Source organism: Rhizobium sp. BK060 (assembly GCF_014193145.1).
Lineage (GTDB): Bacteria > Pseudomonadota > Alphaproteobacteria > Rhizobiales > Rhizobiaceae > Rhizobium.
Window position 1 is genome coordinate 1 of the sequence record NZ_JACHYW010000004.1, and the last position, 225,510, is coordinate 225,510.

The 225,510-nt window shown below is 60.4% G+C and carries 214 protein-coding genes, 1 tRNA gene and 7 pseudogenes (1 of these 222 only partly in view); 108 read left to right on the forward strand and 114 right to left on the reverse strand.

Going from position 1 to position 225,510, the window contains the following annotated elements; all coding sequences use genetic code 11:
- Positions 1 to 168: pseudogene (locus FHT71_RS31400) on the forward strand (isoprenylcysteine carboxylmethyltransferase family protein); the annotation flags it as partial.
- A 286-nt stretch (positions 169 to 454) separates the two neighbouring features.
- On the opposite strand, the pseudogene FHT71_RS05475 reads toward FHT71_RS31400, so the two are convergent.
- Positions 455 to 739 (reverse strand): annotated as a pseudogene (locus FHT71_RS05475) (hypothetical protein); the annotation flags it as partial.
- Between the two features lie 205 nt (positions 740 to 944).
- Between FHT71_RS05475 and FHT71_RS05480 the strand changes: the two are divergent.
- Both FHT71_RS05480 and FHT71_RS05485 read left to right on the forward strand, forming a co-directional pair.
- A complete protein-coding gene (locus FHT71_RS05480) occupies positions 945 to 1,235 on the forward strand; it encodes a hypothetical protein (protein WP_246717960.1) in 291 nt (96 codons plus the stop codon).
- A 298-nt stretch (positions 1,236 to 1,533) separates the two neighbouring features.
- Positions 1,534 to 1,818, forward strand: coding sequence for a hypothetical protein (locus FHT71_RS05485; protein ID WP_132588865.1), 285 nt, complete (start codon positions 1,534 to 1,536; stop codon positions 1,816 to 1,818).
- Between the two features lie 578 nt (positions 1,819 to 2,396).
- On the opposite strand, the gene FHT71_RS05490 is transcribed toward FHT71_RS05485, so the two are convergent.
- Positions 2,397 to 2,894 carry a hypothetical protein gene (locus tag FHT71_RS05490; protein WP_183719179.1) on the reverse strand — a complete coding sequence of 166 codons (498 nt, stop codon included), beginning with the start codon at positions 2,892 to 2,894 and terminating at the stop codon, positions 2,397 to 2,399.
- 167 nt (positions 2,895 to 3,061) lie between these two features.
- On the opposite strand from FHT71_RS05490, the gene FHT71_RS05495 reads away from it, so the two are divergent.
- Positions 3,062 to 3,319: a hypothetical protein gene (locus FHT71_RS05495; protein WP_183719181.1), complete on the forward strand. Its 258-nt coding sequence runs from the start codon at positions 3,062 to 3,064 to the stop codon at positions 3,317 to 3,319.
- 317 nt (positions 3,320 to 3,636) lie between these two features.
- Here the strand turns inward: FHT71_RS05495 and FHT71_RS05500 are convergent, their stop codons facing one another.
- The gene (locus FHT71_RS05500) at positions 3,637 to 5,214 is read right to left on the reverse strand and encodes a 4-hydroxyphenylacetate 3-hydroxylase N-terminal domain-containing protein (protein ID WP_183719183.1); all 1,578 of its coding nucleotides are present in this window, start codon (positions 5,212 to 5,214) and stop codon (positions 3,637 to 3,639) included.
- 227 nt (positions 5,215 to 5,441) lie between these two features.
- On the opposite strand from FHT71_RS05500, the gene FHT71_RS05505 reads away from it, so the two are divergent.
- The 7 genes from FHT71_RS05505 (at position 5,442) to FHT71_RS05535 (ending at position 10,898) form a co-directional block, all read left to right on the forward strand.
- A complete protein-coding gene (locus FHT71_RS05505) occupies positions 5,442 to 6,047 on the forward strand; it encodes an FAD synthetase family protein (protein WP_183719185.1) in 606 nt (201 codons plus the stop codon).
- Entirely contained in the window at positions 6,034 to 6,558 is a 525-nt protein-coding gene (locus FHT71_RS05510) for a flavin reductase family protein (RefSeq protein WP_183719186.1), read from the forward strand. Before FHT71_RS05505 ends, FHT71_RS05510 begins: the two co-directional genes overlap by 14 nt.
- 39 nt (positions 6,559 to 6,597) lie before the next feature.
- Positions 6,598 to 7,467 (forward strand): dioxygenase, encoded by an 870-nt coding sequence (locus FHT71_RS05515; RefSeq protein ID WP_183719188.1) that lies wholly within the window; start codon positions 6,598 to 6,600, stop codon positions 7,465 to 7,467.
- Between the two features lie 73 nt (positions 7,468 to 7,540).
- On the forward strand, positions 7,541 to 8,728 hold the full coding sequence (locus FHT71_RS05520; protein ID WP_183719190.1) for a muconate/chloromuconate family cycloisomerase: 1,188 nt from the start codon (positions 7,541 to 7,543) through the stop codon (positions 8,726 to 8,728).
- On the forward strand, positions 8,725 to 9,126 hold the full coding sequence (locus tag FHT71_RS05525) for a hypothetical protein (RefSeq protein ID WP_246717961.1): 402 nt from the start codon (positions 8,725 to 8,727) through the stop codon (positions 9,124 to 9,126). The genes FHT71_RS05520 and FHT71_RS05525 overlap by 4 nt, the downstream gene beginning before the upstream one ends.
- A complete protein-coding gene (locus FHT71_RS05530) occupies positions 9,123 to 9,992 on the forward strand; it encodes an alpha/beta hydrolase (protein WP_183719192.1) in 870 nt (289 codons plus the stop codon). Before FHT71_RS05525 ends, FHT71_RS05530 begins: the two co-directional genes overlap by 4 nt.
- A 6-nt stretch (positions 9,993 to 9,998) precedes the next feature.
- On the forward strand, positions 9,999 to 10,898 hold the full coding sequence (locus FHT71_RS05535; RefSeq protein ID WP_246717962.1) for a LysR family transcriptional regulator: 900 nt from the start codon (positions 9,999 to 10,001) through the stop codon (positions 10,896 to 10,898).
- Between the two features lie 301 nt (positions 10,899 to 11,199).
- Here the strand turns inward: FHT71_RS05535 and dcm are convergent, their stop codons facing one another.
- From dcm to xylF, 6 genes are all read right to left on the reverse strand, one after another.
- The gene (gene dcm / locus FHT71_RS05540; protein WP_348649294.1) at positions 11,200 to 12,186 is read right to left on the reverse strand and encodes a DNA (cytosine-5-)-methyltransferase; all 987 of its coding nucleotides are present in this window, start codon (positions 12,184 to 12,186) and stop codon (positions 11,200 to 11,202) included.
- 267 nt (positions 12,187 to 12,453) lie between these two features.
- Positions 12,454 to 12,759 carry a hypothetical protein gene (locus FHT71_RS05545; protein WP_183719194.1) on the reverse strand — a complete coding sequence of 102 codons (306 nt, stop codon included), beginning with the start codon at positions 12,757 to 12,759 and terminating at the stop codon, positions 12,454 to 12,456.
- Between the two features lie 443 nt (positions 12,760 to 13,202).
- Positions 13,203 to 13,279: transfer RNA gene (locus FHT71_RS05550), tRNA-Arg, on the reverse strand.
- A 129-nt stretch (positions 13,280 to 13,408) separates the two neighbouring features.
- Positions 13,409 to 14,209 (reverse strand): ATP-binding cassette domain-containing protein, encoded by an 801-nt coding sequence (locus FHT71_RS05555; RefSeq protein ID WP_132588864.1) that lies wholly within the window; start codon positions 14,207 to 14,209, stop codon positions 13,409 to 13,411.
- Between the two features lie 14 nt (positions 14,210 to 14,223).
- Positions 14,224 to 15,537, reverse strand: a complete 1,314-nt coding sequence (locus tag FHT71_RS05560; protein WP_132588863.1) for a sugar ABC transporter permease — start codon at positions 15,535 to 15,537, stop codon at positions 14,224 to 14,226.
- 264 nt (positions 15,538 to 15,801) lie between these two features.
- Positions 15,802 to 16,842 (reverse strand): D-xylose ABC transporter substrate-binding protein, encoded by a 1,041-nt coding sequence (gene xylF / locus FHT71_RS05565; RefSeq protein ID WP_183719196.1) that lies wholly within the window; start codon positions 16,840 to 16,842, stop codon positions 15,802 to 15,804.
- Between the two features lie 226 nt (positions 16,843 to 17,068).
- On the opposite strand from xylF, the gene FHT71_RS05570 reads away from it, so the two are divergent.
- Entirely contained in the window at positions 17,069 to 18,292 is a 1,224-nt protein-coding gene (locus FHT71_RS05570; protein ID WP_183719197.1) for an ROK family transcriptional regulator, read from the forward strand.
- Positions 18,293 to 18,384: 92 nt separating this feature from the next.
- Here FHT71_RS05570 and iolG read toward each other — a convergent pair whose 3' ends face one another.
- Positions 18,385 to 19,377 (reverse strand): inositol 2-dehydrogenase, encoded by a 993-nt coding sequence (gene iolG, locus FHT71_RS05575; protein WP_132588861.1) that lies wholly within the window; start codon positions 19,375 to 19,377, stop codon positions 18,385 to 18,387.
- Positions 19,378 to 19,528: 151 nt separating this feature from the next.
- Between iolG and FHT71_RS05580 the strand changes: the two genes are divergently transcribed.
- Positions 19,529 to 19,804 carry a hypothetical protein gene (locus FHT71_RS05580; RefSeq protein WP_183719199.1) on the forward strand — a complete coding sequence of 92 codons (276 nt, stop codon included), beginning with the start codon at positions 19,529 to 19,531 and terminating at the stop codon, positions 19,802 to 19,804.
- Here FHT71_RS05580 and FHT71_RS05585 read toward each other — a convergent pair whose 3' ends face one another.
- Positions 19,805 to 20,275 carry a hypothetical protein gene (locus FHT71_RS05585; RefSeq protein ID WP_132588859.1) on the reverse strand — a complete coding sequence of 157 codons (471 nt, stop codon included), beginning with the start codon at positions 20,273 to 20,275 and terminating at the stop codon, positions 19,805 to 19,807.
- Positions 20,276 to 20,330: 55 nt separating this feature from the next.
- Positions 20,331 to 21,338: a LysR family transcriptional regulator gene (locus FHT71_RS05590; RefSeq protein ID WP_007800271.1), complete on the reverse strand. Its 1,008-nt coding sequence runs from the start codon at positions 21,336 to 21,338 to the stop codon at positions 20,331 to 20,333.
- Positions 21,339 to 21,612: 274 nt separating this feature from the next.
- Here FHT71_RS05590 and chvE point away from each other — a divergent pair, with 274 nt between their 5' ends.
- The 5 genes from chvE (at position 21,613) to FHT71_RS05615 (ending at position 28,131) form a co-directional block, all read left to right on the forward strand.
- Positions 21,613 to 22,677 (forward strand): multiple monosaccharide ABC transporter substrate-binding protein, encoded by a 1,065-nt coding sequence (gene chvE / locus FHT71_RS05595; RefSeq protein WP_007800269.1) that lies wholly within the window; start codon positions 21,613 to 21,615, stop codon positions 22,675 to 22,677.
- Positions 22,678 to 22,776: 99 nt separating this feature from the next.
- Positions 22,777 to 24,315, forward strand: a complete 1,539-nt coding sequence (gene mmsA / locus FHT71_RS05600) for a multiple monosaccharide ABC transporter ATP-binding protein (protein WP_007800268.1) — start codon at positions 22,777 to 22,779, stop codon at positions 24,313 to 24,315.
- A complete protein-coding gene (gene mmsB / locus FHT71_RS05605) occupies positions 24,312 to 25,520 on the forward strand; it encodes a multiple monosaccharide ABC transporter permease (protein ID WP_007800267.1) in 1,209 nt (402 codons plus the stop codon). Before mmsA ends, mmsB begins: the two co-directional genes overlap by 4 nt.
- A gap of 111 nt (positions 25,521 to 25,631) precedes the next feature.
- Positions 25,632 to 26,627 (forward strand): AraD1 family protein, encoded by a 996-nt coding sequence (gene araD1, locus FHT71_RS05610; protein WP_007800266.1) that lies wholly within the window; start codon positions 25,632 to 25,634, stop codon positions 26,625 to 26,627.
- Between the two features lie 70 nt (positions 26,628 to 26,697).
- Entirely contained in the window at positions 26,698 to 28,131 is a 1,434-nt protein-coding gene (locus FHT71_RS05615; RefSeq protein WP_007800264.1) for an aldehyde dehydrogenase family protein, read from the forward strand.
- 77 nt (positions 28,132 to 28,208) lie between these two features.
- Here the strand turns inward: FHT71_RS05615 and FHT71_RS05620 are convergent, their stop codons facing one another.
- The 3 genes from FHT71_RS05620 to FHT71_RS05630 are packed head-to-tail and all read right to left on the reverse strand — an operon-like array spanning position 28,209 to position 31,389.
- Positions 28,209 to 29,027, reverse strand: coding sequence for a transglutaminase family protein (locus FHT71_RS05620; RefSeq protein WP_132588858.1), 819 nt, complete (start codon positions 29,025 to 29,027; stop codon positions 28,209 to 28,211).
- A gap of 11 nt (positions 29,028 to 29,038) precedes the next feature.
- Positions 29,039 to 29,980, reverse strand: coding sequence for an alpha-E domain-containing protein (locus FHT71_RS05625; RefSeq protein ID WP_132588857.1), 942 nt, complete (start codon positions 29,978 to 29,980; stop codon positions 29,039 to 29,041).
- Positions 29,980 to 31,389, reverse strand: a complete 1,410-nt coding sequence (locus FHT71_RS05630; RefSeq protein ID WP_132588856.1) for a circularly permuted type 2 ATP-grasp protein — start codon at positions 31,387 to 31,389, stop codon at positions 29,980 to 29,982. The genes FHT71_RS05625 and FHT71_RS05630 overlap by 1 nt, the downstream gene beginning before the upstream one ends.
- Before the next feature lie 356 nt (positions 31,390 to 31,745).
- Here FHT71_RS05630 and FHT71_RS05635 point away from each other — a divergent pair, with 356 nt between their 5' ends.
- Complete coding sequence (locus tag FHT71_RS05635; RefSeq protein WP_183719201.1) at positions 31,746 to 32,648, forward strand: DMT family transporter; 903 nt, start codon at positions 31,746 to 31,748, stop codon at positions 32,646 to 32,648.
- Between the two features lie 48 nt (positions 32,649 to 32,696).
- On the opposite strand, the gene FHT71_RS05640 is transcribed toward FHT71_RS05635, so the two are convergent.
- Positions 32,697 to 34,397: a DEAD/DEAH box helicase gene (locus tag FHT71_RS05640; RefSeq protein WP_183719203.1), complete on the reverse strand. Its 1,701-nt coding sequence runs from the start codon at positions 34,395 to 34,397 to the stop codon at positions 32,697 to 32,699.
- A 335-nt stretch (positions 34,398 to 34,732) separates the two neighbouring features.
- Positions 34,733 to 35,143, reverse strand: a complete 411-nt coding sequence (locus FHT71_RS05645) for a hypothetical protein (RefSeq protein ID WP_132588853.1) — start codon at positions 35,141 to 35,143, stop codon at positions 34,733 to 34,735.
- Positions 35,144 to 35,401: 258 nt separating this feature from the next.
- On the opposite strand from FHT71_RS05645, the gene FHT71_RS05650 reads away from it, so the two are divergent.
- Complete coding sequence (locus FHT71_RS05650; protein ID WP_183719205.1) at positions 35,402 to 38,242, forward strand: response regulator; 2,841 nt, start codon at positions 35,402 to 35,404, stop codon at positions 38,240 to 38,242.
- Here FHT71_RS05650 and mnmD read toward each other — a convergent pair.
- Entirely contained in the window at positions 38,239 to 38,955 is a 717-nt protein-coding gene (gene mnmD / locus FHT71_RS05655; RefSeq protein WP_183719207.1) for a tRNA (5-methylaminomethyl-2-thiouridine)(34)-methyltransferase MnmD, read from the reverse strand. The two genes, FHT71_RS05650 and mnmD, sit on opposite strands and share 4 nt — an antisense overlap.
- On the opposite strand from mnmD, the gene FHT71_RS05660 reads away from it, so the two are divergent.
- The 9 genes from FHT71_RS05660 (at position 38,954) to FHT71_RS05700 (ending at position 44,789) form a co-directional block, all read left to right on the forward strand.
- On the forward strand, positions 38,954 to 40,132 hold the full coding sequence (locus FHT71_RS05660; RefSeq protein ID WP_132588850.1) for an FAD-binding oxidoreductase: 1,179 nt from the start codon (positions 38,954 to 38,956) through the stop codon (positions 40,130 to 40,132). The two genes, mnmD and FHT71_RS05660, sit on opposite strands and share 2 nt — an antisense overlap.
- 112 nt (positions 40,133 to 40,244) lie before the next feature.
- On the forward strand, positions 40,245 to 40,967 hold the full coding sequence (locus FHT71_RS05665) for a DUF1045 domain-containing protein (protein ID WP_132588849.1): 723 nt from the start codon (positions 40,245 to 40,247) through the stop codon (positions 40,965 to 40,967).
- 98 nt (positions 40,968 to 41,065) lie between these two features.
- A complete protein-coding gene (gene puuE, locus FHT71_RS05670) occupies positions 41,066 to 41,989 on the forward strand; it encodes an allantoinase PuuE (protein ID WP_007789761.1) in 924 nt (307 codons plus the stop codon).
- On the forward strand, positions 41,989 to 42,486 hold the full coding sequence (uraD, locus tag FHT71_RS05675) for a 2-oxo-4-hydroxy-4-carboxy-5-ureidoimidazoline decarboxylase (RefSeq protein ID WP_132588848.1): 498 nt from the start codon (positions 41,989 to 41,991) through the stop codon (positions 42,484 to 42,486). Before puuE ends, uraD begins: the two co-directional genes overlap by 1 nt.
- A 51-nt stretch (positions 42,487 to 42,537) precedes the next feature.
- Positions 42,538 to 42,828 (forward strand): nucleotidyltransferase family protein, encoded by a 291-nt coding sequence (locus FHT71_RS05680; protein WP_132588847.1) that lies wholly within the window; start codon positions 42,538 to 42,540, stop codon positions 42,826 to 42,828.
- Positions 42,825 to 43,187, forward strand: a complete 363-nt coding sequence (locus FHT71_RS05685) for a HepT-like ribonuclease domain-containing protein (RefSeq protein ID WP_132588846.1) — start codon at positions 42,825 to 42,827, stop codon at positions 43,185 to 43,187. Before FHT71_RS05680 ends, FHT71_RS05685 begins: the two co-directional genes overlap by 4 nt.
- 4 nt (positions 43,188 to 43,191) lie before the next feature.
- Complete coding sequence (locus tag FHT71_RS05690; protein WP_007789768.1) at positions 43,192 to 43,692, forward strand: ureidoglycolate lyase; 501 nt, start codon at positions 43,192 to 43,194, stop codon at positions 43,690 to 43,692.
- Positions 43,689 to 44,045 carry a hydroxyisourate hydrolase gene (uraH, locus tag FHT71_RS05695; RefSeq protein ID WP_183719209.1) on the forward strand — a complete coding sequence of 119 codons (357 nt, stop codon included), beginning with the start codon at positions 43,689 to 43,691 and terminating at the stop codon, positions 44,043 to 44,045. Before FHT71_RS05690 ends, uraH begins: the two co-directional genes overlap by 4 nt.
- A gap of 3 nt (positions 44,046 to 44,048) precedes the next feature.
- The gene (locus tag FHT71_RS05700) at positions 44,049 to 44,789 is read left to right on the forward strand and encodes a metallophosphoesterase family protein (protein ID WP_183719211.1); all 741 of its coding nucleotides are present in this window, start codon (positions 44,049 to 44,051) and stop codon (positions 44,787 to 44,789) included.
- Between the two features lie 8 nt (positions 44,790 to 44,797).
- On the opposite strand, the gene FHT71_RS05705 is transcribed toward FHT71_RS05700, so the two are convergent.
- Together FHT71_RS05705 and FHT71_RS05710 are read right to left on the reverse strand one after the other, a co-directional pair.
- Positions 44,798 to 45,940, reverse strand: a complete 1,143-nt coding sequence (locus FHT71_RS05705) for an alpha-hydroxy acid oxidase (protein WP_132588844.1) — start codon at positions 45,938 to 45,940, stop codon at positions 44,798 to 44,800.
- A gap of 76 nt (positions 45,941 to 46,016) precedes the next feature.
- Complete coding sequence (locus tag FHT71_RS05710) at positions 46,017 to 46,985, reverse strand: quinone oxidoreductase (RefSeq protein ID WP_183719213.1); 969 nt, start codon at positions 46,983 to 46,985, stop codon at positions 46,017 to 46,019.
- A gap of 97 nt (positions 46,986 to 47,082) precedes the next feature.
- On the opposite strand from FHT71_RS05710, the gene FHT71_RS05715 reads away from it, so the two are divergent.
- Positions 47,083 to 47,934: a LysR family transcriptional regulator gene (locus FHT71_RS05715; protein ID WP_183719215.1), complete on the forward strand. Its 852-nt coding sequence runs from the start codon at positions 47,083 to 47,085 to the stop codon at positions 47,932 to 47,934.
- A gap of 12 nt (positions 47,935 to 47,946) precedes the next feature.
- Here FHT71_RS05715 and FHT71_RS31405 read toward each other — a convergent pair whose 3' ends face one another.
- The 4 genes and pseudogenes from FHT71_RS31405 to FHT71_RS05725 all read right to left on the reverse strand — a co-directional run.
- Entirely contained in the window at positions 47,947 to 48,213 is a 267-nt protein-coding gene (locus FHT71_RS31405) for a dihydrofolate reductase family protein (RefSeq protein ID WP_246717968.1), read from the reverse strand.
- Positions 48,167 to 48,595 (reverse strand): annotated as a pseudogene (locus FHT71_RS05720) (pyrimidine reductase); the annotation flags it as partial. The pseudogene FHT71_RS05720 and the gene FHT71_RS31405, both read right to left, overlap by 47 nt.
- Before the next feature lie 79 nt (positions 48,596 to 48,674).
- Positions 48,675 to 48,776, reverse strand: a pseudogene (locus FHT71_RS31410) (oxidoreductase); the annotation flags it as partial.
- Positions 48,777 to 48,847: 71 nt separating this feature from the next.
- Positions 48,848 to 49,417 (reverse strand): annotated as a pseudogene (locus tag FHT71_RS05725) (aldo/keto reductase); the annotation flags it as partial.
- Between FHT71_RS05725 and FHT71_RS05730 the strand changes: the two are divergent.
- A pseudogene (locus tag FHT71_RS05730) lies at positions 49,408 to 49,793 on the forward strand (LysR substrate-binding domain-containing protein); the annotation flags it as partial. The pseudogenes FHT71_RS05725 and FHT71_RS05730 overlap by 10 nt on opposite strands.
- A 50-nt stretch (positions 49,794 to 49,843) precedes the next feature.
- Here the strand turns inward: FHT71_RS05730 and guaD are convergent.
- The 3 genes from guaD to puuD are packed head-to-tail and all read right to left on the reverse strand — an operon-like array spanning position 49,844 to position 52,853.
- Entirely contained in the window at positions 49,844 to 51,151 is a 1,308-nt protein-coding gene (guaD, locus tag FHT71_RS05735; protein ID WP_132588841.1) for a guanine deaminase, read from the reverse strand.
- 41 nt (positions 51,152 to 51,192) lie between these two features.
- On the reverse strand, positions 51,193 to 51,618 hold the full coding sequence (locus FHT71_RS05740; protein WP_037082019.1) for a membrane protein: 426 nt from the start codon (positions 51,616 to 51,618) through the stop codon (positions 51,193 to 51,195).
- Entirely contained in the window at positions 51,615 to 52,853 is a 1,239-nt protein-coding gene (gene puuD / locus FHT71_RS05745) for a urate hydroxylase PuuD (protein WP_183719217.1), read from the reverse strand. Before puuD ends, FHT71_RS05740 begins: the two co-directional genes overlap by 4 nt.
- A 764-nt stretch (positions 52,854 to 53,617) precedes the next feature.
- Here puuD and FHT71_RS05750 point away from each other — a divergent pair.
- Entirely contained in the window at positions 53,618 to 53,950 is a 333-nt protein-coding gene (locus FHT71_RS05750; RefSeq protein ID WP_007789791.1) for a hypothetical protein, read from the forward strand.
- On the opposite strand, the gene FHT71_RS05755 is transcribed toward FHT71_RS05750, so the two are convergent.
- Positions 53,947 to 54,858 (reverse strand): LysR substrate-binding domain-containing protein, encoded by a 912-nt coding sequence (locus FHT71_RS05755; protein ID WP_132588840.1) that lies wholly within the window; start codon positions 54,856 to 54,858, stop codon positions 53,947 to 53,949. The genes FHT71_RS05750 and FHT71_RS05755 overlap by 4 nt on opposite strands.
- Positions 54,859 to 54,959: 101 nt before the next feature.
- Here FHT71_RS05755 and FHT71_RS05760 point away from each other — a divergent pair, with 101 nt between their 5' ends.
- On the forward strand, positions 54,960 to 55,163 hold the full coding sequence (locus FHT71_RS05760) for a hypothetical protein (protein ID WP_132588839.1): 204 nt from the start codon (positions 54,960 to 54,962) through the stop codon (positions 55,161 to 55,163).
- Positions 55,164 to 55,209: 46 nt separating this feature from the next.
- Here FHT71_RS05760 and xdhB read toward each other — a convergent pair whose 3' ends face one another.
- From xdhB to FHT71_RS05775, 3 genes are read right to left on the reverse strand one after another with little or no spacing between them, the layout of a single operon-like run.
- Positions 55,210 to 57,549 carry a xanthine dehydrogenase molybdopterin binding subunit gene (xdhB, locus tag FHT71_RS05765; protein WP_183719219.1) on the reverse strand — a complete coding sequence of 780 codons (2,340 nt, stop codon included), beginning with the start codon at positions 57,547 to 57,549 and terminating at the stop codon, positions 55,210 to 55,212.
- On the reverse strand, positions 57,549 to 59,015 hold the full coding sequence (gene xdhA / locus FHT71_RS05770) for a xanthine dehydrogenase small subunit (protein WP_183719221.1): 1,467 nt from the start codon (positions 59,013 to 59,015) through the stop codon (positions 57,549 to 57,551). The genes xdhB and xdhA overlap by 1 nt, the downstream gene beginning before the upstream one ends.
- A 34-nt stretch (positions 59,016 to 59,049) precedes the next feature.
- Positions 59,050 to 59,826, reverse strand: coding sequence for a 3-hydroxybutyrate dehydrogenase (locus FHT71_RS05775; protein ID WP_007789802.1), 777 nt, complete (start codon positions 59,824 to 59,826; stop codon positions 59,050 to 59,052).
- A 179-nt stretch (positions 59,827 to 60,005) separates the two neighbouring features.
- Here FHT71_RS05775 and glpK point away from each other — a divergent pair, with 179 nt between their 5' ends.
- From glpK to map, 8 genes are all read left to right on the forward strand, one after another.
- Positions 60,006 to 61,499, forward strand: coding sequence for a glycerol kinase GlpK (glpK, locus tag FHT71_RS05780; RefSeq protein ID WP_132588836.1), 1,494 nt, complete (start codon positions 60,006 to 60,008; stop codon positions 61,497 to 61,499).
- A gap of 248 nt (positions 61,500 to 61,747) precedes the next feature.
- A complete protein-coding gene (locus FHT71_RS05785) occupies positions 61,748 to 62,677 on the forward strand; it encodes an MYG1 family protein (RefSeq protein ID WP_132588835.1) in 930 nt (309 codons plus the stop codon).
- A gap of 204 nt (positions 62,678 to 62,881) precedes the next feature.
- Positions 62,882 to 63,256 (forward strand): YciI family protein, encoded by a 375-nt coding sequence (locus tag FHT71_RS05790; protein ID WP_007789807.1) that lies wholly within the window; start codon positions 62,882 to 62,884, stop codon positions 63,254 to 63,256.
- A complete protein-coding gene (locus FHT71_RS05795; RefSeq protein ID WP_183719223.1) occupies positions 63,253 to 64,512 on the forward strand; it encodes an RNA polymerase sigma factor in 1,260 nt (419 codons plus the stop codon). The genes FHT71_RS05790 and FHT71_RS05795 overlap by 4 nt, the downstream gene beginning before the upstream one ends.
- A gap of 101 nt (positions 64,513 to 64,613) precedes the next feature.
- Positions 64,614 to 65,081, forward strand: a complete 468-nt coding sequence (locus tag FHT71_RS05800; protein WP_183719225.1) for an SRPBCC family protein — start codon at positions 64,614 to 64,616, stop codon at positions 65,079 to 65,081.
- A gap of 30 nt (positions 65,082 to 65,111) precedes the next feature.
- Positions 65,112 to 65,528 carry a DoxX family protein gene (locus tag FHT71_RS05805; RefSeq protein WP_007789812.1) on the forward strand — a complete coding sequence of 139 codons (417 nt, stop codon included), beginning with the start codon at positions 65,112 to 65,114 and terminating at the stop codon, positions 65,526 to 65,528.
- 152 nt (positions 65,529 to 65,680) lie between these two features.
- Positions 65,681 to 66,742 carry an LLM class flavin-dependent oxidoreductase gene (locus tag FHT71_RS05810; protein ID WP_007789814.1) on the forward strand — a complete coding sequence of 354 codons (1,062 nt, stop codon included), beginning with the start codon at positions 65,681 to 65,683 and terminating at the stop codon, positions 66,740 to 66,742.
- Positions 66,743 to 66,848: 106 nt separating this feature from the next.
- Positions 66,849 to 67,607, forward strand: a complete 759-nt coding sequence (gene map / locus FHT71_RS05815) for a type I methionyl aminopeptidase (protein ID WP_183719227.1) — start codon at positions 66,849 to 66,851, stop codon at positions 67,605 to 67,607.
- Positions 67,608 to 67,611: 4 nt separating this feature from the next.
- On the opposite strand, the gene FHT71_RS05820 is transcribed toward map, so the two are convergent.
- A complete protein-coding gene (locus tag FHT71_RS05820; protein WP_007789818.1) occupies positions 67,612 to 68,181 on the reverse strand; it encodes a PadR family transcriptional regulator in 570 nt (189 codons plus the stop codon).
- A gap of 127 nt (positions 68,182 to 68,308) precedes the next feature.
- Here FHT71_RS05820 and FHT71_RS05825 point away from each other — a divergent pair, with 127 nt between their 5' ends.
- Together FHT71_RS05825 and sbmA are read left to right on the forward strand one after the other, a co-directional pair.
- Positions 68,309 to 69,517 (forward strand): YbfB/YjiJ family MFS transporter, encoded by a 1,209-nt coding sequence (locus tag FHT71_RS05825; RefSeq protein ID WP_183719229.1) that lies wholly within the window; start codon positions 68,309 to 68,311, stop codon positions 69,515 to 69,517.
- Between the two features lie 123 nt (positions 69,518 to 69,640).
- A complete protein-coding gene (gene sbmA, locus FHT71_RS05830; protein ID WP_132588831.1) occupies positions 69,641 to 70,906 on the forward strand; it encodes a peptide antibiotic transporter SbmA in 1,266 nt (421 codons plus the stop codon).
- Positions 70,907 to 71,093: 187 nt separating this feature from the next.
- On the opposite strand, the gene FHT71_RS05835 is transcribed toward sbmA, so the two are convergent.
- The 3 genes from FHT71_RS05835 to FHT71_RS05845 all read right to left on the reverse strand — a co-directional run bounded on the left by FHT71_RS05835 (position 71,094) and on the right by FHT71_RS05845 (position 73,638).
- Positions 71,094 to 71,360: a DUF2277 domain-containing protein gene (locus tag FHT71_RS05835; protein ID WP_132588877.1), complete on the reverse strand. Its 267-nt coding sequence runs from the start codon at positions 71,358 to 71,360 to the stop codon at positions 71,094 to 71,096.
- A gap of 302 nt (positions 71,361 to 71,662) precedes the next feature.
- Positions 71,663 to 72,433 carry a glucose 1-dehydrogenase gene (locus tag FHT71_RS05840; protein ID WP_183719332.1) on the reverse strand — a complete coding sequence of 257 codons (771 nt, stop codon included), beginning with the start codon at positions 72,431 to 72,433 and terminating at the stop codon, positions 71,663 to 71,665.
- A 206-nt stretch (positions 72,434 to 72,639) separates the two neighbouring features.
- Complete coding sequence (locus FHT71_RS05845; RefSeq protein WP_132588830.1) at positions 72,640 to 73,638, reverse strand: polysaccharide deacetylase; 999 nt, start codon at positions 73,636 to 73,638, stop codon at positions 72,640 to 72,642.
- A gap of 117 nt (positions 73,639 to 73,755) precedes the next feature.
- Between FHT71_RS05845 and FHT71_RS05850 the strand changes: the two genes are divergently transcribed.
- From FHT71_RS05850 to der, 3 genes are all read left to right on the forward strand, one after another.
- Entirely contained in the window at positions 73,756 to 74,340 is a 585-nt protein-coding gene (locus FHT71_RS05850) for an NnrU family protein (RefSeq protein ID WP_183719231.1), read from the forward strand.
- A 104-nt stretch (positions 74,341 to 74,444) separates the two neighbouring features.
- On the forward strand, positions 74,445 to 75,122 hold the full coding sequence (locus FHT71_RS05855) for a tetratricopeptide repeat protein (protein WP_183719232.1): 678 nt from the start codon (positions 74,445 to 74,447) through the stop codon (positions 75,120 to 75,122).
- Positions 75,123 to 75,143: 21 nt separating this feature from the next.
- The gene (gene der / locus FHT71_RS05860) at positions 75,144 to 76,568 is read left to right on the forward strand and encodes a ribosome biogenesis GTPase Der (protein WP_007789837.1); all 1,425 of its coding nucleotides are present in this window, start codon (positions 75,144 to 75,146) and stop codon (positions 76,566 to 76,568) included.
- A gap of 10 nt (positions 76,569 to 76,578) precedes the next feature.
- Here the strand turns inward: der and FHT71_RS05865 are convergent, their stop codons facing one another.
- Positions 76,579 to 77,016, reverse strand: coding sequence for a MarR family transcriptional regulator (locus tag FHT71_RS05865; RefSeq protein WP_007789838.1), 438 nt, complete (start codon positions 77,014 to 77,016; stop codon positions 76,579 to 76,581).
- 160 nt (positions 77,017 to 77,176) lie between these two features.
- Here FHT71_RS05865 and FHT71_RS05870 point away from each other — a divergent pair, with 160 nt between their 5' ends.
- Complete coding sequence (locus FHT71_RS05870) at positions 77,177 to 78,190, forward strand: alpha/beta hydrolase (RefSeq protein ID WP_132588827.1); 1,014 nt, start codon at positions 77,177 to 77,179, stop codon at positions 78,188 to 78,190.
- Between the two features lie 5 nt (positions 78,191 to 78,195).
- Here the strand turns inward: FHT71_RS05870 and FHT71_RS05875 are convergent, their stop codons facing one another.
- Positions 78,196 to 79,329: a glycosyltransferase family 1 protein gene (locus FHT71_RS05875; protein WP_210294086.1), complete on the reverse strand. Its 1,134-nt coding sequence runs from the start codon at positions 79,327 to 79,329 to the stop codon at positions 78,196 to 78,198.
- Between the two features lie 207 nt (positions 79,330 to 79,536).
- Positions 79,537 to 80,457 (reverse strand): sugar kinase, encoded by a 921-nt coding sequence (locus FHT71_RS05880; RefSeq protein WP_132588826.1) that lies wholly within the window; start codon positions 80,455 to 80,457, stop codon positions 79,537 to 79,539.
- Positions 80,458 to 80,650: 193 nt separating this feature from the next.
- On the opposite strand from FHT71_RS05880, the gene FHT71_RS05885 reads away from it, so the two are divergent.
- The gene (locus tag FHT71_RS05885; protein ID WP_132588825.1) at positions 80,651 to 82,300 is read left to right on the forward strand and encodes an alpha-glucosidase; all 1,650 of its coding nucleotides are present in this window, start codon (positions 80,651 to 80,653) and stop codon (positions 82,298 to 82,300) included.
- A gap of 4 nt (positions 82,301 to 82,304) precedes the next feature.
- Here the strand turns inward: FHT71_RS05885 and ade are convergent, their stop codons facing one another.
- From ade to FHT71_RS05925, 8 genes are all read right to left on the reverse strand, one after another.
- Positions 82,305 to 84,002: an adenine deaminase gene (gene ade, locus FHT71_RS05890; RefSeq protein ID WP_132588824.1), complete on the reverse strand. Its 1,698-nt coding sequence runs from the start codon at positions 84,000 to 84,002 to the stop codon at positions 82,305 to 82,307.
- A gap of 136 nt (positions 84,003 to 84,138) precedes the next feature.
- Positions 84,139 to 85,242 carry a branched-chain amino acid ABC transporter substrate-binding protein gene (locus FHT71_RS05895; RefSeq protein ID WP_007789853.1) on the reverse strand — a complete coding sequence of 368 codons (1,104 nt, stop codon included), beginning with the start codon at positions 85,240 to 85,242 and terminating at the stop codon, positions 84,139 to 84,141.
- Between the two features lie 675 nt (positions 85,243 to 85,917).
- On the reverse strand, positions 85,918 to 87,246 hold the full coding sequence (locus FHT71_RS05900) for an aspartate aminotransferase family protein (protein WP_132588823.1): 1,329 nt from the start codon (positions 87,244 to 87,246) through the stop codon (positions 85,918 to 85,920).
- A 265-nt stretch (positions 87,247 to 87,511) separates the two neighbouring features.
- A complete protein-coding gene (locus FHT71_RS05905; RefSeq protein ID WP_007789858.1) occupies positions 87,512 to 87,829 on the reverse strand; it encodes a metalloregulator ArsR/SmtB family transcription factor in 318 nt (105 codons plus the stop codon).
- Between the two features lie 96 nt (positions 87,830 to 87,925).
- Positions 87,926 to 88,678 (reverse strand): pyridoxamine 5'-phosphate oxidase family protein, encoded by a 753-nt coding sequence (locus FHT71_RS05910; protein ID WP_183719234.1) that lies wholly within the window; start codon positions 88,676 to 88,678, stop codon positions 87,926 to 87,928.
- 31 nt (positions 88,679 to 88,709) lie between these two features.
- Positions 88,710 to 89,762 carry a choline ABC transporter ATP-binding protein gene (gene choV, locus FHT71_RS05915; RefSeq protein WP_132588821.1) on the reverse strand — a complete coding sequence of 351 codons (1,053 nt, stop codon included), beginning with the start codon at positions 89,760 to 89,762 and terminating at the stop codon, positions 88,710 to 88,712.
- The gene (gene choW, locus FHT71_RS05920; RefSeq protein ID WP_007789864.1) at positions 89,759 to 90,604 is read right to left on the reverse strand and encodes a choline ABC transporter permease subunit; all 846 of its coding nucleotides are present in this window, start codon (positions 90,602 to 90,604) and stop codon (positions 89,759 to 89,761) included. The genes choV and choW overlap by 4 nt, the downstream gene beginning before the upstream one ends.
- Before the next feature lie 76 nt (positions 90,605 to 90,680).
- Positions 90,681 to 91,634 (reverse strand): choline ABC transporter substrate-binding protein, encoded by a 954-nt coding sequence (locus tag FHT71_RS05925; RefSeq protein ID WP_132588820.1) that lies wholly within the window; start codon positions 91,632 to 91,634, stop codon positions 90,681 to 90,683.
- Between the two features lie 236 nt (positions 91,635 to 91,870).
- Between FHT71_RS05925 and FHT71_RS05930 the strand changes: the two genes are divergently transcribed.
- From FHT71_RS05930 to FHT71_RS05940, 3 genes are all read left to right on the forward strand, one after another.
- A complete protein-coding gene (locus FHT71_RS05930) occupies positions 91,871 to 92,473 on the forward strand; it encodes a thymidine kinase (protein ID WP_132588819.1) in 603 nt (200 codons plus the stop codon).
- A gap of 74 nt (positions 92,474 to 92,547) precedes the next feature.
- Positions 92,548 to 93,639 (forward strand): hypothetical protein, encoded by a 1,092-nt coding sequence (locus FHT71_RS05935; RefSeq protein WP_183719236.1) that lies wholly within the window; start codon positions 92,548 to 92,550, stop codon positions 93,637 to 93,639.
- Between the two features lie 84 nt (positions 93,640 to 93,723).
- Positions 93,724 to 94,848, forward strand: coding sequence for a DUF2333 family protein (locus tag FHT71_RS05940; RefSeq protein ID WP_007789871.1), 1,125 nt, complete (start codon positions 93,724 to 93,726; stop codon positions 94,846 to 94,848).
- Between the two features lie 9 nt (positions 94,849 to 94,857).
- On the opposite strand, the gene FHT71_RS05945 is transcribed toward FHT71_RS05940, so the two are convergent.
- The gene (locus FHT71_RS05945; RefSeq protein WP_183719238.1) at positions 94,858 to 95,583 is read right to left on the reverse strand and encodes a LuxR family transcriptional regulator; all 726 of its coding nucleotides are present in this window, start codon (positions 95,581 to 95,583) and stop codon (positions 94,858 to 94,860) included.
- Between the two features lie 519 nt (positions 95,584 to 96,102).
- On the opposite strand from FHT71_RS05945, the gene FHT71_RS05950 reads away from it, so the two are divergent.
- On the forward strand, positions 96,103 to 97,782 hold the full coding sequence (locus tag FHT71_RS05950; protein WP_132588816.1) for a formate--tetrahydrofolate ligase: 1,680 nt from the start codon (positions 96,103 to 96,105) through the stop codon (positions 97,780 to 97,782).
- 308 nt (positions 97,783 to 98,090) lie between these two features.
- Positions 98,091 to 98,471 (forward strand): VOC family protein, encoded by a 381-nt coding sequence (locus FHT71_RS05955; protein WP_037082028.1) that lies wholly within the window; start codon positions 98,091 to 98,093, stop codon positions 98,469 to 98,471.
- A gap of 7 nt (positions 98,472 to 98,478) precedes the next feature.
- Here the strand turns inward: FHT71_RS05955 and FHT71_RS05960 are convergent, their stop codons facing one another.
- Entirely contained in the window at positions 98,479 to 99,330 is an 852-nt protein-coding gene (locus tag FHT71_RS05960) for an extensin family protein (RefSeq protein WP_132588815.1), read from the reverse strand.
- A 265-nt stretch (positions 99,331 to 99,595) separates the two neighbouring features.
- Here FHT71_RS05960 and FHT71_RS05965 point away from each other — a divergent pair, with 265 nt between their 5' ends.
- The 10 genes from FHT71_RS05965 (at position 99,596) to queF (ending at position 111,420) form a co-directional block, all read left to right on the forward strand.
- Entirely contained in the window at positions 99,596 to 101,719 is a 2,124-nt protein-coding gene (locus FHT71_RS05965; protein WP_183719240.1) for a TonB-dependent receptor, read from the forward strand.
- Between the two features lie 263 nt (positions 101,720 to 101,982).
- On the forward strand, positions 101,983 to 104,172 hold the full coding sequence (locus FHT71_RS05970) for an anthranilate synthase (RefSeq protein ID WP_007789884.1): 2,190 nt from the start codon (positions 101,983 to 101,985) through the stop codon (positions 104,170 to 104,172).
- A 177-nt stretch (positions 104,173 to 104,349) separates the two neighbouring features.
- Positions 104,350 to 105,066: a TIGR02117 family protein gene (locus tag FHT71_RS05975; RefSeq protein ID WP_246717963.1), complete on the forward strand. Its 717-nt coding sequence runs from the start codon at positions 104,350 to 104,352 to the stop codon at positions 105,064 to 105,066.
- A 169-nt stretch (positions 105,067 to 105,235) separates the two neighbouring features.
- Positions 105,236 to 105,472, forward strand: coding sequence for a hypothetical protein (locus FHT71_RS05980; protein WP_037082076.1), 237 nt, complete (start codon positions 105,236 to 105,238; stop codon positions 105,470 to 105,472).
- Between the two features lie 11 nt (positions 105,473 to 105,483).
- Entirely contained in the window at positions 105,484 to 106,149 is a 666-nt protein-coding gene (locus FHT71_RS05985) for a DUF2161 family putative PD-(D/E)XK-type phosphodiesterase (protein WP_183719244.1), read from the forward strand.
- Positions 106,150 to 106,508: 359 nt separating this feature from the next.
- Positions 106,509 to 106,967 (forward strand): (2Fe-2S)-binding protein, encoded by a 459-nt coding sequence (locus tag FHT71_RS05990; RefSeq protein WP_007789891.1) that lies wholly within the window; start codon positions 106,509 to 106,511, stop codon positions 106,965 to 106,967.
- A 3-nt stretch (positions 106,968 to 106,970) separates the two neighbouring features.
- On the forward strand, positions 106,971 to 109,130 hold the full coding sequence (locus tag FHT71_RS05995) for a xanthine dehydrogenase family protein molybdopterin-binding subunit (RefSeq protein ID WP_183719246.1): 2,160 nt from the start codon (positions 106,971 to 106,973) through the stop codon (positions 109,128 to 109,130).
- Between the two features lie 11 nt (positions 109,131 to 109,141).
- Complete coding sequence (locus FHT71_RS06000) at positions 109,142 to 109,795, forward strand: Isoquinoline 1-oxidoreductase subunit (protein ID WP_132588811.1); 654 nt, start codon at positions 109,142 to 109,144, stop codon at positions 109,793 to 109,795.
- 245 nt (positions 109,796 to 110,040) lie between these two features.
- The gene (gene emfA / locus FHT71_RS06005) at positions 110,041 to 110,955 is read left to right on the forward strand and encodes a CDF family cation efflux transporter EmfA (RefSeq protein ID WP_183719248.1); all 915 of its coding nucleotides are present in this window, start codon (positions 110,041 to 110,043) and stop codon (positions 110,953 to 110,955) included.
- On the forward strand, positions 110,956 to 111,420 hold the full coding sequence (queF, locus tag FHT71_RS06010; protein WP_007789896.1) for a preQ(1) synthase: 465 nt from the start codon (positions 110,956 to 110,958) through the stop codon (positions 111,418 to 111,420).
- Between the two features lie 31 nt (positions 111,421 to 111,451).
- Here the strand turns inward: queF and FHT71_RS06015 are convergent, their stop codons facing one another.
- Both FHT71_RS06015 and FHT71_RS06020 read right to left on the reverse strand, forming a co-directional pair.
- Positions 111,452 to 112,246, reverse strand: a complete 795-nt coding sequence (locus FHT71_RS06015; protein ID WP_132588810.1) for a glycosyltransferase family 25 protein — start codon at positions 112,244 to 112,246, stop codon at positions 111,452 to 111,454.
- Positions 112,247 to 112,392: 146 nt separating this feature from the next.
- Positions 112,393 to 113,196, reverse strand: coding sequence for a DUF2076 domain-containing protein (locus tag FHT71_RS06020; RefSeq protein WP_132588809.1), 804 nt, complete (start codon positions 113,194 to 113,196; stop codon positions 112,393 to 112,395).
- A gap of 216 nt (positions 113,197 to 113,412) precedes the next feature.
- Between FHT71_RS06020 and FHT71_RS06025 the strand changes: the two genes are divergently transcribed.
- The 4 genes from FHT71_RS06025 (at position 113,413) to leuA (ending at position 118,397) form a co-directional block, all read left to right on the forward strand.
- On the forward strand, positions 113,413 to 114,000 hold the full coding sequence (locus FHT71_RS06025; protein WP_037082079.1) for an ATP-dependent Clp protease proteolytic subunit: 588 nt from the start codon (positions 113,413 to 113,415) through the stop codon (positions 113,998 to 114,000).
- Between the two features lie 86 nt (positions 114,001 to 114,086).
- Complete coding sequence (locus FHT71_RS06030; RefSeq protein ID WP_132588808.1) at positions 114,087 to 114,818, forward strand: class I SAM-dependent methyltransferase; 732 nt, start codon at positions 114,087 to 114,089, stop codon at positions 114,816 to 114,818.
- A 347-nt stretch (positions 114,819 to 115,165) separates the two neighbouring features.
- Positions 115,166 to 116,350: a benzoate/H(+) symporter BenE family transporter gene (locus tag FHT71_RS06035; RefSeq protein ID WP_132588807.1), complete on the forward strand. Its 1,185-nt coding sequence runs from the start codon at positions 115,166 to 115,168 to the stop codon at positions 116,348 to 116,350.
- 331 nt (positions 116,351 to 116,681) lie between these two features.
- Positions 116,682 to 118,397, forward strand: coding sequence for a 2-isopropylmalate synthase (gene leuA, locus FHT71_RS06040; RefSeq protein WP_007789903.1), 1,716 nt, complete (start codon positions 116,682 to 116,684; stop codon positions 118,395 to 118,397).
- A gap of 112 nt (positions 118,398 to 118,509) precedes the next feature.
- On the opposite strand, the gene FHT71_RS06045 is transcribed toward leuA, so the two are convergent.
- From FHT71_RS06045 to FHT71_RS06060, 4 genes are all read right to left on the reverse strand, one after another.
- The gene (locus tag FHT71_RS06045; protein ID WP_183719250.1) at positions 118,510 to 119,352 is read right to left on the reverse strand and encodes an anti-sigma factor; all 843 of its coding nucleotides are present in this window, start codon (positions 119,350 to 119,352) and stop codon (positions 118,510 to 118,512) included.
- A gap of 1 nt (position 119,353) precedes the next feature.
- A complete protein-coding gene (locus tag FHT71_RS06050; RefSeq protein ID WP_132588805.1) occupies positions 119,354 to 119,860 on the reverse strand; it encodes an RNA polymerase sigma factor in 507 nt (168 codons plus the stop codon).
- A 167-nt stretch (positions 119,861 to 120,027) separates the two neighbouring features.
- Positions 120,028 to 120,588 carry a hypothetical protein gene (locus FHT71_RS06055; RefSeq protein WP_007789908.1) on the reverse strand — a complete coding sequence of 187 codons (561 nt, stop codon included), beginning with the start codon at positions 120,586 to 120,588 and terminating at the stop codon, positions 120,028 to 120,030.
- 148 nt (positions 120,589 to 120,736) lie between these two features.
- Positions 120,737 to 121,675 (reverse strand): metallophosphoesterase, encoded by a 939-nt coding sequence (locus FHT71_RS06060; protein ID WP_132588874.1) that lies wholly within the window; start codon positions 121,673 to 121,675, stop codon positions 120,737 to 120,739.
- An 83-nt stretch (positions 121,676 to 121,758) separates the two neighbouring features.
- On the opposite strand from FHT71_RS06060, the gene FHT71_RS06065 reads away from it, so the two are divergent.
- Complete coding sequence (locus FHT71_RS06065; RefSeq protein ID WP_007789910.1) at positions 121,759 to 122,196, forward strand: NUDIX domain-containing protein; 438 nt, start codon at positions 121,759 to 121,761, stop codon at positions 122,194 to 122,196.
- A gap of 8 nt (positions 122,197 to 122,204) precedes the next feature.
- On the opposite strand, the gene FHT71_RS06070 is transcribed toward FHT71_RS06065, so the two are convergent.
- Positions 122,205 to 123,191 carry a glutathione S-transferase family protein gene (locus FHT71_RS06070; RefSeq protein ID WP_132588804.1) on the reverse strand — a complete coding sequence of 329 codons (987 nt, stop codon included), beginning with the start codon at positions 123,189 to 123,191 and terminating at the stop codon, positions 122,205 to 122,207.
- A gap of 268 nt (positions 123,192 to 123,459) precedes the next feature.
- Here FHT71_RS06070 and FHT71_RS06075 point away from each other — a divergent pair, with 268 nt between their 5' ends.
- From FHT71_RS06075 to FHT71_RS06085, 3 genes are all read left to right on the forward strand, one after another.
- A complete protein-coding gene (locus tag FHT71_RS06075) occupies positions 123,460 to 123,960 on the forward strand; it encodes an N-acetyltransferase (RefSeq protein WP_132588803.1) in 501 nt (166 codons plus the stop codon).
- A 73-nt stretch (positions 123,961 to 124,033) separates the two neighbouring features.
- Positions 124,034 to 125,344, forward strand: coding sequence for an MFS transporter (locus FHT71_RS06080; protein ID WP_132588802.1), 1,311 nt, complete (start codon positions 124,034 to 124,036; stop codon positions 125,342 to 125,344).
- Positions 125,345 to 125,477: 133 nt separating this feature from the next.
- Positions 125,478 to 127,469 carry a PhoX family phosphatase gene (locus FHT71_RS06085; RefSeq protein ID WP_183719252.1) on the forward strand — a complete coding sequence of 664 codons (1,992 nt, stop codon included), beginning with the start codon at positions 125,478 to 125,480 and terminating at the stop codon, positions 127,467 to 127,469.
- 48 nt (positions 127,470 to 127,517) lie between these two features.
- On the opposite strand, the gene FHT71_RS06090 is transcribed toward FHT71_RS06085, so the two are convergent.
- From FHT71_RS06090 to FHT71_RS06110, 5 genes are read right to left on the reverse strand one after another with little or no spacing between them, the layout of a single operon-like run.
- Positions 127,518 to 127,934, reverse strand: coding sequence for a GNAT family N-acetyltransferase (locus tag FHT71_RS06090; RefSeq protein ID WP_183719254.1), 417 nt, complete (start codon positions 127,932 to 127,934; stop codon positions 127,518 to 127,520).
- 4 nt (positions 127,935 to 127,938) lie between these two features.
- Entirely contained in the window at positions 127,939 to 130,008 is a 2,070-nt protein-coding gene (locus tag FHT71_RS06095; protein WP_183719256.1) for a hypothetical protein, read from the reverse strand.
- 1 nt (position 130,009) lies between these two features.
- Positions 130,010 to 132,826, reverse strand: a complete 2,817-nt coding sequence (locus tag FHT71_RS06100; protein ID WP_183719258.1) for a DUF4159 domain-containing protein — start codon at positions 132,824 to 132,826, stop codon at positions 130,010 to 130,012.
- Positions 132,823 to 133,743 carry a DUF58 domain-containing protein gene (locus FHT71_RS06105; protein ID WP_183719260.1) on the reverse strand — a complete coding sequence of 307 codons (921 nt, stop codon included), beginning with the start codon at positions 133,741 to 133,743 and terminating at the stop codon, positions 132,823 to 132,825. The genes FHT71_RS06100 and FHT71_RS06105 overlap by 4 nt, the downstream gene beginning before the upstream one ends.
- Before the next feature lie 12 nt (positions 133,744 to 133,755).
- A complete protein-coding gene (locus tag FHT71_RS06110) occupies positions 133,756 to 134,766 on the reverse strand; it encodes a MoxR family ATPase (RefSeq protein WP_132588796.1) in 1,011 nt (336 codons plus the stop codon).
- 158 nt (positions 134,767 to 134,924) lie between these two features.
- Here FHT71_RS06110 and FHT71_RS06115 point away from each other — a divergent pair, with 158 nt between their 5' ends.
- Genes FHT71_RS06115 through FHT71_RS06125 form a run of 3 tightly spaced genes read left to right on the forward strand, consistent with a single transcriptional unit; the run spans position 134,925 to position 137,445 of the window.
- Positions 134,925 to 135,548, forward strand: a complete 624-nt coding sequence (locus FHT71_RS06115; RefSeq protein WP_132588795.1) for a DUF1285 domain-containing protein — start codon at positions 134,925 to 134,927, stop codon at positions 135,546 to 135,548.
- Entirely contained in the window at positions 135,545 to 136,195 is a 651-nt protein-coding gene (locus FHT71_RS06120; RefSeq protein ID WP_007789926.1) for a CoA pyrophosphatase, read from the forward strand. Before FHT71_RS06115 ends, FHT71_RS06120 begins: the two co-directional genes overlap by 4 nt.
- Complete coding sequence (locus tag FHT71_RS06125) at positions 136,192 to 137,445, forward strand: CCA tRNA nucleotidyltransferase (protein WP_132588794.1); 1,254 nt, start codon at positions 136,192 to 136,194, stop codon at positions 137,443 to 137,445. The genes FHT71_RS06120 and FHT71_RS06125 overlap by 4 nt, the downstream gene beginning before the upstream one ends.
- Before the next feature lie 2 nt (positions 137,446 to 137,447).
- Here the strand turns inward: FHT71_RS06125 and FHT71_RS06130 are convergent, their stop codons facing one another.
- From FHT71_RS06130 to hemF, 3 genes are all read right to left on the reverse strand, one after another.
- The gene (locus FHT71_RS06130; RefSeq protein WP_132588793.1) at positions 137,448 to 137,633 is read right to left on the reverse strand and encodes a DUF1059 domain-containing protein; all 186 of its coding nucleotides are present in this window, start codon (positions 137,631 to 137,633) and stop codon (positions 137,448 to 137,450) included.
- A gap of 117 nt (positions 137,634 to 137,750) precedes the next feature.
- Entirely contained in the window at positions 137,751 to 138,011 is a 261-nt protein-coding gene (locus FHT71_RS06135; protein WP_007789930.1) for a hypothetical protein, read from the reverse strand.
- A 91-nt stretch (positions 138,012 to 138,102) separates the two neighbouring features.
- Positions 138,103 to 139,017, reverse strand: a complete 915-nt coding sequence (gene hemF, locus FHT71_RS06140; protein WP_132588792.1) for an oxygen-dependent coproporphyrinogen oxidase — start codon at positions 139,015 to 139,017, stop codon at positions 138,103 to 138,105.
- A 168-nt stretch (positions 139,018 to 139,185) separates the two neighbouring features.
- Here hemF and FHT71_RS06145 point away from each other — a divergent pair, with 168 nt between their 5' ends.
- Complete coding sequence (locus FHT71_RS06145; RefSeq protein WP_007789934.1) at positions 139,186 to 139,446, forward strand: hypothetical protein; 261 nt, start codon at positions 139,186 to 139,188, stop codon at positions 139,444 to 139,446.
- A gap of 6 nt (positions 139,447 to 139,452) precedes the next feature.
- On the opposite strand, the gene FHT71_RS06150 is transcribed toward FHT71_RS06145, so the two are convergent.
- Entirely contained in the window at positions 139,453 to 141,099 is a 1,647-nt protein-coding gene (locus tag FHT71_RS06150) for a Na/Pi cotransporter family protein (protein ID WP_183719262.1), read from the reverse strand.
- 198 nt (positions 141,100 to 141,297) lie between these two features.
- Entirely contained in the window at positions 141,298 to 141,759 is a 462-nt protein-coding gene (locus FHT71_RS06155; protein WP_183719263.1) for a tRNA (cytidine(34)-2'-O)-methyltransferase, read from the reverse strand.
- A 388-nt stretch (positions 141,760 to 142,147) separates the two neighbouring features.
- Between FHT71_RS06155 and FHT71_RS06160 the strand changes: the two genes are divergently transcribed.
- Positions 142,148 to 144,004, forward strand: a complete 1,857-nt coding sequence (locus FHT71_RS06160) for an ABC transporter ATP-binding protein (protein ID WP_132588790.1) — start codon at positions 142,148 to 142,150, stop codon at positions 144,002 to 144,004.
- Between the two features lie 60 nt (positions 144,005 to 144,064).
- Here FHT71_RS06160 and FHT71_RS06165 read toward each other — a convergent pair whose 3' ends face one another.
- Positions 144,065 to 144,274 (reverse strand): hypothetical protein, encoded by a 210-nt coding sequence (locus tag FHT71_RS06165; RefSeq protein WP_132588873.1) that lies wholly within the window; start codon positions 144,272 to 144,274, stop codon positions 144,065 to 144,067.
- A gap of 182 nt (positions 144,275 to 144,456) precedes the next feature.
- Between FHT71_RS06165 and FHT71_RS06170 the strand changes: the two genes are divergently transcribed.
- A complete protein-coding gene (locus FHT71_RS06170; protein WP_183719265.1) occupies positions 144,457 to 146,376 on the forward strand; it encodes an ABC transporter ATP-binding protein in 1,920 nt (639 codons plus the stop codon).
- Here the strand turns inward: FHT71_RS06170 and FHT71_RS06175 are convergent.
- Entirely contained in the window at positions 146,332 to 147,264 is a 933-nt protein-coding gene (locus tag FHT71_RS06175) for an endonuclease/exonuclease/phosphatase family protein (RefSeq protein ID WP_183719267.1), read from the reverse strand. The two genes, FHT71_RS06170 and FHT71_RS06175, sit on opposite strands and share 45 nt — an antisense overlap.
- A 285-nt stretch (positions 147,265 to 147,549) precedes the next feature.
- On the opposite strand from FHT71_RS06175, the gene petA reads away from it, so the two are divergent.
- From petA to FHT71_RS06195, 4 genes are all read left to right on the forward strand, one after another.
- Positions 147,550 to 148,128, forward strand: a complete 579-nt coding sequence (gene petA, locus FHT71_RS06180; protein WP_037082086.1) for a ubiquinol-cytochrome c reductase iron-sulfur subunit — start codon at positions 147,550 to 147,552, stop codon at positions 148,126 to 148,128.
- A gap of 13 nt (positions 148,129 to 148,141) precedes the next feature.
- Positions 148,142 to 149,419 (forward strand): cytochrome b N-terminal domain-containing protein, encoded by a 1,278-nt coding sequence (locus tag FHT71_RS06185; RefSeq protein ID WP_007789946.1) that lies wholly within the window; start codon positions 148,142 to 148,144, stop codon positions 149,417 to 149,419.
- A 26-nt stretch (positions 149,420 to 149,445) separates the two neighbouring features.
- The gene (locus FHT71_RS06190; RefSeq protein ID WP_132588787.1) at positions 149,446 to 150,339 is read left to right on the forward strand and encodes a cytochrome c1; all 894 of its coding nucleotides are present in this window, start codon (positions 149,446 to 149,448) and stop codon (positions 150,337 to 150,339) included.
- Between the two features lie 117 nt (positions 150,340 to 150,456).
- On the forward strand, positions 150,457 to 150,999 hold the full coding sequence (locus tag FHT71_RS06195; protein WP_132588786.1) for an adenine phosphoribosyltransferase: 543 nt from the start codon (positions 150,457 to 150,459) through the stop codon (positions 150,997 to 150,999).
- 8 nt (positions 151,000 to 151,007) lie between these two features.
- Here FHT71_RS06195 and FHT71_RS06200 read toward each other — a convergent pair whose 3' ends face one another.
- Entirely contained in the window at positions 151,008 to 151,475 is a 468-nt protein-coding gene (locus FHT71_RS06200; protein WP_183719269.1) for a MaoC family dehydratase, read from the reverse strand.
- Positions 151,472 to 151,942, reverse strand: coding sequence for a MaoC family dehydratase (locus FHT71_RS06205; protein WP_132588784.1), 471 nt, complete (start codon positions 151,940 to 151,942; stop codon positions 151,472 to 151,474). The genes FHT71_RS06200 and FHT71_RS06205 overlap by 4 nt, the downstream gene beginning before the upstream one ends.
- A gap of 89 nt (positions 151,943 to 152,031) precedes the next feature.
- On the opposite strand from FHT71_RS06205, the gene FHT71_RS06210 reads away from it, so the two are divergent.
- Positions 152,032 to 153,108 (forward strand): hypothetical protein, encoded by a 1,077-nt coding sequence (locus FHT71_RS06210; RefSeq protein WP_183719271.1) that lies wholly within the window; start codon positions 152,032 to 152,034, stop codon positions 153,106 to 153,108.
- A gap of 23 nt (positions 153,109 to 153,131) precedes the next feature.
- Here the strand turns inward: FHT71_RS06210 and ychF are convergent, their stop codons facing one another.
- Positions 153,132 to 154,235 (reverse strand): redox-regulated ATPase YchF, encoded by a 1,104-nt coding sequence (gene ychF, locus FHT71_RS06215; RefSeq protein ID WP_007789956.1) that lies wholly within the window; start codon positions 154,233 to 154,235, stop codon positions 153,132 to 153,134.
- 179 nt (positions 154,236 to 154,414) lie between these two features.
- On the opposite strand from ychF, the gene clpS reads away from it, so the two are divergent.
- Complete coding sequence (gene clpS / locus FHT71_RS06220) at positions 154,415 to 154,726, forward strand: ATP-dependent Clp protease adapter ClpS (protein WP_132588782.1); 312 nt, start codon at positions 154,415 to 154,417, stop codon at positions 154,724 to 154,726.
- A 3-nt stretch (positions 154,727 to 154,729) separates the two neighbouring features.
- On the opposite strand, the gene FHT71_RS06225 is transcribed toward clpS, so the two are convergent.
- The 5 genes from FHT71_RS06225 to FHT71_RS06245 all read right to left on the reverse strand — a co-directional run bounded on the left by FHT71_RS06225 (position 154,730) and on the right by FHT71_RS06245 (position 159,886).
- Complete coding sequence (locus FHT71_RS06225) at positions 154,730 to 155,179, reverse strand: GNAT family N-acetyltransferase (RefSeq protein ID WP_183719273.1); 450 nt, start codon at positions 155,177 to 155,179, stop codon at positions 154,730 to 154,732.
- Positions 155,180 to 155,181: 2 nt separating this feature from the next.
- Positions 155,182 to 155,898 (reverse strand): aminoacyl-tRNA hydrolase, encoded by a 717-nt coding sequence (pth, locus tag FHT71_RS06230; RefSeq protein ID WP_183719275.1) that lies wholly within the window; start codon positions 155,896 to 155,898, stop codon positions 155,182 to 155,184.
- A gap of 90 nt (positions 155,899 to 155,988) precedes the next feature.
- Positions 155,989 to 156,708, reverse strand: coding sequence for a transporter substrate-binding domain-containing protein (locus FHT71_RS06235; RefSeq protein WP_132588779.1), 720 nt, complete (start codon positions 156,706 to 156,708; stop codon positions 155,989 to 155,991).
- A gap of 18 nt (positions 156,709 to 156,726) precedes the next feature.
- Positions 156,727 to 159,087, reverse strand: a complete 2,361-nt coding sequence (locus FHT71_RS06240; protein WP_183719277.1) for an EAL domain-containing protein — start codon at positions 159,085 to 159,087, stop codon at positions 156,727 to 156,729.
- A gap of 184 nt (positions 159,088 to 159,271) precedes the next feature.
- The gene (locus tag FHT71_RS06245; RefSeq protein WP_007789967.1) at positions 159,272 to 159,886 is read right to left on the reverse strand and encodes a 50S ribosomal protein L25/general stress protein Ctc; all 615 of its coding nucleotides are present in this window, start codon (positions 159,884 to 159,886) and stop codon (positions 159,272 to 159,274) included.
- A gap of 337 nt (positions 159,887 to 160,223) precedes the next feature.
- Between FHT71_RS06245 and FHT71_RS06250 the strand changes: the two genes are divergently transcribed.
- The 4 genes from FHT71_RS06250 to FHT71_RS06265 all read left to right on the forward strand — a co-directional run bounded on the left by FHT71_RS06250 (position 160,224) and on the right by FHT71_RS06265 (position 167,963).
- A complete protein-coding gene (locus tag FHT71_RS06250) occupies positions 160,224 to 162,302 on the forward strand; it encodes an EAL domain-containing protein (protein ID WP_132588776.1) in 2,079 nt (692 codons plus the stop codon).
- 83 nt (positions 162,303 to 162,385) lie between these two features.
- Positions 162,386 to 163,840 (forward strand): hypothetical protein, encoded by a 1,455-nt coding sequence (locus FHT71_RS06255; RefSeq protein WP_183719279.1) that lies wholly within the window; start codon positions 162,386 to 162,388, stop codon positions 163,838 to 163,840.
- 103 nt (positions 163,841 to 163,943) lie between these two features.
- Entirely contained in the window at positions 163,944 to 167,198 is a 3,255-nt protein-coding gene (locus FHT71_RS06260) for an adenylate/guanylate cyclase domain-containing protein (RefSeq protein WP_183719281.1), read from the forward strand.
- Positions 167,199 to 167,285: 87 nt separating this feature from the next.
- Complete coding sequence (locus tag FHT71_RS06265; protein ID WP_007789978.1) at positions 167,286 to 167,963, forward strand: peroxiredoxin-like family protein; 678 nt, start codon at positions 167,286 to 167,288, stop codon at positions 167,961 to 167,963.
- A 103-nt stretch (positions 167,964 to 168,066) separates the two neighbouring features.
- Here FHT71_RS06265 and FHT71_RS06270 read toward each other — a convergent pair whose 3' ends face one another.
- The 7 genes from FHT71_RS06270 to lgt form a co-directional block, all read right to left on the reverse strand.
- Entirely contained in the window at positions 168,067 to 168,510 is a 444-nt protein-coding gene (locus FHT71_RS06270; RefSeq protein WP_132588773.1) for a Kazal-type serine protease inhibitor domain-containing protein, read from the reverse strand.
- Between the two features lie 100 nt (positions 168,511 to 168,610).
- Positions 168,611 to 169,543 carry a ribose-phosphate pyrophosphokinase gene (locus FHT71_RS06275; RefSeq protein WP_007789981.1) on the reverse strand — a complete coding sequence of 311 codons (933 nt, stop codon included), beginning with the start codon at positions 169,541 to 169,543 and terminating at the stop codon, positions 168,611 to 168,613.
- A 107-nt stretch (positions 169,544 to 169,650) separates the two neighbouring features.
- Positions 169,651 to 170,481: a hypothetical protein gene (locus tag FHT71_RS06280; protein WP_132588771.1), complete on the reverse strand. Its 831-nt coding sequence runs from the start codon at positions 170,479 to 170,481 to the stop codon at positions 169,651 to 169,653.
- 165 nt (positions 170,482 to 170,646) lie between these two features.
- Positions 170,647 to 171,798 carry a Xaa-Pro peptidase family protein gene (locus FHT71_RS06285; protein ID WP_132588770.1) on the reverse strand — a complete coding sequence of 384 codons (1,152 nt, stop codon included), beginning with the start codon at positions 171,796 to 171,798 and terminating at the stop codon, positions 170,647 to 170,649.
- A gap of 5 nt (positions 171,799 to 171,803) precedes the next feature.
- Positions 171,804 to 172,598, reverse strand: coding sequence for a peptidoglycan editing factor PgeF (gene pgeF / locus FHT71_RS06290; RefSeq protein ID WP_132588769.1), 795 nt, complete (start codon positions 172,596 to 172,598; stop codon positions 171,804 to 171,806).
- Between the two features lie 96 nt (positions 172,599 to 172,694).
- Positions 172,695 to 173,795: a class I SAM-dependent methyltransferase gene (locus FHT71_RS06295; RefSeq protein WP_132588768.1), complete on the reverse strand. Its 1,101-nt coding sequence runs from the start codon at positions 173,793 to 173,795 to the stop codon at positions 172,695 to 172,697.
- A gap of 25 nt (positions 173,796 to 173,820) precedes the next feature.
- Positions 173,821 to 174,702: a prolipoprotein diacylglyceryl transferase gene (gene lgt / locus FHT71_RS06300; protein WP_183719283.1), complete on the reverse strand. Its 882-nt coding sequence runs from the start codon at positions 174,700 to 174,702 to the stop codon at positions 173,821 to 173,823.
- Between the two features lie 276 nt (positions 174,703 to 174,978).
- Here lgt and FHT71_RS06305 point away from each other — a divergent pair, with 276 nt between their 5' ends.
- The 4 genes from FHT71_RS06305 to FHT71_RS06320 all read left to right on the forward strand — a co-directional run bounded on the left by FHT71_RS06305 (position 174,979) and on the right by FHT71_RS06320 (position 177,305).
- Positions 174,979 to 175,239, forward strand: a complete 261-nt coding sequence (locus FHT71_RS06305; RefSeq protein ID WP_007534115.1) for an accessory factor UbiK family protein — start codon at positions 174,979 to 174,981, stop codon at positions 175,237 to 175,239.
- A 392-nt stretch (positions 175,240 to 175,631) separates the two neighbouring features.
- Entirely contained in the window at positions 175,632 to 176,132 is a 501-nt protein-coding gene (locus tag FHT71_RS06310) for a YbjN domain-containing protein (protein WP_132588767.1), read from the forward strand.
- Positions 176,133 to 176,951: a pyrroline-5-carboxylate reductase gene (gene proC, locus FHT71_RS06315; protein WP_183719285.1), complete on the forward strand. Its 819-nt coding sequence runs from the start codon at positions 176,133 to 176,135 to the stop codon at positions 176,949 to 176,951.
- A gap of 12 nt (positions 176,952 to 176,963) precedes the next feature.
- Entirely contained in the window at positions 176,964 to 177,305 is a 342-nt protein-coding gene (locus tag FHT71_RS06320; RefSeq protein ID WP_007790002.1) for a tRNA-binding protein, read from the forward strand.
- Here the strand turns inward: FHT71_RS06320 and FHT71_RS06325 are convergent, their stop codons facing one another.
- Genes FHT71_RS06325 through FHT71_RS06340 form a run of 4 tightly spaced genes read right to left on the reverse strand, consistent with a single transcriptional unit; the run spans position 177,306 to position 180,502 of the window.
- Complete coding sequence (locus FHT71_RS06325) at positions 177,306 to 177,887, reverse strand: DUF1349 domain-containing protein (RefSeq protein WP_183719287.1); 582 nt, start codon at positions 177,885 to 177,887, stop codon at positions 177,306 to 177,308.
- 7 nt (positions 177,888 to 177,894) lie between these two features.
- Positions 177,895 to 179,274, reverse strand: a complete 1,380-nt coding sequence (locus FHT71_RS06330; RefSeq protein ID WP_037082050.1) for an ATP-binding protein — start codon at positions 179,272 to 179,274, stop codon at positions 177,895 to 177,897.
- Between the two features lie 28 nt (positions 179,275 to 179,302).
- Positions 179,303 to 180,004, reverse strand: coding sequence for a response regulator transcription factor (locus FHT71_RS06335; protein ID WP_007790008.1), 702 nt, complete (start codon positions 180,002 to 180,004; stop codon positions 179,303 to 179,305).
- A complete protein-coding gene (locus FHT71_RS06340) occupies positions 180,005 to 180,502 on the reverse strand; it encodes a MarR family transcriptional regulator (RefSeq protein ID WP_007790010.1) in 498 nt (165 codons plus the stop codon). It lies immediately after the preceding gene.
- Between the two features lie 255 nt (positions 180,503 to 180,757).
- Between FHT71_RS06340 and FHT71_RS06345 the strand changes: the two genes are divergently transcribed.
- The gene (locus FHT71_RS06345) at positions 180,758 to 181,648 is read left to right on the forward strand and encodes a branched-chain amino acid aminotransferase (RefSeq protein WP_183719289.1); all 891 of its coding nucleotides are present in this window, start codon (positions 180,758 to 180,760) and stop codon (positions 181,646 to 181,648) included.
- 59 nt (positions 181,649 to 181,707) lie between these two features.
- Here FHT71_RS06345 and FHT71_RS06350 read toward each other — a convergent pair whose 3' ends face one another.
- Together FHT71_RS06350 and FHT71_RS06355 are read right to left on the reverse strand one after the other, a co-directional pair.
- A complete protein-coding gene (locus FHT71_RS06350; protein WP_007790016.1) occupies positions 181,708 to 181,974 on the reverse strand; it encodes a hypothetical protein in 267 nt (88 codons plus the stop codon).
- Between the two features lie 236 nt (positions 181,975 to 182,210).
- Positions 182,211 to 182,822, reverse strand: coding sequence for a DUF1236 domain-containing protein (locus tag FHT71_RS06355; RefSeq protein ID WP_132588763.1), 612 nt, complete (start codon positions 182,820 to 182,822; stop codon positions 182,211 to 182,213).
- Between the two features lie 253 nt (positions 182,823 to 183,075).
- On the opposite strand from FHT71_RS06355, the gene FHT71_RS06360 reads away from it, so the two are divergent.
- Positions 183,076 to 183,723 (forward strand): MBL fold metallo-hydrolase, encoded by a 648-nt coding sequence (locus tag FHT71_RS06360; RefSeq protein WP_132588762.1) that lies wholly within the window; start codon positions 183,076 to 183,078, stop codon positions 183,721 to 183,723.
- 60 nt (positions 183,724 to 183,783) lie between these two features.
- Here FHT71_RS06360 and FHT71_RS06365 read toward each other — a convergent pair whose 3' ends face one another.
- The 3 genes from FHT71_RS06365 to FHT71_RS06375 form a co-directional block, all read right to left on the reverse strand.
- Positions 183,784 to 184,185: a BA14K family protein gene (locus tag FHT71_RS06365; RefSeq protein WP_132588761.1), complete on the reverse strand. Its 402-nt coding sequence runs from the start codon at positions 184,183 to 184,185 to the stop codon at positions 183,784 to 183,786.
- Between the two features lie 141 nt (positions 184,186 to 184,326).
- Complete coding sequence (locus FHT71_RS06370) at positions 184,327 to 184,542, reverse strand: cold-shock protein (RefSeq protein ID WP_007534130.1); 216 nt, start codon at positions 184,540 to 184,542, stop codon at positions 184,327 to 184,329.
- A gap of 465 nt (positions 184,543 to 185,007) precedes the next feature.
- Positions 185,008 to 185,922 (reverse strand): DMT family transporter, encoded by a 915-nt coding sequence (locus tag FHT71_RS06375; RefSeq protein WP_132588760.1) that lies wholly within the window; start codon positions 185,920 to 185,922, stop codon positions 185,008 to 185,010.
- A 109-nt stretch (positions 185,923 to 186,031) separates the two neighbouring features.
- On the opposite strand from FHT71_RS06375, the gene FHT71_RS06380 reads away from it, so the two are divergent.
- Positions 186,032 to 186,517, forward strand: coding sequence for a DUF3052 domain-containing protein (locus FHT71_RS06380; protein WP_132588871.1), 486 nt, complete (start codon positions 186,032 to 186,034; stop codon positions 186,515 to 186,517).
- Positions 186,518 to 186,525: 8 nt separating this feature from the next.
- On the opposite strand, the gene FHT71_RS06385 is transcribed toward FHT71_RS06380, so the two are convergent.
- The 3 genes from FHT71_RS06385 to FHT71_RS06395 are packed head-to-tail and all read right to left on the reverse strand — an operon-like array spanning position 186,526 to position 190,840.
- Entirely contained in the window at positions 186,526 to 187,674 is a 1,149-nt protein-coding gene (locus FHT71_RS06385; protein WP_132588759.1) for a PQQ-dependent sugar dehydrogenase, read from the reverse strand.
- A gap of 56 nt (positions 187,675 to 187,730) precedes the next feature.
- Positions 187,731 to 188,510, reverse strand: coding sequence for a class GN sortase (locus tag FHT71_RS06390; protein WP_183719291.1), 780 nt, complete (start codon positions 188,508 to 188,510; stop codon positions 187,731 to 187,733).
- Positions 188,507 to 190,840, reverse strand: a complete 2,334-nt coding sequence (locus FHT71_RS06395) for a marine proteobacterial sortase target protein (RefSeq protein ID WP_183719293.1) — start codon at positions 190,838 to 190,840, stop codon at positions 188,507 to 188,509. The genes FHT71_RS06390 and FHT71_RS06395 overlap by 4 nt, the downstream gene beginning before the upstream one ends.
- Before the next feature lie 19 nt (positions 190,841 to 190,859).
- On the opposite strand from FHT71_RS06395, the gene FHT71_RS06400 reads away from it, so the two are divergent.
- Entirely contained in the window at positions 190,860 to 191,159 is a 300-nt protein-coding gene (locus tag FHT71_RS06400) for a hypothetical protein (RefSeq protein WP_132588756.1), read from the forward strand.
- Between the two features lie 54 nt (positions 191,160 to 191,213).
- A complete protein-coding gene (locus FHT71_RS06405) occupies positions 191,214 to 192,416 on the forward strand; it encodes a pyridoxal phosphate-dependent aminotransferase (RefSeq protein ID WP_183719295.1) in 1,203 nt (400 codons plus the stop codon).
- Between the two features lie 476 nt (positions 192,417 to 192,892).
- On the opposite strand, the gene FHT71_RS06410 is transcribed toward FHT71_RS06405, so the two are convergent.
- From FHT71_RS06410 to FHT71_RS06425, 4 genes and pseudogenes are all read right to left on the reverse strand, one after another.
- Positions 192,893 to 193,159, reverse strand: coding sequence for a DUF1488 domain-containing protein (locus tag FHT71_RS06410; RefSeq protein ID WP_007790035.1), 267 nt, complete (start codon positions 193,157 to 193,159; stop codon positions 192,893 to 192,895).
- 70 nt (positions 193,160 to 193,229) lie between these two features.
- Positions 193,230 to 193,493 (reverse strand): annotated as a pseudogene (locus FHT71_RS06415) (hypothetical protein); the annotation flags it as partial.
- 57 nt (positions 193,494 to 193,550) lie between these two features.
- On the reverse strand, positions 193,551 to 193,697 hold the full coding sequence (locus FHT71_RS06420; RefSeq protein WP_007790038.1) for a hypothetical protein: 147 nt from the start codon (positions 193,695 to 193,697) through the stop codon (positions 193,551 to 193,553).
- 161 nt (positions 193,698 to 193,858) lie between these two features.
- Positions 193,859 to 194,926, reverse strand: a complete 1,068-nt coding sequence (locus FHT71_RS06425) for a calcium:proton antiporter (RefSeq protein WP_132588870.1) — start codon at positions 194,924 to 194,926, stop codon at positions 193,859 to 193,861.
- A gap of 258 nt (positions 194,927 to 195,184) precedes the next feature.
- Here FHT71_RS06425 and FHT71_RS06430 point away from each other — a divergent pair, with 258 nt between their 5' ends.
- Positions 195,185 to 195,466 (forward strand): DUF2188 domain-containing protein, encoded by a 282-nt coding sequence (locus tag FHT71_RS06430; protein ID WP_007790042.1) that lies wholly within the window; start codon positions 195,185 to 195,187, stop codon positions 195,464 to 195,466.
- Between the two features lie 27 nt (positions 195,467 to 195,493).
- Here FHT71_RS06430 and FHT71_RS06435 read toward each other — a convergent pair whose 3' ends face one another.
- A complete protein-coding gene (locus FHT71_RS06435) occupies positions 195,494 to 196,405 on the reverse strand; it encodes a LysR family transcriptional regulator (RefSeq protein ID WP_132588752.1) in 912 nt (303 codons plus the stop codon).
- A gap of 94 nt (positions 196,406 to 196,499) precedes the next feature.
- On the opposite strand from FHT71_RS06435, the gene FHT71_RS06440 reads away from it, so the two are divergent.
- Positions 196,500 to 197,510 (forward strand): SDR family NAD(P)-dependent oxidoreductase, encoded by a 1,011-nt coding sequence (locus tag FHT71_RS06440; protein WP_132588751.1) that lies wholly within the window; start codon positions 196,500 to 196,502, stop codon positions 197,508 to 197,510.
- A 166-nt stretch (positions 197,511 to 197,676) separates the two neighbouring features.
- On the opposite strand, the gene FHT71_RS06445 is transcribed toward FHT71_RS06440, so the two are convergent.
- The 5 genes from FHT71_RS06445 to trxB all read right to left on the reverse strand — a co-directional run bounded on the left by FHT71_RS06445 (position 197,677) and on the right by trxB (position 202,629).
- Positions 197,677 to 198,480 (reverse strand): aminoglycoside phosphotransferase family protein, encoded by an 804-nt coding sequence (locus FHT71_RS06445; RefSeq protein ID WP_183719297.1) that lies wholly within the window; start codon positions 198,478 to 198,480, stop codon positions 197,677 to 197,679.
- 73 nt (positions 198,481 to 198,553) lie between these two features.
- A complete protein-coding gene (locus FHT71_RS06450; RefSeq protein WP_007790049.1) occupies positions 198,554 to 199,675 on the reverse strand; it encodes an alkene reductase in 1,122 nt (373 codons plus the stop codon).
- Positions 199,676 to 199,899: 224 nt separating this feature from the next.
- Positions 199,900 to 200,193 carry a metalloregulator ArsR/SmtB family transcription factor gene (locus tag FHT71_RS06455; RefSeq protein ID WP_007790053.1) on the reverse strand — a complete coding sequence of 98 codons (294 nt, stop codon included), beginning with the start codon at positions 200,191 to 200,193 and terminating at the stop codon, positions 199,900 to 199,902.
- A 541-nt stretch (positions 200,194 to 200,734) separates the two neighbouring features.
- Positions 200,735 to 201,631: a LysR family transcriptional regulator VtlR gene (locus FHT71_RS06460; protein WP_007534166.1), complete on the reverse strand. Its 897-nt coding sequence runs from the start codon at positions 201,629 to 201,631 to the stop codon at positions 200,735 to 200,737.
- Positions 201,632 to 201,654: 23 nt separating this feature from the next.
- Positions 201,655 to 202,629, reverse strand: a complete 975-nt coding sequence (gene trxB / locus FHT71_RS06465) for a thioredoxin-disulfide reductase (RefSeq protein ID WP_007790056.1) — start codon at positions 202,627 to 202,629, stop codon at positions 201,655 to 201,657.
- A gap of 226 nt (positions 202,630 to 202,855) precedes the next feature.
- On the opposite strand from trxB, the gene FHT71_RS06470 reads away from it, so the two are divergent.
- The 4 genes from FHT71_RS06470 to FHT71_RS06485 all read left to right on the forward strand — a co-directional run bounded on the left by FHT71_RS06470 (position 202,856) and on the right by FHT71_RS06485 (position 206,322).
- Positions 202,856 to 203,323 (forward strand): Lrp/AsnC family transcriptional regulator, encoded by a 468-nt coding sequence (locus tag FHT71_RS06470; protein WP_007790058.1) that lies wholly within the window; start codon positions 202,856 to 202,858, stop codon positions 203,321 to 203,323.
- Between the two features lie 102 nt (positions 203,324 to 203,425).
- Positions 203,426 to 204,235 (forward strand): glycosyltransferase family 2 protein, encoded by an 810-nt coding sequence (locus FHT71_RS06475; RefSeq protein ID WP_132588748.1) that lies wholly within the window; start codon positions 203,426 to 203,428, stop codon positions 204,233 to 204,235.
- 12 nt (positions 204,236 to 204,247) lie between these two features.
- Positions 204,248 to 205,279 (forward strand): glycosyltransferase, encoded by a 1,032-nt coding sequence (locus FHT71_RS06480; RefSeq protein WP_183719298.1) that lies wholly within the window; start codon positions 204,248 to 204,250, stop codon positions 205,277 to 205,279.
- A complete protein-coding gene (locus tag FHT71_RS06485; RefSeq protein WP_183719300.1) occupies positions 205,276 to 206,322 on the forward strand; it encodes a glycosyltransferase in 1,047 nt (348 codons plus the stop codon). Before FHT71_RS06480 ends, FHT71_RS06485 begins: the two co-directional genes overlap by 4 nt.
- Here FHT71_RS06485 and FHT71_RS06490 read toward each other — a convergent pair.
- The 6 genes from FHT71_RS06490 to FHT71_RS06510 all read right to left on the reverse strand — a co-directional run bounded on the left by FHT71_RS06490 (position 206,307) and on the right by FHT71_RS06510 (position 214,068).
- On the reverse strand, positions 206,307 to 207,356 hold the full coding sequence (locus tag FHT71_RS06490) for a glycosyltransferase family 4 protein (RefSeq protein WP_165933051.1): 1,050 nt from the start codon (positions 207,354 to 207,356) through the stop codon (positions 206,307 to 206,309). The genes FHT71_RS06485 and FHT71_RS06490 overlap by 16 nt on opposite strands.
- 31 nt (positions 207,357 to 207,387) lie before the next feature.
- A complete protein-coding gene (greA, locus tag FHT71_RS06495) occupies positions 207,388 to 207,864 on the reverse strand; it encodes a transcription elongation factor GreA (protein ID WP_018857193.1) in 477 nt (158 codons plus the stop codon).
- 233 nt (positions 207,865 to 208,097) lie between these two features.
- Positions 208,098 to 208,547 (reverse strand): DUF2235 domain-containing protein, encoded by a 450-nt coding sequence (locus FHT71_RS32275; RefSeq protein ID WP_348649290.1) that lies wholly within the window; start codon positions 208,545 to 208,547, stop codon positions 208,098 to 208,100.
- Positions 208,433 to 209,311, reverse strand: a complete 879-nt coding sequence (locus FHT71_RS06500; RefSeq protein ID WP_348649291.1) for a DUF2235 domain-containing protein — start codon at positions 209,309 to 209,311, stop codon at positions 208,433 to 208,435. The genes FHT71_RS32275 and FHT71_RS06500 overlap by 115 nt, the downstream gene beginning before the upstream one ends.
- 71 nt (positions 209,312 to 209,382) lie before the next feature.
- On the reverse strand, positions 209,383 to 212,868 hold the full coding sequence (gene carB / locus FHT71_RS06505; protein WP_183719302.1) for a carbamoyl-phosphate synthase large subunit: 3,486 nt from the start codon (positions 212,866 to 212,868) through the stop codon (positions 209,383 to 209,385).
- Between the two features lie 171 nt (positions 212,869 to 213,039).
- Positions 213,040 to 214,068, reverse strand: a complete 1,029-nt coding sequence (locus tag FHT71_RS06510; RefSeq protein WP_183719304.1) for a zinc-dependent alcohol dehydrogenase family protein — start codon at positions 214,066 to 214,068, stop codon at positions 213,040 to 213,042.
- Between the two features lie 311 nt (positions 214,069 to 214,379).
- Between FHT71_RS06510 and FHT71_RS06515 the strand changes: the two genes are divergently transcribed.
- The 4 genes from FHT71_RS06515 (at position 214,380) to FHT71_RS06530 (ending at position 219,488) form a co-directional block, all read left to right on the forward strand.
- Entirely contained in the window at positions 214,380 to 215,417 is a 1,038-nt protein-coding gene (locus FHT71_RS06515; RefSeq protein ID WP_246717964.1) for a phosphatase PAP2 family protein, read from the forward strand.
- A 124-nt stretch (positions 215,418 to 215,541) separates the two neighbouring features.
- Positions 215,542 to 216,459 (forward strand): neutral zinc metallopeptidase, encoded by a 918-nt coding sequence (locus tag FHT71_RS06520; RefSeq protein ID WP_007790077.1) that lies wholly within the window; start codon positions 215,542 to 215,544, stop codon positions 216,457 to 216,459.
- Positions 216,460 to 216,694: 235 nt separating this feature from the next.
- Entirely contained in the window at positions 216,695 to 217,942 is a 1,248-nt protein-coding gene (locus tag FHT71_RS06525) for a tetracycline resistance MFS efflux pump (protein ID WP_007790080.1), read from the forward strand.
- Positions 217,943 to 218,084: 142 nt separating this feature from the next.
- Positions 218,085 to 219,488 carry an MATE family efflux transporter gene (locus FHT71_RS06530; protein WP_007790082.1) on the forward strand — a complete coding sequence of 468 codons (1,404 nt, stop codon included), beginning with the start codon at positions 218,085 to 218,087 and terminating at the stop codon, positions 219,486 to 219,488.
- 14 nt (positions 219,489 to 219,502) lie between these two features.
- Here FHT71_RS06530 and FHT71_RS06535 read toward each other — a convergent pair whose 3' ends face one another.
- The 3 genes from FHT71_RS06535 to carA all read right to left on the reverse strand — a co-directional run bounded on the left by FHT71_RS06535 (position 219,503) and on the right by carA (position 221,640).
- Complete coding sequence (locus FHT71_RS06535; protein WP_007790084.1) at positions 219,503 to 219,823, reverse strand: antibiotic biosynthesis monooxygenase; 321 nt, start codon at positions 219,821 to 219,823, stop codon at positions 219,503 to 219,505.
- 166 nt (positions 219,824 to 219,989) lie between these two features.
- Positions 219,990 to 220,283 carry a hypothetical protein gene (locus FHT71_RS31415; RefSeq protein ID WP_007790086.1) on the reverse strand — a complete coding sequence of 98 codons (294 nt, stop codon included), beginning with the start codon at positions 220,281 to 220,283 and terminating at the stop codon, positions 219,990 to 219,992.
- 151 nt (positions 220,284 to 220,434) lie between these two features.
- A complete protein-coding gene (gene carA, locus FHT71_RS06540; protein WP_183719336.1) occupies positions 220,435 to 221,640 on the reverse strand; it encodes a glutamine-hydrolyzing carbamoyl-phosphate synthase small subunit in 1,206 nt (401 codons plus the stop codon).
- A 274-nt stretch (positions 221,641 to 221,914) separates the two neighbouring features.
- Here carA and FHT71_RS06545 point away from each other — a divergent pair, with 274 nt between their 5' ends.
- On the forward strand, positions 221,915 to 222,367 hold the full coding sequence (locus tag FHT71_RS06545) for a GatB/YqeY domain-containing protein (RefSeq protein WP_007790091.1): 453 nt from the start codon (positions 221,915 to 221,917) through the stop codon (positions 222,365 to 222,367).
- On the opposite strand, the gene FHT71_RS06550 is transcribed toward FHT71_RS06545, so the two are convergent.
- Entirely contained in the window at positions 222,368 to 223,246 is an 879-nt protein-coding gene (locus FHT71_RS06550; RefSeq protein WP_132588741.1) for a hypothetical protein, read from the reverse strand. It abuts the gene before it with no gap.
- 661 nt (positions 223,247 to 223,907) lie between these two features.
- Between FHT71_RS06550 and dnaG the strand changes: the two genes are divergently transcribed.
- Positions 223,908 to 225,510, forward strand: partial view of a DNA primase gene (gene dnaG / locus FHT71_RS06555; RefSeq protein WP_132588740.1) — the 5' portion only. It continues 383 nt past the right edge of the window; only the first 1,603 of its 1,986 coding nucleotides appear in the window; it begins with the start codon at positions 223,908 to 223,910; its stop codon lies beyond the right edge, outside the window.

A 225,510-nucleotide genomic window follows, 5' to 3' on the forward strand; every position in this document is an offset into this window, starting at 1 on the left:
ACGTCGCTCGTGCTCGGCTCCTGGTGGGGACTTGCTACGGCGCCTTTGCTAGCCCTCTTGCTCGGCATCCGAATCGGCGTCGAAGAGAAGGCGCTCCGCATGGGTCTCGAGGGCTATGACGATTATGCACGCCGCGTGCGCTCGCGCCTGATTCCGCTCGTCTGGTGAGACTTCCCACCGCCCACATTCCGGCAAGAGCTTCCCCACCCTATTTCATCAGACGATACGGCGAGGAGCCGGTGAACTTCCGTCGGATGATGTGAGCGGCGAAGCAGATCGAATACGAATGAGGAAACGGAGAGGAACTTCGCCCTCGGAAACGTGATGTGTGAGAACGCGCAACGACTGCACATCAACTCCCTAGGCCGCGCTGAACTGTCGCCCGCTTCCATCTGCCAGAAGCAGCCCTTACCGGTCGGTGCCGGCCCAATCGGGCCGGCTGCAGAAAGCTTGATTATCCTATCACTGGCTCACCGTGATAACGCCGCTTTGACGGCTTGGACACGCCAAATCCGACTTCCATCATGAGTCGCGGAGTGTTCTTCGCCAAGGTTCCCATACGGAAACCAAAGGGATCCTCGACAAAACCGGACCCGGCCTTTCCTGTCAACGTGACCGCATTACTGTCACCATAAAAGCCCAGCACTTCCTCGCCTGGGTGGCCCACGAGCAGCGTCAATTGGTGCTTCACTCGCCGACGATTGTGGCTGCCTTTAACGTAGACGTGCGGGCCTGCATCGTGCGGCCGGGGGACGCAGAGCCTCAGACATCTGAACTTGATGTCGGGGAGCCGACATCGCCGATGAAACGCCGCGCCGCTATCCGGAATTAGTTCCACGGTCGCGCGGGCTCAACCAGTGTCCGCGGTCTCTTTACTTTGATTCGCCTCGACAAACGAATCGCTTCGGATTTAACCGATTTGCCGCCTGTCAAGGAGCTTCAAAATGGAATCGGATCTTCCCGTTTTGATCAAGCCTTTGGAAGTCGAGTTCAACGGTGTCGGCCAGTATCGACACGCTGAGACAGTTCAGGATCTCGCGGCTATGCTGCTTGGCGGCAAATGGCCGGAGGGCAAAGGGAAGAAGTTCCACGCCGCGCTCTGGAGGTCGATGGAGGCCATCGAATGGTATGTCGATGCGGATAGACGCGTTCGCTCCCGACGGGCGAACCGTCCAGATCAAGGCTACAGGGACTGGTCGGGGAGCGGTGTTCCGACATGTCGACACCAGGGCTGACCACCTCATCTTCATAGAATTCGACTTCAAGAACCTGAGAGGGGAGATCGTGTTCAACGGGCCGGAGTGCATCGCCCTTCAAGACATGCCTGAAAGCTGGTCTGGTCAACGTCCGGTGTCAAACCGGAATATGCGCCGATTGAACGATCAAGTCCTTCCTCGCGACCGCCTTACTCTCGTTGATGCCTCTCCGACGGGCGACATTCCAGATCAACGGTCCGCGGCTGCGAAGACCCTGGAGAACGCTTTCATCCAGACCGATTTCTAAGGCTTAAGAGACCTGAACCCGATCAGGAACATGAAGAAGGCCATCTCAGCGATTCTGCAGGACTACTGCCTGCTCGTGATCGACCTTCCGTTCGAGTCGGCCACGAGGCCGACTGATGAGATCGAGATACCGGCGAAGGACGATGAGGAAGTCGAAATCGCTGGTGGGTTCGAGCCGCAGTACCGCGCCTTTGTCTCTTGCGCGCGGCAGCTCCATCGTCGGGTGGGCAGCGAAAGGACTTCCTCATGGGCGAGAACTTCTATTCGTGGCGCCGTCGCGGACATGGATTGCGGCCGCCATCCGATACCGACGTGACATACAGGCGCGAGGCAGCCCGGCAGGTTCTTCGCGCCCTCGAGGACGGTGCAGATGCGAAGCGTTTCGCGGTGATCGAAGAGGCGGCGCGTATGTGGGGCGGAATCTTTCGAGACATCCGCCATCAAAGGAGTCCCGACTGGTTTTTGACATCGGCGATGGTATCCAATCCAACTCTGATCGCTGGGCGGAACATATCTCCCCGCCAGGCTCGAAAGGTATCTGGCCTGCTCCCGCGCCGAGAACCCGATCCCGTGGGCCATCGAAGGTAGCTGGCTTTACCTCATGCGGTCGAACGAAGAATGGGGCGTTGTGGCAGGATAACCGACACGCCAGTTCACGATAATGGGGTATTGGTAAATCCGCATATGTTTGCGCCTGAGAATGCCTCGCAACGGGAAAAGTGTTTTATTTTCAATTGTTTATAGGATCGACTTTGGAGCCTGATTCAAAGTTGGTCGTTTCTCCGCGGTAGGTGTGATCCTGGATTTAGCACGATAACCTTCCTCTTGGAGCTAAACGCAAAAAAGGCCTGCCGAAGCGAGCCTGGGAGATGCCGGATTTGTCGAAGAAAGGTGCTATTTACCCTTGAACCTGCGAACCTCGATCGGTGCGTTCAACACTTCTGAGCGGAGGAAGTAGCGGCTAACATTGCCACAATTGTCGTAGATCGGTCGTACACCAATTTTGGCAAAAAGATCCAAGATTGTAATCGGATGAGTTCCGTGCAGCGCGGCCACTTCGGAGACGAGAATGTGATCCTTTTGGAAGCAATCCATCGACTCCACTGTTACTGCCAACTGTAGGCGACCGTTCATCGGATTGTTAATCTCGACTGTGTCGAGCAGCCCAAGATTGATCAGGTAGGGAACTGTTGTCAGCTTAGCTCGCAGGTAGGCCGATGCTGCTCGCTGTTTCATAACGGTCAGGCCCGCCAGCGCGCTTAAGGTCGGGCGTTGTTTCGTAAAGTGGGCATTTGCTTCATCCGGATCAAACCTCAGCGATGAGATATGCATTTCATCACCAGGTGCGATTAAAACCTTTCGAAGGTGCCCGCCGACTAGCGCGGCGATCACGTCGCCGATCTCGCAGGCCGAGCGCTGGCAGACACGCCTGATTGAAATGTACGAATTGCCGATCTCACCAACGGTGACGTTCGCAAAGATCGACTTCCGAAGACTGTCCAGATCTTCTCTCCGGATTCGCTTCCGGTCCGCGGCTCCACGCGCGGGAGCAGGCCGCGTTGAAAAATTTCGTTCATCGCCCGCTCGGAGATGCCAAGTTCGTTGCGGACATCCCGACTTGTCAACGTCTTCAAGGCTTCGGTAAGGATGTGGTGAGCTTTTCCAGCGTCGAAGTGGATGCGGCCGTGCGGCAGTTTCGTGTCTTCGATCAGTCCCGCTTCCAACATGAGCTGGACAATCCGCTCCTCGTGCAGACCGTATTCAATACCCGCGGAGACGACGCTGTGGAGATAGCGCCTTACCCGCAGCCGCGATGACCCATCTACCCGCCGCTCTTCACCGTGGTGATTGTCGCGGATCCATTGCAGGCTGGTTGCCATTGCGAGACAAATCCGCAGCAAAACGGCTGTCACCAGTCCTGTGGATGTCGACCAGCGTGATCAGGTCGGACAATAATCCAAGCCGGTCAGCCTCTGGGGGCATCGCACGTGTAAGGACCACTTTCCCAGCGCGGGTGGTGCGCAATCGAACCATCGCTATACCTCCAACCCAGTGAACTCAAGGGTTGGAGGCATTCGAGACGGTCTTTAGCCAAGGTAAGGCGAAGCCGTACCAGGTTTGGCGCATACATCCACTAGGCGGCCTGGATTGAACCACGGCCGACGAGGCTGATGTCATCCGGATTTATCAGGTCAGATCCCGTCCATCCGGACAGGTCGTACTCGCTCATGCAGTCCTTCACCAAGGACTGCATGGACGCGAGATCTCCGGTGGCGGTCGCCGCTCCTAACGTCTCGATCCTGAGGTTTTCATAGTTGCCGGCGTAGTTGCGCTCATAGAGCTCGTGGCGACCGCCGAACTCCGTGCCGATGGCATCCCATAGAAGCTTCAGGAGCTTGACCCGGTCCAGCGCGGCATAGCCGTTCGAGCCACGGACGAAGCGGTCGAGGTATGGACGAATAGCCTCACTCTCGAAATCCGCAGCACTCGACGGCAGATAGATTAGGCCGCTCGCGACATGACGCTCGATCAACTCCTTGATGCGCGGATACGCCATCGGGGCCAGCACGCGATAGGCAAGACCCGCATTGAGGTTCGGCAGGTTGTAGCCTTCGGTTCCTTGCCACGGAACGGGCGACTTCACCATCGCGTCGCCCAATGCATGGAACGTGTTGCGCCACGCGATGACCTCGCCGACACCTGCCTGAACGCCGCGAAAATCCTTCGAACCCGTTGCCTCGACCGCCATAGAGAATAGGCCGGCGATGAAGTCGAGCTTCACCGACAGACGCGTCAGGCCATGCAGCGTGAAGCGCGGGACGAAGCCCGATGCCGGGAAGAACTGGTTGATCTTGTCGACGTCTCCATAGATGAAGATGTTCTCCCAGGGCACCAGGACCTTGTCGAAGACGAGGATGGAGTCGTTCTCGTCCAGACGGCTGGAGAGCGGATAGTCAAACGGTGATCCGGTCGCGGCCGCGTTGAACTCGTAGGACGATCGGGCAATGAGCTTGATGCCGGGCGAGTCCATCGGCGCGGTAAAGATCAGCGCAAAGGACTTGTCCTTGATGGGGATGCCGTAGTGGGCGATGAAATTGTAGTGCGTGAGGGCCGAGCCAGTTGCGACGACTTTGGCACCCGAGACGATGAGCCCTTTGTCCGTTTCCTTCTCCACATGCATGAAGACGTCGCGAACCTCCTCGATCGGGCGGTCACGGTCGATCGGCGGATTGACGATGGCGTGGTTCCAGTAGTCGAGCCGTTCCTGCGTGCGGGCGTACCAGGCACGCGCATTCTGGGCGTATTCGCCGTAGAAGGCGGAATTCGCACCCAGCGTTCCGAGGAACGAGGCCTTGTAGTCCGGGGACCGGCCCATCCAGCCGTAGGAGACCTTCTGCAACTCGGCAATCGCATCCCGAGACTTGATCAGATCTCCGCTGGTCTTCGAACCCAGGAAGAAGGGATGCGTCAACTTGCCCGAGCCGGTATCGGTCAGCACGCCGATTTCCTTCTTCTTTTCATGGAAGCGATCGTACCAGCGAGCCACCATGCGCGCTGAATTCCGAAAAGCCGGATGCTCGGTGACATTCTTGACGCGCTCACCATAGATGTAGATCTCGCGGCCGTCCTGAATGCTCTCCAGGAACTCCGAACCGGTGTAGGCGTCGGTCGCGTTTGCGTTCTCCTCGGACGCGATAGCCAGATTGTGCATGTCGTTCACTCCTCCATTTTGGCCGGGTGGGCTGCGTGCCGGTGCGGCGCTTTGATCCGAAAGGGCACTCCTTCCCTTTCCCAGGGAGAGAACTATCCGCTTAAAGGGAGCGATTGATAGGTATCATGCGATACCGCTTCAGGCATCGCAGAGCATGCTGTCAGGCGCTAGATTTTCTCACCGATGGCGCTGGAGAAGGCGCCACGGCTGGGAACTGGGAGGAGACGATGGATCATCACCCCCGCATTCATGTGCAGATTCAAGATGAGGCAGAATTGGCGCTTTCCGGATCGGCCCTGACGATCGGAGCGTTTGACGGGGTTCATGGCGGCCATCGGGCGCTGATCCGGTCGGCTGTGCTAAATGCGCAAAGTCTCGGCGTTCCCTCTATCGTCTACACATTCGATCCGCCTCCCAAGGCTCTGCTGTGCGGTGCCCGCCCCCTCACTTCGATCGATGAGAAAATCGAGCGGATAAGCGCCCTCGGCCCCGATCACATCGTCGTCGCCCGTTTCGACGCAGTCTATCGGGCCCGCACAGCAAATGATTTCATTCGCGAAATCGGTCGGCTTTCGCCGCGGGTCATTTGGCTCGGCTCGGATTTCCGCTTCGGTTCCTGCAAGAAGGGAAACCCGGCGTTGCTAGCCGGCCACTTCGATACTCGCATCCTTCCGGCCGTATGCTGCGAGTCTGGCGAGGTCGTATCGAGCACTCGGATTCGAGCCCTTAGGGCCGCAGGACGCTTCCTGGAGGCGGAACGACTGGAAGGATGGTCGGAGCTTCCGCCGTTTCGAGGATCCAATGACAATGGAGGGCACCATGCAACTGCTTGATCCCCGCACGTTTCGCGACGCCTGTGGCGTCTTCGCGACCGGTGTGAACATCATCACGACCCACTGCGATGGCCACGATCACGGCATGACCGCGAACGCGTTCATGTCGATTTCTCTCGATCCGCCACTGATTGCCATTTCAATTGCCGAGAAAGCGAGAATGCTGGAGAAGATCCAAAAATCGGGCCGCTTCGCCGTCAGCGTTCTTGCTTCCGGCATGGGCGCCGTGGCGTGGCATTTCGCAGGCAAGCCAAACGCTGACCTGCATGATCTGTTCGACATTCTCGATGACCTTCCAGTGATCCGCGGCGCGATCGCCACGTTCTCGGCCATCGTCCACGACGAAATCCTCGCCGGCGATCACACGATTTTCGTGGGCCATGTTCAATCGCTCGCGGGAAGCGGAGGCGACGAACCACTGCTTTTCTTCAAGGGCAAATTCGGCGCCGTGGAAAATACGCGAAAGACTGCGGCTGGCCCGCTGCACGTCGAGACCGAGTTTATGTGGTGAGGATGAACCGCATACTTACACGTTTGCAAGGAGGAGAAAATGCGAAACGTAACCCAGAAAAACATCTCGGATGTCGTAATCGCCGCGCTGTCTTCGGATATCCCGGCCCGCAACCGTGAGATTCTTGAAAGCCTCATCCGTCACATCCACGCCTTCTGTATCGAGGCGAAGATCACCCACGCGGAGCTGATTGAAGCCTGTCAATTCCTCGTCCGCGCCGGACACATCTCTGATGACGCTCGCAACGAGTTCATCCTGCTTTCCGACATCCTGGGCGTCGAAGTTCTGGTCGACATGCTGGACCACGCTGTGACCGACGGTGAAAGCGAATCTACTGTCCTCGGGCCGTTCTATCGCGAAAACCCGCCGGCTCTGCCGAAGGGCTCCTCGATTGTTCAGAAGAGCTTCGAAGGCTCCGAGACCGTGCGTGTCCGCGGAGTCGTGCGCGATACGGAAGGACGCCCCATTCCAGGCGTGACGGTCGACGTTTGGGAGGATGCCCCGAATGGTCTCTATGAACAGCAGGATCCGGACCAGCCCGATTACAATCTCCGCGGCCGCTTTCTGACCGACGAGAAAGGCGAATACGAGTTCGTCGGCATTCGGCCCGTTCCGTATCCGATCCCCTATGAAGGCGCGGCCGGCGAACTGCTGAACTATATGGGCCACCACCCGTGGCGGCCTGGCCATATCCACTTCATGCTCAAGAAGGATGGCTATCAAAGCCTCGTCTCGCAGATCTATGACGCTGACACCCAGTATCTCGACAACGACTCGGTGTTCGCAGTCAAGGAAAGCCTCATCGGCAACATGGACAAGGCCGCAGCCGGCGCGGATACCGACCTCGTCATGGAATTCGATTTCAAGCTCAAGCCGGCCGCGGGCGCCATGTCTGTCGCCGCCGAGTAATCAACAAACAAGCACTCAAGCATCGATCCGCCGAGACGTGTCTCAGCGGATCAGCTCGAAAGGCAATAGGAAAATGTCCCTCGCCAGCGCTGAACCATCCTCAATTCCGAGCCACTCTGCGGTCAACGCCCGGGACATGCGGGTCCGCTCCATTGTGGCGACCATTCTCGAGGCTCCTACCGTTCGTCGGCACAAGCTTTCGAATACGGAAATTACCCACCAGGGATTTGTCCTCGTGCGGGTTCGCCTTGAGAACGGCGTCACGGGCATCGGCGAGGCATCCACGCTCGGCGGGCCACGTTGGGCTGAGGAGAGCGTGGAGTCGATACAGGCGGTCATCGAGAACTACCTCGCCCCCGCACTCGCCGATCAGAATGCCATGCTGTTCGAGGCCAATGCCGTGCGCATGTCAAAGGCGGCCACGCGCAATTTCGCTGCGAAGGCGGCTGTCGAGTCGGCACTGTTTGATGCCGTCGGCCGCACGCTCGGCCTGCCCGCCAGTGCATTGCTCGGCGGGCTGGTCCGCGACAGAATCGGCGTGATCTGGGCGCTTGCCTCCGGCGACGCCGGGCAGGAACTGGAAGAAGCACGCGAGAAGTTACGTCTGCGTCAGCACAGGGACTTCAAGATCAAACTCGGCTTCAACACGCCGGATGCCGATGTCAAGCGACTGCAACACTTGCGCGCCGGCTTGGGTGACGACGTGAGGCTAATCGTCGACGTCAATCAAGCGTGGACGGAAGCTCTGTGCATCAAGCTCTTTCCCGCGCTCGAGGAACTTGGCGTGGCTCTGATCGAGCAACCGGTTCCGGCATCCCAACGCGATGCCATGGCGCGCGTCGCTTCCCGAACCCGCATCCCGCTTCTCATCGACGAGGCGGCCTTCACCAACACGGAACTGGCGAGCGTCGCCTCCCAGGCCTGCGGAAGCGTTTATTCCCTCAAGCTCGTGAAAAGCGGCGGGCTCCTTGAGCTCAAGCGAGCGGCCGGCATCGCGCAGGCATTCGGCATCGAGCTTTACGGCGGCTGCCTGCTGGAAAGCAGCATCGGCGCAGCAGCGCACATGGCTGTGTTTTCGACGCTTCCCAAGCTCGAATGGGGAAGCGAGCACTTCGGTCCCCGTATTCTCGTGGACGATCTGGTCGCGGAGCCGCTGGTCTTCGAGGAGTTCGAGATCCATGTGCCGACTGGTCCTGGCCTGGGCATGACCCTCGACGAAGACAAGGTGCGCTTCATGGCGCGCAAGGCAGGAAGCCAATGACACCGGAAATGCCGTACGCACTCCATCGGTTCAAACTCGAAGACATGGCGGAGAGGCTCAACGCCACCCCTCATCTCCTGCGCCTCGGGCGCCTGTTCAACGAGACCGTGCTGCTCGAAATAGACCAGGATGAATTCTACCTCACCTTCGAGAAGGGCCGCGTGGTTGAGATCAAGGAAGGTCCGAGCAAGAAACTGCCGTGGCGCTTCGCGCTCAGGGTCAAAGGTGAGGCACTGGACAAATACTGGCACCCGCTGCCAGAGCCTGGGTACCATGACATCTTCGGCCTCGTGAAATATGGGCACGGCCGCATCGACGGAGACATTCTGACTCTCGTGAAGAACCTGCGCTATTTCAAGGAATTCATGGCACTGGGTCGACGGGAGGAATGCCCATGACATCGTCGATCGAACCGATCACCGGCCGGTATGTCCGCCTGACCGTCGATGGCACACCATTGCGGGTTTACTTCGAGGAAGCCGGCCAGGGCCGCCCGGTTGTGTGCCTGCATACCGCCGGAGCCGATACGCGCCAATGGCGGTTCATTCTCAACGACGAGGCGTTCACCAGTTCGCACCGCTTCCTGGCATTCGACATGCCCTGGCACGGCAAGTCCCTGCCACCGGAAGGCTTCGAGACGGCGGAATACCTGCTGACCACCGGAACCTACATTGAAACGGTGCTCTCGTTCTGCAGTGCGCTGGGGCTGGAGAACCCACTGCTCGCGGGGTGCTCCATGGGAGGCCGGATCGCTCTGCAACTGGCGGCGATGCATCCCGATCGTTTCGCCGGGTTCATCGCCATCGAAGCGTCCGATTTCCAGCCCGCCTGGTATGACATCGACTGGTTCCATCGTCCTGACGCCCACGGCGGAGAGATGGGCGCCGCCCTAGTGTCGGCCAATATTGCTCCCCAGGCGCCGTCTGTCGAACGCTGGAACACCCAGTGGATGTTCATGCAATCGGGGCCGGGTGTGTTCCGCGGCGATCTCAGTTTCTACACGAAGGATGACAGCCTCATCGGCAGGCTGGGAATGATCGACACGAGAAAAACGCCGGTGCATATCATGTGCGGAGAATACGACCTGACCTGTACACCCGAGGACGCCCGCCGCACGGCGGAAGCCATTGACGGCGCCACTCTTGCCATCATGAAGGATCTTGGACATTTTCCGATGAGTGAAAATCCTGTCGCCTTCCGAGCGTATTTTCAGGAGGCGCTGGAGCTTATGAGGCACTCCCAGGCGGAGCCAATTCATGCCTGACGGACGATGATGGACTTCAAACGGCTGAGTTATTTTCTGGCGGTGGCGGAAGAGCTGCATTTCGGCCGGGCATCTGCGCGGCTAGGCATTGCCCAGCCCCCGCTCAGTCGCCAGATCGCTCAGTTCGAAAAGGAAATCGGCGCGGTCCTGTTCGATCGCAGCCGCAGCCAGATCAGGCTCACCCAAGCCGGCGAGCTGCTTCAGGAACGGGCAAGAGAAATACTCGAGCGCGTCGACCAGACGGAGCGCGAGGTGAGGCGCATCGGCGAGGGGGTTGCAGGGCGTCTCCGGATCGCCTTCGTTGGCACTGCGACGTTCGGCGTCCTCCCCAACATCATCAAGGCATTTCGACTCGCCCATCCGGATATCGAGCTGGCTCTCTCTGCCATGAACAACGCCGAGCTGCAGCGCGCACTGATCCAACGGGAGATCGACATCGCTGTTGCGCGTCCCGCGATCGAGGATCCGGAGCTGAAATCCGAGACGTTGATCGAGGAGTCGCTGGTCCTTGCGCTGCCAGACATATACGCCGACGTTCCAGATCCACTGAAACTCGGAGAGCTGCGAGACACGACCTTCGTGCTTTTCCCGCGACGGCCGAGGCCGAGCTATGCGGACTACGTTCTCGATGTCTGCAAGCGGAACGGCTTCATCCCAGCCTCACAGGTCATGGCTCAGGATTTCCTGACCGCAATCAGTCTCGTCTCGGTCGGCGTGGGTGTTTGCATCGTCCCGCAGTCAGTTGCCCTCAACGAGCGGACCGGGGTCGTCTACCGGAACTTTGAGGGATTTAACCCGGGCACCAAGCTCTCGCTGAACTACCGGCGCGACAACCGATCGCCCCACCTGTTCGGGTTTCTGGCGCTCGCGCGGAAAGTGGCACGTACGCAGTTTTCAGCCTGCTAGGTTCCAGATCTGCTTGCCTTTCCAAAGAAATGCATTGGATGACCCGATTCATTGGCCGCGGATAGAGTTGCGCATGTGTTGATCCTCCGAAAGCGGTCGATTATCGTCGGAGTATTCATCAGGCGGCCCAGACGGACAACCTGACGGGCGCTTCGGTTCGCGGGCTGGCGAGGACGAGTCGCGTCGACCGTCGAGGTTCTGGCGCCCATGGGAGCCGTGCTCTATAGGCTTTTCCAAAGCGATTCATCGCAAGAATTGATGCGATATCCTCGACGATCAAATAGCGTCGTACTGATTACCTCTACGCAAGCGCTTCCACCGCTTTGGCAGCTCTTTCTGCTGTTTGGTCCGTTTCAGTAGCCATATAATCTGGTTGAAGCGCCGGCGCTGCTACCGATCTCCTGCTGTTTTTCTCCGGCCAGAGCATCGCTTCCATGTCCCAATTCGCGTCTTTGAGCGCCCCGTGGATCGCAAGACCAACCGCCGCCGCCATGCGCGGCGGCACCGCGTTGCCAATCTGGTCAGCCGTCGCCTGCTTGCCCCCGACGAATTCCCAATCATCCGGGAAGTCCTGAAGCCGCGCACGCATCCTCGCCGTCAGTGCGGGTATGAAGCCCGGTCTCGCTGCTTGCTCCCCGGTGGGGGTCGTTTCCGGTTGGCCTGCGATATCGACGCCCTTGGAGGCCCAGCGCGCCGCCTCCTTGCCGCGGCGCGTCACGATGGTGGATGCGATGGCGTTGCTCTCCCGACGCTCTCGTGCCCATTGGTAAGCGCCTTCCCAGCCGTTCGCCGCCATCAGGTCGACGAGGACATCCCCGAGATTGGTGCGTCGCTGCGGGAATGTCGGCGGCGTCCGGAAGGCGCGTGCCAGATCTCTGCGGATTCCGATGATCAGGACGCGGCTTCGTTCCTGAGCCAGCCCATAGTTTTCCGCATGGATGCGATGAATGTCGACCTCGTAACCAGCGCGCCTGAATCCGCGGAGGATGTCGGCGACATGATCCGAATGACGTGCGTGAAGCAAGCCATCAACGTTCTCAAACAAAAACACCTTCGGTCTGATTTCATCGACGATTCGAACGCATTCCGGAAGCAAGTCACGCGGGTCGTCCTTGCCGAGGCCATAGCCATCGGAAGAATAGGGCTGGCAGGGTGGGCCCCCGCTCACTAGGTCCATCTCGAGCTGGCGGTATAGCTTGAAATCCATCTTCCGGAGATCCTCCTTTATGACTGTCCAGTCAGGGCGGTTCCGGCGAAGCGTGGCGGCAGCATGCTTGTCGTATTCGATGAGGGCGACATGCGAAGCCGGCCCGTTCGAGGCCTAACGACATTCCCCCGGCTCCTGCGCAGATCTCGATGACCGTCGGGCGCTCGTGAGCCGGAGGTAATTCTCGAATGCTTGCGTTATGCTCTTTGCGCCCCGGTAACGCTCGCCCGGTCAGAGCATTGAGCGACTGCAGCCACGGGTGCGCCCGGCCCAGATCGATCTCGCCGACGCCGCCTGCAAAGGGCAGGGTGCCGTCCTCGAGGTGCATCAGTGCGCGGTACGCCACCGCTAGCTCGTATGCGGCCGACCGCGGTTTAAGTTCCTCTCTTCCTCTGCCACCTGATCGCAAGCCGCATAGTTCAGGTGAAGCATGGAGAGAACGCGGCGGTGGCTTGCTTCGGTCTCCCGTTCTCGCTCGATCATCGCATTTCCGAAGTCGAGCATCTGGATATAGACGTGAACGCCTTCGACGAGGATCGCGGTGTCCTGCGGAACGTCAAAGATCAGGGGCTCGCTTTTGCCGCCGAGCTTTATCTTCGTGCCCGGAAGGCCTCCTATATCGTGTTGGCCATTTCTTCTTTCGGAAATGGCCAATTTCAGAGGTTTTTGGCCAGAATTAGCTTCGGTTTCTCAGGTTGGCTAGGGCGACCGGACCACAGCCAATTGCGACGCTCGTAGCGCCGCAGGTGCGACACTTCTAGCAAGTGCCATTGCGGACCATCGAAGCTTGCGTATTCGACGCCGTGATTCGTTCTTCTTTGAGAGCATAGCCTCCGATCGGGGGGGAATCACTCGGTTGCCTAGGATGCCCACAACTTGCGCGCAGGAAATATGAGCTGTGGCATCACATGTCTTTCGTGCGACACCGCCACCAACTCGTCTGATCTTTCACAGTTACTCAGAATAGCCGCCAGGGGCACCCTGAACAGTCAGGCTCATTTCTACGGCGGAGAAACTGCAAGACCTAGGCTCTTAGGCGCAAACCTTCGCGGCCCTACTAGGTATCGGTTCACACGTATGACTCACTCGTCAATTGGTGGCGCACCCGACAGGATTCGAACCTGTGACCTTTGGAATCGGAATCCAACACTCTATCCAGCTGAGCTACGGGTGCATGCCTGAGGCGTTTGAATCGCCTGTCCGATGCGTGGTTCTTAGCCTAGCTTCTCGCTGGCTTCAATCTACAAAATGAAAAGTCCGCCGTTCTTGCGGGCGGCGGACTTTTATATCTCACGTCCGGGGGTCAGACCTGCATGGCGCCAGGGCCAGGGATGGCCTTCGGCGGCACCTTGCCGAGGATGATCATGCCGAGCACTTCATCCTTGGTGACGTCCTCGGTGCGGGCGTGGCCGACGACCTGGCCGTTCTTCATCACCGAGACGCGGTCGGCGAGATCGAAGACGTCGTGGATGTCGTGGCTGATCAGGAAGATGCCGATGCCTTCCTTTTTCAGCTGCTTGATCAGCTCGCCGACCTGCGCCGTTTCCTGGGGACCAAGGGCGGCCGTCGGCTCGTCCATGATCAGGATGCGGGCGTTAAAGAGGATAGCGCGAGCGATCGCCACCGATTGCCGCTGGCCGCCGGAGAGCGCCTTCACGGGCTCCTTGAAGCGACGGAAATTGGGGTTGAGACGCCCCATCACCTCGCGCGCGGAGGCTTCCATGGCGACGTCGTCCAGCGTGCCCCAGGGGGTACGCAGCTCGCGGCCGAGATAGAGGTTGGCGGCGGCGTCGACGTTATCGGCGACGGCGAGCGTCTGGTAGATCGTCTCGATGCCGTACTTCTTCGCATCGCGCGGATTGCGGATGTCGGCCGGCTCGCCGTTGATCAGGATCTCGCCGCTGTCGCGCTTGTAGGCGCCCGAGAGGATCTTGATCAGCGTCGACTTGCCGGCGCCGTTATGGCCGAGAAGCGCGACGACTTCGCCGGGGTAGAGATCGACGGAAGCGTTGTCCACGGCGTGGATACCGCCGAAGGAGATCGAGATGTTCTTGAGTTCCACAAGAGGAGCGTTCTGGCTCTGGGGAGTGCGTTGATCAGTCATATCTAGGACTCCTCTTACTTGGCACGCGAACGATAGACAGTGTCGAGCCAGACGGCGACGACCAGCACCGCACCGACGACGACGCTCTGCAGCGGCGTGTCGACATGGGCAAGTACCATCCCTGACTGCAGCGACTGCATCACCAGTGCGCCGAGCATAGCGCCGGCGATCGTGCCGGTACCGCCGGCCAGTGACGTGCCGCCGATGACGGCTGCGGCGATCGTATACAGTTCGTCCAACGTACCTTGAGCATTGGTGGCGGCGTTGAGGCGGGCGGTCGAAATCGCTGCCGCGACGGCGGCGAGCATGCCCATCAGCGCGAAGATGCGGACAGTGACCCAGCGGGTCTTGATACCGGCAAGTTCTGCCGCCTCAGGATTTCCGCCGATCGCGAAGACGTAACGGCCAAAGCGCAGGCGGGTGGCGATGAAGGTCATGATGATGCCGACGATGATTGCGATCAGAACCGGCACGGCAATGCCGTAGGGGATATCTAGGCCGGTTTCGGGCCACGGAATGTTGTTCGCCTCGGCGTACCTCTTGGCGATATTGATCGGCCAGTAATAGCTGTTGGCGATCCAGACGGCGCCGAGGATCAACACGCAGGAGAGCGCCGACAGGAAGTACTCGGCCCAGACCGGGCGCCGCGGGAAGCCGAAGCGTTTGCGCTGGCGGCGCGAGTTCAGGATGCTGCCGATGACGAAAAGGCAGGCGAGCACGCCAACGATCCAGCTCCAGGTAGCGCCGATCGAGCCTTCGGCACCGCCGCCCATGATGCGAAAGGTCTGGTCCATCGGGGCAACCGTCTGGCCGCTGGTGACGAGCCAGGTGGCGCCGCGCCAGACGAGCAGACCGCCGAGCGTCACGATGAAGGAGGGAACGTTCAGGAAGGCGATGATGAGGCCCTGGAAGGTACCGATCAGTGCGCCGGCGATGAGGCCGACGATCAGCGTGACGATCCAGGTGAAAGGGCTATCGAAGCCGATGAATTCGGGCAGGATTTTCGCCTGCGTGACGCCCATGATCATGGCGCAGAGGCCAAGCACGGAGCCGACCGAGAGGTCGATATTGCGCGTCACGATAATGAGAACCATCCCGGTCGTCATGATCGCGATGTCGGTTGTCTGAACCGAAAGGTTCCACAGGTTTCTCGGCGTCAGAAACAACCCGCCGGTGATGATGTGAAAGCCGATCCAGATGATAAGCAGCGCACCGATCATACCGAGGAGGCGCGTGTCGATTTCGGTCGCGCGGAAGAAGCGGCTGACGAGGTTGCCCTCAGCCATGCTCGGTCCGCTTGAAGTTGTGGATTTTACCATTTCGGCCATGGGTTTGCCGTTCCCCCACTGTTTGGACGTTTGATCCGCTTCGCATCACGTCGATGCCGGCGGCGTCGCCCCGTTCTTGTACTGACCATCGCCGTGCTTCCGAATTTCGGTCGCTCTGTCCCGCGACATGAAACCGGCAGGGAATCAAGGCCGCGATGGTTGGGTGAGGCGGATAGACCATCGACCGACGGTTCCAATCCGCATCCGGCGCCGCAACGGTTTCAGCCGTTGCGGCGCCGGCAATCTATGCCTTGCGGCCGTCGATTAGTCGCAAGCCTTGACGCTGCCGGCCTTGACGCCTTGGCAAGCTTCAGCCTTGGAGATCCAGCCGGCATCGATGACGACGTTCAGGTTGTCCTTGGTGATCGGAAGCGGCTTCAGGAAGACCGACTCCATCGGAACGCCCTTGGCGCCACCCTTGAAGGTCTGAACGCCTTCGATCTCGTTCATCTTCTTGCCGGCAGCGAGGCCGAGCGCGACTTCGGCGGCGCGCTTGCCGAGTTCGCGTGAGTCTTTCCAGACGGAGACCGTCTGTGTGCCGAGCGCAACGCGATTGAGAGCGGCTTTGTCGGCGTCCTGACCGGAAACCGGTACGGAGCCGGCGAGGCCCTGCGCGTCGAGGGCTGCGATGGCGCCACCGGCGGTGCCGTCGTTCGAAGCAACAACGGCATCAACCTTGTTGTTGTTCGCCGTCAGGAACTGCTCCATGTTGCGCTGTGCGTTCTCTGGCAGCCAGCCGTCGGTATAGGCTTCGCCAACGTTCTTGATCTTGCCGGCATCCACGGCGGCCTTCAGCACTTCCATCTGGCCCGAGAACAGGAAGTCCGCGTTCGGGTCGGACGAAGAGCCCTTGATGAAGACATAGTTGCCTTCCGGCTTCACCTTGAACACGCCTTCAGCCTGCAGACGACCAACTTCCTTGTTGTCGAAGGTGATGTAGAAGGCAGCCGGATTTTCGATCAGACGGTCGTAACCGACGACCGGGATGCCTTCAGCGGCGGCCTTTTCGATGGCCGGGCCGATGGCGTCGCTATCCTGAGCGAGGATGATGAGTGCATTCGCGCCCTGCGAAATCAGCGATTCAACGTCGGTCAGCTGCTTTGCGGCAGACGACTGGGCGTCGGCGGAGATGTACTTGGCGCCCTTGGCTTCCAGTGCCTTCTTGATGGCAGCTTCGTCCGTCTTCCAGCGCTCTTCCTGGAAGTTCGACCAGGAAACGCCAACGACGAGATCGGCAGCCATGGCGGCAGTGTGGACCGACACGAGGATGGCCGCCCCGGCCATCAGCTTCAAAATTGACTTCATAATTATCCTCCCGAGTGAGTTGCGGCCAGCCCCAGCCAGTGGTTCCTCCGGCCGCCGCGGTTCGCTGACGAGAAGTTCCAATTATTTTCTCGACAGTCGAGAAATTTAGTGTCAGAGATTTTTTCAACTGTCAACACCGCACTATCAGCTTCGTTTCCGTTGCGGAAAACTGCTGGAGATGCTGTGTGAACGAGGGCGGAATGCGAGGGGGAGAGGGCCGGCATATATGCTGACCAAGTCGAGCACGGAATTGGTCCGGCAGCGAAATAGCGTCCTCGTGCTCGCCGCGCTTCGAAGACATGGCGCGTTGGCGCATACGGAGATTTCCGAATTTACGAAGCTTTCCTCGGCGACGATCTCGGCGATCACCGCCGATCTGGAAAAAGCGCAGATCATCGAGAAATCCGAACACCAGGCAACGAGCGGGAGAGGGCGTCCGCGCGTGCTGTTTCGGCAACGGCGCGACTGCGGCTACCTTGTCGTCGTGATCATTTCATCGGATGGCGTCCAGTATTCGCTCGTCGACTATGCCGGCAGGCTCATCGACCGGTTCAGCGAGGAAAGGTCGCACGATCCCGCCGGTTCCGAGCGGTTTATTGCCTCCATCAGGGAGGGGCTTGCACGCATTCTTTCACGCTCAAAGCTTTCCCAGGAAAAAGTGCTGCTGATATCGATCAGCAGCAAAGGTCTCGTGCATGCAACGGACCCCGTGCTGGTGTGGTCTCCGATTTTCGGCAGCAACCAGATCGACTTTGAATCGGCATTACGGCCGGACTGGCAGGCCAAGATCATTCTCGGCAACGAGACGCAGCTGGTTGCGGCGGCGCTCGGCGCGCATGAGGAAAATACCAGGCCAGCGGAATTCCGCTCGCTGGCGGCGTTGTCGCTCGGACATAGCATCGGCCTCGGCATCGTTCGGCGCACGGGGCAGGGGGAGCGTGAGATCTCGGCGCCGAATTTCGGTCATATGCTGCATATGGCAAACGGAGGCCTTTGTCGCTGTGGAAGCAGGGGGTGCATCGAGGCCTATGCCGGATTCTATGCCATTTTGCGCATGGCCTTCGAAGTGCCGCTCGACACGATCCCGGCCAAGTTCGTGCCGGTCGCCGAGCTCGACAAGATCGCCGCGCGAGCGCGCCAGGGGCATCGCATGTCCGCTTTTGCGTTCAGGCAGGCCGGTATCGCACTCGGAAACGGGCTTTCGCGTCTCCTCAGCCTGACGGAGCGTATGCCGATCGCGATCACCGGTCCGGGAACGCGCTACTATGATCTGTTGCGACAAGGGATCGAGGAAGGGCTTGGCCAAGCGCATGTCGTGCGAATGGAAGGGATGCCGGAGATCCGCGTCGTACCTGACGAATCGATCCTCGTCTTCGAGGGGCATCTGGACAGGGCATTGTCAGTGATCGATCAGGAGCTGGTTCTGTCCGGCATTCAGGGATCGGACTAGCCGTGCGTCCCGCGCAGCATAGCAATGAAACGAGAAATGGCCGGGCAGGGACCCGGCCATTTCACAGGTGGCTTTCGGTCGGGAGAGGGCCGTCAGCCAATCTTGATGAGTTTGCCTTCCTTGACGGACTGCACGGCAGCGTCGGCAAGCGCCAGAGCAGCGAGGCCATCGGCGCCGGACGGCGTAATCTTCGCGCCCTTCTCGATCGCGGCGATGAAGCTCGCGATCTCGTTGGCATAGGCTTCGGTGTAGCGGGTCATGAAGAAGTCGTGCAGCGGCGGGCGGGTGTAGCCGAAGCCGTTGGCAACCTCGATCGACACCGGGCGCTGGTTTTCGGCGGCGACCATGCCCTTCGAGCCATGCACTTCGATGCGCTGGTCGTAGCCATAGGTGGCGCGGCGCGAGTTGGAGATGATCGCCTGCTTGCCGGACTTGGTCTGCAGGATCACCGAAACGCTGTCGTAGTCGCCGGCTTCGCCGATCGCCTTGTCGACGAGGACCGCGGCAGTGGCGCTGACGGCAACCGGCTCCTCACCAAGCAGGAAGCGGGCCATGTCGAAGTCATGGATCGTCATGTCGCGGAAGATGCCGCCCGAACGCTTGATGTAATCGACCGGCGGAGCGCCCGGATCGCGCGAGGTGATGGTGACCATTTCGACGTCGCCGATTCGGCCGTCATCGATCGTCTTGCGAACGGCCATGAAGTGCGGGTCGAAACGGCGGTTGAAGCCGACCATCAGCTTGGCCCTGGTCTCGTCGACGACCTTGATGCAGGCCTTGACGCGGGCAACGTCGAGATCGATCGGCTTTTCGCAGAAGATGGCCTTGCCGGCGCGCGCGAAGCGCTCGATCAGATCGGCATGGGTGTCGGTAGGGGTGCAGATGACGACAGCATCGATATCCTTGGCGGCTTCGATCGCCTCGATTGTGCGGACCTCGCAGCCGTAGGCGGATGCGATCGCTTCGGCTGCCTGCGGGAACGCGTCGGCGACGGCAACGAGCTTGGCGTTGGCATCGCCGCTGACGGCCTTCGCATGAACCTTGCCGATGCGGCCGGCGCCGAGAAGACCAAATCTGACTGTCATGAGAACCTCCCTTGGATTCGGAACAGATGAACCGAATTGCATCTAATGTGGAATTTTCATTCCATTTTATGTCCGCCGCGTCAAGCCGGCGCTCTTTCACATTTTCAAAATCCACCTTAAAGACGTGTGACAATTCAGCTATGGGAATGAGATGCAACTGATCGATCCACAACATCCGGCCTATCGCCCGCTTTGGGTTCGCATCCTGATTGTGGCCGTTTGCTTCGGCTGGGCGCTGGTCGAAATCATTACCGGCGATCCATTCTGGGCCGTCCTGTCGGGCGGTGCCGGTGTCTACGCGGTCTACATGCTGTTCTGGACCTACAAGCCGCAGTCGGCGCAGAACGCCACGCCGCCATCGACCGATAACGACGACGACGACGAGGAAGACAAGGAAAACAAGGAAAACAAGAAGGACGCGGACTAGTCAGCGGGCAATGCGGCGCAGTGCCTGGTCGATCAGCAGATTGGCTGTGGTCATCCGCTTCGTCGCGTTCTCACGGAACAGCGGATCAACGCGATCTGGATGGTTCTTCTTGGCAAAGGCGCGCCGTTTCACGCTGAGACTTTGCACCGTATCGCGCGCTGAAATATCCAATTCGGCGGCGATGTCTTCTGCTGTGATGCGTGCAAGATAATCCGGCATCACCGGCTCGGGCTCCGGTTCAGGAGGCGGCAGGGGCTCGGCCACCGTCTCCGGAGCGATGAATTCCAGTGTCTCGAAATACGCCTGGTCGGGCCGTGCTGACGATACCGAGACCCCTTCCATGACGTTGAAAGCGAGTCCAGTGTTGAGACCGCTCACACGGGCCGAAGCGGGCGCATCCTGTTCGACAGTCTCGTCCTCCGCCTTCAGGCGGTCGAGCACGGACTGGAACACCGATTGGCTGAACAGCATGATTGCCCTCCTTTGGCGGCGGGCATTAGATGCGAGCAAAATGGTGCAAAGCTTGTCAGCCCGCGGCCGCTTTCTTGCTCTCGGCCAGTACTAGGTCATAAAGGAGCCGCGCGCTCGGGGGGAGCGCCCGCTCCTTCACCGTGATCAGGCTGTAGGGCCTGACATTGATCTCGAAATCGATCGGCAATACCCGCACATCCGACGCCTTCGACTTGTGGGTCGCCAGGAACTGCGCGACGTCAAGCGCGATCGGAGCGATTGCATCCGTCTGGCAAACCGTCGCGCAGGTGAGCAATAGCGACGAGGTGTTGACGATATTTTCCGGCAGCGGCACGCCGCGAGACAGGAACAAGTCCTCGATCGTCCGGCGCAGCAGCGTCCCCGCCGGCTGGAAGACCCAATCATATCGTGGGAGGTCCTCCAGGGAGGCGACCTTCTTCTTCAGCAACGGATGGCCTCCCCGCACGATCAGGCAAGCCTTCTCCACGCCGATCTCCTGGACCTGGAACAAGCGCGGATTAAGATCGTCGGGAATGCGGCTGATAATGAAGTCGTGCCGGGCGGCCAGCAGTTCGCGGGCGAGCACGTTGCTCGTTTCGACCTGTATGGTCACCTCTATGCCGGGCAGGGCGGTTCTAACCCGCTTGATCGCCGGTACCACAAGGCTCATGGCCGGCGCGGTAACCGCGCCGATGAAGACGGCGCCGCCCTTTCCCGTCTTCAGTTCGGCAATCTCGCGGCCGGCCTCGCGAAGTTCCAGCATGATCTTGCGCGCCCGTCTGGCAAGCGCCTGTCCGAAGGTCGTCAGTACGACGCCGCGCGCCACTCGCTCATAAAGCGGTGTCTTAACGATCGACTCCATTTCCGACAGGATTCGCGATGCCGCCGGCTGCGAAATGTTCAGCACCTCGGCGGCGGCTGAAATTTGGCCGCTATCTTCGATTGCGACGATCATCCGCAGGTGATTCAGTTTAAGCCCCGATCTCAAAAAGGCGTCGTCACCGAAAATATCGGTATGAATGTCCACATTGGCATCGGTCTGCGGGTCTGAAATGAACGCCATGGTTGCGGCCTCCCAACCGCGCTCCATCAAAAGTAATACTTTTTAACGATATACCAAAATTGTTATGCACTTTGCCAGTTATTCTATTTGACAGTTATAGGAATCCATACCAGTTTGCCGCCGTGTGCTGGTTGGCACTCAACACGTGTGAGAGCGTGGAGGAGACCTACTTCGTTTCTCACCATCTGAAGTAATTATCCAAGACGGAACCTGCCACAGTTTCGGAGCGGGCGATTTTTCGTCCGTGCGTTTATTAACTAAGGGAGAGAGAGATATGAAATCCATTATCTCGTTGATGGCAGCGGCGGCCTTTGGCGTCGCTTCGTTCGTAATGCCGGCTATGGCAGCCGACAAGGGGACTGTCGGCATTGCAATGCCCACGAAGTCGTCCGCTCGCTGGATCGATGACGGTAACAACATCGTCAAGCAGCTCCAGGAAGCTGGCTACAGCACCGACCTGCAGTACGCCGACGACGACATTCCGAACCAGCTGTCTCAAATTGAGAACATGGTCACGAAGGGCGTTAAGGTTCTCGTCATCGCCGCTATCGACGGCACGACGCTTTCCGACGTTCTCCAGAAGGCTCACGACGCAGGCATCAAGGTCATCGCTTACGACCGCCTGATCCGCGATTCGGGCAACGTCGACTACTACGCGACGTTCGACAACTTCAAGGTCGGGGTTCTGCAGGCAACGTCCATTGTTGATGCCCTCGGCCTTAAGGATGGTAAGGGTCCGTTCAACATCGAGCTCTTCGGTGGTTCGCCGGACGACAACAACGCCTTCTTCTTCTATGACGGCGCGATGTCGGTTCTGCAGCCTTACATCGACAGCGGCAAGCTCGTCGTGAAGTCCGGCCAGACCGGCATGGACAAGGTCGGCACGCTGCGCTGGGATGCGGCAACGGCCCAGGCTCGCATGGATAACCTGCTCTCGGCTAACTACACCGACGCGAAGGTCAATGCAGTTCTGTCGCCTTACGACGGTCTGTCCATCGGCATCATCTCGTCGCTGAAGGGCGTTGGCTACGGCACCCCGGACCAGCCGCTCCCGGTCGTTTCCGGCCAGGACGCTGAAGTTCCGTCGGTCAAGTCGATCATCGCTGGCGAGCAGCACTCCACGATCTTCAAGGACACCCGCGACCTCGCAAAGGTGACCGTCGGCATGGTCAACGCCCTGATGGAAGGCAAGGAGCCTGAAGTCAACGACACCAAGACCTACGACAACGGTGTCAAGGTTGTTCCGTCCTACCTGCTGACCCCGGTCGCAGTTGACAAGACCAACTACGAGAAGATCCTCGTCGAAGGCGGTTACTACAAGGCTGACCAGCTGAAGTAATAATTGTACCAAGTTGGCCGGAATCCGCTGCTTGCGGGTTCCGGTCTTCAATTTTATGATCGCCGCGCCCCTTTTGGCTGCTGGCGCTGGATTATGACCATGGACAATACAATCCTCGAAATGCGGAACATCACCAAGACGTTCCCAGGCGTAAAGGCGCTTGAGAATGTGAACCTCAAGGTTCGACAGGGTGAGATCCACGCATTGGTGGGTGAAAACGGGGCCGGAAAGTCGACCCTGATGAAAGTTCTCTCCGGCGTTTACCCGGCCGGAACCTACGACGGCGACATTGTCTACGAAGGCGACGTCCGTCATTTCAAGGCACTCAAGGACTCCGAAGAAATCGGCATCGTCATCATTCACCAGGAACTGGCGCTGGTGCCGCTCTTGTCGATCGCCGAAAATATCTTCCTCGGCAACGAAGTCGCCCAGAACGGCATCATCAAGTGGCAGGAAGCCTTCAAGCGCACGAAAGAGCTGCTGAGCAAGGTCGGCCTCAAGGAGTCGCCGGAAACGCTCGTCACCGACATCGGCGTCGGCAAGCAGCAGCTGGTCGAAATCGCCAAGGCGTTGTCGAAGAGCGTAAAGCTGCTGATCCTCGACGAGCCCACGGCTTCGCTCAACGAAAAGGATTCCGACGCGCTGCTGGAACTCCTGATCGAGTTCCGCAACCAGGGCCTGACGTCGATCATCATCACGCACAAGCTCAACGAAGTGCGCAAGGTCGCCGACCAGATCACGGTTCTGCGCGACGGCATGACGGTGAAGTCGCTCGACTGTCAGACCGAAGAGATCAGCGAAGACATCATTATCAAGAACATGGTGGGCCGCGAGCTCGCCGATCGTTATCCGCCGCGCTCAGTGCCGATCGGCGAGACGATCCTCGAGGTGAAGAACTGGAACGCTTATCACCAGCATCACCGGGACCGCCAGGTTCTGCACGACATCAACGTCACCGTCCGCAAGGGCGAAGTGGTCGGTATCGCGGGCCTGATGGGCGCCGGTCGCACCGAATTTGCGATGAGCCTGTTCGGCAAGTCCTACGGACACAAGATCCATGGCGACGTGTCCATGCACGGCAAGCCGGTGGATGTCAGCACCGTTCGCAAAGCGATCGATGCCGGTCTTGCCTATGTGACTGAAGACCGCAAGCATCTCGGGCTCGTGCTCGGCGAGAACATCGTTCACAACACGACGCTCGCCAATCTGGCCGGCGTGTCGAGCGCCACGGTTATTGACAGTATCAAGGAATCGAAGGTCGCATCGGACTACCGCTCGAAGCTGCGCATCCGCAGCTCCAGCATCTTCCAGGAAGCGGTCAATCTCTCGGGCGGCAATCAGCAGAAGGTCGTGCTGTCGAAGTGGTTGTTCTCCGATCCTGACGTTTTGATCCTCGATGAACCCACACGCGGTATCGATGTCGGAGCAAAATACGAAATCTATACTATCATCAACCAGCTCGCCGCCGACGGCAAAGGCGTTCTGATGATCTCATCGGAAATGCCGGAACTGCTTGGCACGTGCGACCGCATCTACGTCATGAATGAAGGACGTATCGTGGCGGAACTGCCAAAGGGAGAGGCGAGCCAAGAAACCATCATGCGCGCTATCATGCGCTCAGGGGAGAAGAAACAATGACTCCGGTCAACCCTTCAGCCACCGAGGAAAGTAACGTCGTATCTGTTGCCGACTATATCAGGGGCAATATCCGCGAATATGGCATGCTTATCGCGCTCGTCGCGATCATGGTCTTCTTCCAGTTTTATACCGGCGGTATTCTCTTCAAGCCGGTCAATCTGACGAACCTCGTTCTGCAGAACTCCTTCATCGTCATTATGGCGCTTGGCATGCTGCTCGTCATCGTGGCCGGTCACATCGACCTCTCGGTCGGCTCGATCGTCGCCTTCGTCGGTGCTGTTGCCGCAATCATGACCGTCACCTGGCAAATGAATTTTGTGGTGGCGGGCATCCTGTGCTTGATCATCGGCGGTCTGATCGGTGCTGCCCAAGGTTACTGGATTGCGTATCACCGCATCCCGTCCTTCATCGTTACGCTGGCGGGTATGCTCGTCTTCCGTGGCCTCACGTTGTTTGTGCTCGGCGGCAAGAACATCGGCCCGTTCCCGAAGGACTTTCAGGTCATCTCGACCGGCTTCCTACCGGGCACGATGATCGATGTCGCTGGTGTTCCGCTGCATTCCACGTCCCTGATCTTGACGCTTGCCATTACCGTTGTCCTTTTCTATCTCGCTTGGCGCCGCCGCAAGGTCAACGAGAGCCATGGTATCGATGTCGAGCCGACGAGCTTCTTCATCGCGCAGAACGCCGTCCTGTCGCTGGCAATCCTGTTTCTCGGCTATCAGCTTTCGAGCTACAAGGGCCTGCCGAACGTTCTCGTCGTCATGCTCGTGTTGATCGCGGCCTACGCCTTCGTAACGCGCCGCACGACAATCGGTCGCCGCATTTACGCCATGGGCGGCAACGAGAAGGCAACCAAGCTCTCGGGTATCAACACCGAGCGCCTGAGCTTCTACACCTTCGTCAACATGGGTGTCCTGGCTGGCCTCGCGGGCATGATCATCGCGGCTCGCCTGAACTCGGCGACCCCGAAGGCGGGCGTCGGCTTCGAGCTTGACGTTATCGCGGCCTGCTTCATCGGCGGTGCCTCGGCATCCGGCGGCGTTGGCAAGATCACCGGTGCTGTCATCGGCGCCTTCATCATGGGTGTCATGAACAACGGCATGTCGATCGTCGGCCTTGGCATCGACTTCCAGCAGATGGTCAAGGGACTGGTGCTTCTCGCTGCCGTCTTCTTCGACGTCTACAACAAGAACAAGGGCTAAGCGCTCCGGCGCTGCGCACGCATTCGCAGTCATGTGAACTTACCAATCCGGCTCCTTTGAGAGCCGGATTGGCGGAGCATTTTCCGCGCTATCGAAAAAAGGATGAAGACCGTGCTCATTTCGCAGATCAAGGGTTCGAACGGAGAGATCATTGTCGCCGTGCGCGAGCCGGGCGGTACCGCGAAAGCCGTCAAGAATGCCGGCAGCGTCTATGCGCTGGCCATGGAAGCCGCAAACGGCGGCAAGTCGCTGGTTTCGGTGATCGAAGCGCATGGCTACGGCGATGCGGTCGATCTCGAAAAGGCTTATGCCGAGGGCCGCTTCCTGCCGCCGATGACGCATCCCGATGCGGCGCACCTGCACCTGACGGGCACGGGCCTCACCCACCTGGGCTCGGCCGCCACGCGCGACTCCATGCACAAGAAGACCTCCGAGGCGGCTGAAGAGACGCTCACCGACTCGATGAAGATGTTTAAGATGGGCCTCGAGAACGGCAAGCCGAAAGCCGGCGAGAAGGGCGTCCAGCCCGAGTGGTTCTACAAGGGCAACGGCTACGGTTCGGCGGCCCCCGGCACGCCGCTCGTTTCCCCGTCCTTTGCGCTTGATGGCGGCGAAGAGCCTGAAATGGCGGGCATCTATGTCATCGCGGAAGACGGTACTCCGTTCCGCATCGGTTTTGCGCTGTCGAACGAGTTCTCCGATCACGTCACGGAGCGGATCAACTACCTCTACCTCGCGCACTCCAAGCTGCGCCCGGCAAGCTTCGGTCCGGAAATCCGCATCGGCGTGGCGCCGGAAGACATCCGCGGCACCTCGCGCATCAAGCGCGGCGACAAGGTGATCTTCGAAAAGCCCTTCCTGTCGGGCGAGGCGAACATGTCGCACACCTTTGCCAATCTCGAATATCATCACTTCAAGTACGGCCTGTTCCGTGTGCCCGGCGATGTCCACGTCCACATGTTCGGAACGGCAACGCTCTCCTTCGCGGAAGGCATCAAGGCGGAAGAGGGCGATGTCTTCGAAATCGAAGTCGCCGAGTTTGGCCTGCCGCTGCGCAACCCTCTGAAGATTGCCGCCGAAGAAGAGATTGCCGTCAAGCAGCTCTGATTTCGCAAGGCCCGGCCGCTTCGGCGGCCGGACCGTTTCTATAGAACGGTGAAGGAGGCCTCATCAGCCCATGACCATTTATCAGAACCTCATTGCCGGCGAATGGGTCGGCTCGGACGCGACCAAGAACATCAATCCGTCGGACACCAACGAGGTCGTCGGCCTTTATGCGGACGGTACGGCCGAAGACACGAAGAATGCGATTGCCGCCGCCAAGGCAGCCTTTCCTGCCTGGTCGCGTTCGGGCATCTGGGAGCGCCACGTCATCCTGAAGAAGGCCGGCGACGAGATCATGGCCCGCAAGGACGAGCTCGGCGCCCTGCTTGCCCGCGAAGAGGGCAAGACGCTTCCCGAAGCGATTGGCGAGACCGTTCGTGCGTCGCAGATTTTTGAATTTTTCGCTGGCGAAGCATTGCGCCTTGCAGGCGAGGTCATCCCGTCGGTTCGCCCCAACATTGGCGTCGAGATCACCCGCGACCCGCTCGGCGTGATCGGCATCATCACGCCCTGGAATTTTCCGATCGCGATTCCTGCCTGGAAGATCGCGCCGGCGCTCTGCTATGGCAACACGATCGTCTTCAAGCCGGCGGAACTCGTTCCGGCCTGCTCCTGGGCAATCGTCGACATCCTGCACCGTGCCGGCCTGCCGAAGGGCGTACTGAACCTCGTCATGGGGAAGGGTTCGGTTGTCGGCCAGGCGATGCTCGACAGTCCTGATGTCGCGGGCATCACGTTTACCGGTTCCACCGGCACGGGCCGCCGCGTCGCGGCAGCCTCGATCGAGCACAACCGCAAGTTCCAGCTGGAAATGGGCGGCAAGAACCCGATGGTCGTCCTCGACGATGCCGATCTCACCGTCGCCGTCGAAGCGGCCGCCAATTCCGGCTTCTTCTCTACCGGCCAGCGCTGCACTGCGTCTTCGCGTTTGATTGTCACCGAAGGCATCCACGACAAGTTTGTTGCCGCGCTGACGCAAAAGCTGGAGACGCTCGTCGTCGACAACGCGCTGAAGCCTGGCACGCACATCGGGCCGGTCGTCGATGAAAGACAGTTGAAGACCGATACGGACTATATCGAGATCGGCAGACAAGAAGGCGCGAAACTCGCCTTCGGCGGCGAACTCATCACCCGCGAGACGCCCGGCTTCTATCTGCAGCCAACGCTGTTTACGGAAGCCACGAACCAGATGCGTATCAGCAGGGAGGAAATCTTCGGTCCTGTTGTATCGGTCATCCGCGTCAAGGACTACGAAGAAGCGCTGGCGACCGCCAACGACACGCCGTTCGGCCTGTCAGCCGGCATCGCCACGACGAGCCTCAAGCACGCCACGCATTTCAAGCGTAACTCCGAAGCCGGCATGGTGATGGTCAACCTGCCGACCGCGGGCGTCGACTTCCACGTTCCCTTCGGCGGCCGCAAGGGTTCGTCCTATGGCCCGCGCGAGCAGGGCAAGTACGCGGCGGAGTTCTACACGACCGTCAAGACAGCTTACACGCTGGCCTAACCACGGCCCAAAACGATCCGAGCCGCCCTGCGGCGGCTCGGCCAGATCTCGATACAGAGTTCTTCCGAGGCCGCCGCTCAGCTCTGGCTCTGCATCTGTCCCTGATCTTCTACCGTGACGACGACCGAGAGCTTTTCGCCCGGCGTGCCGATGCGCATGCCTGAAACGGGGGCGGCATCGCGGTAGCAGAGGCCGGAGGCTACACGCACATAGCGTGCGTCCGGGCAGATATTGTTGGCCGGGTCGAAGCCGACCCAACCAAGGCCCGCGACGTGCGCTTCGCCCCAGGCGTGGGTCGCTGCCTGCTCAACCTTCTCTTCCATCATCAAGTAACCGGAGACGTAGCGGGCCGGAACGCCGAGGCTGCGTGCGGCGGCCACAAAGATATGAGCGTGATCCTGGCAGACGCCGCTTTTCTTCTCCAGCGCCTGCTCCGCTGTCGTTTCGGTATCGCTCGTCCCGGGCCGGTAGGCTACCATCTCATGAATCCCGGACATCAGCGCATGCATGCGAGCAAGTTCGTTTTCGCCGCTCACGCCTTTGGTCAGCTCCTTGATAAGCTTTCCGGGCTTCGTCCTTGGCGTCTCGCGCAGGAATAGCCAGAGCGGGCAGAAGCCGCTGTGGGGGCCGAGGACGCCGTTTCGATCTTCCGTTTCGACTTCGCCCTCGGCAACGATGCGTGTCGTCCGCTGCTCCCCTTCCAGCGAGACGAGGTTGACGTGGTTGCCGAACTGATCGTCGTATTCAACCTCGGGCTTGGCGCCCTCGACATGCAGGGACCAGTTGAGGATCGTTTGTCCGACCACGGTCGGCGGCGTCAGCCGCAGCCGCTGCAGCGAGAAGGCCGACGGCTCTTCGTAGTGATATTCGGTGACGTGGCTGATCTTAAGTTTCATGTCGTGCCCGCCTATGCATAGAACCGGTAACCGTCGGATATTTCCATGCCGAGCTGGTTGTTGCGCGTGACGAAATCCTCGAGAAACTCATGCAGGCCCTGATCCATGATCTCCTTGATGGCGCGTGTCTGGAGCGTCTTCCGGATGGCGTCTGCCGTGTCGTGCGCCGGCAGCCGCTCGCCGTAATCCTTGGCGAGGTAGCCGAGTTCGCCGACGATCTTCTCGTAACAATAGGCGAGCGAGCGCGGCATCTGGCCGTTGAGGATCAGGAAGTCGGCGATATTCATCGCGCGATACTCGCCGTCATAGGCCCAACTATAGGAGCGGTGGGCGGAGACGGAACGCAGGATCGACTCCCATTGGATGTTGTCGATCGACGTGCCGACGGCGGAGACCGCGGGCAGGAGCACATAATACTTCACGTCGAGAATACGGCTCGTATTGTCAGCGCGCTCGATGAAGGTGCCGATGCGTGCGAAGTTGTAAAGTTCGTTTCTGAGCATGGAACCATGGAAGGCTCCACGGATCAGCCCTGCGCGATGCTTGATGGCATCGATCGCCTCGGGCAGTTCCGCCGCTTTCAGCCGCTTGGAAAGCAGAGCCTTGAGCTCGATCCAGAACTCGTTGGTCGCTTCCCAGGTTTCGCGGGTCAGCGCCGTGCGCACCATGCGGGCGTTGTTCCGTCCGTAGTCGACGCAGGACATGACGCTCGAAGGGTTGGAGCGGTCGCGCAGCAGGTAGTCGATCGCATCGGCGCTCGTCAGCTTGCTGTGGCCTTCGTCAAAGGTCTCGCGCACTCCCGCACTTTGCAGGACGCCATCCCAATCGTCGTCCCCGGTTCCGCTTCGCGTCAGCGACATGCGCAGGCCGGCGTCGATAAGGCGCGCGATGTTTTCGGCGCGCTCAATGTAACGGAACATCCAGTAGAGTCCGTTTGCGGTTCTTCCGAGCATCAGTCCTCCAATACCCAGGTATCTTTTGTGCCGCCGCCCTGGCTGGAATTGACCACCAATGAACCCTGCTTCAGGGCTACACGGGTCAGGCCGCCGGGGATGATCTGCACCTTGTCGGAGACGAGAACATAGGGGCGCAGGTCGACATGGCGCGGCGCAATTCCCTTGTTGACGAGGATCGGCACGGTCGAAAGTGAAAGCGTCGGCTGTGCGATGTAGTTGGCGGGCTTCGCCGTCAACTTCTCGCCAAAGTCGGCGCGTTCCTTCTTCGAAGCTGTCGGGCCGACCAGCATGCCATAACCGCCTGAACCATGTACCTCCTTGACGACGAGCTCTTCGAGATGCTCGAGGACGTATTTGAGGCTTTGCGGCTCGGAACAGCGCCAGGTCGGCACGTTTTCCAGGATCGGCTTGCGCCCGGTGTAGAACTCTACGATCTCGGGCATATAGGAATAGATCGCCTTGTCATCCGATATGCCGGTTCCCGGCGCATTGGCGATGGTGATGTTACCCGAGCGGTAGACATCCATGATTCCCGGGATGCCGAGCGCGGAATCCGGACGGAAGGTGAGGGGATCGAGGAAGTCGTCGTCAACGCGGCGGTAGAGCACGTCGATCGCCTCGTAGCCGCGGGTCGTGCGCATCTTCACCTTGCCATCGATGACGCGCAAATCCGAGCCTTCGACAAGCTCGACGCCCATCGTGTCTGCGAGGAACGAATGCTCGTAGTAGGCGGAATTGTAGATGCCGGGGGTGAGCACGGCGACGCGCGGCTTGCCCTTGCAGCCCGGAGGCGCAAGCGACGCCAGGCTCTGGCGCAGCAGGTAGGGATAGTCCTCGACCGGCCTGACCTTATTGGCGTGGAACAGCTCCGGGAACATCTGCATCATCGTTTCCCGGTTTTCCAGCATGTAGCTGACACCGGACGGCGTGCGGGCGTTGTCCTCCAGCACATAGAACTCATTCTCGCCGGTGCGCACGATATCGGTGCCGACGATGTGGGTGTAGACGCCTCCCGGCGGCCGGAAGCCGATCATCTCGGGCAGGAAGGCGTCGTTTCTCTCGATCAGTTCGCGCGGAATGCGCCCGGCACGGATGATTTCCTGCTTGTGGTAGATGTCATCGAGAAAAGCGTTGAGTGCGATCACCCGCTGTTCGATGCCCTGCGCGAGCTTGCGCCATTCGCGGCCGGAAATGATGCGGGGGATGATGTCGAACGGGATGAGCTTTTCGGAAGAGTCTGCGTGTCCGTAAACCGCGAAGGTAATGCCGGTCTTTCGGAAGATGTTTTCGGCGTCCCGGCTCTTGGCAATCAGATGCGTTCGATCTTGGTTATTGTACCACTCAAAATATTTTTCATACGGCTGACGAGGACTTTCGTCCCCGGTGATCATTTCATCAAATGCCAAAGGTGTGGCTCCCCTTTTTTGTTCATTTGAATACAACGCACTAAGCAATGCAAGAACCATGCACAGTTGGAGGGCGAGATTCGTAAAATCCTCCCAAATGGCCAAAAGAGCCGAAAAACTGGGCATTCATCAAAATCTGGCATGGCCGTTGCCGTCTTCAATCCCTGGTGGCCGCTCAAAATGTAGGCACCTGATTATTTTCAGATCGGCATTCGATTCATTTTCGGGCGAGGCGGCAGAGTGACCGATCGCGCCACCCATCAACGAAACTGCAGGCAAGCATCAACGCTTCGACTTTGACGGAGAGGCTGTTGGTCGGTTATCTGCGGCACGCTCCGTTGCCCCAGGATCCATCCATGTCGCTCGATCGCATTGCACCCGCCATTTTCGTTCTTCTCTGGTCGACCGGCTGGGTCGTGGCGAAATACGCCGCCATTCATTCGCAGCCCTTCACCTTCCTCGCGGTGCGTTATGCATTGTCGACGCTGGCGTTTTTCAGCCTTTGTCTCGCGATGCGCGCGGCGTGGCCGGGCAGGGTGGTTGCTTTCAAGGCGGTCTACTCCGGTGTGTTCCTGCATGGCTTCTATCTTGCCGGCCTGTGGTGGGCGATCGCGAATGGCGTGCCGGCGGGGATATCAGGGATCATTGCCGCCTTGCAGCCGCTGTTGACGGCCATGGCTGCGCCGCTCCTCGTCGGCGAGCGCTTGCAGGGCACCCAGAGGCTGGGCCTGCTGCTTGGCTTCCTCGGCATCGCCATCGCGATATCGCCGAAGCTCTTCGATCCGGCGACGGCCGATCTGGCGCATGCCGCCGTACCGCTGGCCATCAACCTCATCGCCATGTGTTCCGTCACTTACGGAACACTCTATCAAAAGAAGCATCTGCAGACGGGCAACCTTTTGCCCATCGCCACGCTGCAATATGTCGGCGCGCTGATCGTCACGGTACCGCTGGTGCTTACTTTCGAGCGCATGCATTTCGATGGATCGGCGCAGGCCATTGCGGCGCTTGTCTGGTCGGTGTTCGGATTGTCGATGGGCGGCGTCGGACTGTTGCTCTACCTCATCCGCCGCGGCCAGGTCTCACGGGCGGCTTCGCTCATCTATCTGATGCCGCCGACGGTGGCGCTTGAAGCCTTCGTCGCCTTCGGCGAGCCGTTGACGCTGCCCCTGATCCTCGGCACCATCGTGGTTGTGACCGGCGTCTATCTGACCAATCGGCAGGTGACCGAATCTCGGCTGCGTGAGCAGCTGCAATGAAAAACGGCGGGGTTTGCCCCGCCGCCGATCATCTTTAAACGTTGAAAACTAGGCGCGTTCGCGACGCTGGCCATTGCCGCCGCGCGGCGGGCCGCCGCGACGATTGCCGCCATTGCCTTCGCGACGTTCGCCGCGCTCGCCGCCGTGGGCCTGAGCGCCGCGCTCGCCGCCGCCGTGGGCCTGAGCGCTGCGATCTTCGCCGTGCTTGCGGGCCGGGCGGCCGTGGGCATTGCGGGCGCCGCCGCCGGGGTGGTGGCGGTTGGCGTCGGCGTGGCCGTGGTTGCCATGCTGCGGGCGCTGCGGCTTACGGGCCGGACGGAAGTCCGACGTTGTGGCCAGATCATTGTCCGGACCGACGGCAGGCGTGGGCTCGCCACGGCGCTGGCCGCGGAAGTCCTCGTTGCGGGCGGTCTGGCGCTCCGGACGCGGACGACGCTCGCGGCGCTCCTCGTTGTTGGCGCGTACTTCGTCACCGGCTTCAGGGCGCGGACGACGCTCCGGGCGGCTGCCTGCACGGTGGCCTTCGCCGCCACGACGCTCACCGCCACGCCCCTCGCCACCGCGACCTTGGCCACGGTTGCCGCCATTGCCGCGGCGTGGAGCCGCGTTCATGTTGGCCGGGACTTCGCCGCTGGCAACCGTGATGCCGATGTTCATCAGACGTTCGATATCGCGCAGCAGGCGGGTTTCATCAGGTGCGCAGAAGGCGATCGCAACGCCGTCGCGGCCGGCGCGGGCCGTACGGCCGATGCGGTGGACGTAGGCGTCCGGAACTTCCGGCAGGTCGTAGTTGTAGACGTGGCTGACGGCCGGGATGTCGATGCCGCGGGCGGCAACGTCGGTCGCGATCAGCGTCTTGATGTCGCCGTCGCGGAAGGCCTTGAGGGCGCGTTCGCGTTGGCCCTGGCTCTTGTTGCCGTGGATGGAGGCGACGGAATAGCCGACGTGATCAAGATGCTTCATCAGCTTCTCCGCACCATGCTTGGTGCGCAGGAAGACGATGGCGCGGCCATCCGGGTTTTCGGTGAGAGACTTCTTCAGGAGGTCCGTCTTGTCGTTCTTGCCGTTGACGAAGTGGACATACTGCTCGACCTTGTCGGCAGCCTTGCCAGGAGGCGTCACTTCGACGGTGACCGGATTCGTCAGGTATTCGCCGGCGAGATCGGCGATCGACTTCGGCATCGTCGCAGAAAACAGCATCGTCTGACGCTTCTTCGGCACCATCTTGGCGATCTTGCGCAGGTCGTGGACGAAGCCGAGGTCGAGCATCTGGTCGGCTTCGTCGAGAACGAGGTAGCGCACGGCTGTCAGGCCGATGGCGCGACGGTTGACGAGGTCGAGCAGGCGGCCCGGGGTGGCGACGAGGATGTCGGTGCCCTTTTCAAGCTGCAGCTGCTGCTTGTTGATCGATACGCCGCCGACGACGACGTTGATACGCAGGTGCGACTTGCGCAGGAAGTTCTTCAGGTTGGCGGCGATCTGGTTCACCAGTTCGCGGGTCGGCGCCAGGATCAGCGTCCGGGTGGTGCGGTTGTCGGGGCGGCGTTCTTCGGGGATGAGCTTTTCGATGAGCGGCAGGCCGAAGGCGGCCGTCTTGCCGGTGCCGGTCTGGGCGAGGCCGATGAGGTCACGGCCTTCGAGGAGAAGCGGGATCGCCTTTTCCTGAATGGGGGTCGGCGTTTCAATGCCGAGCTGGAAAAGAGTGGCGACGATCGGCTTGGAAACACCAAGCGATTCAAAATTGGTCAAGTCATAACCTTTTTAGGGCGCGCCAAAATAATATCGCCGGAACGCAGAGTGCGGCCCGGTGTCATTCTGGCGTCAAGCACCCCGCGTGAAGTGGGAACTTGTCTTGTTGGAAAAAGCTTTCCAGCGCTTCCGCCGCGTCTTGGGATGCGGCCTGTATGAAATGCGCTTTTGTCCTTCTTCCTGCATCCTATTTGCTGGCAGGAGCACGCTCACGCGGCGGCCGGAAGGTGAAAGCTGGCCTGCATTTGGTCTAGTTCGGGCCAAAAGTCAAGAGCAGCCAGCTCAAGAAGCGGCTGTGCGCGAAGGCCCTGTGACGCTTCAGACCAGCTCAGTCCTCAGTAGCATACCCTTGCACGGTAAGCCTCGCCCCATCCATTGCGCTGCCATTGAACATAACAACGGGGTGCGTAGTAGTCGCGGCGGTAGTACGGTCTGTAGTAGCTTCGATAGGTCGGATATGGCCGATAGTAAGATCCGTAATAGGGCCGGTAATAGGGCCGATAGTAGGAGCCGTAGTAGGGCCGATACACCGATCCGTAGTAAGGCCGATAGTATGGCTGCGGATAGTAGCCGTAGTTGGGGTAGGGACGTACAGCCTGCGACAGTAGGATGCCACCGACAGCCCCAGCCGCGACGCCGCCCCAAAAGTCGCTGTTAGCATTCGCGGGCGTTGCCGGGAGGAAGGTTGTCCCAGTCAGGGTCAATGCCATTAAGCCCGCCGCCATGCTTTTACGAAGTACGGACATGGTCGTCTCCTTTCGTTGACGAAGCTTGTTCTTGAAGCCGCCAGGAGAAGCCGTTCGGGTTTACGGGCCAGCTGAACGAGTCCATTTTAGAAACGACTGAAACTATACCACAGTTCCCGGATGTTTACTGCTTGTGATCATACAGCGCCGGCCAACACGCAAATTGCTCATGCCCTCAAGAATCATGGTTAAAGCCTTGTTAAAGCGGCGCGGCTATAGTCGTTCGACGAACAAACGTTTCCTGACCGAGGACTGATCTTGACATCGAACGGGGACCTTCTCGAACTGGCCTGCCGCCGGATCGCAGATCTGGATCGCCCCGCCTATGTCAAGAACAGCGAGCTTCGCTACGTCGCCGTCAACCGGGCCTATGCGTCCTTCTTTGAAAAGGAGATCTCCGATTTTATCGGCCGCCGGAGCCGAGAACTGATCGATACGCCGGAAGAGGAGACCCGCGAGGACAAGGAGCGGCGCGCTCTCGTCTTTGCAAGCGAGGAAAGCGCCGCTTGCTTCGCTTCCCGTGGTGCCGAGCACGAGCGGGTGCGCATTGAGAGCTTCTCGCCCTCCGCAGACCGTGTCTACGTGCTCGGCATCTTCGAGAAGAGGGCGCCATGCCGCAGTGACGATCGGCCTTCGGCGTCGGATTTGGTCCACGGCCAAGCCCTGACGGAGGATCTTCAAAACATCCTTCACGCTCTTCCCGTCGGTGTCATGATCCTCGACGACAAGCGCAACGTTCTCTACGCCAATGACGAGTTTTACGATGTCTGGGATCTGCCGCGTGACAACCGCTTTGACGGCTGGGCCTTCATCGACGTAATCCGTTACAATCACGAGCTCGGGCGTTACGGCGCCAAAGTGACGCCGGAGCAGATCTTTGCTCGGCGGGAGGCGCATTTCCACGTGGTGGAGAGGCAACAGCAGCCGGTGGAGCTCGGCTGGGTCGGCGGTAAGCGCGTGCTTTTCGATGGCCGAAGTCTCTCCAATGGCCGGGTTCTGCTTTCCTATGCTGATGTGACCGCAGTCCGTGAGCGCGAAAAGGAAGTCCACGAGACGCGGGCGGCGCTCGAGCATCTGGGCGATCTGATGCACGACGCAACGCGCGCGATGTCCCAGGGCCTCCTGATCGTTCAGGACGGGATCATCCTGCTCGCCAGCGACCCGCTCAGCGACATCCTCGCCATTCCGCCCGAATACCTCGCGGTCGGCCGGGGGTGGATCGATCTCTTCCGGTTCTGCGCTGAACGGGGGGATTTTCACGGCCAGGAAGATGAAATCCTGACAAGTTGGCGAGACAACATCGCGGCCAGGAAACCGATCTCGACGCCATTTCATGTCGCTGGAGAGCGTTGGGTCAACCTGGACGCTACCATCAGCGAGCGGCAGCATTGGATTGCGTTGTTCACCGACGTCACCGAAGCGAAGGAGCGCGAGGCCGAGCTCGAGCGGCTGCTGTCACGGGCGGAAGCCGCTGACCGCGTCAAGTCGGAGTTCCTGGCGAACATGAGCCATGAAATCCGGACACCGATGAATGGCGTCCTCGGCATGGCTGAGCTGTTGGCAAAGACCGATCTCGATACGCGCCAGAAGACCTTCATCGATGTCATCGTCAAATCAGGCAATGCGCTGGTGACGATCATCAACGACATTCTCGACTTCTCGAAGATCGATGCCGGACAGATGACACTCAGGCGCACGACGTTCGATCTGGTTGACGCGATTGAGGATGTTGCGACCCTCTTGTCTTCATCTGCGGCCGAAAAGAATATTGAATTGCTTGTGCGCACGGCGCCTGATTTGCCGTCGGCGGTGATCGGCGACGCGGGACGCTTCCGGCAGATCATCACCAATCTCATCGGCAATGCCGTAAAGTTCACGGAGCGCGGTCACGTCCTTGTGGACGTTGGCTTCACGCCGGGCGCGCAAGATGAGATCATGGCGAGCATCCGGGTCGAAGATACCGGCATTGGTATTCCGGGCGACAAGCTCGAGTCCATTTTCGACAAGTTCTCGCAGATCGATACATCCTCCACGCGTCGCCACGAAGGAACGGGCCTTGGCCTTGCCATCACGACAGGGCTGGTTGACCTGTTCGGCGGTTACCTCGAGGTGGACAGTCAGCCGGGGGAAGGCTCGGTCTTTACCGTGAACCTGCCTTTCGTCGTGGCCGCGGCGCGGTTGGCGCCAAAGCCGCTGCCCGTCAACGTGAGAGGCGCGCGTGTTCTCATTGTCGACGACAACGCGGTCAACCGGCAGATACTGACTGAGCAATTGGCTGTTTGGGGCTTCGATGGAGCGGCCGCCGGGGATGGACTGGAGGCCGTTGCGATCCTCGAGGCGGCGGACGAACTTGGCATCGGGATCGATGCGGCTGTGCTCGACTACCAGATGCCCGGCATGAATGGCGCCGAGATCGCGCGAAAACTGCGTGCGGACTGCCGGTTCGAGCGCTTACCAATCATCTTCTTGACGTCGATGGACATTTCGGGGACGCAGAAGGACTTCGCGGCGCTTAATGGCCAAGCCTATCTCATGAAGCCGGCGCGGGCCAACGTGCTGAGGAACACAATCGTCGACGTCGTGCGTACCAGTCGCACGAAACAGATCGCCACGGCGCTCAACATACTCCCCAATGTTCAGGAAATAGCACCGTCGCTGCTTCCCAAAGTTGAGTCTTCCGAAAGAATGCCGGCGGGGTTCATTGATGTGCTGGTCGCCGAGGACAACGAGGTCAACCAGATCGTCTTCAAGCAGATCCTGCAGGAAACCGGCGTCAGCTTTCTCGTCGTCAGCAACGGCCAGGAGGCGGTGGCGGCGTGGGACCGCTACACCCCGCGCGTCATCATGATGGATGTCTCGATGCCCGTGATGAACGGCCATGATGCGACGCGTGCAATACGCGATCGCGAGTGCGGACAAGGCCACCGGGTGCCAATCATCGGTGTGACGGCGCATGCGCTGGATGTCGACCGTGATCTGTGCCTGGAGGCCGGCATGGATGATTATATGTCGAAGCCGATCAGCCCGGAACTGCTTGAAGAAAAGCTGCGGCTATGGCTGGGCAGAAGTGAGCAGCGGGCGGACCGCTCGGCCAGCTAGGATTTGATGCCACGGAGCATCTCACGTTTTCCCGCAAAGCCGCTGCGGCGCTCCACAACAAAGCCAGCGGCAATCAGATTGCGCCTGACGAAGCCCGCCGCCGCATATGTCGCGAAGGTCCCGTTAGGCTTCGTCTTCTCGCAGACGAGGCGCATCAAATCCTCGCACCACATGTCGGCATTGCGCGACGGAGCAAAGCCGTCGAGATACCAGGCATCGAAGCCCGCCTCAGCGGCCGCAACACCTTCGAGTGCGCGGCCGCAGACGACGCTGAGGGATGTCTGGTCATCGAGCCTCAGGGATACGGTTCCCTGCGGCGTTTCCGGCCAGGCTGCCGTCAGGGCTTGCCGTTCGGCATCGATCTCTGTCCAATGAGAAAGTGCACGGTCGATTTCCCAGCGCTGCATCGGATAGAGCTCGAACGACATGAAGTGCAATTGCTGGCCGATGCGCCGATTGAGCTTCCACTGTCGCCATGTTTCGGCAAAGTTCAGGCCGGTGCCGAAGCCGAGTTCGCCGATCAGGAAGTCGCTCTGCTCCTGCCAACGCTGCGGCAAACCGTTGCCAGCAAGAAAGACATGCCCGCATTCCAACCTGCCATCGGTCTGGCAATAAAAATGATCGCCAAAGGCCGGTGAATAGGGCATATCGCCGTCGCGCCACTCCAACGGCCCATGTGCGCCAGCAATTTTTTCAGGATCTGTATCTGTCATGCCCAAAGCCGATAGTCCGGCCTTGTCTTCCGGTCAATCATCGACCGCCCTATTGATCGTCGGCGGTGGGATCATGGGGCTGTGGGCGGCAGTTCACGCCGAAAGGCTGGGTATCGATGCAGTGCTCGTCGATGCCGGTCGGCTTGGCCACGGGGCGAGCGGCGGCCTGCTCGGCGCGCTGATGCCCCATATGCCGGACAAGTGGAACGCCAAGAAGCAATTTCAGTTCGATGCGCTGGTTTCGCTGGAAGCGGAGATTGCCGCGTTGGAACAGCAGACGGGCCTTTCCGCCTGCTATCGCCGCTCTGGGCGCCTTATCCCGCTGCCGAAGCCGCATTTGCGTGAGATCGCCTTTGGTCATTCCCGCGATGCCGAAGATAGCTGGATCGCGGGCGAGCGGCGTTTCCACTGGCACGTCCTCGACAGGCCTCCCCAGGAGAATTGGCTTGACGCAGCGGCCGGCGAAAGCGGCTTCGTGCACGATACGCTTGCGGCAAGGGTTGCCCCCCGATCGCTGACTGCAGTACTGGCCGCATCGACGCGCGACGCACGGCATGTGCGGGTTGCCGAATACGTTTCGGTCGATGATATCGATTTTGAGCGCAAGGCTGCGAAAACGACCGCAGGTAACATTGCGTTCGGCCGCTGCATCGTCGCAGCCGGTCACGAATCCTTTCCCTTGCTGGGGCGTTACACCGCCGGCCTTGCGCGGCCGCTCGGCCAGCCCGTCAAAGGGCAGGCGGCGTTGTTGAAAGCCGATGTCGACCCATCCTTGCCGACCATCTTCCGTGACGGGCTCTATATCGTTGCACACGAGGGCGGCCACGTCGCCGTCGGCAGCACCAGCGAGAATCGTTTCGACGAGCCGTTCTCGACCGATGGACAGCTCGACGCACTACTTGAGGCAGCCGGACAGCTGGTGCCGCTATTAAAGAGTGCGCCTGTGCTTGAACGGTGGGCCGGTTTGCGGCCGAAGGCAATCGACCGTGATCCGATGATTGGCGTGCACCCTGACTACGACGGCCTGATCGCATTGACCGGTGGCTTCAAGGTCAGCTTCGGCTTGGCGCACCGTCTAGCGGCGGCAGCTGTCCACTTAGCCGCCGGTCTTCAGCCGCCCTTTGCGCTGCCCGAAAATTTCCTGCTTGCCAATCACATCCGCGTGGCTTCACGCTAAACGTGAATTAGCATTTCCTGCCTTTCGTCAATTTGTCACGCAAATCACCTATCTGCTAGCGCAATCGCGGCGCCGACGGAGGGCTGCGCCGTTTGTCTACGGAGGAAATTTGATGCGCTACGCCATTTGCTTTACGCCCGCTGCGAGCGACCCGCTCTCGCATGTGGCCGCAAATTGGTTGGGTCGGAACGTGTTTTCCGGCGATATGGTCGAGCCGATTGCGATACGCGGCCTGAGCATTCACGAGATCGCCTTCCACACGGCGATGCCACGCCGCTACGGGTTTCACGGTGTCCTGAAGGCGCCCTTCCGCCTGGCCGCCGATGTGACGGAGGCGCAACTTCTGCGTGATCTCATGCGCTTCTGCGGCACGCTGACGCCGTTTCACATCAATCGGCTGGAGGTGGCCCGGCTCGGTGGATTCTACAGCCTTGTGCCGTCGCTGCCTTGCGAACACGTCCACTATCTTGCCAATGGCGTTGTTCAGGAGTTCGACCGATTCCGCGCGCCGTTGAGCGAGGCGGAAATCGAGCGCACCGATCCGGGCGGTCTGTCGGCGGCGCAGTTCGCCAATCTGCACCGCTGGGGAAGCCCCTATGTGATGGACGAATTTCGCTTCCACATGCCGCTGACCGGACCGGTCAGCCATTGTGACATGCCACGAGTCGAGCACGCGCTACGCGACGTCTTCGAGCCCGTGCTTGCCGATTCCGTGAAGGTTGCGAATGTCGCGCTGATGATCGAAGAGGGAAATGGCGGACCGTTTCGCGTGCATTCGCTGCATCCGATGGGCAAAGTCAGCGCCCGGAAAGATCGCGTCCCCGCGCTAGCCTAGGAGTTGTGCCACAACGGCAAAACTCTGTTGCGTACTTTCCGTCTCGACATTCCGTCTCCGGGTGTTACCGTTTCGCCGACTTTGAGGAAGGTGATTTCATGGTATCCGAGACTTATCCGCGCAATCTGATCGGTTATGGACGCAATACGCCCGATCCGAAGTGGCCGGGCGATGCGCGCGTGGCCGTCCAGTTCGTCATCAACTACGAGGAGGGCGGCGAGAGTTGCATTCTCGATGGCGATCCGGCCTCCGAGAACCTGCTGTCGGAAATTGTCGGTGCTGCAGCCTGGCCGAGCCAGCGCAACCTCAACATGGAATCGATCTACGAGTATGGTTCGCGCGCCGGCTTCTGGCGCTTGTGGCGCATGTTCACCGAGCTCAACGTTCAGGCCACCGTTTATGGCGTGACGCTGGCCATGGCGCGCAACCCGGAAGCGGTCGCGGCCATGAAAGAGGCCGGCTGGGAGATCGCCAGCCATGGCTACCGCTGGCTGGAATACAAGGACTTCCAGGAGGACGTCGAGCGCAAGCACATTCAGGAAGCCGTGCGCTTGCACACGGAACTGACTGGCGAGCGGCCTTACGGCATGTATCAGGGCAAGCCCTCAGACAACACGCTGCGCCTCGTCATGGAGGAGGGCGGTTTCCTTTATTCCTCGGATTCCTATGCCGACGACCTGCCGTTCTGGGTGAAGGGTATCGACGACAATCCGTTCCTGATCATCCCCTATACGCTCGAGACCAACGACATGCGTTTCGCCACACCGCAGGGCTTCAACTCGGGCGATCAGTTCTTCACCTACCTCAAGGATGCCTTCGACACGCTCTATGAAGAGGGCAAGGCGGGCAGCCCGAAGATGATGTCTGTCGGGCTGCATTGCCGCCTCGTCGGTCGTCCTGGCCGCGCGGCGGCGCTGAAGCGGTTCATCGAGTATGTGCTGAAGCACGACAAGGTGTGGGTGCCACGGCGTCTCGAGATCGCCCAGCATTGGCACACCCACCACAAGGCTGAGGCGATCTGATGCTGTCGCGTGACGAGTTCGTATCGCGTTACGGCGGCGTTTTCGAACATTCGCCGTTCATTGCCGAGCGCGCTTATGACGACGGTTTCGTCGGAGACGAGTTGACGGTGGACCGGGTGCATACGGCGCTCGTCGCCATCTTCCGAGCGGCGAGCCCGGAGGAGCGGCTGGGTGTGCTGCGCGCCCATCCGGATCTTGCAGGACGCCTCGCGATAGCAGGTGAGCTCACCGAAGACAGCAAGAAGGAGCAGGCAGGCGCCGGGCTCGACCGACTAAGTGCGGAGGAGCATGCCCGTTTCACCGAGCTCAACACGGCCTATGTCGAGAAATTCGGCTTTCCCTTCATCATTGCCGTCAAGGGCTTGAACAAGGACGACATTCTGGCGGCCTTCGAAAAGCGCATCGGCAAAACCCGCGACGAAGAGTTCGATACGGCCACGGCTGAAGTCGAGCGCATCGCGTTGCTGCGACTGGAAACGATGCTGCCGGCGCGTTGAAACAGGCGTCTCCGACTTTTCTCTTTCGCATCCGTGACTTATAGTTGCGCCATGAAGCCGTCAGAAGTGCTGGAGAAGAACAGGCAGGCGATCCGCGAAGCGACGAAGCGCTTCAACGCGGCGAATCCGCGTGTCTTCGGTTCCGTGGCGCGAGGGCAAGATCGGCCCGACAGCGATCTGGACATTCTGGTGGATACCTTGCCAGGCACTACCTTGTTCGATCTGGGAGGGTTGCTTGAGGAGTTGAAAGAGACGCTTGGTATCGAGGTCGATCTTGTAACGCCCGGTGGCCTGCCGGAGAAAATACGCGAACGCATTCTTTCGGAAGCGGTCGTTGTATGAGCGTCGAGCGGCTGGTGGAGTACATTGATCGTATGCAGCAGGCCGCCGAACAAGCACGCGCGCTAACCGAAGGTTTGACCAAAGAAACCTTTCTGGCGGACCTTAGAACCCAGCTGGCTGTCACAATGTCCCTGGTCCTTTTGGGCGAGGCAGCGGCTCGCATCGGCACGAACCACCCTGATTTCCTTCGCGATCATCCAGAACTCCCCTGGTCAAAAATAAAGGGAATGCGGGATCTGATTGTGCACGACTACTATCATGCAGATCTTTCGGCGATTTGGGGTACGGTGCGAAGCGATCTGGCGGATCTTATCTCGCAGCTTCAAGCGATACGCCATTGGCGCATCCAAGGCGAATAGTGAAATGTCTCAATTACTCGATATTCTTCCCCTCACCAAATCCGCCTTCGCGCCCTTCGGCGACGTTATCGCACCAGATCCGGCAACGATGCGCTATATCAACAACGGCACGACCGAGCGTTTTCATGCGCTGGCCACCGCCGAAGCGGCAGGCGAGGGTGCGCGTGTCATCATCAACCTTTTTCGCGGCCGGCCCAGGGCCTTTCCCTATGAAATCGGCATGATGGAGCGGCATCCGTTCGGCAGCCAGAGCTTTTCGCCGATCTCTGGGCGGCCTTACCTTGTCGTCGTCTCCGAGGACGAGGGGGGAAGGCCCGGCCGTCCTTGCGTATTCCTCGCGCGCGGCGATCAGGGCGTGAACTATCGTCGCAACGTCTGGCATCATCCCCTGATGTCGCTCGGTGCCGTCAGCGATTTCCTCGTCGTCGACCGCGAGGGACCTGGCAACAATCTAGAAGAATACGTCTTCGATACGCCCTTCATCATCAGCGAGCCCAGCCTATGACCGGACTGACCACGCATGTTCTCGACACCGCTTCCGGCAAGCCAGCCGAAGGCCTGCGGATCGATCTTTTCCGCCTGGAAGGAGACGTCCGCCGGCACATCAAGACGGTCAGCACCAATTCCGACGGCCGTGTCGATGGGGGGCCGATCCTGATCGGCGACAGCTTCAAGGCGGGAACCTACGAACTGCTCTTCCATGCCGGCGATTATCTGCGTGCAAAAGGTATTGCTTTGCCGCATCCGGCTTTTCTGGATCTCGTGCCCATCCGCTTCGGCATCGCCGACGTGACCGCGCATTATCATGTGCCGCTATTGATCTCGCCCTACGGCTATTCGACCTATCGCGGCAGCTAGACCATGCGTTTTGCGGCGATTGCGGACATTCATGGCAACCATCTGGCGCTCGAGGCTGTATTGGCCGACATTGCGGCGCAGGGCATCACCGATATCGTCAATCTCGGCGACTGCTTCAGCGGTCCGCTGACCGCAGGACGAACCGCGGAACTGCTGCGGGCGCAGGACATGCCGACAGTCCGCGGCAATCACGATCGCTACCTGATCGAACAGCCGCGGGACGCCATGCATGCTTCGGATGCGGCCGCTTTCGATCAGCTGACAGTGGATGACCTGCAATGGTTGCGCAGCCTGCCGACGCGTGAGGTCTATCGTGACGAAGTCTATCTCTGCCACGCGACGCCGGCGGACGACAGCACCTATTGGCTCGAGTCCGTGTCTACGGAAGGCGACGTCTTCCTGAAGCCGCTTGCGGAGATCGAAGCGCTGGCCAAGGGCGCGGATCTCCCGCTGATCCTCTGCGGCCACAGCCATATCCCGCGCGTGGTTCGCCTCAGCGACAACAGGCTGATCGTCAATCCCGGCAGCGTCGGCTGCCCCGCCTACGACGACGACGTGCCGCGCTACCACAAGGTCGAGACCGGCCATCCGCTCGCGTCCTATTGCATCCTCGAGAAGGGACAGGCTGGCTGGCTTCCGGCTTTCCGCACTGTCGCCTACGACCACATGGCTATGTCGCGCCTCGCAAAAGAAAACGCCCGCCTGGATTGGGCAGGCGCGCTTGCGACGGGCTGGATGCCGTAGCTCTGTCTTTACTGACGGCCGAGCAGGATCGACGCGTTGACGTCGTTGATGTCGCGCTTGCCGCAGAGCGCCATGGTGACATCCATTTCCTTGCGCAGAATGTTGAGGGCAAGCGTCACGCCCTCCTTACCCATGGCACCGAGGCCGTAGAGGAAGGGGCGGCCGATATAGGTGCCCTTGGCGCCGAGGGCGATTGCCTTCAGCACGTCCTGTCCCGAGCGAATGCCGCCGTCCAGATGCACCTCGATCTTGTGGCCGACGGCATTGACGATCGGCTCCAGCATGCTGATCGAGGAGGGGGCGCCGTCGAGCTGGCGACCGCCATGGTTGGAGACGATGATGGCGTCGGCGCCGGTTTCGGCTGCCGCCTTGGCGTCCTCGACGTCGCAGATGCCCTTGATGATCAGCGGGCCGCCCCATTGTTGCTTGATCCAGGCGACGTCGGCCCAAGAAAGCTGCGGGTCGAACTGCTCGGCGGTCCAGGAGGAGAGCGAGGAGAGATCGGAAACGTTCTTGGCGTGGCCGACGATGTTGCCGAAAGTGCGGCGCTTGGTCTGCAGCATGTCCAGGCACCAGAAGGGGCGCGTCGCCATCTGCCAGATGTGTTTCGGCGTGAACTTCGGTGGTGCGGAAAGGCCGTTGCGCAGGTCCTTGTGGCGCTGGCCGAGGATCTGCAGGTCGGCGGTCAGCACGAGGGCAGAGCACTTTGCCGCCTTCGCACGATTGATCAGGTTGAGCACGAAGTCCTTGTCGCGCATCACGTAGAGCTGAAACCAGAAGGGCTTAGTCGTAACCGAAGCGACATCTTCGATCGAGCAGATGCTCATCGTCGACAGCGTGAAGGGAACGCCGAATTCCTCGGCGGCACGGGCCGCCAGCATTTCACCGTCGGCGTGCTGCATGCCGGTCATGCCGGTCGGCGCAAGCGCCACCGGCATCGCCACCTTCTGGCCGATCATCGTCGTCTCCAGCGTCCGGTTCGTCATGTCGACGAGCACGCGCTGGCGCAGCTTGATCTTGGCAAAATCGCTCTCGTTCGCCTGGTAGGTCGACTCCGTCCAGGCACCGGAATCCGCATAGTCGAAAAACATCTTCGGGACGCGGCGCTGGGCGAGGCTTTTCAGGTCGGCGATCGTGAGAGGCGTGGCCATGGATAAGACTTTCACATCTGAATAATGCCATGGCCCTTAACATGATTTCCGAGGCCGTGTGTATCTCTTTCGTCGCCTACGGAACAAGAATAAGGCTGCCTGCGGCACGCCCTTCTTCGAGGAATTGCTGGGCTTCTGCTGCCTCCTCCAGAGCGTATTTGCGGGCGATCGTTGCGGTGATGCCGGAGGCCAGCATTTTGACCACTGCTTCGGCTGCGCTCAGATAGTCCGCAGTATCCGTGATGTAGGCCATGATGCTCGGATGCGTCAGCCATTTCCCGGGGCGAAGCTCGTCGACCGAGACAGGCGGGATCGGCCCGCCGGCCTGTCCAATCGTTGCGACGACCCCGAAGGGACGGACGCATTGGATGGATTTTGCGAGCATGCCGGCGCCGATGCCGTCATAGGCAACATCGACCCCGCGATTGCCGGTCAGCGCCTTCGCGGTGGCGACGACATCTGCGTCGCGGCCGACGATCACGTGATCGGCGCCATAGCCACGGGCGAGATCAGCCTTTTCCTCCGAGCTTACGGTTGCGATCACCGTTGCGCCGAGGTGCTTGGCCCATCGCACGAGAATACTTCCAAGCCCGCCGGCGGCGGCATGGACAAGCACGGTGGTTCCCGGCTCGACGCGGTAGGTCTTCGTCAACAGCATATAGGCCGTCAGTCCCTTCAGCATGGATGCGGCTGCGACGTTCGAAGGCACGCTATCGGGCAGGCGAACGGCGCGGGCTGCCGGCAAGAGCCGTGTTGCGGCATAGGCGCCGACTGGCGCGCCGGCATAGGTGATGCGATCGCCGGGCTTCAGATCCGTGACTAGGCTGCCAACAGCCTCCACGGTGCCGGCGCCTTCGACGCCGAGCACGGCGGGATAGGCCGGCAAAGCGTAGAGCCCGCGCCGGTGGTAGATATCGAGGAAATTCATCCCGATCGCGTTGTGGCGTATCCGGATCTCGGTTGCGCCGGGTTCTTGCGGCGCTTGTTCCCAAACCTGCAATTGCTCGATGCCACCCGGCGCGAGAAGTGTAACGACCTTGTCCATGAAAAGTGCACTCCGATTGCTGTTGCAGTCAGCATCGCGCATGGCATAGTGATCGAAAATTCCCTATTATTTATCATTGAATGGGAAAAAATGAACAATGATCGATTGGGAAAGCCTTCGCTACTTTGCGGCTTTGGCTCGCGCCGGAACCTTGCTCGGGGCCGCTCGCGCCCTTGGAGTGGAGCATGCGACGGTTGCCCGCCGGGTTGCCGGGCTCGAGGAACAGATGGGTGTGAAGCTGGTGGATCGGCGTGGCCGCCGCATCGTGCTGACGCCGGAGGGTGAGCGGATCGCGGGAATGGCGGAGCGTATGGGGCAGGAGGCGCTTGCCATCGAACGGCTGGGGCTTGCGGCCGGCGCAACGCTTGCCGGCGAGGTCCGGATCAGCGCGCCACCGACACTCGCCGCCGCAATGATGCCGGCAACGCTTGTTGCCTTGCGAGCCCGCCACCCCGATATCGGCATCACTATCGTTGGCGAGACGCGCTACGCCTCGCTCGACAGGCGGGAGGCGGATATTGCGGTTCGCATGACAAAGCCGGAGCAGGGCAACTTCGTCATCAGCAAGCTTGGAGATGTCGCCTTCGGCTTTTATGCCACGGCTACCTATCTGGCCGCGACGCCGAAGGAGCAGAGAACCTTTATCGCCTATGACGAAACGATGGCGAGCGCGCCGCAATCGATGCGGCTTGCCGAGGCGACTGAGGGGAGGAAGGTGACGCTCAGGGCAACGACGCTGGAATTCCAGCTGGCGGCGGCGCGCGCCGGCGGCGGTATCGCCATGCTGCCGAATTTCATGCTGGCCGAGCTTGACGACTTGGTCGAGGCGATCCCTCAGCGGCAGCCGCTGACGCGTGAACTCTGGCTGGTCGTGCATGCCGACATCCGTAATGTGCCGATCATCCGGGTTGTCATGGACGCGCTGAAGTCGATTGCGTGGTCGAAATAGCGGCCGCCAGCGTTATCCTGGACGATAGCGCAGGTAGACGACGTCGCCTTGGAGTTGCTCGACCGAAACAAGCTGCAGGCTCGTTGCCGGCACGGCGGCGCGGTCGAAGGTCATCGGCATGTTCACGCTGCCGTCGGCAACAGGCAGGATCAGCAGGCTGATCTCGTCGATGAGCCCTGCGGAAGCTGCCGTTGATACCGCCACCGCCTTCGAGCAAGAGCCGGTCAGTGCCGAAGTCGGCACGGATGCGTTCAAGCGCCAGAGCAAGATCGATCTCATGCCGACCGGCAAAGAGATAGGAGATACCGTCGCGGCGCAGTTCCGCTAGATGGTTGTCCGGCACCGTCTCCGGCAGGATCATCACGATCGGATCGCCGTTGATCATGTCGATGTTCATATGCAGCCTGGCACCCTGATCGACGGCAATGGCGTAGGGACCTTTTCCAGCCCCTGGTGCTTTCCAGGTCGTGCGAGGGAAAACCTCGCCAGCTTCAACAGGGCGGGGATCGCCTTCCGCGAATTCGGCCATGGTCACGCGTCCGACGATCCAGGCATCACCTCCCATCTGCTGGTGCAGGCGTTCATAGATCGCGGTGAAGGCGGCAGTCATCTCCTTCGGCCATTGCGACGTCACGATCCGGCCGTCGATGCTCGATCCCATATGCAGGATGACGTAAGGCTTCACGTGGTCCTCCGATCCCGGTAGGTGGCGAAAGGCGGCCGGAGCGTCGCCCTCGATGTCAATATTCCTGCTTTGTCGGCCTGAACAGGATTTCGTTCACGTCGACGTCCTCCGGCTGGCTCATTGCGAAGGCCACCATGCTTGCGAAGGAATTGGGGGGGCCGCCATCTCGACGACCTTATCCTTGAACCGTCGGTCATGGCAGATCCTTTCCGTCCGCTTCGCCGCCGCTCAGCGGTCGACTCTCGCCTGCAGATGCGCCGGGTAGCGGTCGCCCTCGACCTTTATGTCGGCGAGTGCGGTCTCGATGGCAGCGAGATCGTCGCTTGTTAGTTGTACCGCGGCGGCGCCGATATTCTCGTCCAAGCGGTGCATCTTCGTCGTGCCGGGGATCGGAACGATCCAGGGCTTGCGGGCCAGCAGCCAGGTAAGAGCGATCTGCGCCGGCGTCGCGTCCTTCTGGCGCGCGATCTCGCTGAGCCGATCGACGAGCGCCTGGTTGGCCTTGCGGGCCTCGGCGGAGAAGCGCGGCACGACGTTACGGAAGTCCTTGCTGTCGAAGGTCGTCGCCTCGTTGATCGCGCCGGTCAGGAAACCTTTCCCGAGTGGGCTGAACGGAACGAAGCCGATGCCGAGCTCCTCGAGCGTCGGCAGGATTTCCTGTTCCGGCTCGCGCCACCACAGCGAATATTCGCTCTGAAGGGCGGCGACGGGCTGCACCGCATGCGCGCGGCGGATCGTCCTGGCGCCCGCCTCGGAGAGGCCGAAATGCTTGACCTTGCCTTCGCGGGGGAGCGCCTGCCTATTTCGAGCGGCGGCCGAAGCCAAAGACGCCGGCCGATCTCACCGACCACAACTGCATCAATCTACGCCTGCCGACCTACGGCGGGGTTTATGCCTGGGAATTCGGGAAGGACGGGCGCGAAGTGAAGGTGCGCGTGGAGGGCAACTGGTGTTCAACAATGCCCAGCTGCGGTTGAATGCTGCGCTTTCAGGACTTGGCCTGGCCTTTGTGCCAGAAGCACTGGTGCGACAGCCTCTGTCCGATGGACGGCTTGTCCGCGTGCTTGAGGATTGGTGTGCGCCTTTCCCCGGATACCACCTCTGTTATCCGAGCCGCCGGCAAACATCGCCGGCTTTCGCCCTGCTCGTGAACGCGCTTCGCTACCGGGCGTGAGACGTGCTACGTCTGCCCGCCGTCTGCGGGCGACCTGTCGCCGCGGAACCTCACATCGCACTCTTGGCCGCAACGCCCGCCACGTAAGTCTCGACGATCGCGCGGTCGTCGCCCATGGTTTGCAGCAGGAACAGTTCTTCCGGCAGCGTCTTCACGACCTCCATCTTCAGCGCCATGGCAGGCGTTGCGGCGGCGTTGAGGACAACGATATCGGCGTCCGAGCCGACATCAAGCGTGCCGATCCGATCGGCGAGCGAGAGCGACCGGGCGTTGCCGAGCGTCATGTGGTAGTAGCTTTCCAGTGGGTTCAGGCGCTCGCCAAGCAGCTGCTGGATCTTGTAGGCCTCGTCCATCGTGCGCAGCATGGAATAGCTTGAGCCGCCGCCGATATCGGTGGCGACGCCGATGCGTACCGGTTTTTCGCGGCGGGCGAGCGCCTTCAGCGGGAACAGGCCAGAGCCGAGGAAGAGGTTCGAGGTCGGGCAATGGACCGCGACCGAGCCTGCCTCGCTCATTGCATCCGCCTCGCGATCCGAGAGATGGATGCAGTGGCCGAAGAGCGTCTTGTCGCCGAGCAGGCCGTAGCGTGCGTAAATATCGGTGTAGTCGATCGCCTCGGGATAAAGCTCGCAGGTGAATTTGATTTCGTCGTGGTTTTCCGACAGATGCGTCTGGATGTGCAGGTCGGGAAATTCGCGGGCAAGCGCCTGCGTGGCCTCCATCTGCGCCGGCGTCGAGGTAATCGCGAAGCGCGGGGTGATCGCGACATGGTTGCGACCCTTGCGGTGCCATTGCGCGATAATCTGGCGGGTTTCGTCGTAGCCCATCTGAGGCGTATCGAGCAGGCCCTGCGGGGCGTTGCGGTCCATCATCACCTTGCCGCCGACCATGCGCATGTTGCGCCTCAACGCCTCAGCGAAGAAGGCATCGGCTGAGGTCTTGTGGACGGAACAATAGGCGACCGCCGTCGTCGTCCCATGACGCACGAGCTCGTCGTAGAAATGCGTGGCGATACGTGCGGCATGGGCGCTTTCGACGAAACGGCATTCCTCCGGGAAGGTATAGGTATTCAGCCATTCCAGCAGGTTTGCAGCATAAGAGGCGATCACCTGCATTTGCGGGAAATGCAGGTGCATGTCGATAAAGCCCGGCATGATCAGATGCGGACGATGATCGACGGTCACGGCATTAGCGGGGGCTTGCGCGCTCACCGTGTCATAGGCGCCGCAGGCGACGATCAGACCGTCCTTGATCAAGAGGGCACCGTCGCTTTCGTAGAGGTAGCTTCCGCTATCGCCGAGGTCTTGCGGGGCACGCAGGAAGGAGAGGAGGCGGCCGCGGAGAAGGGTGTGTGTCATGGCTTTCTGCCTCTCGATTGTCTTGTTGCGCGGCTTTCGCGTCAGGGCGCCGGCTGGGCGGCGATGGACGCCGGCGTGGCGGCGCAGCCGTACATGGTCTTGTCTGCGAACACCAGAACCGCGTTCATCGCGTAGTGGCGATCGGACATGCCGTCCGAGCAATCCCCTTTGGTCAACGTCAGCTTGAACGGTGTCGGTCCATCGGCGACTGTCCACGTGGCACGATCGTTCTCGATGACTGGACCAGGGTTGGCGCTCTTGACGTCCTCGACGCCCGGACGGCTGAACGTGAGACCGTCGGCACGGATTTTGATCGCCCAGAAGGGTTCGGTACCGAGCGCGTTGAGGTCACCGGCGAAATCGCCTGCTGTCGGGCTGCTTGCCGTCGCCGTTGCATCCGCACCGCTCTGGCCGCAACCGGTCAGAGCGGAGGCGAGGAGCATGACGCGAAGGGCGGCTGACATCATTCCTGCTTGCCTTCGACTGCGCTTTCGAACCAGGCGACGAGCAGCTTGCGCTCGTCCGGGGTGATATCGGTCACGTTGCCGGGCGGCATGGCGTGGCTGCGGCCCGCCTGTATATAGATCTCCCGGGCGTGAGCGGCAATTTCCGCATCGGTTTCGAGGATGACGTTGTTCGGCGGACGGGCCAGTCCTTCATAGACCGGTTCGGCGGCATGGCACATGGAACAGCGCGTACCGACGAGCTGCTTGACCGCGGGGAAATGTGCATCGCCAGCGAATTGCTGGAAAGCGGGAGCGACGACCTGCGCATCCTTCTCGCCGGTCAGCACCTTTGGCACGGTCGACAGCCACATGATCAGGATGAAAAGGATGACGGTGACGATCCAGGTCCAGGTCGGCCGTCCCTTGCGCGCATGCGTCGTGTTGAACCAATGACGGATGGTGACGCCCATCAGGAAGACGAGGGCGGCGATCACCCAGTTGTAGGCGGTGCCGAAGGCCAGAGGATAGTGGTTCGACAGCATGAAGAAGATGACGGGCAGCGTCAGGTAGTTGTTGTGGAGCGAGCGCTGCTTGGCAATCGCGCCATACTTCGCATCGGGCGTGCGCCCGGCAATCAGGTCGGCAACGACGATCTTCTGGTTCGGGATGATGATCATGAAGACGTTGGCCGACATGATCGTTGCCGTGAAGGCGCCTAGATGCAGGAAGGCGGCGCGGCCGGTGAAGAGCTGCGTATAGCCCCAGCCCATGAAGACGATCACGGCGTAGAGCACGACCATCAGGCCCCAGGTGTTCTTGCCGAGCGGCGACTTGCACAGCCGGTCGTAAACGATCCAGCCAACGGCCAACGAGGCGAGCGAGATCAGGATCGCCACCGGCGCGCTGATGTCGAGCACATGGCGGTCGATGAGGAAGAGGTCGGCGCCGCCGTAGTAGACGATGCAGAGCATCAGGAAGCCGGAGAGCCAGGTGAAATAGCTTTCGTACTTGAACCAAGTCAGGTGCTCGGGCATCTGTGCGGGTGCCACGAGATACTTCTGGATATGATAGAAGCCGCCGCCATGAACCTGCCATTCCTCGCCATAGGCGCCGGGCGGCAAATGCGGCCGCTTCACCAGGCCGAGGTCGAGTGCAATGAAATAAAAGGACGAGCCGATCCAGGCAATCGCGGTGATGACGTGGAACCAGCGGGCGGCAAAGGCCAGCCATTCCCACGCGATGGCATATTCATACATTGAGTTCCCCTGTTCTTCCTCCGACTCGTCACATTGCAGAAAGTCGTGCCAGGAGGAAAGGGGATTGGCGATCACTCGGAGCTAATGCCGGGAATAACGCAACGCCGATCGTGGTAACGAACTTTTGAAAAGCCCCACGGGGCAGCCTCGCATTCCCGAAGCTCAGAACCTATGAGTGAAGCCAGCCCTGTTCTTTTGATTTCATTCTCGGCCAGAGATCAAGGCGGCTTTGCCTTGTCTGAAGCATGGGAGCCGGTGATCGACAGGACGGCGCAGCTGATTCGCGCTCCTGTAACCGATTGCCTCGAACCTCGCATCTGTCCTGTCTCGCCCTTCAAACGAAGAACGAAACTTAATCCCGATACGGCTGCAATACACAAACCATATCAATGCCCTTTTCGAGGCTGCTGGTCTTGCGTGTATCGCCGCGCAATCAGATTCTCTGCCCGAAGTTGATGTTGCCTGGCATGCAGCAAGGGCGGCGTAAAAACACCACGCACTAAGCCAACATATCGACGTTTTTTCATCGGATGCTCTCCCGTGCTGGAGATGTCTGCCGGTTGCGGAGACGGCTTGCCAACGGTCGATTGGTGAGCGCCGCGAATGGTGAAACGCCTTTGAAAATGCGGTCCGTCGACGCCGCCCTGCAGCCTGCAAAGTGGCTTGAAATGTAACGGTTCGATTACAGTTTCATTTTGAGGCCGCCGGAATGAGGTGGAAACCGCTTCATTCCGGCGGCGCATTCATCAACGGAGAAGATGCCAATGCGCAGTATTCTTGTGTGTGTGATGATTGCATTCGCGTCCTGCGCTTACGGCCATGACGCGCCTTCGGGTTGGAGTTATGAGCCCTTCTGTTGCAATGGCGATAGCGAAACCGGGGACTGCCAGATGATCCCGCCGAAAAGCGTGGCGATTACCCCCCATGGCTATCGGGTGACGCTGCTGCCGGGCGATCACCGACTTGTCACGCATGCGCATGTCTTCCTGCTTCCCATGGGAAAGGCCATGCGTTCAGGTGACGGCGACTATCATCTTTGCCTGTTCCCGAACGAGGATACGCCGCGTTGCTTCTACGCGCCACAGATGGGCTATTAGCTGCCCTTGATCTCAAAGACGTTCATTTCCTCGAGAATCCAGTTTCGGAATGCCTTGATCTTAGGAACGTTGCGACGGCTCTCCGGATAGGCCAGCCAGTAGTCCCAATCGTTGTCGCTGCAGACGATTGGAAAAGGCTGGATCAGCCGACCTGCGGCAATGTCATCGCGATAGAACGCGGGCGTCAGGATCGCCACGCCTTGTCCCGCAAGAGCAGCGCTCGCCTCGAAGGACTGTGCGCCGAGCCGGCTGCGCGGCCGGCCCGCGAGGTCGGGATTGTGGACACCGGCCGCCTCGAACCATGAAGCCCACCACGAGTCGCCCGCGTCGATCAGTCGCAGTTTGAGGAGATCACTCGGCTGGCGGATGCCGCCGGCGGCGCTAGCGGCAAGTTCGGGGCTCAGCATCGGCGTGAAATCAATCGCCATCAGCCGATGCGACACAAGGCCCGGCCAGTTTCCCTTGCCGCTACGGATCGCGATGTCGGCGGACTCCCGGGCAAAATCGATCAGCGTATCTGATGTGCGCAGGCGTACGGCGGTCGCCGGATACTTTAGATGGAACGAGCCGAGGTGACGTGCCAGCCATTGCGAGGCGAATGTCGGGGTAGAGTGAATAAGCAGCGTTTCCTCGGCAGCGCCCCGAACCGAGGCCATCGCTTCGTGCAACATGGCGAAGGCTTCGGTCACTTTGGGTGCCAACCGCTCGCCGGCGTCGGTCAGCCTGATGTGGCGTGGGCGCCGCATGAAGAGGGGCTCGCCGATATTCTCCTCCAGCAGCTTCACCTGGTAGCTGACGGCCGTCTGCGTCATGCCGAGCTCCTCGCCGGCCTTGGTAAAACTCCCGAGCCTCGCGACCGCCTCGAAGACCCGCAGCGCGTTCAGGGGAAACTGTTTCGACAGCTTCATGGATAAGCTCTCTTTATGTGTCCAGACGATCGTTCGATTGGAATTGCAGCATTTATTGGCGCAGTCTGCAACCCAACGGATCAAATTGTCGAGGTGATGTTATGGATTGCGCCGCTATCGAACAGGACAGGCAGGCAAGGGCTGCCGGGACTTTCAGTTGGCTGTCCGACCTTGGCCGGAGACTGCTGCGCCGGCTTTCGGGATGGGACAGGCTGGAACTCGAGGGTATGCCGGATCGCGTCAAGCGCGATCTCGGTTTCATGGACGGGCGCGAGCCGCGCTACGACAGGGAGTTCCGGCGGTAGGCCGTGAGGTTGGCGTGGCAGTGCCCCGAGGTGTTGCCACTTTAGCCTATGCCTTCTTCATTCTCTCCACGGCCATCAATACCCGCTCGGGCGTCGCCGGCGCATCGAGCCGCGGGCAGAGCTTGTAGTTGGCAACGCTGGCGACCGCCATCGAAAGCGCCTCGAGCACCGAAATCGCCAGCATGAAAGGTGGCTCGCCCACCGCCTTGGATCGGCCGATCGTATGCTCGGCATTCTCCGACCACTCGGCCAGCCGGACGTTGAAAATCTTCGGCCGATCGGAGGCGAGGGGGATCTTGTAGGTCGAGGGGGCGTGCGTGCGCAGCCGGCCCTTGTCGTCCCACCAGAGTTCTTCCGTGGTCAGCCAGCCCATGCCCTGCACGAAGGCGCCCTCGACCTGGCCGATATCGATCGCCGGGTTCAGCGAACGGCCGACATCGTGCAGGATATCGGTGCGTTCGATCATGTATTCGCCTGTCAGCGTATCAATCGATACCTCCGAGCAGGCCGCGCCATAGGAATAATAGTAGAACGGCGTGCCGCGGCCGGCGGCCCTGTCCCAGTGGATCTTCGGGGTCTTGTAGAACCCGGCAGCGGAAAGCTGCACACGGGCGAAGTAGGCCTGCTTGACGAAGTCGGGGAAGGGGAACTCCTTGTCGCCAACCCGCACGCGGTTCGGCAGGAAGACTACGTCCGTCGGAGGTACAGCCCATTTTTCGGCGGCAAAGGCGACCAGCCGTTCCTTGATCTGGCGGGCGGCATCGCAGGCGGCCATGCCGTTCAGATCCGATCCGGACGATGCCGCCGTGGCCGAGGTGTTCGGCACCTTGCCTGTTGTCGTTGCCGTGATCTTTATCCGCTCGATGTCCACCTGGAAGCTGTCGGCCAGCACCTGCGCCACCTTCGTGTAGAGGCCCTGGCCCATCTCGGTGCCGCCATGGTTCAGATGGATCGAGCCATCCTGATAGACGTGAACGAGGGCGCCAGCCTGGTTAAAGGCCGTCATGGTGAAGGAGATGCCGAACTTCACCGGCGTCAGTGCAATGCCCTTTCGGATGTAGCGGTTGTTGCGGTTGAACGCGACGATTGCGTTGCGGCGCGCCTGATAGTCGGCGCTGTCTTCAAGTTCGTCGACGATCCGGCCGATGATGTTGCCTTCGACCTCCTGATGATAGGGGGTGAGCGTGCGACCGGAGCCGGGCTGTCCGTAAAAGTTCAGCTTGCGGATCTTTAGCGGGTCCTTGCCGAGCGCATAGGCGATTTCCTCGATAAAGCGCTCTCCGCCCAACATGCCCTGTGGGCCGCCGAAGCCACGGAAGGCGGTGTTCGAGACGGTGTGAGTCTTCAGCGGCTTCGATGCTAGGTGAACATGCGGGTAGAAATAGCTGGAATCCGCATGAAACAGCGCGCGGTCCGTGACCGGCCCCGAAAGATCGGAAGAAAAGCCGCAGCGGGCAGCGTAGGTCGCATCGACCGCGTGGATTCGCCCGTCGTCGTCGAAGCCAAGTTCGTAGTCGACAAGGAAGTCATGGCGCTTGCCGGTGGCAGCCATATCCTCGTCGCGGTCGGGCCGGAACTTGATGGCACGCTTCAGCTTTTTGGCGGCAATCGCCGCCAGAGCTGCGAACTGGTTGCCCTGCGTTTCCTTGCCGCCGAAGCCGCCGCCCATGCGGCGCACGTTCACCGTCACCGCGTTCGACGGGATATCGAGGACATGACCGACGATATGCTGGATCTCGCTCGGATGCTGGGTCGATGACCAGACGGTAACCTCGTCGTCTTCGCCGGGGATCGCCATGGCAATATGGCTTTCGAGGTAGAAATGTTCCTGGCCGCCGATCCGCATCTGGCCCTTCAGGCGCCGCGGCGCGTTCTCCATTTCGGTCTTGGCGTCGCCGCGCTGCAGGGTCATCGGCGTGACGACGAGGGGGCTGCCGTTGGCGAGCGCGCCATCGATATCGCTCCAGTGGGGCAGGTCGCGGTACTCGATCTTGGCCTTGCGGGCGGCTCGCCGGGCAATCTCGCGCGTTTCGGCGATGACGGCAAAGATCGGCTGGTTGTGGAATTCGACCTTCTTTTCGGCAAGCAGCGGCTCATCGTGGCTGCCGTTCGAGCTGACATCATTGACGCCGGGAACGTCCTTGCCGGTGAACACCCAGACGACGCCGGGCGTCGCCTTGACCTCGGAAAGATCCATGCTGACGATCTCGGCGTGGGCTCGATCGGACAAGCCGAGCGCGCCATGCAGCAGCCCGGTGGGCTCTGGCAGATCGTCGATGTAGTCGGCAGCTCCGGTAACGTGCTTGTGGGCGGAATCGTGGCTGAGCGCATCGTGCATCGCGCCATTGACGATGAATTTGGGGTCCGCGAAGGTCGACTTGTCCATTACGCAACCTCCTCGAAGCGATGGAGCTCGGCCGGTGCGCCGGAGGTTTCCAAGAAGAAGCGCGTTAAAAGGTTCTTTGCCGTCAGCTGACGATACTCGGCCGTTGCGCGCCAGTCGGTCAGGGGCTGGAAGTCGGCGTCGAACTCTGCGCGCGTCGCCTCGATCGTTGCTTCGTTCCACGGCTTGCCCATGAGGGCGTTTTCGACGTGGCGCGCGCGCTTCGGCGTGGCGGCCATGCCGCCGAAGGCGATGCGGATGTCGTTGACGTCTCCCTCCGTATCCAAGGTCAGATAGAAGGCGCCAAGAACCGCGGTGATGTCCTCGTCACGGCGCTTGCTGATCTTGTAGACGGCGAATTGGGTGTCCTCGGCCGGATAGGGCACGAAGATGCTCTCGACGAATTCGCCGCGGCGGCGATCCTGCTTGCCGTAGTCAATGAAGAAATCCTCGAGACGCAGCATTCGCGTCCCGGCCAGAGAGCGCAGCTTTACGGTTGCGCCAAGGGCAATCAAGGGCGGCGGCGTGTCGCCGATCGGCGAACCATTCGCGATATTGCCGCCGATCGTGCCCATGTTGCGCACCTGATCGCCGCCGATACGGTTGATGAGGCGGCCAAGGGTCGGCACCTTGCGGGCGATGGTCTCGAAGGCGCGGGTGTAGGTGACGCCGGCACCGATGGTGAAGCCGCCGTCGCCAGATGTGATCGACTGCAGGTCTGTCAGGTGGTTTATGAAGACGACAGGGTCCAGGGCGCGCATCTGCTTCGTCACCCACAGGCCAACATCGGTGGCCCCTGCAACAAGAGTGGCGGTGGGTTCTTCCGACAGCACGCGCGCCAGCGCGTCCAGCGAACCCGGCACGACCAGCCGGCCTTCGGCCGTCGTGATCGAGATGGTCTGGCTGTTGCGCATTGCCCAGAGGCGGGAGATGATATCGGAGCGGGTCTTTTCGAGCGGGTCGAAGAGCGCGCTCGGGCGGGTGTGGCTCACCTGCTCGGCGGCCTTCACGATCGGCTCGTAACCGGTGCAGCGACAGAGATTGCCTTGCAGGGCCTTTTCAATGTCGGCGCGGCTCGGCTTGTCGTTGGAAAGCCAGAGGCCATACATCGACATGACGAAACCCGGCGTGCAGAAGCCGCACTGCGAGCCGTGGCAATCGACCAAGGCCTGCTGCACCGGATGCAGCGTTCCATCCCTGGCCGCCAGATGCTCCACCGTGACGACATGGGTGGCGTTGAGCGACCCCATGAAGCGGATGCAGGCATTGACGGACTCATAGTGCAGCTTGCCGTCGATCAGCCGTCCGACAAGGACGGTGCAAGCGCCGCAATCTCCTTCCGCGCATCCTTCCTTCGTGCCGGTCAGCCGGCGCTTCAACCGGAGATAATCGAGAAGCGTCTCGGTCGGCCGGACATCGCCAAGCGTGACGTCCTCGCCATTCAGGATGAAGCGGATGCTGTCGTTCATGTGGTTCCCTGGTTTTTATGCTTATCTTGAATGGTTATGCCGCGGTCCAGCCACCGTCAATCGAGATGTGGGTACCCGTCACCTGCCGGGCTTCGTCGCTTGCGAGGTAGAGAGCCAGCGCGCCAATCTCCTCCGCCTTGACGAATTCATGCGTCGGCTGGGCCTTGAGGATCACTTCGGTCTTGACCTGCTCCTCGGTCATGCCGCGTGCCTTGGCCGTATCCGGTATCTGCTTCTCGACGAGGGGCGTCAGCACGTAGCCCGGGCAGATCGCGTTCACGGTCACGCCAAATTCGGCAAGCTCCAGTGCCGCCGTCTTCGTCAGGCCCAATATACCATGCTTTGCCGCCACATAGGCGGATTTGAACGGCGAGGCGACCAAGCCGTGCGCGGAGGCGATGTTGATGATCCGCCCTTGGCTTTTCGCCTTCATCAGCGGAATGGCCGCCCGCATGGTGTGGAACGAGCTGGACAGATTGATCGCAATGATCTGGTCCCACTTTTCGATCGGGAAATCCTCGATCTTTTCCACATGCTGAATGCCCGCATTGTTGACCAGCACATCGACGCTGCCGAAGGTCTTGGCGGCTGTTTCGATCAGATCCGCGATTTCGGCCGGCTTTGTCATGTCTGCCGGATGGTGGGTCACCTTCGCCTTCGAGACGGATTCAAGTTTCTCGACGATCGCCTTGATTTCCTCGGGCTTTCCAAAGCCGTTGATGACGACGTTGTCGCCCTTGCCGGCAAAGGCTGTTGCGATCGCAAGCCCGATGCCGCTGGTGGATCCGGTGACGACGACTGTTCTTGCCATGCTCTTCTCCTAAAGCCGTTTTGCGACGCAATAGAGCTGAGGTTATGCGCAAAGCATCTCTTGTGGCAATTGCGATCACGGCAAATCTCTTGTGTCGAAGAGGCGGTGAGGTTCTTTCCTCGCCCGCCGTCCTGTCCTATTGATTTTTCCCGATAATCACGATCTTGGGGAGGACTGGCATGAGCGGATATGTTCTGGCGATCGATCAGGGGACGACGTCGACGCGGGCGATCGTTTTCGACGGCGAGATGAAGATCGCCGGTGCGGGCCAGAAGGAATTCCGTCAGATCTACCCTCAATCCGGTTGGGTCGAGCACGATCCGGAGGAAATCTGGGATTCCGTGGTCTCGACCATCAAGATGGCGATCCGCGAGGCGAGGATCGAGGCAAAGGACATTGCGGCGCTCGGCATTACCAACCAGCGCGAGACCGTGCTCGTCTGGGAGCGCGACAGCGGCAAGCCGATCCACAACGCGATCGTCTGGCAGGACCGCCGCACGGCAAGCTATTGCGACAAGCTTAAGAGGCAGGATCTCGAAAAGACCTTCACCAGGAAGACCGGCCTTCTCCTCGATCCATATTTCTCCGGCACCAAGCTCTCGTGGCTGCTTGCCAACGTCAAGGGCGCGCGGGCGCGTGCCGCCAAGGGGGAGTTATGCTTCGGGACCGTCGATGCTTTCCTGATCTGGCGGCTGACCGGCGGCAAGGTGTTTGCGAGCGATGCGACGAACGCTTCCCGCACGCTGATGTACAACATTGCCGACAACAAGTGGGACGCGGATCTCCTCGATATCCTGCGTGTTCCCGCAGCGATGCTGCCTGAGGTAAAGGATTGTGCCGATGATTTCGGCATTACCGAGAAGGCTATCCTTGGCGCCGAGATCCCGATCCTCGGCGTTGCCGGCGACCAGCATGCCGCGACCATCGGGCAGGCCTGCTTCGAGCCCGGCATGATGAAGTCCACCTACGGCACCGGCTGTTTCGCATTGCTCAACACCGGAAGCGACATTGTTCGTTCGAAGAACCGGTTGCTGACGACCATCGCCTATCGGCTGAACGGCGAGACGACCTATGCGCTCGAAGGCTCGATCTTCATCGCGGGTGCTGCCGTGCAATGGCTTCGCGACGGGCTCGGCATCATCGATACGGCCTCGCGCACGGGGGAACTTGCCGATGCCGCCGACCCGACGCAGGAGGTCTATCTGGTTCCCGCCTTCACCGGGCTTGGCGCGCCGCATTGGGATGCGAATGCGCGCGGGGCGATTTTCGGCCTGACGCGCAACAGCGGTCCGAAGGAATTCGCCCGCGCCGCGCTCGAAGCGGTCTGCTATCAGTCCCGCGATCTGCTCGACGCCATGCACAAAGATTGGAAGGGCGGTGTGGAGAGCACCGTCCTTCGCGTCGATGGCGGCATGGTCGCTTCCGATTGGACGATGCAGCGGCTTGCCGACATTCTCGATGCGCCCGTCGACCGGCCAGTCATCCTCGAGACCACGGCGCTTGGCGCTGCCTGGCTTGCCGGCAGCCGGGCCGGTGTCTGGCCGGACCGCGTAGGCTTTGCCAAGAGCTGGAAGCGCGACCGCCGTTTTGAACCCGACATGGACGAGAAGACGCGCGCCGCAAAGCTCAAGGGGTGGCGTAGCGCCGTCAAGCGCACGCTCGCCGATGTGTGACGCGCGCAAGGCGGCAGGCAGGCGGAACGGCGCTCATTCGTGTCTCGGATGTGAGGCGTGAGATTGCAGAGCAATTCCGGCCAGGCGGCTTGATGGCGCCGACGTGGACGCCACGGGATGATACGACGGCTTTTCCATCGCCAACCAAAACAGGATTTGGGGCAATGACGGGTTGAGATGGCAGCCAGCAATGGTTATGTGCTGCCAATCGCAAGCGGACTTCCGCAAACAACAAGGCGCATCCTGGCATGAATCCAGATTTCCTCGTCACCCATTCCGGTGGCTTCCATGCCGATGAAGTGCTGTCGAGCGTCATCCTGACCCGTCTTTTCCCGCAGGCTCGTGTGATCCGCAGCAGGGCGCCGGAGTGGATCACGCCGGGCGCCGACCGCATCATCTATGACGTCGGGGGTGCATATGACGCCTTAAAGGGCATCTTCGATCACCATCAGCGTGGCGCGCCGCTGCGAGAGGACGGGCAGCCCTACAGCTCGTTTGGGCTGATCTGGAAGCACTACGGCCGCGACTACCTGGTTGCCACCGGCGTTCCCGAAGCCCACGTCGAGGCATTGCATACCTCGTTCGATCTCGCTTTCGTGCTGCCGATCGATCTCACGGACAATGGTGCGCTCAGCCCGTCAGGGCCGATCGCCGGTCTGACGCTGCCGGCCTTGCTGGAAACCTTGAAGCCGGTTTTCGACGATACCGATCCGGATGCCGATGATCGCAAATTTCAAGATGCCGTGGCCATCGCCCGCAGCTTTGTCGAGGCGAAGATCGCCCAAAGCGCTGCCAAATTGCGGGCCGAAGCGCTCGTCCTTCAAGCCATAGAACGTACCGGGCAAGGGCGTGTTCTCGAACTTCCGACGGGAATGCCTTTCCGTCCCGCCATCGTGAAGGTGCGCGCCGATCACCTGCTCTTTGTCGTTCATCCGCGAGAAAGGGATTGGTGCGTCACCGGCATCCGCCGCGGGGATGAGGGGTTCGAACTTCGGGCGGATCTGCCGGCTGCCTGGGCAGGCCTGACCAATCACGATCTGGAGGCGGTCTGCGGCGTTCAGGGCGCAACCTTCTGCCACAACGGTCGCTTCGTCGCCGCCGCCAAGACCCGCGAAGCCGCATTGGCGATGGCGCAGCTGGCTGTGCAGGAGGCCCTTGCCGTCGGAGCCGTGAGCTGAGGTAGGCGTAACACTCTTCGGTCTGGCAGCTGCCTGCCAAGACGGCCGCGAGGTGTGCGCCCGTCCGTTTGTGTTATGTCGCATTCGCCGCCTTCGGCTGCTGCCGGCGAACACTTAACCATCTCCGTCTACACGCTGTAATTTTTTGCTGCGTCCTGTCGGATGTCGCGTTACTCCTTCGTCATTCAGGAAGAGGAGTACGACATGCTTTATGCAATCCTTTGTTATGCCAATGAAGAGACCGTGTTCTCCTGGACCAAGGAGGAAGAGGACGCCGTTATGGCGAAGCTCTACGCTGTTCAGGCACCCTTGGCCGAGCGCGGCAAGCTTGGTCCCGTGGGCCGGCTGATGCCGACGACGGCGGCGACCACCGTGCGCAAGGGCAAGGAGGAGCCGCTGGTTCTTGACGGTCCCTTCGCAGAAACGAAGGAAGCGCTCCTCGGTTTTTACGTGGTTGATTTCGATACGCTGGAGGAGGCGGTCGCCTTCTCCAAGGAGCTTTCCGTGGTCAATCCCGGTTCCACCTCTTATGAAATTCGGCCGTTCTACGTGTTCCGGCCGGGAGCTTCTGCGACATGACAGACATTGCCTGGATCGACGTGACGCTTGCTTCGGCCCGACCGAAGGCGCTTGGCGCGCTGCTCAGATACTTCCGCGATCTCGACATCGCGGAAGAGGCCTTCCAGGAGGCCTGCCTGCGCGCCATCCGCACCTGGCCAGACAAGGGGCCGCCGCGCGATCCGACGGCATGGCTGATCTTCGTCGGACGCAACAGCGGCATCGATGCGGTCCGCAAGCGCTCGAAGACCCAGGCGCTTCCCGATGAGGAGCTGATCTCCGATACCGGCGACGCCGAAAGCGACATCGCCGAGCGGCTGGACGATTCCAACTACCGCGACGATATCCTGCGGCTGCTCTTCATCTGCTGCCATCCGGATCTGCCGGCAACGCAGCAGATCGCACTGGCGCTGCGCATCGTCTCGGGGCTTAGTGTCCAGCAGATCGCGCGTGCCTTCCTCGTCGGCGAAAGCGCGATGGAGCAGCGGATCACGCGAGCCAAGGCGCGCGTTGCCAAGGCCGGCGTGCCCTTTGAGACGCCGGATGCGCAGGAACGGGCCGAGCGGCTCTCGATCGTCAGCACGATGATCTACCTTGTTTTCAACGAGGGCTACAGCCAGGCCGATCCGAAGCACGAAGCATGTGCCTTTAGCGACGAGGCGATCCGGCTCGCGCGGCTGCTGCTGCGCATTTTCCCCGGTGAGCCCGAGCTGATGGGCCTGCTGGCGCTGATGCTTCTGCAGATTTCGCGGCGCCAGGCCCGCTTCAACGGCGAAAACGACATCGTGCTGCTCGAGGATCAGGATCGCTCGCTGTGGAATCGCGAGCTGATCAACGAGGCGCTGGCGCTGCTCGACAAGGCGATCCGCCATCGCCAACCGGGACCCTACCAGCTGCAGGCGGCGATCGCGGCGCTGCATTCACGCGCCAAGCGTGCCGAGGATACCGATTGGGAAGAGATCGAGCTGCTTTATCGGGCGCTGGAGCGTGTTCAGCCGTCGCCTGTCATTACGCTTAACCGCGCCGTTGCCGTCTCGAAGCTCAGAGGGCCGGAAGAAGCGCTGGCGCTCGTCGAAACACTCGGCGAAATGCTCGGCGGTTACTTCTATTACCACGGCCTGCGTGGCGGCTTGCTAAAGCAGCTCGGCCGCGCTCACGAGGCGCATGAGGCGTTCGACCGCGCCATTGCGCTTGCTCATTCCGCAGCGGAAGCCGCCCACATCCGCCAACAGATCGACAGCCTCGTCCATGGGGCCGCGCAACCGATCGCGAAATAATTCTCAAAAAGTCAGATCCGGTTGTCGGAACCGGAAAATCTCCCACGTCCTTGTAACAACCTGATCGAAAACAGGTTTCGCTCAACAGGAGGAAGGCTGAAATGACCGCAGAAGCTCAACATGAACTGATTCTCGTCCGTGAATTCGATGCCCCGCGCGAGAAGATTTTCAAGGCCTGGACCGATCCTGCCTTGATGAAGGAATGGTTCGTCCCGCGTCCCTGGACCCTGTCTGATGTGGAGGTCGATCTACGCCCGGGCGGATCAAACCTCATCGTCATGCGCAGCCCCGAAGGCCAGGAATTTCCCAACCGCGGCGTCTATCTGGAGATCGTCGAAAACGAGAAGATCGTCTTCACTGACGCTTTCACCAGCGCCTGGGTACCGTCCGAAAAGCCGTTCTTCGTCGGCATCATTGTGCTCGAAGACCTCGGCAACGGGCGCACGAAATACACCGCCAAAGCCCGGCATTGGACGGCGGCCGACAAGGAACAGCACGAGCAGATGGGCTTCCACGAGGGCTGGGGCAAATGCGCCGACCAGCTCGCCGAGCTGCTTCCCAGGATCTGAAATCGGGAATCGAAACAGGGGGATAGGGGCATGTCTGCAATTGTTGATTCACATGCGCGGCTTCCGCGTTGGCAAACCGTCACCGGCACTGTCATGAGCGGGCTGATCGTCGCCTTTCTCGTTTTCGACGGGGCGATCAAGCTTGTGCCGATCGCGCCGGTTACGGAAACGATGACGGCGCTCGGCTACTCGGGCGATCCGATGCTGGCCCGAGGTCTGGGTATCGTGACGCTGTTGTGCGCGCTGCTTTACGCAATTCCACGCACGTCGGTGCTCGGGGCGATCCTGCTTACGGGTTTGCTCGGCGGTGCGATCGCGACGCATCTGCGCGTCGGGAGCCCGATCTTTTCGCACCTGCTGTTCGGCGTTTATCTCGGGCTGATTGCCTGGGGAGGTCTTTATCTCAGATACGAAGCCGTTCGGAAAATGATTCCATTCAAGCTTTGAAGTCGTTGATTTCAGAATCAAAGTTCGCCGCGATCCCCGGGTCGCGGCGGTGCTGCCTATCGATATTCTCGAACGATCGGTTCCAGAATTTATATTTGCGCTGAGGCCGCTCCATCCTTATCTCCATCTGTAGATTCAACGGGATGCGAGCCATGGAACTAGGCCTCTACACCTTTGCCGACGTGAACCCGAATCCGAGCCGAGGCAAGGGTGAGGAAGGGGCCGAGCGACTGAAGCATCTGCTCGAAGAAATCGAACTCGCCGATCAGGTCGGGCTCGATGTGTTCGGGTTGGGCGAGCATCACCGGCCAGACTATGCGGCTTCCGCTCCCGCCGTCGCTTTGGCTGCCGCTGCCGTGAAGACCAAGAACATCCGGCTGACCAGTGCGGTGACCGTGCTGAGCTCGGACGATCCCGTGCGGGTCTTCCAGCAGTTCGCGACACTCGATCTGCTTTCCAATGGACGTGCCGAGATCATGGCGGGGCGAGGCTCGTTCATCGAGTCCTTCCCTCTCTTCGGCTACAATCTGGAAGATTACGATCAGTTGTTCGAGGAAAAGCTCGACCTGCTGGTGGCCCTGCGCGACAACGAGACGGTCAGTTGGTCGGGCGAACTGCGCGCGCCGATCAATGGGCGCGGGGTTTATCCGCGGCCGCTGCAGGATCCCTTGCCTTTGTGGATCGCCGTCGGCGGCACGCCGCAATCGGTAGCGCGTGCAGGCGCGATGGGCCTGCCGGTGGCGCTGGCGATCATCGGCGGCGAGCCACGGCGCTTCGCACCGCTGTTTGATCTCTACCGCGAGGCGGCCCGCCGGGCCGGGCAGGAGGCGTCGAAGCTCAAGACCAGCATCAACGTCCACGGGTTCATTGCGGACACGACGGACGTTGCTGCCGATCAGTTCTACGGCCCGCAGGCCGAGGTCATGAACCGGATCGGCCGCGAACGTGGCTGGGGACCGACGAACCGGGCGCATTTCGACATATCGCGCGGGCCGAACGGCGCGCTCTTCGTCGGTGAGCCGGAACTGGTGGCGGAAAAGATCATCGCGCATCACCGGCTCTTCAAGAACGACCGCTTTTTGCTGCAGATGGCGATCGGCCTGATGCCCCATGATCAGATCATGCGCGGCATCGAATTGTACGGCACGAAAGTCGCGCCGATCGTCAGAAAGGCATTGACTGAAAGCGACGAAGAGGCGAAAGCCACCGCCTGAAGCTGGAGCATGATGCCGTAAAGGATGAATTGGATTCCCAACGCCGTCGTGCTCTCATTCTGATCGAGAGCCGGCCGACCGGCCGAAGAAGGCCGGGTAGAGATTCATGATCATCGAAAACGAAGACGAACTTCTCAAGCTGAAGGAAATCGGCCGTATCTGCGCCAATGCCCTGCAGGTGATGGGGGCTTCACTGGAGCCCGGCATCACGACGCTGGAGCTCGATCAGATCGGCCGCAAGGTGCTCGAGGAGGCCGGCGCACGCTCCGCGCCCGAGCTTTGCTATCAGTTTCCCGGGGCTACCTGCATCAGCGTCAACGAAGAGATCGCCCATGGCATTCCGGGGCCGCGCATCATTCGCCCGGGAGATCTCGTCAATATCGACGTCTCCGCCGAGAAGGATGGATTCTTTTCCGATACCGGCGCGTCCTTCAGTCTTCCACCGCACAAGGCGAAGATCGAAAAGCTCTGCCGCGACGGCAAAAGGGCGCTGTGGGTTGGCCTAAACCAGGTGAAATCGGGCGAGCCGCTCGCCAAGATCGGCCAGGCCGTCGGCGCCTTCGCCCTGAAAAACCGCTATACCCTCGTCGCCAATCTGGCGAGCCACGGGATCGGCCGTTCGCTGCATGAGGAGCCGGCCGAGCTCTCGACCTGGCCGGATCCATCCGAGAAGCGGATGATAACGGAAGGCCTTGTCTTCACGGTCGAGCCGTTCCTCTCGCTTGGCGCAACATGGGCGGAGGGGGGCGACGACGCCTGGACGCTCTACGGGGAGCCTGAGGCTCCGACCGTGCAATACGAACACACGGTCGTCGCCACGCGAAATGGTCCGCTGATCCTGACGCTGCCGGAAGGCGGCGCTTGAGGCCTCACTCGCCCGAACGGCCGCCGGCAAGAATTTCGCCGGCCGCGCGCTCCAGAATGCCAGCGATGCGCTTGGCCTCGTCCTTCGACCAGGGGTAACGCAGGCGAAGCGCCGATTTTAGCAGCATGCGCGCAGTTGCGACCTCGCTCTTGTCTTCCGGAAAGCCGTCCTCATCCCGATCGCCATTGCGGCTTTCGGGGTCAAATATCTTGCGCACGTGCGCCATCTTCGCGCCGATCTTCTCCAATTTTCCAAGCGTCATGTCGATCATCGTTTGGTTCTCTTCGACGAGCCTGCGGCCACTCTCCGTGATGCGATAGAGCTTCTTGGTGCCCTCGCTCTCCACGTCAGCAAGGCCGGTTTCTTCCAGGTAGGTCAGTGCCGGATAGATCACGCCCGGGCTTGGAACATAGAAGCCACCCGAACGCTCTTCCAAGAGCTTGATAAGCTCGTAGCCATGGCGGGGCTGTTCCACCAACAGGGCCAGGATCACCAGTTGCAGGTCGCCTGACGCAAATTTCCGCCCCATGCGAAAACCGCCACCACCCATCATTCCACCTCTAAAACCTCTCATAGGTCACTCCTTAGATGTATCGTTCACTATGTCGTAAAATGTATATCGTAAGATAATTGCGTTCAAGGGCGAATGCATGATTTCGTGCGATTGATCGATCGATCAGAAATTCTTGATTGTCGGCGCCATGCTGCAGCGCGATAAGCAATCCATGTTGGCACGCAATGACACCTTCCCCGAAAACCTGTTTCGAACCGGCCTCGCAGGCGCTATCGCCATGGCTGCCGCCATGGGCTTCGGCCGTTTTTCCTATACGCCGATCCTGCCGAGCATGATCAGCGGCGTGCCGCTTTCGGCCGCAGATGCCGGCTTCATCGCTTCGGCGAATTTCGTCGGTTACCTCGTCGGTGCCGTGCTGGCCGCCTATGGCTGGGCGACAGGACGCGAGCGCAAGGTCGCGCTTCTTGCTCTTGCGGCCACAGCAGTCCTTCTGGCGGCCATGGCCACGACGACATCGGTTTCGGCCTTTGCCGTCATCCGGTTCCTCGCCGGCGTTGCGAGCGCCTTTGCTCTCGTTTTCAGTTCGCAGATTGTGCTCAGCCACGGGGCGATCGCCGGCAACGATCACGTGCAGGCGGCGCATTTCGGGGGGCCAGGCGCCGGTATCGCGCTTTCATCGGTTATGGTGCTGCTGGTGGGACTGCTCTTTGATGGAAGCGCAGACGCCTGGCGCGCATCCTGGATCGGTGGCGCCATCTATTCGGCGGTCAGTCTGCTGGCGGTCTGGTGGTTGCTGCCGGCAGGCCCGGCTGCCGCGGCACAGACCGGCAAGGAACCGCGGATCGCCTGGAGCCTGCCGATGCTGCTCGTCACGGCATCTTATGGCCTGTTCGGGTTCGGCTATGTGATCACGGGCACGTTTCTGGTCACGATCGCGCGCATGGATGCTGCCGGACCGACTGTCGAGTTTCTCTGCTGGTTCATCGCCGGTCTGACCGCTTCGGTGGCGCTCTTCGCCTGGAAGCCATTCGTCCGCCCGCTGGGATTGGGGAAGGTGTATGTGGCCGCACTGCTGATCGAGGCAGCTGGCGTGCTGGCGACCGTACTCCTGCCGCACTCGGTGGCTCCGCTTATCGGCGGCGCGCTGTTTGGAGCAACCTTCCTCGCGATTACCGCCTATGGACTGCAGATCGGCCGCAAACTTTCGCCGGCCAGCCCGCGCCGGATACTCGCGACGATGACGGCCGCCTTCGGGGTCGGGCAGATCATCGGCCCCATTGTCGCGGGGTGGATGGCCGAGCAAACGGGCAGCTTCACGACGCCGACCTATGCCGCGGCCGCAGCGCTGCTCGTGTGTGCGGCGCTGGTTATACCGGTCGCCAGGAAGTTGTCGTAGCGCGTTACAAGTGCGTAACAATGGGGCGAGCCCATTGCCGCTCTTTGCGAACTGCCGTAGTTTTCGCCGCAATTGGTCTGTTAGAGACTCCGAAGACTCCAGTTCAGGAAAGCAACCTCTCCCGTGTTCGTATCCTACTTCCCCAAGCCTAGGCTCTTCTTCATCTCAGCTGTTGCTTGGGCGCTTCTTGCCGTTCTCTTTTGGTATTTCGTGGGTTCCGGCCTCGGCGCAGCAATTGGTCTGCCGCCGCTGGCACCAGGTCTGGAATCGCCGATTGGTGTGTCTGTCTTCTGGTCGGCCCCGTTCCTATGGTTCTACATCTACTATGTGTTGGCGGTCGCGCTCTTTGCCGGCTTCTGGTTCGCCTACAGCCCGCACCGCTGGCAGATGTGGTCGGTGCTCGGCTCCGCGCTGATCATCTTCAACACCTATTTCTCGGTGCAGGTCAGCGTTGCCATCAACGCCTGGTACGGACCGTTCTACGACCTGATCCAGCAGGCGCTCGCGAAGACGGCGCCAGTCACCGCGGCACAGCTCTACCTCGGCATGCTGGGCTTTGCCGGCATCGCTTTCGTGGCAATCACCGTCGGCGTGCTGAACCTGTTCTTCGTCAGCCACTGGATATTCCGCTGGCGCACGGCGATGAACGAATACTACATGGCGCACTGGCCGAAGCTTCGACACATCGAGGGTGCCTCGCAGCGTGTTCAGGAAGACACGATGCGCTTCTCCTCCACGGTTGAAAGCCTCGGCGTCAGCCTCGTCAGCTCGGTCATGACGCTGATCGCGTTCCTGCCGGTGCTGTTCAAGATCGGTGCCAACATCACCGAGCTGCCGCTGATTGGCGAAGTGCCGCATGCGCTCGTCTGGGCGGCGATCTTCTGGTCGATCTTCGGAACCGTGTTCCTGGGGCTCGTCGGCATCAAGCTGCCGGGGCTCGAGTTCCGCAACCAGCGCGTCGAAGCGTCCTATCGCAAGGAGCTCGTCTACGGTGAGGACCATGCGGACCGCGCGACGCCGCCGACGGTGGCCGAACTCTTCGCCAACGTGCGCCGCAACTACTTCCGCCTCTATTTTCACTACATGTATTTCAACGTCGCCCGCATCTTCTATCTGCAGGCCGACAACCTGTTCAGCCTGATCGTGCTTGTGCCGTCGATCGTCGCCGGTAAGCTGACGCTCGGCCTGATGACGCAGATCAACAATGTTTTCGATCAGGTGCGCGGCTCGTTCCAGTATCTCGTCAATTCCTGGACGACGATCGTTGAGCTCCTGTCGATCTACAAGCGCCTGCGCACTTTCGAATCCGCGATCGAGGGTGAGCCGCTGCCTGATATCGACCAGCGCTACCTGGAGCGTGAGGCCGGCATCATCCACGCCGACGGCTGACGTCGTCGGCTGCAGAAAGCCGGAACTCGGTCATAAATGCTGCCATGCCTTGGCGAGGGCGCAGACGGCCTTTGCGCCAAGGGTGGCCGTTGATTGACCGGCTCGGTCTGTTGAACCTGACCTTTCGCTGGCCGGATGTTCACCTCGTCGACCCGAACGATGATCTCCTGTGCGCGACAGGACTCTCTTACGCGAACCGGATTGCAGTTCTCGCGCGGGCCTTTGCAGCTACTTCCTCACGATCGCGAGGCGGTTGAGAAGTCTCCAGCGAATTGAGCAGCTCGTGGGCGCATCTCGCAATCGAAATGACCGCGTGCTCGAACGCGGCCTCATTGCGTTTCGATGGCCTGGTGGTGCCGCTCAACTTGCGCACGAATTGAAGCGCGGCATCATGGATCTCCTCGTCTGTCGCTGGCGGATCGAAATTGAACAGCGGTTTGATATTTCGGCACATGGCTTGCTCCCGGTCGTTTTCTCTCTGCCAATGAGAGGAGGGTAACCTAGTATAAGAACTAGTCGCATAAGCGTTCATGGCAAACGGACCAGATGGCCGTGGCGGAAAGCTATGGACCGCAAGGCAGGCGTCCTCACTTCGTTGCTGTCGTTTCTGGCTTTAGGCTAGAGGCGCACGGCGGTTGCTTCTCGCTGGTGGTCGAAATCTTAGATCGCCACCGCCTTTGCCGTAAGGCGATCCTTATCCGGGGAGATTGCCGTTTTCGTCCGCGTAAGACTGGCCACTCCAGGAGCGCCTCGACCTCAGGCGACGGACCATCCGCCGTCCACCAGCAGGTTCGCGCCTGTGATTAGGCTCGCGGCCGGCGATGCAAGGAAAACGACGGCACCCACCACATCATCGGTTTCGCCGATCCGGCCAAGTGGAATGTGACCAAGCGTTGCTTTGTGGTTGTCGGCATCGGATAGAAACGGTGCTGTACCATCCGTGTGGATGAACGTCGGCGATACGGTATTTACGGTGACATCATAGCGTGCCCATTCAGCCGCAAGACAGCGCGTGAGGTGATTAATTGCCGCCTTGCTCATGCAATAGATTGCCTCGCCGCGCAGTGCCACGGTACCGGCCTGTGAGCTGATGTTGATGATTCGGCCGCTATTGCGCTCGATCATGTGACGGCCAACGGCCTGCGTCATCAGGAAAGTGCCCTTGATGTTGACATCGAGTATCTCGTCAAGGTCCTTCTCCTCAACGAGCTCCGCGAGATTGCCCGGCGCCACGCCGACGTTGTTGACGAGGACGTCGATCCGACCGAACGTCGTAAGCGCCGCCTCGACGGCTTGTGCGATGTGGGCCTTATTGGGAATGTTGAGTTCAACAGGGAGAACCTTTCGTCCCGCACCCTCGAGTTCGGCAACCAGGCCCGCCGACGCCGCGACATCGCGGACCCCCAAAACAATATCGGAACCTGCTGCGGCACAGGCTAGTGCGCAAGCTCGACCGATACCACGGCTCGCTCCCGTCACCAAAGTCACCTTGCCCTGAAGGCTGAAGTCCGGCGCATTCTTCTGCATCATGATGCCTCCCTCGATGAAGCTCATTTATGGCAGCGTCGGCGTGTGGATGCCAGATGTTCTGCGCATGCAGGGGAGCGTCTCCTTGACCAACCGGTGATCCCCGAGCGTTTCTGGAGTCAGATTGATCGGGCAGCCCGAGCGTTGCGTGTTCACGCCGCCGCCTTTCACACCCGGCAAGAAGCGGGAAGAGGCCGAATGCGCGCTTAAAGACCCGAGGCTTGTGCCTGCTCCCGCAGCTTGCCACGTGCCTCGATCATGGGAATCGCGTCGGAATAGCTGACGCAGGCGACATCCGCGCGATGACAGACATCGCTGACGAGCCTGTCGAGCGCGCGCCAGTAGGCGCCGCCGTTCATCTCGACGAAGTGGAAGCCGAGCTGCAGCGGAACACGGTTGCCCGCATACTGCTTGTCGAAGGCCTCCTTGAAGGCCGCATAGGAGCGGTCTTCGAATGCCTTTGAATCGGCCTTGTCCTCGGTGCCGTTGGAGTGGCGAACAAAGAGGTTGTAGTCCATGCCGATGATCGGCTTCTCGCGCGGGCCTTCGGGGATCAGCGGCAGGCCGAAGCGGACGATGCCGGCTTCCTCGACGGGCATGGCCGGTCCCTTCGTCACCAGGCTTGCGTCATAGGCGAAGCCGGCCTTCTTCTCTGCCGCGATCATGTCGGCACCCGGCGTTGCCGAGAGATAGGGGGCACGGAAGCCGCGGATGCCTCGGTCGACCAGATCCTGCCAGCCTTTCGGCTCCTCCAGGTCGACGCTCTTCCAGGCGTTTTTCAGCGTGGCGTGGAAGGTCGCGAACTCCTTCGACCAGTCGGCTTCGCTCCACTGGCGGCCATCGAAGTGGCCGCAGGCATGACTCGAAATGTCGTGGCCCTCAAGATGGGCGTGCCAGATATTGCCGAGCCGCTCGCGGATCTCATCGTCGCTCTGGGCAAAGCCCACATTCGACTTGCCCTGTTTCTGGTGCGGCGCCTGATAGGCCTTCTTCGCTGCCAGGTTCATCAGGAAAGTGCAGGAGAGGAAGTAGGTGAAATGCGCGCCGTTTTTCGCCGCCATCTCACGGCTCTTTTGCCAGAGCGCGTTGTCGTGTGCGCCGTCGAACGAGATGATCACCAGCTGCTTCGGCTGGTCGCTGGCGCCCGCTGCACCAGGAATGAACAAAGAAAGGGTAAGGGAGGCTTTGAAAAACGAACGAAACATAGACACCGCGACAATTTGTTTGCGGCTTTCCTGTTACAGAAATGCGGCGAAGCTGCGGTGACGCTGGCGTTTTTGCGTGTCTCCGGCTAAGTCTCGGAAAACGCACAGGAGATCACCATGGCATTGCTCATCGTCGGGATCGTCATTTTCCTTGGGCTTCATCTGATACGTGTGATTGCGCCCGGTCTTCGCCAATCCATGATCGACCGTCTCGGCGAGAGCGGCTGGAAAGGCGTCTACTCTGTCGTCAGCATCCTGTCCCTGATCCTGCTGATCTACGGCTTCGGTCAGGCCCGCCAGGTGACTGGCATGCTCTACGATCCGCCGGTCTGGATGGCGCACATCGCTCTGACGCTAACGTTGCTCGCCATGATCTGTCTGGCCGCCTCGCTGCTGCCGGCGGGGCATATCGCGGTCAAGACGAAGCATCCGATGGTTTTGTCGGTGAAGATCTGGGCACTGTCGCATCTGCTGGCAAACGGCGAGACCTCCTCGGTGCTGCTGTTCGGCGCCTTCCTTGCATGGGGCGTCATCCTCCGCATTGCGCTGAAGCGCCGTGAGCGCGCCGGTGAGCTTACCCGTCGGCCCTTCGTCTCCGGCAAATATGACCTCTATGCCGCGATCATCGGCGTCGTTGCCTGGGCACTCATCACGTTCAAGCTGCACGAGTTGTTGATTGGCGTGGCCCCGATCGTAATGTGACGAATCTTTCCGATCCCCCTTACAACTGCTGAAAAATGGGGTAGAAGGCCCCACAATGTGCGTGCAACCCGCATGCCGAAGCATATCCGTGGCCGGAGACGAGAATGGCATTCAACGACGACAGCTTCATTCGTGAAGTCAATGAGGAACTGCGTTCCGACCAGGTGAAGGGCGCATGGCGCCGGTTCGGCCGCTACCTGATTGCGCTCGCTGTCCTCATCGTTCTCGGTACCATCGGCTACAAGGCCTACGAGTATTGGGACGACAACAAGTCCTCCGGTACCGGCGACCAGTTCATCGCTGCCATGAAACTCGCCGACGAGAACAAGACCGACGAGGCACTCGCTGCCCTCGCGAAGCTGGAGAAGGAAGGTCACGGAGCCTATCCGATCCTTGCGCGTATGCGCTCGGCGACCGTGCTGGCGCAAAAGGGCGACGCAGCGGGCGCCGTTGCCGCTTTCGACGCGATCGGCAAGGACACAGCAGCGCCGCAGGCGGTTCGCGACGCCGCCAAGATGCGCGCCGGCTGGCTGCTGATCGAAGGCGGCACCTACGAGCAGGTTTCCGCCCAGGTCGAGGAAATGGCAGTGCCCAGCAACGCCTTCCGCCACTCGGCCCGCGAAGCGCTCGGTCTTGCCGCCTACAAGGCCGGCAATATGGCGCAGGCGCGCCAGTGGTTCAAGGCGATCGCCGACGACGCGCAGAGCCCCCGCAATGTTGCCAATCGTGCCCAGATGATGCTTGATAACATCACCGCATCCGGCAAGGCGCCCGCCGCATAGGGCTGAATGTAAGGAATTTCAATGAGCTTCACGGTCGCCATCGTCGGTCGCCCGAATGTCGGCAAGTCGACGCTTTTCAACCGTCTGGTTGGAAAGAAGCTGGCGCTCGTCGATGACACACCGGGTGTCACCCGCGACCGCCGCCCCGGCGACGCGCGGCTGATCGACCTGCGCTTTACCATCGTCGATACCGCTGGCCTTGAGGAGGCCCACGAAGAGAGCCTGCAGGGCCGCATGCGCGCGCAGACCGAGGCCGCGATCGACGAAGCCGATCTCTCTCTGTTCGTCGTCGATGCCAAGACCGGTCTGACGCCGGTCGATACGGCGCTTGCCGAAATGCTGCGCCGTCGCGGCAAACCGGTGATACTGGTCGCCAACAAGTCCGAGGCGCGCGGCTCCGACGCTGGTTTCTACGATGCCTACTCGCTGGGCCTCGGGGAGCCCACGCCGATTTCGGCCGAACACGGACAGGGTATGCTCGACCTGCGTGACGCGATCGTTGCAGCCCTTGGCGAGGAGCGTGCGTTTCCGCCGAAGGAAGATGTCGCCGTCACCGACGTCGATATCCCGCAGTCGACCGGTGCCGACGGCGAAGAAGAGGAAGAGCCGGCTTACGACGACAGCAAGCCGCTGCGTGTGGCGATCGTCGGCCGCCCGAATGCCGGCAAGTCGACGCTGATCAACCGCTTCCTCGGTGAAGACCGGCTGCTGACCGGACCGGAAGCCGGCATCACGCGCGATTCCATCTCCGTGGAGTGGGACTGGCGCGGTCGCACCATCAAGATGTTCGACACGGCAGGCATGCGCCGCAAGGCGAAGGTGATCGAGAAGCTGGAAAAGCTCTCCGTTGCCGATACGCTGCGCGCCATCCGATTTGCCGAACTCGTCGTCATCGTCTTTGATGCGACGATCCCGTTCGAGAAGCAGGACCTGCACATTGTCGATCTCGTGCTGCGCGAGGGCCGGGCTGCCGTTCTCGCCTTCAACAAGTGGGACATGATCGAGGATCCACAGGCCGTCCTGGCTGACCTGCGTGAAAAGACCGACCGGCTGCTGCCGCAAGCGCGCGGCATCCGCGCCGTGCCGATTTCCGGCCAGACGGGCCGCGGTCTCGACAAGCTGATGCAGTCGATCATTGACACGGACAAGGTCTGGAACAAGCGTATTTCGACGGCACGTCTCAATCGCTGGCTGGAACAGCAGCAGGTCCAGCACCCGCCGCCGGCCGTTTCCGGCCGCCGCATCAAGCTCAAGTATATGACGCAGGTGAAGGCGCGTCCGCCGGCCTTCATGATCTCCTGTACGCGTTCGGACGCGCTTCCGGAATCCTATACGCGTTATCTGATCAATGGCCTGCGTGCTGATTTCGACATGCCGAGCGTGCCGATCCGCATTCACTACCGCTCGCCTGACAATCCGTACGAATCAAAGAAGAAACGGACCTGATAGAGCGAGTTCAGGTTGCGCTGCGCTCCAACGCATCGCGTAGCGCAACAACCTCCGCCCTTAGCCGCTTCAGTTCAGCGAATTCCTGGCCCGACGCGCTGACGATGCAGCCGGGGATGGAAGCTGCGCGCTTTCTAAGTTCCCGGCCTTCCTCGGTCAGCCGGATAATGACGACACGTTCGTCGTCCATGCCGCGTTCACGCTTGACGTAGCCGGTCGCTTCCAGACGCTTGAGGAGGGGGGTGAGGGTGCTCGATTCGAGGAGCAGTTTCGCGCCGATGGCACCCACCGTCTGGCTATCTTCCTTCCAGAGCGTGACCATGACCAGGTATTGCGGATAGGTCAGGTTCAGTGCGTCCAGCATCGGCTTGTAGACGCGGTTCATCGCGTGGTTCGCGGTGTAGAGGGCGAAACAGATGAAATCGTCGAGATTCAGGTCGTCGCTCATATCGTGATCTCCAAAATCGCACAATAATATATCGCACGATAAATAGTCGCAAGCATACTTTTTGCATGGCTGCCATGCTCAGATTTATATCGCGTAATAAATAATCGTTCGATAAATATAATGCGTGTTCACAACGAACCGCAACCAAAAGGACAAGACGATGTCGACCATCAAGACCGCAGTCTGCGCAGCAACCATCCTGGCAGCCACCGCCTTCGGCGCCGCTGCCGATCCGGTGCTGGAACCGACGACCCAAAAGTTCATCGACGCGCTGGCCGGCGCCAAGCCGATCTATACGCTGTCTCCGTCCGACGCCCGCGGCGTTCTTGCCGGCGCGCAGAAGGGCGACGTCAGGAAGCTCGCCGCCAAGGAAGAGAACCTGACGATCAAGGCCGGTCCGACCGGCAGCATCAAGTTGCGCATCGTTCGTCCGGAAGGCGCGAAGGGCGAGCTTCCTGTCGTCATGTATTTCCACGGCGGCGGTTGGGTTCTCGGCGATGCCGACACGCATGACCGGCTCGTCCGCGAGATTGCCAATGGCGCCAAGGCCGCCGTCGTCTTCGTCGACTACGAGCGCTCACCGCAAGCGCGTTATCCGATCGCGATCGAACAGACCTATGCCGCCACGAAATATGTTGCCGAGCACGAGAAGGAATTCAATGTCGATGCGAGCCGCCTGGCGGTGGCCGGCGATAGTGTGGGCGGCAATATGACGGCGGCAGTCACCTTGCTTGCCAAGGAGCGCGGCGGCCCGGCAATCGATCAGCAGGTTCTCTTCTATCCGGTGACCGACGCCAACTTCGAGACCGGCTCCTACAATCAGTTCGCCAATGGCCCGTGGCTGACCAAGGAAGCGATGAAGTGGTTCTGGAACGCCTATCTGCCTGATGAAGCCAAGCGCAAGGAGCCGACGGCTTCACCGCTGCAGGCGTCGCTCGATCAATTGAACGGTCTGCCGCCGGCACTGATCATCACCGATGAGAACGACGTGCTGCGCGATGAAGGCGAGGCCTATGGCCGGAAACTGAGCCAGGCCGGCGTGAAGGTGACCTCGATCCGCTACAACGGCACGATCCACGACTTCGTGCTTCTGAACGCCATTGCCGAGACGCCGGCGGTGCGCAGCGCGATTTCCGTCGCCAACCAGACGCTGCGCGACGCGCTCAGGAAATGACGGGATCAGGTTCCTGAGGAGATAGGCCCGGCGGCCTCGCCGGGCTTTTTCGTTCTTGGCAGCGACTTGGCGGCAAACTGCCAAGCCTTTTTCCATTTTGGCGTGATGACGCCGTTGGCGGCGCGAATGTTGTTGATGAACTGCGTGGTCGCCGCTTCCCAGGAATATCGCTGGGCAAGTTCACGGGCCTTTTCGCGCGAAGCAGACAGAGCCGCCAAGCAGGCTGTCCTCAGGTCGTTGTCGAGTGCGCCGACCTCGTTGTCTTCGCCGATGATGTCGAGCGGCCCAGTCACGGGGTAGGCAGCGACGGGAACGCCGGAGGCAAGCGCCTCCAGAATCGTATTGCCGAACGTATCCGTCAGCGATGGGAAGACGAAGACGTCCGCCTGGGCATAGGTCTTTGCCAGTTCCTCGCCGACTTTCAGACCGGTGAAAAGTACATCCGGATAGCGCTTCTCGAGTTCGGCGCGGGCCGGTCCGTCACCCACGACGACTTTCGATCCGGGCAGGTCGAGATCCAGAAAGGCCGGGAGGTTCTTCTCCAATGCTACCCGGCCAACCGTCATGAAGACCGGGCGGGGCAGTCCGAACGGTGCATCTTCCAGCGGTGTCGGGTGGAACTGGCCGGCGTCGATGCCGCGGCTCCATGGCATCAGGTTGCGGATACCCTTCTCGGAGAGCTCACGCGCAAGACTTGGCGTTGCGACCATGCAGCCCGCACCCGAATTGTGGAACCAGCGGACGAAAGCGTAGAGCCAGCTTTTCGGTACCGGCAGGCGCGCCGAGACATATTCCGGAAAGCGGGTGTGATAGCTGGTGGAAAACGGCATGCGGTTCCTCAGGCACCAGCGCCGCGCCGTGAGACCCAAAGGGCCTTCCGTCGCGATGTGAACGTAGGACGGCATGTGCTTTTCTATCTCGCGCGCGACGCGGCGATAATTGGCGATCGAAAGGCGAATTTCAGGATAGGTGGGGCAGGGGATGCTGTGAAAGCCCTGCGGCGTCACCATCGCCACCTCGATGCCCATCTTCGCGAGTTCGCGATTGGTATTCTCGATCGAGCGAACGACGCCGTTGACCTGAGGATGCCAGGCATCACTGACAATAACCAGCCGTTCCGCCACGCCCTGCCGAGACATAGCCAGGCTTTCGTCGCTTCCAACATCCGACATATGTTGCAGCACGCCCCAATTCCATCCACGCCGCGCCGCGGGGCGCCGGCTCAATTCCGGGTAGGCCCGGAGACTCGATTCCCGCGCTTCCTATTCTGGCGGCCGTCGATGATGGAAATATTACAGTCGCGTTACGCCGACAGATGAGTGGTCTTTAGCGGGGCGCGGTGCTGCCTAGGCCTTCTTCAGGCCGAGCTTTTCCCGTGCGACGAGGGCGCCGTGTTCGCTGACGACGCGTGCGGCGACCTTTGCGGCAAATGCGGCTGCGGCCGCAGCGTTCCTGGTCTCGAGATAGCGTGCGAGAAATGCGCCATTGAAACTGTCACCGGCGCTTGTCGTGTCGACGACCTGCTCGACCTTTTCAGCCGGGACGAAGTTCTCCACGCCATCGAAACTCAGCGTAGCGCCTTCCGCGCCATTCTTGACGACGACATCGGCAGCCCCAAGTGTGCGATACCGCTGGATCGTTGCCGCTATCGAGACGTCGCCGAAGTGAGTTGCCTCGTCATCAAAACTCGGCAGCACCAGGGAAGAGGCGCGCGCGCCTTCGCTGATTGTCGCATGCATCACGTCATAGCCCGACCAGAGCCGTGGGCGAATGTTGGGGTCGAAGGCAACAATCTTGCCGGCCGCCTTGGCACGGCGAACCTCGGCCAGCAACGTGTCGGCGTCATTGCGCGACAGGATCGCAAGCGTGATGCCGGAGAAATAGATGACGTCGCAGGCCTCGATCGCCTCGCGCAAAAGTTCCGCATCAGCTGCCAATTGGCGAGCCGCGGAGTTGTCGCGCCAGTAACTAAAGGAGCGTTCGCCATCCTTCAGACTGATCATGTAGAGACCGGGCGCCTTGCCCTTGATGCGCCTGATAAACGCGGTGCCGATGCCGGCTTCCTTGAAGAAGGCGATCATCTCATCGGACATAGGTTCGTCACCGAGCGCGGTAAAATACTCCACCGACCAATCGGCCGGCAGGCAGGCGCGAGCATACCAGGCGGTGTTCAGCGTATCGCCGGCGAAGCCCTTGCGCAGCAAGCCGGCGCCGGCCTGCGAAAGCTCCACCATGCATTCACCGATCGATAGAAAACGCCCGCTCACAGAAAGCCTCCCCGAATTTTCTCCTTTCGCTGATACGCGCAGAGCACTTCGCTGACAAGCTACGAACTGGCGGCTTTGGATCTGATAATCGGTTGGATTGGCGGGGCCATTGGGGACGCTTCCGGCTGAAGGTTGTTTTTTGTCCCACCCGCTTTAGTGTGCAACGTCATTGCATGAATGCAGGAGATGAACGGTGGCGGTTGCGGACAAGACGGCGGACTGGTGGCGGGGTGCAGTGATTTATCAGGTCTATCCACGTTCCTTTCAGGATACGAACGGAGATGGCTTGGGCGATCTCAAGGGCATTACTCGGCGATTGCCCTATATCGCCAGCCTCGGTGTCGATGCCATCTGGCTGTCGCCGTTCTTCAAATCGCCCATGGCCGATATGGGCTACGATGTTTCGGACTATTGCGATGTCGATCCGATTTTCGGCACTCTTGCCGATTTCGACGAGATGATGACCGCGGCTCACGGGCTCGGCATCAAGGTCGTCATCGACCAGGTGATCTCGCATACGTCGGACGTTCATCCCTGGTTCATCGAGAGCCGCTCGAGCCGGACCAATTCGAAGGCGGACTGGTATGTCTGGGCCGACCCGAAACCGGACGGCACTGCGCCCAACAACTGGCTCTCGATCTTCGGCGGACCCGGCTGGGAATGGGACGGCGTGCGCCGGCAGTACTACCAGCACAACTTCCTGACCTCGCAGCCGGATCTCAACTTCCACAGCCCGCAGGTTCAGGATGCCGTGCTTGCCACGGTGAAGTTCTGGCTCGACCGCGGCGTCGACGGCTTCCGCCTCGATACCGTCAACTATTACTTCTGCGACAAGCTGCTTCGCGACAACCCTGCGCACGCGCCTGACGAGAGTGACGCCGGCCTCGATGCGCCGGATACGAACCCCTATGGCATGCAGAATCACCTCCATGACAAGACGCAGCCGGAGAATATCGGCTTCCTCCAGCGGTTCCGGGCTCTGCTCGATCGCTACGAGGCACGCACGACGGTCGGCGAGGTCGGTGACGGCGCCCGCTCGTTGAAGACCGTGGCCGCCTATACAACCGGCGGCGACAAGCTGCACATGTGCTACACCTTCGATCTGCTCGGGCCGGATTTCACCGCCACGCATATCCGCAGTTGCGTCGACGCCTTCCAGAAGTCGGTCGCAGATGGATGGGTCTGCTGGGCCTTCTCCAACCACGACGTCAACCGCCATGTCAGCCGCTTTGCCAAGACGGAAGCGGAGCGACCTGTTATCGCCAAGCTCGCCATGTCGGTGCTGGCGGCACTGCGGGGCTCGATCTGCCTCTATCAGGGTGAAGAGCTTGGCCTTCCGGAGGCACAGCTTGCCTTCGAGGACCTGCGCGACCCCTACGGCATTCGCTTCTGGCCGGCCTTCAAGGGGCGTGACGGGTGCCGCACGCCGATGCCCTGGGAGGCGGCCAAGGCGCATGCCGGCTTTACGACGGCCGAGAAATCCTGGCTGCCGGTGCCTTACGAGCAGGCAGCACTTTCGATCGATACGCAGGAGAGTGATCCGCATTCCGTCCTGCATCACTACCGGCAGACGCTCAGATTCCGCAAAGGCCACCCGGCGCTGCTCGACGGCACCATGGAGTTCATTGGAACCAATCAAGATCTTCTGGCCTTCACGCGTTCGAAGGGAAGCGAAAAGCTGCTCTTCGTCTTCAACCTGACGCGCAAGCCCGCACAGTTCGTTCCGCCAGCGGGAATGGTGATCGGAGAGCGGCTGGCGATACCTGGCTTCGAGGCGGTGACCGGAACCGGGCCGATCAAGCTGGCGGCGCTGGATGCGTTCTGCGCGCGGGTGGCGGGCTAGGCGCTCACACGATCAACGCGAACTTGTCGACATCCACCATTCCGCGGTCGGAGATCTTCAGGTGCGGGATGACCGGCAGCGGCAGGAAGGCGACCTGCAGGAAGGGTTCTTCCAACGTCGTGCCAAGCGCGTAGGCGGCTTGGCGAAGGTGGTGGAGCGTGTCGCGCACCGTCTCGTAGGGCTCAAGGCTCATCAGCCCTGCAACGGGCAGGGCGATCTCGCCTGTGACCCTGCCATCCTCGACGACCACGAAGCCGCCGTTGATTTCGCCGAGGCGATTGGCGGCGAGCGCCATGTCGTCCTCGCTGACGCCGACGACGCAGATGTTGTGGCTGTCATGGCCGACGGTCGAGGCGATCGCACCCTTCTTCAGGCCGAAGCCCTGAACGAAGCCGTTGGCATGGTTGCCGTTCTTGCCATGCCGCTCGATAACGGCGACCTTGACGATGTCGTTGCCGAGGTCGACGTCGGTCTGGTTGCCCTTCACGGGAAGCCGGTAGCGGCGATATTCGGTGATGATCTTGCCGGGGGTGACGCCGATGACGGGCGTTTCTCCATCGGCGACCGGCACGCCGAAATGAGCGGCGTTGACGGGCCTGGCCTTCACACTGTCGAGGCCGACGGGCTCCACCGGTTTGCGGGTGGCAAAGAGTTCGGCGGTTACCTCGCGTCCGGCCACAAAAACGATATCGGCGCGGCAGTTTTCCAGGCTGTCGATCACCACGAGGTCCGCGCGCCAGCCGGGGGCGACGAGGCCGCGATCTCTCAGTCCGAAGGCCCGCGCAGCCGAAATCGATGCGGCGCGGTAGATAGCCAGCGGCTCGACGCCGTTCTTGATCGCGGTGCGGATCATGTAGTCAAGGTGGCCGTGCTCGGCGATGTCGAGCGGATTGCGGTCGTCGGTGCAGAGCGCAAGGTGCGGCGACAGGCGTTCGGTGATAATGGGCATCAGGGCCGCGAGATCTTTCGACACTGAACCCTCGCGCACGAGGATGTGCATCCCCTTGCGGATCTTTTCCAGCGCTTCTGCAGCACTCGTGCATTCGTGCTCGGTGCGGATGCCGGCGGCGAGATAGCCGTTCAGGTCGTTGCCCGAGAGCAGGGGCGCGTGGCCATCGATATGCTCGCCCTGGAAGGCGTCGAGTTTGGCCAAGCAGACGGGATCCTTGTGGATCACGCCGGGGAAATTCATGAACTCTGCAAGGCCAATGACTTTCGGATGACGGCGGAAGGGCAACAACCGCTCGATCGGCAGATCGGCGCCCGACGTTTCCAGGTGCGTGGCGGGCACGCAGGAAGAAAGCTGGACGCGGATGTCCATGATCGTCTCGAGGGACGAATCCAGGAAATACTGAATGCCTTCGATGCCAAGGACATTGGCGATCTCATGCGGATCGCAGATGGCAGTTGTGACGCCATAGGGCAGGACGCAGCGGTCGAACTCGTGCGGTGTCACCAGCGAGGATTCGATGTGGAGATGCGTGTCGATGAAGCCAGGCACGACGATCTTGCCTGAGATATCGATCTCGGTTTCGCCATCGTAGTTGCCGCATGTGCCGACGATACGGTCTTGGGCGATAGCGATATCCGATGCCACAAGTTCGCCCGTAACGAGATCGAAGAAGCGCCCGCCTTTCAGCACGATATCGGCAGGCAGTTGGCCCGTTCCCTGGTCGATGAGGCGTTCGAGCTTGGCGGTCATGGGCATCCTCGTGCTGGCGTTTGTCCAGTTATAACCCATGTGTCAGACAAAGCGAGATCGGCTTGCCGGCTGGTCCACAAACGAAAACCGGGCGCCCCAAAGGGACGCCCGGCGATCCATCCGCGAGATCGAAGGCTTACTCGGCCGGAACGATCTTGCCACCTTCCCACTTGTAGAGCGCGAAGCTCTGCGAGGTCAGGTCACCGGTTTCGCCGTAGGTCAGCTTGCCGATGGTGGTCGAGATCGGCTCGCCGCCCTTCAGCGCCTTGGCGACGGCTTCGGAATCTTCGGCGCTGCCGGCCTTCTCGATGCCTGCCTTCAGGACTTCGACTGCGGCGTAGGCGTTGAGCGTGAAGGCTTCGGCCGGGATGCCCTTGGCCTTCAGCGCATCGGCTGCCGCCTTGGAATCCGGGCTCTTGGTCGCGTCGACCGCGTTGGTGAAGATCGTGCCGCCGGCGGCATCGGTGCCGATGTTCCAGAACTCGCTGTTGGAGAGGCCATCGCCGCCGATGATGACCGCATTGACGGAGAGATCATGCAGCTGGCGGGCCAGCAGACCGCCTTCCGGGTGATAGCCGCCGAAATAGACGACGTCGACCTTCTCGGCCTTGAGGCGGGTTGTCAGCGCGCTGAAGTCCTTGTCGCCAGGGGTCAGCGAGTCGTCGAGCACCTCCTTGATGCCGCCGGCGTTGAGCGTTGCCTTGAAGGAATCGGCCAGACCCTTGCCGTAGGCGCCCTTGTCGTTGATGATCGCGACGCGCTTGTCCTTGAAGTTCTTCAGGACGTAGTTGGCAGCGACTTCGGCCTGCTGGTCGTCACGGCCGCAGGTGCGCAGAACGTTGGTGAGGCCGCGCTTGGTCAGGTCCGGGGCGGTTGCGGTCGGAGTTACCATCAGCACGCCGTTCTCGGCGAGAACGTCGGATGCCGGGATCGCGACGCCCGAGGTGACCGGGCCGACGACGAAGCGGATGCCGTCGCCGACGATCTGGTTGGCAGCGGAAACGCCCTGCTTGGGTTCGCCGGCGTCGTCGGCGTACTTGAGGATGACTTTCTCGCCGAGGATGCCACCCTTCTTGTTGATCTCGTCAACAGCGGCCTGCGCGCCATTCTTCACCTGATCGCCATAGGCGGCGACCGGACCGGTCAGCGGCGCGATGAGGCCGATGGTGATGTCTGCATGGGCGAGCGGCGCAAAGGCGAGCGAGGCGACAAGGGCCGCCGACAAAGTCTTCAGACTCATTTTCTTTCTCCTTGGGTGGGTTTCAAAACCCGCGATTTGAGTACCGCGGCGGCGAGCCCAGATCGTACAACAGCCCTTGCGGGATGCGCCAAGAGACGATGAGCAGCCGCCCGGCCGAGACACCCGGCTTCCATGTTTGGCTTCGCAGGGTGCACAGCAAGTTTCTTAGGAATTTCACAGCGATTAGGCAAGAAGATAGCAAATCGATCGCCACTTTTGACGAATTCTGTCATGAGCTACGCCGGAATCACGGTTTTCACGGGAAATCCGCGATTCCGACTGTTCCGCCGCACCATCTATTTTGCGGCAAGTGCTTTGGCCAGAAAGGCAAGAGAAATGTCGCTGACCTGCCTGTGGATCGATTGTCGCTTGGCGCCCGTCGCGGCAGAGCTTGGATAGGCAGAGAATGCGGCGAGCACAGAAAGAAAAGCGCAAGCAGTCTCGTGAACATGAAATGATCTCCAATCGAAAGGAACGTGTCCTTTCTGGCGGAGAAATGCGGTGGCCAAGACCTGTAACGCGATTGAGGTCTTGGCCTTATACAGATTTGTCATTCGGTGGATGACGAGCAAAGCGGTGGTCGGTCATCGCGTATTTTGTGCTCATCGCGTTTGATGCCTCTCCCCCTCTGGAAGGGGAGAGGATTAAAAGGCGGGCACTCTACCGTTGCCGATATCAGATGTTGCTTTGCAGAATTTCGCGCAGTTTTGCGAAGAGTTCGTCGATGTGGTGCTTCTCGATGATCAGCGGCGGCGAGAGCGCGATGATGTCACCGGTGGTGCGGATCAGCAGGCCTTTCTCATAGGCCCTCAGGAAGGCGGTGAAGGCACGCTTGGTCGGCTCGCCAGCGATCGGATCGAGCTCGATGGCGCCGATAAGGCCGGTGTTCCTGACGTCGATCACGTTCGGGCAATCCTTCAGGGAGTGCAGCGCGTCGGCCCAATAGTCGGAGAGTTCCGCAGCGCGGGTCAGGAGGCCTTCTTCCTTGTACGTGTCGAGCGTGCCGAGCGCGGCGGCGCAGGCGATCGGGTTGCCCGAATAGGTGTAGCCGTGGAAGAACTCGATCATGTGTTCCGGGCCGCTCATGAACGCGTCATGGATCTCCGCAGTCACGAAGACCGCGCCCATCGGGATGACGCCGTTGGTCAGGCCCTTCGCGGTGGTGATCATATCGGGCTTGACGTCGTAATACTGCGCGGCGAACGGGGCGCCGAGGCGGCCGAAGCCGGTGATGACTTCGTCGAAGATCAAAAGGATGCCATGCTTGGTGCAGAGCTCGCGGAGCTTCTGCAGATAACCCTTCGGCGGGATCAGCACGCCGGTCGAACCGGCGATCGGCTCGACGATGACGGCCGCGATCGTCGAGGCGTCGTGTAGCGTGACGATGCGTTCGAGCTCGCTCGCCAGATCGCCGCCATGCTCGGGCTGGCCGCGGGTAAAGGCGTTCTTGCCGGGCTGATGGGTGTGCGGCATGTGATCGACGCCCGTCAGCAGGGTGCCGAACATCTTGCGGTTGGAGACAATGCCGCCGACGGAGATTCCGCCGAAGTTGACGCCGTGATAGCCGCGCTCGCGGCCGATCAGACGGAAGCGCGAGCCGTTGCCCTTCACGCGATGATAGGCGAGAGCGACCTTCAGCGCGGTCTCGACCGATTCAGACCCGGAATTGGTGTAGAGAACGTGATCCATGCCTTCGGGCGCGATATCGACGAGGCGGTTCGCCAGTTCGAAGGCCTTGGGATGGCCGAGCTGGAAGGCCGGCGCATAGTCGAGCTCGCCCGCCTGTTCGCGGATCGCCTCGGTGATCTTCGGCCGGCAGTGCCCTGCATTCACACACCAGAGGCCGGCGGTGCCGTCGAGCACCTGGCGGCCGTCATGGGTCTGGTAGTACATGTCCTTGGCGCTGACGAAGAGACGCGGCTCCTTCTTGAACTGACGGTTCGCAGTGAAGGGCATCCAAAAGGCCCGCAGGTCATTTGGCGTGGTATTGAGGCGGTTGGACATGCTGTTCTCCATGGCCGTTTCGGAGGCCGTTCCCGGTATTGGCTGATGCCGTTTTTTACTGCCCGGTCAAATTATCAGCGCTTCTCCGGGCGTCAAGCCGCGGACGTTGCCGTCTGGGCAGCGCAGCGGCGAACAATATGCAAAAAAAGACCGGCATTGCTGCCGGCCTAAAAGTATGCAGACGTGCTGAAACAAGGTTGCCACACTATTCCGGATGCATCCCTCGGCAGTGCGGCTTATAGGCTGACGTTATGTCAGCGCATCCTTACGCCGCAGACTTGGTGCGGCTTTGAACAGCATAGATGTCAGTGAGGGCTTCGAGGATTTTGAGAACCTGCTCGGAATTGCTCGAATAGTAGATCGTCTGGGCGTCGCGGCGCGTTTTTACCAGTTTCTGGGCGCGCAGCTTGGACAGGTGCTGCGAGAGAGCCGACTGGCTCAAACCGACCTCCTGCGCCAACGCACCGACCGGAATTTCACCCCTCACGAGGTTGCAGAGAATGAGAAGTCTCTTCGGGTTTGCCATAGCCGACAACAGGGCAGCGGCAACGTTTGCATTGGCGGTTAAATCGATTGTATCCATATCCTGTTCCCGATGTGAAACTAATTTCAAAAACGCACGTTCCCGCTCAATGCCGGACGGCGAAAACTATCAATACAGCGTCAAGATTGTATATAGCTAAATTTCAGGTATTGCGTATTTTATGTTAGGTATATGTGAATAAATGTCCTCAACACCCTGCGCAACGGCATCAAACTCGTAACGCAGGAGCAAATCACCCGAAATGAGATCGAAACCGGCGCAATCCACTCCACAAATGCGCCAATCGCCGTTGCCGGCCTGCCGGCCCACCGCAGCCGCAGCCGCGAGATCCGGGCGCATGGCTAGCAATTCTTGCACTATCGCGTCGGCTTGCGCTGCCACGGCTTCGCTGCCGGGGGATCGAATCGTCAGATCTTCGCCCTCCAGCAGATAGGCGCGACCGAAACCGCCATTGAGGCTTGCGGACTGCGGCACAAGCCGGAAGAAACGGAAGTCCGGGAAATCGATGTAGAGCTTTGCCTTGGCATGGCGGTTGAGGAAGCGGCTGCGAATCCGGACGTGGATGTCGCTGTCGCGCTCGACCGGTTCGGCAAGGCATTGGGTCGTTAGGCGCGGATAGGCAAGCGGATCGCCCTTGCCGGGCTCGCCCGTCAGAAGCGAGGCGCGGCGGTCCGCGTCGAGCGCGCGCGTATGCGTCGACAGGCCCGAGACGAGAATGACGGGAACACCATCGATATCGGTGCCGAGCAGGACGCGACTCGCAAAGGGAAAGCCGGTCCCGGGATCGAGAACGGCAATTGCGGCATAGCGGGCGGAGCGGAGAAGCGTGCGAGCGAGTTTGCGGGCTTCTCCGTCCGTTTCCCTGAGAACGGAAGCTTGATCTTTCATGTCCACTTTGTGACGGAAGCGGACGGCGGGATCAAGCCTGTTCTTTGCGCCGGTGCTGGGTCAGGCCTTCGACGATATCCTGCGCCGAGATAGTCCCGACGATCGCGCCGTTTTCCACGACACCGATACTGCCCGGCTGGCGCGACAGCGCATCGAGAATGTCGATCAGCGGCGTCTCGGCGCGCGCCGTGCCGCTGACGCTCGCGCCAGCGGCCGCATGTCCGAGACCGCGCTGCATCACGTCCTGCGCCGTCAGCATGCTGATCGGGTTCATGTGCTGGACGAAATCGGCGACGTACTGGTCGGCCGGGTTCTTGACGATTTCCTGCGGCGTGCCGCACTGGATGATGCGCCCACCCTCCATGATGGCGATGCGGTTGCCGATGCGGAACGCCTCGTCGAGGTCGTGGCTGACGAAGAGGATCGTCTTCTTCAGCCGCCGCTGGAACTCGAGAAGCTCATCTTGCAGACGCGTGCGGATCAACGGATCGAGCGCCGAGAACGGCTCGTCCATCAGCAGGATCGGTGCACCAGTCGCAAAGGCACGCGCTAGGCCGACACGCTGCTGCATGCCGCCGGAGAGTTCGTTGACCTTGCGGTCGGCCCATTTCGTCAGGTTGACGAGCTCAAGTTGTTCGCCCACGCGCTTCTTGCGCTCGGCTTCCGGCATACCCGCGAGCTCGAGGCCGAAGCCGACATTCTCCGCCACCGTGCGCCACGGCAGCAGCGCGAACTGCTGGAAGACCATCGAGACGGTGTGCATGCGCAGGTCGCGCAAGCCCTTGGCAGTGGTCTTGTAGGGATTACAGAGGCCGTTTTGCGTTGCGACAGACACCTCGCCACGTACGACAGGCGCCAGCCCGTTCACGGCACGCAGCAAGGTCGATTTGCCGGAGCCCGAAAGGCCCATGAGGACGAGGATCTCGCCTTCCTGTACGGAGAGCGAGGCATCCGCCACGCCGAGAACGAGACCGGTCGCGGCGCCGATCTCGTCGCGATTCTTGCCCTGATCGGCCAAGGTGAGGGCGTTTTCCGGCTTGTCGCCGAAGACGATGCTGACGTTGTCGAAGCGGACCGCGGTCATACGCCTTCTCCTTCACCTGTCGCACGGAACATGCGGTCGAGAATAATCGCGAGGATGACGATACAGAGACCCGCCTGGAAGCCCATGGAGACATTGACCGTATTGAGCGCGCGCACCACCGGTTTTCCGAGACCATCGGCGCCGACAAGCGCCGCGATAACCACCATCGAGAGGGAAAGCATGATGGTCTGCGTAAGGCCGGCCATGATCTGAGGCATGGCGAAGGGGAGCTCGACCTTGCGCAGCACCTGCATTGGCGTCGCGCCGAAAGACTCCGCTGCTTCCACGAGGGACGGCGGCGTCGAGATGATGCCGAGACGCGTCAGGCGGATCGGGGCGGGGATCGCGAAGATTACGGTCGCGATCAGACCCGGAACCATGCCGAGACCGAAGAGGATGAGCGCGGGGATGAGATAGACGAAGGTCGGGATCGTCTGCATCAGATCGAGAACCGGCCGCATGATGGAAAACACCCAGGCGCGCCGCGCACCGGCGATACCGAGTGGAATGCCGACCGCCATGCTGACAAATGTCGATGCCAGGACGAGCGCCAGCGTTTCCGTCGTTTCCTTCCAATAGCCCTGGTTCATGATCAGCAACAAGCCGAGCAGGGTGAAAACCGCGACGCCGATCGAGCGGCGCAGCCAATAAGCGATCCCAACGATCGCAGCCAGTACGATCAAAGGATGCGGAGCCTGCAGAATGAAAAGCAACGCATTGATAACGTGCGACAAAACGAAAGCAAGCTGGTTGAAAAACCACTCACCGCTCGACGTCAGCCAGTCGACGGTCGATTTGGCGAAAGGGCCAATAGGAATTTTGTAGTCGGTGATCCAGTTCAAGGAGCGCGCCTATCCGAAAGAGCAAAGATCGAGATGAAACAAAAAGGGGCGGCGAGGGCCGCCCCGTTCATCAGTTTCAAAGGCCGAGGCCCGACTTCACGGCGGTAAGGGCGTCCTTGCCGTCCTTGGTCGTAACGCCTGCGAGCCACGGATCGACTGCGTTCGGATTTGCCTTCAGCCACTCGGTCGCGGCGACCTGCGGATCCTCACCATCGTTGAGGATCTTGCCCATGATCTGGTTTTCCATTTCCAGATTGAACTTCAGGTTCGAGACGAACTTGCCGACGTTGGGGCATTCGGTGGTGTAGCCGGCGCGGGTGTTGGTGTAGACCGTCGCGCCGCCGAAATTTGGACCGAAGGTGCTGTCACCGCCCGTCAGGTAAGTCATCTTGAAGTTCTCGTTCATGGGGTGGGGTGCCCAACCCAGGAATACGACCGGCTTGCCTTCCTTCTCGGCGCGGGCGACCTGTGCCAGCATGCCTTGTTCGGAGGACTCGACGAGCTCAAGGCCGCCCATTCCCATCTCGTTCTTTTCGATCAGGGTCATCACGAGGCGGTTGCCGTCGTTGCCGGGCTCGATCCCGAAGATCTTGCCGTCGAGTTCGTCCTTGTGCTTGCCGATATCGCTGAAATCCTTGATGCCGAGTTCAACGCCCTTGGCATTGGTCGCGAGCGTGTATTTGGCGCCCTCGAGGTTGACGCCGAGGGAATCGACCGTCTTCTCATCGAGGTAGGGCTGGACATCCTTCGCCTGAGCCGGCATCCAGTTGCCGAGGAACACGTCAATGTCCTTGTTCTTCAGCGACTGATAGGTAACCGGAACCGAAAGAACCTTGACATCAGGCTCGTAGCCGAGGTTCTTCAGAATGACTGCGGCCGTGGCGGTGGTTGCGGTGATATCAGTCCAGCCAACGTCGGAAAGACGGACGGCGGAGCAGCTATCGGGGTCTGCGGCAAATGCTGCTGTTGCGACAGAGAGAGCGGCAACTGCGGTGGCGGTGGTCAGTTTGAATGCGCTTGTCGTTTTCATTTTTAGACTCCCAGTCTTGCGTTCCCAAGCCAATCACCAATAACCGAGTTTGACAAGCGATCTGAGCGCGTTTGCGCCGCATTGCAGTACCCGATTGCGACGTGGGGCATTTTTCGCGGAGTGCCGGGTTTTCAAGGCTTTTGGCGGTTTTTGGCCGCGATTTTCCTGTGATTATCAAAATGAGGGACTTTTCTTCGCAGTTTCGAGCTTCCAAGAAGCGAAAGACGGAGAAAACGATGGCAAAACTCTATTTCAACTATTCGACCATGAACGCCGGCAAGTCGACGATGCTGCTGCAAGCCTCCTATAATTACGAGGAGCGCGGCATGCGTGTCGTTTTGCTGATCGCGGCCTTCGATGAGCGCGCCGGAAAAGGGGTTATCGGCTCTAGGATCGGGCTGCAGGCGAGCGCCGTGGCCTTCGAACCGGAAGCAGACTTGCAGGCCTTGATTGGCGAACTTAGCAAGGAGGGGGAGCCAATCGCTTGCGTCTTCGTCGACGAAGCTCACTTCATGACGCGCGAGCATGTCTGGCAGCTTGCCCGGATCGTCGACCGGATGAACATTCCGGTCATGGTCTATGGCCTCAGGACCGACTTCCAGGGGAAGCTGTTTCCTGCGTCTGAGGAGCTTCTCGCGATCGCAGACGAGATGCGTGAGGTGCGGACCATCTGCCATTGCGGACGCAAGGCGACGATGGTGGTGCGCCTCGACGCAGAAGGAAAGGTGCTGCGCGAAGGCGCGCAGATCGATGTCGGGGGCAACGAAAAGTACGTATCGCTTTGCCGGCGGCATTGGGATGATGCCATGAACGGGCAATGGCTTGCCGAGGCGGTGTGAGCGTTCCTCAAATCGATTCCGGTTTGTCGGCTTATGCGCTAGGTTCGCTGTAACCGATTCATGGAGGCGTTCCGGTGCGCAAGCCTTTCTCCTTCGACACGCAGCTGGAAGCCGCGCGAGCGCTCGTGGAACAGCTGCGTCTTGAAGCCAGGGTCTGCGTCGATTTCGTCAAAGAGTTTGCGCGCCAAGGGGCCGCCGTCGATGATGAGCGCTTCCTTGTCGAGAACGGGCGCTTCCAGGCGTTTGTCACAAACGGCGCGAGCCTGACCAATCTGCTGGCGGAACTCGTATCCGTCCTCGACACGCTGACGGTCAAGGTTTCAGCGGATCTCGACAGTTTCCGCGGCCTGACGACAGGCGAGAAATTCATCGGTCGCTTTTCGCGTCAGCGGATGTGGCGTCGCCATAGCGCGCGGGTGCGCGCCGCCCCGGTTGTGGAGCGGCTGCGCGACCTGCTGGTGAAGTCGAACGAAACCGCTGCTGTCATTGCGAGCTACCGCACGATTGTGATCGACTTTCACAAGTTGGGGGAGCATGGGTTGATCGGCATCGTCGAGCAGCGCCGTCGGCTTGTCGACAAGATCGATATCGCGCGCCTGCGCATTCGGGAATTGGATGCCAAGGCGCTGACGAAGCAGGGCAGGATCGGTCTTTATGGAAGCAAGGCCGAATGGGAACGTATGGAACAGGAGCGGCGCGCCCTGAAGAGCGAAGCCGACCGCGTTGCCGAGGAAGAACGCGGAATGCGCGAGGATAGCCAGCGCCGCGAACGCTTCATCAATCTCTTCCAGGTTTTCGTCGATGCGCTGAATAGCCAGGTCGGCCTGTGCAACGCCCTCACGCGCAAGATGGTGATCGACACCGAAGAGCGGCTTTTGATCTATCAGGCACAGGTGGACACGGACATTCCCGGGTCGAAGGTCCAGATTTCGGCGGAACTCTTTCCCGCCATTGCCGGTCCGATTGAACTGTTTGAGCGCAATATGCTGGTGCCGCAGGAACTGGAGCATCGCAAGCGGACCGCCGACGCCGTCTTCGCCAGTAAGTTCGAGACCTTCCAGCGGGAGCCGGAGGAGGGCTGCGGAGGGCCGATCATCGATACGAGGAAAATCTCCAAGCGCCTTCGCTTCCGCCTCCTGCGCCCCAAGCTCCTGAAGAAACAATAATATCAGCACGATATTGTTCTTCCCGGAGCGAGCGCATATGTCAGTGCGCAGACACTGTCTGCCCATCACGGCAAGGAGAAGAGGATGCTCGACCGGATCGCCGGTTTTTTCAGGCTGATCGGCCGGACCATCGCACGCTGGGCGCGGATCTTCTTCGCCTGGGCTTTCTGGCCATTTATCGCCGCCCGTGGCTGGTACGTTCAGCGGACCTGGATGGTCCGGTTGCCGATCCTTGGTTTTATCGGGCTGCTTACCGTTCTTTATTGCTATTTCATCTGGCAGACGCAGGTCTGGTCCGGCTTCAACCCGTCCTTCGTGAATGAGTACAGGCTTTCCGAACGCAAGGTGCCGGCTGGGCAGGAACTGCCGGCAACAGACGACGCGGCGGCGACGAAGACCTGCCAGCGCTCGGCCATCGTCGATGTCGCGGCCGATCTGACGGACTTCAACGTCAATCAGAATGCGTGGATCTCCTCCATGCTCCTCTATCGTCTCGGCTTCTTCGGCATCGACTGGGATCACACGCCGTTCCTCGACAACAAGGCGTCGTTCCAGCGTGGCGTGAACCAGGCGGTTCGTCGCACCTCGGTCGAACTCGTCGATACGCTTGGCCGCGTACGGGGCACGTCGGGGATCAACAACGATCTGCAAAAGGCACGCGGCAATCTGCAGTTCGATGAGTACAGCTGGTATTTCGGACTCGATCCGTTCGGGCCGAAGACGCCGACACCAAGCTATTATCGTTCCGCTCTCGAAAGCCTGCGCAAATTCAATGCCGACTTGGCCGCTTGCAATGCGATCTTCGATGGACGCGCGGATAACCTGATCCAGTTCATCGACCGCATCGCCAACGATCTCGGCAGCACCTCGGATGTGCTTGCGGACCGCTCGCAGAACCATCATCGCGGCTGGTTCGATACGCGCGCCGACGACCGCTTCTGGTTCGCCTATGGGCAGCTCTATGCCTACTACGCGATCCTTGCCGCCGCGCAGTCCGACTTTTCCCAGGTCGTCGCGGAACGCAATCTGGGCGCCATATTCGGCGCAACGATGAGGCAGTTCCAGGCCGCCTTGCAGATCCAGCCCGCAATCATTTCCAATGGTCGGGAAGACGGTTGGATCATGCCGAGCCATCTGGCGACGATGGGCTTCTACATTCTCCGCGTCCGGTCCAATCTCGTCGAGATTCGCTCCGTGCTCGATCGCTGAGCGTCTTGCTCAGTTGATCAGCTTCATCCGGATCGCCTTGGCGACAACTTGCGTTCGATTTACGCAGTCGAGCTTCTTGATGGCGCTCGTCATGTAGGCATTCACGGTGTGATCCGACAACGAAAGGATCTGGCCGATCTCGATCGACGTTTTTCCCTGTGCCGTCCAGCGGACGACCTCCCGTTCGCGGGCAGAAAGGGGCGTGTGCTCCGTAACCTTCGATTGCTTCGTGCGGTTATAGGCGTCGAGCAGATGGAGGGTCACCATCGTGAGTTCGTTGAGCTCGGTTTGTCCGAGCACCGGGCGATCACCGGCCAGCCAGAACAGGATTCGCTCACCGTCGCGTGTATATGCGGGGACAGCAACGCCCGTCGGTATGCCGAAGTCATGCAGAAGTTTACTCAACTCATGCGGGAAAATGTCAGCAGAGGAGTTGTCGGAAAGGCTCCACGAGCGCGGCAGGGCCGAGTCGCCCATTCCGGTCGACAGCATGGGAAAACGCATGATGCGGGCGCGGTCGAATTGGTTGTAGTATGTGGACGGAAGCGACGTTTCAATGAGGAGGGCTTTGAGAAGAACGCTTTCAGGAGCGGGAGCAAGCATCAACGTGACATGCCGGAAGCCATAGGCGCGCGCTACTCTGACGAGAATTTGCGCGAATTCGGCCTTGGTATTGACAGTTGAAATCTCTGTGGCCAGAGACAGCTGCCTTTCCGAGGTAGTCATGTAAGACATTAATGCGTCCCTGCTTACCTTCATTTCAGCGCCATAGAATATGCAAACTGATATATTTGCTAGTGCGAAACGGCGGGGTCTGCAGCGATTAATTTCAAATGTATTACTTTAACCACAGGATCGTCCTATGGTTGCGCCATCCCCTATTCGAAACGCAACCCAAGGAGACGGAAGCGGCTTTCCGCGCAAGCGCTCCAGGAAAATATGCAGGTTCGTCGGGGGGCGCCAGCGCCTGCGAATCACGTCACGATCAGATCTTGTCCGTCGCCTTCGCCTTTTTCCGTTAGCTGCTCGAGAAGCCAAGCATGACCGCAGAGCGGACGGATGCCAGGATGCGCTCGACAATGAGTTCGAGTGATGTCATGTCTTGTCCTGCCACGTCTAGAATCAATGTCTGACTGATAGCGGCTTGGATAAGCGCTGGGCAACCAGCGCACTATTCACAGTCGCGGCATATTTCGCTATCCCGTTGAAGCAAAGGTGGCGCCGATCGAGCGCACAGGCCAGTGGGGAAACGGGATGGCAGCCTACAAATCCGACATCGAGATTGCGCGCGCGGCGGAGAAAAAACCGATCTTCGAGATCGGTGCAAAGCTCGGCATTCCGGCCGAGCAACTGGCGCCATACGGGCATGACAAGGCCAAGCTCAGCGCGCAATTCATTGCGGCACAGGCCGAGAAGCCTGATGGCAGGTTGATCCTCGTCACGGCAATCAATCCGACACCCGCAGGCGAGGGCAAGACGACGACGACCGTCGGCCTCGGCGATGGGTTGAACCGGATCGGCAAGAAGGCGATCGTCTGCATCCGCGAGGCTTCGCTCGGACCATGCTTCGGGGTCAAGGGCGGCGCTGCCGGTGGCGGCTATGCGCAAGTCATTCCGATGGAAGACATCAACCTGCATTTCACCGGCGATTTCCATGCGATCACCTCGGCCCACAATCTGCTCGCGGCGATGATCGACAATCACATCTATTGGGGCAACGAGCAGGATATCGATCTCAGGCGCGTCACGTGGCGGCGCGTGATGGACATGAACGACAGGGCGCTGCGCGAGATGGTCTCCTCGCTTGGTGGGGTCGCCAACGGCTTTCCCAGGCAGAACGGCTTCGACATCACGGTGGCCTCCGAGGTGATGGCCATTCTTTGCCTCGCCACGGACCTCAAGGATCTGGAGGAGCGCCTCGGCAACATCATCGTCGGCTACCGGCGCGACAAGACGGCCGTCTATGCCCGCGACCTGAAGGCCGATGGGGCCATGGCCGTTCTCCTGAAGGATGCCTTGCAGCCGAACCTTGTCCAGACGCTGGAAAACAATCCGGCCTTCGTGCATGGCGGCCCGTTCGCCAATATCGCGCATGGCTGCAACTCGGTGATCGCCACGCAGACGGCGCTGAAGCTCGGCGACTATGTCGTGACGGAAGCGGGTTTCGGCGCCGATCTCGGGGCCGAAAAATTCTTCGACATCAAATGCCGAAAGGCGGGACTGAAACCGGATGCCGCCGTTATTGTCGCGACGGTGCGCGCACTCAAGATGAATGGCGGCGTGACGAAGAACGATCTCGGAACGGAGAATGTCGCCGCGCTGAAGAAGGGCTGCTCCAACCTCGGCCGCCATGTCGCCAACGTTCGCAAGTTCGGCGTTCCCGTCGTCGTCGCCATCAATCATTTTGTCTCGGATACGGATGCGGAAATCGCAGCCGTGAAGGAGTATGTCTCGCGCCTCGGGGCGGAGGCGATCCTCTGCAGGCACTGGGCCAAGGGGTCTGCCGGCATCGAGGAACTCGCCTACAAGGTGGTCGAGCTTGCGGAATCGGGACAGTCGAGATTCGAGCCGCTCTATCCCGACGACGTCTCCCTGTTCGAGAAGATCGAGATCGTGGCCTCGAAGATTTACCACGCAGGCGAGGTGACCGCTGACAAGGCGGTGAGGGACCAGTTGCTTGCCTGGGAGGAGCAGGGCTACGGGCACCTGCCGGTCTGCATGGCGAAGACGCAATACTCCTTTTCGACCGATCCGAACCTGCGCGGCGCGCCGGAAGGACATATCGTGCCGGTCCGCGAAGTCCGCCTCTCGGCAGGCGCTGGCTTCGTGGTGGCCATCACCGGCGAGATCATGACCATGCCTGGTTTGCCGAGATCGCCCTCGGCGGAGCGGATTTACCTCAATGATCAGGGCTATATCGAGGGCTTGTTCTGATCGGGCGTTGAGAAACCGATTGAAAGGGCTCGGATCTTGATTCAGCGTTGGTGTCTAGGCCTCTGGCTTTTTGGCATTTGCCAGGCAGGGGCTTGCTGTCGCTGCCGCTCAAGTGCTAAATCCAAGGCGTCGAAAAAGGCAGGGTCGGATATGGTAAGCACGGCCCCTTCCGCAAGGAAGCTCTGATCCGCACCACTATTCCAGTGCATGTGAGAACCCGCGACGAGAAACGGCGCATCCCGCGCCGCTCTCGGCGGATTCAATGCGCGTTATACGTCGTTCCGCCGGGCAACCCGAAGGAATGAACAATGCGAATGAACCATATTGATATTCACGTGCCCGATGTCGCTGCCACTGCCGCATTTCTCGTCCGGCATTTCGGCCTGTATCTGCGGGAGATGCGAGGTGCGAGCGGCCTTGCGATCCTTGACGACGATGCCGGCCTCGAAATCGTGGTCAGCCACCCGATCGAAAAGTTCGGTAGCGGCGATCAGCAGGCGCTGGACCTCGTCACCTATCACCTCGGCTTCATCCAGACCGAGCGAAGCAACGTTGACCGGCTATATAGCGCGTTGAAGGAAAGCGACGCCGAAATCGTCGGTGAGCCGCGCGAGATGCGCGGTGGATATCTCTTTTATTGCATGGCGCCGGGGCGCGTGCTGATCGAGGTCGGATGGCGTGCGGGATGACCCGCCGCTAGTGACAGTAGCGATATCCTCCGTTCCGCTCCAACACGTCGAGGTGGAAGTGCGTTTCGTGGGCTGCGTCACTTTCGGGGTCCAGCACCGTCATGAAGTAGAGGCAGGCGGCGGCGCTGATCGTCCGCTGGAAGGCTCCGATCAGCGTTGAATCCTCCCTGCGCGGCTGAACGGCGATGTCCTTGCCTTTTTCGAAACTGAAGCTTGCAATGTCGATCGCATTGCCGCGCGCGTGCTCGGAAACCTTGCCGGTTTCCGCGCCGTTGCGCAGGCGGCAGACATAGGACGATGCCTGATTGACGGCGACGATGCGGCCCTGATCCATCGCGGCGGCGCTTGCCGCCGGGATGACGCTTTCCTTCATCCAGCGGGCCAGGGCGAGGGCGACAGGGCAGCGAAACACCGCCTCTGGCTGCAATTTTATTCCCGGCAAAGCCTCGGAAACCTTGATCGGTTTGTCGATTCCGCAGCCGTTGCCGTCATCGATACGCGCGATGTCCTTGAAGACAACGCCGAGGACCTGAAGCTCCCGCTCACATTGCGAATGCTCGGCGTCGCTCTCTGCGGCAATCGTCAGATGCTGCTCTTCCAGCGTCTGCTGCGACGGAAGTTTCGGTCCCTGCTTTTCCGGTACGCCAGAAGAGTTTGGAGGACCCTGCTTGATCGGCGGCGCTCCGGTTTTGCCTCTCTCGGGTTTCGGTTCGGGTATCGGGGGAAGTTGCGGGGCGGGCGCAGCCGTATTGGATTCACCTGGACGGGCCGCCGGGAAAGGGCCCGTGTCCGGCAGGCGTGCGCTGGTCAAAAGCCCAATGCAGCTCAGTGCCGCTAAAATTACGATGATATTCTTCACGCATCCACCCGTTGTATGTTGAACCGGGGAGGAGAACGTGCGGATGCGGTTTTCGTTGCAATTTCGCAACGTTGATCCCTATGGTGAAAATATGAGTTATTAAATCAAGATAACTGTCTCTCGATATATTGACAATTAAACTCATGTTTTTTATGCGGCAAAAAGAAGGCGAAAAACGTCGCCAGAAAGCCTAGCCAGCCCATCGAAACGCAGCCGCGTCACGACCAGCCAGCCCGGTGGATATTTCTCTCAAGGGGTTGATTTCATGATCGTCCGGCACTCGCGCTCGGTTCTACTCGCCTGCACGGCACTTGCTTTTGTTTTGCCTTCCGCCATTGCTTTTGCGCAAAGCGCGCCTTCGACTGGCCAGACGGCCGGAGAGCAGCAGGCCAAGAGCGAGGGCGATACCTTCCTCTCGCCAATCATCGTGAAGGGTAGCCGGCAGGCGGCCAACGATCCCTACACCAAGCCGGGTCCTTCAAGCACGGTCACGGCGGACCAGATCAACCTCCAGGCGGGGCAGGGTACGGATGATCTGCTGCGCAGCGTTCCGGGAACGTCGACGGCCAACAATCCCCAGAACCCCGGCGTAGCCGTAAACATTCGCGGCTTCGAGGGCTCCGGCCGCGTCAACATGTCGATCGACGGCGTTCGCCAGAATTTCCGCTTCACCGGTCATGAGGCGCAAGGATTTACCTACGTGGATCCGGCGTTCCTGGCAGGCATCGACGTGACCCGCGGTGCAGTCACCGGTATCGGCGGCGGTGCGCTGGCCGGGACAGTCAATTTCCGTACCTACGAGATCGATGATCTGATCCAGGGCGACAAGAACTACGGTGGCATCGTCTCTGCGACGGTCGGAACCAACGAACTTGGTTGGTCCGAGTCGGCCATCGGCGCCTATCGGTTCAACGATGTCTTTGCCGTCCTCGGCGGTATCAGCAAGAGCGATCCGGGCAACTACGAGAACGGCGACGGCGTTACCGTGCCTTTCACCGAGCAGGATCTGCTTTCCGGCATGCTGAAGGCTGAGATCACGCCGAACGCGGAAAACACGATCAAACTCGGCGGCATCACCTACGACAACGACTTCTTCGCCAATTCCTATTTCCAGAACGTGAAGAACAAGACGTTTGCCGCGAGCTACGCCTATACGCCCGGCGACAACGAGCTGATCGATTTCAAGACGAACTTTTACTACAACCGCCTTGAGATGAAATATGACACGAACGCCACGGGCGGCGGTGCGGCCGCCGGTCGCCGGATTACCGATACCGGGATTGGCTTCGACGTCTCCAACACTTCCAGGTTCAACCTCGGCGACGTTGCTGTCGTCACCAACTATGGTGTCGAGTACTTCCACGACGATTACGATGTGGTCAACAGCCGGACGCAGCCCTTGGGTGGCGTCAACGGCGACGGCAAGAGCGGCATCCTTGGTGTCTTCGACACGACGACATTCACCTACGGCATGGCGGATCTGACGCTTGGCCTGCGCTATGATCATTTCGATATTGACGGTTCGGGGTCGGTTGTCGCAGGCAACCCGCTCGGTATGCCGGCCGGCGCCTATAGCGTCGACAAGTCCGATGGACGCCTGAACCCCAGTGTCACCTTTGCGCTCAATCCGACTGATTGGTTCCAGCCGTATGTGACATATGCAGAAACCCAGCGGGCGCCGACCATCAACGAAACTTTTGCTGGCGGATCGCATCCAGGCGCTACCGGCCAGAACTTCTTCCCCAATCCCTTCCTCGAGCCGGAAACCTCCAAGGGCTGGGAAATCGGCGCCAACGTCAAGTTCGATGGCATACTGGATGCGGGCGACAGCTTCCGCCTCAAGGCCAACTATTTCAACGACCGTATCGACAACTATATCACGGGTGCGTTTGCAGGGGGCGGCAGGCAGACCTTCTTCATCAACAATCCCGGTACGTCGAAAGTCGACGGCATCGAAATCCAGGCCGCGTATGACGCGGGCTTCGTCTTCGGGGAGCTTGCCTATACCCATACCAATACGGACCTGCCTGCGCAGATCAATGGCTTCGGTGTGCAGAGCTACCTGCCTGAAAACATCTTCAGCGCCACTCTCGGCGGCCGCTTCCTTGAAGATCAGAGATTGACCGTCGGTACGCGCCTGTTTGCTGCCGGACAGGCCGACATCGGGCAAATCAACGCAATGAATGCCGGACGCCCGCGGTTCATGAGCGGCTATGGCGTCGTCGATCTCTTTGCGAATTACCAGTGGGAAAACGGCCTGGAGCTGACGGCGAGCGTGACAAACGTCTTTGACAAGGCCTACACGCCGGCTTCCAGCACGATCCAGACCACGACGATCGACACCGGTCGCGGTCGTACCTTCATGGTTACAGCGAAAGCCAGGTTCTGAACCGACGGCATAATGATGCGTAGGGCGGCCATTGCGCCGCCCTTCTTCATTCGCCGGATTCGGCTCTTGCACTTGGTCCGATCTCACGCTAACAATTTCGCCCATGAACACGTCCTTGAACATTGCAGTTTGGTGGTGGGCTCGCTGAGGCGGCCTCGACCAATCGTGTCCAAAGACGACGAGTGAGCCGCCCGGAAAACGCCAGGCGGCTTTTTTGCTTTTTAAGGCTGCCTGTCATCCGGGCCCGACAACGGAGTGGAACAATGGTAACGATCCTTCGGGATGACGGAGCGGAAATCTACGAGACGAAGGGCGGCATAACCGTTACCCGGCAGCGCCGGGCGATCCCCTATGCCGATGCAGTCTCGTCCTATGTCGACAAGCTCGACGAGCGCCGTGGCGCCGTCTTCTCGTCGAACTACGAATATCCGGGCCGCTATACCCGCTGGGACACCGCCGTCGTCGACCCGCCGCTCGGCATTTCTTGCCATGGCCGCGAGGTCTGGATCGAGGCCTACAATGAGCGCGGCGAGGTGATCCTCTCCTTTATCACGGAGCGCCTCAAGACGATCTCAGATCTCGTGCTCGGTGCTTCGACGGCGCGGCGCCTCGACCTGACCGTGAAGACGCCCGAGCGCGCCTTCACCGAAGAAGAACGTTCGAAGATCCCGACCGTCTTCACCGTGTTGCGCGCCATCACCGATCTCTTCTATTCGCAGGCGGATGCCAACCTCGGCTTCTATGGCGCCTTCGGCTACGACCTTGCTTTCCAGTTCGATGCGATCAATCTGAAGCTGACGCGTCCGAGCGACCAGCGCGACATGGTGCTCTACCTGCCGGACGAAATCCTCGTCGTCGACAACTACTCGGCCAAGGCCTGGATCGACCGCTACGACTTCGAAAAGGGCGGGCTTTCGACCGAGGGCGAGGCCGGCGACATTCCGGCTGAACCGTTCCAGCGCACAGACGCCATTCCGCCGAAGAGTGACCATCGCCCCGGCGAGTATGCCAACCTCGTCGTCAAGGCCAAGGAAAGCTTCCGCAAGGGCGATCTCTTCGAAGTGGTGCCCGGCCAAAAGTTCATGGAGCGCTGCGACAGCAAGCCTTCCGACATTTCCAAGCGGCTGAAGGCGATCAATCCGTCGCCCTACTCCTTCTTCATCAATCTCGGCAACCAGGAATATCTGGTCGGCGCCTCGCCTGAAATGTTCGTGCGTGTGTCCGGCCGCCGCATCGAGACCTGCCCGATATCAGGCACGATCAAGCGCGGCGACGATCCGATCGCCGACAGCGAACAGATCCTGAAGCTGTTGAACTCCAAGAAAGACGAGTCGGAGCTTACCATGTGCTCGGACGTCGACCGCAACGACAAGAGCCGTGTCTGCGAGCCGGGTTCGGTGAAGGTCATCGGCCGCCGTCAGATCGAGATGTATTCGCGTCTGATCCACACCGTCGACCACATCGAGGGCCGGCTGCGCGACGACATGGATGCCTTTGACGGCTTTCTGTCTCACGCCTGGGCCGTGACGGTCACCGGCGCACCGAAGCTGTGGGCGATGCGCTTCATCGAAAGCCATGAGAAGAGCCCGCGCGCCTGGTACGGCGGCGCTATCGGCATGGTCGGCTTCAACGGCGACATGAACACCGGCCTGACGCTGCGCACCGTGCGCATCAAGGACGGGATTGCCGAAGTCAGGGCAGGGGCGACCTTGCTCAACGATTCCGATCCGCACGAAGAAGAAGCCGAAACCGAACTGAAGGCCTCCGCCATGCTTTCCGCCATCCGCGATGCCAAGGCCGGCAACTCCGGCAAGGTCAGCCGCGACGTCGCTGCCGTCGGCAAGGGCGTCAAGATCCTGCTCGTTGATCACGAAGACAGCTTTGTGCACACGTTGGCGAATTATTTCCGCCAGACGGGGGCGACGGTCTCAACCGTGCGCACGCCGGTGCCGGAGGAAATCTTCGATAGGCTGGATCCGGATCTGGTCGTCTTGTCGCCAGGTCCAGGCAATCCGAAGGATTTCGACTGCAAGGCGACGATCAAGAAGGCGCGGGCGCGCAACCTGCCGATCTTCGGCGTCTGCCTCGGATTGCAGGCGCTGGCAGAAGCCTATGGCGGCGAACTGCGGCATTTGGCGCTGCCGATGCACGGCAAACCGTCGCGCATCCGCGTGCTCGAGCCGGGCATCGTGTTCTCGGGCCTCGGCAAGGAGGTGACGGTCGGGCGCTATCACTCGATCTTTGCCGATCCGTCGACGCTGCCGCGTGATTTCATCATCACGGCGGAAAGCGAAGACGGCACGATCATGGGCATCGAGCACGAGAAGGAACCGATTGCGGCCGTGCAGTTCCACCCCGAATCGATCATGACGCTTGGCGGCGATGCCGGCATGCGGATGATCGAGAACGTCGTCGCGCATCTGTCCCGCAAGGCAAAGACCAAGGCGGCCTGAGACGAGGCGTCGGGCGAGACCGTCTCGGCCTCTTTGGAGATAATCGAAGGCATGGCCACTGTTGTGGGCCACGCCTTCGGACCTGCGGAAAATTCCCGTGCGGTGTCAAGATTTTCTACGCCAGATTGCCACAATAGCTGTTAAGCATCCACTGCTCTGTCGGCGATGGATGGCTGCATGCTCCTGAAGATCCTGAAGTCATTCGCGATCGTCATCGCGCTAATCGCTGCGACAACTGCGGCCGGCATCGTTTTGCCAAGGCCGATGTGGCGTGACGATCCGACGCCGGGAGACGTCCGCCGCCGCATCCTCGTTCTCAGCAATCCGATCCACACCGACATCGCCGTGCCGGCTGACGCCGATATTCTTGCGCGGTTCGGCTTCCTTCGTGACGGCGCGCTTGATCTGGACGACCCGAACCTTCGCTACATCATCTTCGGATGGGGAGGGCGGTCATTCTATACGGAAACACCGACCTGGCCAGACCTGAAGGCGATGCCGGTCTTCAAGAGCTTCAGCCTCGACAATTCCGTGATGCATGTTTCGCTGGCCGGCGACATTCCGCTCGACCACCCGAGCGTCATGGCGGTCGATGTCGGCGAGGAGGGGTACAGGCGCCTGCTCGGCTTCGTTCTCGGCAGTTTCACCGAGCAGGTCGGCAAGCCGATGCCGCTGGCCGGATTCTCGTATGGCGAGAACGATGCCTTCTTTGAAGCTGAGGGCCATTTCAATGCCTTCTTGGGGTGCAACACCTGGACTGCCGCGGCGTTGCGTCAGGCTGGTCTCGTGTCCGGATGGTGGACAGCGCTGCCGTGGCTGCTCAGAGCTTCCCTGTGGCTCCACAATGATCAGGCCGTATTTGCTGACGAAGCCGCCTCCGGCAATCTACCGTGAACTGCGATCTTGCGTGGCCGCCGCAATGGTAGCTCGGTCGCCGCCCTCTTGGTCTCGCATCGGTTTGGCAGGGTGCAGTTCGGACACCAGCGACAAGAGCCGGCAGAGTCTGATTGACATCCTGCAACAAATCAGAACATTTCCGGAACGATGAATGAGGAATAACGTCGTGGCCAATGCTGAGAAGTTTATCGTGCTCCCGTACCGTAAGAACCGGGGCAATCTGGTGCCGGGCGAGATGCGCCAGGCATCGAACGCTGTCAGCGCGGAGAAGATTGCGACCTCCATGGCCTCGCGTTTCGTCGGGGTTGCGGCCTATGCCGTGATGGTCGACGAGGAGACCGGCGATATGTCGTCGCCGCGGCTGCTTGCCCGGCACGGCGAGATTGCCGACCTCAATTCCTGATAACAGTCTCGATGGAAACCTCGCTCTATCTGCCGGTCAAAGGCTTTCTGGAAGCGGCGGGCTATGTCGTTAAAGGCGAGATCGGCGGATGCGATCTCGTCGGCCTGAGCGAGGGAGAGCCGTCCGTCGTCGTGGTGTGTGAGCTGAAACTCAGCTTCAACCTCGAGCTTGTGCTGCAGGCAGTCGATCGAGCGGCAATGAGCGATGAAGTGTGGATCGCCGCCCGCGTTTCCGCCAAGGGGCGAGGGCGCGAGGCCGACAAGCGCTATCGCGATCTGTGCCGTCGGCTGGGGATCGGCATGCTCGGCGTCTCCGATGCCGGCGAGGTCAGCGTTATCGTCAGCTCCGTCTCGCCGATGCCCCGCACCAATCCGAAGCGCCGGTCGCGGCTCGTCAAGGAACATCAGCGCCGGCGCGGCGATCCGGTCGTCGGCGGCGGCTCGCGTGCACCGATCATGACGGCCTATCGCCAGCGTGCCCTGATCTGCGCCGCGGCACTCCAGCAGGGGCTCGTGCGGCCACGCGACATGAAGGCGCTGGCGCCGGATGCTGGCAAGATCCTGCTCGGCAATGTCTACGGCTGGTTCGAGCGTCGGGAGAAGGGCATCTATGCGTTGACGCCAAGCGGCGAAGCTGCGCTCCTTCGCTGGCCGCAAGCCATCAGTGTGGTAGCGTAAAGCCGCTGCGCATCGGCGCCTCGATCATTGCGAGCCCTGCAGACTGACGCTTTACCAGCCACGGCCAGCCCAAATTGGGATCGCCGCTTGGCCGCGGCGACACGCGTTCCGTCGTCGCGCATCTGCGCAAGACAACGAACAACCGACCTAAAAGGCTGAACAATCGGAGCCGCCGTTGCCCCGCATACGGCGGCTTGCTCTTGCCTAAAGGAGATAAACTAGATCGGACTCCAGTAACGCAACCTTTATCGGGAGCGGCGTGGCCAAGCGTCCGTGATCGCCCTAGCTTAGCCGTCGTGAAGAATGCTGCGCAGCTCGCTGGGGCCGCAATGGGTCCAGCCAACCCCCGAGGCTCGACGATGGTTACGTTCACGCTCAATGGACAGACGAAGACTTTCGACGGCGATCCGGATACGCCGCTACTCTGGGTTATCCGTGATTTCGAGAGGCTCACAGGCACGAAATACGGCTGCGGGGTTGCCCAGTGCGGTGCCTGTACGGTGCATATGGACGGCTTCACGCGCCGCTCCTGCATCACGCCGATCTCGACGGCGGAAGGCTCCGAGATTTTCACGATCGAAGGGGTCGAGGGCAAGGAAGCGGAGGCTGTGAAAGCGGCCTGGATCGCGATCGACGTGCCGCAATGCGGATACTGTCAGTCGGGCCAGATCATGTCGGCCGTCTCGCTCTTGCAGAACACCCCGAAGCCGACCGACGAAGATATCGACGGTGCGATGACCGGAAATATCTGTCGATGCGCCACCTACCATCGCATACGGGCGGCAATCCACAGCGCCGCCGCTTCGATGGAGGGTTGAGACATGACCATCCAGGAGATTTCAACCACGCGCCGTGCTTTCCTCGCCGGAAGCGCCGGTCTCGTCATCGGATTTGCGCTGGCGCCGAAGATTGCCGCCTTCGCCGCCGAGAAAGGCGAACAGGCTGGCGGTTCGGACGCGCTCGTGACACTCAACACTTTCGTGAAGGTCGGGACCGACGACACGGTGACGATCCTGTCGAAGCATATCGAGTTCGGGCAGGGGCCGTTCACCGGTCTCGCGACGCTGATCGCGGAGGAACTCGATGCCGATTGGGGGCAGATGCGTGCCGTGCATTCGCCCGCCGATGACAAGATCTACGCCAACCTTGCTTACGGTCTGCAGGGGACCGGTGGCTCCACCTCGATCGCCAATTCCTACGAGCAATTCCGCAAGGCAGGAGCGACGGTACGCGCCATGCTGGTTGCGGCCGCGGCCGATGAGTGGAAGGTTCCGGCAAGCGAGATCACCGTCGAAAAAGGCCGTGTCAAGCATCCCGGTTCCGGCAAGGAGAGCGGCTTCGGCGCCCTGGCAACGAGGGCCGCCGCCATCAAGCCGCCGGCCGACATCGAGCTGAAGGATCCTGCAAAGTTCACTCTGATTGGGCAGGAACTGCCAAAGCTCGACACCGTCTCCAAGACCAACGGCCAGGCAATCTTTACGCTGGACATCGTGCCGGACAATCTGCTGGTCGCGGTGGTCGCCCACCCGAACCATTTCGGAGCAACGGTCAAATCGTTCGACGATCGCGAAACGCGCAAGGTGAAGGGTGTTGTCGACGTCAAGCAATTGCCGCAGGGTGTCGCCGTCTATGCCGACAACACATTTGCTGCGTTGAAGGGCCGTTCGGTCCTGAAGGTCGATTGGGATCTTTCCAATGCGGAGACGCGCTCCAGCGACAAGCTTGCAGCCGACTATGCGAAGGCGCTGACGGAGAAGGGCGTCACTGCCGCCGAGAAGGGCGATGTCGAGAAGGCCTTCGGCGACAAAGGGCTGAAGACCCTCGAAGCGCAGATCATCTTCCCGTTCCTTGCTCATGCGCCCATGGAGCCGCTTGACGCCGTTTTCATCAAGGCGGCGGATGGCAGTCTCGACGTCTACAATGGGGCCCAGTTCCCTGGCGCGGACAAGAATACTGCGGCAAAGATCGTCGGGCTCGATCCGTCAAAGGTCCGGCTGAACACACAGATGACCGGTGGCAGCTTCGGACGCAAGGCGCAATTCGGCTCGCCCTATATGCAGGAGGCGGCCGCCGCCTTTGCGGCGACCGACCAGTCGCGCCCGGTCAAGCACATGTGGACGCGCGAGGACGATATCCGCGGCGGCTATTATCGGCCGATGTATCTTCACAAGATGCGCGGCGCCATGAATGCGGATGGCCGCATCGTCGCCTGGGACCAGGCGATCGTCGGCCAGTCGATCCTGGGCAAGGCGGATCTCGACAGCACATCGGTCGAGGGGGCTTCCGACCTGCCTTACGACGTGCCGAACCTCAGGGTGATCTCGCATAATGTGAAGCTTGCCGTGCCGCCGCTCTGGTGGCGATCTGTCGGACATACGCATACCGGCTTTGCGGTCGAGACCTTCCTTGACGAGCTGCTCCAGATGGCCGGCAAGGATCCGGTGGAAGGGCGGCTCGAGCAGCTCAAGGAAGATCCGCGTTACGCGGGCGTGTTGAAGAAGGCGGCGGAGCTTGCTGATTGGGGCGGGAAGATACCGGAAGGCAGACAGCGCGGCGTGGCCGTGGTCAAGAGCTTCAACACCTATGTCGGCCAGGTGGCGGAGGTGTCGGCCGGGGCCGACGGAACACCGCGCGTGCACAAAGTCTGGTGCGCGGTCGATTGCGGCGTGGCGATCAATCCGAACGTCATCAAGGCGCAGATGGAGGGCGGCATCGGCTACGGCCTTGGTGCGGTTCTGTTCGATGCCGTGACGCTCGGCGAGGGCGGCGCGATCATGCAGTCGAACTTCCATGATTACCGGTCGATCCGGATCAACGAGATGCCGGATGTCGAGGTGGCTGTCATCAAATCCGGCGAGCCGCCCACCGGTGTCGGGGAGCCCGGCGTGCCGCCGGTCGGGCCGGCGACCGCCAATGCCTGGCGGCGGCTGACCGGCACACCGGTTCGCAGCCTGCCAATCGTTGCCGTGACGACAAGCTGAGGGAGGCGGACATGAAAAGCAGACTGGCACTCGCCTGCGCGGCAGGCGGCCTCTCCCTTCTTGCGGCCTTGCCCGCCTCGTTCATGGCGCTGGCGCAGACAGCGCCCGTGTCCGACAAGTCGACACTCAAGCCGGTGGCATCCTTCTCGTCGATCGCCGATCAGAAAGCGCGCTCGGTCGCGCTCTTCAAAGAGGCGGGCAAAGTGATCGAGCATCCTCGATGTCTGAACTGCCATCCGGCGGGCGACAAGCCGCTTCAGACGATAGCCATGCATCCGCATCAGCCGCCAGTCACCCGCGGCGACGGCGGCATGGGCGTGCCTGGCATGATGTGCAACACCTGTCACGGCGCGGAGAATGCAACCATCGTCGGTCAGTCGCCGACGTTGAAGAGCGTTCCCGGCAATCCGGCGTGGCATCTGGCGCCGATCGAAATGGCATGGGTGGGCAAGTCGCTCGGCGAAATCTGTCAGCAGCTCAAGGACCCGACGCGCAACGGCGGCAGGGATCTGAGCAAGATTGTCGAGCACATGTCCCATGACAACCTCGTCGGCTGGGGCTGGAACCCGGGCGAGGGCCGCGAGCCTGCACCCGGCACCCAGGCGGAGTTCGGTGAACTGATCAAGGCCTGGGTCGATACAGGAGCCGCCTGCCCGGCAGGTTGATGAAAATAGCGCCAAGCACTGGTCAGTCCTGGCGCTTGGCCACACCGAGGTTCATCTTCGAAGTCAAATTTGCAGAGCGAAATTACATCGGTATTTCTCGCCGCGCCGTTTGACAAAACATGCATTGTCACCATATGAGCCTCATGGGCCGCCTGCGCGATTTTCGCGCGGGCGGTTTTGCGTTTGAATGGTCTGGTTTGTGCAATTCATTCGCATCCGCATCGATGTCTGCGCAGGGGATGAAAATGGACGAAAAGGGCGATCTCACGGTTCGGCGGCTGGCGCTCTGGGGTATCCCGATGTCGCTCGGGGTCATGGGCCTGAAGATGGTCGCATGGCAGGTGACAGGCTCGGTGGCATTGCTGTCGGACGGGCTGGAATCGACAGTGAACGTCGTTGCCGCCTTCATCGCCTTCTTCGTCATCCGCTACGCACAGAAGCCGGCCGATCACGATCATCCGTTCGGACATCACAAGGCGGAATATCTTTCGGCCGTGACCGAAGGCGTGCTGATCGTCGTGGCGGCGCTGTTGATCGTGAATGAAGCGATTGGGCATCTCTCCGATCCGCGGATGTTGGATGCGCCAGCGCTTGGTCTTGCGATCAACTTTGTCGCCGGCGTGATCAATGCCGTCTGGGCGCAGATCCTGATCAGGAGCGGACGCAAGTATCGCTCGGCGGCGCTGACGGCGGATGGCCAGCACATCATGTCCGATGTCGTCACCTCGGTCGGCGTCCTGGTCGGCCTGCTGCTGGCGCTGGCCACCGGCTACGCAATCTTCGATCCCGTGCTCGCCATCCTGGTTGCCGTCAACATTCTCTATCAGGGCTGGAAAGTGATCTCGCATTCGATCGGCGGCCTGATGGATCAGGCGGTCACGCTCGAGGAGGAGGAGGCGATCAAGCAGGCGATTGCCACCCATGCGGCGGGCTCGATCGGCGTGCATGACCTGAAGACGCGCCGTGCTGGCACCGTCACCTTCGTCGATTTTCATCTTGTCGTGCCGGCCGCCATGTCTGTAAGGCAGGCGCACGATATCTGCGATCGCCTTGAAGATGCCATCCGTGCAGCGCATCGGGGCTCCAGCATCGCCATACACGTCGAGCCAGAGGGCGAGAAGGCCCACGGCATTCGCGTCAAAGTCATCAAGGAGGCTTGAATGCCCAAAACAGATGTATCCAACCTGTCCATGCTGGGCAGCCAGACGGAATCTCCGAAATCACCGGAGGAAGCGGTGCTAGAGCGCGTGCCGTCGAGCCATGCCGGCACCGACTACGTCGTCCGCTTCACGGCACCAGAATTCACGTCGCTCTGCCCGATGACGGGGCAGCCAGACTTCGCCCACATCGTGATCGATTACATCCCCAACGAATGGCTGGTGGAATCGAAATCGCTGAAGCTGTTCCTGCATGCCTTCCGCAATCACGGCGCCTTCCATGAGGATTGCTCGATTTATATTGCCAAGCGGCTGGTCGAACTGCTCGACCCGAAGTGGCTCAGGATCGGCGCCTACTGGTATCCGCGCGGCGGCATTCCGATCGACGTTTTCTGGCAGACCGGCAAGCCGCCCGAGGGCGTTTGGCTGCCCGATCAAGGCGTCGCCACCTATCGCGGTCGCGGCTGAGCCCTGGCGATTTGGTTGAGAGGCCTGGAATTCAAACGTTGTCGCGGTCGAGTGCAAACTTGGCGACATCCATTTGGATCTGGCGCTTCTCGCTGCGAAGGCCGGCTCTCAGAAGATTGCGCGCCTTCACGAGTTCGAGACGCAAGCGCATCAAATGCTTGCCCAGCTTGCTCTTTGGCCTGAACGTATCGTCCTCGGATGCCCGAAGGAAAGGCGCCTTGTTTGCGCTGTCTTCGAGAAAGCGCAATTGGACCACGGGGGCCGGTTCGATCTGAAAGGCCGTAATCCACGATCTATGCCAGAAGTATGCATCGACCAATGCATAGTTCTTCGTGTCTTGAAGCATCTTCGCGGCTGCGCGTGGCCCTATGACATAACCCGCCAAGCCGAGCCGGTTTTGAAAGACGCGCGTCGCCCGGTGGCCGCTGTGATCATCGGTCCAAAGCGGTGACTTCGCCATGATATGGGGCAGGGGTACGAATTCCAGATCGTAGACGCAGTTCCAGTCGTCGTCACGGTCGCGGATAGTCCTTATCACTTCGGCAATATCGCTCGAAAGGACGGCATCGTCCTCCAGGATGATTGTCTTTTCATTTCGCTCTGCGACGGCATTCCATGCCATTCGATGCGAGGTGAAGCAGGCTATGTCCTGGCGAAGCGTCGGACTTGGCCAGTTGTTGGCCGCTTCCTGGCAGGCCTCGAGAGATAGGTCGCTTGCCTCGAACGCGTCGAGAAAACGATATTCCAATCCGAGTCTCGCCATCTGCCGAGACTGATAATGCCTTCTCTCGTTCTCGGACTTGCGACTGATGATAAGGATATTCAACAGATCTTGCCTAGTAGATGGCCATAGCGTTCAAATCTTATTGAGAACTCTGTCTCTATCGTCAAGGTTGATCGTCGATGCCTCACGACGTCCACGCGTGGACGCGGCAACGATCAGGCGACCTCCGGGAAGGCCGCCAGACCGCGTCAGACATTGAAGCTGTCGTCATTGCCGAAGTCGGATTGATCGTCATCGGCGGAATCGTCATCATTGGTGTCGTAGTCGGCTTGCTGAACACTGGCAGTGTCGTTGTCGTCGTTATCGCTTTTCGTGTTGTCGGCTGCCTGCTGCTTGTCACCATCGTTACTGAAATAGTTGTTGATGACCGTCTCTTCCGTCGGCGCGTTGCCGAAGGGATTGTTACCGGCAAGCGGTGAACCCAAGCCAAGCGACGACATGTGGCTCCCGAAGATACCGCTTAGCGAATTGGCGAGCAGCATGCCGCCTGCGACGCCTGCCGCCGTGCCGAGCGCGCCTTGCAGGAAGCTGCCACCTGCAGAAGGCGCCGCCGCCTGCGGGCTCCATGGCCCGGTCGGCTGCTGTGGCATGGCGCGGGGGGTGTCGAAACCGCGATCCTCATGGATCTGCTGGCGCGGCGCGCTTCCCCATGGACCGGAGGAGGGCGGCGGCACCGCCGGCTGCTGGGGCGGTGTCTGGCTGGTGCCGAAGATCGAACTGAGGAAACCGCCGCCTTGTTCGGCCTTGTGATATTCGCTCTGGTCGGCCTCGAGCACACGAATGCGCTCCTCCAGCTGCTTGATATGATTGGCGGCCGCTTCCAGCCCCTTTTCCTGCACGATAACGGCCTGCGCAAGATAATAGGTGGCATAGGGCTGCTCGCTCGTTGCCTGGTCGATCAGCGCTTCGGCGTCATGGTCACGCGGCGTTGCCGATGCGGTGCGGACACGCTCGAAAAGGGCGGTCAACAATTGGCGTTCTTCAGGTGACATGGCCGGTCTCCTTTGTTGCTGGCGATCTCGCGCCTAGGGATGACGTAGGAACGGATTTCGACTTTTCAAAGCCGTGCCAAGTTACATTTCGGTAAGCCGCGCCGTCTGCCTAACCATATCTTCATCCGTTCCGTGGCTTGTCTTTTTCCCGCATTGTTTTACGCATGGAGTCGCACTATGTGCGAGGAACCCGAATTCGACGCAAGAGAGGTTCGAATGTACGAAGAAGAAGAACAGGACGACAAGACGAAGGAACTGCCGCTCGGCAAGGAAACGGAGGCGAACCTTTTCAAGTCGCGTTCGATCTTCATCTACGGGCCGATCACGCAGGAACTCGCGCAGAAGGTCTGCACGCAGCTCGTGGCGCTTGCCGCTGCCAATGACGACGATATCCGCATCTACGTCAACTCACCCGGCGGCCACGTCGAATCCGGCGATTCGATCCATGATATGATCAAGTTCATCAAGCCGAAGGTCTGGATGATCGGAACGGGCTGGGTCGCGTCGGCCGGCGCGCTGATCTATGTCGCAGCGCCGAAGGAGCGGCGCATTTGCCTGCCGAACACGCGCTTCCTGCTGCACCAACCGTCCGGCGGCACGCGTGGCATGGCTTCCGACATTGAAATCCAGGCTCGCGAGATCATCAAGATGAACGAGCGTCTGAACAAGATCATGGCTGAAGCAACCGGTCAGTCCTACGAGAAGATCGCTGCCGATACCGACCGCGACTATTGGCTGTCTGCGGAAGAAGCCAAGGCCTACGGCCTCGTTTCGCGCATTATCATGTCGCAGTCCGAGATCTGATTTCGTGCTATGAAAAGCGCCCTTCTCTTGCCGGCTGGCAGGCCAGGGCGCTTTTTCATTTTCGTACCGAGCCGCGGAGTTCCAACATGCCCGATCTGCATTACGAGCATCCGCGTCTGGCAGCCCTTTATGATCTTGCTTGCGGCTGGTCCGAGGACCGGGATTTCTACCTCTCGCTGGCAGACGGCGGGCCGAAGTCAATCCTCGATCTTGGCTGCGGCACCGGGCTGATCTGCGATGCCTACGCAGCACGCGGTCATGACGTGACCGGCGCCGACCCCTCGGCACCGATGCTCGATATCGCCAAGCGCAAGCCGCATGGCGACAGGATCGAATGGGTCGAGTGTTACTCCCAGGATTTTCGATCCGAAAAGCGCTTCGATTTGATCATCATGACCGGTCATGCCTTTCAGGTATTGCTCGACGAGAGGTCCATTCTCGCCACCTTTGCTGCCATGCGCGAGCATCTGGCGGATGGCGGCTGCATCGTCTTTGAGACCCGCAATCCTGAAATAGACTGGAAAGCCCGCTGGGACGGCGGTGCGTTCGAGGTCGTTCACGGCGGGCTTGTCGTTCGCAAGACGCGCGACGTGGTCTCTTACGGGGAGGGGCGGATCCATTTCGAAACTCGCTATCAATTCCCCGAAGAGACGCTTGTCTCAAAAAGCGAGCTGCTGTTTTTGCCGTGCAGCGATATCGAACGGCACCTCGAGGCTTCCGGGCTGCGCGCCGAAGCCGTCTATGGCGATTGGGACCGTCAGCCTTTCGACCTGCGGACCTCCGAGGAGATGATCTTCGTCGTCCGGCGCGCTTCGTGAGTCAGGCAGCAAGGCACACTCTCAAGCAACGGCGGGCCGCCAGGCGATCACGCCTTCCGCGTTGCTCATAGATCCGCAAGGCCTTGATGGAGATACCTAGCCGCGCTGCCGCCTCGGACGGGCTCAAAGAGTGTGCGGAATGACTCAACGACTCACCTCGTTGGTTGTTTGTCGCCCTGCTTATCGGGGCAGCCCCAGGGGACAGGTCAACAGTATTTCGAACATTGGCGGCGTTTCTTTGCAGGACGGTTCGATGGTGCAGGAGAACGGAACTTGGCCGTCGCGGACTTGTGTTCTTTCCGCGTGTAATGCTCCATGCGGCAGTTGCATTCAGTTCGAGTCCCGCCATGCTCAAAGACTTCTCCGTTCAAAGCCTGTTTATGGGCCTCCTCACTACGTTCGTGGGGTTTGCCAGCTCCTTTGCGGTCGTGCTGCACGGCCTGCAGAGTGTCGGCGCGACGGATGCGCAGGCGGCATCGGGCCTCATGGCGCTATCAATCGCGCTGGGGCTCTGCGCGATCGTGCTGAGCTGCGTGACGCGGCTGCCCATCAGCATTGCATGGTCCACGCCCGGCGGGGCGCTGCTTGCAAGTACCGGCGTGGTCGAGGGCGGGTTCAATGCGGCGGTCGGCGCGTTTCTTATCTGCGCAGTGCTGATCGTGATCGCCGGCCTGTTCAAGCCGCTCGGCCGGGCGGTTGCGGCCATTCCCGCGCCGCTCGCCAATGCGATGCTCGCTGGTGTGCTGATCGGGTTGTGCTTTGCACCGGTCAGGGCGATCGGCTTCAATCCGTCGCTCGGCTTGCCGATCGTATTGGCGTGGATCGCCGTTGGCGCCTTCAAGCGACTCTGGGCGGTGCCGGCGGCTCTGGCGGCCTTCGTGCTTGTGGTTGCCTTCGGCGTCGACATTCCCGAGGGGGCGCTGGGCTCGATCCAACAGGCGCTGCGGCCGCCGGTCGAGTTCGTCATGCCCGTCTTCAACCTGCCGGCTTTCGTCTCCATCGCCCTGCCGCTTTTCATCGTGACCATGGCGTCGCAGAACATCCCCGGCATCGCCGTCCTGAAGGTGAACGGCTACGAGCCGAAACCCGGGCCGCTCTTCTCGGTGACGGGCCTCTTTTCGATCCTATCAGCGCCGTTCGGGGGGCATGCGGTGAATCTGGCTGCCATCACGGCTGCAATGTGCGCCGGCCAGGACGCGCATCCCGATCCCGCGCGACGGTATTGGGCCGTCCTCGTCTCAGGCATCTCCTATGTCATTCTCGGACTACTGGCAGGCGCGGTGACGACCTTCGTGGCCCTGGCGCCGCCAATCCTGATCCAGGCGGTGGCTGGACTGGCACTGGTCGGCGCTTTCTCCGGCTCGGCCATGGCAGCCTTCCAGGCACCGGAATCGCGAGAGGCGGCGGCCATAACGTTTCTGGTGACGGCATCCGGCGTTTCCTTTGCGGGAATCTCGGGCGCATTCTGGGGATTGCTCGCCGGAGGGTCGATGCTGGCCCTGTCACGTTTTGTGCAAGCGGCGAAAAAATAGACGGAGGGATTGCCAGTTTTTTGCACCCCGGCTATAAGCGCGACCATGAAGAACACGGGCATCATGATTTCTGAGCAGATTGCACGCGGGCGTATCGCCCTGCGCGACAATACGCGCGCCCTGACCTCGCTTCTTCTCCTCGGCCTTACGCGCGGTTGCCGGGTCCGTTGAGGAGCGCCCGGCGGCCGAAAGCCCGCCCAGGCCATCGCTCCTCGTGACCAATCCCGAAAACTGATCAACCGGATGCTTTCGCACCGGATTCGTCATCGCCAAGCCAGACCCGATACGCTATGACGCGGCTGGCCAGATGACGGGAAGAGGAAGAGAAGACATGGACACGAACACCCGCTCCCAAACCAAAGGCATGCCCGAGGCGGCGATCAAGTATCGCGCCTATCCGCAGGTGAACATCCCTGACCGTACATGGCCGTCCAAGACGCTGACCAAGGCGCCGATCTGGTGCTCGGTCGATCTGCGCGACGGCAACCAGGCGCTGGTCGACCCGATGGGCCACGACCGCAAGGCCCGGATGTTCCAGTTGCTGCTCGACATGGGTTTTAAGGAAATCGAGATCGGTTTCCCATCGGCATCGCAGACGGATTTCGACTTCGCGCGCTGGTGCGTGGAGCAGAGCAACGTACCTGATGACGTGTCGCTGCAGGTGCTGGTGCAGTGCCGTCCGGAGTTAATTACCCGTACGTTCGAGGCGCTGGAAGGGGCGAACCGCCCGATCGTTCACTTCTACAACTCCACTAGCGAATTGCAGCGTCGTGTCGTGTTCGCCAAGGATGTCCAGGGCATCAAGCAGATCGCAGTCGATGCGGCGAAGATGATTTCCGACATGGCTGCCAAGGCTGGCGGTGGCTACCGCTTCGAATATTCGCCGGAGAGCTTCACCGGGACCGAACTTGAGGTGGCTTTGGATATCTGCAACGCCGTCATCGAGGTGATGAAGCCGACGCCTGACAATAAGCTGATCATCAACCTGCCGTCCACGGTCGAGATGGCGACGCCGAACGTCTATGCCGACCAGATCGAGTGGATGTGCCGCAATCTCGACAATCGCGAAAACCTGATCATTTCGCTGCATCCACATAACGACCGCGGCACCGGTATCGCTGCTGCCGAGTTGGCCTTGCTGGCGGGTGCAGATCGCGTCGAAGGCACGCTGTTCGGCAATGGTGAGCGCACCGGCAACGTCGACGTCGTCACCATGGCGCTGAACATGTTCACTCAAGGAGTCGATCCGGAGATCGACTGCTCCAATATCGTGCGCATGAAGGAAGTGTTCGAATATTCGAACCAGATGCCGATCGGCGAGCGCCACCCTTATGTCGGCGAACTGGTCTACACGGCTTTCTCCGGCTCGCACCAGGATGCGATCAACAAGGGCATGAAGGCGATCAAGGTTGCCAACCACCCGGTTTGGGAAGTGCCTTACCTGCCGATCGATCCGCAGGATGTCGGCCGTACCTACGAGGCGATCATCCGCATCAACTCGCAGTCCGGCAAGGGCGGCATCGCCTACATCCTGCAGCAGGATTACGGGCTGAACCTGCCGCGCAACCTGCAGGTCGAGTTCCGCGAAGACATCCAGCGGATCACCGACGAAGAGGGCAAGGAATTGCCGTCGAAGCGCATCTACGACCGTTTCATCGAGCGCTACGTGACGCAGCCGGTAGGCCGCATCAAGTTCGTCGATCACCACACCTATGCCGATCCGGAGCACAAGGGGCAGCGCATCGTCGCCGCCGAGATCACCGACAACGGCGAGACGAAGCGCATCGAAGGCAAGGGCAATGGCCCGGTCGACGGCTTCGTCAACGCGCTCTCGCACTATCTCGGCATCGACATGTCGGTCGAGGACTATTCGGAGCACTCGCTGCAGCATGGCTCGAACGCTGCGGCCATCTCCTACGTCGAGACCTCCTATCCGGGCGGCAAGCTCTTTGGCGCCGGCATCAGCACGAACATCGTCGGTGCATCCCTGGAGGCGATCGTCTCTGCCGCAAACCGCGTGCTCGAGGTCAAGGCTGGAAAGGCCTGACGCGCCGCGCTCTGGTGCAGCGGACTATTCCGCTGCACTCCTTCCTGGACAGTGCCGAGAATTTTTGGGCGTCGTCATTCGGGCGGCCGCATCGTTGCGGCCTACCCGAACATCAGATCGATGCCGCAACCTGCATGGCGAGCTGGCCGAGCGACGCTTCCGACGATGGGCCGACGAGCACATAGGACGTGCCGGCATTGTGCCAGGCAACCACCCCGATCTCGTCCTTGATCGTTTCTTTGAAATCGTCGATCTCGGAGGGCAAGCTGTCCTTGCGGAAGCAGATGGAAGCCAGATCGCCATCGGAGCTCGTGTAGACCAGCTGGCCGACCGGCCGGCCGTCGCCGATGAAGACGCGTGCACCCTGGAAGGTCCAGCCCTGATCCGACAGGTCAGGCACGCGGAATGCAACGCCAACCGTTGAGGTCAGCCAGGTGGAAATTTCCTCCGCCTGCGTCGACGGCACCTCGAAAATATGACGCGGCTGGCGAGCGATCAGGCGTTGGTTGGCGATGACGTCTGTCAGCCATTGGCTGGAATCGGCGGCGGCTTCGATCGTTGCCGGGGGTGCCGATTGCATCGTGCTGGTGCCGCCGGCGGCGAAAAAACCGATGCCGCAGCCGGCGATGAAGAGGATGATTGCTGCCGCAAGAGCCTGTGGCCCGGTTGGCGCAAGCTTAAACGAGGGCCGCGAAACGCGCGAGGCAACCGGAGCCTTCGGGGGCTGTGCGCTCTTGATCGACCGAACAAGGGCGAGGGGAACCGGTTCCTTGAGAACATCGTCGAGGCGGTGCTTTCCGAAGTCGGCGCCGTGTCGCAGCTTGTCATAGAGCCGCTTGGCACCCTCGTCGTTGGCCAGGCGCTGCTCCAGCTCCTGCTTCTGTTCGGGCGTCGTCTCGCCATCCAGCAGGGCGGTTAGCTGAGCATCGAGCGGCAGTTTTTTGAAATCGAGCAATTCAGTACCTGTGAGAATAATTGTCCGCGATGCTGGCGAAATGCAGCCTCGCCGCGGCAAGCTGCGATACGACGATGTTGATCGTGACACCCATAATATCAGCCGTCTGTTGATAGCTATGCCCCTCGACGATGACCAGCAGAAACGCGCTAGAGGTGCCTTCGGGCATCTCGGAAACCATGTGGTGGATGACATCAGGATCGACGAGGGGGGCACGGTCGCGGCTCGCCTCGCGGATATCGGTGATATTGGTTTTCGAAACGGCATGCGGCTTGCGTCGGCGATGGTCGTCACTCCATTGCTGGCGGGCGAGGGTGTAGACCCAGCTCTCCAGACGGCCTTCGCCATTCCATTGGTTGCTCCTGGCGATGGCGCGCTCACACGCCGCTTGCGCGAGTTCGTCCGCACTTGCTGCATCACCTGCAAGGGTCATCGCGAAACGCCGCAGCCGGGGCAGAAGGCCCACTAGGTCGCGTCTGATATCGATGGTCGTCACGGGTTGACGCATGGTCTTTCCAAGTAATGCATGGGCGTTCAGGCAGAACGCCCAGCAGGAGATCGATTTATATCGCTTCTGTGTCCTTTATGAAACAAGTACCTGATGCTTCGCAAGCATCCGGCCGCGTATCCCACGGGTTCTCAAAGCTTTTCTTCGCTGGTAACGGTGCTGCAACCTCAATACGTGCGGTAGCCGTTTAATGTTTGCAGTAGCGAGCGGTAGGCCCAGGTCTGCTCGCCGCCCCGATCCCGGATCTCGACGAGCTGGACGCGCGCTCCCTGTACATCACCCTGTTCCACCAAAGCTTGGCCCATATATGACCGTGCCAGAACATAATTCTCGTCGGCCTGCAGCGCCTTGCGATAATACGACATCCCCAGTTCCATTCTACCCGCCTTGCGGTTGGCGTAGCCGAGGTAGTTCAGGATGCGCGGATCGTTCTGGTTGTTGGCAAGCTGAAGCACGGTCAGGGCGTTGTCATATTGACCGGCATAGGCAAATTCACGGGCTGCCTTGTAGAGGTCGTCATCGTTGAACGAATTCTTCTTCGGAACCACGCATTCCTTGCGCTTTACGTCCCAGACCTTGCCGGCAGTGCATTTTGTCGTCGTTTCGGTCTTTGGCGGCGGCTTGGTTTCGTCGCTCTCATCACCGATCGCAAGGGCGGATGAAGAGACAGCGATGGCAAGCGAGCCGGCCAAAGCCAGACCGCGAAGACTGATGAACGCCATGGGCATGCAATGACTCCGTGAATTGATACTGCAGAGACAACGAGTTTACGTGGCAATCGCCAATTGCCAAGGCCTCGGATGCTTTCCGAATTCAAGATACCGTCATCTTCAGTTTCTGAATCAACTTGGCGAGACGATGATTTCGAAGGTGGCGCTAACCCTTGAAAATATCGACACTTTCACTGCATACGCCGTCGCCCATGGCGTTGATGCTGAAGCGTTCCCCGGTCAGTTCCCAGGCACGCGGAGAGCCGTCGATCGAGAACAGATTGTAGGCGGCGCGGGGCTTTAGTCCTCCTGGTCCCTGCGATGCGGAGGCGATGCCGACCACCGGGACGGGGCCAGTCTGGCCGCGCAGCCAGTGGAGCGTGTTCAAATGCGTATGGCCGTGGAGCACCAGTTCGGCGCCGCCGGTGGAGATCACGGCGCCGAAGCGGCGAATGCCAATCATCCGCTTGTGGAAGGACGTTGCGCCACGAATAGGTGGATGGTGGATCATCACGACCCGAAACAAGCCGGCTTCGCCAGCCGCGCGCAGCATGTTGACGGTGTCTCGCGCCTGGCGCTCACCAAAGAAGCCGCTGGCCGCGAAAGGGGGCGTTGCGACGGCTGTCGAGCAGCCGACGATGGCGACCTTGCCGCGAACGCGGAGATAGGGAAAGACGTGGCGATCTTGCTGCCATTCGGGCGGCGCGAGGTCGCCGCGCACGTTGTCGTACCATGCACGCACCGATTTTTCGTAGGCGCCGGGAACGTAAGCATCATGGTTTCCGGGCACGACGGAATTGTCCTCGGGGTCACCGAGTTCTTTCAGCCAGGCGGCGGCGGCGCGAATCTCCAAGCCGCTTGCGAGGTTCACCAGGTCGCCGGTGACCGCCAGATGATCGGCCTGCTTCGCGCGTATGTCGTCCAGCAGCAGATCCAGCGTGCTGCCGAAAAGGTGCTTGCGCCGGTTGCGATGCCAGTTCACAAAGCCGGTAATGCGTTTGGAGAAGAGCTCGCGGACGGAAAGGCGAGGGAGCGGGCCGAGATGGATATCGGAGATGTGCGCGAGCTTGAACATGCGAGCAGACATAGCCCAGTAAGTCTGCAATTCAAACACATCTGCTTGAACGGATTAATGGAATTGGAAAAAGCGTGACCGGAACCATCCGCCCCTGGCAATCACGAGTCCTGATGCGCATCGTGCATGTCTATTTCGCGATCGCGCGCGGAATGACGATGGGTGTGCGAGCCGCCTGCTTCGATTCGGCGGGGCGCATCTTCCTCGTGCGGCACAGCTACGTGCCCGGCTGGCATATGCCGGGCGGAGGGCTTGAGCGCAATGAGACTGCCGAGGAGGCCCTGATCAAGGAACTTCGCGAGGAAGGGAATCTGCGTATTCTCGGCCGGCCTCAGCTCTTCCACATCTATTTCAACACGGCGGCCAGCCGACGCGACCATGTTCTCTTCTATAAGACCCAGGTGGAGCAGACGGCACCCCGGCCACCGGACCGGGAAATCGTCGAGTGCGGCTTCTTTGAGGTCGATGATCTGCCAGTGGGCACAACTGAAGCGACGCGCCGTCGCCTGGCTGAACTCGCGGGCGAGCAGGAGCCCGCCCACGTCTGGTAGAACACAGGCTAGGCCGCTGCCAATCGGGCACGGCCATGCGGATGGTCGAGATCGAGCGCCGGGCCGACGGGCACAATCCCCGTCGGATTGATCGTCTTGTGGCTGCGGTAATAGTGGTCCTTGATATGGCGGAAGTTCACCGTCTCCTTGACGCCCGGCGTCTGGTAGAGATCGCGCAGATAGGCCGACAGATTGGGGTAGTCGTCTATGCGGCGGATATTGCACTTGAAGTGACCGACATAGACGGCATCGAAACGGACTAAGGTCGTGAACAGTCGCCAATCGGCCTCGGTCAGCCGATCGCTGAAGAGATAACGACCCTTGCCGAGGCGCTCGTCCAGCATATCAAGCGTCTCGAAGAGCCTGACGACATTTTCGCCATAGGCCTCCTGTGTCGTCGCGAAGCCGGCCTTGTAGACGCCGTTGTTGACGGTGTCGTAGACGACGGTATTTAGCTCATCGATGTCAGCCCGCAAATCCTGCGGGTAGAAATCAACGGCCGAGCCGGTCAGATGATCAAAGGCGCTGTTGAACATCCTGATGATCTCGGAAGACTCGTTGTTCACGATCGTATTGGTCTTCCTGTCCCACAAGACCGGGACAGTCACGCGGCCGCAATAGTGCGGATCGGCCTTCACGTAGACCTCCGACAGCGTCTTGGCACCGAAGAGATGATCGCCGGTCGCACCGTCGCCGACCTTGAACTCCCAGCCGTTTGACAGCATGAGCGGATCGACGACCGAAACGCCGATAAGATCCTCGAGCTTCTTGAGCTTGCGGAAGATCAGCGTGCGATGCGCCCAGGGGCACGCCAGCGAAACATAGAGATGGTAGCGGTCAGCCTCGGCCTTGAAGCCACCCGTACCGGACGGCCCGGCTGCGCCATCGGCCGTAATCCAGTTGCGAAACTGGGAAGCGGCGCGCTTGAAGTGCCCCTTGGTTTCTTTTGTATCGTACCAGACGTCATGCCAGACGCCGTCAACCAGCATGCCCATGTTGTCATCCTTCAGATTGTGTTGGGTCAGAACATATCGCAGCTTTTGCTTGTTTACAGGCGGTAAAGATTGAACACTGCGTCACGCCCGTGCGGTCTCTCGCCAAATTCCATTGGACGATCGAATTTTTTCCTGCTATCGGCCATTTCACATTTTGGAACCCGATTTGATGTTTGCACCGAGAAACCTGCGACGACGCTGATGCTCCCGAACGCCGAAGGGCGTGCTCGAGATCCATCAATTCTGTCTATCCGGTTTCCGTCTCATCATGCATAAGCACGATCTGGTCTACCTCACTGAGGACGCGTCGCACGACGCTGCAATCGAACACATCAACGAAGAAGCATTCGGCCCCGGCCGGCATACGCGCGCGGCAGCCCGCATTCGCGAGCAGGGACCGCACGATCTTTCACTTTCCTTCATTTGCGCCGATGACGGCGAGACAATCGCATCGGTACGAATGACGCCCGTCCAGGCCGGCTCGGTGAATGGGCACCTGCTTGGACCACTTGCGGTGCGGCCGTCTCACAAGGGCCGCGGCATCGGCCGGGAACTCGTCCGGATTGCCATCGACGCCGCGCGCCGCTCGGGTTCGGAGGCGGTCATTCTCATCGGCGATCCACCCTACTACTGCCCGCTCGGTTTCGAGAAGGTTGCTCATAACGCGCTGACGTTTCCGGGGCCGGTCGATCCGGCGCGCGTCCTTGTTGTACCGCTCGCGGGGGACGCGCATGCGCGGCTGAAGGGAACTATCGGCTGGCGGAAATAGGGTGCATGCGGTATTGAGCCTTATGTCCGAGACGCGCTTTGCGTGATCTTTCAGTGGCTTGAAGGGCTTGATCATGAGCGGCATTTCCATGGATGAGGCGCTGGATCGCGCCGGGACGGGTGCCTTCCAGCGCCGTCTGATCGGCATCTTCGGGCTTGTTTGGGCGGCGGATGCAATGCAGGTGCTCGCCGTCGGCTTCACGGCGGCATCGATCGCCGCCACCTTCGGACTGACGGTTCCGCAAGCCTTGCAGACCGGCACCCTTTTCTTTCTCGGCATGCTGATCGGTGCCGTTGCCTTCGGTCGCCTGGCGGACAAGGTGGGGCGTCGGCAGGTGCTGATCGTGACGGTTGCCTGTGACGCACTCTTCGGCACGCTTTCAATTTTCGCTCCGGACTTTACCAGCCTGCTGGTGTTGCGCTTGCTGACCGGCATGGCGGTCGGCGGGACGTTGCCGGTCGACTACGCGATGATGGCCGAGTTCCTGCCCGCTAGAAGCCGTGGTCGGTGGCTGGTGGCACTGGAAGGTTTCTGGGCGATCGGAACGTTGATCGTCGCGCTGGCCGCTTGGGCCGCGAGCCTTGCCGGGGTGGCAGATCCTTGGCGCTATATTTTCGCGGTCACGGCGCTGCCGGCAGTGTTGGGACTGACGCTGCGCTTCTTCGTTCCTGAATCACCACTCTACCTGTTGCGGACCGGACGGGCAGGCGAGGCCAAGGCCATTGTCGACAAGATGCTGGCGCTGCACCAAAAAGCGCCCCTGCCGTCCGACGACGAGATCGTCGCGACGCCGCAGGTGGCGGAAGGGATATTCTCCGAAGAGCTTCGTCGCCGAAGCGCATTGATCCTGGCGATCTGGTTCCTGGTTTCCGTTTCCTACTACGGCGTCTTCACCTGGATGCCGGCGAAGCTGGCCGGCGACGGGTTCGGTTTCGTCCGCGGATACGGCTTCCTGGTGTTCGTCGCACTCGCGCAGGTGCCAGGCTATGCGCTTGCCGCCTATGGCGTCGAGGCTTGGGGGCGCAGGCCGACGCTGATCGGTTTCTGCCTGCTCTCCGCGCTTGGGTGCCTGCTCTTCGTGGTTTCTCCTGATGACATGCTGGTCGGCGCGTCACTGCTGATCATGAGCTTCGCGCTGCTCGGGACGTGGGGGGCGCTGTACGCCTATACTCCGGAGCTCTACCCCACTGTATCGCGGGCGACCGGTATGGGATCGGCAGGTGCGATGGCGCGCCTCGGCGGGCTGCTTGCTCCGTCCCTAATGGCATTCGTCGTCTCAGGTGGATTGGGTTTGGCCATCGGCCTTTTTGCGGGCCTGCTGGTCGTGGCGGCCTTTGCCGCGAGGGCGATCGATACCGAAACGCGGCAGGCAGCGCTCAGCTGATTCCCGCGTTAGCGGGCACCCATCCATTTCTATCCCCGCTTCAAATTCAGTTGATCACAGGACTGTCATGCGCCGTCCCTAGACTTTGGAAGCGCTCTAAGGCGGATGTCGTCAATATTATGGGGGTAGTTCGGTGACCGAACATATTTCGCAGAAGGAAATCTTTCCGACCAGCCAGCTCGAGGATGCGGATGGCGAGGGCCATAACCGCAGCGACAATCCCACGATGGGGGAAATCATTGGGCGGCGCTTCTCACGTCGCGGCTTCCTGCAAGGGTCGCTCGCCGTCTCCGCCATTGCCGCGACCGTCAGCCCAATTGCGCTGTTGAGCGCAGAAGAGGCTCGCGCGGCAAGCGGTTCGGCCTTCTCCTTCACGGAAGTCGAGGCCGGCGTCGACGCCAATCACCATGTCGCCGAAGGATACAACGCCGATATCCTCCTGCGCTGGGGCGATGCGCTGTTTTCCGATTCGCCGGCCTTTGACCCCAAGAAACAGTCGGCGGAGGCGCAGAGCCGGCAGTTCGGCTACAACAACGACTATGTCGGCTATATTCCGATCGAAGGTTCGTCGGAGCACGGCATCCTCGTCGTCAATCACGAATACACAAATCCGCACCTGATGTTCCCCGGCCTGGTGACGATCGCCGAAGGTAAGATCAAGCAGGCGCCACTTACCAAGGAGCAGGTGGATATCGAGATGGCGGCTCACGGCGGCACGATCGTCGAGATCCAAAAAGTGGACGGCAAGTGGCAGGTCGTGCCTGATGGCAAGTACAATCGCCGCGTAACTTCGACGACCGAGATGGAGCTGACCGGTCCCGTGGCCGGCCATGAGCGCGTCAAGACGTCTGCCGATGCCACCGGCACCAAGGTCATCGGCACGTTCAACAACTGCGCTGGCGGCGTAACGCCCTGGGGCACCTACATTATGGCCGAGGAAAATTTCCATGGCTATTTCTCCGGCGAACTGCCTGCCGATCACAAGGAAACAGCGAACTACAAGCGCTACGGCGTGCCGGAAGGCGCCTATGAGTGGGCAAACTTCTATGACCGCTTCAATGTGGCAAAGGAGCCGACTGAACCTAATCGCTTCGGCTGGATCGTAGAGGTCGATGTCCTCGATCCGACGTCGACCCCGAAGAAGCGCAGTGCGCTTGGACGCACGAAGCACGAAGGCGCAGCCTCGATCGTCGACAAGGATGGCCGCGTCGTCTTCTACCTCGGCGACGACGAACGCTTCGACTATGTCTACAAGTTCGTGACGGCGGGCACCTATAACGCCAACGATCGCACTGCCAACATGAACCTGCTCGACGAGGGGACGCTTTATGTCGCCAAGTTCGCCGAGGACGGCACACTGCAGTGGCTGCCGGTCGTCCACGGCCAGGGCTCGCTGACCGCTGAAAACGGCTTTGCCAGCCAAGCCGACGTGCTGATCGAGACCCGCCGCGCGGCGGACCTGCTCGGCGCGACGAAGATGGACCGGCCGGAAGACATCGAACCCAATGCCGTCAACGGCAAGGTCTATGTGATGCTCACCAACAACACGAAACGCAAGGCCGACCAGGTGGACGCCGCCAATCCGCGTGCCGAGAACGCCTTTGGCCATATCATCGAGATCAGCGAGGATGGCGGTGCCTTCGGGGCAACCTCGGGCAAGTGGGAAGTGCTGTTGAAGTGTGGCGATCCTGCCGTCGCCGATGTCGGGGCGTCCTTCTCGACCGAAACGACGAAGAATGGCTGGTTCGGCATGCCGGACAACTGTTCCATCGATGCCGCCGGCCGCCTCTGGGTCGCGACCGACGGCAACAACAACAAGGCGACAGGCCGCACCGACGGCCTCTGGGCCGTCGACACCGAGGGCGAGGCGCGCGCAACGTCCAAGCTCTTCTACCGTGTTCCTGTGGGTGCCGAGCTCTGTGGTCCGCTCTTCCTGCCCGACGACCAGACAGCATTCGTGGCCGTGCAGCATCCAGGCGACGGCGGCGACGACTGGTCTGGTCACGGCCGTCCGTCCTACTATGAGGATCTCTCAACCCGCTGGCCGGATTTCAAGGACGACATGCCGGTTCGTCCGGCTGTCGTCGCAATCACCAAGATCGGCGGTGGAAAGATCGCCGTCTGAAGGGTGAATGACCTCCGCTTCGCCGTCTTCGGATGGCGAAGCATCTATCTACAGGCGCTTGCGCAAGAATGTGCGTATGCGCCCTTTGGGGAATTCCGGCACCTCGCCGAATATTTCGTAACCCTGCCGCTGATAGGCTCGAAGTGCCTGGGGATTAAAGGTATCGATCCAGGCGCCGTGGCAACCACGGGCCGCAGCCTCTTTCTCGGCCAAGGCAAGAATCTTGCCGGCGATGCCCTTGCCGCGTTCCTTATCGGGCACATACAGCAACTGAGTGAAGAGCCAGCCCCAGGCAGTGTAGCCCGAGAGGCCGCCGGTGACGTTTCCATCGGTATCGCGAATGAGGACGGCGAGCGGCTGGCGTTCGGAAGGGCCGACGTCATGGAGATTGAAGGCCGAGAGCGCGTCGCCGATCGTCGCAAGGTCATCGGCAGAGGGCGAGCCAGTCACCTCGAACCCGGCCATGCGGCTAACGTCCTTCACGCCACCACATGGCGCCAAAGGCGAGTAGCAGGATGCCGACACCGGCGAAACCGGCAAACAGCGGCAGGGTGTTGATGCCCTTCAGCACCGTTTCGTTGGTGAGATGGATTTGCATGCGATCGTCGTCTGCAACGCGGATCTGGCCGCGAACCGGCAGGATCGGCGGAATGCTGATCGCGCCGCTAGTATCGGACAGGCGGGTAACGAGGCCCTTGGTCTTGTCGGCAACAGGCTTCAGCGCTTCGGTCGTCGATATCATTGCCTTGAATTCAGGAGCATCGACCGCGCCGACATGCGCGAGTGTCGTCATGTCGCCATTTCGGATTTCGAAAAGGCCGATCTCGTCCATCTTCTTCTCGGCCTTGAAGAGGCCGGGCTCGGCTTGTGTCAGGGGAAGAGTTTCGGTCCTTCCCGAGGGATAGCGTACCGTTGCGTTGCCTGGGGCCGCGCCAATGGTTTGGCGCGTAATCTCCAGCGTGCGGCCGGATGCGCGCGCTGTCAGGGCCTCCTCCTCCAGGGCAGGCTCCTTCATCAGCCAATGGGCGACGCGGCGGTAGAGCGACACATGCGGACCGCCGCCCTCGAAGCCACGAGCCCACAGCCAGCCTTGATCGGACAGAAGCATGGCGACGCGGCCCTGTCCGGCGCGATTGAGAACAAGCAGCGGATGGTTGTCGGCGCCAACCATTACCGTCTGGCCCTGCGGCGGCTCGACGTCGACGCTGCGGAACCAGCGGCCCCAATGCGGCGGCTCGTCGGCGGAACCATCGAGGCCGCGGGTAACCGGGTGCTTGCGACCTTCTTCCGAAAGCCTGGGATAGAAAGCTTTCTCGATCATCTGGCCGGTCGGAGCGGCCGGCAGCACGGACGACAGGGGCGTCAGCGCGATCGAATCCTGGCCGGCATGTTCGGGGCCGGCCGCGATCAGCAGGGCGCCGCCATTTTCCACATACTGGGCGATGTAGTCGTAGTAGAGGATCGGCAGCACGCCACGATGCTGGTAGCGGTCGAAGATGATGAGGTCGAAGTCCTTGATCTTGTCGACGAATAGCTCGCGGGTCGGGAAGGCGATCAGCGACAGCTCATTGATCGGCGTGCCGTCCTGCTTTTCGGGCGGGCGCAGAATGGTAAAATGGACGAGATCTACCGACGCATCCGATTTGAGGAGGTTGCGCCACGCGCGTTCGCCAGCATGCGGCTCGCCGGAGACGAGCAGAACACGCAGGTTCTCGCGGATGCCGTCAATCAAGTCGACTGCGCGGTTGTTCGCGTCCGTGACTTCGCCCGGAAGGTTCGCGACCGAAAATTCGAGAACGTTGCTGCCGCCGCGCTCGACCTTGAACGAAAACGGCGTGTCGCGGCCCGGCGTGGCCTGGAGCGTCGCGATCTCGTTGCCGTTGAGCTTCACCGTGACGTTGGCCGTGCCGCCGGGGCTCGGCCCATCGTCGAAGACGCGCAGCATCAACTGCTGCTCCTCGTTGACGATGCCGAAACGCGGCGCCTTGACGACTTCGATGCGGCGGTCGAATTCGTTGGCTTTGCCCGTGATCAGGCCGTGGATCGGGGCGTCGAAGCCGAGTGCCTGATTGACGCCGGGAACGTCGTGGACTTCGCCGTCCGTCAGCATGATCGCGCCGCCGATGCGGGCCGGCGGCACGTCCGCGACAGCGGCGGAAAGCGCATTGAACAGTCGCGTCGAGGGAGCGTCGGAACCTTCCGGTTCCGTCGCATCCACGTAGCGCGGTTCGATATTGGGGAAGTGAGCGAGGCGATCCTTCAGCTGCGCCAGGGCATCGTCGGTCATCTTGATGCGTTCAGGCGTCTGCTGGCTCTGGCTGCGGTCCACGATGACCGGCACGACGGTCGACAGCTGTTCGCGATCTTCCTGCAGCAAGAGTGGGTTGGCAAGGGCGGCCAGCAAAGCAAGGGCTGCGATCGAGCGGATCCAGGCGCCCCGCACGCGGCGCCAGATGGCGAAGGCTGCGGTCAGGAGCACAATGAGCGCCAGCCCCGCCAGGAGCGGCAAAGGGATGAAGGGCGAAAAATCAATCGTCATGTCACTGCCCCAACCGTTCCAGGAGAGCGGGGACGTGGACCTGATCGGTCTTGTAGTTGCCGGTGAGCATATACATCATGATGTTGACGCCGCTGCGGTAGGCATATTCGCGCTGCATTTCATCAGGCGGGACCGTCGGCAACATGGGCACGCCGTTGTCATCGACCGCCCAGGCGCCGGCAAAGTCGTTGCCGGTGATGAGGATTGGGGAAACGCCGTCGGCCGTCGCCGCCGACTTGGCGTTCTCAGCACGATTTTCCTGGCGGGCTTCAATCCAGAGCGGGCTGCCGGTGTAGCGACCGGGGAAGCTCGACAGGAGGTAGAAGGACTTCGTCAGCACGTGGTCGGACGGCACCGGTTCTAGCGGCGGAATGTCGAGATTCGCGAGGATTTGCTGCAGCCGCTCGCCGTTGGCGCTGACCGAGCTGCCATTGTTGTCGAGTGCGCTGAACTGGTCGCGGGTGTCGAACAGCACCGTTCCACCGGCGCGCATATAGGCATCGATCTTGTTGACCGCTGCCGTTGAAGGCATGGGCGCCGTCGCCGAGATCGGCCAATAGATGATCGGGTAGAAAGCGAGTTCATCCTTCGCGAGATCCAGGCCAACGGGCGGCGAGGGCTCCAGCGTGGTGCGGAAGGTCAGGAATTCCGTCAGGCCCTCGAGACCCCGCTCGGAAATCCGGTCGACTTCCTGTTCACCAGTCACGACATAGGCGAGATGCGTATTGTCGAGCCGCTGGAAGATCTGGTCATCACCGGGTTTGGCGTCATCCGCATGCGATTGACCTGGCTCCAGCAGCAAGAAAGCCGCGCTGAACGCAACGGCGACAATCGCGGCCGCGCGCGCCGCAGGGCGCAGCCGCGAGAATGCGCCGCTCATGAACATCACGACTAGGCTGTCGGCAAGCAGGAGCAGGAAGGCGATCAGGAACAGCGTAGGCTTTGCCGACCAGGTCTCGCCGCCGATCAACCCTTCACGCACCACGGTGGTACCCGAAACATCAAGCGGCTTCAGTTCGGCATTTTTCGGCAGTACGTTCAGCGCGGTAAATCCTTCTTCGGATCCGTAGAGGCCAGGCGGGTTATCGAAGCTGGCAACCGGCGTGACCTTGGCGTTGGGTATCAGCGGGCGTGCCGTACCGGTTTCGGTCGTCAATGCGCCCTTGGCGGTCAATAATCGGAATGGCGGTAGCGCTTCAGCGGTCGAAGCGCCGTCGGTTTGCGCGGTCACGCCGCCAGAGCGTGACAACTGCACGAGGCGACGCAGCATCTCGACGAAATTGCCTGATATCGGAAGGTCGGACCACGTGGCCTCCGCACTAACATGGAAGAGCACAATTCGGCCAGCATTGATCGGCTTCGTCGTCACCAGCGGCGTTCCATCGGCGAGGCTCGCCCAAGTGCGCTCGGCAAGATCCGGCGTTGGCTCTGCGAGAACCTGACGTTTGACAGTAATATCCGTCGGCTTCGGCATTCCGGCGAACGGGCCGAAAGCGGGAAACTCTGCAAGCGGCTGTGGTTCGGCCCAGGATAGCGCACCACCGAGGGCGCGCTCACCCTGGCGCAACGTGACCGGCACCAGCGGGTCGTCGGCGGGCGCAGCAGCAAGGCGTGGCCCTGCAAAACGGACCAACGTTCCACCGTTGCCGATCCAGCGCTGCAGCGGCTCGTAGGTTTGTTGGGGAAGGCGGCCGATATCAGCCATGATGATGACGGACGGATTCTGCGACAAAAGATCCGGGATCGAGGTCGCGAGATCGGGCGTGTTCGGCTCCATCAAGTCGGCATAGGGCTGTAGGGCGCGCTGGATGTAATAGAGCGGCGAAAGCAGTGGCTGGAACGTATCGCCGACTTCGCCGGACAGCAGAACGACACGGCGACGCTTGAAGCCGTCGTCAAGCAGGTGCACGGCGCCAGCCGTAGCGTGGCTATCGATGCTGACGCGCGCAAAATCGTTGCGCATTTCAAACGGTGCGGCGATTGATCCGGTCGCGACGCTCTGCCCTGGTTGGAAGTCGATCGAGCCGGCCGCGATCGCGCGTCCCTGAGTGTCCTGCGCGGTGATAGGGCGCGAAGCGGCGCTGGTGCTGTCGAGGCGTGTGGCGGTAACCGTCATCGCATCCGCGGCATTGCTGGCCGACGTGATCGCGATCGTCTCGGCCGCGTCGCCGGAGATCAAGCGCAGTTGGGCAGGCGAGAGATCCAAGAGCTGGCGGACGGTTGCGTCGTTGTCGGTTGCGGCGGCGCCATCGGTCAGGAAGGCGAGAGTGCCAGGATGGACGCCGTTCAACGCGGTGCGGAGAGCCTCGAAAGCGCGCTGCCGGTCGGGCACCAGCGGCTTCGGTTCTGCGGCGCGTAGCTTGTCGCGGGCAACGGACGCCGTTCCCGGAACCGCATCGTTGGTCGGATCGGCGGTGAAGGTGATGGCAACGGGGGTACCGGCGGCTTCCGCGTCATCGATCAGTGCGTCGGCCGTCTTCACGCGGCGATCCCAATCCGGCGACGTTGCCCAGCCGTTGTCAACAAAGAGCACGAGCGGGCCGCCCGAAGCAATTGAATTCGTGCGCGGATTGAAGACTGGGTCGGCGATAGCCAGAATGACGGCGGTGGCAAGCAGCATGCGCAGCAGCGTCAGCCACCAGGGGCTCTGGGCCGGGGTTTCCTCCCGCTTCAGGACCGTTGCGAGAATCTTCAGTGGCGGGAAGACTTCCGTCTTCGGGCGCGGCGGCGTCAATCGCAGCAGCCACCAGATGATCGGCAGGGCCACGAGGGCGCCGAGGATCGCGGGGTAGGCGAAAACGAAGGGAAGAGCGTTCACGTGCGTTCTCCCTGCGTCATCCTTGCGGGCATTCCCGAGAGGTACATGTGAACGGCGACCAGCGCTTCAGAGGCGAGATGGTCGGTGCGGTGGCTGACAAAGGTCCAGCCCATGTGGCGCAGCGCCTGGCCGAGATCATCCCTGCGCTCGAGATAGGCGCGGGTGTAGGTTTCGCGCACATGCTCGGCCCGACCGGATGTCAGCTTCGAACCCGTCTCGGGATCGGTGAATTCGGTGCGGCCATCATAGGGGAAGAGCTCTTCGGCCGGGTCGGCGATCTCGATCACGTGGCCGCGCAGACCGCGCCGCGCCAAGGGAGCGATGCGCGCCATGACCGCACGCGCATCGTCGAGAAAATCGCCGATCAGCACGAGTTCGCTCCAGCCGCGGATCATGGCTGTGTCGGGCAGTCCCCCGCTCAGCGGCGCATGCATCAATGCGGTTGCAAGCCGTTCCGCAGCGTTCCGCGCGGCGATCGGTTCCATCACGCCGGGGCATCCGATGCGCTCGCCGGAGCGCGCAAGGATTTCGGCAAGCGCCAGCATGATGACGAGTGCTCGGCCTTCCTTGGAAGCGTTTCCGAAGGTCGATTTGTACATCATTGAAGCAGACATGTCGGCCCAGAGCCAGATCGTATGGGCTGCCTCCCACTCGCGGTCGCGGATGTAGGTGTGGTCGTCACGGGCGGATCGACGCCAATCGATGCGCGATAGGCTTTCGCCCTCGGTGTAGGGGCGGAATTGCCAGAAGTTCTCGCCAATGCCGCGCTTGCGGCGGCCATGCCAGCCGGCGATGACGGTATTGGCGATCCGCTTGGCCTCGACCAGACAATCCGGGACAAGGCTCGCCCGCTGCCTAGCGCGAGCGAGCGCATCATTGCCCGAGGTCGGATTGACGATCTGTCCGATGGGTGCCACGCAGACGCTTCCTTATCCCTTGGCCTGCTTGACCAGCCCGTCAATGACATCGCGAACCGACATGCCTTCTGCACGCGCCGCAAATGTCAGCGCCATGCGGTGCTGCAGCACAGGTTCAGCCAACGCGTGGACATCGTCGATGGACGGAGCGAGGCGGCCTTCGTAGAGTGCACGGGCGCGGGCGCAGAGCATCATGGCCTGGCCGGCGCGAGGGCCAGGGCCCCAGGCGACGTTCTTGTCGGTGGATGCATTGCCCTGGCCGGGGCGGGCGGAGCGGACAAGTGCCAGGATCGCATCGACGACCTTGTCGCTCACTGGCATCTGGCGGATGAGCGTCTGGATTTCGACCAGCCGCTCGGCGCTCAAGACTGCTTGTGGCTTCGTCTCGCTGAGGCCCGTCGTCTCGAGCAGGATCTGTCGCTCGGCCGCAAGCTCCGGGTAGTGGACGTCGACCTGCAGCAGGAAGCGATCGAGCTGTGCCTCGGGAAGAGGGTAGGTGCCTTCCTGCTCCAGCGGGTTCTGGGTGGCCAGGACGTGGAACGGAACCGGCAGATCGTAGCGATGGCCGGCGACGGTGATGTGGTATTCCTGCATGGACTGCAGCAGTGCCGACTGCGTGCGCGGCGATGCGCGGTTGATTTCGTCGGCCATCAGAAGCTGGGCGAACACCGGGCCCTTGACGAAACGGAAGGAGCGGCGGCCGCTGTCGTCCTGGTCCATCACTTCCGAGCCCAGTATGTCCGAGGGCATCAGGTCCGGGGTGAACTGAATGCGGTTGGAGGCGAGCCCAAGCACTTCGCCGAGCGTCGTCACGAGCTTGGTCTTGGCGAGCCCAGGCACGCCGACGAGCAGGGCATGGCCACCGGAGAGAACCGCCAGAAGCGTATTTTCCACGACGCTTTCCTGGCCGAAGATCACCTTAGAGACTTCGCCCCGGACGACGGCGATATCTGCTAGTGCCTTCTCGGCCGCGGCGATGATCGCCTTTTCATCAAGGGGGGCTTCGGTCTTCATCATACCCATAAGGCATCTCCAGCGGCTGATAACATTCGTCGCGAATCGGCAGACTTACACGCAAGCCTCATACCAGATAGAGTTATGGAGATGTTGCGGGCTGACAAGTTCGTTCCAAATGACTATCTCGTGACCTTCTGGAGTTAAAGACAAACCGGGACAGAAGAATGGCAGCCGAAGAGATCAAGGCGACAACGGATGCGGCCGGTCTTGCCGCGCTGATTTCGCGCGCCGCCGGCGACGCAGGGGCCAAACCCCGAGGCCTTCCGCCCGTCGACAAATGGAATCCGCCCTTCTGCGGCGATATCGACATGGAAATCCGGGCTGATGGCACATGGTTCTATATGGGAACACCGATCGGCCGAGCGCCTCTCGTCAGACTGTTTTCAACGGTCCTGCGCAAGGATGAGGATGGGAAGACATATCTCGTAACGCCTGTGGAGAGGGTCGGTATCCGTGTTGTAGACGCGCCCTTCTTGGCCGTTGAAATGAATGCCGGCGAAAGGGATGGCGAGCCATTGCTGACGTTCCGGACCAATGTCGGCGATGTGGTCGAGGCCGGGGCGGCACATCCCCTTCGCTTTGTAATTCACGGCGAAAGCAGCGAGTTGAAGCCCTATCTTCACGTTCGCGGGCGGTTGGAAGCGCTGGTCTCCCGGCCCATCATGTACGAACTCGTCGAGCTCGGCGAACGCCTTCAGGTCGATGGCGAGACGATGTTCTGTCTCCGCTCCGGCGGTGTGACCTTTCCTGTCATGCCGGCGGCCGAACTGGATGCACTTTCCCGATGACCAATGCTTTGACCGACCACCGTTCGCTCTATTCAGCGGCCGAATTCCGTCACCGCGCGCTTCACCAGAGCGGCGGCCCGGTAGACCGCTCCTGGCGTGATCACGGCGACCATATTCTGAACCCCGATATCGTTACGCAGGTGGAGACCTTCAAACTTCGTGATGCTGCGGTTCTGGTGCCTGTCGTCGACGACGGTGACGATGCGCATGTGATCTTCACGCAGCGCACCGCGACGCTGCGAAAACATTCCGGACAGATCGCGTTTCCCGGCGGCAAGATCGACGCCATCGACGGCTCGGCCGAGAGGGCGGCAATCCGGGAAACCGAAGAGGAAATCGGTATCGACGGGTCGTTTGTCGAGACCGTGGCGCGGCTTCCGAACTATCTTGCATCGACTGGCTTCCGTATTACGCCGGTGCTTGCCGTCGTCCGGCGCGGCTTCGAATTGAAACTCAATCCAACCGAGGTGGACGACGTCTTCGAAGTGCCGCTGTCCTTTCTCATGAATCCGGCAAATCACAGTCGCGACAGGCGTGTACTCGACGGTCTCGAACGACATTTCTACCGGATGCCCTATGAAAGCCGGATGATCTGGGGCATTACCGCGGGCATCGTCCGCACCCTTTACGAAAGGCTTTATGCATGACCAACCTTGGCCACGAAACATGGTTCAAGGATCCGGCGCTGACGCGCGTATTCACGCTGCTCAACGCCGACGGAGGAGAGGGGCGTGTCGTCGGCGGAGCGGTCCGCAACAGCCTCATGGGGCGCCCGGTCAACGATATCGATCTTGCCACGACGCTCACGCCGGAACAGGTCATCGAGCGGGCGGCTGCCTCTGGCATCAAGGCCGTTCCGACCGGCGTGGCGCACGGCACGGTGACCCTCGTCATCGACGGCAAGCCCTTCGAAGTCACGACGCTGAGGGCCGATGTCGAGACCGACGGACGCAGGGCCAAGGTGGCATTCAGCTCGGATTGGCAGACCGATGCGGAACGCCGCGACCTGACGATCAACGCGCTTTATGTCGACTCCAAGGGCGATGTGATCGACCTGGTCGGTGGTCTTGCCGATATCGAGAAGCGCAACATCCGCTTCATCGGTGATGCGGCGACGCGCGTCGGCGAGGATTATCTGCGTATCCTGCGGTTTTTCCGGTTCTTCGCTTATTATGGTTCCGGCCGTCCGGATGCCGATGGGCTCCGGGCGTGTGTATCGGCTCGCGCCAAGCTAAAGACGCTTTCGGCCGAAAGGCTATGGTCGGAACTTCGCAAATTGCTCAGCGCGGAGGATCCTGGACGGGCGCTCTTGTGGATGCGGCAGGTCGGTGTGCTCAGTGAAATCCTTCCGGAGACAGACAAGTGGGGCATTGACGCCGTCCCGGCGTTGATCAGCACGGAGAAGGCGCTCGGCTGGAAGCCGGATCCGCTTCTGCGTCTCGCCGCCATCATTCCACCCGATGCCGATCGGCTGGAGAAGATGGCCGCACGCCTCAAGCTTGCCAATGCCGAATTCGCCTGGTTCAAAGCATGGGCCAAGGCGCCTGTTATCAATGATGAATTGTCTTCGGCTGCCTTTGCACGATTGCTCTATCGGCACGGTGGGGATGGGATACAGACGCGCTTGAAACTTGCGCTTGCAACGGCGCGGGGCAAGGCGGAAGGCGACATGCAGGAGATGGCGCGCTCAGCAAGGCTTGGCAAGCTGCTCGAACTGGCTGAAAACTGGAAGAAACCACAGTTCCCGATCAATGGCACAGACGTCATGGGCGCCGGGGTATCCGCCGGAAAGCAGGTCGGCGAAACGCTGTCGGCACTCGAGAATTTCTGGATCGAGGAAAATTTCTCTCCGGACCGGGCGGCGCTGCTCGCCCGGCTGAACGACCTGACAAAATAACTTCAAGCCGCCGTGGCCTCGTTGCGGATGCGGGCCTTGATGTTGTCGATCATGTTTTCGCGGATCACGGTCTCGCCGTGGACGCTACGCATGTGCTCAACGACACGGCGCACGATTTCAGCGTCGTCGTTCGCCCTGGTATGCCATTCACATCCGGGGACAAGCGTTCCACATTCGAAGAGTCTCATTTTTTCCTCCTTCTTTCGGATTTCAATGACATTGCGCGGTCCTGCAATGCCTGAATGTTCGAAGCGGCAAGAAGGTTCCGGCCGGCGCGAAGGACCGGCCGGTTGGTCATTTTCTCGTTATTCGGGCATGGCCCAGGATCTGAAGCAATCGACGGCCGCTTTGTTGTCGTGAGCCTTGGCCGGGTGGTCGAGTTCCTCAGGTGTCTTGCCGCCGGCCAATTGAAGCTTCACTTGTTCGATGAAGCAGGAAAGTGGGAGGTCGGATCCGCTTTCTGCCCTGAGCCTTTCCGCAACGCGGCTCAAGAAATCGGGTCTATCCATGGGCGGGGGGCGCTCTTGGGCACCCGCCGATGCCGCAGAGCTACTTTGTATCGTCATGACAATCCTCCTCCGATTGCTACGCGTACATGCCTAGACTAAGTGATCCGGCCTCCGAATTTAACCCCTCCCGGCATCTTTATTTGTCAGGTCAAGGCCAACGGACAAGAGGAGGCAGGGACGAGAGAATGGATTCGACGTTGCCTCCTGTCTTGAGGCCGAAGATCGTGCCCCTGTCATAGAGAAGATTGAACTCAACGTAGCGTCCACGGCGAATCAATTGTTCGTCACGATCCGCCTCTGTCCACTGTTTATTGAAGTTGGCGCGAACGATCCGTGGATAAACCATGGCAAACGCCCGTCCAACATCGCGGGTGAAGGCGAAATCGGCGTCCCAGCCGCCGGCCTCCTGGCTGGAATGCAGCCAGTCATAGAAGATGCCGCCGATCCCGCGAGCCTCGTTCCTGTGCTTGAGGAAGAAATACTCGTCGCACCATTTCTTGTAGGCAGCGTAGTCGGCGACACCGGAGTGGCTGCGACAGGCAATCTCCATGGCCTTGTGGAACAACTGGCTGTCCTCATCTTCCTGCGTGCGACGGCGATCGAGCACCGGCGTCAAGTCGGCGCCGCCGCCGAACCAGCGGCTCGAGGTGACCACCATCCGCGTGTTCATGTGTACGGCAGGCACGTTGGGATTGACCGGATGGGCGATCAACGAAATGCCCGAGGCCCAGAAGCGAGGATCCTCCTTGGCACCGGGCATCTGGGCGCGCAGATCAGGCGCGAACTCTCCGTACACGGTGGAGGTGTGCACCCCAACCTTCTCGAAGACGCGGCCGTGCATGATCGACATGCGGCCACCCCCACCTGCACCATTTTCACGCGACCAGTCCTTCGCCACGAAGCGGCCCGGCTCCCTGTCGCAGAGCGGGCCCGAGAGTTCGTCTTCCAGCGCTTCGAAGGAGGCGCAGATCGTGTCGCGAAGACTTTCGAACCATGCCCGGGCAGTCGACTTCTTCTCTTCGATATCGTCAGGCAGGCCGATCGGAAGTTCGGGTCTTTCCATTCTATCTCTCTCCGAGCGGGTCGCCAGTCGACTCGCGCTTTCGTCTTTGCTGCTCTGATAGCAGGTAGGGCAGGGTCCTGCCAGCAGAGGGCGATGACTGAGGCTTCCTCAGATTCGACTCGCAAAAAGCAATTTTCGATATTACCTTTTTCCTACAGAGGTAGGCTCATGACGAAAATTCCTGGACCTCCGTCGTTCGACGGTCTCAAACGACGGATTGCCACCCACCGGGCAGAAGGCACGCCCCGGAAGAACGATCGTTTCGTCCGACAAACCTATTGCCTCAATCTCCTCGATGCCCGCGCCAAGGCGCGCGAATGGTTCGACGAATATCCTAAGGCAGCCTATTGGACGGAAGTCGAGAGCTGGCGCCAGCTGGAAGGCGACCAGATCGAATTCACGATGCGGCGGCTGCCGTCTGCCGATTGAACGGCTTTACTCGGCGGCGCCTTTCAGCCTGCTTTCGATAAGCAGCCCGCTTTCGTTGAGGATCGGGTGTGCGACCGAAACAATGTGGGCGTTGATGCGCTTCAGGTCGCGCAGCATGTCCAGATGCAATGAGCTTGTCTGCAGGCTGTCGGCGCGGCCATCGCGCAGGCGCTCCAGATGCCGTTCCGAGGACTGCTTCTCCATCCGGCGAACCTCGACCTTCACCTCCATCAGCTGCTTGGCGAGATTGAAGTCGCGGGTGACGAGGATCGTCTGGGCAATGCGCAGGTTGTCGATCGTCAGGTGGAAAAGCTTCTGCAGTTCCTCGTAGCCTTCCTGGGAGAACTTCAGTCCCAGCGAAACCTTCTTGGTCACCTGCGGCATCAGACCCTTCTCTATGATGTCGCCCATATGTTCGAGGTTGATCGCGTAGTCGATGATAACGATGGAACGGCGGCCGTCCTCTTCGCTCAGGCCACCATGCCCAAGCTTGGAAAGATAGATCTTCACCTCCTGCTGCAGGCTGTCGACCCGCTTTTCCAGCGACGGGATTTCCTTGAGTTTCGCCAGGTCATTGCTCTCGAAAGCGCTTGAGGCGCGCAGCAGCATCCGTTCGATCAGATCGCCGACGCCCAGCACCTCTCGTGTCGCGCTTGCGAGAGCGACAACAGGCGTCGAAAGTTCCTGCGCGTCAAGGTATCTCGGTCCGCTGTCCGGCTGCGTGTCGTCCGGCACCAATCTCAGCATCAGCCGCGAAAGGGGGCGCGAGAAGGGCCAGGCGAGGGCTGCAAGGATCAGGTTGAAGCCGAGATGGGCATCGACCGGCAGTTTTGCCGGCGTCAGCGGCAACGTTCCCAGCAACTCGGCGCCGTAGCCGGCGAGCGGCAATGCAATCAGGCAGCCGATTGCCCGCACAATCAAATTGCCGAGCGTGACACGCCTGGCGGCTGCCGGCCCGGCAAGCGAAGCTATCACAGGCGGAATGGCGCCGCCGAGATTGGCGCCGAGCACCAGCACGATGACCAGTCCGGCCGACAAGATGCCCGTTGAGGCGAGCGAGAGAATGAGGACGACGGCGGCTAGGCTCGACGACGAGATGAAGGCGATGCCGGCGGAAAAGGCCAGTGCGACCGGCCAGGCATTGTCCAGCAGGGCGATGAAGGCGCCAAGGGCCGGCGACTGCCGCATCGGTTCGGTGGCGCTGCTCAGCAGATGCAGCGACAGCAGCATCAGGCCGATGCCGATTAACGCCGTGCCGCCGCCCTGGCGTGACGACGAGCCGCTGCGATGGAGGATCGTTCCGGCAAGGATCACCAGAGGAGACAGCCACGCGATGCCGGTGGCGACGATCCAGGCGGTCACCGCGGTTCCGACATTGGCGCCGAGCAGGACGATTTGCGCCATGCGCGGCTTCACCAGTTCGCGCTCGACGAAGGAGGCGACCATCAGAGCCGTCGCGGTGGAGCTCTGCAGCGCGATCGTGGCGACGAAGCCGGACAGGAAAGAGCGCAAGCCACTGCGGGTGCCGGTCGCAAGGCCAGTGCGCAATCGGGCTCCAAACGCTCGGGAAACGCCGTCCTTCACCTGTGCCAGGCCAAACAGTAGCAGGGCTACCGCGCCGAACAGGTTGATCATGACGATCGTCGATTCCATTCTGCCGTTTCTTTTGTCTCTTACGCGAACAGGCGCCTTCCTGTTCGAATCTCTCTTTGCCAAGTAATTGAAAACATGGCTTTCTGGACATTTTTTTAATTGTCCGGCTAAAAACTATACGCCGCTCAGGAAAATTCACAACGCCGTTCGCGACATATTCCGAGGCTATGTCGGCATTTGCGTCACCGGGGCCGGAAATCAACCCCAGGCGGTCTGCCGCATGGCCTCTCCGATAATCATCGCGGCCGAGACGGCAACATTGATAGAGCGTTGGCCTTCAACCATCGGAACAAGGATCCGGGCGTCGGCTGCCGCGTGCACATGATCTGGAACGCCGGCGCTCTCGCGGCCGAAAAGCAATATGTCGTCGGCACGGAATGCGAAGTCTGTATAGCGGCCGGACGACTTGGTGGATGCCAGCACCAGGCGTCGGCCGGTGCTCCTTCGCCAATCGTCGAAGCGATCCCAGTTGACATGGCGGGTGAGGGCGGCAGCCGCGATGTAGTCCATGCCGGCCCGCTTGAGATTGCGATCCGATATGTCAAAGCCTGCGGGCTCGATGATGTCGATGGCAAAACCGAGGCAGGCGGCAAGACGCAGGATGGTACCGGTATTACCCGGAATGTCAGGCTGATAAAGGGCTAGTCTGAGGTCTGCCATAGTGGAATGTCGTCTCTTCCGCTTTTTCGTCGAAAGACACCTATTGCAACTGTGATTTTGACGCAACAGGACGCATTTGGGCCGATAATTGTTCAATTTCCGGCCGGCCGGGGCTGGAAATTCAGCTTAATTCGCGTTAAGGATGCACATCTTTTAATCGCCAGAAGGGAGCGCCAAGATGGAAATATTGCCGCGTATGCGCTCTCGACGCGTGAACCCACGAGTGGCGATCTGGCACGCCTAGTGCCATTTCTTTCCTGAATTCCCATTTCTAATCCATTGCGCGGCTGTCGTGGCCTCGCCCCGTGAACGTCCGGTTCCCATATGAGCTCAAGCGCCGTTTTGCGCGAGCCGGGAGGCCGGAGCGATCAAGTTTCGGAGCATTTTCATGTTTGGCTGGTTCGAACAGCGACTCAATCCCTTCCCCAGCGAGGAGCCGATTGCTCCTCCGAAGGGCCTTTTTGCATTTTGCTGGCACTATACGAAGCCGGCAGCGCCGTGGCTTGCCATCATGGCGGTCCTGACGGCGCTGATTGCCGTCGGTGAGGTGGCGCTCTTCCAGTTCCTCGGTGACATCGTGGACTGGCTGACCAAGGCGGACAAGGCGACATTCCTTCAGACGGAGTGGCCGAGGCTGGCATGGATGGGAGCGTTGATCCTCATCGGCCTGCCGCTGGCGGCGGGACTGGATTCGCTCATCATGCATCAGGTGCTTCTCGGCAATTACCCGATGATCGCGCGCTGGCAGATGCACCGGTTCCTGCTGCGTCACAGCATGACCTTCTTCGCCAACGAGTTCGCCGGACGCGTTGCGACGAAAGTGATGCAGACGTCGCTTGCGGTTCGTGAAACGACGATGAAGATCCTCGATGTCTTCGTCTATGTCGTCACTTATTTCCTGTCGATGATCATCGTCATCGCGGCCGCCGACGTGCGGCTGATGGTGCCGATCCTCGTCTGGCTGGCCATCTATATCGGCATCGTTTCCTACTTCGTACCGCGGCTTCGCAAGATCGCGGCGCAACAGGCGGATGCACGCTCGATGATGACCGGGCGGGTGGTCGACAGCTACACGAATATCGCGACGGTCAAGCTGTTCTCGCATGCCGGCCGCGAGGAGACCTATGCACGTAGCGGTATGGAGGAATTCCTCGGAACCGTTCACGCGCAGATGCGCCGCGTCACGTTGTTTCACGTCGCTGTCTATATGAACAACTGCGTCGCGCTCTTCGTGGTGTCGGGCCTGTCCATCTGGTTCTGGCTGAACGGACAGATCTCCGTCGGCGCCATCGCCATCGCGATCGGTCTTGCCATGCGCGTCAACGGCATGTCGCAATGGATCATGTGGGAGGTCTCGGCGCTGTTCGAGAACATCGGCACGGTCTATGACGGCATGGAGATGATGACCAAGACGCACGACATCGTCGACAAGCCGGGCGCGCCGCAGCTGTCTGCGAAGAAGGGTGCAATCCACTACGAGCGCATCCGCTTCCATTATGGCAAGGGCAAAGGCGTCATCGACAATCTCTCTCTTGACATCAAGGCGGGCGAGAAAGTCGGTCTGGTCGGCCGCTCCGGCGCCGGCAAGACTACGTTGATGAACCTGCTGCTGCGCTTCTACGATCTGGAGGCTGGCCGCATCACCATCGATGGACAGGACATCTCGGCCGTGTCGCAGGAGAGCCTGCGTGAACTGATCGGCGTCGTGACGCAGGATACGTCCCTGCTGCACCGTTCGATCCGCGACAACATCGCCTATGGCCGCCCCGAGGCGACCGATGCTCAGGTGATCGAAGCGGCCAGGCGGGCCAACGCCTGGGAGTTCATCGAAGGGCTTGTCGACATGCAGGGTCGCAAGGGGCTCGACGCGCAGGTCGGCGAGCGTGGCGTGAAGCTCTCCGGCGGCCAGCGTCAGCGCGTCGCGATCGCCCGCGTCTTCTTGAAGGATGCGCCGATCCTGGTGCTCGACGAGGCGACATCGGCGCTCGATTCCGAGGTCGAAGCGGCGATCCAGGAAAACCTGTTTGCGCTGATGGAAGGCAAGACGGTGATTGCAATCGCGCACCGCCTGTCGACCCTGACCGAGATGGACCGCTTGATCGTGCTCGATAAGGGCAGGATCGTCGAAGCCGGTGCCCATGCCGCGCTTGTCGACCAAGGCGGCATCTATGCCGACCTCTGGAACCGGCAATCGGGCGGCTTCCTGGCCGACCATTCCGAAGAAGCGGAAGAGGCGGCCGAATAAGCCAGAAGCCCTCTCTGTGGATGCGGAGAGGGCTTCTCATTTGCGTTCATGGATGTCGGCTCAGAGGCTGTCTGCCCAGTCTTTCACGCGGTTCCCTTCGACAAGCATGCCGTTGGTCGAAGCAAGCGTACGCAAGGCGAACAGGCGCCGCTCTTCCTCACGATCGACCCACGCAGATATCGCCTCTGCGACAGCCTGATCGTAGGAAATATCCAACTGTTCAACGATTGCATCAAGTCGTTCCGCAAGGGGCAGCGGGATACTCGACATGAGTGCCTTTCTTGCTTGCATCGCGGCCATCTCCCGTAAAAATCCATTGTACCCCGAGATTGTGACGAGGTCAGTCTCATTCAACGGCGATGCCGTTGTTGTTACCGATTGTTACGAAAATATAAGGTTGCGCCCTGGGGCCGTTGCTTTCCCGCTCCGGCTATTAAGCCTATATCGCAAATATGCTGATAAAACGACTCTTTCGTGCTTTCGAAAACTGGATTAATCCCTTTGCGCCGCGGGAAAACATTCAACCACCGCGCTCCACGCTTGGATTCATCTGGTTCTATATTGGTCAAGCGAAGGCGCCGTTCGTGGCGATGCTGGTGCTCGGGGGCATGTCGGCGGCGATCGAGGCGGCCTTGTTCTGGTTCGTCGGGCGGCTCGTGGATATTCTCGCGACGATCACGCCGGCGGCAGGCTGGAGCGGTCTCCTGGCCGCGCACGGCGCCGAGTTGTTCAGCATGCTCGTTCTTATCGGCATTGTCCGCTTTGTCGTCGCGCTTTTGATCGCACTTGTCGATCAGCAGGTGATCACACCCGGTTTCTACAACCTGGCGCGCTGGCAATCCTACCTGCATGTTTCGCGGCAATCGCTCTCCTTCTTCCAAAGCGATTTTTCGGGTCGCGTCGTCACCAAGGTCTGGTCGGCCGGCCAGGCCACCGGCGACTTGGTGACGTCACTGATGGAGAGTGTCTGGTTCGTCGGCATCTATGCGGCGACGACGCTGGTGCTCGTCGCAGGGCTCGATTTCTCGCTTGCCGTCGTCGTGCTGTGCTGGCTGTGCGCCTTTGGCGTTCTGGCGCGTTATTTCGTGCCACGCATCCGGTTTCATTCCCGCGAAACAGCCGAAGCCGCCTCGATGATCAACGGGCGCATGGTGGACGCCTACAGCAATATCCAGACCCTCAAGCTATTTGCGCGCGATGAGGAAAGCGACCGCTATATGCGGCAAGGCTTCGACTTCTATCAGGAGACGGTGCTGCGGTTCACGCGCTTCATCACCGGCGTGCGCGCCTCGATGGCGCTGCTCTCGGGCATCATGATCGTCAGCATGGCGGCTCTCAGCGTTCACCTGTGGTTGGCCGGCCTCGTCAGTTCCGGTGCGGTGGCCTTCTCGCTGGCGCTCGTGCTGCGCCTGAACTTTCTTCTGGGCCGGTTGATGACCCAGTTCAACGGCATCATGCGCAACCTTGGCACGATCCAGAATGCCGCGGAGTTGATCTCGCAGCCGCTTGGACTGGTCGATCGCCCCGGTGCCAGTGATCTTGTCATCCGACAGCCTGGCATCCGCTTCGAGAACGTCTCTTTTCACTACGGCAGGCCAAATGGCGTCATCGACAACTTTTCGCTCACGATCGAGCCGGGCGAGAAGGTCGGCATCGTCGGGCGCTCCGGTGCGGGCAAGTCGACACTGGTGAACCTGCTGCTACGGCTCTACGACCTCGAAGGGGGGCAGATATTGGTCGACGGCCAGAATATTGCGGCGGTCAGGCAGGAGTCACTGCGCATGCAGATCGGGGTCGTCAGCCAGGATACGTCGCTGCTGCATCGCTCGGTCCGGGACAATATCCTGTTCGGCCGCCCGGATGCGGGGGAGGCGCGGCTGGTTGAGGCGGCACGGCGCGCAGAAGCGCTTGGCTTCATCGAGCGCCTGCAGGACCAAAATGGCCGCAAGGGCTTCGATGCACATGTCGGGGAACGTGGCGTGAAACTCTCCGGCGGTCAGCGCCAGCGCATTGCGATCGCACGCATCATGCTGAAGGATGCGCCGATCCTGGTTCTCGACGAAGCCACCTCGGCGCTCGATTCGGAGGTGGAAGAGGCAATCCAATCCAATCTGATCGGCCTCATGGAAGGCAAGACCGTGCTCGCCATTGCGCATCGGCTCTCGACCATTGCTGCCCTCGATAGATTGATCGTCGTCGACGAGGGGGGGATCATAGAAGAGGGGACGCACGAGACCCTGCTGAAGCGTGGCGGTCTCTATGGCGAACTCTGGGCGCGGCAATCAGGCGGGTTCCTCGCCACCGATTTCGACGTGTCGCAGTCTGCGTCAAGAGCTGAGGGCAAACTCGGCCATGAGGCCAAAGTGGTTTGATCCCATATTGTCCTCGATCCGTTCGACCGATTTCAGCCGCAGTGGCGCACGGGCGAGCACGTGATCGATACTGATACCGAAGTCACGCGCCTTGATTGGCCAGGTCGCCGGCTCCGGAAAGACGGTATGAAAGCCGCTCGTGCGCATAAAGCGCTGGATACGTGGGTCGAGGATCGCGGAATTGAAGTCTCCGGTGAGGACAAGCGGCGCATCGATAGCGACTGTCGCGGACGCCAGATCAACGAGTTCGTCCGCCTGGAAGTCATCGAAGTAAGGCTTGGCGAGATGGGCTACGAGAAAGCTGATCCTCGTTCCGTCGAAGTCGATGGCTGAATACGTCAGCCGATTTTGCCACAGCTTGCCAAGGCTGGCGACTTTCTTCTCGATGAACGGTCGCTTCGAGAGGACGAGCGTGTCGCACTGGTTGATCTCTTCGCCGCAGCCGATGTGATAGGGATATGTGCTGGACAGGCGTGCGATGTAAGGGCGAAGCGGAGCTGCCTCCAGGATGTTCACGACATCGGCATTCGAGGCGATGACGAAATCCGCAATTCGCCCAGCATTGGAGAAGTTCTCGTGTTCGATGTTGAAGGACATCACCCTGAAAAGCGGCGGCGTATTGGCACGCGCTGGAGTGGCGGCGAATTCCCTCAGCATGATAAAGCCATGCCCCAAGAGCATCACTGCGATGGTCAGAAGCAGATAGGCATACCAGTGCCGCTTGAGGAGCAGAAGGACCAGGCACCCTGCGATTGCGGCCAGGGCGAAATGAATCTGAAAGCTGTAGACGAAGGCGAGAAGCCAGACGTGTGTGATGTAGCGCAAAGACATCAGCGCCAGTAACAGCGAGAGGAGGACACTTCCTATGCAGTATAAAGTGTCTTTCATCGGCGGGCGCGGGAATAGGGAGAGGTTTGTGGGGCTCGCCTAGCACGAGGTTCGAATTGGTGCAATGCACAACTGTGGCAAGCATGTGATTGTCTTCGAAAATCATCTGAAAATTCCCGCGACATTGTGCCCACATGGCCTTGCCAAGGCTGGACATAATTTGCGATCAAGCTTAGAACGCGCCGGATTGGTGGGGAATCTATGGTCGAATTGTGTCGCGACAGATTCGCTACCGCGAGGGGAAGGCGGAGTTCCGCAAAAATTGCGTAGAGGATGGTTTAAGCCGTGAGCGAACACGAAACGACAAGCGAGATCACGGGCGAGCCTACTCGCCGTGATTTCCTTTATCTCACCACTGGTATGGCGGGCGCTGTCGGCGCCGTTTCGGTCGCTTGGCCGTTTATCGATCAGATGCGTCCGGATGCCTCGACGTTGGCTCTGGCATCCATCGAAGTCGACGTTTCCAGCCTCGAGCCTGGAATGTCGCTGACCGCCAAGTGGCGCGGCAAGCCGATCTTCATCCGCAACCGTACGCCCGAGGAAGTGAAGGCTGCCGATGAAGTTCCGCTCTCTGATCTGAAGGATCCGATTGCGCGCAACGCCAACCTGCCTTCGGACGCACAGGCGACCGGCGTTGACCGTTCCGCCGGCAAGGACAAGGAAAACTGGATCGTCATGATCGGCTCTTGCACGCATCTCGGCTGCATTCCGCTCGGCCAGGCCGGCGAATATAATGGTTGGTTCTGTCCCTGCCATGGCTCGGTCTACGATACGGCCGGCCGCATCCGCAAAGGCCCGGCGCCCACGAACCTGGCGATTCCGACCTATTCGTTTGTTTCCGATAAAGTAGTCAAGATCGGTTGAGGGGGACTGATTTATGAGTGGCCATTCCAGCTACGAGCCATCAACCGGCCTCGAGAAGTGGATCGATTCGCGCCTGCCTTTGCCGCGGATGGTCTACGATAGTTTCGTCGCATACCCGGTTCCGCGGAACCTGAACTATGCCTACACCTTCGGCGCCATGCTTGCGGTCATGCTCGTCGTGCAGATCCTCACCGGCGTCGTGCTCGCCATGCACTATGCCGCGGAAACGACGGTTGCCTTCAACTCCGTCGAAAAGATCATGCGTGACGTCAACCACGGCTGGCTGCTGCGCTACATGCACGCCAACGGCGCGTCCTTCTTCTTCGTTGCGGTCTATCTGCACATTGCCCGCGGTCTCTACTACGGCTCCTACAAGGCGCCCCGCGAGATCCTGTGGATCCTCGGCGTCCTCATCTACCTCCTGATGATGGCAACCGGCTTCATGGGCTACGTTCTGCCCTGGGGTCAGATGTCCTTCTGGGGCGCGACCGTTATCACCGGCTTCTTCTCGGCATTCCCGCTGGTCGGCGAGTGGATCCAGCAGTTCCTTCTCGGTGGTTTCGCCGTCGAGAACCCGACGCTGAACCGCTTCTTCTCGCTGCACTACCTGCTGCCCTTCGTCATTGCGGGCGTTGTCGTCCTGCATATCTGGGCGCTGCACGTGGTCGGCCAGACGAACCCGACCGGCGTCGAGGTCAAGACCAAGACGGACACCGTTCGCTTCACGCCATATGCAACCCTCAAGGATGCGCTCGGCGTTTCGATCTTCCTTTTGGTCTACGCCTACTTCGTCTTCTACATGCCGAATTTCCTCGGCCACCCGGACAACTACATCCCGGCTGATCCGTTGAAGACGCCCGCCCACATCGTTCCGGAATGGTACTTCCTGCCTTTCTACGCGATGCTGCGCTCGATCACCTTCAACATCGGACCGATCGACTCGAAGCTCGCAGGCGTTCTGATCATGTTCGGCGCGATCATCGTGCTGTTCTTCGTGCCCTGGCTCGATACCTCGAAGGTTCGCTCCGCTGCCTACCGCCCATGGTACAAGGTGTTCTTCTGGCTGTTCGTTGCCAATTCCATCGTTCTCGGTTGGCTCGGCTCGCGTCCTGCCGAGGGTACCTATGTGATCATGTCGCAGCTCGGCACTCTCTTCTACTTCGCCTTCTTCCTGGTGATCATGCCGGTTCTCGGCCTCGTCGAGACGCCGCGCCGCTTGCCAAATTCGATTACGGAAGCGGTTCTGGAAAAGCGCAACAAGGCGGCGGCTGCTGAGCCGGTCAGAGCCTGAGCGTGCGACGGGAAGGGAAGAGAAACATGAAAAAGCTTGTTACAAGCATTCTGTCGCTTGCTGTCGTTGCGGGTCTGAGCGGTGCGGCATTCGCCCAGGAAGCCGCCTCGGGCGGAGCCGAGCCGGCGCAACACGCCGAAAGCGAAACGCCGCACTATCCGCTGCTTCATCCGAAGCACGAACACTGGAGCTTCGCCGGGCCGGCCGGTCACTATGACAAGGGTCAGCTGCAGCGCGGTCTGAAGGTCTACGCCGAAGTCTGCGCGGCCTGTCACTCGATGAGCCTCGTGCCGTTCCGCACGCTTGGGGCTCTTGGCTACTCCGAGGCTCAGGTGAAGGCTTTTGCCGCCAACTACGAGGTTCAGGACGGTCCGAACGCCAGCGGTGACATGTTCACCCGCAAGGCTATTCCATCGGACTATTTCCCGTCGCCGTTCCCGAACCACGAGGCGGCGGCAGCGGCCAACAATGGCGCGGCTCCTCCGGATTTCTCGCTGATCGCCAAGGCGCGCGGCATTGAACGTGGTTTCCCGCAGTTCCTGATCGACATGATCCCGTTCGTCGGTGGTTATCAGGAAGGCGGTCCTGACTACATCTATTCGCTGCTGACCGGCTACGACGAGCAGCCGCCGGCAGGCGTACAGGTTGCCCAAGGCACGCATTACAACCCGTACTTCGCCGGCGCTGCCGCTCTCGCAATGCCGAAGCCGCTTTCCGACGGCCAGGTGACCTATGACGACGGCGCGCCGGCGACGGTCGATCAGTATGCCAAGGACGTCTCGGCTTTCCTGATGTGGGCTGCCGAGCCGCATCTCGAAGACCGCAAGCGCACCGGCTTCATGGTCATGGTCTTCCTGCTGATCTTCTCGGGACTGATCTACCTGACGAAGCGTTCGGTCTACGCGAACAAGGAACACTGAGAGCTTCGCTCCAGACTCTAGGGAAAGGCGGTCTTCGGGTCGCCTTTTTTGTTGGTTCCGACAGTGGCAATTGATAGGGTGCAGCCGAACTGAAGCCTTGCAGAATATGGATACTCCATGAGTGAAACGATTTCGGAGCTTGCAGCGAGCATCCGCTCCATCCCGGACTACCCAAAGCCCGGCATTATCTTCCGTGACATCACGACGCTTCTCGGCAACCCGCGCGCGTTCCGCCGTGCCGTCGACGAACTGGTGCAGCCCTATGCCGGCCTGAAGATCGACAAGATTGCCGGAACCGAAGCGCGGGGCTTCATTCTGGGCGGTGCAGTCGCGCATCAGCTTTCGGCCGGGTTCGTACCGATCCGCAAGAAGGGCAAGCTGCCTCGCGATACCGTGCGCGTCGCCTATAGCCTGGAGTATGGTGTCGACGAGATGGAGATGCATCGCGATGCCGTCCAGCCCGGCGAGAAGGTCATTCTCGTCGACGATCTGATCGCAACCGGCGGGACGGCAGTGGCCGCCACGCAGCTCCTGCGGCAGATGGGGGCGGAGGTCGTTTCCGCCTGCTTCGTCATCGACCTGCCGGACCTCGGCGGTCGCAGGAAGCTGGAAGAGCTTGGCGTCGACGTCCGTACCCTGGTGGAGTTCGCGGGCCACTAGGCCCGCGACTACTCGAATTCTATGACGGTGCTTTCGAACCGGATGACCGGGGTGCCGTCAGCGATCGTTCCCTCGCAGAGGATCGTGTTCAGCCGACGTCCCGGACGCGACGCCAGGGGGCGACTTGAAAGAAGCGTGACGAAGTAGGTCACTTCCTCGCCGGCGAAGACCGGCCGCAGCCACTGAAGCGCTTGGAATCCCGGGGAGGGGCCGAGTTTCGGCGGCCTGATGCCCTCACTCGCCAGTCGCGCGCACTCTGCATTCCAATAGGCGACGAAGGTCTTCATCCAAGCCGCGCAAGTGTGCCATCCCGAAGCGCAGAGACCGCCAAAGAGCGTAGCCTTTGCAGCTTCCGCGTCCAAGTGAAACAGTTGAGGGTCGAAGCGCTCGGCAAAGTGAACGATCCGTTCGGCCGTGAACACGTAGCTGCCGATTTCGGTCTTCTCGCCGCTGGCGTAGTGTTCCGTCATGATCATGCGGTCTTCTCCAGCGCTTCACGCAGGACGAACATGATCGAATTCTCGGCCAAGCAGACGCGTTCGCCTTTTTGATTCTCAACCTCGTGGCGGAACTTCACCATGCCGATGCCGGGCCTTGAGCGCAGCGCACGGGTCTCCATGACCGTCGAATGACCGGAAAGCGTGTCTCCGGCAAGGACCGGCTTTCGCCATTCCATGAAATCGACGCCGGGCGCACCTTGCGAAAACGAGTTGATGAGGAAGCTCTCCGCCATCATGCGCATGAACAGCGCCGACGTATGCCAGCCGGATGCCGCCAGGCCCCCGAGGATGCTGGCGCGACCGGCCGCCTCATCGAGATGCATCGGCTGCGGGTCGAACTCGCGGGCGAACTCGATGATCTCCGCTGCCGTTACCGGCCTCGGGCCGAGTGCAAAACGTCGCCCCGGCTGGAAATCTTCAAAGGCAAGTTTCTGATCGGACAAATTCTTCTTCCCCTCGTAGGCGTTTCCAAACGACTACAATACCATTCGACGCGACTCAACGATTCCCGGATTCCCGCGAGATTTTGAACATGCCAGAATTGAAGTTGATCCTCGATGAGGCCACCCGAAAGGGTATCATTCCTCTCCATGCTGCCGAGCGGCTTTTGCCGTTTCTGATCGAACGCGGCGTGAAGGCGGATGGCCAGCCGGTGGAGCCTCGCGCGCAGCCAACGCCTTTTTCAGACACAGAGACGCCGAGCTTCGTGCGCGGCTTTCATGATGTGCTCATAACGATCGGCATCATCGTGGCGCTGGCAGGGCTGTGGGGCATCGCTTCGCTCTTTGCGGTGTTGCCGGCAATCGTCGTTCTTGCGGAGATCCTTGTTCGACGCCAGAGGCTGGCATTGCCTGCCGTCGTCCTGACGCTCACACTTGCGGTCTGGACTGCAATCGTGGCTGCGCGCTGGCTGGAAGACTCTGCCGTCATGGCGATTGGCGGCAACGTGGCACTGCAGTACACGCTCGCCTTTCCGGTTGTGCTCGGAGCCTTCTATCTGCTCTATCGCATCCCGCTTGCCCTTGCCCTGACGATCATGGGGGCGGCGGTGGTTGTTCTGCAGCTGGTTTTGCGCGCGCTCGGCTGGCTCACCGGCGATCCCCTCTTCGAGGTCAATCATCCCGTCTTGTTGTCGATCACCGCGATCGTATGCGCGCTCGGCCTTTTCGCACTCGCCATGAAATTCGATCTGCGCGACCCGCTTCGTCGTACAGTCAATTCCGATATTGCCTTCTGGCTTCATCTCGGCGCAGCACCGGCATTGCTCTACAGCATCATTTCGCTTGCCGGTCTCAGCGGCGGCACACTCGCTGCGCTGCAGACAGTATCGTTTCGTACGCCGGTGGTGGTTGCGACCGTCGTCGCGCTTATGCTGATCGGCCTGATCATCGACCGGCGCGCATTCGTGACGTCAGGATTGCTGTCGCTGGGCTTTGCGCTCTACGGCATCTTCCGTCAGGGGGACGCGCGTGTCGATACCTACATCTACATCACGCTTCTGACCGTCGGCGCGATCGTGCTCGTCATCGGCACCGGATGGATGCCACTTCGGCGCTTCGCCATGCGACAGCTGCCGGTTGCCATGCAGGAGAAACTGCCGCCGGCATAGGCGGCAGTCGCTCCGGTTGCGTCTCAGGTGTTGAAGCGGAAGTGAATGACGTCGCCGTCCTGGACGACATATTCCTTGCCTTCGTCGCGACCTTTGCCGGCTTCCTTGGCGCCGACTTCACCCTTGAAGTTGATGTAGTCGTCATAGGCGATGGTGAAGGCGCGGATGAAGCCGCGTTCGAAGTCGGTGTGGATCACGCCGGCGGCGGCAGGCGCCTTGGTGCCGCGCACGATCGTCCAGGCACGCGTTTCCTTGGGGCCGACGGTGAAATAGGTGATCAGGTCGAGCAGGTGGTAACCGGCGCGGATCAGTCGGTCGAGACCGGCTTCCTCGAGGCCGAGCGCCGAAAGGAACTCGGCTGCTTCCTCGTCGGGAAGTTGGGCCACTTCGGATTCGATCGCGGCCGAGATGACGACGCATTCGGCGCCCTGCTTCTCAGCCATGGCGGCCACGGCCTTGGTGTGCTCGTTGCCGGTCGAAGCGTCGGCTTCCGCGACGTTGCAAACGTAGAGCACCGGATGCGAGGTCAGGAGGTTGAGGCCCTTGAGGATCTCGATCTCCTCAAGCGCCAGCGTCTTGAGAAGCAGGCGTGCAGGCTTGCCCTCGTTCAGCAGCTTGATCACGGCTTCCATGACAGGGAGCTGCGTCAGCGAATCCTTGTCCTTGCTGGCGGCGCGCTTGCGGGTCTGCTCGACGCGGCGCTCAAGGCTCTCGAGGTCGGCGAGCATCAGCTCGGTCTCGATCGTGTCGGCATCGCCGACCGGGTTGATGCGGCCCTCGACGTGGGTGATATCGTCGTCTTCGAAGCAGCGCAGCACATGCACGACGGCATCGACTTCGCGGATATTGGCGAGGAACTTGTTGCCGAGGCCTTCACCCTTCGACGCTCCGCGCACCAGGCCGGCAATATCGACGAAGGAGATGCGGGTCGGGATGATTTCCTTGGAGCCGGCGACCGTTGCGAGCTTCTGCATGCGCGGATCGGGGACGGCGACTTCGCCGGTGTTCGGTTCGATCGTGCAGAAGGGATAGTTCGCCGCCTGCGCCTGCGCCGTCTTGGTGAGCGCGTTGAAGAGTGTCGATTTGCCGACATTCGGCAGACCGACGATACCGCATTTAAAGCCCATGGCCTGAAACCTGCTGTTCTTGAATTCGTTGGTGCTGGCTATGGGATAAAACGCGCCTTGCGGTCAAGCTCTTCGCGCAAGTCTCTTGCATTCTCAGGGGTTGAACGCCGCCTTTGCGGTGCAATATAGATATGGCGAACTGTTCTCGCCTTTCCATGTCATCAACGGGTGGGTTTCCGATGAGTGACAACGATATTGCCCTTAAACCGAAGACAAAGTCGAAACCGAAGCTGGATCGGCCGAAGCTCTATAAGGTCATTCTCTTCAATGACGACTACACGCCGCGTGAATTCGTGGTGATGATCCTCAAGGCTGTTTTCCGTATGAGCGAGGAGACTGGCTACCGCGTCATGATGACCGCGCACAAGCTCGGATCGAGCGTCGTTGTGGTCTGCGCGAAGGATATCGCCGAGACCAAGGTCAAGGAGGCGATGGACTATGCCAAGGACGCCGGCTTTCCTCTGATGTTGACGGCGGAGCCGGAGGAATAGTCGTCAGCGCCGGATCTGGTAGCCGGTCTTGTCCTGCGTGAAGCCGCAATTCTCGTAGAAACGTAGCGTTGCCGGATCCTTCGAGCCGGTCAGGAGCATCACCTTGTAGCAGCCGGCCTTAAAGGCGGCTTCGATGGCGCACTGGATCAACGCTCGTCCGTAGCCGCGTTGCCTGAAGCGAGCAGCAGTGACAACGTTCTCGATCAGAGCATAAGACGCGCCATTCCGGGTCAGATTAGGGACGATGACCAGCGTTACCGACGCCGCGGCAGCCTGACCCGCAACGCCGACGAAAATCGTCATGCCGGGCTGTGCGAGGATCGCTTGAAACCGTTCTTCGGCATGTGCGCGGTCCATGACTGGATCAGTTGGGTTGAGCTCATGGTAGAGGGCAAGCAGGCGCGGCAGATCACCAATCTCGGCAGCGCGCATGACGAGTTCGCCGGCAGACATGCTCAATCGCCCTTGTTGCCGAACATCTTCTTCAGCATTTCGGCCATTGGCCCAGTTGCAGGCAGCTTTGGCTGATTGTGATTGCGGGCCTGGTGGATATGGGACTTGGCCGCTGGCTTCTTCTCCAGCTTCGGCTTTTCCTCGTCGGCCTTTGCGCCAATCGCCAGCGCCAGCTTGTTCATCAGCTGAGAGTCTTCCTTGCGGACAAGCATGTCAGCGTTGTCGGCGAGGGCGTCAAGCAGTGGCTCAAGCCACGCCTGATCGGCCTTGGCGAAGTCGCCGAGGACGTGATGCTGCACGAGCTCTTTGACGCCGGGGTGTCCGATGCCAAGCCGCAGCCGGCGATAGTCCTTGCCGCAATGCGCGTCCAGCGACTTGATGCCGTTATGGCCTCCATGACCACCGCCCGTCTTGAGGCGCGCCTTGCCGGACGGCAGGTCGAGTTCGTCATAGATCGCGACGAGGTCGGCGGGCTGCAGTTTATAAAAGCGCATGGCTTCGCCGACGGCTTCACCTGAAACGTTCATGTAGGTCTGCGGCTTGATAAGCAGCACCTTCTCGCCCGCGATCTCGCCCTCGGCGATCTCAGCCTTAAACTTCTTCGACCAAGGCGGAAAATTATGGCGGCGATAGATCGCGTCGACGGCCATGAAGCCGATATTGTGGCGGTTTCCGACGTACTTGCCGCCGGGATTGCCGAGGCCCGCGATGATCAGCATGGCTCGTTCGTTCCTTGCAATGTGCCTTATGCGTTCACCACCGCGAAACGGCGTCAAAGTCAAGGCGCAGAGGCCATAACCGCAGAAAAATCAGTTTTCGGAGCTAAGGCCATACCTGGTGAAGATGGTTTTCTGCGTGCCATCGGCAATCAGATTGTCCAAGGCTTCCTGCATCCTGGCCAGCAGGTCGCTAGGGAAGTTCTTTTCGCAGGCTATCCCCATCGGCTGGGTGGAGAGCACCGTGACCTTCTCCAAAGGCTGCTCCGTCTTGAGTTTGGTGAAGTAGATCTCGGAGATCGGCATCATGTCGATGCGACCATTGAGCAGCTTGCGCAGTGTGGCGTTGAAGTCGGTGGCGACGTCGAGCTTGGTGAAACCGTTCTCCTTCAGCGTCGCCTCTGTATAATCTTCGCGCTGTGTTCCAATGGTATATTGCCTCGCTTCCTCAAGGTTCTTGGCTGTCACGCCTGACCCGGACCTGGTGATGAGGATGTTGCGATCGACCAGCAAGGGCTCGACCCACGTGAACATAGGGTCGCGCTTGGCGCTGTGAGCGGTCGTAAAGACGCAGCTCATAGGCGTGGTCTGGGCGAGATTATAGGCCCTGGCCCAAGGCATCATCGCGATCTTGTAGTCGATACCGGCGTCTTTCATCACCTTTTCGACTTGCTCGACCGAGGCGCCCTTGATTGTCTTTCCATCACGATAGCTGAAGGGAGGGTATTCCTCGGTGGCGAGTATAACGCCGGCTGCAATGGCTTTTGTGGAGGCGGAGATGCTCAAAAGAGTGACAAGCAGCAGCTTTTTCATCGTGTTGCCTTTCTGTGTTCAAGACGCCCGCGCAATAAGCTGCTCAGTCGCAGACAGACGCTCGATCAGAGCCGCGGCTTGCTGCGGGCGATGGAACAGGTATCCCTGGCCGAAGTCGAGGCCCATTTCGTGCAAGGTCTGGCATTCGTCCTCGGTCTCGATGCCCTCGGCAATGACGATGCAGCCCATCTTGTGAGAGAGCGTGGTGATGCTTTCCACCAGCGTGCGGCTTTTCTCGCGAACGTCGTCGTTGGCGTCGTTGATCGACTGCGTGAAGGACTGGTCGATCTTGATGATGTCGACCGGGAAGCGGTTGAGATAGCTCAGCGACGAATAGCCCGTGCCGAAGTCGTCGAGGGCAATCCGGCAGCCGAAGCGGCGCATCTCGGCGACAACAGTGCGGATTTGTGGATTGTTGTGCATCAGCACCGCCTCTGTGATTTCCACGACGATGCGCTGAGGGCGGATGCCGTGGCGGCCGAGCAATGCGGCAAGCCGCGCGGGCAAAGCGGCTTCGAATTGCAGTGGCGAGAAGTTGATGGCGAGATAGCTGTCCTGCATGCCGGGGAGGCGGGAGATGACCGCAAGATGGGCGATCGCCTTTTCCATGATGACGTTGCCGACGCGCACGATCTTTGCGGTTTCCTCCGCGACATTGATGATTTTTGTCGGTGCCATCAGACCCTTTTGCGGATGGTTGAGGCGCATGAGGGCCTCGAAGCCGGCAACGCCGCGTCCGTTCAGGTTGACGATCGGCTGCAGGTAGGCGTCGAACCAATCATCGGCGAGGCCGGCTTCGATGCAGCTTTCGATTTCGGCGCGCGCCCTTGTGTGGTCCACCATGCTGGCGTCGAAGAGCTGCGCGCCGTTCTTGCCATCACGCTTCTTGGCATACATGGCCATGTCGGATTTCTGCAGCAGCTCGGCGGCGTTGGCGGCATGGCGTGGGTAAATGGCGATGCCAACGCTGGCACTCAGATGCAGGTCCGGGCCGAACGGCTCGATGAAGATGGAGGCGATCTGCTCAGCCATCGCGCTTGCCCTGCGGGCCGCATCCTTTGCCGGCAGAAGGATCGCGAATTCGTCACCACCGAGGCGGGCCGCCTGATCCGATGGCGCCAGATGCGTCTTCAACCGGTCAACAAACGCGCGGAGCGCCTTGTCGCCCTCGGCGTGGCCGAGATTGTCGTTGATCCACTTGAAGCGATCGAGATCGACGAACAGGCAGGCAAGTTCCTGGCCGACCGCATCCGCTTCACGGATCTTGGCGTCGAGCACCGACTCGAATCCCTGACGGTTCAGCAGGCCGGTCAGATGATCCCGGATCGCTTGCTGGTGGTTGCGCGCCTCGGATGCTTTCAGCTCTGTGACATCGGTCATCACCGATAGCGAAAGTCGGTCATACCCCGTCGTGGCTGCCGTCGATTCCAGGATGAGAACATCCATGAGGCGGCGGTCGGCGCATATGAACTTTACCGTCACGTCGACTGCGGCGCCGCCGTCGAGGTCGTTCTTGCGCTTCAGGAAGGCTTCGCGCGTATCTGATGTCACAAGGTCTGCGAACCTGCAGCCGATCACGCGCAGCCGGTCGTAGCCGGTCGCGACGAGCCAGTAGTCGCTAACAGCCGTTATGCGATCATCCTCATCGAGCGAGAACAGCATGGCCGGCGTCAGGTCGTAGATGTCGACAGCGCGGCGATGCGCGAGCTTCAGTTCGCGTTCCTCGCTTTCGAGCTTCGATTGCATTTCGTTGAAGCCGCGTGCCAGGCGGCCCATCTCGTCGTTTGACTGCCAGTTGACGTGATGCCGCGAGCCGAGCTGGCGGGTCGCCTCGACGGCTGCCGTAAGGCGCATCAGCGGCCGGATAATGAAAATGCGATTGCCGATCAGTGCCGCGCTGAAGACCGCAAGCACCGCGAAGATGAAGATCGACATGAAGACGACCTCTTCGTGCTTGAGGCCGGAGAACAAGCCAAGCGCCGGATAGAAGACGGAGATGCTGCCTAAATTCTTCGGGCCGTCGATGGTGTTGTATATGATCGCGCGCGATACCTGGACGAGATTGCCGTTGAACGATTTCGGTATTGTCGACTGCGTCACGTCGAGCTGACCGGATTGATCCCGGACCTGAACCTTGACGATGGCGCCCTGCGAAACGATCGTCGCGCTGATCTGGGTTACGCTGTCATCATCGAGGTCCCAGAGCGGCTTTGCGAGCGCCTGAGAATTGGCGACAAGAAGAACCGAGATATGGTCGCGTATTTCCTGGTCTGCGCGCTCGGACGAAAGAACGAGGAAAAGGACGAACAGTGGAGCAACGAACAGGAGCAAAGCCCCGCAAATGATTGCTAAAAAACGATTTTCAACGGAATTGTTCATTGTTCCGTTTGCCCCCAGCCGCACTTTGCGCTCACGGTTTTCTACGCCCGTCGGTCTTTAAAAACCTACCGGCATGCTTCCATGAAATGTATTAAATGTTGCTGAAACAGGCTCCTCGCGTGCAAATGAAAAGGCCCGCTTTCGCGAGAAAGCGGGCCTTATGCTTTACAAATTATGGAAGCGATCAGGCTTCGGCTTCGCCTTCTTCTTCGACCGTTTCGTCAACGCCGCCAGCCGGGGCGATGATCGTTGCGATCGTGAAGTCGCGGTCGGCGATAACCGGCGCTACACCCTTCGGCAGGGTGAGGTCGGAGATGTGGATGCTGTCGCCGATCTTCTTGCCGCTCAGGTCAACGTTGAAGAATTCCGGGATCGCATCGGCCGGGCACTGCACTTCGATTTCGTGACGAACGATGTTCAAAACGCCGCCAGCCTTGAGCCCCTGGGACTTTTCTTCGTTGACGAAGTGAACCGGGATTTCAACGGTAACCTGGGTGTTGCCGGAAACGCGCAGGAAGTCCACGTGCATCGTGAAGTCGCGGACCGGATCGAGCTGATAGTCCTTCGGCAGAACCTTGTACTTCTTGCCGTCGACTTCGATGGTCGCGATGGTGGTCATGAAGCCACCTGCGTGAATGCGCTTCGTCACCTCATTGGTGCTGAGAGCGATAGAAATGGGGGCCTGCTTGTCACCATAGATGACAGCGGGAATCAAACCGTTGCGGCGAAGTTCACGGGCGGACCCCTTACCAACCCGTTCGCGCGCCTCGGCCTTGAGCTCGTAGCTTTCGTGGCTCATGACTTTTCCTTCCGAGGTTATTTGGAGAGCCCCGCGGAGGCCAATGCTTGCCGCGGAACTGGAGGCGGGTTACCCCATCCTCATCCGCGTTGCCTCCAAGGGTGTCTGCGCGGACGCGTGCGCTATAGTATAGATGCGACGGAAAGGCAAGCTGGTGCCTTGCCAGCGGCAGCAGCAACGATTTCGGACAAGCTGCTGGCGAGTGGTGTCGTTCGGGCGATTCCAGAAGTTGAAGCGGATCGCGAAAGCTTAACCATATAGCCGGATTTCGCGCGAGATTAAGGAATACAGAATGTCACGGCGGCTATGAAGGCCAAAACGTAACCTGGTCCCTTCGATGCCTCGTCTCCTTACCTGCATTGTTGCCGAACACAGCTGGCCGCATCTGATCTTCGCAACCGTTATCTGCCTGCTTGGGTCCTTGCTGACGGTGCGGCTTTTTTCGCGGGTTCGGCGCACGCAAGGACTGCAGAGATTCAATTGGCTTTTCCTGTCGGGCTTCGTAGGCGGTGCGACGATTTGGACGACCCATTTCATTGCCATGCTTGGGTTTCGCGCGCCGGCGCTCAGCGGTTATGAGCCCGATTTGACGCTGCTGTCGCTTTTCATCGGCATCGCCTCCACGATGATCGGCTTTACCGTGGCCTCGATGCGAAGCCGGGACGCGCTTGTCGAGGCCGGCGGCGCCATCGTTGGACTTGGCGTGGCAGCCATGCACTATGTCGGCATCGCCGGCTACAGGGTGGCCGGGGATATCCAGTGGAGCAGCGTCTATGTCATCTGCTCGCTGATTGCAGCGGCCGGGTTCGGCGCCTTCGTGACGAGCCGGGTTGCTCGCCCGACGACACGTTTCAGCCCGCTCGGCGCCGCCCTGCCGCTGATCCTTGCAATCGTTTCGACGCATTTCCTCGGCATGGCAGGCATGACGATCGTCCCCGACGCGACCGCGTCCGTTCCCCGCGAGATTCTCTCCGTCGGCGTGATGACCAGCCTAGTTGGCGCAGTCATGATCATCATCCTGCTTCTCGGCGCCTCCACCTACATCATCGACATGCAGTCGACGGAAGCGGCCGTGGCCCGCTACCGCCATCTGTCGCTTCACGATCCGCTGACGAACCTCGCAAACCGCTCGGCGCTGAACGAACATCTGGCGACCTCGACCAAAAACACCCATGAAATCGGCTGGAACGTCGCGGTCCTCTGCTTCGACCTTGATCGGTTCAAGGAAATCAACGACGTCCACGGTCATGCGGCTGGCGACGCCGTGCTCCGGGCGATCGGCGAGCGGCTGGCGAAGGTCATGCAGAAGGGACAGTTTGCAGCCCGCGTCGGCGGTGATGAATTCGTGGTCGTGATGCGCGATCACGCTGGCCGTTCGGAGGCCAGGAGCATAGCACAACACCTGCTCGACGAGATCGAGCGACCTGTGGAGTGGAACGGCCAATCGCTCAGCGTCGGATCCAGCATCGGCATTTCCAGTTTCCCGGACAGGGCGCGCACCGTCGATGACCTGCTTTCGCAGGCCGATGTCGCCATGTACCGCGCCAAGACGACGGTGGGAAGCAGCATCTGCTTCTACGATCCCTCGATGGACGAGGCAGCGCGGGAACGAAGTGCGCTGGCGATCGAGATGCGCGAAGGACTGAAGAAGGGTGAATTCGAACTGTTTTATCAACAACAGAACGATACCGTGACGCGCGAGGTGCTGGGTTTCGAAGCGCTGCTGCGCTGGAAGCATCCGACGCGCGGCTATATCTCGCCGGCGGAATTCATCCCGATCGCCGAGAAGACGGGGTTCATCATGGAACTCGGCGAATGGGTGCTGCGCAGTGCTTGCGTCGAAGCGGCCAGCTGGAAGAACCCGTTGAATATAGCGGTCAACGTGGCGGCCCAGCAGCTCGCCGATAGCCGTCTGCCGCAGATCGTGCATCAGGTCCTGATGGAAACGGGGCTGGTGGCAGCGCGGCTCGAGCTCGAGATTACGGAATCCGGCATCATTGCCGACCATGGGCATGCGCTGAATGCGATCCGGCGGCTCAAGGCGCTTGGCGTCAAGGTGGCAATGGACGACTACGGCACCGGTTACTCCTCGCTGTCGACGTTGCAGAGTTTCCCGTTCGACAAGATCAAGATCGATCGTGCCTTCGTCGATGGCGTCGTCACCAACAAACAGTCAGCTGCGATTGTCCGCTCGACGCTTATTCTAGCGCAGAGCCTTGATATTCCGGTTCTCGCCGAGGGCGTGGAACGAGAGGAGCATGTCGATTTCCTTCGCCGCGAAGGTTGCCTGCAGGTGCAGGGCTTCCTTTTCGGAAAGCCGATGCCGCGTCCCGACATCGAGGCCTTCGTCAATGCCGACAATACAGTCGCAGCAGATGGTCCGGCGCACGCCGCTAAGACCGACGCCGCGGCCTGACCGCGGCGCTGCAACACAGCTTGACATCCGCCGCCCGGAAACCTCACATGCTGGCAAAACGCAAGCGGCGGAGGAATTCAGGTATGCGGCTCAATCTCATTGCGGCAACGAGCACGATCGCGATCGCTCTGGCATCCGGAGCCTACGCCGCCGACATCAACCAGGCAGGGGCGAAACAGGTCGAAGAAAGCCTGACGAAGCTGCTGCCGAGGAGCGTGGCGAAAGACGGCTTCGTGACCGTGAATCCGGCAGGGACACGCTACGAGATCATCTATGATTTCGCGAAGCTCCTGAAGAAGATCGATTCGAGCAGATTTTCGATCACCGGCTTGGCGCCCTGGTCGATGTTCGCGGCACCGCAGGATGCCGGCCTGTGGAGCGTCGAAGGGAACAATTCCCTCAATGTTTCCGGCAACTTCAAGGCGCCGGGACAGCCGAGAACGGATTTTACCTACGCCATCGATAGCTTCGCGTTCAGCGGCATTTTCGACCCGGCGATCAGCTATTTCCGCTCGGGTGACTTCTCCACGAAGGCGGTCAACTTTTCGTCGAAGGCCGAAGCCGAGGAGGTCCGTGCCAGCTTTGACGGCATGAAGTACAAGGTGACGTCGTCGGAGGGCGCCGCAGCTGGTACGACGAACTTTGCCACCAGCGGCTCCGCCACCGGATTCATCGAGACGATCAGCAGCCGTGAGGTGCCTCCGGTCGAAATTCGCGCCGACGCATTTGATTTTGCCGCGGCGGTGAACGGCCTGCCTGCGAACAAGGTTCGCGACATCATCATGTTCGCGATCGACCACGCTGATGAAAAGAAGCTTGCCACTGCGGACAGCGACAAGTTGAAGGCGATGCTTCGCGATGCGTTCCCGTTGCTCACGAGCTTCAACGAAACGATTGGCCTTAATAATCTAACGGTCTCGAGCGCTGCAGGGAACGGTGGTGCGAAGAACGTCGGTTACGAGGTCACGCTCGACGGTCCAGCCGATGCCACTCGTTTCGGCGTCGGTGTGACTGCGGAGCAGATCAGCTTTGCGAGCCCCATCGTTCCTGCGGCCTATTCGGCTTTCGTGCCACAGGAATTGCAGCTGCAGTTCGCCATTGCCGACATGGATTTCGCGGCCTTCGGCGACGAGTTTCTCAAAGTTGATTTCACCGGCGGCGCCGTATCGCAGGACAGCGGCAAGAAGGCGGCCGAGCGGCTCTTCAAGGGCGGCGAGCTGGTGATGGATTTCCCGAAGATCAGCGCGGTCTCAAGTGTTTACGATGCCGAGATTTCCGGAAAAATTCGGGGACGGATCGACTCGTCCAAAGACTATTCCATGGACGCGACGGTTCTGGCCCGTGACCTCGACAAGACGATCGCCGCCGTTCAGGAGCTTGCAAAGACCAATGCCGATCTCAATCAGGTTTCGTTTGGCTTGATGATGGCCAAGGGTTTTGCAAAGACGGATCCCGATGGACGCCAGCGCTGGGATATCAGCGTTGCGCGAAACGGATCTGTCACGATCAACGGCCAGGTCGTCAAGGGCGCGGACTGAGCTCTAGGCACGGATGGCTCTTGCGGGTCACCCCAGGCAGGTTCATGCTGTCTTCTAGCGTCGGCTCCAGGTGAGGGGCGGTACGCGTCCGAGAGGCAGGCCGATGAATTGTGCCGCCTGTGGTTTTGCGATCGAAAGCAGTTTTGCGTTCTGCCCCAAGTGCGGCGCAAGACAACCTGTAGTATGCGTCGCCTGCGGTGAGGCCTGCCAACCCGGTTTTGCCTTTTGCCCGAAGTGCGGAACGGCCGTTGGTCGGCCTGAGAGCCCCACGGCTCCAGCAGAGGTGCCGCGGCCCCTTGCGCCTGTGTCGTCACTCGACGATGTCGCCGACCGACGGCCGCTGACCGTTTTGTTTGCTGATCTTTGTGGCTTCACTGCTCTTAGCGAGAGAACCGACCCCGAACTGATGCGCTCGCTGCAAAACGAGCTGTTCGAAGAATTGACGCACGCGGTGGAAGCTTACGGTGGCTTTGTCGACAAGTTCGTCGGCGACGCGCTGCTTGCTCTGTTCGGTGCGCCTTCGGCGCACGAGGATGATCCCGATCGTGCGCTTTGCGCAGCGCTCGACATGATTGCAGGCGCTGACCGTCTTGGCGCCAAATGGCTGAATCTGGCTGGTGGTGACCCGCTGCAGCTGCATGTCGGCATCAACACCGGACCGGTGGTCAGCGGCGGCTTTGGGGCGGCGGCAGCGCGTTCCTATTCGGTGACCGGCGACACGGTGAACACCGCTCAACGACTGCAAACCATGGCAGGCCCGGGCGAGATTCTGGTCGGGCCGGTGACCTGGCGCCTGACGCGGCATGCGTTTGCCTTCGAAAATCTCGGCTCTCTGGCGCTTCGCGGGAAGGCGGGCAATGTGCAGGTGCATCGTCTCATCGGGCGGATGGAGACGCCCCATGCAGCGCGCGGACTAGAGAGCCTGGGACTACACGCCGAACTTATCGGGCGTGACGCGGAACTGTCGCGGATGTCCGATTGTTTGGATTCTGCCTGTGGCGGAAATGCGCAGCTTGTCCAGCTCATCGGCGAGGCCGGTATCGGCAAGTCAAGGCTGGTCAAGGAGTTCCTCGCGACCGTGGCTGAGGGAGAGCGATTTCGTCACGTTGTTGTGCGCCGCGCCGTCTGTTCGCCACTCGGCGAGCAGTCCTACGGCACGCTCGCATCCGTACTGCGCAGCGCTTACGGGATAGCCGAGCGGGAAACGGCAGCCCGGACTGCGGAACTGCTGGCATCAGGATTGATCGACCTCGGCTTTAGCGAGAGCGAGGTCGCCGGTCTGACACCGCTCTTATCTTACGTCCTTGGCCTGGGAGATCCCGATGGAGCGCTGCGCCATGTCGAGCCGGAGCAGCTACGGCGGCAGATCTTTTACGCAACGCGCACGCTCTTCGAGCGGCGCCTGGCGCTCAGTCCGCTGTTGCTTGTCGTCGAGGATCTTCACTGGGCGGATGCTGCTTCCATCGAGGCGCTTCGCTTCGTGCTGGACAGGCTGGAGCGAACGCGCCTGATGATGCTGACGACAGGGCGGTCGGTTGCTGAAGGCGAGGGCCTGGAGTCGAGCCGGATCAACCGTACGCTCATGCGGCTCGCGCCGCTCTCGGTTGGGGACGGCGAGGCACTGCTGGCCCAGCTATTCGGCATAGACAGTTCGGTGCCTGCAAAAACGCGCTCACGAATTCTCGCGAGAGCGGGCGGCAATCCGCTGTTCATCGAGGAGATCGTCCGGGCCTTGATCGAGACGGGCGTGCTGCACTTTGAGGACGGATGTTGGAGTGTCGCCAGCGCTGAAATGGGAACCGAGATACCGATGAGCCTGCAGGCGATGCTGCTTGCGCGCGTCGACCGTCTGCCGCCCGAAATCAAGCGCTTGGCGCAGGAAGCCGCTGTCATCGGTCCGCGCTTCGATCTCGCGCTACTTCGCGCCGTCGCATCCGATACAGCGCGCGTTGAGCATGGGTTGGACTATCTCTGCCAGGCTGAGATCGTGGAGGAGACGCCCGGCGCTGCTGCGACCAAGGCAACGTCCTATCGCTTTCCACAACAGCTATTGCACGATGCCATCTATAGCAATCTCTTGCTACAGCGTCGCAAGCAGTTGCACGCGCGCATCGGCGCTGCGATCAAGCGGATCCATCATGGGACACCAGATCGGCTTGAGGACATTGCACAGCTCGGCCGTCACTACTGCCGGGCGGGCGAGACGAGTGAGGGTGTGCAATATCTCATGGCGGCGGGCGATCTGGCCCGCAAGATTTACGCCAATGACGATGCGATGCGTCTCTACCGCGAAGCGCTCGGGGCGATTTCGGAAGATCCGCAGGCCAGTTCGCAATTGCTTGCCCTTTCTGAGCGGTTCGCCGATCTATGCGGCCCGGCGGGAGAGCGGGACATAGCACGTGAACACTACGGGCGCGTACTGGCGACCTTAAGGAAGGCTGGTGATCGGCCTGGTGCGGCACGGATCCTGCGAAAGCTTGGCCGTCTCAATCTCGCCGCCGGCAGAAGCGATCTTGCCGATGCCGACTATGCCCAGGCAGCTTCGCTGCTCGGCGAGAGCAATGCGCCGATTGAGCTTGCCCATCTTCTTCAGGAGCGGGGGCATCTTGCCTTCCGAATGGGCGATCAAAGCGCGGCAGCACGCTGGGCCGATGATGCGCTATCCTGCCTCGACACAGCGGCGATCGATGGGGCAGGTTCGGCTGCCTCGGAATCCGCGCAGGTGCGCGCGGAGGCGCTCAATACCAAGGGTGTGGCATTGGCGCGGCTGGGGCGGCACCGCGAGGCCGTGCGCGAGGTCGAGCGAAGCCTGGAGGTCGCCGAGGCGGCCGGCTTGTTGAGCGCTGCGTGCCGCGCCTATTCCAATCTGGGAGTGCTCTACACGATCGTCGATCCGGCGCGCGCCATCGATGTGTGCCGCCAAGGCCTGGAGGTCGCCACGCGGATTTCCGATCTCGGCTTTCAGGCTCGTCTCTGTGCCAATCTCGCTGTCGCTTGCTGCACCTTCACGGACAACTGCGCCAAGGAGGGAGTTCCGGCGGCGGAGAGGGCGATCGAGATCGACCGGGCGCTGGACCAACGCGATCATCTGGCGGTGCCGCTCATCGTGCTCGGACAGATCCATCAATGTCACGGCAAACCGGATCTCGCCTGGAACTATTATGAGGAAGCGCTTCAGCTCGCGCGCGAAATCGGCGAACCGCAGCTCCTGTTTCCATGCTATGATGGGCTTGCGACGTTGAACCTTGAAAAGGACGACATGGCCGAGGCCGAGCGATACTTTTCACTCGCCCAGGATGTTTGCGTCAGGCATGGGCTGGATCCCGACGCACTGGTCGTACTGCCCTTCCTGGATTGATTCAATGCCGGCAGGTAAAGTGCTGAGTTTTCGCAATTTTGTTCTTCTGCTCGGCCTTCGGCCGATGCGCAAGCGAGGGAGGGTGCCATGCCCGAAAGTCAAAGCGAAAGACCGCTGCAGCCCGGAGACCGCGCGCCAAACGTCGTTCTCGATGCGATCACGCGTCAGGGCAAAATTTCGATCGATGACTTCCGCGGGCAGAAGCCCGTGCTGATCGGTCTGTTTCGCGGGCTCCACTGTCCGTTCTGCCGGCGGCAAATCGCCTCGATGGCGAGCCTTGCCGGCGATCTCCAGCAAAAGGGCGTCGAGAGCCTGACGATCGTCAACACCCCCATCGATCGGGCGCGCCTCTATTTCCGTTATCACCCCTTGCCCAATCTGGTGGCGGCGTCCGATCCTGATCGAATATCGCATCGTGCCTTCGGGCTTCCGAATCTCGAATTCACACAATCGGAGACAGTATGGCCTTACAAGGTCAGCCTCGACACGCTCACCTCGATGCGCGTCAACATGCCCGATCTGCCTGAGCCGATGGCTCCGATGGCGGCTGTCGAATACCTCGACAATGCCGATGGCTACGAATTCACCGACGATGACAAGCGCATGATCGCAACGGGCGAGGGCCAATTGGTCGGCGAATTCCTGCTCGACCGTGATGGCGTCATCAGATGGTGTTTCACGGAGGTCGCCGACGAGGGGCGTCATATGTTCGGCGTACCGGCGCCCGAAGAAGTCATGTCGGCAGCATCGAACTTTGCCGCTTAACGCGCGCCGCGAGCTTTCAGGTCCGCTTGTCACGCCTTAGTCCATCTCGTGAGATGCGCTTCGGCTCCCGCGCACACAAAAGCCGCCCGTCAGGGTTGCTGCTTCACCGCCGGCACGTCCCCTGGCTTATGATGCGGAAACCGCCATTGCCAGCTTCGCAGGCGTTCGGGAAGGTCCGCATCTGCGGTCCACGCTGGCCGCAGACCGGCCGGTATTCGCGGGTGCAGATGCCACCGGGTCGCGGCGGTGCGGGAGGCTGCGGGCGGATTGTTATGCCGGGCTGTCGGCGGCACTGGCCGCGGCTGATGACCGTGAAGTTGGCGGCGCGGGCCTGGCACGCGTTGGAGAATGTCTGGACACGCGCTCCACGCTGGCCGCAGACAGGAGCATATTCCATGGTGCACATCTGCGGCCCGGCCGGGCGAAGAGGAGGCGGCGGACGCGGACGCGAATAACTGGGCCCAACGTCGACCGTGCAGGCGCAAAGAAGCGGGATGAGTGCAAGCAGAGCGAGCTGTCGCAGCGACAGGAATCCGGCGAGCGTCATTATTCTTCCCCTCACAGCTGGATTTCTTTCTAAATCCTAGCGCAAGTTGCATTTTCGGAGAAGTTCAAACCTCAGCGGTCGTTCAGAATTTTGTAGCGGTTCAGTCGAATAGGCTGGAGACCGACTCTTCCTGGCTGGTTCGGTTGATGGCTTCGCCGATCAGGCTTGCCGTGCTCACGACGCGGATGTTGTGGGCCGACTGGACAGCGGTCGTCGGCTGGATGGAGTCAGTGATGACAAGTTCGCGCAGCTTCGAAGAGGTGATGCGGGTAACCGCGCCGCCGGAAAGAACGCCGTGGGTGATATAGGCGGTGACGCTTGCAGCACCCTGGGCAAGAAGCGCATCGGCGGCATTGCAGAGCGTGCCGCCGGAATCGACGATGTCGTCGATCAGCAGGCAGTCCTTGCCTTCAACTTCGCCGATGATGTTCATGACTTCGGATTCACCCGGGCGGTCGCGGCGCTTGTCCACGATCGCCAGCAGACAGTCGAGGCGTTTGGCGAGCGCGCGGGCACGAACGACGCCGCCGACGTCCGGCGAAACGACCATGACGTTGCTGATGTCGTGTTTCGCCTTGATATCGCGGGTCAGGACCGGGATAGCGTAGAGGTTGTCCGTCGGAATATCGAAGAAGCCCTGAATCTGGCCCGCATGCAAATCGAGAGTCAGCACACGATCGGCGCCGGCTTCCGTAATGAGGTTCGCCACGAGCTTGGCCGAGATCGGCGTACGCCCCGAGGCGCGGCGATCCTGACGGGCATAGCCGAAATAGGGAAGGACGGCGGTGATACGGCGCGCGGACGAGCGGCGCATCGCATCGATCATGATAAGCAGTTCCATGAGATGATCGTTCGTCGGGAAAGACGTCGACTGAACGACGAACACGTCCTCGCCGCGGACGTTTTCCTGGATTTCGACGAAGATCTCCTGGTCGGCAAATCTTCTGACGCTGGCTTTGCCCAGGGGCACATTGAGATAGTTGCAGATCGCTTCGGCGAGATGCCGGTTCGAATTGCCTGCGAAAACCTTCATCTTGGTCCGCCTATTACCTGCTGATAGCCGCGCTTTTTAGTCAGCTTGCTCCTGAATGCAAGGGCTAACGCGTCATCTCGGCTCATATTTCAAAAAAAGCTTGTGGCTTAACCGCCACGAGCGTCGCGCCACGTTGAGAATTCGGTGATGGTTTTCGAGGCGATTTGCTGCATGACCGAGGCGGGAACGCCGGCCCAGGGATCCTGCGCTTGCGAGGGCACGCTTTCCTGTCCCTGGATACGGTGCAGGCGTGCACCCCCGCCATCGAGAATGTCCCAGACGTAGACCACGGTCACCTTGCCGCTGTCGGAAAAGGCGGAGAGATATCCTTTCAGAATGTAGGCGCTGGAGCTGTCGTTCGAGCTTTTGATCGAAAACCCGTGCGAGCGCGCCTCGGCTCCGAGTTGACGCGAAAGCGGCGTGACGGCTTGAACCGGTGCGCCGATGATCGGCAGGAAGCGGACGGTCGTGGCGCGTGTCGAAGGCGAGCTGGCATTCAGCATGGCAGTCTGGGTCTGCTGCCGTGGCGGCTCACGCGGGGGCGTTTCCACCATGTCTTCTTCTTCGGCCTGGGCGTTGGACACCGGCTCAGGCAGCGCCTCGGCTTTTATCGCAGCGGAGGCGGCGGACGAGCGCGTGTCGCCTTCGAGCGCCATAGCCTGGGCTTCCATCGTGGTCGGCGGTGCGCCGGAACCCTGCCGATAGCCCGTCTGGCTGTAGGCAGGGTGATATCCGTTCGATCGCTGTTCGGAGGCAAAAGCCTGCTGGCGTGGCGGCGATCCTGCCATGCGTTCCACGTCGCCCTGCGTTACCGGCGATGAACGCATGCTTGCGGAGGAGTCGCCGATGTCGACCAGGGGGACTAGGGCGTCGGTCGTGTTGCAGGCGGATAGGACAAAGCAGGCAAGGAGCATTGGCGCAGTCGCAACTCGCTTCATCCTTCGTTACATCCTTCCCAGTGCCGCACCCCGTGCACTTTATGAAGGCCGGCGCCGGCATGTGTCAATTCCGGATTCTTGCCCGCAATGGTTTGCGTCCTGATCGGCCTCTAGTGGATAAACGGGATTTCAGCCGAAAGCCGCTTACACTTTTGGGATCCCGCTCTAGACGCTGATGAAGTCCAGAGAGTGACGGGAAAGCGCGCGCGGCGCATCGTCAGTCGTCAGGTAGGTCTGTCCGAGGGTCATTGCCGTTCCCGTGTCGGAGTCCATGATGATCATGTGCACGAAGAGCGACATGTTCGGCTCGATCGGCTGCTGATTGCCGACATGGAACATCTGATGCTCCATCCAGGACGGCGAGAAACGGGCGCCCAGCGAGTAGCCGCAGGCATTGAGACGGTGGCGGGAAAGGCCGCGCTCATCCATGATTTTCGCATGCATATCGAACACGTCCCCGAAGGTGTGGCCCGGCTTCAACACCGTTTCGATCGCCTGGATCGTCTCGAAGCAGGCATTGTAGAGTTCACGGTGGCGATAGGTCGGTTCACCGATGACGATGGTCCGCATCATTGCCGCATGGTAGTGCGCGTAGGCGCCGGCCCATTCGAGTGTCAACTGATCGTTCGGATCGAGTTTGCGGCGACCGGCCTTGTAGCGGCAGAGCAGGGCGTCCTCGGCGGAGCCAATGATGAATTCGTTCGCGGGGTAGTCGCCGCCACCGGCAAAGACGGCGCCCTGCATCGCGGCCAGAATGTCCGCTTCGTCCGTACCGGGCTTGGTCAGCGCGAGTGCCGCATCGAGTGCATCGTCGGCCAAAACAGCAGCACGTTCGACATATGCGACTTCGGCCGGGCTCTTAATCAGCCTCAGGCGGCTGACGAGATAGGAAGCGTCGACAATCTGTCCGAACGACGTCAACTGCGCATCGAGCATCCGGGCAACGCGGCCGGTCATGCCATGCGTATCGTATTCGACGCCGATCCTGGCACCGAGCAGGTCCATCTCGACCAGCAGGTTCTTGAGATCGACGGTCGGGTCGGCATTCACGCGGTCGACCCAGATCTGGACATTTTCCAGGATAGAAGTGTGCTTGGCCTGGCGCAGGTCGGCGGAGCGCGTGATCAGCGCCATCGTCCCGTCGGCCTTGACGACAAGGGTCTGGAAGAAGCAGTAGCCGAAGGTGTCGTAGCCGGTCAGCCAGTACATGCTTTCCTGCGCGAAAAGCAGCAGGGCATCCAGCTTTTCTTCCCGCATCTTATCGGTCAGACGCGCAAGTCGGACGGCGAATTCGGGTCTGTCGAAGTGCAAGGCCATGCCGCTCAAGTCTCCCTGATTGCGATTGCAGAAATCTGCCGGCCGTAATCCGGCTCCTTATTATGTGTGGTCCGGCGATAAGAGAAGAAACGCTCGGCGTCGGGATAAGTGCAAAGGCCCAGGCTTTCCGCCCGCACACCCGCGGCGCGAAGCCGATCGACTGTCAGCGCCTGCAGGTCGAACATCGCGTGCCCGGGCTTTTCAGAAACCACGAAATAACGCTCGTAGGATGGATCCTGTGTGACAAAGCGCTCCACGAATTCCGGGCCGACCTCGTAGCTCGCCTGGCTGATCGATGGCCCGAGACAGGTAACGATTGCCTCCCGCTTCGCGCCAAGTCGGACCATGGCGTCGATCGTGTTTTCCAGCACACCGGTAAGGGCGCCTTTCCAACCGGCATGCGCGGCGCCGATCACACCAATCTCCGGGTCGGCGAACAGGATTGGTCCGCAATCGGCTGCCAGCACACCAAGCGCTATTCCGGGGGTTGCCGTTACCATCGCATCCGCTGCAGGACGGGAGCCATCATAGTCTTTGTCGACGATCACCACATCAGGGGAGTGGACCTGGTGCACGGTAGCAAGACGCTCGACGGGCAACTCAAACCAGCTTGCCACGCGGCGACGGTTTTCCTGAACCTTCTCGCGCTCGTCGTTCGAGCCGAGGCCAACGTTCAGGCCGCGATAGATGCCGTTTGAAACGCCGCCTTGCCGGGTGAAATAGCCGTGGAGAATCGCGTCACCGGTTGCCTCTTTCAGCAGCGCGCTTTGGATCGGTGCCGGAGATGCTGCTTGTGTCATTAAAACTTCCAAGATTGCTTGAATTGCTTACGCGCCATTTCGCATGGCAAAGCCTTGTCGATTGCCGCGGATGTTGGCCCAGCAGCGCTCGGGCTGTCAATCCACTGAACGGAAGGGCATCAAATCCAGGGCCGGGTGCGAGACCGCCAAGACCTTGAAGAGTTCGCCCATGCGCCCTTCACCTTCGCCGGCCAGCCGATCGACTGCCGTTTGGATAATTTGCCGCGTATGTGCTTCGCGATCCCGGCCAAGAGCGGCGGCGCGGTCGAGAATGCCGAGGCCGACAAGAAAATCGCCTTGGCGAAGCATGCCGTTGACGTAGACGCCGGCTGAAGTCGCGGCCTGTGCCAGCGCCTGGAAATCGACGTGGCTCGTCAGGTCCGCTTCGCCCGGATGCGCCAGCGGCGGGTCATACTCATGCATGCGCACCGCCTGTAGCGTATCGCCGTAGCCGCTCACGAGATGCCCGTAGTCGATGGCGACAGCCGTGCCGCCACATTCCTTCAGCCGATCGCAGATCGCGAGCATCACTGACTGGCGTGCCGGCGAGACTTCAAACACCGTTCCCGGGAGCACGTCCTCTTCCGGCCAGGGGAGAAGGCTTGGATCGACCCCTGCCACGCCGGCACCGAACGTCAGTTCGCCCGCTGCGTCGACGCCGACCATACGTTCACGAAAGCCCGCCGGCGTCTTCACGAACTGACGGATCGGAATGGCATCGAACAACTCATTTGCCGCGACGAGCGAAAATCCCGGCGGCACTTCATCGAAACCCTGATGCCAGCTGACCTTGTCGCCATAGGACGCCAGCGTCTCCTGCTGGATGTCGCGCAAGCGTGCGCTGGTTTCGACGAGGTGCACCGTCATGTCCTCAAAGAGGGGCGGCGCGATACGGGAAATGACACGCAGCATATCCGACATCATGGTGCCGCGGCCGGGGCCGATCTCGACGAGGCGGACGCCTGCGGGTGTTCCGTGCCGCTGCCAGGCGTGTACGACGAAGACGCCGATCATCTCGCCAAAGAGCTGGCTGACCTCGGGCGCCGTCACGAAGTCTCCCGAGCGCCCGAACGGCTCGCGCGTCCTGTAGTAGCCGTGTTCCGGATCGGCGAGGCACAGCGAGAAAAAGTCCGTGACGCTGATCGGGCCGTTCGCCTGAATGATAGCCTTGATCTTCTCACCGAGCGCGGTGCTCATGGATCCCCCTCCTGTCCAGCCGCGGTCAGTGCTGCAGAGCAGCCTGACGGCGGGCTCGAAGCATGGCCCAGATTCCCAGCAGAACCATCGGCGTGGAAAGCACCATGCCCATGGTGAGCCAATCGGTACCCAGCAGGTAGCCCAGCTGGGCATCCGGTTCGCGGAAGAATTCAACGAAGATGCGAGAGAGCGCATAGCCGCAGGCAAAGACGCCGGTGACGAAACCGGGAACCTTCAGAGCGCGGAAGCTGTAGATCAGAAGGGCGAGAACCAGGAGCAGCACGACGCCCTCCAGGCCTGCCTCATAAAGCTGGCTGGGGTGGCGAACAAAGTCGCCGCCGGGGCAATAGCCGTTGGTCTTCTCGATGTATTGGTTGCAGAAAACCATGCCCCAAGGCGCGTCCGTCAAGCGGCCCCACAGTTCGCCATTGATGAAGTTCGCGATGCGGCCGCAAAACAGGCCGATCGGGACGACTGCCGAGACGACATCGAACAGGCTCCAGATCGGTATGCCGTTGCGACGTGCGAAGATGATCATCGCGATGACAGTGCCCGTCAGTCCGCCATGGAACGACATCCCGCCGTTCCATATCTGGATGGCCCGGATTGGGCTCTCGATCACCGACGGAAGATCATAAAAGAGGATGTAGCCGATGCGGCCGCCGACAACGATGCCGAGCGCGACCCAGATGATGAAATCGTCGAGTTGCACCTTGGTGATCGGTGAAACATCGCCCCCCCACAGCTTGTTGTTACCGGCGATCTGACGCGCATAATACCAGCCGAGCATGATGCCGGCGACATAAGCAAGTCCGTACCAGTGAATTGAGAGTGGACCGAGCGAAAAGGCGATCGGGTCGATCTCGGGGAAGGGCATGATCGCCATGAGATTGGCTACTGTCGGCAAGGTTTTCCCATTCGCTGGCGTGAGCCCTATGGAGTGACCGGTCGGACGTCAACGCGCTTCAGTTCAAGGCGTCCTTTTTCTGAAGGCGCGCCAAGCTCGATGTGGGCGGAAGATGGCGCTGGGATCAAGAGCGGTCAAGTCGATTGTTGGCGATCGGAAGCCTACGAGCAGGCTTATCCAGAGCAAAGCGCTTGCATCCTTGGTGGCGAAGCCCTACCTCATTCTTGAGGGGCTAAAGAGGCCCTAAGTGGTATGTTGCAAAGGGAGAAAACCGCCATGACGACTGGAGCAAACCGCATCATGGACGAGTTCGCCAAGCTGATGACGGATGCCGCCGGCGCGGCCCAGGGTGTGCGCAAGGAAATCGAGACAGCCTTCAATGCGCAGGCGGAGCGCTGGCTCAATACGCTCGATATCGTCAAGCGCGAGGAATTCGAGGTCGTACGCGAAATGGCGATCAAGGCACGCGATGAAAACGACGCCCTGCTTGCCCGCATCGCGGCGCTGGAAGAAAAGCTTGCCGCCAAAGGCAAGTAATTCCCGTTGTGACACAGGCCGTGGTGTGGCCTTTATGAGACACGCCGCGGCTGCGACCTAAAAACCAGGTGCCGTTATCCACCTGTGGACACTGCCAAAAAGATCAATGGGCAGAGTCAGTTAAACCCTCCTTCTGAATCTAAAACCGAAAAGCTTTCCACAGTGCCGTTCCCTAAAACGGCTGTGAGGGGCTGGCGTGTCGCCTAGCCCGTTATACACTGATTTTAAATGATGATTCGAAGCGGTTGGTAAGCTCCAGGCAGGTTTGACTGCGTTAAGTCTGGTAGCGGTTCAACGGTCATCAGGGTTGGTGGTTCCGGCTGTTGCGTGTGTTCTCCTTGTGTCTCGTTGACGAAGTTGGTTCGCATTCACTCCGGTCAAGAAGGTGCTGCATGAGCCTCATGGAATTGGAAGTCGAGCGTCAGTCGAACCCGGTCGATATGATCGAGTACGTCGCCGCCAATAACGACTGGTCTTTCGAGCGGTCGGGCGATGACGAGATTGCGATGACGGTTGAAGGGAAGTGGACCGACTACCACGTTTCCTTTTCCTGGATGGAAGAGTTCGAGGCGCTGCACCTGGGCTGCGCCTTCGACGTCAAGGTTCCCGAACAGCGTGTCAACGAAGTCACCAAGCTTCTGGCCGCGATCAACGGTCAGGTACTGATGGGACACTTCGATCTTTGGCGCCAGGAAGACGTCATCATCTTCCGCCAATCGCTGCTGCTCGCCGGTGGTGCCGAGCCGACCAATCGGCAGGTCGAGGTTCTGCTTGCTAGTGCGCTCGACACCTGCGAGGCGTATTATCAGGCCTTCCAATTCGTGATCTGGTCCGGCATGGAGGCGAACCGCGCGATGGAAGCGGTTCTCTTCGAAACGGTCGGCGAGGCGTAAATGTCATCCGCATCTTCAGGTCCTGTCGTTCTCATCGGTGCCGGCAACATGGGGGGCGCAATGCTCTCCGGCTGGCTGAAGAGCGGCGTGGCCGGTTCCTGCATCGTGGTTGTCGATCCCGGTCCGTCTGACCAGATGATGAAGACCATCAACGATGCCGGCGTGACCCACGTTACCTCCGCTCCGGCCGGATTGACGGCAGGTGTCCTGTTCCTCGCGGTCAAGCCGCAGGTGATGGAAGCCGTGCTGCCGCCGGTGAAGGGCACGATCGGGCCCGAGACGGTGGTCGTTTCCGTCGCAGCCGGCAAGACGCTCTCGTTCCTTGAGGGGCATCTCGGCGCGGCTGCGATGGTGCGCGCCATGCCGAATACGCCGGCCATGGTCGGTCGCGGCGTCACGGGCGCCTTCGCCAATACGCGCGTCACGGCTGCGCAGCGCGAGCACGTCCATTCTCTCTTGCAAGTATCCGGTCCCGTCGAGTGGGTTCCAACCGAAGCCGATATTGATGCTGTCACGGCGCTGTCGGGAAGCGGACCGGCCTATGTGTTCTATCTCGTCGAGTGTATGGCAGAGGCAGGCCGTAAACTTGGCTTGCAGGCGGACCTTGCCATGCGCCTTGCACGGGAAACTGTCGCGGGGGCTGGTGAGCTTTTGCACCAGTCCCCCGACGACGCCTCACGCCTGCGCCAGAACGTGACCTCGCCGGGCGGCACGACGGCGGCTGCGTTGTCCGTTCTCATGGCCGAGGATGCGATGCAGCCGCTTTTCGACAAGGCCCTTGCCGCAGCACGCAAGCGCGCCGAAGAGCTTGCCGGCTGAGGACATCCGAACATGGCTGACGAAATCACCTATGCCGACTTCGAACGTGTCGACATCCGCGTCGGTACGATTGTCGAAGTGAGCCCGTTCCCGGAAGCACGGAAGCCGGCCTTCAAGCTGTTGATCGACTTCGGGGCGGAAATCGGCCTCAAGAAATCATCGGCCCAGATCACCGTTCACTATACGCCCGAGAGCCTGATCGGTCGGCAGGTTCTCGGTGTGGTCAACTTTCCGCCGCGGCAGATCGGCCCGGTCCGCTCAGAAGTCCTGACGCTCGGCTTCGAGGACGAAGCCGGCGCCATCGTTCTTGCGGCAACCGATAAGCCAGTGCCGAACGGCAAGAAGCTGATGTGATCAGTGGATCTCGCGCGACAGTGGGTCGCTCAGCGAGAAAGCATGGAATACGGCTTCAAAACCGGCGCGTTGGGGCGAGCAGAATGCCGGACCGACGGCAACCTCCACAAATGCCGGATCAAACCAAGCAAGCCGCGCCATGCGCCAGTCCTCCATGCGGTCTGTTCTGTATTGAATGAACAGAGCATCACCAGTTCGCGTTACGCGCACGCCCATGCGGTCGAATGCGTGGTCGAGCCGAAAGGCTGACCAGTCGGAGTTGCGGTTGGTGACGACGACGCTGAAGTGCATTGCTCCATCGGTATATTCGATCCCGCATTTCATCCAATGCGTCGCGTCGGCCCGAACCATCATGCCGGCCTGGTCGTAGAGCTCCTCATAGCGTGCGGAGAAGGATACGTCGGCCGTGAAGTCGCCCTGCCGCGGCTGATGCAGGAAATGCGCGTCGTCGCGGTGAAAGCCGTAGTAGGTTCCTTGCCAGAAGTCCGTCTTCGGTCCGGACCAGACATGCAGGTCGCCGTTGCGCTCTTCGGAGCGAGGCGGCGGGTTCAGCCATGTCATTGGCGCCGTATCGATCGTCATCTGTTTTTCACGCGGGTAGGCGCACGGTCGCCCGCAGACCGCCCAGAGGGCTGTCGCCGAGCGTGACGTTGCCGCCGTGGCTTCGGGCGATGTCGCGGGCAATGGCAAGGCCGAGGCCGGTGCCCGAGGCATCGAGATTGCGCGCTTCATCGAGCCGGAAGAATGGCTTGAAGACATCCTCGCGGTTTTTCTCGGGAATACCCGGACCATCGTCGTCAAAGGTGATCGTCAGCCACTTGGCGCTGTGTTTGGCGTTGACGTCGAGGGTGCTGGCGTAGCGGCGAGCATTCGAGGCGAGGTTCGTCACAAGGCGCGTGAAGGCGTTTGGACGCACCGCAATACCGTCCTCGCCCTCTATGGAGTATTTGAGTGTCTTGCCCTCGTGAAGTTCGAAATCGGTCTCAAGCTTTGCAAAGAGGTCGCTGAGCTTCACTTCGCCGACGTCTTCTTCGACTTCGCTTCGTGCAAAAGCCATGTAGGCCTCGAGCATCGACTGCATGTCGTTGATGTCGTCGTTCAGGCCGTGCAGGTCGGGATTGTCGCCGGCCAGCGCCAATTGCAGCTTGAAGCGGGTCAGGATCGTGCGCAGATCGTGGCTCACTCCGGTCAGCATCGCGGTGCGCTGCTCCATCTGCCGCTCGATGCGCTCGCGCATCAGAATGAAGGCAAGGCCCGCGCGGCGAACCTCGTCTGCACCGCGCGGGTGGAAGTTGTCAGCCTTCTGACCCTTGCCGAAGCTTTCTGCTGCGTTTGCGAGCGCGAGGATCGGTCGGATCTGTCCCCGCAGGAAGAGGATCGATATGCCGATCAGCACCAGCGAAGCGCCGACCATCCAGACGATGAAGATGTGGGTGTTGGAGGCGTAGGTCGAGCTGCGTCTTGCCAGCACGCGAAGGATCTTGTCTTCGAGCTTGATGCGGATCTCGACGAGATTGGAATCGCCCAATGTGTCGATCCAGAACGGGCGTTTGACCTGGTCGCTGATCTCGTCGCTCAGGATGCCATCAAGGATTGAGAAAAAGGGCTTGGTTCGTGGCGGCGGAAGATCGCCGTCCGGCTCGATCGAGATCTGCAGGCCCAGCTGGTCGCGTGCTATGTGAGTGACCTCGCTGTAATCCGTATCCTGCGGGTAGGTCTCGATGATCTGGATGACCGCGGCGATGTCGCGTGTGACCGCAGCAGAGAGGCGCTGCGTCACCATCTGCCAGTGGCGTTCCATGAACAAGGCCGCGACAACGGACTGGAGCAGCAACATCGGGATGATGATGATGAGAAGCGAGCGGACGTAGAGGCCGGTCGGCAGATAGAGCCGTAATCTGCGGATCATCCACCGCCATCCGCGGGTGGGCGAACGGTCTTCGCGCCGAAGAGAGTCGAATGTCACCATTTGGTCGCTGGTCCCGGGGTTGCGACTGTCAATCGATGCTCAATCGGTATCCTATACCACGAACCGTCTGCAGCCAGACCGGATTTGCGGGATCGTCCTCGATCTTGCGTCGCAGGCGATTGATCTGCACATCGATGGTGCGCTCGCCGACATCGACATCGTTGCCGATAAGCTCATGCCGCGGAATCGTGTCGCCGGCGCGCTTGGCAAACAGCAGCATGATTTCCTGCTCGCGATCCGTCAACCGGACGACTTCGGAGGCCTTCTTCAGCTCCTTGCGCGTCAGCGAGAAGGTATATGGTCCGAACATCACCTGTTCGATCTTCGGCGCATCGTTCGAGACATTGCGGCGCAGGATGTTGTTGACGCGCAGCACCAGTTCGCGCGGATCAAAGGGCTTGGCCAGATAATCGTCGGCGCCCGCCTCCAGTCCGGCGATGCGGCTGCCCGATTCCGCCAGTGCCGTTAGCATGATAATCGGCACGTTCTTGATCGTGCGCAGGCCCCTGGTCACGTCGATCCCGGAATCGCCCGGCATCATGACGTCCATGATGATGAGGTCGAAATCCAGTCCGGCGAGCTTGCGTTGCGCCTCAGCACCGTCTGCGGCCACCGTCACCCTGAACCCGTTCTCGGTCAAATAGCGGTTGAGCAGAGCGCGGATACGCGTGTCGTCATCCACAACAAGCAAGTGCGCAGCGTCGTCCGAAATCACTGTCTTTGTCGCCATTCAGTCTGCTTTCGCGTTTTGTCTGTTACGCATACCCCTCAGGAAGGCCTTTATGCCCTCCCGTACCTCCGGAGAAGCCCCGTCGAATGCTCTCTCAATACGGCGCGATTGCGGCTCTGCCAGAGCAAGGGCCAGCTCGCGCCCCATCTTGGTAGGATAGAGCTTGCGCTGCCGCCTGTCTTCAGGCCCCGCAATCTGACGAATATACCCCGAATCGATGAGTTGTTTGAGCACTCTTGCGAGACTCTGCTTGGTAATCTTCAATGTATCCAGCAGATCGGCAACCGTCATGCCGGGGTTGCGGTTAACGAAATGAACGACGCGGTGGTGCGCCCGGCCGAAACCGATCTCCGCAAGAATGGCGTCAGGATCGGAAACGAAGTCACGATAGGAAAAGAACAGAAGCTCGATGATCTCGAAATCGATGGTTTCCGTGTCTTCCATCGGCATTTTCAGCGGTTCGGGCTTGCCCGCCTTCGGGCTCGTCTGGCGTGCCAATTTGGCATTTCCTTTCTTGTTGCGCACCTCGGGGCAAGCTTTCGTAAAAATATGTCAGCATTGTTGACGTATCTCTGCGCCGTTGCTAGCTTCCCTAAGCGTTGCGAAGCGGGAAGAGGACGCCATTTCCACTGGAAATTTGGCCCGACTTCGCAAACTTCACTACAATGCGTAATTTTCCCCTGCGTGAGTGGATAAAACGTATTGGGGACAACAATCAACAGCAATGGCGTGCGGGCGCCGGAGGAGTGCGAAATGGCTTCAGTTCCCTTTGATCAAATGGATGGCGAAATCTGGTTCAACGGGGCGTTCGTGCCGTGGAAAGACGCAAAGATCCACGTGCTGACCCATGGGCTCCACTACGCAAGCGCGGTGTTCGAAGGTGAGCGCGCCTATGGTGGCCGGGTCTTCAAGCTGACGGAACATAACCAGCGCCTGCACACGTCGGCCGAGATTCTCGGCTTCAAGGTACCATACTCGGTTTCTGAGCTGGATGCGGCGACGATCGAGCTCCTGAAGCGCCAGGGCTTTTCCGATGCCTATGTCCGCCCAATTGCCTGGCGCGGCAGCGAGATGATGGGTGTGTCCGCGCAAGCAAGCCGGATCAATGTCGCGATCGCCATTTGGCAGTGGGGGAGCTACTTCAATCCGGCCGAGAAGCTGAAGGGCATCCGGCTCGATATTGCCGAGTATCGCCGGCCCGATCCGAAGACAGCGCCTTGCGCATCGAAGGCCGCCGGTCTCTACATGATCTGCACGATTTCAAAGCATGCGGCCGAAGCCAAGGGGTATGCCGATGCCATGATGCTCGATTATCGTGGCCAGGTGGCGGAAGCGACCGGGGCAAACATCTTCTTCGTCAAGGATGATGTCATCCACACACCAACGCCGGATTGCTTCCTGAACGGCATTACGCGACAGACGGTGATCGAACTCGCGAAGCGTCGCGGGATCGAGGTGATCGAGCGCGCCATCATGCCGGAGGAGCTTCCGGGTTTCAGCGAGTGCTTCTTGACGGGCTCTGCGGCAGAGGTGACGCCGGTCTCGGAAATCGGTCCACATAAATTCACGCCGGCCACGATCAGCGAAACGCTGATGAACGACTACATGAAAGAGGTATATCCAGCCGCTGCAGCGGCCGAGTGATCTTGACCAGCAGGAACGGCCGAGTTCCTCGCGAGCTCGGCCGTTTTTCGATGCGCTGTCTACCTCGCGCGAGCGACTACCGCGCCGACGATCGTCGACAGGATGCCGCCGCCGATCAAGCCGCCTATGCCGTCAGCAATGAGGCCGGTCATTGCGGCTTCTCCACCGACCATGCTGAGCAGCATGCCGCCGCCGATGCCGCCGATTGCGCCGGCGATCGTCCGGGCAACGGTATTGATCGCAACCTGCTTCAGTGCGCCGCTCGCAACATTGCCGCCGACGGCACCTGCTATCACTTGTGTGATGATAGGCAATAAGGCTTCCACGATTTCCCTCCTTTGCGTTTCCTCAAAACGCCGCTGCCGGCTGCGCGGTCCGAAAGGATAGCCAGCCATACAGGCGATCCGACGTCCGACTGGGAGCAGGGATATCGTCTGAATTTCAGTATTTTATCATGGTTGAATGTAAAGTGGAATGGAGAGCAACCCATGCGTGAAAGTTTTCCACGCTGCCGTCAAAGAAAAGGCGCGCGAAGGCGCCTTTTCCATGTTGTGCATCATGGTCAGTTGTAGACATAAACGATGCGGCGAGTACCGGGGTCCACAAGAACCGGCCGATCGTTGATGCGGACATATCGATACTGATAGTCCGGAATCTCCCGGAACGTCACGTTATCCGGCACCGCTGCACCGACAACGACATCTCCGCGGAGGCGCACGGTCTGGGCCGGATTGGTTTGAACATAGGTCGTAACAGTTTCAGGCGGGCTGATCGCTTCGACGGAACCAACCGGGCCCAGCAATTCGTCACCTGGTGCCGGATCGGCAGGCGCGACACTCGCCGTTGTCTCATAGGTCACGACGGGAACGCCGAGATCGGCTTGGTGCTGTTCGACGATGACGCTGTTGCCAGCTTGTTCAACCTGTAGATACTGTGCATAGACCCAGCCACGGACGCCGTTGACGTCAACACGGCACCAACGGCTTCCCTGGATGCAGCCGTCAAGCATGGCCTGCGAGCCGCGTGTCACCATACCGATGGAAGGATACTGCGGGCCGGGGCCGGCACGAACGTTCAGATCGTTGATGGCCGTGGCAACCATGTCCGCCTGGGCAAGACCGGCGCTTCCCACGACGATCGCGCCGGCCAGGAACAGATTTCGCTTCAAGGTCATCTCGTTTCTCCTTGTCTTGTACAGGCAGGTAACGTTTTGGTTGATGACGATGTTCCCGCGCGCCCAGTCTCGCCGGTAAACGATTGTATCAATGTGTTAAATTCGAACGGAACCGATGCCGACACCTGGGCCCAGATAAACCTGGGCCCAGGTGTCGACGGTCTTTGCCTGACGCTGCGTTCGATAAATCCCGGGCTGTGCACGGCGCGGTTTCGGACTATAGGGACACAGGACATAGAGAAGCGAGGCACTCATGGGCATGCTCCAGGCCGGCATTATTCCGGTGACACCCTTTCAGCAGAACTGCACGATCCTCTTCGATCCTGAGACGAAGGAGGGCGTCGTGGTCGATCCGGGCGGGGATGTGCCGGCGATCCTTGATGCCATCAAGTCGAACGGTTTCAGTATCAAGGAAATCTGGCTGACGCACGGCCATCTTGACCACGCCGGCGGTGCGAAGGAGCTCAAGGAGGCTCTAGGTATTGATATCGTCGGCCCGCATGAGGATGATCTTCCTCTGCTGCAGCGGATCGAGACGCAGGCGCAGAAATATGGTCTGCCGCCGGGCATGCAGAACGTCGTTCCCGACCGCTGGCTGAAGGACGGTGATAAGGTTTCCTTCGGCACTCACGAGTTCGAAGTCTATCACACGCCGGGCCACGCGCCGGGCCATGTCATTTATGTCAATCGCGCGCAGAACTTTGCCCATCTGGGCGACGTGCTGTTCAACGGCTCGATCGGTCGGACGGATTTGCCGGGGGGCAACCACCAGCAACTGCTCGATTCGATCCGCGACAAGGTTTTGCCGCTGGGCGATGACGTCGGCTTCATTTGCGGGCACGGGCCGGGCAGCCGCATTGGTGATGAGCGACGCAGCAACCCGTTCCTGCAGGGGATCTGACCGACAAAATGAAAGCGCCGCTGAAAGCGGCGCTTCGTGTTCCATCATATCGTGCGACGATCAGCCAGCTGTGCAGAAGTGGCTGCGACCGTCGTAGCCGATGTAGGTGCCGCTACGCGGGTCGAAGGACTGGTAGCGATAGGAGCAATAGCGCTCCCACTGCGGGGTCCAGGGCTCGACGTCGGCACGATAATAGCGAGCCGGGGGCGCGCGATAGACCGGAGCGGCGTCGTATTCCGGCTCATAGGGGGGATCGATGTAGCGCGGCTCATCATAACGCGGGGCGCTGGCGATGGCAGAACCAACGATAAGACCTGTTGCCAAGCCTACGGCACCGCCGACGAGGGCGTCGTCGTTGTGGTGGTGGCGATGCCAATCACCGGCGGACGCAACGCTGATCGATGATACGGTGAGGGCAGCAGCAGTTGCCGTCATGAGGAGCGTTTTCGCAAGCCTGTTCATTTGTGTTTCCCTGTTTCAACCGATTCCGGTTCTGCACCTTGATGATGGCAAGGTAAGGGCCGCGATGTGAATGCAGGCTGAATGACAAAACCCGGCATCGCTGCCGGGCTTCAACTCGAATTGACAGCGTTGGCTGGAGGCTCAGCCTGCAATCTGCAGGTTGACAGCCTTGGGGCCCTTGCCGCGCCGATCCGGCTCCGTGTCGAAGCTAACCTTCTGATTCTCCGTCAGTCCGGCCAAGCCAGAAGCCTGAACGGCAGAAATGTGCACAAAGATGTCGGCGCCGCCCTTGTCCGGCTTGATAAAGCCAAAACCTTTGTCGGTATTGAAGAATTTTACAGTGCCAGTCTCGGCCATGCGTCAGGTCCTTTTATCTCTGCCCGCCATCCACACGGGCAGCATCACTGATATTGCCTCCTTGCGGAGACGTTAGCAGGCAATCATTGAAATGTGAGAAAAAGGTCCCCTCTAGCTCAACCAGATTCGCCACGGAACTGACGCCCGCGTTGTTGCAACTGGTTGACCGGAATATTAGCGTCTCCGGCGCGCACATTCCTAAGGACTTCCCATGCTCGCAAAATGCCCGAACACGGTGAGAGTGCTGCGATTATTAAATTTTGGCAAGCAAAAGTTTTTTAACGCCTCTGTGCCGATACGCCTCTTTGAACGGCATTTTCGCGCGTCTAGAGCAAAAATTTGGTCGTCAGCCGCCGCAGATCAACGCTTTATATCGTTGGCAATATAGTTTGGGAGCAGATTTTGCCAAGAATGCAACAATAACGCGACTACGCAAGAGCTAAAGTTTTTTTCTTTTCTGGGCATTCAACCCAAATTTGGGCTCGGTTTCAGTCTGTCCGAAGCACGGCGGCGTGCCATTTCGGGCACCACTTCAACCAGAAGCATAGCGGTAAACATCAACGCGCAGCCGGCGTAGCCGAGCGGTGGCATGGTTTCGCCCAGCATCAGGGCGCCGAGCGAGGCGCCGAAGAGCGCTTCAGAAGACAGGAAGATCGCTGCCTGCGACGGGGTCGTGTAGCGTTGGCCGATGATCTGCAGCGAAAAGGCGACACCCGAGGAGAAGAGGCCGACATACAGGATCTCGGGGGCCGCCGCCCATACCGCCTCCCAGCTGATCGGTTCCGCGACGATGGCAACGGCGAGCGCACAGGCCCCGGCCACGGCAAACTGGGCGGTCGAGAGTGCAAGCGGACGACCGGTTTCGGATACCGTAGTGCCTGCCAGAGTGATCTGCCCGGCCCAGAAGACAGCGCAAACGACCGTCAACAGATCGCCGGTCGTCAAGGCCGAGAGCTGTCCGCCCGACAACAAGTAGATGCCGGATACGGCCATGATCGCACCGGGCCAGATGACCCAGTGCGGAGAGCGGCGGAGGAAGACGACGGCGATCAAGGGGACGATCACGACATAGAGCCCGGTAATGAAACTCGAATTCGTCACCGTCGTCGTCTGCAGGCCGATCTGCTGCGTTGCGGCGCCGCCAAACAGCGCAAGACCCGTCAGCACATAGAGCTTGAGATGGCGCGGCGCGGTCTTGACCGCCGCCTTGCGTGCCTCGAGCAGCATGAAAGGCAGAACCGCCACTGCAGCAATCATGAAGCGCAGGCCAATGAACCAGAACGGACCGATCGCCTTCATTGCCGTTGACTGCGCGACAAAGCCGCCGCCCCAGATGGCAGCTGCAAGCAATAGAAGGAGGTTCGCCTGAATGCGCGTCATTTCGTCCTCTGGGCGGGAGCGGGAGAGTATGGCCGAGCGTTAACAGTTGCCTTTCGTTTGAGCAAGGGTGAAGAATGTCGCCACCGCGTTAGCGCCTGAAGGCAAACGGATGACAACGAAAGCGGTTTCATCGCCTGACGAAGAGGCTGCGCCGTCACCGCGCGGACATGATGCGCCGGCGGGGTATTCCGGCAGTTTACTGACGCGAAAGCTAGGCCTGAGGGAAGGGCAGGCGGCACTGTTGATCGGCGTGCCCGAGATCACCGAGATACAAGGTTTTGATCACTTCTCCTCTGTCGAGACCGCTTTGCCATCAATGATCGAGCGTCGCTTCGACTATGGCCACGTTTTTGAAACGCGCCGGCCAGTTCTTGAAGACATGGCACCGGCTCTGTCGGGCGTCCTTAAACCGGACGGGATGCTGTGGATTTCCTGGCCCAAGAAAGCGGCACGGGTGCCGACGACAATCACCGAAGACGTCCTAAGATCGATTTTCCAGCCGTTGGGACTGGTTGACGTCAAAGTTTGCGCCATAGACGAAACATGGTCCGGCCTGAAGTTCGTGATTCGAAAGGAACTGCGCGCCGGTCTTTAGGCTTCGCATCAATCATTGTTGGCCGGCGCTCGCGACACTCTGAGCAAGGCACCATCATCTTCATCCGTGAGGATCAGCAGGGCGCCGTCCGGTGCAATGACCACGTCGCGCATGCGGCCATAGGAGCCGTCGAATATCCGCTCCTCGGCGACAAAGGCTCCGCCATCATCGCGCTGCATACGCGAAAGTAGCTGAAACTTCAGCGCGGCAACGAGAAAGTTGCCGTCCCATTCGGGGAACATCTTGCCGCGATAAATGGCCAGCGCTCCCGGCGCTATGGACGGGTCCCAATAATAAAGAGGTTGTTCAAGTCCTTCCTTGGCCGTGCCTTCGCCGATCTCGGCGCCGGAATAATCGCGGCCATAGGTGATGATCGGCCAGCCGTAGTTCTTGCCGGGTTCGATGTCGTTGATCTCATCACCGCCACGGGCACCGTGCTCAGCCGTATAGAGCTTGCCGTCGGCGGCATCGAAGGCGATGCCTTGCGGATTGCGATGGCCTTTCGACCATATTTGCGGAAGCGCCTTTTCGCCGTCCTTGAAAGGGTTGTCATCAGGAATGCTACCATCAGCGCTGATGTGAATGATGGAGCCGGCGTCGTCCTTCCAGTCCTGGGAGCGATCCCTGTCGCCGCGATCGCCGATGCTAATGAAAAGCGAGCCGTCCTTGGCGAAGGCGATGCGAGAGCCGTACTGGATGTTGCCGCTGGTAAAACGCTTCATCGCAAAGATGGATTTGACGTCCTCGAGGCTCGTTCCGTCTTTTGACAGCGTAGCGCTGAAGACCTCGGTGCCGGAGCCACCCTTGGCCCTTGTCGCAGCGGTGAGGAATATCCTGCGGCTCATTCCAAAATCAGGCGCGAGCGCAACGTCCATCAGGCCTCCTTGGCCGCGGGCATTGACATCAGGGACGCCGGCGATGGGGGCGGAGAGCTTGCCGTTGCGGATGATGCGCAGCCGTCCCGGTCGTTCGGTGACAAGATAGGAGCCGCCAGGAAGAACCTCTACGGCCCAAGGATGCTCGAGCCCGGTCGCAATTGTATCGACTTGCACCTCAACCGTTTTCGTCTTGACGATATCGGCAGACAGGCCGGGGGAGGCGGCCAAGGCCGCTGTTGCGAGAAGAAATCCGAATTGAAGCCTTGCAAGTGTCCTCATGGTCCGTCCCGTCGTCTGTCCAGATCAACGTGGTGCGTCGGACACCTGCTTCAAGCTCATTCGCGCTGGGATAACGGCTTTGTGTTTGCCGCTGGCACGGTGCCGATTGGCTGCGGATCGACGAGTTCCGCTTCGACGATGTAGCGCAGTGGGCCGCGTTCCGTCGCGCCGAAAGGCCAGCAGGTCGCGAGCACGAGATGGCGGCCTTGCGCTGTCGGATCAATGCCGCTTTGATCCCATGGCACGATGCGGCCTTCGCCCGCCTTGAAGGTCAAAACCTTGCCATCGCGACGTGTGACCTCGATTTCGTCGCCTGCTTCGACGTCCTTCAGCCAACGGAAATGCGTGTCGCGATGGGCGGCGATGACGGAGGTGCCCTCGTCGCCGGGTTGGGGCGTATTGGCGAGCCAGGCGGGGCCGAAGGCCAGAGCCTCGCCGGAGGCGCCGGACAGGACGATCGCATGCTTGCCGAGGCGAGGCGCGGTCACTTCCGCCTCGGTCGTGAAATCCGCCCAGGGCCAAGGCTTGGTGTCTTCGCCGCGAAGTTCGGCGGCAAAGGCCCGCTTCAGGAGAAGCTGCGACAGTTCCGCCTTGGCCTTGATGTAGAGCCCGTCGGCCACCAGTGCCGTTCCGTACAGCGCGAGGGCGGCGATGCTCACAACAATGGCCTTCTCGACGACGCAGAGACGGGGCAGGAGCGAGCGGCTTTCCTGCGCCGTCGCAGTATCGTAAGCGGTCGCCGCCGCCGCCATGGCGAGCTCGAGGTAGGTCGGAAGTGGGCCGAACTCCTCCGCTTCGTGGTTGCGAACTGCGGCTCGCGAGCTCACTGGCGTCATTGCCTGTCCCCTGCGAAGACGCCGCGCACGCGCCGGCGCCAAATGGCAAACCCGCTTGCCGCGATCAGTGCGGCAAAAAGCATGACGATGCCGCGGACGATCTGCTCGTCTGCACGCGTTGCGGTTTGCGGCAGCTTTACCGACGCGGACTTCTGGGCAATCAGCCCGGCTGCCTTCGCCGTAGGTGCGGCAGCCATGCGCGATGCCGCCAGCTGCGCAAACTCCTGCCGGGGCGTCGCCATCGCATGATCGGGCGGGCTGGTCGGGGCCGGGGCTTCCTCACCGAAGACCTTCTCGAAATCCCAGCCATCAGGCAGGTTAAGCGGCAGCTTTGCCGAGCCGACGGGCTCGCCTGCAGGACGCGATGGTGTGACGTCGACCGCGACGAGGCTCGTTACACGCGAGACGAGGTGGTGGGCGAGCGCCACCGTCAAGATGTCCCTGTCGAGCGAAGCGCGGTCCTCCCGTTCGTAGCCGCGGGCTTCCAGGTCGTCGATCTTGCGCCGCGCCCAGAGCTTGGAAATGCCCTGGCCATCGGCGGCGTTGGCGATATCCACGTCGACGCGCCAGGGCTGGATGCCGGTCTTGCCTATGATCTGCAGCTTGCCGGTGGGTTTTTCTTCCGCCAGTTCCGCGGTCAGGACGACCGGCTCGCCGGTATAGAGGTCAGGCATCGGGTTCGGGGTGATGTCCTTGGCCTTTATACCTTCGAAGGTTGCCGTAATATCGGTCATTGCCGGGTTCTGAAGCTTCGCGAAAAGCTCTCCCATGCGGGTCGCGACCTGCTCGGCGGAGCCGATCTGGGTGAAGGTACCGCGGCCCATCTCGGCGGCTTTGGTCATGAAATAGGAGTTTGGCGCCGAGCCGATGCCGACTGTGAAGACGCGGGCCTCGCCACGGTTTTGGCTGATCTCGCCAAACAACTGCTGTTCATTGCCGATTGCGCCGTCTGTCAGGAACACGACCTGGCGAAGCGCGCCGTTGGCGACAGGCCCCTGGTTGCGCAGCGCATCCTGTAGCGCCGGCAGCATTTCGGTACCGCCGTCTGCGGTCAGTCCGCGGACATAGGCGATGGCCTTCTCGCGATTGTCGGGTGAGGCGGCAACGAGGCCGTTGAAATAGTCGGTCATCGTATCGTCGAAGCGGATGACGTTGAAGCGGTCGTCGGGGTTGAGCTTCGAGATCGCAAGCGCCAGGCTTTCCTTCGCCTGCGCGATCGACGGGCCGGACATGGAACCGGAATTGTCGAGGACGAAGACGACTTCGCGCTTGGCTGTCGGCGACGATGTATCGGGCGTTGCCGGCGGTGTGACGAAGGCAAGCAGGTAGGTCTTGCCGTTGATGACCTCGCGGAAAAGTCCGGCACTTGGCGTTTTGCCAGGCGCGGCCTTCCAGGTGAGTTCGAAGTCCTTGTCGGCCGGAACGCTCTCTCCCCTAATCGAGATCGTGCGGCTCTGGTCGCCGTCCTGCTTGATGTCGACGTCATGGAAGGAGGATTTCACGTCGCCGAGCGGAAAGCCGGCCTTGAGATTGACGGTGAGCGCGACGGGGTTGATCTTCGCGTTCTCGCGCGGATCGAGAACCGGCGCCTCGATTTTCTCGCGATTTTCCACCGGGTCGGTCGGGACCGCGAAGCCGGCACCATTGTTGAATTCCACGGTCTGGAAGATCGGCGCCGGATTGTAGCGGGGGGCGACGACCATCGGGAAGCGCAGCGAGAACTCGCCGCCGGACTGGTGGACGGCCTGCTGGTATTCGATCTGCACGACAATCGTTTCGCCGGGGCCGATGTTGGCGACCTGGTTGGTGAAGATGTTGGATCGCTGCTGCTCGAGAAGAGCGGCCTTCTTGCCTTCCGCCTTTGCCTGTTCGTAGATTTCGCGCGCTTCCTGACGCGGCTTGATCTGACCCTCGATGAAGCGCTCGCCGATCTGCATCTTCAGCACGTCGACAGCGGAGTTTTCCGGGAGCGGAAAGACATACGTACCCTCAACCCAGCCCTTGCTCGGGTTCTGGAATCGTTGGGTGACCCTGACGCGGGCGATGGGGCCGGAGACGTCCATCTGGACGTCGGTCTTCAGGCGTGGTGCCTCGATAAAGAAGCCGGGCTCCTTAGCGGGAAAAAGGAGGGAGCCGCTGTTGACGTCGTTCGGTCGAACGAGACCGGCGAGTTGCTCGACCTTTTGCTGGCTTTCTTCGGCGTAAACCGTCGTGACGAGCCCGAATGTCATAACTATCGACGCGGCGAAAGCCACGAATGCAACCAGCAATGAGATGGATACGCGACTGGCGCGAAGGCGCCTTATGACAAACTCGTCTTCCACAAACATGGTATGCCCTCAATAACCAATGTCGGATGCACCAAGATGCGGCTTCGATCTCGGCGCGCTCGCGACCGAATTGCGGCATGCCGCGGCATTTGTTGCGGCCAATTCGTGGCAAAGCCTGAAAAAGGCGAAGTTTTTGATTTCAGGGCGTAAATCGGACCCTCTTCAGAAATCGATTCAAGTGCTTCGCAAAATTGTTCATCGGGCCGAGTGGGTGATGTCGCGAATTGACAATCGTATGAGCCAACTGATCACGAAGAATCATTGGCACCATCACGCCTTTGCGCTTGAAATGCCTGCTCACATTGGACATAGAGCTTAGCGCAGAATTCCGGTCCCGGCTTTCTGCCCAAATCAACCGTATAGGACCGATATCATGGCCTTTCTTGCCGATGCTCTTTCCCGTGTGAAGCCTTCAGCCACCATCGCCGTTTCCCAGAAAGCGCGCGAGCTGAAAGCGAAAGGACGCGATGTGATTGGCCTCGGCGCCGGCGAGCCGGATTTCGATACGCCAGATAATATCAAGAAGGCGGCCATCGACGCGATCAACCGCGGCGAGACAAAGTACACTCCGGTTTCCGGTATCCCTGAACTGCGCAAGGCGATTGCCGCGAAGTTCAAGCGCGAGAACGGCCTGGAATACTCCTGGGAGCAGACGATCGTCGGCACCGGCGGCAAGCAGATCCTCTTCAATGCCTTCATGGCGACGCTGAACCCGGGCGATGAAGTCGTCATCCCGGCGCCGTACTGGGTGTCCTACCCGGAAATGGTGTCGCTGTGCGGCGGCACCCCTGTCATCGTTTCGGCGACGCAGGAAAACAACTTCAAGCTGCAGGCGGGCGATCTCGACAAGGCGATCACGCCGAAGACGAAGTGGTTCGTCTTCAACTCACCGTCCAACCCGTCGGGTGCTGCCTACACGCATGCCGAACTCAAGGCACTGACGGACGTGCTGCTGAAGCATCCGCATGTCTGGGTGCTGACCGACGACATGTACGAGCATCTGACCTATGGCGACTTCAAGTTCGTCACGCCTGTCGAAGTCGAGCCGAAGCTCTACGATCGCACGCTGACGATGAACGGCGTCTCCAAGGCCTACGCGATGACCGGCTGGCGTATCGGCTATGCGGCAGGTCCGATCCAGCTCATCAAGGCGATGGACATGATCCAGGGGCAGCAGACCTCGGGTGCGACGTCGATCGCGCAGTGGGCTGCCGTCGAAGCGCTGAACGGCACGCAGGATTTCATCCCTCAGAACAAGAAGGTCTTCGAAGGCCGCCGCGACCTCGTCGTGTCGATGCTGAACCAGGCCAAGGGCATCACGTGCCCGTCGCCGGAAGGCGCGTTCTACGTCTATCCGTCCTGCGCCGGCCTCATCGGCAAGACCGCACCCTCTGGCAAGGTTATCGAGACGGACGAGGACTTCGTGTCCGAGTTGCTTGAAAGCGAAGGTGTAGCCGTCGTTCACGGCTCGGCTTTCGGCCTTGGCCCGAACTTCCGCATCTCCTATGCGACCTCGGAAGCGCTGCTTGAGGAAGCCTGCAAGCGCATCCAGCGCTTCTGCGGCGCCTGCAAGTAAGCAATTCAGGAACGAATGCGAAATCCCGCCGGAAACGGCGGGTTTTTTGTTGGCCGGACGTTGCCAACCGGCTGAGATGAAAAGTCTACCGAATTCCCGGCGAGAAGTGCCATGTTCCTACCCAGTACCGCAAGGCAAGGGCGGGTCCGCTGGGATCGCTTCAAATGTGCGACAAGTGTCCCCTGGTCATTCCTTGATCGGCGTTGCATGGGAAGATTGCCCGGCCCGAGCGTGCGCTTCTTGCTCAAGGCGCATCGCTCTCAGTCGAGCGGTCTTCTCATTTCTGGCGGTAGCAACGGCATCGATTTTCAATGCTTCCTGCGTGCGCGACAACATCTGTGTCTGCGTCAATCCGAACGCAGCTTCTGCGCGTTGGCGGCTTTTGCTCCATGGCTCATGCATACGATGGTCCTCGTTGTAGGGTTGGTTTTCGGTACGGGCTTTGGTGTAGGAAAAAGCAAACTGCGATCGATCTGCTACTTGAAATCCGACAGTTTCAGGACGATCGAATTCTCTCGTTTAGAGCCATAGACGCGTTTGGCGACATCTAGAATTTGGGTTCGAAGCCCGTCAAATCCCGCGAGATAGTCGCGTTCCGATGTCGCTGCCGGGCAAGGTCCCTTCGTCAGCACGTCAATATCCATCGAGAAACGAATCTCGAACATACCATCATGGCCGAGGAAGCGGATGCGCCTGGCGGTTTCGTCATAGCTTCTGGCGCGGTTGGGAAATGCGATTGCCATAATGCTCCTCTCGTTTCTCTACTGGAATGCGTTGTCGAATGGCCGCCGCTCGGTCTTTAAGCCCGCATCGCTCGGTTGTACTGGCATCCTTGGCCAAGGCAGTTTCAATTTCCTGCGAAGACACACTCAATCGCTGCCTGGTGCCGTTATCCGTTGCAATCGCCGGTATTTCGAGATGGGTATCGGTTCTCCTGAAGGCGGAGAATGATAGGCCTTCGATCTCTTCTTCGTCGACAATCAGCCGATAGGTCCCCGCTTCCAACGGGACTACCAGTGAGCTCAGAACGAAGGGGTGAGCAAACGTTATTTCCGTTTCTCTGGTGCGCTCTGCCATGGTGACCTCGAATGAAAGGGCCCTCGGTAATGAATTGTGGGTTCAGAACGGCTGCTCCTACCAAAGGATACCCCGGAACGTGACGTAGGCGATGAATGCCAGACTGATTGCCGGCGTCGACTTGATAAGAAAATCGACATAGCGGAAGCGCAGAGCTTCCCGCATCACATTTTCCATGAACTGTATGCTGGAGGCGGAAGACATGCGGTCCTCCTTTGTTGGGGCTGGAACGCTTCTGATCGTCCGCACCCGGCAGCGCCCGTTTCAGATGCTGCCGATGCCTTAGACATGGTGTGCACGTATACGAATTGCAAGGTGCGATCTCCTAGCCGCAGCGACGCAACGATCGGACAGGTTCCACAAAATCAAAGTCCCAATGCCGACAGCATCAGGAACGTCGCGAAGAGGATGAAATGCGTCATGCCTTCGATGGCATTGGTTTCACCGTCGTTGAGGTTGATGGCTGCCGCGATCAGGGTGATCGCCACCATGACAGTCTGGACCGGTGTCATGGCCATGATGAAGGGTTGACCGGTATAAAGCGCGATCGCCTCCATCACCGGAACCGTGAGGATGACAGTCGATAGTGAAGCACCCATGGCGATATTGACGGTCGCCTGCATGCGGTTGCGCAGCGCTGCACGCAGCGCCGTCAGGATTTCGGGCGCCGCGGAAATCGCTGCGACGACGATGGCGGTCAGGGCAACGGGAGCGCCGGTGTCCCGCAGGCCCTGCGTCATGAAGGTGGCCATGAACTCCGCAAGCAGGCCGATGACGACAACGCCGATCAAGATCGTGACAATCGAGGCGGCCGCGGAATCCTCGGTCGAGTGCTCTTGCGGATCGGTCTTCTTCCGATCGCTGCGAGGATAGGCATAGCTGAAGAAGTAGCTATGCTGACCGACCTGCATACGCAGGAAGAGGCCGTAGAGGGCGACCATAGCCAGGATGGTGAAGGCGGAGTAGTAGTGCCACTTATCCGCCGGCACGAATTCTGGAACGATCATCGAGATGCCCATGGCAGTGAGGATCATAACGCCATAGGTCTTTCCCGAGTTGTCATTGTATGGCTGCTCTCCGTGTTTCAAGCCACCGAGCAGGGCGGCGAGGCCAAGGATGCCGTTGATGTCGAGCATCAGGGCTGCATAGATCGTGTCGCGAACGAGCGTGGGGGAGCTTTCGCCATTCATCATGATCGCGAGGATGATCACTTCCACGGCAACGGCCGACAGCGTCAGGATCATCGTGCCATAGGGATCGCCAACCTTGATTGCCAGGATCTCCGCATGATGGGCGACGCGAACCGAGGCAACGACGATGGTGGCGACAAGCGCTGCGGCCGCGATGAGCGATATGCCGCGGCCCATCTCAAGAACCGCATGCTCTGACATGTACGCGAAAGCGGCGACGACCATCGCCAGTACCAAGAACATTTCGTCTTTCAGTCGCGGCACAGTTTTCACGGAAAGCTCCGATCTTGATTCATCCGGAAAGTCTAAAGCGATGATTTTGCATGACAAGCAAGCACGCGCAGAGGTGCGTTTGCAGTCTTGAGAATTTAATGGAATACTAACGCATCGGTCAGCCGGAAGCATATCGCGGCGCCCACTCGTCTCTTGCAATGCGGCCCGCGCAGAACTGGATGCAATCCGGTCAGTGTTCGGGCGCGAACAAGAAGAGGAGTGAAATGCATGGTCAAGGTGGTCTACGAGGTCGTTCCTCACGACGGGGGCTGGGCCTACCGGTTGGGCAATGTCTATTCCGAAGCATTTCCCACACACTCCGAAGCGCTCGAAGCAGCCCGCATCGTTGCGGCCGAACAGCAGGTTGGCGGTGATTCCGCGGAGATCAGCTGGCAGGATGATAAGGGCAAATGGCATGAGGAGTATGCCGAAGGCGGGGACCGGCCGGAGACCGAGGTTGTCGACGGCACCTGGAAAAGCCATTCCAGCGAAGCCTCGCCCCGCGCATGAGCGCACGGTTCATCATTCATGCGATGATCAGCCCGGGCGTTTGCGCGCCGTTCCGCTCACGTAATTCATCAGGCCGTCTACCAGCGCGTCGAATGTGACGCGGTAGCGGCGCGCCGTTTTGATCCCCTCATGCATGACGACCCAGGTGTCGAGAGGTATCCGGAAAAGCTCCGACAGGACCGGCAACAGATCCGGATCTCGTGCTGCAAGGCCCGTCTGGCAGATCCCAATCCCCAGGCCGGCGCGAATTGCCGAGATCTGCGAAAGCGGGTTATCACTTTTAAAAGCGAAGGCGAGCCCGTCCGGCAATGGAAAGCGCGCCATCATGGTCCGGATATAGGCCGTTTGCCGGTCGAAGCCGACAAGGCGGTGTCCTGCGAGGTCAGCGATCTCCTCCGGCATGCCATGTTGCTCGATATAGCGACGATGGGCGTGAAAGCCGAGCGGTATTTCTCCGATGCGGCGGACGATGAGCTGATCCTGGGCCGGCTCGGCCATCCGCACGGCGATATCCGCCTCCCGGTTGAGAAGATCCTCGATGGCGTCAGACGCCGAGAGCTCGATGCTGAGTTCAGGATGGGCCGCCACCAGTGGTGCGAGGATAGGCGGCAAGACCTCGACGCCGATGACCTCGCTGGCGCTTATCCGGACAGTGCCAGCGACCCGCTCTCGATGTCCCGATGCCGTTCGCAGCAGGGCGGCGGATGTCGCCGCGAGCGTTTCCGCGTAGGGCTTCAATTCCAGGGCCGCATCGGTCGGCAATAGACCGTTCGGTGAGCGGACGAAGAGCTGCGAGCCGATTGCGTCCTCCAGCGCGTCGATGTGCCGCCCGACCGTCGGCTGCGTCAGGCCCAGTTCACGGGCCGCCGCCGAAAGCGATCCTTGCTCCAGGACGGCCAACAGCGTTCGGTAGAAATGCCAGTCCGGTTCTCTGTTCATGCATTTATGTATATCTGCGCAACGAATTTCGTCAATTTTGTTTGTGTTGGCACATAGGCATGATCGGCTTCAGTCGAAATTGACGGAGACCATCATGACGGGACAAAACGGACGGGTTGCTCTGGTGCTTGGTGCAACAGGCGGGATCGGAGGCGAGGTCGCACGGAAGCTCGCCGCACGCGGCTGGCAGGTGAGGGCGCTCAATCGGGATGCCGCAAAGGCGCGCGCGAGAGCGTCGAATTTCGAGTGGATCCAAGGCGATGCGATGAACGCCATCGATCTGATGACGGCGGCCCAAGGTGCCAGCCTTATCATCCACGCCGTCAATCCGCCGGGCTACCGCGACTGGGAAAAGCTCGTTCTCCCGATGCTCGACAACACCATTGCAGCCGCACGTTCGGTCGGTGCGCGCATCCTTCTGCCGGGCACCGTCTATAATTTCGGACCGGATTCATTTCCGGTCCTTCGGGAAAACAGCCCGCAACATCCCGTGACGAAGAAGGGAGCGATCCGCGTCGAAATGGAAAGGCGACTGGAGGTTGCCTCGCGAACCGGCGTGCGGGTCATCATTGTCCGTGCTGGCGATTTTTTCGGACCGGGGGCTGCCAGTAGCTGGTTCTCACAAGGCATGGTCACGCCGGGAAAGCTGCTGACCACCGTCAAGAATCCGGCGCGCTGCGGCGTCGGGCACCAATGGGCCTATCTGCCTGATGTTGCAGAAACGATGGTGCGTCTCATCGAATGTGGTGACCGCCTGCCATCCTTTGCCGTCTATCACATGGACGGCTTTTGGGATGCCGATGGTTGTCAGATGGTGGCTGCTATCAAACGGGTGGCCGGCGCCACCATAAAGACGCAGGCCTTTCCCTGGTGGATCGTGCCGCTGGCCGCTCCGTTCGTCACGTTCATGCGTGAGCTGAAGGAGATGCGCTACCTCTGGCGGGAGCCGCTGCGGATGTCGAATGAACGATTGATCACCGAGCTCGGCAGCGAGCCCCATACGCCGATCGACGAAGCTGTTCGCGCGTCGTTGGTCTCGCTCGGCTGTCTGCGGAGCGCTGGGCAGGAGGGCGAGGCACGCGTTTCGGTACAGGCCGTTCATTAGCACCTGTTTAAGGTTGCGTCTGCATCTGTGTTCGGCTCATCAATGAGAAGAACGCACCTGCGAAGGTGCGTAAGGCCAAGGAGGCGTAGCGCCCATGTCTCTTCTGATCGATCTCTGGCGTGCGACACCAAGATCCGAGCAGCGGCGCACTGGGCGAACGGCGCGCCTAGTCCCGCTGTAATTCAGCTAGCGCGATGCGCGCCACAGCGAGTGGACTTTCGGCCAGTGCCGTCGATCCATCGCTGAGAAACCAGGCGGCTGACAGGCCCGAATAGGCTGCAATCCATTGGAGCAGTCGTTTCGGCTCAAGACCAGCCTCGGAGGCGACAAGTCGAAGCTGCCTCTGCAGACGAGCGGGGGTGCTTATGGTCTGAAGGTCCTCGTTGGCGAAGATATTGGCGTAATCAAAGCCGCGTTCGCCGATCAAGCCTTTTGGATCAATCGCCAACCAGCCGTACTGTTCGAAATCGAGGATGTTGCTGTGGTGAATGTCGCCGTGCAGGACGACGGGATCGCGCGGATCGGAAAGCAGTGTTCTGGCAATCAGGTTGCACTGACCCAGTATGTCGCCATGAACTTCTGCCGCCGAGGCAAGGTCGCGAAACCAGCGGGTAAGCGGAATGAGCTCCGGCCGTGGCTTTTCGCGTGGGGTGTGAAGCTTTGCGACTGTGCTACAAATAATGCGGGTTGCCGCATCGTCCGCGCCGTCTATCGCCATTGCCAGAAGCGAGCGATGGCCCATCGCGCGCTCGAGCAGAACGGCCTCGCTGTCGTGCGCGTAGACCCTTGCCGCGCCGATGCCGCCCCACCATTGCATCAGGGCGCCACCGGTCCGCTCAACCTCGTCCTTTGATATTTTCAGCATCGCAGGTCTGCCGTCCGACAGAACGGGCAGGAGATGGCTGGAATGGGTGATGATCGGTTCGCCGTCGATAGTCAGTCGCCAGCGCTTGATGTGCGATTCGAACATGGTGACATGCTAGCCAGGCGCTGAAAAAAGAAAATCCCGCCAGATGGCGGGATCTCCGTTGGTAAGTGTAGGCTCAGGCGGCTTTTTCTTGCGTTGGATAGTCTACGTATCCGGTAGCACCGCCACCATAAAGCGTTGCCTGGTCAAGGCCGGCAAGCGGCGTGTTGTCCTTGAGGCGCTGAACGAGGTCCGGATTGGAGATGAACGGTTTGCCGAACGCAACGAGGTCGGCGCGGCCGCTTTCCACGGCGTCGATCGCCATGTCGCGGTCATAGCCGTTATTGACCATCCAGTTCGCCATGCCGCCAGCCTTCTCGTAAGCGTTGCGGAGCGCCTTGTAGTCGAAGGGCTTGTCGCCTTGCTGATAGTTGCGATCACCGCCGGTCGCACCCTCGACGACGTGGATGTAGGTGAGGTCATACTTTGCCAGACCTTTGACCACATACGTGAAGATCGATTGTGCATCCGGGTCGGAGGAATCGTTTGCCGGCGTCACGGGTGAAATGCGGATGCCGGTGCGCCGGGCGCCGATCTCGGCCGTGATCGCATCAACGACTTCAAAGAGGAAGCGTGCGCGGTTCTCGACCGAGCCACCGTACTGATCCGTCCGGTCGTTGATACCGGAGCGCAGGAACTGGTCAATCAGATAACCATTTGCAGCGTGGATCTCGACGCCGTCGAAGCCGGCTTCAATCGCCGCGCGCGCGGCCTTCCGATAGTCTTCAACGATGCCTGGGATTTCCGAAGTTTCGAGGGCGCGCGGTTCGGACGTCGGCACGAAGCTTCCTGTGCCGTCCGGGTTGACGAGATAGGTCTTGGATTTTGCGGCCGTATTCGTCGAGGAGACTGGCTTGCCGCCGTCCGGCTGCAGCGTCGTGTGCGAGATACGGCCGACATGCCACATCTGAACGACAATCCTGCTGCCCGCCGCATGCACGGCATCGGTCACACGCTTCCAGCCCTCGATCGCTTCCTTGGAATAGAGGCCGGGAACATCTGCGTAACCCTGGCCCTGATGCGTAATGGCCGTTGCCTCAGTGACGATCAGCCCAGCCCCTGACCGCTGGCGGTAGTATTCGACGTTGAGGTCGTTCGGAACGGCGCCCGGCGAGCGGTTACGCGTAAGCGGCGCCATCACGATATGGTTCTTGATGGCAATATCGCCAACCGTTGTCGGTTCGAAAAGCTTGCTCATGGGAGTCCTTTCTTAGGTGCTGGAAAATCACTCGGCCGTGGCGGACGCGCCTACCGTTCGACGGAGGGATAGGGGAGGGTGGTTGTAACGCGCCCGATCAACGGGGGCGCGCGAGCGGTGCGAGTTGCGCTAGAGCCCGTGTTGGAAAGCGGTCCGGTCGTTCTGCGTTCAACGTACCAAGCATGAGCGCGCTCAGGCAGTGCATCGCAAAGGCGAGCGGGCACCTACAGATCCTTCGAGAGTTGCTTCAAGAAAGCCGCGATGGTCTCCTCGTTGCGTTTGTAGAAGATCCACTGGCCGATGCGTCTTGTCGTCACGAGGCCGGCGCGGCTCAAGGTCCCTAGATGTGCCGAGACGGTCGACTGCGAAAGGCCGCAGCGCTCGAACTGGCTTGCGCATATGCCCATCTCAAGCGGGTGTTCCTGCGAGGAAAAATGCTCCTCGGGGTTCTTCAACCAGCTCAGGATCTCCATCCGTGTCGGGTGGGCTATCGCCTTCAGGATTTCGTCTTTTTCCATCGCCGCTCATCGAATTATAAATCGTCCTTAGGCGATATATGGATTGTCATTCTCGATATGCAAGTCACGACGGCGTGAATTGTTGCATGTCCCGGCCTGGCTAAATTTTGGGCAAAAAAAGAGGGCCACCGAAAGATCGGGGCCCTTTAAAGGTGTGAAGGTCAATAAACCTCCAGAGGGGAACAGCTAACGCGGTGGCACTGGGAGAGAAGCCACGAAATGCATCAGCTGAGTGGGATATGATGCTTTGAGAGGCAGATTTCAATGCATGTTTGCGCATGCCTGCTATGCGTTGCACAATTTTCTGCTGCAGTGCGAAAAAATCGGGCAAAAAAAAGAGGGCCACCGAAAGATCGGGGCCCTTGTAGGTGTGAAGGTCAAAACCTCCAGAGGGGAACAGCTAATGCGGTGGAACTGGGAGGAAAAGCCACCGTGTGCATCAGCTGTAAGCGATATGGTGTTTTAATAAGCAGACGGCAACCCCAATTTATGCATGCCAGACATGCATGCATTGCACGGCTTGTATTTCTGGGCCAAACAACTAGAAGTTCCAGTTGCGCGCCTTGCTGACAATGAAGTCGCGGAATGCCTTCAGCTTCGCCGCATTCTTCATCTCGTCGGGATAGCAAAAGTAGGTGTCGAACGACGGCACGTCTGCGTTGATCGGCAGCTGGATGAGGCCAGGGTCGCGTCCGACGATGTAGTCGGGCATGCAGGCGATGCCCATTCCGAGCAGGCAGGCGCGCTTGATCGAGGTCTGGCTGTTGATCTGCAGGTGCGGGATGCGCTTGTTGTCCGACGAGCGTCCGGCGACTTCCAGCCAGTTGACGTCAAGCAGGTAGCTCGGTGCGGGTTCGCCGAATGTGATGATGCGATGGTTGTCGAGGTCTTCGACCGTCTGTGGCTCGCCATGGCGGTTGATGTAGGAGGGGGCCGCATAGACGTGCATGTGAACGGTGAACAGCTTGCGCTGGATCAGATCGGATTGAACCGGTTGCCGCAGGCGGATGGCGCAATCGGCGTAGCGCATGTTGACGTCCACTTCCTCGTTGTCGAGGATCAGTTGGATCTGGACGTCCGGATAGAGCTGCATGAACTCCTGGATCTTGTCCGTCAGCCACCCCTGGCCGAGACCGACCGTGGTGGTGACGCGCAGTTTACCGGTCGGCGTTTCCGTCGTTTCGGTCAGCTGCATCTTCACCGTTTCCAGCTTCAGCAGCACGTCGTGAGCGGTCCGATAGAGCAGTTCACCCTGTTCCGTCAGGATCAGGCCGCGCGCATGGCGGTGGAAAAGCTTGGTGCCGACATCCTGCTCGAGCGCGCTGACCTGACGGCTGATCGCGGACTGGGACAGGTGCAGTTTATCCGCCGCATGCGTGAATGAACCCGCTTCGGCAGCTGCGTGAAAGATACGCAGCTTGTCCCAATCCAATGGCATTCCCCCACCCCTCATAGCCGATCCTACTCCGCGGCAACGGCGACGGGCATATGGCCCGTCAGATATCGTTCGGCTTCGAGAGCTGCCATGCATCCCAGACCGGCGGCGGTAATCGCCTGGCGGAACGTATCGTCGGTCACGTCACCGGCGGCATAAACCCCCTCCAGGCTGGTTGCCGTCGAATCCGGCGCGGTCCAGAGATAGCCGTTGTCCTTCAGCTTCAGTTTACCCTTGAAAAGCTCGGTCGCCGGCGCGTGGCCGATCGCAACAAAGACGCCGTCAACAGCGACCTCGGCAATCGCACCGGTGCGCGTGTCACGCAGGCGGGCGCCTGTAACGGACGGCGGCATCGGCGGCTTGGCCGGCGTGCCGGTGATCTCGGCAACCTCGGTGTTCCAGAGCACTTTGATATTCTCCTTCGAGAACAGACGTTCCTGCAGGATTTTTTCCGAACGGAAGCTGTCGCGACGATGCACGACCGTCACCGACTTCGCGATGTTGGAGAGATAGAGGGCCTCCTCGACGGCGCTGTTGCCACCGCCAACGACGATCACATCCTTGTTTCGGTAGAAGAAGCCGTCGCAGGTCGCACAGGCCGAGACGCCGAAGCCCTGGAAATGCTGCTCGCTTTCGATGCCCAGCCACTTCGCCTTGGCGCCGGTTGCGATGATCAGCGTATCGGCCGTCCAGACCTGGCCGCTATCCGTGCGCGCCACGAACGGGCGCTGGTTCATTTCGACTTCGGTGACGATGTCGTTGACGATTTCTGCGCCGACATGCTTGGCCTGCTGCAGCATCTGGTCCATCAGCCATGGCCCCTGGATGGGATCGGCAAAGCCTGGATAATTCTCCACGTCAGTCGTGATCATCAGCTGTCCGCCTTGCTCCATCCCGGCGATCAGCACAGGCTTCAGCATTGCACGGGCTGCATAGACGGCAGCCGTGTAGCCGGCAGGGCCGGAGCCGATAATGAGCACCTTGGTATGGCGGGCGGACATGGGCATTTCCTTTCGACTGTCGGGAGCGGCGGCTAAAAAGCGAATAGGGCCGTTTCCATTCGCCATTTATGAACGTCCAGTGCTTTTATTCAAGGGCAGCCTTGCGTTACCAACAAGGCTTTGTCGACACACTGTGTAACAATCCATCGCTTAGGTGAAACTTTCTTGCGTATTGCGCCGCTTTATATAGAAGCTGGCAGCCACGAATTAAAGGAAGGACAGGATCGTGCTTCGCGCCGAACTCGATGCCATCGACATAAAGATATTGCGTGAGCTGCAGGCGGACGGCCGCATGACCAATGTCGAGCTTGCCGACCGCGTCGGCATTTCGGCGCCACCTTGCCTGCGCCGCGTGCGAAAGCTCGAAGAGACTGGCGTCATCGAAGGCTACCATGCGATGCTGAATAGCCCGAAGCTCGGCTTCGATCTTGTCGCCTTCTGCATGGTCGGCCTCAAGCATCAGTCGGAAGCCAATCTCAAGGCGTTCGCGGCCGCGACGGCGCAGTGGCCGCTGGTTCGTCAGGCCTGGATGGTTTCCGGAGACAGCGACTTCCTCCTGCATTGTGTTGCAGAGAACCTCACAGGGTTCCAGGACTTCGTCATCGAGGTGCTGACGGCGAACGAGCACGTGGATACGGTGCGCACGATGCTGACAATCCGGCAGGTCAAACGCGTGGGTCTGGTCGAAGTCTGAGCGGCCAACGAGCAAGCGATGCTCTATGAATGGAACGGCTTATGCCTTAAGGAAGGCGCTTTGCTAGCCGTTCGTCGCGGATGAAGATACGAAGATCATTCCATGACCAAATTGCCCATTTCCGCGTTCATCATTTGCCTGAACGAAGAAACGTATCTCGGCAATTGCATCGAGAGTCTGGATAGGTGCGCGGAGATTGTTGTGGTCGATTCCGGTTCGACGGATGGCACGGTCGCTCTGTTGCAGTCTTACATCGACAAGGGATGGCCGATCCGGCTGTTTCACGAGAAGTGGCGTGGTTATGCCGGGCAGAAGCAATTCGCGCTCGATCGGTGCACTCAGCCATGGCGCTTGAATGTCGATGCTGATGAGCGGCTCGATGCGTCCCTGCGAAAGCTTCTGCCGGAGCTGATTGCCGCTTCAGAGGATATTGTCGGATGGCGCGTGGCGCGTCGTCCCTACCTCATCGGTTACGGATACACGCCTGAATATGTTCACGAGAGAAAGAATCTACGGCTCATCCGCAAGGGCAGAGGTGCCTATGATCTCGCGCAAGCCGTTCATGAAGGTATCGTGCCGACCGGGCGTGTGGAGGATGCGAAGACAGGCAGCCTCCTTCACTACAGGCCACTGGTCATTGATGAACAAATCCTGAAAGAAAACAAATACTCGACCCTGAAGGCTGACCAGCACTTCGGCCTGGGCGAGAAGACGACGTTCGTCAGGCTTCTTTTCAGTCCGCCAATTTATTTCCTACGGCTGTATTTCCACAACGGTTTATGGCGCTGTGGGCCGTCGGGCTTTATCGAGGCTATGACCGGCGCTGTGTACGCCTTTCTCACCCAGGCGAAGCTGTATCAACGTCAGGTTGCAGAGGGGCACCCAAGCTTTGATGACGCAGGAAGACATTAAGGTCCAATCGCGATGAAGGTGATGCATATTCATTTCGGCAAGGAGGGCGGAGCGGAGCGCTTCTTTGTCAACCTCGTCAATGCGCTCCACGACCGCGGGATCGAGCAGCGCGCGCTCATTCGGCCCGATCGCAGTTGGCGCAAGGACATAGAAAAATGCGGCGAGGTTTACGAGGGTACATTCCGGCGCATTTCGCTCTCGCGTTTTGTCTTGTCGGCGCGCATGCGCGCCATCCTGAATGAATTTCAGCCTGATGTGATCATGTCGTGGCAATTGCGCGCGAGCCGCTTCATGCCGCGCTACAAGAGCGCCCGGCGCATTTCGCGGCTTGGAGACTATCCAGAACACCTCGGCTACTATCGCAACTCCGAAACGCTCGTCTGCATCACGCCTGATATTGCCAGGCGAGTCCGCGAACTTGGTTGGACGCGTGGCGTCGAGGTGATTGCCAACTTTACGCGTTCGGCTCCCAGTGAGCCGATCGCCAGGCAAGCGCTGCAGACGCCCGCGGACGCTTTCGTTGTGATCGGCATGGGGCGCTTCGTAAAGCGGAAGGGCTTCGACGTTCTTATAAAGGCGATTGCAAGAACGCAGGGCGCGTTCCTGTGGTTGTTGGGCGACGGACCGGAGCGGGAGAACCTTGAAAAACTCACCGACGATCTCGGCCTGCGAGACCGCGTGCGGTTTGCTGGGTGGCAGACCAACGCCTATGCCTATCTTGCCTCCGCGGATGTCTTTACGGTCACCTCGCTTCACGAACCGCTTGGCAATGTGTGCCTCGAGGGCTGGGGGGCAGGGAAACCGACCATCGGCTCTCGCGCCGAGGGGCCGAGCTGGGTGATGACCGATGGCAAGGATGCGTTGATGGTCGATTGCGGCGACGTCGAGGGGCTTGCCGGTGCGATCACGCGTATTCGCGACGAGCCGGCCTTGCGCACCTCGTTGATCGAAGGCGGCCAAGACACGCTCATGAACCGGTTCTCCGAGGATGCGATCACGCAAGCCTACATCCGCTTGTTTGAAACCGGGAAAAGCGAACCGTGAAGGTGATGCATTTTCATTTTGGCAAGGATGGGGGAGCCGAGCGGTTCTTCGTGCATCTTGTCAATGCTTTGGCCCGGCGTAATGTCGAGCAGAGCGCAATCATCCGTCCCAACCGGGTATGGCGCAAGGACATGCCGGCCTCGGTCCGGATATCCGAAAGCAACTTCCGCAATCTCTCCCTTGATCGAATCCTCTTGCCGCTGAGAGTTGCAATCAATGCCCGGTTGGCAAGACCGGATGCGATCATGGCCTGGGCACCTCGCGCGAGCGAGCTGATGCCCAACTACAAAGGATGCATCAAGATCTCCAGGCTCGGGGACTATCCGACCAATCTGAGGTACTTCAAAAATTCCGACATTCTCGTGTGCAATACGCCCGGCATCGCCGAACATGTGCGCGAGCTGGGTTGGACGCGGGGCGTAGAGGTGATCTCGAACTTCACGAGCACCGGACAGGTTGCCCCGATCGAGCGTGCAGCGTTCAACACACCAGCGGATGCGCCTGTTGTGATGTCGATGGGCCGTTTTGTGCCGCGCAAGGAGTTTGCGCTGCTGACGGCGGCGGTTGCGAAGATTCCCGGCGTCTATTTGTGGCTCGCCGGCGAAGGCGAGGAGATGGAGAACGTCAAGAAGGTCGCGGCGGATCTTGGTGTGACGGACAGGGTGCGGTTTCTCGGTTGGCAGAAGGATACGCGGCCTTTCGTAGCGGCTGCCGATATTTTTGTCATGCCATCAAACCACGAGCCGCTTGGCAATGTCATTCTGGAGGCATGGGCGCAGAGCAAGCCGGTCGTTTCCAGCCGCTCCGAAGGCCCCTCGTGGTTCATGCGGGATGGCGACAACGGGCTGCTGGTTGAAATCGGCGATACCGATGGTTTTGCGCAAGCCATCGAGCGGCTGATCAACGACCCGGCCCTTGCTGAAAAGGTTACCGCGGGCGGTCGCGAGACGCTGATGAAGCAGTTCTCCGAAGACGCGGTTGCCAATGCCTATCTTGAGCTCTTCAAGCGCAAACCTGATGCTGTCGCCTACACCGACCGGTAGACGGCGCTGAGCTTGCGCGCTTCCCCTTCAATACTGAAGGCATTCATCACATGGGTGCGCGCGCGAACCGATGCGAGCTGTCGGCGGCTTTCGTCGTCCATGAAGAGACCGCAAGATTGAACCATTGCATCGAGATCGTCGCGCGGGACAATGGCGCCGGTTTCCTTGTCGCCGGTCACTAGCAATTCCGCAAACGCACCGACGTCAGTGGCGACAACGGGGACAGCGCTTGCCATTGCTTCGAGCGGCGTCAGGCCAAAACCTTCCCAACGCTGCGGAGCGATGAAGAGATCGAGCGTACGATACCAGTCGTTGATATTGGTGTGCTCACCGACAAAGAGAATGCGATCGGTCAAGCTGGCGGCAGCGACGCGCGCCTTCAGTTCCTTCTCGAACTCGACGTGCTGGGCGGTTGCGCGCCCGGCAATAATGGCGATCCAGTCCGGTCGAGTTGGCAGCAGGCGGATCATGCCATCGACGAAAAGGTCCGTGCCCTTTTGGTGGCGAACCCGGCCAAAGCAGCCGGCGATCTTCATCGTCGCGTTGAGACCAAGCATCTGTTTGGCTATTGCCTTGTCATCTGCCGGAGAGAAGCGAGCCGTGTCTATTCCGTGCAGAACAACGGTGTTCGGCACTTCGAGATAGTCGGCCGTTTTGCCGCTTGTTGCGATCACGGCGTCCATTTTCGAAATCAGCCATTTCGTCCAGCCCGAGTGGCGGCGCTGAGAAGCCGAGGTGAAGACGATCTTCAACGGCATGCGCAAGACATCGCGCATCAAAATAGCCGGAAACATCTCGATGTTGCGGCGAGCGTGCCATATGCGGAAAGGCAGGCCGCGGGGCGTACGCCAAAGCTTCGGCAGATCACGAAAGCGAATGTGCGGCAAAGATGCCGGAAGACCCGGTCCGAGAGCCGCAATCTTCTCGCCGAGTGCACGCTGGACCGGGATCAACTGAATGATGGTCGAGGTGACGCCGGAGAGCCGTTTCTTGAAGTTCGGCGCAATAATCTCGACGTCACTGACATTGACGATAGCCGGTTGGCCGCGACCTTCCACGGGTTAATCAGCCCCAAGAAATGGAAAGAACTTCGTAAGCCTTGGAGCCGCCGGGTGCATTGACCTCGATAGAGTCGCCGACTTCCTTGCCGATCAGCGCACGCGCGATCGGAGAGGAAATCGAAATGCGGCCGGCCTTAACATCGGCTTCCTGGTCGCCGACGATCTGGTAAGTCTTTTCTTCTTCCGTGTCCTCGTCGACGAGCTTCACCTTGGCGCCAAACTTAATCTTGTCGCCAGACATCTTGGACAGATCGATGACTTCGGCACGTGCGGTCAGGTCTTCAAGCTCGCTGATGCGGCCTTCGTTGTGGCTCTGCGCTTCCTTTGCTGCATGGTATTCAGCGTTCTCGGAAAGGTCGCCGTGGGCGCGCGCCTCTGCGATCGCTTCGATGATTCGCGGGCGCTCTTCCTGCTGACGCCAGCGCAGCTCTTCCTGCAGCTTGACGAAACCACCCTGTGTCATCGGTACCTTATCAACCATTTTTCTGTCCTTCACTCCCTGCGTCTACTTAGCTGCAGACACAAAAGAAAACAGGTCCCGAAGGGGAACTTCGGAACCGTGCAACAATCCTAGTTACTCGGCTTATAGCAGATCGCTACCGGCGATTTCCATAAAATTCGTATTCACTGGCAGCAGCCGGTCCGCCCGCACATCCTGATAAGGAGGCAAGAGGCGGATCAAGCATGGCGGATCGCAGACGGGGATTCTAGCCGCTAGGGAACGAAATGAGGGTTCGCGGGCAGGTTCGGTGGATCGTAGGAGCTTGCATCCTTCCGCTCTTTGACCGAGATATGGATCAGCGCATCGTCCGGAATGAAACGCCGGTCGCTCAAAGGGAAATAGATCGCACTCCGGCTGCCGTGTTTGCGCCAGGAGTTTTCCGGTACGCGCCGCGGGATATACTCAAGGATTTTCCACCCGACGCTCATGGAATCATGGAGGGGAACGGTGGCGTCCAGCGGCACATATTTCTTCCCGCTTTTTCCAAGCACGATGTCGTTGACGGTGCGGCTGCGATAGAGGAGCCCGGCGGGCTTCGTTTCCTTGATCATCCAGGCGAGGGGTATTTTGACCGCTCCGCTCTGTGCTTCCGGATAGCCGCCGCCGATATCGCCATGCACGCCGGCAAACCACACTTCCTCGAAGTTCTGCTTTGCCGACACCTTTGGGCGGATGGGCGCCCCCAATATTCTTGATCCGGCATCCAGAGATCCGGCTGGAACATCGTTCGCCGTTCATCGATCGCGACGGCGTGGCGCACCCACTCGACGCTCGGATTTTTGCGGGTGAAAGGGTGGGTCTTGAATTGCGGATGCCATTTGCCGGCCTCGATCACCGACGCGACTGTGTCGAAAAGGCCCAGCAGCTTGATCGGCGGGCGGTCGTTTCTGAGGGTGCGCTCATAGAGACGCATGGCAGCGAAGGCCGACGGGGCATCCTCGCCGCCATCTTCTGCCGCGCCGCCAAGCTGCTCCTCCTGCGCGGGAATCCCTTTATAAGTCCTGTAGGCATAGTCGAGCAAATTGAGATGATACCGGCTCGTCAGGCCGAAGGCATGGATGAAGCCCGCCAGGACGCGCGCCGAATAGGCACCGCGGCTGAAGCCGAAGATGTAGATGCGGTCGCGATCCGGATGTCGCCCATCGGCGTCAGGCGGGCCGCGATCGTAGTTCTCCACCAGGAAGCGGTAGGCTTCCTTGACGTTCTGATCGAGACCCCAACCGGTCGCGAGCCCGAAAATCTCGTAGGATTTGCGAAGCAGTCTCGACCAGGCATTGGTCGCGCCGAACGTGCCGATGCCCGGATCGTAGTAGACGATCTGCTCGTCCGAGCGTTTCAAGGTGCCAAATAGTCTGAGGACGTTGGTCCGGTCGGCCGAAATCTCGTTCGACGTGCCGTCAAACAGAATGACAACGTTCTTTGCCATGAACCGCTCCGGATGCGCCGCCGCAAAGGTAGCATCCGGGCGGTTTTACCGCAACTTTCGGTCGTTTTAGCTTAAAAGTAGCTCTGCAGCGGACGAACTTCCAGGTTGCCGGCCCGCAGTGCCTTGATCGCCTGCGCGGCGGCCTCGGCTCCGGCCATCGTCGTGTAGTAGGGCACCTTCTGCATGAGGGTTGCTCGGCGCAGCGACTTCGAGTCGGAGATTGCCTTGTTGCCGTCGGTCGTGTTGATCACGAGCTGGACCTGGCGGTTGCGGATTGCGTCTTCGATGTGTGGGCGCCCTTCCAGGACCTTGTTGATTTTCGTCGAGTCGATGCCGTTTTCAGCCAGAAACCGCTGCGTGCCGCCGGTTGCGAGAACCTTGAAGCCTTCGCCGACGAGAACGCGGATGGCCGGCAGGACGCGCGGCTTGTCCTCGTCGCGGACGGAAACGAAGACAGTGCCTTCACGTGGCAGTTCGACACCGGCACCGAGCTGCGACTTGGCGAAGGCCAGTGCGAAATCGGTGTCGAGACCGATGACTTCGCCGGTCGAGCGCATTTCCGGGCCGAGCAGGGTGTCGACACCCGGGAAGCGGGCGAACGGGAAGACGGCTTCCTTGACGGCGATGTGCTTCAGCGTGCGTGGATCCGGCTTTTCGCCGTAAGCGGCAAAGGTCGCGTCGAGCTTCTCGCCAGCCATGACACGGGCGGCGATCTTGGCGATCGGCGCGCCGATGGTCTTGGCGACGAAGGGCACGGTGCGCGAGGCGCGCGGGTTCACTTCAAGCACGTAGACGGTGCCGTCCTTGATGGCGAACTGCACGTTCATCAGGCCACCGACGTTCAGAGCCTTTGCCATCGCCTTGGCCTGGCGCTCCAGCTCGTCGATCAGTTCCTTCGAGAGAGAACGCGGCGGCAGCGAGCAGGCGCTATCGCCGGAGTGAATGCCGGCCTCCTCGATATGCTCCATGATGCCGGCGACGTAGACGTCGTCGCCATCGCAGAGGCAGTCTACGTCGACTTCGATGGCGTTGGTTAGGTAGCTGTCAAAGAGCAGTGGGTTCTTGCCAAGCAGCGTGTTGATCTGGCCGGTCTTGTCGTTCGGGTAGCGCTGCTTGATATCCTCAGGCACCAGCTCCGGAACGGTGTCGAGTAGGTAGCTCTGCAGCTGGCTCTCGGCGTGGATGATCTGCATGGCGCGGCCGCCGAGAACATAGGATGGACGCACGACCAGCGGGAAGCCGATCTCGGCGGCGACGAGGCGGGCCTGCTCGACCGAATAGGCAATGCCGTTGTTCGGCTGGTTGAGGTCGAGCTTCATCAGGAGTTTCTGGAAGCGGTCGCGGTCTTCGGCAAGGTCGATCATATCAGGCGCGGTGCCGAGGATCGGGATGCCGTTCTTCTCGAGTGCTTCGGCAAGCTTCAACGGTGTCTGGCCGCCGAACTGAACGATGACGCCGACGACTTCGCCCTTTTCCTGCTCCGCGCGCAGGATTTCGATGACGTCTTCGGCCGTCAGCGGCTCGAAATAGAGGCGATCGGAGGTGTCGTAGTCGGTCGAGACCGTTTCCGGGTTGCAGTTGATCATGATCGCTTCGTAGCCGGCATCCTTCAGCGCGAAGGCGGCATGGCAGCAGCAATAGTCGAATTCGATGCCCTGGCCGATGCGGTTCGGACCGCCGCCGAGGATGACGACCTTCTTGCGGTCGGAAACCTGGGCTTCGGAGCGCGCTGCGCCGACGAAGGGGGTCTCGTAAGTCGAGTACATGTACGCGGTCGGCGAAGCGAACTCGGCAGCGCAGGTGTCGATGCGCTTGAAGACCGGACGGACGTTCAGGCGGTTGCGCAGCTCGGCGACTTCCTTCGGGCGCTTGCCGGTCAGCGTTGCGAGGCGGGCGTCGGAGAAGCCCATCGCCTTCAGGGTGCGCAGGTTAGCAGCGTCGGTCGGCAGGCCATGCTCGCGGATACGCGCTTCCATGTCGACGATCGCCTTGAACTGGGCGATGAACCAGGGGTCGATCTTCGAGCCTTCGTGCACTTCTTGCGGGCTCATGCCCGTGCGCAGCGCCTGGGCAACCATGCGCAGGCGATCCGGCGTTGGCGTACCGATGGCGGCGCGAATGGCGTTCTGGCTGGATTCACCTTCCTCGACATCCGGAATTTCGATCTCGTCGAGGCCGGTCAGGCCGGTTTCGAGACCGCGGAGCGCCTTCTGCAGCGATTCGGCGAAGGTGCGGCCGATCGCCATGACTTCGCCGACGGACTTCATCGCTGTCGTGAGCACAGGCGAGGCGCCCGGGAATTTCTCGAAAGCAAAGCGTGGGATCTTGGTAACGACGTAGTCGATCGACGGCTCGAACGAGGCCGGCGTCGCGCCCCCTGTGATGTCGTTTTCCAGTTCGTCCAGCGTGTAGCCGATCGCGAGCTTGGCGGCGACCTTGGCGATCGGGAAGCCGGTCGCCTTGGAGGCCAGCGCCGACGAGCGCGAGACGCGCGGGTTCATTTCGATGACGACGAGGCGGCCGTCCTTCGGGTTGACGGCGAACTGCACGTTCGAACCGCCGGTCTCGACGCCGATCTCGCGCAGCACCGCGATCGAGGCGTTGCGCATGATCTGGTATTCCTTGTCCGTCAGCGTCAGTGCGGGCGCGACAGTGATGGAGTCGCCGGTGTGAACGCCCATCGGATCGATGTTCTCGATCGAGCAGATGATGATGCAGTTGTCCGCCTTGTCGCGGACGACCTCCATTTCATACTCTTTCCAGCCGAGCACGGATTCTTCGATCAGCACTTCAGTGGTCGGCGAAGCATCGAGGCCGCCAGAGACGATCTCGAAGAATTCCGAGCGGTTGTAGGCAATGCCACCGCCGGTTCCGCCAAGCGTAAAGGAGGGGCGGATGATGGCTGGCAGGCCGACGTGATCGAGCGCCTGGGCGGCGATCGCCATTGCGTGACTCATGTAGCGCTGCTTACGGTCACTTTCGCCGAGGTTCCAGTGGTTCTCCAGTTCGTCCAGTGCCTTGTCGAGGTCAGTGCCGGAGAGGCTTGCCTTCAGCTTGTTACGCTCGGCCTCATGCGTCTTGCGATCGGTATCCTTGATATCGGTGGCGTTCGCCAGCATCGAGCGCGGCGTTTCCAGGTCGATGCGGGCCATGGCCTCGCGGAAGAGCGCGCGGTCTTCGGCCATATCGATTGCAGCGGGCTTCGCGCCGATCATCTCGACATTGTAGCGGTCAAGGACGCCCATGCGCTTCAGCGACAGCGCTGTGTTGAGTGCCGTTTGGCCGCCCATGGTCGGCAGCAGCGCGTCCGGGCGCTCCTTGGCGATGATCTTGGCGACAACTTCAGGAGTGATCGGCTCGACGTAGGTGGCATCGGCGAGGCCCGGGTCGGTCATGATCGTTGCCGGATTGGAGTTGACGAGGATGACGCGGTAGCCTTCCTCCTTCAGCGCCTTGCAGGCCTGGGTGCCGGAGTAGTCGAATTCGCAAGCCTGGCCAATGACGATCGGTCCCGCGCCGATGATGAGGATCGATTTGATATCTTGGCGCTTGGGCATCGTCTTTTTCCGTTTCCTAGCTGCGCAGAAAGCCGGCCAGGGTGGGAGGCACCGGCCGGGTCGCGCATGTGATGGTCTTTTCAGGCTAGAAGCGGCTTATAGGCAAATGTATTTGCAAACGGAACCCCATAAATTGCGGAATCGACAGGAATTGGCGGAGCTTGTGAAGGTCTAGTCAATGTCCGGTACGACAAGCGTCCTGATCTCGCCCAGGCGGGCGGGACTGGAGATTGCTTCTACGGCGTCATTGAAGCCGATCCGGCGGGAGATCAGCGGCTCGACCTTGATGGTCCCCGATGCGATGAACTCGGCCGCGCGCTGGTGAGTGAACGGGTTGAGGAAGGAGTTCACCAGCTTGATCTCGCGGAAGAGGAGGTCGAAGGGCTCGACCTCAATCTTCATGCCCCGGGGCATGACGCCGAGGATGACGACGGTGCCGCCGCGCCGCGCAAGGCGGGGCGCCTGCTCGATCGTTTCGGCAACGCCCGCGCATTCGATGACGACGTCGGCGCCGCCCGGCAACAAACCGTCTGCCGCGATCAAGCGTGCCACGATATCGCCGCTTAAGGGATCCGCACTCGCGGTCGCTCCGAGCTTTTCGGCAAGCGTCCGCTTCTCCTCGGTGCGGGTAACAAGCACAACCTTGGTCGCTCCTGCCAGTCGGGCCAACTGCACGATGAGCAAGCCGATCACACCGCCGCCGAGGACGACGACCGAGGCGCCTGTTCGGATTTCGGCAAGGTCTACGCCGTGGATGCAGCAGGAAAGGGGTTCGCAGAAGGCGCCGTGGAGGGGATCCAGTGCCGAGGGCAGTTCGAAGGCCTGCTGCTGCGGAATGCAGACATATTCGGCAAAACCGCCGTCGCGATGGATGCCGATCGCCTGCAGGTTATGGCACAGATTGACGCGACCGCGCCGACATTCGGGGCAGCGGCCGCAGGCAATGTTCGGATCACCGGTCACGCGCATGCCTGCACGAAAGCCGCTCACACCGTCGCCCACCTTTTCGATGATGCCAGCAAACTCGTGGCCGAGCGTAACGGGTGGCTTGGAAGGAAACTCTCCAAGGAACAGGTGGCGGTCGGTGCCGCAAATGCCGCAGGCCTCCGTGCGAACAAGCAATTCGCCAACACCCGGTTCGGGACGCTCTACCTCGCGCAGGGCCAGCTTTCCCGTCGCTTCGAGCCGTACCGCCTTCATCGTTCGTCTCTCCTCCTCAGACTTCTTCGTGCAAGGAGGCCTGAATGGAGAGGTCTCGTCAAGCGGGTGCCGCGTGTCGCGCTTGGTAAGCATTTATTTGCCCTGCATTTGCGAAAATATCGTCGGGCCGACCTTTTTAGCGGTGCCGGTTCGTGAAAATTAATAAAGAGCGTGCTTTCTATTTATCGTTGCAAACCAGGAGGGCGGTTTGCTTGCAGGGGCGTCTTGAATTGACAATGTCTCAGCGTGATAAAAGGCCTGCGAGCCAGAGAACGTGGACTTTGGAGGTGCTATCGCACCTTAAGGTCCGGATGACGGCGGACCTTTGGCTTTATCTCGCCGTAGCAGTCTATTTCGTGATTGGTGTCGTGTTGCTGATCGCCGACGGCCACGCCGAGATGATGTCTTTCGGGCTGTATTTCGACCAATGGACCTATCTGTTCCTGTTCTTGATGCCTTTGATGGCGATCGTCTTCGACTATGCATGGATTTTCTTTCGCTTCGACGATAGGCGATCGCTGGCTGTGCGAAGAGCATTTTCGCCTCAGCGTTTGGCCCATCTCTTCTCGGGCATGGCGTTGCTGATGGCGCTGATGATTTTTCAAGGCACGTTCACATCGATCAAGAATCTATTGCCGATCATTCGGGGCGGCTTTCTCTACGATCAATGGCTCGCGAATCTCGATGCCCTGCTGTCGTTCGGCCGCGATCCCTGGAAGGTCCTGCTCTCGATCGCTGGCCACGACGCCATCATCAAGATCGTGGATTGGAATTACAGCGTATTGTGGTTCGTGGTCTGCTTCGGAACGCTCTTTTACGTGGCAACCTCGCCGCGAGCGGCGTCGATGCGTGTCCGCTATATCAGCATGTTCATGCTCGTCTGGGTGGTCTGCGGAAATATTCTTGCCGGCATCTTCATATCGGCCGGGCCTGTCTTTTATGGCGCGGTGACCGGTGATGAGCGGCGCTTTGCGGAGCTGGCCACTTTTCTGGCCTTGCCCGATGGTCCTACAGCCGCCAATCTGTTTCAAAGCTATCTTTGGTCGCTTCACGCGCACAGCACGTCCGGGTTCGGCTCGGGCATTTCGGCCTTTCCCAGCGTACATGTGGGGCTGATTGCCTTGAACGCATTCTTCGCGGCGGAGGTCTCACGCAAGCTGGGTATCATCGCCTTTTGTTACACCGCATTCGTAATGGCGAGCTCCGTCTATCTCGGCTGGCACTACGCAGTCGACGGCTATGCTTCGTTGCTTGTCGTTGGGGTCGGCCATTTTGCTCTTAGAAGTCTGCTTGATCGCAAGCCAGGATTGGTCGCAACCGCGCTTCACGGTGCGGTCGCAACCGCTTGATTGTTTGAATATCGAAGGCCGTTCCACTGTCGTCGGCGGCCAAGGCGCTCTCCCGGGTAGCTGGAATTTCCCAACCGCCGAGATATATACATAGCGACCGAAGGTTTAGCCCGGGGGAACCGTCATGGAATGGAAAGGCCGGCGTCAGTCCGACAACATCGAGGATCGTCGTGGCGATCCTTCCATGGGCGGATTGGGCAGAGGAGGAGGCTTCAGTTTTCCATCCGGCGGCGGCATGGGTCGGCGTGGCGGCGGGCTGAGCATCGGCACCATCATCTTCCTCGTCGTCATCTATCTTGTCCTCAAGGCCATGGGCATCGACCTGCTGCAGATCATGGATGGCGGCATGACAACAGGCGGACCGGGCTACGAGCAGAGCGAATCGGGAAGCCAGACGCCCGCCAATGATGAAATGACGGCATTCGTTCGTACAGTGCTTGCCGAGACTGAAGACACCTGGAATGGGATCTTCCAGTCTCAGGGGCGTCAGTATGAGGAGCCTCGCCTCGTTCTCTTCTCCGGACAGACGCAGTCTAAATGCGGTTTTGCCTCGGCGGCGACCGGGCCTTTCTACTGCCCGAGCGACCACAAGGTCTACCTCGACACGGCCTTCTTCAACCAGCTAAGCCGCCAGTTCGGTGCCTCCGGCGATTTTGCCGAAGCCTATGTGGTGGCCCACGAGGTCGGCCATCATGTTCAGAATTTGCTGGGCATCCTGCCGAAATTCAATCAAGCGCGCCAGCGCATGAGTGAGGCGGACGCCAACAAGATGTCGGTTCGCGTCGAACTGCAAGCCGACTGCTTTGCCGGCATCTGGGGCAAATTCACCGAGCAGAAGGGTATTCTCGAGGCCGGCGATCTGGAGGAGGCGTTGAACGCAGCCCAGCAGATCGGCGACGACACGTTACAGAAGCGCAGCCAGGGCTATGTGGTGCCGGAAAGCTTCAACCACGGCACCTCGGAGCAGCGGGCCCGATGGTTCAAGCGCGGCTTCGACAGCGGGCAGTTGTCCGCGTGCGATACGTTCTCAGGGCCGATCTGAAACAGCCCCTTTTGAGCTGGCCGCCGCTCGGGGGGCATTCGTCGATTTCGTCAGACGCGAGCAGTGCAAAGGCCGCACAGGTCTGCCTTTGTTCCGGTTCTCGATCAACAGAAGTCGTGAGCCTATCAAAAGATTTGAGATGTTCACGGATTGTTTCGCTCATGTACGTGAGCTATGTAACATATCCGGCGACGAGATCGTCTTTTCAGAAAAAAACCTACTGTAGAGATGTCTGATGCTCGATCCGAAATTTGTTCGTCGCGGCCTCTTCCTCGTCTTCATGATCCTGTTTCTCGACGTGATCGGGATTGCGATCATCATGCCGGTGTTGCCGGCCTATCTCGAGCAATTGACCGGCGGGTCCGTGAGCGACGCAGCTCTCGATGGCGGCTGGCTGCTTGTTGTCTACGCCGTCATGCAGTTCCTGTTCGCGCCATTTCTCGGCAATCTCAGCGACCGCTTCGGACGGCGTCCCATCCTGCTTCTGTCGGTGCTGACGTTTGCGATCGACAACTTCATCTGTGCGGTGGCGACGAGCTTCTGGATGCTCTTCATCGGTCGCGCGCTGGCTGGCCTCAGCGGCGGCAGCTTTGCGACCTGTTCGGCCTACATCGCTGATATTAGCAATGATGACAATCGCGCTAAAAATTTCGGCTTGATCGGCATTGCGTTCGGCGTCGGTTTCACGATCGGGCCTGTCATCGGCGGCTTCCTCGGAGAGTTCGGCCCCCGGGTGCCGTTTCTCGGGGCTGCGGCTCTTTCGTTCGCAAATTTCGTTGCCGCCTATTTCATGCTTCCCGAGACCTTGGAGGCAAGGCATCGTCGGACGTTTGAATGGAAGCGTGCCAATCCGCTCGGTGCGCTGAAGCAGATGCGCAGCTATTCCGGTATCGGGCCGATCTGTGCGGTCATGTTCCTTTTCTGGCTGGCGCATGCCGTCTATCCGGCTGTCTGGTCCTTCGTGTCGACCTACCGCTATGGCTGGAGTGAAGGCCAGATTGGGCTCTCGCTCGGCATTTACGGCATTGGCGCCGCCTTCGTCATGGGCGTCATCCTGCCGAAAATCGTGCCCGTGCTCGGCGAGTGGAAGACAGCCGTCCTCGGCTTGTCTTTTTCCGTCGTTGGACTGACGGGCTACGCCTTCGCCTGGGAGGGCTGGATGGTTTACACGGTGATCGTGCTGACTGTGATGGAGAACGTCGCTGATCCGCCGCTACGAAGCATAGCAGCCGGCAAAGTGCCGCCGTCGGCGCAAGGTGAGCTGCAAGGGGCGCTTACAAGCCTCAGCAGCATCACCACGATTGTCGGACCGCTGATCTTTACGCAGCTGTTCGGCTACTTCACGAGGCCAGAAGCGCCGGTGCCGTTTGCCGGAGCGCCGTATCTGCTGTCGGCGATCATCATCCTGATCGCGGCCATCGTGTTTTTGGCGAAGGTGCGTACGGTCAAGGCCGCAGACGTCGTCGGGCAGCCAGCCGAATGAGCCATCAGAATTCGTGATGCGATGATGAATTTTTCATCATTTGCATAGTTTTGAGTAGTTCTTTGCGGGGCTTTGATCTAAGCCGTCTTGATGTTTTGCCGCAACTTGCGGCCGTTGCCGATTCAATCACAGGAAAAGTGTCATGGACACGCCGATCGACGCGCGCAAGCTTGCGCCGAAAACCGATAACCATTGGGCTGCGCATTTCCGCGCCACGCTGGCGCTCGGAATCCCGCTGATCGGCGCGCAGTTGGCTCAGCTCGGCATCCATACGACCGACGTGATGATCGTGGGGCGCCTCGGCGCTGAAAATCTTGCCGCAATGGTGCTTTCGGCGCAGTTCCTGTTCACGATCCTCGTCTTCGGCTCGGGTTTCGCCATCGCGGTCATACCGATGGTTGCGCAGGCCTACGGCAGGGGCGACGTCGTCAGCGTGCGCCGGTCGCTGCGCATGGGTCTTTGGGTCGTGCTCGCCTATTGGGTGATCATGCTGCCGGCGTTCTTCAACTCCGAGCGGATACTGCTCGCCGCCGGGCAGAAGCCCGAAGTGGCGGCACTGGCGCATGGCTACATCCTGATCGGTCAGTTCGGTGTGTTGCCGGGCCTGCTCTACAACGTCATGCGCTCGCTCGTCAGTGCGATCGGCAGAGCGGCGGTCGTTCTCAACGTGACGATCGCGATGCTGGTGCTGAATGCCTTCTTCGCCTATGCGCTGGTGCTTGGCCATTTCGGCTTTCCGGCAATGGGCCTTGAAGGAGCAGCGATCGTTTCGGTCGCCGTGCAGACTGCCGGCTTCCTGTTTATCGTTGCCTATGTGCAGAGCAGGCAGGACACGCGACGCTACGAGATTTTCGTGCGGTTCTGGCGTCCCGACTGGAAGGCATTCTGGGAGGTCGCGCGTCTCGGTCTGCCGATCAGCGTGACGCTCCTCGCCGAGGTAAGCCTCTTTACGGTTGCCTCGTTGCTGATGGGGCATATTGGAACGATCGAGCTTGCGGCCCATGGTATCGCGCTGCAATGGGCTTCGATCGCCTTCATGATCCCGCTCGGCTTGTCGCAGGCGGCAACCGTTCGGGTTGGTGTGGCGCACGGGCAGGGCGACTACACCGCCGTCGTTCGAGCCTCGATCGCAGTGGTCGTCATCGCCTGCCTGATCGCCAGTGCCGGTGGCATCCTGTTTGCTGCCGCTCCTGAGTTCCTGGGAAGCTGGTTCCTCGATACGAAGCTGCCGGAGGCGCCGCAGGTGCTTGCCTATGCCGGGCCGCTGATCGTCGTAGCAGGGCTCTTTCAGTTGGTCGATGGCCTCCAGGCAATCGCCAATGGCCTGCTGCGTGGGCTGAAGGATGCACGCGTGCCGATGATCCTAGCACTGATTGCCTATTGGCCGATCGGCTTCTTCCTTGCCTGGGCCTTTGCGTTCCCGCTTGGCTTCGGCGGTATCGGCATCTGGTTCGGCTTTTTGGTCGGGCTTGCGGCGGCAGCCGTGATGCTTTGCGGACGCTTCTACCTGCTTCTGCGCAGCGAGAAGGATATGGCCGGCGCCTAGCCGGCCAATTCGGATCAAGCCGCGATCGGCTTATAATTGGCGATGTCGGCACGAATGCCGAGCCGTTCGAATAGCGCTTGCGGATCGAAGTTTCGCGCACGGTGGGCGGCCTGCACGACGGCCCTTACCCGGTCGATCACCTCCGCACTTTCCCATTGTGCGATCGTCACGAAGTTGAACTCGCCTGGTCCTGAAACCTGCTCCAGCACCTGATGGCTGATGAAGCCTTCTTGCGCCTGCAAGACTTCGTGCGTTTTCAGCACGTTCATCAGGAACTCCTCGCGCGCTGCCTCCGGAACAGCAAACTTGTCGATCCGGTAAAACGCTCCGTTCATCCTTGTCTCCTTTGCCTGGATGTCACGAGGCGGGTGTAATTCCTCAAGTTAAGTTGAGGTCAATAGGCCAAAACAAAAAGACCCGCTCGGTAGCGGGCATTCAAACCGCGCGAGATGGACGGTCGCTCGGCGAGCCTCCTCTCACCCTCAGGCGCGGCTGCCGCTGCTAGTAGTTATACATCGACATCGGATCATTGACGCAGGCGTAGTCCAGGAGACACTGTCGCCCGGTGCGGTCCCGCAAACTGGCAGTACTCAGCTTGTCTCCAGGCCCGCATTGGGCCGGCGGATAGCGGAAGTTGCGGCCCCCGAAGCCGAGGCGCACATAAACCTTCTTAGATTGGCGGATAATCTGCGCAAGCTGAGCGCAGCTGTAATCCTTTGCATCGACCTTCACGGGCCCGGCGGCAAGAGATACCGTCGGGAGCAAGCACGCAACTGCTAGGATTAAGCATCTCATGGCTGCCTCCCTGACCGAAGGTCAGTAAATCAGCACTCTCGACACTATTCAAACGGATATCGCGTGGCCGCAGCCATCGTTGAGCGCAACAGCTCAACAAAGAAAAAGCCCGCTCGGAAGCGGGCTCTCGAATTGCTGGAACGGCTGTGTCTCAGCGCTCGGCGAGGGCTTCCTCGCCCTTCTTCGCACGCACCAGATTGATGAAGCGGCGGAAGAGGTAGTGGCTGTCCTGCGGCCCCGGGGAGGCTTCCGGGTGATGCTGCACCGAGAAGATCGGCTTGCCGGCGACGCGTAGCCCGCAGTTGGTGCCGTCGAAGAGGGAAACGTGAGTCTCCTCAATACCCTGTGGCAGAGACTTCGTGTCGACCGCGAAGCCGTGGTTCATCGAGACGATCTCGACCTTGCCTGTGGTGTGGTCCTTCACCGGATGGTTGGCGCCGTGATGGCCCTGATGCATCTTCTCGGTCTTGGCGCCGAGGGCGAGGCCCAGCATCTGATGGCCGAGGCAGATACCGAAGACCGGGATGTCGGTCTTGATCAGTTTCTGGATGACGGGAACGGCGTATTCGCCTGTCGCAGCCGGGTCACCCGGGCCGTTCGACAGGAAAATGCCGTCCGGCTGCATGGCCAGCACGTCCTCGGCGCTCGTCGTTGCCGGCATCACCGTGACCTTGCAGTCGAGGCCGGCAAAGAGGCGCAGGATGTTGCGCTTGACGCCATAGTCGAGGCAGACGACGTGATACTTGGCATTTTCGGAGGCGAGCTCGCCGTAGCCCTCGTTCCAGATCCAAGGGGTCTGCGCCCATTGCGAGGATTGGCCGGAAGAGGCGATCTTGGCGAGGTCGAGACCTTCGAGGCCGCTCCAGGCCTTGGCTTCCGCCTTCAGCGTCTCCACGTCGAACACACCGTTCGGGTCGTGGGCGATGACGGCGTTCGGCGAGCCGTTCTCGCGGATCCAGGCCGTCAGCGCGCGGGTGTCGACGCCGCAGAGGCCGATGATGCCGCGGGCCTTCAGCCAGGCATCGAGATGCTTGGCAGCGCGGTAGTTGGACGGCTCGGTGATGTCGGCCTTGAAGATGACGCCGACGGCGCCGTGGCGTGCCGCGGGCGTCAGGTCTTCGATGTCTTCGTCGTTGGTGCCGATGTTGCCGATATGCGGGAAAGTGAAGGTGACGATTTGGCCGAGGTAGGAGGGATCGGTGAGGATTTCCTCGTATCCGGTCAGCGCTGTGTTGAAGACCACTTCGGCCTGGACCTTGCCGGTCGCGCCGATGCCCTTGCCTTCGATGACGGTTCCGTCTGCGAGAACGAGCAGGGCGGTCGGCTTTTCGGTTGTCCAGGGTGCAGTTGCGGTCATCTTCATCCCGTTTCCGGCAGCCATACGTCCTTGGGCAACGTTGGCCGGCCATTTGGTTCGCAAGCATATGCGCGCGGCAAGGCACGCGCTCTCAGGCCTGATCACGAATTTTTGGTGCAGGTGGCGGTAAATAGCCACGCTATTGCGCGAGGTCAATCTTTGTACCGCACATTCTGCCGGTTTTCTCGCGCTTTCTGCCGCCTGTTTCCGCAATTTATTTGATCCCATGCATTCGCGTGGTTTATGAAGCGGCATTCAAACAGGAGTGATTACAATGTTGCGCGATCAACTCGCCGCCGCCCTCAAGGATGCCATGAAGTCCAAGAACGCCGAACGGCTTTCGACCGTTCGCCTGATCCAGGCAGCGATCAAGGACCGGGATATCGCCAATCGCGGCGCCGGAAAGGAAGAGGCTGGTGACGACGAGATTTTGCAGATCCTCGCCAAGATGGTGAAGCAGCGCGACGAATCGGCGAAGATCTATGAGGAGAACGCGCGTCCCGAACTGGCCGCGAAGGAGCGTGCCGAGATTGGCGTGCTTCAGGACTTCCTGCCGAAGCAGCTTTCGGACGCCGAAGTGCGCAGCAACATCGCCGCGATCATCGCTGAGATCGGTGCGGCGGGCCCGAAGGATATGGGCAAGGTGATGGCCGTTCTGAAGGAGCGCTATGCCGGCCAGATGGACTTCTCCAAGGCATCCGGCGCCGTCAAGGAACAGCTGAACTGATCAGCGCAGGCTCGCCGTCTTCCTGGCGGCGGGCCCTAGGACCGCCTCTGCGGCGGCATCGACAACCGCGAATTTTGCCGCCTGATATCCCCAATATTCCATGACAAAAGCGCGCGATATCCAAGTGTCGCCCTTATAGGGCGGCTGGGTCCAGCCCACGCTTCCCATTTCGGACGCCTGCGTCAGCAGGCGCTTCAGATGCGTGTTGGAGATCATGAACTGGTCACGGATTTCCTTGAGCGACAGCGGCCCGATGTAGGCCCGCTCCGAGCTGCGATCGAAGGTGTCGATGCGGCTCATGAGGTAGTCCATGATCAGGCCGCCGGAATTGGCCCAGTTGAACAGACTATATGTTGCGCCGGGGTCGCGCACGGCGTCGCTATCGATGATCGCCTTGGAAATCAGCGGCTGTATCTTGGAGAAGGCTGCCGGGTCGGCGTTGATTCGGTCCAGCCGATTGCTGCCGTCCAGACTGTCGAGAATGAAAAGATGCGTGGCGAGCCACCTGAAAAAGTGCTCGTGGGCAGTTTCCGTCGGCTCCAACAGGCGCGTGCGCTTGTCGCTGGTACTCTCGACCGGGCGAAGGAACCGGTATGCAAGCATTTCCTGGATAAAGGCCGCGGCGGTGTTGCGGCTGGCAATCTTGTTGGCCACGACGAAGGCGATGAAACGGCCGGAATAGAGACCGAGTTTCGGTTCGCCAGGGTAGCCGAAATGAAGGGCGAAGCCGGCATGGGCCATCAGCCAGCGCTGTTGCGCGGCAAAGATCGATGCGATGCGCGGGCTCTCGCGATAGATCGACAGCATTTCGCGGGCGCAATGCAGCACGGCCACGAAGAAGGCGTCGCTTTCTAAAAAATCTTCAACTTTATGTGGCATGCGACCATCCCGATAGGTCGCTTTCATTAGGCATCGGACGATAACTGTCAATGCCTTCCGCGGCCGATAGTGGAGGCGGAAATATCAAAAATTAAACCTTTGGGTGAAATTAAAGAAGGCAGGAGCTGGGGGTGCTCCTGCCTTCTTGCTCTTTGCTTCCGGTGGCAACGCAGGACCGAGATCCAAGCCAACAGGTACTTGCAAAGACACCCTTGCGAGGCGGCGCCGGGGGTAGGGATGGTGCCTCGCACGGGGATCGCTGTGTTGGCTCTGAAGTTATTGCGACGCGGCAAGTGATTCAAATTACAAAAAAATAATGATTGGCGACGGAGGCTGCCTTAGATGTGTCATTCGTGCTTGAGGTTGTGGCTTTGCGACGGGCAATCATCATTTCGAGCAATTGCGAAGCTGTTGTTCCGTCATCGATTTTTGACGATTGGCAAAAAATGAGTGGCCGGCACGCTCGTCTGGCATACACGCAAAAAGCGGGTTGCGGCTTTCAGTGTCGCACCCCATGTCGCAGGGGCGGTAACGTATTTTTGAACGCGCATTCCTGGAGATTTTTCAAGCCACGAAGGCCCTGTGAATAGCGCGTCCTTTGGCCAAATGCCGTGGCATGTGCCGATGAACCTGCTTATATGGACCCAGCTAAGAGGTTCACATGCGCTTTTCCAATTCCTTTCTCGACGAGATACGCGATCGCGTGCCGATTTCGGACGTGATCGGTCGTCGTGTGAGCTGGGATAAGCGCAAGACCAACGTCTCTCGCGGCGATTATTGGGCCTGTTGCCCGTTTCACGGCGAAAAGTCGCCGAGCTTTCACTGCGAGGACCGCAAGGGGCGCTACCACTGCTTCGGCTGTGGCGTCACCGGCGATCACTTCCGATTCCTGACGGATCTGGAGGGGTTGAGCTTCCCGGAGGCCGTGCAGCAGATCGCCGATATGGCAGGCGTTGCTATGCCGGTTGCCGATCCGGTCATGGAAAAGCGCGAGAAGGAGCGCACCTCGCTTCTCGACGTGATGGAGCTCGCGACCAAGTTCTTTCAGGATCAGCTACAAACGGCAAACGGTGCGCGGGCGCGCGCTTATCTGCGCGATCGCGGGCTGACGGGGCGGACGATCGAGACGTTCCGGCTTGGCTTCGCGCCGGACAGCCGCAATGCCCTGAAAGAGTTTCTGGCAGGCAAGGGCGTTGCCAAGGAGCAGATCGAGGCTTGTGGTCTGGTGGTCCACGGTCCCGACGTGCCGGTCTCCTATGACCGTTTCCGTGACCGCATCATGTTTCCGATCCTGTCGTCCCGCGAGAAAGTGATTGCTTTCGGCGGGCGGGCCATGTCTGCGGACGCGCCGGCCAAATATCTCAATTCCAACGAGACGGAGCTCTTCCACAAGGGCAATGTGCTCTACAATTTCGCGCGCGCCCGCCGGGCGACGCAGGGCGCCAACGGCGAGGGCACGATCATCGCCGTCGAAGGCTATATGGACGTGATCGCGCTGCATCAGGCCGGCGTCGAGAATGCCGTCGCGCCGCTTGGCACCGCATTGACCGAGAATCAGCTCGACCTCCTCTGGAAGATGACGCCGCAGCCGGTGCTTTGCTTTGATGGCGACGGCGCCGGCATTCGCGCTGCCAATCGCGCAGCCGATCTGGCGCTCCCGCATATCAAGCCAGGGCGCACCGTTCGCTTTGCCCTGCTGCCAGACGGCAAGGATCCGGACGATCTGGTGCGCAACGAGGGGCGCGCGCCCTTCGACAAGGTGATGAGCCAGGCCAAGCCGCTGGCTGAGATGATCTGGGGCCGTGAAATCAATACTGGGCAGTTCGAGACGCCTGAAGCGAAGGCGGAGCTCGAAGCGCGGTTGAAGCAGCTCGTCGCCGTCATTGCCGATGAGAATGTCCGCCGTCACTACCAGCAGGACATGCGCGACCGGCTGAACGGCTTCTTTCAGCCGCAATTCCAGAATCGTAGCAATGAGCGGCGAAGCTTCGATCGCGGCGCCGGCCAATCCCGCGGCCGTGGCGGGGAGGCCGCGCGCGGCCCGCGCCTTTCCGGCGGCGGCATTTCCGATCGGCTGGCCCGCTCCGGTCTGGTTCGTGGCCATCAGGAAACACCTGCCTTGCGAGAGAGCGTGCTGGCGCTGACGGTCATCAACCATCCGGCCTTGATGCAGGACGAATATGACGAGATCGCCTCGATCGATTACGACAACCGCGAGCTTCAGCGGCTCTGGTCCGTCATGCTCGGGGCTGCGGCGGCCGTTG

Excerpts from the sequence above, each read along its gene's own strand:
- FHT71_RS05480 (WP_246717960.1), top strand. The coding sequence starts at position 945 with ATGGAATCGGATCTTCCCGTTTTGATCAAGCCTTTGGAAGTCGAGTTC.
- FHT71_RS05485 (WP_132588865.1), top strand. The coding sequence starts at position 1,534 with ATGAAGAAGGCCATCTCAGCGATTCTGCAGGACTACTGCCTGCTCGTG.
- FHT71_RS05500 (WP_183719183.1), bottom strand. The coding sequence starts at position 5,214 with ATGCACAATCTGGCTATCGCGTCCGAGGAGAACGCAAACGCGACCGAC.
- FHT71_RS05505 (WP_183719185.1), top strand. The coding sequence starts at position 5,442 with ATGGATCATCACCCCCGCATTCATGTGCAGATTCAAGATGAGGCAGAA.
- FHT71_RS05510 (WP_183719186.1), top strand. The coding sequence starts at position 6,034 with ATGCAACTGCTTGATCCCCGCACGTTTCGCGACGCCTGTGGCGTCTTC.
- FHT71_RS05515 (WP_183719188.1), top strand. The coding sequence starts at position 6,598 with ATGCGAAACGTAACCCAGAAAAACATCTCGGATGTCGTAATCGCCGCG.
- FHT71_RS05520 (WP_183719190.1), top strand. The coding sequence starts at position 7,541 with ATGTCCCTCGCCAGCGCTGAACCATCCTCAATTCCGAGCCACTCTGCG.
- FHT71_RS05525 (WP_246717961.1), top strand. The coding sequence starts at position 8,725 with ATGACACCGGAAATGCCGTACGCACTCCATCGGTTCAAACTCGAAGAC.
- FHT71_RS05530 (WP_183719192.1), top strand. The coding sequence starts at position 9,123 with ATGACATCGTCGATCGAACCGATCACCGGCCGGTATGTCCGCCTGACC.
- FHT71_RS05535 (WP_246717962.1), top strand. The coding sequence starts at position 9,999 with ATGATGGACTTCAAACGGCTGAGTTATTTTCTGGCGGTGGCGGAAGAG.
- FHT71_RS05555 (WP_132588864.1), bottom strand. The coding sequence starts at position 14,209 with ATGACTGATCAACGCACTCCCCAGAGCCAGAACGCTCCTCTTGTGGAA.
- FHT71_RS05560 (WP_132588863.1), bottom strand. The coding sequence starts at position 15,537 with ATGGCCGAAATGGTAAAATCCACAACTTCAAGCGGACCGAGCATGGCT.
- xylF (WP_183719196.1), bottom strand. The coding sequence starts at position 16,842 with ATGAAGTCAATTTTGAAGCTGATGGCCGGGGCGGCCATCCTCGTGTCG.
- FHT71_RS05570 (WP_183719197.1), top strand. The coding sequence starts at position 17,069 with ATGCTGACCAAGTCGAGCACGGAATTGGTCCGGCAGCGAAATAGCGTC.
- iolG (WP_132588861.1), bottom strand. The coding sequence starts at position 19,377 with ATGACAGTCAGATTTGGTCTTCTCGGCGCCGGCCGCATCGGCAAGGTT.
- FHT71_RS05580 (WP_183719199.1), top strand. The coding sequence starts at position 19,529 with ATGCAACTGATCGATCCACAACATCCGGCCTATCGCCCGCTTTGGGTT.
- FHT71_RS05585 (WP_132588859.1), bottom strand. The coding sequence starts at position 20,275 with ATGCTGTTCAGCCAATCGGTGTTCCAGTCCGTGCTCGACCGCCTGAAG.
- FHT71_RS05590 (WP_007800271.1), bottom strand. The coding sequence starts at position 21,338 with ATGGCGTTCATTTCAGACCCGCAGACCGATGCCAATGTGGACATTCAT.
- chvE (WP_007800269.1), top strand. The coding sequence starts at position 21,613 with ATGAAATCCATTATCTCGTTGATGGCAGCGGCGGCCTTTGGCGTCGCT.
- mmsA (WP_007800268.1), top strand. The coding sequence starts at position 22,777 with ATGGACAATACAATCCTCGAAATGCGGAACATCACCAAGACGTTCCCA.
- mmsB (WP_007800267.1), top strand. The coding sequence starts at position 24,312 with ATGACTCCGGTCAACCCTTCAGCCACCGAGGAAAGTAACGTCGTATCT.
- FHT71_RS05615 (WP_007800264.1), top strand. The coding sequence starts at position 26,698 with ATGACCATTTATCAGAACCTCATTGCCGGCGAATGGGTCGGCTCGGAC.
- FHT71_RS05620 (WP_132588858.1), bottom strand. The coding sequence starts at position 29,027 with ATGAAACTTAAGATCAGCCACGTCACCGAATATCACTACGAAGAGCCG.
- FHT71_RS05625 (WP_132588857.1), bottom strand. The coding sequence starts at position 29,980 with ATGCTCGGAAGAACCGCAAACGGACTCTACTGGATGTTCCGTTACATT.
- FHT71_RS05635 (WP_183719201.1), top strand. The coding sequence starts at position 31,746 with ATGTCGCTCGATCGCATTGCACCCGCCATTTTCGTTCTTCTCTGGTCG.
- FHT71_RS05645 (WP_132588853.1), bottom strand. The coding sequence starts at position 35,143 with ATGTCCGTACTTCGTAAAAGCATGGCGGCGGGCTTAATGGCATTGACC.
- FHT71_RS05660 (WP_132588850.1), top strand. The coding sequence starts at position 38,954 with ATGCCCAAAGCCGATAGTCCGGCCTTGTCTTCCGGTCAATCATCGACC.
- mnmD (WP_183719207.1), bottom strand. The coding sequence starts at position 38,955 with ATGACAGATACAGATCCTGAAAAAATTGCTGGCGCACATGGGCCGTTG.
- FHT71_RS05665 (WP_132588849.1), top strand. The coding sequence starts at position 40,245 with ATGCGCTACGCCATTTGCTTTACGCCCGCTGCGAGCGACCCGCTCTCG.
- puuE (WP_007789761.1), top strand. The coding sequence starts at position 41,066 with ATGGTATCCGAGACTTATCCGCGCAATCTGATCGGTTATGGACGCAAT.
- uraD (WP_132588848.1), top strand. The coding sequence starts at position 41,989 with ATGCTGTCGCGTGACGAGTTCGTATCGCGTTACGGCGGCGTTTTCGAA.
- FHT71_RS05680 (WP_132588847.1), top strand. The coding sequence starts at position 42,538 with ATGAAGCCGTCAGAAGTGCTGGAGAAGAACAGGCAGGCGATCCGCGAA.
- FHT71_RS05685 (WP_132588846.1), top strand. The coding sequence starts at position 42,825 with ATGAGCGTCGAGCGGCTGGTGGAGTACATTGATCGTATGCAGCAGGCC.
- FHT71_RS05690 (WP_007789768.1), top strand. The coding sequence starts at position 43,192 with ATGTCTCAATTACTCGATATTCTTCCCCTCACCAAATCCGCCTTCGCG.
- uraH (WP_183719209.1), top strand. The coding sequence starts at position 43,689 with ATGACCGGACTGACCACGCATGTTCTCGACACCGCTTCCGGCAAGCCA.
- FHT71_RS05700 (WP_183719211.1), top strand. The coding sequence starts at position 44,049 with ATGCGTTTTGCGGCGATTGCGGACATTCATGGCAACCATCTGGCGCTC.
- FHT71_RS05705 (WP_132588844.1), bottom strand. The coding sequence starts at position 45,940 with ATGGCCACGCCTCTCACGATCGCCGACCTGAAAAGCCTCGCCCAGCGC.
- FHT71_RS05710 (WP_183719213.1), bottom strand. The coding sequence starts at position 46,985 with ATGGACAAGGTCGTTACACTTCTCGCGCCGGGTGGCATCGAGCAATTG.
- FHT71_RS05715 (WP_183719215.1), top strand. The coding sequence starts at position 47,083 with ATGATCGATTGGGAAAGCCTTCGCTACTTTGCGGCTTTGGCTCGCGCC.
- FHT71_RS31405 (WP_246717968.1), bottom strand. The coding sequence starts at position 48,213 with ATGAGATCGATCTTGCTCTGGCGCTTGAACGCATCCGTGCCGACTTCG.
- guaD (WP_132588841.1), bottom strand. The coding sequence starts at position 51,151 with ATGACACACACCCTTCTCCGCGGCCGCCTCCTCTCCTTCCTGCGTGCC.
- FHT71_RS05740 (WP_037082019.1), bottom strand. The coding sequence starts at position 51,618 with ATGATGTCAGCCGCCCTTCGCGTCATGCTCCTCGCCTCCGCTCTGACC.
- puuD (WP_183719217.1), bottom strand. The coding sequence starts at position 52,853 with ATGTATGAATATGCCATCGCGTGGGAATGGCTGGCCTTTGCCGCCCGC.
- FHT71_RS05750 (WP_007789791.1), top strand. The coding sequence starts at position 53,618 with ATGCGCAGTATTCTTGTGTGTGTGATGATTGCATTCGCGTCCTGCGCT.
- FHT71_RS05755 (WP_132588840.1), bottom strand. The coding sequence starts at position 54,858 with ATGAAGCTGTCGAAACAGTTTCCCCTGAACGCGCTGCGGGTCTTCGAG.
- FHT71_RS05760 (WP_132588839.1), top strand. The coding sequence starts at position 54,960 with ATGGATTGCGCCGCTATCGAACAGGACAGGCAGGCAAGGGCTGCCGGG.
- xdhB (WP_183719219.1), bottom strand. The coding sequence starts at position 57,549 with ATGGACAAGTCGACCTTCGCGGACCCCAAATTCATCGTCAATGGCGCG.
- xdhA (WP_183719221.1), bottom strand. The coding sequence starts at position 59,015 with ATGAACGACAGCATCCGCTTCATCCTGAATGGCGAGGACGTCACGCTT.
- FHT71_RS05775 (WP_007789802.1), bottom strand. The coding sequence starts at position 59,826 with ATGGCAAGAACAGTCGTCGTCACCGGATCCACCAGCGGCATCGGGCTT.
- glpK (WP_132588836.1), top strand. The coding sequence starts at position 60,006 with ATGAGCGGATATGTTCTGGCGATCGATCAGGGGACGACGTCGACGCGG.
- FHT71_RS05785 (WP_132588835.1), top strand. The coding sequence starts at position 61,748 with ATGAATCCAGATTTCCTCGTCACCCATTCCGGTGGCTTCCATGCCGAT.
- FHT71_RS05790 (WP_007789807.1), top strand. The coding sequence starts at position 62,882 with ATGCTTTATGCAATCCTTTGTTATGCCAATGAAGAGACCGTGTTCTCC.
- FHT71_RS05795 (WP_183719223.1), top strand. The coding sequence starts at position 63,253 with ATGACAGACATTGCCTGGATCGACGTGACGCTTGCTTCGGCCCGACCG.
- FHT71_RS05800 (WP_183719225.1), top strand. The coding sequence starts at position 64,614 with ATGACCGCAGAAGCTCAACATGAACTGATTCTCGTCCGTGAATTCGAT.
- FHT71_RS05805 (WP_007789812.1), top strand. The coding sequence starts at position 65,112 with ATGTCTGCAATTGTTGATTCACATGCGCGGCTTCCGCGTTGGCAAACC.
- FHT71_RS05810 (WP_007789814.1), top strand. The coding sequence starts at position 65,681 with ATGGAACTAGGCCTCTACACCTTTGCCGACGTGAACCCGAATCCGAGC.
- map (WP_183719227.1), top strand. The coding sequence starts at position 66,849 with ATGATCATCGAAAACGAAGACGAACTTCTCAAGCTGAAGGAAATCGGC.
- FHT71_RS05820 (WP_007789818.1), bottom strand. The coding sequence starts at position 68,181 with ATGAGAGGTTTTAGAGGTGGAATGATGGGTGGTGGCGGTTTTCGCATG.
- FHT71_RS05825 (WP_183719229.1), top strand. The coding sequence starts at position 68,309 with ATGCTGCAGCGCGATAAGCAATCCATGTTGGCACGCAATGACACCTTC.
- FHT71_RS05835 (WP_132588877.1), bottom strand. The coding sequence starts at position 71,360 with ATGTGCCGAAATATCAAACCGCTGTTCAATTTCGATCCGCCAGCGACA.
- FHT71_RS05840 (WP_183719332.1), bottom strand. The coding sequence starts at position 72,433 with ATGCAGAAGAATGCGCCGGACTTCAGCCTTCAGGGCAAGGTGACTTTG.
- FHT71_RS05845 (WP_132588830.1), bottom strand. The coding sequence starts at position 73,638 with ATGTTTCGTTCGTTTTTCAAAGCCTCCCTTACCCTTTCTTTGTTCATT.
- FHT71_RS05850 (WP_183719231.1), top strand. The coding sequence starts at position 73,756 with ATGGCATTGCTCATCGTCGGGATCGTCATTTTCCTTGGGCTTCATCTG.
- FHT71_RS05855 (WP_183719232.1), top strand. The coding sequence starts at position 74,445 with ATGGCATTCAACGACGACAGCTTCATTCGTGAAGTCAATGAGGAACTG.
- der (WP_007789837.1), top strand. The coding sequence starts at position 75,144 with ATGAGCTTCACGGTCGCCATCGTCGGTCGCCCGAATGTCGGCAAGTCG.
- FHT71_RS05865 (WP_007789838.1), bottom strand. The coding sequence starts at position 77,016 with ATGAGCGACGACCTGAATCTCGACGATTTCATCTGTTTCGCCCTCTAC.
- FHT71_RS05870 (WP_132588827.1), top strand. The coding sequence starts at position 77,177 with ATGTCGACCATCAAGACCGCAGTCTGCGCAGCAACCATCCTGGCAGCC.
- FHT71_RS05875 (WP_210294086.1), bottom strand. The coding sequence starts at position 79,329 with ATGTCTCGGCAGGGCGTGGCGGAACGGCTGGTTATTGTCAGTGATGCC.
- ade (WP_132588824.1), bottom strand. The coding sequence starts at position 84,002 with ATGACCGCCAAGCTCGAACGCCTCATCGACCAGGGAACGGGCCAACTG.
- FHT71_RS05895 (WP_007789853.1), bottom strand. The coding sequence starts at position 85,242 with ATGAGTCTGAAGACTTTGTCGGCGGCCCTTGTCGCCTCGCTCGCCTTT.
- FHT71_RS05900 (WP_132588823.1), bottom strand. The coding sequence starts at position 87,246 with ATGTCCAACCGCCTCAATACCACGCCAAATGACCTGCGGGCCTTTTGG.
- FHT71_RS05905 (WP_007789858.1), bottom strand. The coding sequence starts at position 87,829 with ATGGATACAATCGATTTAACCGCCAATGCAAACGTTGCCGCTGCCCTG.
- FHT71_RS05910 (WP_183719234.1), bottom strand. The coding sequence starts at position 88,678 with ATGAAAGATCAAGCTTCCGTTCTCAGGGAAACGGACGGAGAAGCCCGC.
- choV (WP_132588821.1), bottom strand. The coding sequence starts at position 89,762 with ATGACCGCGGTCCGCTTCGACAACGTCAGCATCGTCTTCGGCGACAAG.
- FHT71_RS05925 (WP_132588820.1), bottom strand. The coding sequence starts at position 91,634 with ATGAAAACGACAAGCGCATTCAAACTGACCACCGCCACCGCAGTTGCC.
- FHT71_RS05930 (WP_132588819.1), top strand. The coding sequence starts at position 91,871 with ATGGCAAAACTCTATTTCAACTATTCGACCATGAACGCCGGCAAGTCG.
- FHT71_RS05940 (WP_007789871.1), top strand. The coding sequence starts at position 93,724 with ATGCTCGACCGGATCGCCGGTTTTTTCAGGCTGATCGGCCGGACCATC.
- FHT71_RS05945 (WP_183719238.1), bottom strand. The coding sequence starts at position 95,583 with ATGTCTTACATGACTACCTCGGAAAGGCAGCTGTCTCTGGCCACAGAG.
- FHT71_RS05950 (WP_132588816.1), top strand. The coding sequence starts at position 96,103 with ATGGCAGCCTACAAATCCGACATCGAGATTGCGCGCGCGGCGGAGAAA.
- FHT71_RS05955 (WP_037082028.1), top strand. The coding sequence starts at position 98,091 with ATGCGAATGAACCATATTGATATTCACGTGCCCGATGTCGCTGCCACT.
- FHT71_RS05965 (WP_183719240.1), top strand. The coding sequence starts at position 99,596 with ATGATCGTCCGGCACTCGCGCTCGGTTCTACTCGCCTGCACGGCACTT.
- FHT71_RS05970 (WP_007789884.1), top strand. The coding sequence starts at position 101,983 with ATGGTAACGATCCTTCGGGATGACGGAGCGGAAATCTACGAGACGAAG.
- FHT71_RS05975 (WP_246717963.1), top strand. The coding sequence starts at position 104,350 with ATGCTCCTGAAGATCCTGAAGTCATTCGCGATCGTCATCGCGCTAATC.
- FHT71_RS05985 (WP_183719244.1), top strand. The coding sequence starts at position 105,484 with ATGGAAACCTCGCTCTATCTGCCGGTCAAAGGCTTTCTGGAAGCGGCG.
- FHT71_RS05990 (WP_007789891.1), top strand. The coding sequence starts at position 106,509 with ATGGTTACGTTCACGCTCAATGGACAGACGAAGACTTTCGACGGCGAT.
- FHT71_RS05995 (WP_183719246.1), top strand. The coding sequence starts at position 106,971 with ATGACCATCCAGGAGATTTCAACCACGCGCCGTGCTTTCCTCGCCGGA.
- FHT71_RS06000 (WP_132588811.1), top strand. The coding sequence starts at position 109,142 with ATGAAAAGCAGACTGGCACTCGCCTGCGCGGCAGGCGGCCTCTCCCTT.
- emfA (WP_183719248.1), top strand. The coding sequence starts at position 110,041 with ATGGACGAAAAGGGCGATCTCACGGTTCGGCGGCTGGCGCTCTGGGGT.
- queF (WP_007789896.1), top strand. The coding sequence starts at position 110,956 with ATGCCCAAAACAGATGTATCCAACCTGTCCATGCTGGGCAGCCAGACG.
- FHT71_RS06020 (WP_132588809.1), bottom strand. The coding sequence starts at position 113,196 with ATGTCACCTGAAGAACGCCAATTGTTGACCGCCCTTTTCGAGCGTGTC.
- FHT71_RS06025 (WP_037082079.1), top strand. The coding sequence starts at position 113,413 with ATGTACGAAGAAGAAGAACAGGACGACAAGACGAAGGAACTGCCGCTC.
- FHT71_RS06030 (WP_132588808.1), top strand. The coding sequence starts at position 114,087 with ATGCCCGATCTGCATTACGAGCATCCGCGTCTGGCAGCCCTTTATGAT.
- FHT71_RS06035 (WP_132588807.1), top strand. The coding sequence starts at position 115,166 with ATGCTCAAAGACTTCTCCGTTCAAAGCCTGTTTATGGGCCTCCTCACT.
- leuA (WP_007789903.1), top strand. The coding sequence starts at position 116,682 with ATGGACACGAACACCCGCTCCCAAACCAAAGGCATGCCCGAGGCGGCG.
- FHT71_RS06050 (WP_132588805.1), bottom strand. The coding sequence starts at position 119,860 with ATGCGTCAACCCGTGACGACCATCGATATCAGACGCGACCTAGTGGGC.
- FHT71_RS06055 (WP_007789908.1), bottom strand. The coding sequence starts at position 120,588 with ATGCCCATGGCGTTCATCAGTCTTCGCGGTCTGGCTTTGGCCGGCTCG.
- FHT71_RS06065 (WP_007789910.1), top strand. The coding sequence starts at position 121,759 with ATGCGCATCGTGCATGTCTATTTCGCGATCGCGCGCGGAATGACGATG.
- FHT71_RS06070 (WP_132588804.1), bottom strand. The coding sequence starts at position 123,191 with ATGGGCATGCTGGTTGACGGCGTCTGGCATGACGTCTGGTACGATACA.
- FHT71_RS06075 (WP_132588803.1), top strand. The coding sequence starts at position 123,460 with ATGCATAAGCACGATCTGGTCTACCTCACTGAGGACGCGTCGCACGAC.
- FHT71_RS06080 (WP_132588802.1), top strand. The coding sequence starts at position 124,034 with ATGAGCGGCATTTCCATGGATGAGGCGCTGGATCGCGCCGGGACGGGT.
- FHT71_RS06090 (WP_183719254.1), bottom strand. The coding sequence starts at position 127,934 with ATGGCCGGGTTCGAGGTGACTGGCTCGCCCTCTGCCGATGACCTTGCG.
- FHT71_RS06095 (WP_183719256.1), bottom strand. The coding sequence starts at position 130,008 with ATGACGATTGATTTTTCGCCCTTCATCCCTTTGCCGCTCCTGGCGGGG.
- FHT71_RS06110 (WP_132588796.1), bottom strand. The coding sequence starts at position 134,766 with ATGGGTATGATGAAGACCGAAGCCCCCCTTGATGAAAAGGCGATCATC.
- FHT71_RS06115 (WP_132588795.1), top strand. The coding sequence starts at position 134,925 with ATGGCAGCCGAAGAGATCAAGGCGACAACGGATGCGGCCGGTCTTGCC.
- FHT71_RS06120 (WP_007789926.1), top strand. The coding sequence starts at position 135,545 with ATGACCAATGCTTTGACCGACCACCGTTCGCTCTATTCAGCGGCCGAA.
- FHT71_RS06125 (WP_132588794.1), top strand. The coding sequence starts at position 136,192 with ATGACCAACCTTGGCCACGAAACATGGTTCAAGGATCCGGCGCTGACG.
- FHT71_RS06130 (WP_132588793.1), bottom strand. The coding sequence starts at position 137,633 with ATGAGACTCTTCGAATGTGGAACGCTTGTCCCCGGATGTGAATGGCAT.
- FHT71_RS06135 (WP_007789930.1), bottom strand. The coding sequence starts at position 138,011 with ATGACGATACAAAGTAGCTCTGCGGCATCGGCGGGTGCCCAAGAGCGC.
- hemF (WP_132588792.1), bottom strand. The coding sequence starts at position 139,017 with ATGGAAAGACCCGAACTTCCGATCGGCCTGCCTGACGATATCGAAGAG.
- FHT71_RS06145 (WP_007789934.1), top strand. The coding sequence starts at position 139,186 with ATGACGAAAATTCCTGGACCTCCGTCGTTCGACGGTCTCAAACGACGG.
- FHT71_RS06150 (WP_183719262.1), bottom strand. The coding sequence starts at position 141,099 with ATGGAATCGACGATCGTCATGATCAACCTGTTCGGCGCGGTAGCCCTG.
- FHT71_RS06155 (WP_183719263.1), bottom strand. The coding sequence starts at position 141,759 with ATGGCAGACCTCAGACTAGCCCTTTATCAGCCTGACATTCCGGGTAAT.
- FHT71_RS06160 (WP_132588790.1), top strand. The coding sequence starts at position 142,148 with ATGTTTGGCTGGTTCGAACAGCGACTCAATCCCTTCCCCAGCGAGGAG.
- FHT71_RS06165 (WP_132588873.1), bottom strand. The coding sequence starts at position 144,274 with ATGTCGAGTATCCCGCTGCCCCTTGCGGAACGACTTGATGCAATCGTT.
- FHT71_RS06170 (WP_183719265.1), top strand. The coding sequence starts at position 144,457 with ATGCTGATAAAACGACTCTTTCGTGCTTTCGAAAACTGGATTAATCCC.
- FHT71_RS06175 (WP_183719267.1), bottom strand. The coding sequence starts at position 147,264 with ATGAAAGACACTTTATACTGCATAGGAAGTGTCCTCCTCTCGCTGTTA.
- FHT71_RS06185 (WP_007789946.1), top strand. The coding sequence starts at position 148,142 with ATGAGTGGCCATTCCAGCTACGAGCCATCAACCGGCCTCGAGAAGTGG.
- FHT71_RS06190 (WP_132588787.1), top strand. The coding sequence starts at position 149,446 with ATGAAAAAGCTTGTTACAAGCATTCTGTCGCTTGCTGTCGTTGCGGGT.
- FHT71_RS06195 (WP_132588786.1), top strand. The coding sequence starts at position 150,457 with ATGAGTGAAACGATTTCGGAGCTTGCAGCGAGCATCCGCTCCATCCCG.
- FHT71_RS06200 (WP_183719269.1), bottom strand. The coding sequence starts at position 151,475 with ATGATCATGACGGAACACTACGCCAGCGGCGAGAAGACCGAAATCGGC.
- FHT71_RS06210 (WP_183719271.1), top strand. The coding sequence starts at position 152,032 with ATGCCAGAATTGAAGTTGATCCTCGATGAGGCCACCCGAAAGGGTATC.
- ychF (WP_007789956.1), bottom strand. The coding sequence starts at position 154,235 with ATGGGCTTTAAATGCGGTATCGTCGGTCTGCCGAATGTCGGCAAATCG.
- clpS (WP_132588782.1), top strand. The coding sequence starts at position 154,415 with ATGAGTGACAACGATATTGCCCTTAAACCGAAGACAAAGTCGAAACCG.
- FHT71_RS06225 (WP_183719273.1), bottom strand. The coding sequence starts at position 155,179 with ATGTCTGCCGGCGAACTCGTCATGCGCGCTGCCGAGATTGGTGATCTG.
- pth (WP_183719275.1), bottom strand. The coding sequence starts at position 155,898 with ATGCTGATCATCGCGGGCCTCGGCAATCCCGGCGGCAAGTACGTCGGA.
- FHT71_RS06235 (WP_132588779.1), bottom strand. The coding sequence starts at position 156,708 with ATGAAAAAGCTGCTGCTTGTCACTCTTTTGAGCATCTCCGCCTCCACA.
- FHT71_RS06240 (WP_183719277.1), bottom strand. The coding sequence starts at position 159,087 with ATGAACAATTCCGTTGAAAATCGTTTTTTAGCAATCATTTGCGGGGCT.
- FHT71_RS06245 (WP_007789967.1), bottom strand. The coding sequence starts at position 159,886 with ATGAGCCACGAAAGCTACGAGCTCAAGGCCGAGGCGCGCGAACGGGTT.
- FHT71_RS06250 (WP_132588776.1), top strand. The coding sequence starts at position 160,224 with ATGCCTCGTCTCCTTACCTGCATTGTTGCCGAACACAGCTGGCCGCAT.
- FHT71_RS06255 (WP_183719279.1), top strand. The coding sequence starts at position 162,386 with ATGCGGCTCAATCTCATTGCGGCAACGAGCACGATCGCGATCGCTCTG.
- FHT71_RS06260 (WP_183719281.1), top strand. The coding sequence starts at position 163,944 with ATGAATTGTGCCGCCTGTGGTTTTGCGATCGAAAGCAGTTTTGCGTTC.
- FHT71_RS06265 (WP_007789978.1), top strand. The coding sequence starts at position 167,286 with ATGCCCGAAAGTCAAAGCGAAAGACCGCTGCAGCCCGGAGACCGCGCG.
- FHT71_RS06270 (WP_132588773.1), bottom strand. The coding sequence starts at position 168,510 with ATGACGCTCGCCGGATTCCTGTCGCTGCGACAGCTCGCTCTGCTTGCA.
- FHT71_RS06275 (WP_007789981.1), bottom strand. The coding sequence starts at position 169,543 with ATGAAGGTTTTCGCAGGCAATTCGAACCGGCATCTCGCCGAAGCGATC.
- FHT71_RS06280 (WP_132588771.1), bottom strand. The coding sequence starts at position 170,481 with ATGAAGCGAGTTGCGACTGCGCCAATGCTCCTTGCCTGCTTTGTCCTA.
- FHT71_RS06285 (WP_132588770.1), bottom strand. The coding sequence starts at position 171,798 with ATGGCCTTGCACTTCGACAGACCCGAATTCGCCGTCCGACTTGCGCGT.
- pgeF (WP_132588769.1), bottom strand. The coding sequence starts at position 172,598 with ATGACACAAGCAGCATCTCCGGCACCGATCCAAAGCGCGCTGCTGAAA.
- FHT71_RS06295 (WP_132588768.1), bottom strand. The coding sequence starts at position 173,795 with ATGAGCACCGCGCTCGGTGAGAAGATCAAGGCTATCATTCAGGCGAAC.
- FHT71_RS06305 (WP_007534115.1), top strand. The coding sequence starts at position 174,979 with ATGACGACTGGAGCAAACCGCATCATGGACGAGTTCGCCAAGCTGATG.
- FHT71_RS06310 (WP_132588767.1), top strand. The coding sequence starts at position 175,632 with ATGAGCCTCATGGAATTGGAAGTCGAGCGTCAGTCGAACCCGGTCGAT.
- proC (WP_183719285.1), top strand. The coding sequence starts at position 176,133 with ATGTCATCCGCATCTTCAGGTCCTGTCGTTCTCATCGGTGCCGGCAAC.
- FHT71_RS06320 (WP_007790002.1), top strand. The coding sequence starts at position 176,964 with ATGGCTGACGAAATCACCTATGCCGACTTCGAACGTGTCGACATCCGC.
- FHT71_RS06325 (WP_183719287.1), bottom strand. The coding sequence starts at position 177,887 with ATGACGATCGATACGGCGCCAATGACATGGCTGAACCCGCCGCCTCGC.
- FHT71_RS06330 (WP_037082050.1), bottom strand. The coding sequence starts at position 179,274 with ATGGTGACATTCGACTCTCTTCGGCGCGAAGACCGTTCGCCCACCCGC.
- FHT71_RS06335 (WP_007790008.1), bottom strand. The coding sequence starts at position 180,004 with ATGGCGACAAAGACAGTGATTTCGGACGACGCTGCGCACTTGCTTGTT.
- FHT71_RS06345 (WP_183719289.1), top strand. The coding sequence starts at position 180,758 with ATGGCTTCAGTTCCCTTTGATCAAATGGATGGCGAAATCTGGTTCAAC.
- FHT71_RS06355 (WP_132588763.1), bottom strand. The coding sequence starts at position 182,822 with ATGACCTTGAAGCGAAATCTGTTCCTGGCCGGCGCGATCGTCGTGGGA.
- FHT71_RS06360 (WP_132588762.1), top strand. The coding sequence starts at position 183,076 with ATGGGCATGCTCCAGGCCGGCATTATTCCGGTGACACCCTTTCAGCAG.
- FHT71_RS06365 (WP_132588761.1), bottom strand. The coding sequence starts at position 184,185 with ATGAACAGGCTTGCGAAAACGCTCCTCATGACGGCAACTGCTGCTGCC.
- FHT71_RS06370 (WP_007534130.1), bottom strand. The coding sequence starts at position 184,542 with ATGGCCGAGACTGGCACTGTAAAATTCTTCAATACCGACAAAGGTTTT.
- FHT71_RS06375 (WP_132588760.1), bottom strand. The coding sequence starts at position 185,922 with ATGACGCGCATTCAGGCGAACCTCCTTCTATTGCTTGCAGCTGCCATC.
- FHT71_RS06380 (WP_132588871.1), top strand. The coding sequence starts at position 186,032 with ATGACAACGAAAGCGGTTTCATCGCCTGACGAAGAGGCTGCGCCGTCA.
- FHT71_RS06385 (WP_132588759.1), bottom strand. The coding sequence starts at position 187,674 with ATGAGGACACTTGCAAGGCTTCAATTCGGATTTCTTCTCGCAACAGCG.
- FHT71_RS06390 (WP_183719291.1), bottom strand. The coding sequence starts at position 188,510 with ATGACGCCAGTGAGCTCGCGAGCCGCAGTTCGCAACCACGAAGCGGAG.
- FHT71_RS06395 (WP_183719293.1), bottom strand. The coding sequence starts at position 190,840 with ATGTTTGTGGAAGACGAGTTTGTCATAAGGCGCCTTCGCGCCAGTCGC.
- FHT71_RS06400 (WP_132588756.1), top strand. The coding sequence starts at position 190,860 with ATGTCGGATGCACCAAGATGCGGCTTCGATCTCGGCGCGCTCGCGACC.
- FHT71_RS06405 (WP_183719295.1), top strand. The coding sequence starts at position 191,214 with ATGGCCTTTCTTGCCGATGCTCTTTCCCGTGTGAAGCCTTCAGCCACC.
- FHT71_RS06410 (WP_007790035.1), bottom strand. The coding sequence starts at position 193,159 with ATGGCAATCGCATTTCCCAACCGCGCCAGAAGCTATGACGAAACCGCC.
- FHT71_RS06420 (WP_007790038.1), bottom strand. The coding sequence starts at position 193,697 with ATGTCTTCCGCCTCCAGCATACAGTTCATGGAAAATGTGATGCGGGAA.
- FHT71_RS06425 (WP_132588870.1), bottom strand. The coding sequence starts at position 194,926 with ATGTTCTTGGTACTGGCGATGGTCGTCGCCGCTTTCGCGTACATGTCA.
- FHT71_RS06430 (WP_007790042.1), top strand. The coding sequence starts at position 195,185 with ATGGTCAAGGTGGTCTACGAGGTCGTTCCTCACGACGGGGGCTGGGCC.
- FHT71_RS06435 (WP_132588752.1), bottom strand. The coding sequence starts at position 196,405 with ATGAACAGAGAACCGGACTGGCATTTCTACCGAACGCTGTTGGCCGTC.
- FHT71_RS06440 (WP_132588751.1), top strand. The coding sequence starts at position 196,500 with ATGACGGGACAAAACGGACGGGTTGCTCTGGTGCTTGGTGCAACAGGC.
- FHT71_RS06445 (WP_183719297.1), bottom strand. The coding sequence starts at position 198,480 with ATGTTCGAATCGCACATCAAGCGCTGGCGACTGACTATCGACGGCGAA.
- FHT71_RS06450 (WP_007790049.1), bottom strand. The coding sequence starts at position 199,675 with ATGAGCAAGCTTTTCGAACCGACAACGGTTGGCGATATTGCCATCAAG.
- FHT71_RS06455 (WP_007790053.1), bottom strand. The coding sequence starts at position 200,193 with ATGGAAAAAGACGAAATCCTGAAGGCGATAGCCCACCCGACACGGATG.
- FHT71_RS06460 (WP_007534166.1), bottom strand. The coding sequence starts at position 201,631 with ATGCCATTGGATTGGGACAAGCTGCGTATCTTTCACGCAGCTGCCGAA.
- trxB (WP_007790056.1), bottom strand. The coding sequence starts at position 202,629 with ATGTCCGCCCGCCATACCAAGGTGCTCATTATCGGCTCCGGCCCTGCC.
- FHT71_RS06475 (WP_132588748.1), top strand. The coding sequence starts at position 203,426 with ATGACCAAATTGCCCATTTCCGCGTTCATCATTTGCCTGAACGAAGAA.
- FHT71_RS06480 (WP_183719298.1), top strand. The coding sequence starts at position 204,248 with ATGAAGGTGATGCATATTCATTTCGGCAAGGAGGGCGGAGCGGAGCGC.
- greA (WP_018857193.1), bottom strand. The coding sequence starts at position 207,864 with ATGGTTGATAAGGTACCGATGACACAGGGTGGTTTCGTCAAGCTGCAG.
- FHT71_RS06500 (WP_348649291.1), bottom strand. The coding sequence starts at position 209,311 with ATGGCAAAGAACGTTGTCATTCTGTTTGACGGCACGTCGAACGAGATT.
- carB (WP_183719302.1), bottom strand. The coding sequence starts at position 212,868 with ATGCCCAAGCGCCAAGATATCAAATCGATCCTCATCATCGGCGCGGGA.
- FHT71_RS06510 (WP_183719304.1), bottom strand. The coding sequence starts at position 214,068 with ATGAAGGCGGTACGGCTCGAAGCGACGGGAAAGCTGGCCCTGCGCGAG.
- FHT71_RS06515 (WP_246717964.1), top strand. The coding sequence starts at position 214,380 with ATGACGGCGGACCTTTGGCTTTATCTCGCCGTAGCAGTCTATTTCGTG.
- FHT71_RS06520 (WP_007790077.1), top strand. The coding sequence starts at position 215,542 with ATGGAATGGAAAGGCCGGCGTCAGTCCGACAACATCGAGGATCGTCGT.
- FHT71_RS06525 (WP_007790080.1), top strand. The coding sequence starts at position 216,695 with ATGCTCGATCCGAAATTTGTTCGTCGCGGCCTCTTCCTCGTCTTCATG.
- FHT71_RS06530 (WP_007790082.1), top strand. The coding sequence starts at position 218,085 with ATGGACACGCCGATCGACGCGCGCAAGCTTGCGCCGAAAACCGATAAC.
- FHT71_RS06535 (WP_007790084.1), bottom strand. The coding sequence starts at position 219,823 with ATGAACGGAGCGTTTTACCGGATCGACAAGTTTGCTGTTCCGGAGGCA.
- FHT71_RS31415 (WP_007790086.1), bottom strand. The coding sequence starts at position 220,283 with ATGAGATGCTTAATCCTAGCAGTTGCGTGCTTGCTCCCGACGGTATCT.
- carA (WP_183719336.1), bottom strand. The coding sequence starts at position 221,640 with ATGACCGCAACTGCACCCTGGACAACCGAAAAGCCGACCGCCCTGCTC.
- FHT71_RS06545 (WP_007790091.1), top strand. The coding sequence starts at position 221,915 with ATGTTGCGCGATCAACTCGCCGCCGCCCTCAAGGATGCCATGAAGTCC.
- FHT71_RS06550 (WP_132588741.1), bottom strand. The coding sequence starts at position 223,246 with ATGCCACATAAAGTTGAAGATTTTTTAGAAAGCGACGCCTTCTTCGTG.